The organism is Bacillus sp. AR8-1, from assembly GCF_008042345.1.
Classification (GTDB): Bacteria; Bacillota; Bacilli; order Bacillales; family Bacillaceae_G; genus Bacillus_A; species Bacillus_A cereus.
Genome location: NZ_QNUB01000019.1, coordinates 1 through 228,601, shown reverse-complemented (window position 1 = coordinate 228,601; position 228,601 = coordinate 1). Strand labels below are relative to the sequence as shown.

Sequence of the window (228,601 nt, the reverse complement as noted above, 5' to 3'; positions counted from 1 at the left end):
TGATGGACCTGAAGAATTCCATTTAGTTGTTGTTGATAATGGTCGCTCTCAAATTCTGGGATCTGAATTCCGTTCAGTATTACAATGTATTCGTTGCGCTGCTTGTGTTAATGTATGTCCTGTATATCGTCACGTTGGTGGACATTCATATGGATCGATTTACTCAGGACCAATCGGTGCGGTATTAACACCGCTTCTAGGTGGATATGATGATTACAAAGAGCTTCCTTATGCATCTAGTTTATGCGGAGCATGTACAGAAGCTTGTCCAGTAAAAATTCCATTGCATGATTTATTATTAAAACATCGTCAAGTTATTGTTGAGCAAGAAGGTCGTGCACCACTTGCAGAAAAACTAGCGATGAAAATGTTTAGTATGGGTGCTTCTTCAGCTGCTTTATATAAAATGGGGTCAAAAATGGCACCAGCGGCAATGAGTCCATTTACATCTGGTAATCGTGTATCAAAAGGTGTTGGACCACTTAAAAACTGGACGGATATTCGGGAATTCCCAGCTCCAAGTAAAGAGCGATTCCGTGATTGGTATAAAGATCATAAGAAAGGCGGGGATAAATAATGACAGGATTAATTCAAAACCGTGATGCCTTTCTAGATAACATTGCAAAAGAACTTGGGCGCGCGCGTAAAACAGAAGATGTAGAGCGACCAGTATGGAAAAGTAATGTGAATATAGAAACGTTAAAAGATTGTTCACAAGAAGAATTACTAGAAGTGTTTAAAAAGCAATGTACAAACATTCATACAACTGTAGTAGAAACGACAAATGACCGATTAGGTGAAGACCTTCAAAAAGTAATCATGGAAAACGGCGGTGGACCTATTTTATTATCAGCAGATGATCGTTTTGATGCATATGGTTTAACATCTTTATTTAAAGAAGAACTTCCAAAGCGAGACGTTGAAGTAAACGTATGGGATCTAGAGAGAAAAGACGAAAATATGCGTTTAGCTGAAAAAGCGAATATTGGTATTGCATTTAGTGATTATACATTAGCTGAATCTGGTACAATTGTTGTACAAAGTCATAAAGGGCAAGGACGTTCTTTACACTTTTTACCGACTGTATATTTTGCTATTATTCCACGTGAAACACTTGTGCCTCGTATTACACAAGCAGTTCAGGATATGAACTTACGCGTAGAAAATGGGGAGACAGCGGCATCTTGTATTAACTTTATTACAGGGCCAAGTAACTCGGCTGACATTGAGATGAATCTTGTTGTCGGAGTACATGGACCATTAAAAGCAGTATATTTCATCGTATAAAAGAGGGGAAAGCAGGCCAGAAAATGGCCTGCTTTTTAGTAGAATAAAGGATAATATGAAGTAGAAGTTCTCTCCTTTTTTTGCTATGTTTTTTGGGAAAGGAGAGGAAGGGATGTTCACTTATTTATATGCACTGTTAGCAGGGATGGTGTTTGGTTCTTTTTTTATGCTAGTTGCGATGAGGGTTCCATTAGGTGCGTCTATTATTACCCCGCGTTCACATTGTTATTATTGCAAATATGTGCTAAGGCCAAAAGAACTAATCCCCATCATTTCATTTTATATACAAAGAGGCTGTTGTACGAATTGTAAGAGGAAAATTCCAATTATGTATGTAGCATTTGAATGTATAACAGGAAGTATATTTCTTCTTACCGTGTATATGATTGGAATAGAACGAGAGCTTATTATCATTTTATCCCTTTTTTCGCTACTTCTTATTATTTCAGTTACAGATTACTTATATATGTTAATTCCTGATTGTATTTTAATTTCGTTTGCCGTTTTACTCATTCTTGAAAGTGTTTTTGTACAATTAGTTACTTGGACAGATAGTATAGTTGGTAGTGGTGTTATATTCATTTTGTTATATTGCATGCAAAAGATATATCCAGAAGGGCTTGGCGGAGGTGATATAAAACTACTTTCGTTACTTGGGTTTATAGTAGGAGTGAAAGGCGTTTTTATCATTTTATTTTTAGCATCTTGTTTCAGTCTTTGTTTCTTTGGGGTGGGTATCGTATTAAAACGTATAGAAGTACGAAAACCAATTCCATTTGGTCCTTTTATTAGTCTTGGGGCAATATGTTATGTATTGGCCGCATATTCAAATTAGAGAGGGAATAGAAAATGAACGTATATATGGATGATCAAAGAAGTTGCCCGTTCGGGTATGTGCCCGCAACTACAGTAGAATGTGCTTTGCAAATGGTTCGGGATTATGATGTGAATATTCTTTCCCTTGATTTTAATATGGGGTGGGGAGCAAAAAATGGACTGGATTTTGTAGAAGCTTTTTGTACAGAGGGGTTATATGTAAATGAAATTCACCTTCATACGAATGATATCATCGGTATGCACAAGATGAAACAGAGAATGGATAAGGGAAAGGAAGAAGGAGAAATTAATCCTCACCTTGTTGTTAAATACGTGGGAAGCTAAAAACTCCAAAGTAAAACTTTGGAGTTTTTAATGTTTCATATGTGCTTGTAAAGGAATAATCTCTTCTTGTTGAGCTGCTGCGATTTCAGTTTCTTCCTGTTGAACTTCAGGTGTTTTTTTTGTTAAGTAGTGGTATACCATACCGACAAATACTGATCCGCCAATAATGTTACCGATTGTAACAGGAATTAAGTTATGAATAGCACCTGAAAAAGAAATTGTCTCAGGATGTGGTGAAACTAAAGATAAAGCAAAGAGTGACAAGTTTGCAATACTATGTTCGTAACCAGATAAGAAGAATGTGAAAACAAGTAGCATCATGACCATTATTTTTGCCGTGTCGCCTTTAACCTGAGATGGTAAGAAGCAAGCAAGACATACGAGCCAGTTACATAAAATGGCTTTAAAGAATAACTGCATTGTAGGTGTGTTCATCTTTCCTTCAACGACTTTATTCATTAGGTGACCGTGATCAATTGCTTCAAAAATTCCAGTTGCGTAAAATAGTAAGGCAAAGAATAACGCGCCGGCTAAGTTACCTGCATAACAAGCAACCCAGTTACGAAGTGTATCAGAAATCGTTGTTTCTTTTCTTAAAGTTGCTACAGTAAAGTACATTGTGTTTCCAGTAAACAATTCAGCACCGCCATATATAATAAGTACGAGAGCAATCCCGAAAAACATAGAAGCAGCTAAATAAGTTGCTGGTGAATCTGCAATGTGAAAAAAGTTACCTAATTTAAAACATAGTACAATAATAAAACCGATATAAATACCCGCAAGTGCAGCACGAATGAAATATTGCATTGGGTTTGTATCTAGCATTTTCTTTTTGCTTTTAGCCAGTTTGACAACATAATCTAGTCCTTGTTCTAGCATGAGTAATACGCTCCTTTAGTAAATCTTCTATAAATACTCCTTATATGAATAAAGTACATGGAATTGTTCTCACTTTCAATAAGTTTGTGCAATGTTTCACAAAAAGGACATACATACGTTAAGAAAACGTTTACAAAGGGTAGTATAATGGAATTTTTTCTGGACATTGAGAGGAAGAAAGGAAAAAGAAAAAGCGCTGTAATTACAGCGCTTTTTCGTCTAAATTCTTTTCTACTTTTACTTCTACTTCTTTTGAGAAGAACCAACCACCAACTGCGATTCCGACTAATACAATCCAGAATGTAAGCTTCCACGGAGTGGATTCTGGGAATGAATGTGGAATTACATTTAATGCAGGGTGTGCTAATGTATAAACTGCTAGCTTCACACCAACCCAACCTACAATTAAGAATGCTGCAGTTTCAAGTCCTGGTTTACGTTTTAAGATTTGTACGAATGCAGTTGCTGCAAATCGCATAATGATTAATCCGATAAGTCCACCTACAAAGATAACAACGAATTGCCCAGTATCTAGACTACCAATTGTACCTAATCCTGTTTTTGGTAAAGTCATTGCTAGTGCAACCGCAGCTAAAATTGAATCAACTGCGAAGGCGATATCAGCAACTTCAACTTTAAATACAGTCCACCAGAAGTTCTCTTGTTTTTTCTTTGCTTCTTTTTCTTCTGTTTCTTCATCTGTATTCTTTTTAACATATGTTTTAAATAAGTGATTACCAGCGATAAACATAAGGTAGATGGCACCGATTGCTTGCACTTGCCATACATCGACTAAGAACGAAATCATAAATAACGATCCAAATCGGAAAACAAATGCCCCCGCTAATCCGTAAAATAGTGCTTTCTTTCGTTTTTCTTCTGGTAAATGTTTTACCATAATTGCAAGAACAAGAGCGTTATCAGCCGCTAAAATCCCTTCAAGTGCAATTAGGATGAGTAATACCCAACCATACTCCAATAATAATGATACATCCATGTACATTCTCCTCTCATCTCTATAAGTTCTAAATAAGTGAAGAATTTCCCCACTATTTAGTTTCCCCATACTCCTGCCTATTAACTTTGGAAGAATTTGGAAATGAATACAAAAAAGACCTCTGCCGTTAATAGGCAAAGGTCTTGCTAGACATATGTAATAAAAATGCCAACAAAGCCGGAAGAACTAAGTTCTACGTAATGACGACTTTGTTTCCAAGAAATATTCTTGGACGCTACTCCCCTTTGGAGATATGTTATTGTATTCTCATTATATGGATAATTGATACGGTTGTCAACCTGTTAAAATATCTTCATTAGGATATTTTATTTTCCGGTTCTTTTTACGAGCAAATGAAAAAGCCAATGTTAAAGGCCCCATTTTGCCAAAAAACATCATAAAGATAATAATAGCTTTTCCGATTATAGTTAAGTGGGGTGTTAAGTTCATACTGAGGCCAACAGTCCCGAATGCTGAAAATACTTCGAAAGCACTCATCAATAGAGGAACTCGCTCAGTAATACTCAAAATTAAAATAGCAAAAAAGATAAATGAAATGGAAATAATAGTAATGGTTAATGATTTGACAATGAGAGTATCTTTAATGGATTTTTTAAATACGACAATATCCTCTTGTTCTTGTAAAAATTTAAATACGCCAAAAAATATGATTAAAAATGTTGTTAACTTAATCCCACCACCCGTTGAAGCACTACCAGCACCAATAAACATAAGGAGCATCATTAATAGGAGGGAAGGTTTTGACAATGTAGAAATATCAACAGTATTAAACCCGGCAGTTCGTGTTGAAATTGCTTGAAAATAAGAGGCCATTCCTTCTTCAAATGGGGTAAAACCTCTCATAGAAAGGGAGTTATGGAACTCGAATATAAAAATAAAAAGGGTAGCAATAATGTTGACGATTAGAGTAGAAGTGAGCATAAGTTTTGAATGTAGTGTAAGGTTTTTAAAGTTTTTCTTTCTTTTTATGTCTACAATTACTGTAAAACCAATTCCACCTAAAATGATTAGAGAGGAAATGACGAAATTGACAAGAATGCTATGAGAATGGGACATTAAATTATCGCTCCACACAGAAAAACCAGCATTGTTAAAGGCTGAGATTGAATGGAAAAAACTATAATAGATCCCTTTGGCAACCCCATATTTGGGTACCCATTCAAAAGAAAGAATTAAAGTAGCGATACATTCGACTGTAAAAGAGAATAAAAATAATGCTTTGGCAAGACGGATAACGCCGCCGATATTCGTTTGATTTAATGCTTGTTGTAATAAAATACGGTTTTGAAGACCGATTTTTCTTCCGAGCATAATAGCAATTAAGACCGCAAAGCTCATAATGCCAAGCCCGCCAACTTGTATAAGCGTTAAAATGACACATTGTCCAAATAAAGTAAACACTTTTCCAGTATCCACAACACCAAGCCCAGTAACAGTACAAGCGGAAACGGTTGTAAATAAGGCATCGAGCCATGAAATGGACGTTGTCGTAGCAATTGGCAGTTTTAATAAGCATGTGCCGACAACTGATAATACAATAAAAGATAAAGTAAGAACGCGGGGAGGGCTCATGCTAATATTAATCCGTTTCATGTCACATATTGCTCCTTTCGTTTTGCTTTGATTAGTATGTGAAAAAGCACTATTATGTATGTTGAAAATAGAAAGAGGCAGATAATATCTGCCTCTAAGCCATATGTTATATAATTATCCACGTAATTGTTGTTGAGCTAAAGCAACAAGACGTTTTGTTACTTCACCGCCAACTGAACCGTTAGAACGAGATGCTGTATTAGAACCTAAGCTTACACCAAATTCTTGTGCAATTTCATATTTAAATTGTTCAAGCGCTTGTTCTGCACCTGGAACTAATAATTTGTTTGTTTTTACCATGTTGATACACATCCTTATGAGTAGTCCAGTTCAGCTAAGTTCTTATCTAAACTGGTAACGTTATTTTATGTGGAAATGACATACTCATACGCGGAAGTAATCGGTGCGATTAGAAGTTCTTGGATAGAAAAAAAGAGTAGCAACTTTGCTACTCTTTTTTTAGTATTGTCGCTGTTCCTTCCACGACAATATCATCTGATTGATTATATATGTTTGTTTGCAACGTAATGATTTTTTTATCGTCACGCTTCTTAATAACCTCTGCCACAACGCGAAGTGTATCACCGATTTTGACAGGGGCACGGAATGAAACATTTTGGGATAAATAAATCGTATTTTTGCCTGGGAGTTTCGTTCCAAGGATGGTAGAAATAAAACTCGAAACGAGCATACCGTGAGCAATACGTTCTTTAAACATTGTCGTTTTTGCAAAAGAATCTAAAATGTGAATAGGATTCACATCTCCAGTCAATTTTGCAAAATTGATAACATCTTCATCTGTAATTGTTTTTGTAAGGGATGCTTGATCACCGACTTGAATCTCATCATAACGAAGCTCCGGAACAGTTTGTGCTTCTTGAAATGGATTCATTTTGTCCTCCTTCTTTTCCATATCGAAAAATGTTAGCCATCTTGATGTAGTAGGAGGAAGAAAGAGTTTTGTTTGTGCTGCAGTTAGCTCCCACATTTTTCTTACTTGATGGAAGTAAATAGATTTTTTGAGTTTTCCTCGAACTTTTTTGCGAGTTCCAACTGTTTTGACTTGAACTCTTCCAAAAAACCCTCTAACTGTTTTTGAGCCTCTTCACGTTGTAATTGTTGTTGCTCAATAATTTGTTTTGTTGTTTCTTCAAATTGACCGCTTGTTTGTGTAAGAATTGACAAAGATGTTTTTGTAGGAGAAACAGTAAGCTGCTGCATATGAGCAGAAAGTTCTTTCCACTTGTCTTGCCACTCGTTAATTTGATCATTTAAGGAGTTACCAGTTAATTGTTTCACGTAATCTGTATATTGGTTATTGAACTGAGCAGTGATTTGTTGTAGTTCTTTTTCTAGTTCATCTACTCCTGATGTTAATTTATGCAAAGCGTCTTGTTGTTGTTTTAATGTTTCTAAAGTAAGTTGCTCTAATTGTTTCCCAGCTGAAGAAAAAAGGGAAAGTGATTGAGACCAGTTTTTCCAAAATGCATCGACTAATTCGTATGGTTTAGTTTCCATTGTTTGACCCCCAAATGTTTTTTTACATATTGTGAACGCAGATTACTCTGCTGTACCACCAGGTGAAGATGAAGAATCCTTTTCATCCTTTTCTGGAGAAGTAGAAAATGGAAAGAATGCATTGGTGTATAACGTGAAAAACGTCCGCAACATATTTTGATAATGTTCAAAAGAAGTCGCACATGTTGTTAAATATTGCTCTCCATATTCAGTTAAAGAATAAATTCTTTTTGCCGGCCCTCCATCGCTTGTATCCCAAGTAGAAGAAATAAGGTTTTCTTTTTCTAATTTGCGTAGTGTTCTATAAACATTACCTTGGTCAACAGAAGAAAAGCCGATATCCATTAGCATTTGAATAAGTTTGTAACCATGAAGACTCCAGTCTTTTAGACAGAGAAGTAAGAAGGGAACTAAGAAGTTTTTTGGCATGGAGTTTGGTTGTTTCGCTTGGTTGTTCTCCAAACTTTCGCGTTGTTCTGGTTCATTTTGTAGCATGATTGTGCATCACCTCATGAATCAGTTAGATGGAATTCTTTGCTTATAAGTGCAATTTACACCTATCTGTTTTTAAAGTCAACACATTTGTTAGAAAATAGAAAAAAATAAAATATAGACTTGAAGTTTTATTCAGAATATTAGAAAATAGTGAATAGGTTGAATTGTTTCAAAAAAGAAAAAGGGAGTGTAGGTAAAGTGATTGATCAAAAATTCGATCCACTACAAGCATGGAAAAATGCTTATGAACAAACCGAAACATTTTGGGGAAAAGCGCTCAATGAAACAATTAAAACAGAAGAATATTCTGCTTGGATGGGCAGCGTTCTAGATTTGAATTTGTTTTATCAAAAAGCATTAAATGATACGACAAAAAACTATTTAGAACAAGTAAATGTGCCGACGAAAGAGGATATCGCAAGAGTGGCTACGCTTGTTATTAACTTAGAAAATAAAGTAGATAACATTGAGGAGTTTCTAGAGGAGAAAGTAGATTCTTTAGGACAAGCTCCTACATTAAAGCGTGATGTGACAAAAGTGAAACAAGATATTCGTACGCTTGAAACAAAAGTAAATCAAATTTTAGAATTGCTAGAAAAGCAAAATGCAGTACTAGCTAAACTACAAGTACCTGTAAAAGAAGAGATAAAGCCTGCGAATAAGCCGGAAAATAAAAAATGATAAAAGCGCTTGTTTATAACAGGCAAAAGAGAGAGGGAGAATCTCTTTTCACATGTAAACGGCGAAACATAATTATATAGGGACTCTACAGTATGAGTACCAAAATGATTCATAACAATCGTTCACAAATTCATTTAAGGGGGAAAAGAAATGGTTCAATTAAATGGAAAAGTAGCAATCGTAACAGGTGGAGCAAAAGGGATTGGAAAAGCAATTACAGTAGCGTTAGCACAAGAGGGCGCTAAAGTTGTTATTAACTATAATAGCAGTAAAGAAGCAGCTGAAAACTTAGTAAATGAACTAGGAAAAGACGGACATGACGTTTATGCAGTGCAAGCGGATGTTTCTAAAGTAGAAGATGCAAACCGACTTGTAGAAGAAGCTGTGAATCATTTTGGTAAAGTTGATATTCTTGTTAATAATGCTGGTATTACAAGAGATCGTACATTCAAAAAGTTAAATCGTGAAGATTGGGAGCGCGTAATTGACGTGAATTTAAGTAGCGTATTTAATACGACAAGCGCGGTTCTTCCATACATAACGGAAGCGGAAGAAGGAAGAATTATTAGCATTTCTTCTATTATTGGTCAAGCAGGTGGATTTGGCCAAACAAACTACTCAGCAGCAAAAGCGGGTATGTTAGGATTTACAAAATCATTAGCGTTAGAACTTGCAAAAACAAATGTCACTGTAAATGCAATTTGCCCAGGATTTATTGATACTGAAATGGTAGCAGAAGTGCCAGAAGAAGTACGTCAAAAAATCGTTGCAAAAATCCCGAAAAAACGTTTTGGTCAAGCTGATGAAATTGCAAAAGGTGTAGTATACCTATGCCGTGACGGTGCGTATATCACAGGTCAGCAATTAAACATTAACGGCGGATTATATATGTAATGAAGTAAGAAAAAAGTGCATATCCATAGCAGGAATGCACTTCTTTTTTTAAGAAGGAAATCGACCAAAAAGGAGATAAAAAAATGACTACATTCGCAACAGAATGGGAAAAGCAATTAGAGCTATACCCAGAAGAGTACCGAAAAGCATACCGCCGAGTGAAAAGGGCGAGTGAAATTTTATTACGTGAACCAGAGCCGCAAGTAGGATTAACGCCGAAAGAGGTTATTTGGACGAAGAATAAGACGAAGCTTTATCGCTACATTCCAAAACAAGAAAAAACACAAAGAGTTCCAATTCTGTTAATATATGCTCTTATCAATAAACCATATATTATGGATTTAACTCCTGGAAATAGTTTAGTGGAATATCTAGTGGATCGTGGTTTTGATGTGTATATGCTTGATTGGGGCACATTTGGTTTAGAAGATAGTCATTTGAAATTTGATGATTTCGTGTTTGATTATATTGCAAAAGCAGTAAAAAAAGTAATGCGAACTGCAAAATCGGACGAGATTTCTTTACTTGGTTATTGCATGGGTGGAACGCTAACTTCTATTTATGCAGCACTTCATCCGCACATGCCAATTCGTAATTTAATTTTCATGACAAGTCCTTTTGATTTCTCTGAAACAGGATTGTATGGTCCTTTGTTAGATGAGAAATACTTCAATTTAGATAAAGCGGTTGATACATTTGGAAATATTCCGCCAGAAATGATTGATTTCGGAAACAAAATGTTAAAACCAATTACGAACTTTGTCGGTCCATATGTTGCTTTAGTAGATCGTTCAGAGAATGAGCGCTTCGTCGAAAGCTGGAGATTGGTTCAAAAGTGGGTTGGTGATGGTATTCCGTTCCCAGGTGAATCATACAGACAGTGGATTCGTGATTTTTATCAAAATAATAAACTGGTTAAGGGTGAACTCGTTATTCGCGGACAAAAGGTAGACCTTGCAAATATTAAGGCGAATGTCTTAAATATTTCCGGGAAACGTGATCATATTGCTTTGCCATGTCAAGTAGAAGCATTACTAGACCATATTTCTAGCACAGATAAACAATATGTATGTTTACCGACAGGGCATATGTCTATCGTTTACGGTGGAACAGCTGTAAAACAAACATATCCGACGATTGGAAATTGGCTTGAAGAGCGTTCTAATTAAAAATAAAAAATCCAACTAGCCTATGTTAGTTGGATTTTTTTATGGAAAATAACAAAACATAGAAAGGAGAAACTTATATTTTAGGAGTATAATTATGAAACTTATGAATGGTAAGTTGTTTTGGAATACAGGAGTTTCTGTACCTTGTTATCCACTGTTAGAAAATGATATGATATGTGATGTGCTCGTAGTCGGAAGCGGCGAAGCTGGTGCTCATATAGCGCATTCGTTAGCGAAAATTGGCATGAGTGTTACGCTTATTGAAAAAAGAGCAATTGGGTGTGGTAGCACAGCTGCTAATACAGGTTTACTACAATTCCTTCATGATAAATCGTTAACCTCCCTTATCCATACATTTGGTAAAGAAAAAGGGGTACGAGCATATAAGCTTTGTTATGAAGCGCTAAGAACAATGGAAGAGGTTATACCGACTCTTGATATTGATCCCCATTTTATTCCGCGAAATAGTTTATATTATGCAAGTAAAAGTGAGGATGTCTCATTTTTACAAGAGGAATATAATACGTTACAGAATTATGGATTTCCAGTTGAATATTTTACAGAAGCTGATATTAAGAAACGTTATTCTTTTGCAAAACAAGCAGCGTTATATACGCAAGGTGATGCTGAGGTGAATCCGTATTTATTAGCGCATAGTTTTTTGCATAAAGCAAACCAAATAGGAGCTAATATATATGAACATACAGAGGCAATACATATAAAAAAACGCCAAAATGATTTAATTTGTTACACGAAAACAGGAAATCAAATTGTAGCAAAGAATATTATTATGGCGACAGGTTATGAAGCGCTTTTTGGAAAGAAAGAAAAAAATACAACAGTAGAAACTTCTTATGCAATTGTAACAAATGAAATAGATCAGTTTGAAGGCTGGCATGAGCGATCGTTAATTTGGGAAACGGAACGGCCTTACTTATATTTTCGAACGTATCGAAACCGCATTATTGTAGGCGGATTAGATGAAGCGATGCAAATTCAAACAATCGGTGATACGAAATTATTGCATAAGCGTGATATCCTTATTAATATTGTAAAAGAGATGTTCCCGCAGTATAAAAATATACAGGCAGACTACTATTGGGCAGCCGCATTTGGTGGTACTCATGATGGTCTCCCCATTTTAAAAGAAGACGAAAAGATACATAATTTGTTTTACGCATTGCCGTATGGAGGTAATGGAACTGTATATGGAATGGTCTTTGCCAAATTATTTGAACAGTTATTTACAAATAAAGAAAGGGAAGATTTTTCTTTATTTAATCGATAGAAAAAAGGTAGCGAAGTGATGGAATGAGAGATATAAAAAAGTTTTTACAAAAATTACGTCCAGTACAACTCATTGTTTTATTTTATTTATTAGCAGTAGTTGTATCGGTAATCTTGCTTAGTTTACCGTTTGTTACGAAACCTGGTGTGAAATGGACATTTATAGATGCCCTTTTTACATCGGTTAGTGCGGTAAGTGTTACGGGGCTGTCTGTTATTACGATTTCAGATACGTTTACTACAGCAGGAATTATTGTTTTAGCCCTTATTTTACAATTAGGCGGCTTAGGAATTATGGCGCTTGGTACATTTGTTTGGATCATTACGGGGAAAAAGATTGGTTTGCAAAGAAGAAGATTAATTATGGCAGACCATAATCAAGGAAATTTATCGGGTCTTGTAGAATTGATGCGTTCTATTTTAATTGTAATTATTTCGATAGAACTTATTGGAGCAATCCTATTAGGTACAAGATTTTTACTTTACTTTCCGACTTGGCAAGAAGCTTATTTTCACGGTTTCTTTGCAGCAGTTAGTGCGACTACGAACGGTGGATTTGATTTAACAGGACAATCGTTAATTCCGTATAAAAAAGATTATATTGTTCAAATGATTCATATGTTACTAATTATTTTAGGGGCGATTGGTTTCCCTGTGCTAATGGAAGTGAAGCAATTCCTTAGTAAAAGAGGACAACAATTATTTCGTTTTTCATTATTTACAAAATTGACGACAACAACATTTTTTGCACTCGTTGTTGTTGGTACAATTATGATTTTTTTACTGGAGAGAAATCACTTTTTAGTAGGAAAGTCATGGCATGAAACGGTATTTTATACATTATTCCAATCTGTGACGACGCGAAGTGGTGGACTTGCTACGATGGATATACGTGAATTGTCACAACCGACGCTTTTATTTATGAGTATATTAATGTTTATAGGGGCATCTCCAAGTTCGGTTGGGGGCGGAATACGTACAACTACATTTGCTGTTAGTATATTGTCACTATACACCTTTGCAAGGGGCGGTAGAACAGTTAGAGTCTTCAAACGTCAGCTACATGAAGAGGATGTACTAAAAGCATCTGTCGTTATGACGATGGGGATTTTGTTATGTGCTACTGCGCTATTCATTTTATCTATTACGGAAAATGTACCGCTTATGAGCTTAATTGTTGAAGTTTGTTCTGCTTTCGGAACGACGGGACTATCAACAGGTGTTACGCCTGATTTAACAACTGTTGGGAAACTTGTACTCATTGTGCTTATGTTTATCGGACGCGTTGGTATTTTAACATTTATTTTAGCTAGTGGTGGAAGGGAACAACCACCTCGCTATAAATACCCGAAAGAGCGGATTATTATTGGATAGTATGAAACCATTCTACCTACGTTAGGTAGAATGGTTTTTTAGTCGTTAATACCAAATTGTGGATGCATAAAAGCTTCATTTTTATTATCCACTTCGTTTTTTAGTAACTCTTGATTTTCTTCTGAAATCCACCCAATATCATTTGTCGGATGGATCCACTCATCGCCAGCCATAATGGCAGGATCTACTTCATCACTCCAATTGTTAAGCGGACTGTTCTCGGAATTATATTTACTGTCTCCAATTACAACATTATATTGATTCACAAAAGGTTGTTGCATCGTTTTTCCTGTTCCTTTAAAAGATGGAAAATTCATTTGATGCGGGAGCGTTTCGTCTAAAATTGGTGATTGAATCTTTTCTTTTTTCTTCAAAATTATCGCTCCTTTTTATAATGATTTCTTCATATGTAGTATTTCCATCTAACGCCCCTTATGTACTTGTTAACACTTGCCAGTAATAATTATTTTAAGTTGTTTCAAACTAGAGTAGAAAGTGATTTCTTGAGAGCAGGTGAATGTATTGGTAAAAAGAAAAGTGAAACAAAATGCGGCAATCAATAATAATAAAACTCCGAAAGAAAGCTTACCAGATGCAGAATTTGCATTAGAGTATGAAGGAGAAAATAGCGCAAAGTATGCTAATCGTAATTCAAAAAAAGGGAAACAAAAATGAGGCGTTTTTTACAAACGCCTCATTTTTTTGTGGGATTATAAAGGTTTTTTTAATTATTTGTAAATTTAGTGTTTTCTATTAGCAGAAAAATGCGAAAAAACATAGAAGTAGCAACGTATTACACAAAAACAAACAACAAACAAAAGATTAATGTTGGTTTAATACTGCTTTTACACTAGTTGTTTATATTTGAGTTGTACATAAGATTTGTAAAAGGAGAGAGAAACAGTGAAAAAAACAATCTTTAAAGCTGTAGCGACTGGAATGGTATTTTCGTTATTAATGGGGTGTGGTGCAAAGAAGGAAGAAAGTGCTGGAGCGAAAGTGAAAGATGACAAATTATCTGGATCATTAACTGTTTACACAGCAATTGAAGAAGAGCTTGTACCAATTTATCTTGATTCCTTTAAAAAGAAATATCCTGATGTGAAATTGAACATTGTACGTGATTCAACAGGAGTTATTACTGCGAAATTGCTAGCTGAAGGGAAAAATACACAAGCAGATGTTGTATGGGGAACTGCGGCATCAAGTCTATTAGCTTTAGATAAAAAAGATATGTTAAAAGGATACTCTCCAAAAGGAGCAGATCGTGTTCTTCCACAATTTAAAGATGATAAGCAACCTGAAAAATGGGTAGGAAATACTGCATTTATGACGGGGATTGCTGTAAATAAAGAAGAGTTAAAGAAGAAAAATTTACCGATGCCAGAATCATATGAAGATTTAACGAAACCAGAGTATAAAGGAACACTTGTTATGCCACATCCAGCATCATCTGGAACAGGATTTTTAACAGTTTCTGCATGGCTACAAATCATGGGTGAAGATAAAGGCTGGGATTACATGAAGAAACTTCATGATAATATGGCAAGTTATACGCATTCAGGATCAAAACCAGCGAAATTAGCAGGAGCAGGTGAATATCCAGTCGGTGTATCAATGGTTTATAGTGCTTTAAAAGAGAAACAAAAAGGTGCACCAGTTGAAGTTGTACTGCCGAAAGAAGGATTAGGGTGGGAAGTAGAAGCGAACGCACTTATTAAGAAAGATAATGCGAAAAATGATAAATTAGCACAAGCATTTTTAGATTGGGCAATTACTGATGATGTAATGAAGTTATACTTTGAGAAAAATGGATTTGCGACAATTAAAAATGATTATAAACTTCCAGAGGGATTCCCGAAAGATGTTACTGAAAAATTATATAAAAAGAATGACTTTAAATGGGCAGCAGAAAATCGTGACAAAATCTTAGAAAAATGGGAAAAAGAGTTTGGCCAAAAAGCAGAACCGAAAAAGTAAGTGAGTGGGAGAGAGAAAAATGAGCGAATATTTATCAATTCAACACATTCAAAAACAGTTTGATGCATTTACAGCGTTAAAAGATATTTCTTTTACTGTGAACAAAAATGAGTTTGTTTGTTTATTAGGCCCGAGTGGCTGTGGGAAAACGACGTTGCTTCGCATTTTAGCGGGACTAGAGGAACCAACGACTGGCAGTATAGCTGTGAATGGAAAAGATATTACAGCATTGCCTCCTGGAAAGAGAAACTTCGGAATGGTTTTCCAATCGTATGCTTTATTTCCGAATTTAACAGCACTTGAAAATATTGAATACGGCTTAAAGACAAAAAAATATGGGAAAGCAGAAGTGAAAGAGAAAGCGCTAGATGCGTTAAAACTTGTAGATTTGCTGAATGTAAAAGATAAATATCCTGCTCAAATGTCTGGTGGACAACAGCAGCGAGTAGCACTTGCACGTGCGCTCGCTCTGTCTCCAGATATTTTGTTACTCGATGAGCCGTTATCAGCTTTAGATGCAAAAGTGCGTGAAAAATTACGTAGGGAAATGCGTGATTTGCAAGAGAAAATAGGAATAACGACGATTATGGTAACGCATGATCAAGAAGAGGCATTAACGATGGCTGATAAAATTGTTGTAATGAATCATGCGGAAATTATGCAGATTGGAACACCAGAGGAGATTTATCAAAGACCAGCCAATCCGTTTGTGGCAGATTTTATTGGTTCTATTAATTTCTTTTCGAAAAATAACGAAGAACATGCAATTCGTCCTGAACATGTAACAATTGTACAAAAGGACGGTATTAAAACAGTTGTGGAAAGTATGGAATTTCGCGGATCTGTATATCGGACGGAAGTGCGAGTCGTAGAAGAAAACACACACCTTTATAATGAGAAAATTGTAGTGGATATATTAGCATCAGAAGTAGAAGCAACGGCTATTAGAAAAGGAAAGCCGATTCAAATCTCTTTCTCAGAAAATCATATGTTGTCATATGGAAAGAAGGTCATTGTATAGATGGAGATGTTAGAAAACTATAAGGTAGAAAGTACGAAAAAAAAGATTAAGAGAAGTATAGGGAAAGAGGAATGGATCCAAAGGCTCGTAATTATCGGTATGATTCTTTCCTTCCTTATCATACTTGTATTACCGCTATTACAACTATTTACACAAGCTTTTTATAATAAAGATGGAGTTTTCATTGGTTTAGCGAATTTCAGTAAATATTTCACAACACCAACTTTAGTTCAGTCTTTACAAAATACAGTATGGATTTCGGGCGCCACAACAATGATTTCAGTTGCAATCGCATTCGTTTACGCATATGCAATTGCCCGTACGAATGTTTTTGGAAAGCGCGTATTTCAGTATGTAGCGTTATTACCATTGTTTGCACCAACGATGATGCACGGTATAGCACTTACATATTTATTTGGTAATCAAGGGCTAGTAACGAAAGGAATGTTTGGTTTATTTGAAGGTATACAAATCCCTTTATATGGACCAATAGGAATTGTAATAGCTGAAGTTATGTATACATTTCCGCAAGCCTTTCTCATATTGCTAATTGCCTTTCAAGGATCTGATTATCGTTTATATGAAGCTTCTAATATGTTAGGAGCCAGTAAAACAAAGCAATTTTTCACGGTTACTTTACCTAGTGTAAAGTACGGATTAATTAGTGCAATGTTTGTTGTGTTTACACTTAGTTTTACTGATTTTGGGGCACCAAAAATTGTTGGTGGGCAATATAATGTGCTTGCTACTGACGTATACAAACAAGTAATTGGACAGCAAAATATGCCGATGGGTGCAACTGTCGGAATGATTTTATTAATCCCAGCTATATTCGCATTTGTAGTTGATCGTATTACGCAAAGAAAGCAGGCGAATTTCTTATCTTCAAAAGCAGTACCATACAGAATAATAGCTAATAAGAAAAGAGATGTAATCTCATTCATATATTGTAGTGTGATTACCCTTATGATCATTCTATTATTTGTTGCAGTTGGTATTGCTGCAAGTGTGAAAGTATGGCCATATAATATGAGTTTTACATTTGAGCATTTTAATTTTTCCAGTTTAACAGGAGATGGACTTGAAGCATTTAAAAATAGCGTAATTGTTTCAGCGGTTACAGCAGTTATTGGGGCGATCTTAACATTTGTATTCGCATATGCAATTGAGAAAATAGACCAGCTACAATTTTTTAGAAAAACAGGTTACTTTTTCTCTATAGTGCCGTTAGCGATACCAGGTTTAGTACTCGGATTAGGATATGTCTTTTTCTTTAGTCAACCAACGATTCAAATTCTTGGACTATCAGTAACGAATCCGTTTCATTCTTTATACGGAACAATCGCTGTATTAGTACTAGTAAATATCATTCATTTTTATTCTGTAACATTTGTCACGGCAACGACTGCCTTAAAGAAATTAGACCGAGAGTTTGAGCTTGTTTCGCAGTCGATGGGTATTCCGTTTTATAAAACATTCTTCCGAGTAACAGTACCAATGTGTTTACCAGCAATTTTAGAAATGGTAATGTACTACTTCGTAAATTCAATGGTAACTGTATCGGCAGTTGTGTTCCTATATGCAGCTGATTTTAAACTAGCTGCCGTATCAATCGTAAATATGGATGATGCAGGAAATGTAGCGCCAGCAGCTGCAATGAGTGTACTTATTGTTGTTACAAATATTGTAGTGAGAGTTGTATATGAATGGGGAACGAAAGCACTTCGTAACCGAACTTCACAATGGCAAAAAAGATAAGTAAGAAGGGTGATGGACAGAATGAAAATTGAAGCAGTTATTTTTGATTGGGCAGGTACGACGGTTGATTACGGATGCTTTGCACCACTAGAAGTATTCATGAAGATTTTTCATAAACGCGGCGTTGAAATTACAGCAGAAGAAGCACGTAAGCCAATGGGATTATTAAAAATAGATCATGTAAGGGCACTAACAGAAATGCCTCGTATTGCGGATGAGTGGAAGCGTGTCTTTGGTCACTTACCAACAGAAGCAGACATTCATGAGATGTATGAAGAGTTTGAAGAAATTCTCTTTTCTATTTTGCTAAATTATGCTAAGCCGATTGATGGGGTAAAAGAAGTAATCGCTTCTTTACGTGAGAGAGGCATTAAAATCGGTTCAACAACTGGTTATACGAGAGAAATGATGGATATTGTAGCAAAGGAAGCAGCGTTACAAGGATATAAACCTGATTTTCTTGTTACGCCAGATGATGTTCCAGCAGGCCGCCCATACCCATGGATGTGCTATAAAAATGCAATGGAACTTGGTGTGTATCCGATGAACCATATGATAAAAGTAGGGGACACAGTATCAGATATGAAAGAAGGTAGAAATGCTGGAATGTGGACAGTTGGTGTAATTCTTGGAAGTAGTGAGCTCGGTTTAACGGAAGAGGAAGTGGAGAGTATGGATTCGGTAGAGCTTCGTGAAAAAATAGAAATAGTTCGTAATCGGTTTGTTGAAAATGGGGCTCATTTTACGATTGAAACGATGCAGGAGCTCGAAAACGTAATGGAACATATCGAGAAACAAGAACTTATTATTTCATAAAAGGGGTACGGGATCATGAATGAAAATCACTACTTATTATTAACACCAGGACCATTAACGACAACAAAATCAGTAAAAGAAGTTATGCTATACGATTGGTGTACGTGGGATGTTGAATATAATACGATGGTGCAAGAAGTAAGAGCTAAACTTGTATCGTTAGCGACGAAGGAAGAAGAGAAATATACAACAGTGTTAATGCAAGGAAGCGGTACGTTTTCAGTTGAAGCAGTAATTGGTTCTGTTATTCCGGGAAATGGGAAGCTTCTCGTTTGTACAAATGGTGCGTACGGTAAGCGCATTGTACAAATGGCAGAGATGTTACAGATTGATGTAGTGGTCAGCCAAACAGAAGAGTGGGAACCTACTAATATTGTAGAAGTAGAAAAGTTATTGGAAGAAGATAAAGATATTACGCATATTGCAGTTGTTCATTGTGAAACAACGACAGGCATTATAAATCCAATTGTAGATGTATGTAAATTAGGAAAGCAGTATGGAAAGGTTACAATTGTTGATGCGATGAGTAGTTTCGGCGGGATTGAAATAGACATTGCTGATTTACAAATTGATTTTTTAATTAGTAGTGCGAATAAGTGTATTCAAGGGGTTCCTGGATTCGGATTTGTAATCGCAAAACGTGATGAATTATTGAAGTGTAAAGGGCAAGGACGCTCTTTATCTCTTGATTTATATGATCAATGGGAAACGATGGAAAAACAAAATGGGAAATGGCGTTTTACTTCACCTACACATGTTGTACATGCTTTTTATCAAGCACTACTTGAACTAGAAAAAGAGGGTGGAGTAAGAGCGCGTTACAATCGATATTACAACAATCAAAAACTACTAGTGAATAGAATGGGAGAAATCGGATTTAAGCCACTAGTAGATGAGAAATATCAATCTCCTATTATTACATCTTTCATTTATCCAAAAGGGGAGTTCGAGTTTCAACAGTTATATAACGAATTAAAATGCTATGGATTTGTTATTTACCCTGGGAAAATTTCGAAAGTAGATACGTTCCGGATTGGAAATATAGGTGATGTACATGAAGAAGATATTAATCGCTTAGTTGATAGTATTGCTAAAGGAGCTGTTATTGGGTGAAAGTATTTTGTTTAGGTGGAGCAGGTAAAATTTGTCGTGAAGCTATTTTGGATTTAGTTCAATTTTCATCTTTTGAGACGATTACTGTAGCCGATTTTAACGAGGAAGAGGGCTGTAAAGTAGTAGAATGGCTCAACGATCCTCGTGTTGATTTTGTAAAAGTAGATGTAACGAATCACGAGGATACGGTTGCAAAAATGAAAGGTTACGACATTGTAATGGACGGTACGACGATAAAGCTAAACGGATTGTCGACTCGCTGTATTGCAGAAGCAGGCTGCCACGGTGTGAACCTAAATGGATTTGGTGAAGAAAATGAATCGCGTGCTATATTTGTTCAAAATGAAAAAACATGTTTGCCTGGGTTTGGCATGACGCCAGGTGTAACGCAAATGATGGCAATGCATGCAGCAAATCAACTGGATACTGTAGAGTCTGTCCGCGTAAGTCACGGTTCGTATCGTCCGATTGCTTTTTCTGCTTCAATTACAGAGACAACGACATATGAATATGATCCACATTTACCATCGCGTACAGTGTATGAAGATGGTGAATTTAAACAAGTACTTCCGTTTGCGCGTCCGAGAGAAATAGAATTGCCAGCGCCTTATGGTAAGGAAACGCAGTATATCATTCCGCATTCTGAAACGATTACGTTAGCAAAGGCACTAGAAAATAAAGGTGTCAAACTGATAGAGACGAGAGGGACTTGGCCGAAGCAAAATATGCAACTTGTACGTGCTTTATATGATTACGGCATATTGCGTAATGATCAGATTGAAATAAACGGGAAAGAAATAGGCATTATGGATTGTATTTCGCAGTATTTATTGCAATCGAAAGAAGGACAAGAAACAGAGCTTTATGGTTATGCACTTCATGTAGAAGTAATAGGTATGAAAAATAATGAGAAGCAAAGACATGTGTTATATCATACACATCCGTTATCTGATGGTTCTGTTGTAGGATGGGAAAAATTAAGGGCGTATACGAGAAACGTCGGTATTCCATTTGGGATTGCTGCAGAGTTAATTGCAACTGGAAATGTAAATAGGGTGGGTGTTGTTACGCCTGAAGAAGCTTTTGAAAATCCACAATTAATTTTTGATGAACTAGCAAAGCGCGGTATTCATATTCATGAAGAAGTTTCTACTTACAAAGAAAATTATAACTTTGTATAAGCAAGGAAGCTTATGAGGGAGATATAAATGAGGTGAATCTATGTCTGTAGTAGGAGAAGAAAGAAAGCGAACCATTCTTGAAAAGGTAGAATTTAAAGGAAAAGTAAAGGTTTCAGAATTAGCGAGAGAATTTGCTGTATCAACAGAAACGATTCGTCGATATTTAGAAGAATTAGATCGTGAAAAGAAGCTGAAAAAAGTGTATGGTGGAGCTGTTCAACTTCCAGGCGCTGGGGTAGAGGCGCCAATGTTAGAAAGAGAAATGCTACATATAGAAGAGAAGAAAAGAATTGGTTATAAAGCAGCGACATTTGTAGAAGATGGTGATGTCATTGCAATTGATGATGGAAGTACACCGCTTCAAATGGTTCCATACCTTGTTCATCGTAAAAACTTAACGATTGTAACAAGTTCATTTCCAGTCGCAACACAATTAATTTCTTCTATTAATAAAAAGATGTTTCACGGTGAAGTTTTATTTATAGGTGGAAAAGTATCTCCAAAGCATTCGCGTGTATCAGGGTCTATTTCTCAGCAAGTAATACAGCAATTCCATTTTCATAAAGCGTTCGTTTCGATTGATGGGTTATTACCTAGCTTTGGAGTTTCCAGCTTTGAATTAGAGAAAGCGAAATTGTCAGAGGCGATGATGAAATTAGCTGAGAAAACATATATTTTATGTGATCATACGAAGGTAGGCGTGAAAGGGAATTATCGTATAGCAGCATTTTCACGTATTCAACATGTAATTTGTGATAAAAAAATGCCATATAGTTTTGAAGAAGAACTTATGAAGCATAATATTCAGTGGACAGTTTGTTAAATAAAGTGAAAGTACCTAAACTCCCGCCTAATTTTTAGGAGGGAGTTTTATTGTCTGCAAATCGTAAAATAAAAGATTTGCATTTATGCAAAAAGTGGACACATTTTCTCATCTCTTTCATATAATTTACCAATACAAAAAAAGTTGGTCGAAGGAAAGAAGGGAGAACATGTCAGAACGAATATATAATAAACTTGTATTGTACGCGAATATTTTGCAAAAAATTGGTGTCATCAATGAGAAGGAAAAAAGTGAAATTCTTCATACGATAGGTAAAAAAGCCCTTTGAATAAAGGGCTTTATATTTTTTATCTTTAAAAATATAAATTTAATGTAATATTCTCATTGACAATGATAATGATATTCATTATCATTTATTTGTAGGTAATTGATAAGGGTTATCAATTATAAAAATTGTATATGATAGGGGATATTATTTTGAAAAAAAATTATATGAAGGCGCTAGTAGTAGCGACAACATTAGCAATTCCATTTGCTACGTATTCTACTCCAGCATTAGCGGCATTAAAAGTTGAAGCAAATCAATCGGTAGCAGCAGCGAGTGATCGCACGTATGATACTGAAATTAAAATATATAAGGACCAAAAAGACGAGCCATCTATGGTTTCTCAATATATAAAAGATCCTAAAGTAACGATTGCAGCTGGTAAAAAAATTGTCACTGTAACAATGCAAGATAGCGATTATTTTCAATATCTTAGAATAGAAGATAGAAACCAGCCTGGTGTATTTCATGATGTGAAGGTTTTGTCAGAAGATAAGAGGAAGAACGGAACGAAAGTAGTCCAATTTGAAATTGGCGAGTTTGAGAAGAAGCACAATATGCAAATGCATATACTTATTCCAGCTATTGGATATGATCACAAATATCAAGTTCAATTTGAAATTAAAGATCCAACTGTAGGTAACAAAGAAACAGAGAAACCAGATGATAACTCTAATTCAGGCAATACGGAAACGGATAATCCAGTTGATAATCAAAATATGATAACAGATAACAAATTAAGAGAACTTGTGAATAAAAAAGTATTTAATAGAAAAGATTTAAATACACCAATTACGAAAGAAGAGTTATTACAAGTAAAGGATTTATTTTTAAATACAAATGAGATACTTGATTATAGTGCATTAAAATATATGCCAAATTTAAAATCTTTAACAGTTGCGAATGCGAAGATAAAAGACCCGTCGTTCTTTGCGAACTTAAAGCAATTAAATCATTTAGCTTTGCGTGGTAATGAATTTGCAGATGTAACGCCACTTGTTAAGATGGATAATTTAGAATCTCTTGATTTAAGTAATAATAAAATTACAAACGTTGCACCACTAACTGAAATGAAAAATGTAAAAAGTTTATATCTATCAGGCAACCAAATAGAAGATGTAACAGCATTAGCGAAAATGGAACAACTAGATTACTTGAATTTAGCAAATAATAAAATTACGAACGTTGCTCCATTAAGCGCTTTGAAAAATGTAACATACTTAACTTTAGCAGGTAATCAAATTGAAGATATTAAAGCGTTATATTCATTACCTTTAACAGACTTAGTATTAACACGTAATAAAGTTAAAGATTTATCCGGCATTGAGCAAATGAAGCAATTAGAAGAATTGTGGATCGGGAAAAATGAAATAAAAGATGTTACTCCTCTAAGTAAGATGACACAGTTAAAACAATTACACTTACCTAACAATGAGTTAAAGGATATTACGCCATTATCAAGTCTAGTAAACTTACAAAAGCTTGATTTAGAAGCGAATTATATTTCAGACTTATCACCAGTGAGCAATTTGAAAAAATTAGTATTTCTAAGTTTTGTTGCAAATGAAATCCGTGATGTCCGACCAGTTATAGAACTAAGTAAGACGGCTTATATTAATGTCCAAAATCAAAAAGTATTTTTAGAGGAAACAGAAGTAAATAAAGAAGTAAAAGTACCTATATATGAAAAAGATGGTGAGGTTTCTACGAAAATCCGTCTGAAGAGCGATAACGGTACATATAGTAATGGTGTAGTGAAATGGAGTACACCAGGTGAGAAAGTATATGAATTTGGTGTGAAAGATCCATTCGCGGATACAGGAATCTTCTTTACAGGATCTGTTATTCAAAATGTAGTAGAAAGTAAAGACGGTAATACATCTAAAGAAGATGAGAAAACAGAAGTGGTAGAATTTAAAGATGTACCAAAAGGACATTGGTCAGAAGAAGCAATTAATTACTTAGCGAAAGAAAAGTTATTTATAGGCTATGGAAATGGTGAATTTGGATTTGGGGATAACATTACTCGTGGACAAGTAGCACTTCTAATACAAAGGTACTTAAAATTAGAAAATAATCTAAAACCCAAAACGACATTTACAGATACGAAAGGAAATATGTATGAAACGGCTATTGATGCAGTAGTTCAAGCTGGTATTATGACAGGGTATGGAAATGATACATTCCGTCCAGATGGAGTATTAACTCGATATGAAATGTCAGTAGTACTACAAAGAGTATTTCAGTTAAAAGAAAATGAAAATAGTGCAGAGAACTTTAAAGATATACCAAATGGCCATTGGGCGAAAGGATATGTGAAAGCTTTAGTAGATAATAAAATATCAAAAGGTGACGGGGAAGGAAACTTTTTAGGAGATAATTTCGTAACACGTGAACAATACGCACAGTTTTTATATAATGCAATAAAGAAATAAGGTGAAACTTTAATCAGTGGGGGTCTTACTGTCCGGCAAATAGCGGGATAAAAAATGAGGAAAATAAGCTATTCTTTAATTAAAGAATAGCTTATTTTTTTATGTGCAAAATGAAATGGGCAATAGATAGAAGTATAGACATATGAATAGCCTATTTTAAAGAAGAACCACGAAACTATATTGACAAAAAAGCGTTCTCATGTGATAATTCAATTAAATTTTTAGAATAATCAAAAAATATTCCTTTTACATAGAAAGGATTCGAACCTTATATGAATATTATGCCGGGGGTGACGAAATGTTATTTTTTCTGAAGAAATGGAATGAATTAAAAGATGTGAAATCTGAATTGGCACTTCGTGATTGGTTTTATGGTACCAAAATTAGTTTATCGCTATGTACGTCAAAAGAGCCGTTAACATTCTTAGTAAATATTGAGGGAAGAGATAAAGGGCTATTTTCGGAAGAAGATTTTATTGTCGTAAATTGCATGTGCGAGTCAGTATTTGAAAATGAAGAAAAACCAGCTGCAGAGTCATTTATGCATGCAGATATTTATAAAAAAAGTAGTGCAGGATGTATTTTACAAGTGCAGACTGTAGATAGTCATTTAATATCAGAGTTATATGGAGAAGAAGGAGAAGTAACGTTCGATAAACGCAGTGTGGAGCGTGTTTTCGGAAAAGAAGGTATAACAGAAATGACAATTCCAATTGTAGAAGATGAAAAAAAATTCGCTGATTTATTAGAAAGTAATGTTCCGAATTTCATTGAAGGTGGAGGAGTAGTTCTTGTTCATAATTATGGCATGATTGTGTGGGGGAAAACGCCAGAAGAATCGAAAAAATGGCTAGAGGGTATAGAATATTTAATGAACTATCATGTAAAGTTATTAATGATTAAGGGCGCAAGGAGCTCTGTTATATAAAAATGTATGTGATATGGATACAAGTTAATAAATAAATGAAAGCGTTTTAAAAATAATTTCACTCATAAAATATAGGTCTCCTTATTATATATAGATTACATGTTGACATGTAAGGAGGAACATATTTTGCGAGTTAAATATCATTTTCTGCCAAAGCAGCAAGTAACATTTTGCAAAATAAATGATTCTGGTGAAGAGGCACTGCAAATGATGAACGAAACGGGATTTCGAGCCATCCCGGTATTAGCAGAAGATGAGAAGAAATTCACGGGGATTATTTATAAAGTAGATTTATTAGAAAAAAAATGCAATAGCGGATTAGATCATGTAAGTGCAGGAGATATGCTTGACAATTCCGATGCATTTATTTTTGAAAAGGATTCCTTCTTCAGAGCCTTTTATGTAATTCGTCGGCTTCCGTTTTTAGCCGTGCTAAATGATTATAATGAATTTGTCGGTATGTTAACGCATTCGAATATATTTGATGTTATTGAAGATTCATTTGGTATGCGAACAGGTGGTTATATATTAACAATTGCAACACAAGATTGTAAGGGGACGATTAAAGAGCTTGGGACATTGTTAAAAGCATATAATATCGGTGGTTTGTTTACACTCGATAACGGTGATCAATATATCCGTCGGGTTATTGTAAATATATCAGATGAGTTAGATGAAACAAGATTAAAGCAATTAATCGGAAAAATAGAGAAAAAAGGATTCAGAGTGAGTCATGTAGATTATATTTAAGTTAAAAAGAAAAGTACCTATCTGTTATATACAGATAGGTACTTTTTTGTCCCGTTATTTGTGGGCGGTAAGATCCCCACCTCAAAATTCAGTGAAAGCAATGGGGGGCTTCCCGTAAAAGCCCGATTGGTGAGGGCTGGTTATATGTGAGTAATGAACTTTATTTTGAAACAGGAGGCGGGGATAATGCTAGATCAGATAAAAAAATAAAGTCTGCATGCTCACGAATTTTAGGGATAGAAGTTTCAATAACGCGTGATGTAATTTCACCTGGGGGGCCCACATGCCCGATAGCTACCATAATAGGCTTTTCTTGAATTTTTTTGATGAGTAATTGGGCTTGTTTTGAAATATGTCCTGCTGTATACACATCATCAAAAAATAGTTGGTTTTCAATAATAGGAACTCCTAATTCTTTTCCGATTTTTGGGACGACACTATTAGGATTCGTTTTACTATCTAAGTAAAATAAACCGTGTTTTTTACAAGCAGCAAGTATAAGGCGAACAATTCTTTCATCTGCTGTTACTTTTGACCCCATATGATTGTTCATTCCAATTGCATGCGGAACTTCTTGAATTGCTTGTTCAAGTCGGTTGTTTATTTCTTCATCGCTTAAATCGGTTGTAATGGCTTTTGGTCCAAGCCATTCTTTTTTACCTTTAATAGGTTCCATTGGCATATGTATAATAACTTCATGACCTTTTTTATGGGCAGCTATTGCATCTTCTTTTGTGGAAGGAAGAAAAGGCATAACAGCAACAGTTAGTGGAATTGGAAGTGACAACATTTGATTAGTCCCCTTCATATTATTGCCGAAATCATCAATGACAATAGCAACTTTATTCGTATGAGCAGTTGCTTGAATAGGAAATAAGAAGGACGGTAAAAACAAAACAATGATGAATAATGCAATCGTATATTTTCGCATATAAATATTTCCTTTCTCTTGTTATCCCGCTATTTGTGGGTAGTAAGACTCCCACCTCAACATTGGGCTGGATAGGTGGGAGATTCACTGTCAATAAACGCTCGATTGGTGAATGCTAATAATCAGTGGGGCTGAACAAAAAACACTGATGAAAGTTTCACTTTATCAATCATCATTATGTTTTGCTTTTTTATATAAATTAAACAAAAAATGTCGAAGAAAAGTAGGTGGAAAATTAAGAATCCCCGGTTTACGTAGAATTTGTAAAAAAAGAAGATAAAAAAAATGTCTATTATTGCGAATGTATTTACAAAGATAGAATAATTTGTAATAATTCTCAAAGTGAGGGTAAAGATTTGTAAATTACAGGGAGAAAATGTTAAATTTTCTGATTCTTCAAATTTGCATATGATTAAGTAGTTAAAAAAGTCAATGGAGAAGTGAACTTGAGAGCATGGAAGTATAATAAGGGGGATATGGATGTTTACTGTAAAAAGGAAGTACACATTAGAAAAGCTTTCACGTGATATTCATATGAAACGTGAAGAAATGATTCAACTAGGATTAACAAGTGGGCTAAATAGTAAGGAGACAATTCAAGTTAGTCAAGAATTGGACAAGCTTATTTTACAATATCAGTGTTATAAAGAAAAACAAACACCGAAATGGTTTTCAATTATAAAAATACCTATTTTCCAAATCGGGTATGAAGGAAAATCAAATAATTTTTGGCGAATGCTTGTCGCTGGTTTTATGAAATAAGTATAATTACCCTTATAGGATAAGGATAATTATACTATGTGTAACGGAATTTCGATATGAACTGTCGTTCCTTCGTTTTCTGTACTGTCAATAAAAATATGCCCATTATACATCTCTACAATTCGTTTACATATGACAAGTCCAAGACCTGTTCCAGTATCTTTATTAGTAAAGAACGGATGAAAGAGGTGTTTTTGAATATGTTGTGGAATCCCTTTCCCAGTATCTATAATCTGCAATTGTGCATGTGTTTCATTGTTTTTTACTACAATGGTTAGTGTATCATTAGAAGTCATAGCCTCAATTGCATTTTTTGTAATGTTTAAAACCACTTGTTTCATATGGTCTTTCGAACAACGGATATGAACAGGATGGTCTGGCAAATGTAAATGGAATACAATGTTATGTAAATTCGCCTCAGATTGAATAATTAATGCTACCTCATTTAGAATTGTTCTTACATCATATGTTTGTTCGATGATGGCGGTTGGCTTTCCGAGAATAAGAAATTCACTTACAATTTCATTGATTCGCTCTATTTCTTGTTCAATTACGGAAAAGTAGAACTGATCTTGTTCATCTTTATATTTCTCTTTTAATAGAGCGACGAGTCCTTTAATTCCAGTAAGAGGATTACGGATTTCGTGTGCTGTACTTGCTGCAAAAGTTCCAACTAATTCAATTTTCTGTAGTTCGTTTTGTTGTCTTTCAAGTTTTGTTTGACGTTTTAACAACATATATTGAGCAAGTAAAAATAAAATAGACATTAAAAATAAAGTAGCGATACACTCTATTGCAACCCACTGGTATAAGGTTTTCTGATGAATAGGTAATGGAGAAACAGAGACCTTCCAATTTAATCTTTGGAGTGGGGTAGTAAGCATATTAGAATGCGTATCACTTGTGTCGTTATTATCATCGGTTAGAAACACTACATCATGTTTATCAGTTACCTCAAAATGGTATTGTGGTTTAATGGCATTTAAAGAAGATGAAATGTAATCAAAGCGTAAACTAGCTAATAATAATCCTGAGAGCTCTTTCTGTTTATTGAATATGGGGGTAGCAATCATAATAGCTTTATGTCCAAGAACGCGATCAGTAATGACTGATGATACAGTGGTTTTTTTAGTTTGTAGCACGTCTTGAATATATTTACGGTCTGAAACATCTATAGGCTTTGATTCATCTTCAGATGCGATTGTAATGACCCCTTCTGGTGTAGCGTAATATAAACCAGAAAAGCGTGCATCGTTCCCATCTGTATCATGTACAATTTGTTTAATGCCGTTTATATTACCAGTCTCGGTGCCTACAACTTTTGCAAGCATGTCTAAAGCAGAAATTGCTTCACCAAGATGATGATCTAAATAATCTCTATATAAAAAGAGAACTGTATGAGCGGATAATTTGTTTTCCTGTTTCATTTTATATGTATGATACGAATAAAATGTAGCACCAATCCCTATTGTCGGTAGGATAACAAGCAATATATATATAATTATGCTTTGGAATTTGACTTTCAAATGTGGTACTCCTTCTTTTTTTATTATCATTATATATAAACTATGTTAAAATTGTCATGTTTTTATTCAAGAATGATTCTTAATATATTAGGGGAGAGGAAATGGATGAGTGAATGCTCATTCGGAATTCACATGAAGTATGAAGTGGCATTTTCTTTTTATTGGTGAGAATTTAAGTGAAGGGTTGAAAGTTGTATGACATCAAATAATGAACGAGAAGATATTTCTCAATCTTTAAAAGTATTTATTGCATTATCTCGTGTACATCGTTCTGTTATGGATACTACAAATAAATCTATACAAAGTAACGGGTTAAATCCAACTGAATTTGCTGTATTAGAACTGCTATATCATAAAGGCGGTCAACCACTCCAGCAAATTGGTGAGCGCATTTTAATAGCCAGTGGCAGCATTACATATGTTGTAGATAAGCTGGAGAAAAAGGGATTAGTAAAGAGAATCCCATGTCCGAATGACAGACGTGTTATTTACGCGCAATTAACTGAGTCTGGCGAGAACTTTATTGCTTCTATTTTTCCGGGGCATGAGAAAGTTATACATCAGTCTTTTGAAATGTTAACGAAAGATGAAAAAGATGAATTACTTGATCTATTAAAAAAAATTGGGAAGTATGAAAAATAATAATATGTTCCAAAGGAGCTTTGGATAAATAAATCCAGGGCTTTTTTATTTGCAATGAACTCAGAGTAGTCACTGCCGAATTTTGTTGAAAATTAAGAGGGAATTCGAGAATACGTATTGAATTATAATAAAGGTATGTAATGGAGAGGAGGCTCGTTCATGTCATTTAAAGACTATGAATATAAACGCCCAAATATTGAAGAGTTAAAAGAGAAATTTACTGTTGCTTTAGAGAAGTTTGATAACGCAAAAACTGTAGAAGAACAAAAACAAGTCATTCATTCAATTAATGAAATTCGCAACGATTTTGGGACAATGGGAAACCTTTGTTACATTCGCCATTCTGTTGATACGACGGATACTTTTTATAAGGAGGAGCAGGATTTCTTTGATGAATACTCTCCAGTTGTACAAGGATATGGTACAAAATATTATAAGGCACTTATTAATTCTCCATTTCGTGAAGAATTAGAGGCGTATTATGGAAAACAATTATTTGCTCTAGCAGAATGTGATTTAAAAACATATTCAGATGAAGTCGTGAAAGATTTACAATTAGAAAATAAATTATCGTCGCAATATACACAGTTATTAGCATCCGCAAAAATTGACTTTGCTGGAGAAGAAAGAACGTTATCGCAATTGATTCCGTTTATGCAAGGAAAAGAAAGAAGCGAACGTAAAGCAGCAAGTGAAGCATACTACGGATTTTTAGCTGGAAATGAGGAAGAACTAGATCGTATTTATGATGAGCTTGTTAAAGTGAGAACGAAAATCGCAAAATCTTTAGGTTTCAAAACCTTTGTTGAACTTGGATATGCAAGAATGTACCGTACAGATTATAATGCGGAGATGGTGGCTAATTACCGTCAGCAAGTGCTGGATTATATCGTTCCCGTTACAACGGAATTAAGAAAGCGACAACAAGCACGTATCGGTGTAGAGAAGTTAGCTTATTACGACGAAAACTTTGAGTTTGCTACAGGTAACCCAACTCCAAAAGGAGATGCGGATTGGATTGTTGATCATGGAAAGACGATGTATAAAGAGTTATCGGCTGAAACAGATGAATTTTTCAATTTCATGCTAGATAACGATTTATTAGATTTAGTTGCGAAAAAAGGAAAAGCTGGTGGCGGATATTGTACATATATTGAGAATTATAAAGCGCCGTTTATTTTCTCAAACTTCAATGGAACATCTGGTGACATTGATGTATTAACACATGAAGCAGGTCATGCTTTCCAAGTATATGAAAGTCGTAAATTTGAAATTCCAGAATATAATTGGCCAACATATGAGGCATGTGAAATCCACTCTATGAGTATGGAATTCTTTACATGGCCATGGATGAAGCTATTCTTTGAAGAAGATGCAGATAAATATTACTTCTCTCACTTAAGTTCAGCACTTCTGTTTTTACCTTATGGTGTATCTGTTGATGAATATCAACATTATGTATATGAAAATCCTGAAGCATCACCTGAAGAGCGTAAGACAGCATGGCGTAACATAGAGAAGAAATATTTACCGCATCGTGATTATGAGGATAATGATTATTTAGAGCGCGGTGGTTTTTGGCAACGTCAAGGGCATATTTATAGCTCACCTTTCTATTATATTGATTACACGCTTGCTCAAATTTGTGCGCTACAATTTTGGAAACGTGCAAGAGATAATAGACAAGAGGCATGGGAAGATTATGTGAATCTGTGCCAACAAGGTGGAAGTAAATCGTTCTTAGAATTAGTAGAAGTTGCAAATTTAACATCACCATTTGCTGAAGGCTGTGTGAAAAGTGTTATTACAGAAATTGAAGCATGGTTACATGCGATTGACGACACAAAATTGTAAAAAACATGCGCTTTTTTTCACATGTTTAACATCGACATAATGGGAAAATGATGAGATAATAAAAGAAAATTCAGAATACTAAAGAGGTGTTTCTAATAAGGAGCACCTCTTTTCACCAACAAAAAGGGGGGAAAGAAGTATGCTTCAATCTAATATGGATGTGAGTTTAGAAAGTTTAGTAAGCTCATTACAGTCTACTCGAAGCACGCTATTATCAGAAATTGAAATGTTAAATGATACAGAAGTGAATGTAAAGCCACGCCGTGATAAATGGAGTATTATTCAAATTTTACACCACTTGCATTTAGTTGAACAATCTGTCACGTCTGCCCTTGTATATGCTTTACAAAAAAATGAAAGAAACATGACTCCATTTAAAGACCTCCAACTTACGCTTGATCGCACACATAAACGAGAAGCTCCTCAGCAAATGCAACCAACAGAAACTTTAATGAAAAAACAGCAAGGAATTCAATTACTAGAACATTCACGACAAGAACTATTACATGCGCTTCATAGTGTTATAGATGAAAAAGATCTATTTGAAAATGGATTAAAGCATCCTGTTTTTAATGATCTGAATTTGTATCAATGGGTTCAATTTCTTGATTTGCATGAACAAAGACATCTTACGCAATTAAAAGAGGCGAAACATGCAATTTTGCAGCGCTAAAGTGGAAGAAGTGGGAAACCACTTCTTTTTTTGATACGTGCATAGTTTTCTTTCTTATTTTGGAATACTACATGGAGAAAGAAAAGAAGGAGTTGAAAAAATATGTCTAAGAAGAAGCGAGAAGAAGAGCGCGCCTGGAAAGCGCGTAAAGAAAATCAACAACCGCACGGAAAAGTGAAAGCTTTTGCTGAATTAGTTGAAGGAACAGAAAAAACGTGATGATTATTTCATCACGTTTTTTGTATGAGTGGAAAAGTTAATAAAAAGGTTGTACCGATTCCTTTTTCACTTATAATATCAATTTTTCCATTCATAGCTTGAACAACACTGAATACGACCATCATTCCAAGTCCAGTGCCTTTTTCTTTCGTTGAATAGAAAGGCGAGCCAAGACGTTTTACTTGTTCTGAATCCATACCGACTCCTGTATCTTTTATGTATAACTGAATATGCTTATGATCAGGAACTAATGTGAAATAAAGATCACCGCCTTTTGGCATAGCCTCAATGCAATTTTTAAAAATATTTAATAAACATTGATTTAGTTTTTGCTTTTCTCCAGCGATAAAAAAAGAAGTGCTTTGCTTTATATAATGAGTACGTACATTTGTTAAATTAGCAAGCGGTGTAATTAACGACAATGCATGTAGTAATTCTTCTTCTAACTGTAATGTTTGTTCTTTTTCAATGCTTGGTTTAGCAAAGGTTAAATAATCTGTAAGAACATGATTTGCTTGTTCAATGCCGTTAATGGCAATGTCGATATATAATTTTCGTTCCTGCTCAGTGCATGTATCTGATTGTAACAGTTGTAAAAACCCTTTTGTTGAAGTTAATGGATTGCGAATTTCATGAGAGATAGACGCTGCCATTTCACCAATTAAATGAAATTTTTCAGCATTTATAAGTTCGTTTTGGAGACGAACTTGAGTTTGTAATATGTGTAGTAAATATAAAATTAGAATCGTACCAAGCATTGAACATAACTCATACACAATAATATGCGGTATATAATCAGTCTTATTTGTAACCTTTGAAAGGAAGAAGGGTATCCAACTAAATCCGTATGTGAGACTGTAGATAATAGCAAGTGTTATTTTTATACGATTAGAAGTTCGATTGAAAAATTTATATGTTAATAGTAGAACAATAAATAGAAGAACAGAACCGATAAGAGACGGGAAAACACCGATCCCACCTAATAATAAGCGATATATGTTTAATACAACTAAGATAGAACCACCAGCAATAGGCCCTCCCGTTAATGTACCGACAATTAATACAATATGGCGCATATCAAATTGAAAACCATTATTTGTTTTTGCTGCAAATGTAATACAGAGTACGGTAGCGAGGCAACAGAGTACAATGAATATAGCTGAATTTAATTTAGGAGAGCGTTTCCCTTTTTGATTCCAAAATAAATGATATACGAGCATTGTAATCAGGATGAATAATATATTTAAAAAGAGATAAATAATAAAGGATTTCAGTGGGATGCCTCCTCTCTTCTTATATTAAATTAATCATACTATAAAATGAAAGAAATGAAATGATAAATAGCGGAAAAATCAGAAATTTTTACGCTAGTATACAATATGTTACAATAAGGCTGTGTCAATGAAAGAAGAAATTCCGTGCACCGCGCGGGAGAGGTTCGCGAACTCCCTCTATAAAAAACTATGGAAACAACAATATCTTTAGGTATTGTTTTGTTTTTTTATTGTGACAGTTCAAGAACGTTCTTTCTTCTTATTTATAGTAGAGAAGGAGAATGAGTGAAATGAAAAAAGAAAAAGCAGTTGTTGTTTTTAGTGGAGGACAAGATAGTACGACATGTTTATTTTGGGCAATAGAGCAGTTTGCAGAGGTAGAAGCTGTAACATTTAATTACAATCAACGTCATAAGCTAGAAATTGATTGTGCAGCGGAAATTGCAAAAGAGCTAGGAATAAAGCATACGGTACTAGATATGAGTCTATTAAATCAACTTGCTCCAAATGCGTTAACGAGAACGGATATGGAGATTACACATGAAGAAGGTGAATTGCCATCGACATTTGTAGATGGACGAAATTTACTCTTCCTATCATTTGCTGCTGTATTAGCAAAACAAGTTGGAGCACGTCATATTGTAACAGGTGTATGTGAAACTGATTTCAGTGGTTATCCAGACTGCCGTGACGTGTTTGTGAAATCGTTAAACGTTACTTTAAATTTATCTATGGATTACCCGTTTGTCATTCACACGCCACTTATGTGGATTGATAAAGCTGAAACATGGAAATTATCAGATGAACTTGGAGCATTTGAGTTTGTTCGGGAAAAAACATTAACATGTTATAACGGAATCATTGGTGATGGTTGCGGTGAATGTCCAGCATGTCAACTTCGTAAAGCAGGATTAGATACGTACCTACAGGAACGCGAAGGAGCGAACAACTAATGGATAACTTTTTTGGATTTCGCATCGTAGAGAATTTGCAAAAAATGGACAAGGATATTCAGCGTAAACAACTCAAATACCATAATAAAAGAGTAATGGTCAGCAAGGAATTTACATTTGATGCAGCACACCATTTACACTGTTATGAAGGGAAATGTAAAAACTTACATGGTCACACATATAAAGTTGTATTTGGAATTAGTGGATATGTAAATGAAATAGGTCTTGCAATTGACTTTGGAGATATAAAAGAAATTTGGAAGAATGAAATCGAAATTTATTTAGATCATCGTTATTTAAACGAAACGTTACCTGCAATGAATACGACTGCTGAAAATATGGTCGTTTGGATTTATGAAAAGATGGCAGAAGCACTAACAAAAGAGAATCGAGTGAACGAATATAAAGGAGCTCGCGTTGAATTTGTTCGTCTATTTGAGACGCCGACTAGTTATGCGGAAGTAAGACGGGAGTGGATGCTCGATGAGTAAAATCCCTGTCTTAGAAATATTCGGTCCGACTATTCAAGGTGAAGGAATGGTTGTAGGGCAAAAGACAATGTTTATCCGTACAGCTGGTTGTGATTATAGCTGTGCTTGGTGTGATTCTGCTTTTACGTGGGATGGATCAGCTAAAGATCAAATTAGACAGATGACACCAGAAGATATTTGGGATGAGCTTGTTGCAATTGGAGGAGAAAAATTTTCTCATGTTACGATTTCAGGCGGAAATCCGGCATTACTGAAAAATATTGAGTTTCTTCTTTCAATATTAAAAGAAAATGGAATGCGAACGGCAATTGAAACGCAAGGGAGTAAATGGCAAGATTGGTTACTTCAAATTGATGAGGTAACAATTTCTCCAAAACCACCAAGTTCGACGATGAAAACAGATTTTCAGAAGTTAGATGCTATTATTCAGAAACTAGCAGGAAAAGATATTAGTTTAAAAGTAGTAGTATTCGATGATCATGATTTTGAATATGCAGTTAAGATGCACGAACGTTATCCAGGTGTACCATTTTTCCTGCAAGTAGGAAACGATGATACAAAAACAGTGGATGATGCGATGCTTATTAAAAAATTATTAGATAAGTATGAGTGGCTGATTGATAAAGCTGTAAATTGTAAAGAGATGAATGATGCAAAAGTATTGCCTCAGCTTCATGCGTTAGTATGGGGAAATAAACGCGGCGTATAACGAGAAGGGATGTTTAAAATGACTGGAAGATTAGATGAAGATTTAAAAGATGTAACATTATTAGGAAATCAAAATACAAAATATTTATTTGAATATAGCCCAGAAATATTAGAGGTATTTGATAATAATCATCCAAACCGTGATTATTTTGTAAAATTCAATTGTCCTGAATTTACAAGTTTATGTCCGAAAACAGGACAACCAGATTTTGCAACAATTTATATTAGCTATATTCCAGAGCAAAAAATGGTAGAGAGTAAATCTTTAAAGTTGTATTTATTTAGTTTCCGCAATCATGGTGATTTCCACGAAGATTGCATGAACGTTATTATGAACGATTTAATTAAATTAATGGATCCACGTTACATTGAGGTATGGGGGAAATTCACACCACGTGGTGGCATTTCAATTGATCCATACTGCAACTACGGTCGCCCAGGGACGAAGTATGAACAAATGGCTGACTACCGCATGATGAACCACGATCTATATCCGGAAACAATTGATAATCGTTAATAGAAAGAAAGAGCCTGTATAGTATACAGGCTCTTTCTTTCTATTATATTATGCATTTTGATTAATGACAGTATAGTTTTTATGACTTACAACTGTAAGAGGTTCCATATCTAGTTCTCTAAAATTCTTCATAATTGTTATATCAACAATAACAGAGTTTTGATTTACTTTTTGAACACGGCCTTGCATTCCACCTTTAAATTCGATGATATCTCCAGTTTCTGCGATCTGCATAAGCAACTCTCCTTGTTACAGTTTTCCCAAAAAAAGAATAAATTTGGGTTTTTTTATTTCCTCCTATTTTGAACCATATTTCCTACTTTGTAAATGTTTCCAAAGTAAAAATTCGAAAAATATTCACTTTTTGTAAGAAAATATGTAGAAAATCCATGTTATTTGAAAAAAATAGCAAAAATGCGGGAATCTTTATATCGAGGTATAATGAAAAAGTAGAATAACCTGCTGAAGTGGGAGAAATTAGAGGCGGTAAAATGATGTTTGAATTTGTGGGGAGTGTTATAGCTTTAATTTTATTTTTATTTTCTTATATGCATTTAAAAAAGATTCGTCAATATGATACGAGTACATATTTTGATGGGATGGATGGTATCCATGCTTCGATAACGCATGATAGTGGTGGGGAGATGTAAAGGTATATGACTTTCTTTTCTTGCGTGGTATGATGTTTAGAACTAGTGCATAATAGAGTTCGTAAGTGATGAATGGAGAGTGAAAAGAATGAAGATTTCTTTTATTCGTCATGGTTGTTTAGGTCGTATAAGAGAACCGATGACAATTAATTCATTTCACGAATGGATGAAACAGTATGATTCCGAGTCAATGATACAAAAAGCTAAAATGCCGATAGAAACAATAGAGGCAATTGAAGCAGCGAAATTTGTCTTAACAAGTGATCAAAGGCGTGCTGTACAATCAGCAGCTGAATTAACGGATTCTTTATCTTTTATGCAAAACTCTCTTTTTAGAGAAGCTGAAGTTCCTTCATACTTTTTTGCTCCGAAGTGGTTGAAATGCACAATTAAGGTATGGATGTTCATTGGGCGCACATTATGGATACTTGGCTACCATAAAGATGTTGAGTCTTATAAGGAAGTAAGAGAGAGGGCAAGGCAAGCGGCTTACCTGTTACATCGTTATGCTCTCGTACATGGAAGTATTGCTCTTGTAGGTCATAATTATTTTAATTCGATGATTGGAACGGAGCTGAGGGCAATGGGATGGTCTGGTTCTCCTATTTTGCATAGAAAGCCATGGGGATGTACAACATATACGTTTCACGAGGCGATGGATGGAAATATATTAAATACGAATTTAACATAAAAGCACACGATTTATATAAATCGTGTGCTTTCTTTTTAAGATATAGAAATTTTGACGTTTAATGGTTTTACGAGATGAGCATAAGGTTCGCCTACTAGCATAACAATTTCATCTTTTTTATAACCTAACTTTTCGTATAGTGAATAGGCGCGTTTGTTTTCTAAATTAACAAGTAAAGCGATTTTTTCATGCCCTTTTTCAGTTGCATAGATTTCGGCAGCTTCAATTAATTTAGAACCAATACCTTTTCCACCGTGTGCACTTGAAACTGATAATGTATCAATGTAATACTCATCAAGCTCAGCTTCTTTTTCTAACGTAATCGATTCATCTTTATGTAATTCTCTTAAGTGATGTACAATTGGTGCGTCAAGCTGTGTTGCTTCACTACCGTGATAAGCGACAATAATTCCAACTGCACTTTCGTCTTGTTCATAAATAAAACAGTTTTCGTAGCTCAGACGGTTATTTTCTTTTGAGAACCATGTCTCAAGTCCTAGTAATACTTCTGCTTCAACTGTGCTACCTGTGATTTTTTCAGCAATTTCATGCAGAGCATTATACAATAAAGGAGCTATTGCCATTGCATCTGTCTTTTTTGCTTTCCGAATCATAGTATCCCTCCTAGTTCTATTTGTATATTGTAGCATAGTGGTATGGAACTTTGCATAATTGAATGCCGAAATGTTTGATATAGAGAAGTAGCTATGTTAGTATATGATATTTAGTGGACATATAGTAAAACGATATTGTTTGCGAAATAACGAAAATAAAATCATGGCATAACAACAAGATAAAGTGAAATGTTAATCAGTAAGATTTTTTGTTCATTCCACGACTGATTAGTAGTCAACACCAATCGGACTACCCGCAAATAGCGGGATAATTTTACAGTTGTTGACCTATAGAATATACGATAGAATAAAATATTGCAGAGAGGTGAAATACATGGATAAAGAATTAGCAAATACAATTTTAGATCAGCTGAAAAATGGTGAAATAACGGAGTATGTTGTTACGAAAGATGTATTTTATACGTTCAGAGAAGTTGTTGTAAATAGAGAAGACTTTAAGCATTTCATTGGTAACGCACAGCGAGGCGGGCAAGTGATTTATACATATTCAGAAACGCCACGTTCATAAAGGGGAATTTTGATCAGCAGGGCATCCCTCACTGATTAGTAACCTTCACCAACTGGACGTTTAATGCGGAATAAATAAAAGATAAAGGAGAGGGGAATTATGGGCGATTTTAAACAAGGCATTTTACCACATTGGGATTATATGTGGAAAGATAGAGCCGGCAATAGATTTATGGGAATGGTTATGTATCCAGAGAAACGAAAATGTTCAGCAAAAATGCTTCAGAAAATAAAAAGAGCATATGAAGAAGCGATAGAAATTAAAGTAACTGTACAAGTTCAACATACATATCAGTATGTAGAAGGAATGATTGTATACTTTGATGAAGAGGCTCCTGTATGTACAATGCTTGATAAAGATGAAAATCCACATCACATATTTGTAAAAGATATTTTGCGTATTGAGCACTCTGAATAAACTTTTCATAAATAAATTGAAGTTCCATAATAATAATCTTTTTCTATAATAGTTATCTTTTAGTATGTAACGAGAGACGAAAGTATATGTATAATATATTTAATAAGGTAAATTTGATAAATGTAATCGTTTTTTAGAGCAGATTATCGTTTTATATCTGTTCTTTTTTGCGTGATGCTGGAGAAATATATTTCTTCAGCATCTACCGTTTTATGACAAAATATATTGTTAACTTTTTTAAAAATAAGGTTAAATTCGTTGACAACTTTTTTGAAAAGCACTTTATTGACATGAGTTTTAGAATGTTGTTTCATAGTCATTGTATTGAAAAAAAACGGCTATCATGTCGAAAAGTAAAAGTTAAAAAAAGAAAGAATTTATACATATATCTTGTGTCTTATTTTGAAACGTAATACAATATATAGAGAAATCAAGAACAACATATAGAGAATATAGATTTGAGAGGGAGGGTCGGAAATGTTAGTTGCATATGATTCTATGACAGGAAACGTGAAGCGTTTCATTCACAAATTAAATATGCCGGCCGTTCAAATTGATGAAGATCTAGTAATAGATGAAGACTTTATTCTTATTACGTATACAACAGGTTTTGGCAATGTACCAGAACGTGTTTTAGACTTTTTAGAGCGCAATAATGAAAAATTAAAAGGCGTATCTGCAAGCGGCAATCGTAACTGGGGAGACATGTTCGGTGCAAGTGCTGACAAGATTTCTACTAAATATGAAGTGCCTATTGTATCAAAATTTGAGTTATCTGGAACAAATAACGATGTAGAATATTTTAAGGAAAGGGTGCGGGAGATTGCGACACATTGAACTGAATAATGAAATCACGCAAATGCAGGACGGTTTTTATCAGCTTCATAAAGATAAAGAGGCATTAGAAGTCTTTATGGAAGAAGCTAGAGAGAATACCGTTCCTTTTAATAGCGTGGCAGAGCGAATGGAGTATATGAAAGAACATGATTACTATTACAACGTTCTGGACGAGTATAGCTTGGAGGAAGTAGAGGAAGTATATAACATCGCTTATGGTGAAAACTTCGAGTTCCAATCTTATATGGCAGCATCTAAGTTCTACAAAGATTATGCGTTAAAAACGAATGATCAAAAACAATACTTAGAAAGCTATGAAGATCGTGTAGCAATTGTTTCATTATACTTAGGACGCGGTGATGTTTCGAAGGCAAGACAATTCGCAAGCATGATTGTAAAACAAAACTACCAACCAGCGACACCAACCTTTTTAAATGCGGGAAGAAGCAGAAGAGGAGAAATGGTGTCTTGTTTCTTGTTAGAGATGGACGATAGCTTAAATTCGATCGGCTTTAACATTAATACTGCGATGCAATTATCGAAAATCGGCGGGGGAGTAGCTTTAAACTTATCTAAGCTACGCGCACGTGGTGAGCAAATTAAAGGTATCGACAACGCTGCAAGTGGTGTAGTACCTGTTATGAAATTGCTTGAAGATTCGTTTTCATATGCGAATCAACTTGGCCAACGAAAAGGTGCCGGTGCAGTATATTTAAACATTTTCCATTGGGATATTATTGAATTCCTTGATACAAAAAAAATAAATGCCGATGAGAAGAGCCGTATTCAGTCTCTATCAATCGGAATTATCGTTCCAAGTAAGTTCTTTGAGCTTGCTGAGAAAAATGAGCCTTTCCATGTTTTCGCACCTTATACGGTTTATAAAGAATATGGCAAGCATTTAGATGATATTGATATTGATGAAATGTACGATGAATTAATGAGCAATCCGAAAGTGAAGAAGAAGCCACTAGATATTAGTGCACGTGATATGCTTATTAAAATCGCTATGATTCAGCTTGAGTCTGGTTACCCATACTTAATGTTTAAATCAAATGCAAATAATCAACATCCATTGAAGGATATTGGAACTGTGAAGATGTCGAACTTATGTACAGAAATCTTCCAGCTTCAAGAAACTTCAGAAATAAATGATTACGGTACAGATGACATTATCCGTCGTGATATTAACTGTAACTTAGGATCGTTAAATATCGTAAACGTAATGGAAAATAAAGAAATTCGTGAAGCGGTTCATGCAGGAATGGAAGCTTTAACAGCTGTTTCTGATATGACGATCATTCCGAATGCACCAACCGTGAAAAAAGCAAATGACGAGCTTCATTCAGTTGGACTTGGAGCAATGAATTTACACGGGTATTTAGCAAAAAATAAAATCGCTTATGAAAGTGCAGAAGCGAAAGAGTTTGCTCGTACATTCTTTATGATGTTAAATTACTACTCTATTGAGAAAAGTATGGAAATCGCTACAGAAAAAGGCGAGACATTTAAAGACTTCGATAAATCTGATTATGCGAATGGCACATACTTTGAAAAGTATGAAACGACAGATTACAGCCCAGTAACTGAAAAAGTTCAGCAACTATTTGAAGGAATTCATATTCCAACAAAAGAAGATTGGAAAAGTTTAAAAGAGCAAGTGCAAAAGAATGGTTTATACAACTCATATCGTCTTGCCATTGCTCCAACACAATCAATCAGTTACGTTCAAAATGCAACTTCAAGCGTAATGCCGATCGTAAGTCAAATCGAATCAAGAACATATGCGAACGCGACAACATATTATCCAATGCCGTATTTATCAAAAGATACGTTCTGGTACTATAAATCTTCTTACGATATGAATCAGTTTAAATTAATTGATTTAATCGCAGAAATTCAAGAACATATTGACCAAGGAATTAGTACAATTCTTTACGTTAATAGTGATATTTCAACACGTGAATTAGCACGTTACTACATCTATGCACATAAAAAAGGCTTAAAGAGTCTGTATTATACGAGAACACGTAAATTAAGCGTGGAAGAGTGTGTGGCGTGTACCGTTTAATGGCATATTGCCATACTAAATGAATAACCCAATAGTATGAGCAGGGTTATGAACCCTGCTCATACTTGGTTTGTTCTACTAAACGGTTAGCTTTTCATTGTTAGATGGAAATTTAACCGTTCAGTAGAACAATAATAGATATAGGGGTGATTCAATGCGCGCTGTTAACTGGAATAAAAAGGAAGATGATTTCAGTTTAATGTTTTGGAAGCAAAACATCGCTCAGTTTTGGACAGAAGAAGAAATAGCGGTTTCGTCTGACAAAAATACTTGGGTGCAATTATCGAAAGAAGAGCAAATTGCTTATAAGCGTGTATTAGGTGGTTTAACACTTTTAGATACGAAACAAGGTGGCGAAGGAATGCCACTTGTACTTGTTCATCTTGAAAATTTACAAGCGAAAAGTGTATTAGCTTTCATGGGAGCTATGGAAGAAGTACATGCGAAAAGTTATAGTCACATTTTCACAACATTAGCTACAGAAGAAGAAATTGATGATATTTTTGACTGGGTAGACAATCATCCGTTACTTGAGAAAAAAGCTGGTATTATTACTAGTTACTATCGTCGTTTATTAAAGCCTGAAGTAACGAAAAAAGAGTTATACATGGCAATGGTAGCAAGTGTGTTCTTAGAAAGTTACTTATTCTATAGTGGATTCTTCTATCCACTTTACTTAGCTGGTCAAGGTAAACTGACGGCAAGTGGTGAAATTATTAACCTTATTATCCGTTAACTTATGGCGGCTTTTGGTAGAGATACCAATTGAAAAACCCTTTTAATTGCTGGGACCCCCTATTGTAAATTTATCTGTATTATTATTGATGAATATATGCATTCAGGTTATTCTCTAACTATCAATAGATGGAAAGGAGAATAGCTGATAGGGCAATCAGCAGCGAAGCCTTTATCTAGCGATAACATGTACGGAATTTACTATTTAAAAATCAATGGGAAGTATTATATTGGTAAAGATGTGAACGTTTCAAATTTAAAACGAATTAGGGAACATATGTGGATGTTAAAGAGTGGTACACATTATAATAGGTATTTACAAGCAGTATATTGTAAATATGAATCCACTTTAGAATATGGAATTCTAGAGGAAATAGAATGTTCATTGGAAGAATTGAGTGAGATTGAGCAACAGTATATTTGGCTGTATGATTCTTATAATAATGGCTATAACTTGACATTAGGCGGAGAAGGATTGGGTGGAATTAAATTCACTGAAGAACAATTAGAGAAGAAAAGGCAACGTGTTATAGGTGAAAAAAATCCACAATCAAAAATTACAGATGCACAATTTTTTGAGATTGTAGAACTACTAAAGTGCGGAAAGACAAATCCAGAAATTGCTGATATGTATAATCTTCATCCTAATTATGTATCTTTAATTCGACATAAGAAACGTTATAAATATCTTTGGGGAAAAGTACAAAATTATTTGCCGGTTAAATCTGAACACCAACTGAAAACAAGGGGACGTGTTACTCTTGAAATGTTTTTGGATATCGTTCAGATGCTACAAGCCGGTGAATCTAATGCATCCATTGAAAGAAAACATGGGTTATCGAGCGGCACAGGAAGCCGTATCAGACATCGAAAACTGTATAAACAGTGGTGGGTGCGATACGTAGATAAAGGAACGTTCAACGACTATCCCAATGGCGGTGAAATTCCGCAAGAGGAGTAGGGCCAAGCGGTGGGTGAGAATCCCTTAAATCGAAATGGAGGGCTACCTGAGAAGGTAGATGATATAGTCTCTTCTTACAGGAAACTGTAAGCTGTATAAACGGCATAGGAGTAGCGAACTTATGTGAAGGTAAAGGATGAGTCAATTCACGGCGTATTCGTCGGTATTTTAGCACAACAAATCTTCGCAGAACTTTCTGCAGAAGAGCAACAAGAAGTGCAAAAAGAAACACAAGAGTTATTAATGGAACTATATGAAATTGAAATGGCCTATACAGAAGAAATTTACACTTCTATCGGTCTTGTAGAAGATGTAAATCGTTTCGTTCGTTACAATGCGAATAAAGGGCTTATGAACTTAGGACTTGAGCCGAAGTTTGAAGAAGAAGAAATTAACCCAATCGTTTTAAATGGTTTACGTACAGATACGAAAAACCATGATTTCTTCTCTGTAAAAGGAAATGGTTACGTAAAAGCAACGAACGTTGAAAAGTTAGCTGACGATGACTTCGTGTTTAACTTTTAATATAGGATTATAAAGAAAAGCTGTCTTATTCATTGATAAGACAGCTTTTCTTTATAATTTTGTTTACATAACACTATTATTTCTATGTAGCGATCGTTGAAAAGTTAGCTGACGATGACTTCGTGTTTAACTTTTAATATAGGATTATAAAGAAAAGCTGTCTTATTCAGACAGCTTTTCTTTATAATTTTGTTTACATAACACTATTATTTCTATATAGCGATTTATGTTTGGGAAGTTCTATTCGGTTAACGGATAGAACTTTTTGTAATTAAATGGGTATTTACAAACTTTTTGTATCGGTGTATTATTTAACTAGTACACCGATACAAAAGGAGGGAAGAAATGAAAATAGAGTTTTCTCCAAATATACCAATTTACATTCAGGTAATGGAATACATAAAAAAAGAGATCGTAACAGGACATTTATTGCCTGGTGATAAAATTCCCTCTGTCCGTGAATTAGCGAGTGAATTACAAGTGAATCCAAATACGATTCAGCGTACATTTCAAGAGCTAGAACGGGATGGAGTTGTTGTAACACGTAGAGGAATGGGACGGTATGTAACGAATGAAGGGGAGAAAATTATGGAGCTGCGAAAAGAGATGGCGAAAGAATTACTTCATTCTTTTATAGATGGAATGAACAATTTAGGTTTTTCAGAAGAAGAAATTCTTACAATTCTTCGTTCTTCATTACATGATAAGAGGGAGGAGAGCCAATGACAGAGCTATTAAAAATAGAAAACTTATGGAAGAGATACGGATTAAAAGCAGTGATCCGTGAATTAAACATAGAGATTACGGAAGGGAAAATCGTTGGGCTTGTTGGAGATAACGGGAGCGGGAAAACAACGTTATTGAAAATGATTGCAGGCTTGCAACACCCTTCTGAAGGCAGTATCACAATAGACGGTAAAAAGGTAGGATTACAGACGAAAGAAATCGTTTCATTTATGTCCGATAAGCCAGTCTTTGATGATTGGATGACTGTAAAAGACGCTTTATTTTTCTACCGGGATTTTTATAAAGACTTCGATATTCAAAAAGCGGTAGATACGATTGCAGAATTTAAAATACCGTTAGAAGAAAAAATTACAGCATTGTCAAAAGGTATGATAGAGAAGCTGCAAATCATTTTAACATTTTCTCGAAAAGCGAAGCTATACGTACTGGATGAGCCATTGGGCGGGATAGATCTTGTTTCTAGAGAACATGTACTTGAGTTAATACTTAAATTTTATCGTGAAGATTGTACGCTACTTATATCGACTCATTTAATAAGAGAAATCGAAAATATATTCGATGAAGTAATCTTTTTGAAAGATGGAGAAATAATATTACATGAAAATGTGGAAGAACTACGATTTCAAAAGGGTAAAGCAGTACATGAGCTGTTTAAGGAGGCCTATGAGAAATGAGTCAGCTTTTTCTTTATCTGTATAATTGTAATAAGAGAAAGATAGCCATTATTTACTTTGGTTTTATTACAGTTTCATTAATTCTTTTATTTAATATGAAAGGAGTTTCAGGAGTTAGAATTTCAGGTAGGCAAGATATAATTATTATTATATTCTTTATCGTACTAGGTATAAATGGATTTGCAATTCTTTTAACAGGTATATCGTCTTTTCGGAAAATGTTAAAAAATTCTATGCTACGTTATACTTCTATTTCAGCAAAAAAGTATATATGTGCAAATATTTTATTCTGTGTACTACTCTTTATGATTTTGCTAGGAATAGGAATCATTTTTCTATACTATTTTTCTTTAAATATTTACAATGGAAAAACTAATTTAGGTATTCAGCAAGCAATACACAGTTTATATAATTATGGAATATTACATCATATGTTATCTATTTTCTTATGGGGACTAGATTTTCTTAATATGCTAGTTTCTATTTATTTTATTATAGTAATTGTAAAACTATTAAATGTGAAATCATCGATGAATAAAGTTGCTTGTTTAGTTTTATTCGTCATTTTTACCGCATTTAATGGGGGAATAACATATATTTTTCAGCAAATAGAAAAGTATGTGTTTGCTATAAATAATATTGGATTTATAGATCAAAATGGTTTTTTAAATACATCATTTTATTCTGGTACAGAGATTACAATTTTAAATCTATTTTTTAATTGTTTATTAACAATTATATTACTAGTAGTTACAGGTCACATAGTCGATAAAAAACTAGAAGTCTAAAGGAGGAATCAGCATTGGGAAACGTAGTAGTAAAGTTAGAGAATGTTCGAAAAAAGATTGGTGGAACGGAAATTATTCGTGGTTTATCATTTGAGGTTCGTGAAGGAGAAGTATACGGATTCCTTGGGCCGAACGGTAGCGGTAAGACGACGACGATCCGTATGATGACAGGTCTTATTTCAATGACAGAGGGCGATATTACAATTTGTGGACATAGTATTCGCTCGGAGCGTGAAAAGGCACTAGAGCAAATTGGAGCGATTGTAGAAAATCCTGAACTATATGATTATATGACAGGAATGCAAAACTTAAAGCATTTTGCGAATATGGCCATTACACCAATTAGTAAAGAGCGCATTGCTGAGATTGTAAAGCTTGTTGAATTAGAGCATGCGATTCATAAAAAGGTGAAAACATATTCACTTGGTATGAAACAACGTTTAGGAATTGCACAGGCATTACTTCATCAGCCGAAAATCTTAATTTTAGATGAGCCGACAAATGGATTAGATCCAGCTGGTATTCGCCAAATTCGTGATTATTTACAACGTTTAGCGAAAGAAGAGAATATTGCTGTAATCGTATCAAGTCACTTATTGAGTGAAATTGAATTAATGTGTGATCGCGTTGTTATTATTAAACAAGGTGAGTTTGTACAAGAGTACAACTTACATGAAAAAGTGAAACATGATGAGGCAGTCGTTGTAGCGTTTGAAGTAGATGAAGTTCAGAAAGCAAATGAAATCATTAAAGGCAAAGCAAAAGGGAATGTAATTGTAGCATCTGTAACAAAAGACAACATTCCGCAACTTGTAAAAAAACTTGTTCATGCTGATGTGCTTGTATATGGCGTTACTGTTCAAAATAAAACGTTAGAGGATGAGTTCTTAGCGATTACTGGGGGAGTGAAAGCGTAATGTTTAAATTAATTCAAAATGAATTTTTAAAGTTGCATGCGAAAAAAGGTATGTATATTTTAATTGGTGTCATTGCTTTATTGGAGATTTTAGGAACAGTAGTATTGGCGAAATGGGGCGACGCTGGTAGCTTAAGTGGATCTTACTTAGATTTTGCAAGTTCAAATATCGGCTTAATTATGATATTCACAACGATCTTTGGAATTACAATAGCTTCTCGTACAATTACAGATGAATTCCAAAAAGGAACGATTAAGCAATTATTAATTCGTCCAAGAAAACGAATGATAATTTTATTTTCTAAATATATTACAGTATTATTAACGATGTTATTTATCGTATTTGCTAGTACGTTAATTGCTATGATTATTGGTGTAATTGTAATGGACGGTAGTAAAACTGAATTAACGTTAGGAATTGTTTTAAAAACAATTGTATATCAGCTGTTATCACCATTTTTCTTTGCAACACTTGCATTTTTCTTAGCAAACGTATTTAGAAAGTCTGTATTACCAATAATTATTACGATGTTTCTATTATTCTTACAAGGTACAATTAACATGGTATTAATGATGTTTGCAAAAGGTGTAGCGAAGTTTGTAGTATTCAGCCATTTGGATTTAAGAGCTTACGATAGTAATAAATTAATCAATGGTGGAATGGAACCAACATTTACAGAATTTACGTTTACAACTTCATTATTACTTGTAGCTGCATACTTTGTTGTGTTACTTGTAGCATCAAGTGCATTATTCCAAAAACGTGACGTATTATAATAAAAGAAATCCCCGCTTGTAAAAACGGGGATTTTTATTACATAAATTTCACTTGGATTGCAACTTGAAGAACAGCGATATGGTATTTTAAGAGCTATGCTGTTTGAAATGATTTGAGAAAAATAGGAAGGATTTCAACTATATTCATATTATAATTTAGTTATCCTGCTATTTATAGGGAAAGGATTGCCTATAAAGTACTGATTAAAGTTTTATTTTATTTTTACTATCTTTGGGGGTGTTCTATATGCACTATGCATTTTCACGTATAAGGCTACGTAGCTTTTTTGGATGGATGATTATAGGGGTGTTCCTTATAATGATACCATTAGGTCTAGCAAATGTTTCTGAGAATACGATGGAGGTTATTTCACAAATAACTGTATTTTTTGTATTTCCGTTACTTTGGCTATACGTAAAAACAAATAAAAATAATGTTGTATTTAACAGTTTTTTTGATAAGCCAGGACGTTTATCTTGGGGATTAATTGTATTAGCAACGATAATGGGGATGATTTTTTCAGTTGGCATATCTCAGATTCAATTTTACATATTAGCACATACGTTACCGAATTTCTTAGTTACTATGCTAGAAGACGGAAATGTTATTAATACGAGTAACGTATATATGACGATATTTACTTTCATTTCAGCATGTGTGTTAGCACCTATTATGGAAGAGGTTATTTTTAGGGGATTTTTCTTACAGCGGATGGCTCATAAATGGGGAATTAAAAAAGCTGTAATTATATCTTCAATTATTTTTGGCCTAGGACATTTTGATGTTATTGGTGCGTTCATGTTTGGTGTCGTTATGTGTCTTTTATACATAAAAACAAAAAATATATGGACGAATATAGCTGTGCACGCTCTAAATAATTTGATTGCAACAAGTATGCAATTTTTCGGTGGAGAAGAAAGTGGTACAATCTCAATTACTGAATTACAAGCGCAAAGTAATTTATGGATTGGTATCGGTCTTACAGTTGTTGGATTACTATGGTTAATTCCGTATGTTTGGAAACAATGGCGTACAGTAAAAGAAGTTGGCGTGCCACCAGTACGTTTTATAAATGAGCAAAAAGTAGTGAATTCATCACAAGAAAATGAAGTGTATAGTCAAGTGATCGTAACCGATAGATTGATGGCCATAGAGTTACCAGATGAGGCTGTAAATAAGCTTCGGTTAGAAGAAAATGATTATGTAACAGTAGCTGTAGAAGAAGATAAAATCGTTATAAAGAAAGCACATAATAGATAATTAAAAAGTAGCTCTTAGGAGCTACTTTTTAATTTGTAATAATTTCTACACGAAAATTATTACCGTTCTTTACATATTTAATATCTGTAACAGTGCGGACTGTCTTTAAAATCTCCACTTTTTCACCAATTCGCGGGATGGTCGGAACATTGTCCCAAATACCAAGCAAGTCATCTAATTGTGCCGTTTTTTCATAAAACCAGATTTTCAATGTAAAGCCCCTTTCTCAAATATTATGTATTTTAATACATAATATATTATTTTTATTCTTATTGTAAGGGGTTTTTTTATAATTTATGAATAAAAATAAATTAATCTTCTGGGAAGATATGTTCAATATCAGGAGTAAGAGATACTTCTGATAATACGATATGAGAAACGGTCGTTGCATATGAAGAAACATCATTGATAAATTCTTCAAGTTCAACGAGTGAAGGAACAGAAATTTTTACAATGTAGCATAAGCTTCCTGTTACTCGGTAACAAAAACTTGCAGATGGATAAGACTGAATAAACTGTTGCATACGTGTTGTATCACCATTTTTTAAAGTGATTTCTAAAATACAATCTAAAACTAGTCCTGCTTTTTTATAGTCGATATCGATTGTATATTTTTGAATAACGCCTTCACTTTCAAGTTTACGAACACGTTCTGCAGTAGACGGAGCAGATAAGTTTACTCGTTTCGCCAATTCACGCATAGAAAGGCGACTATCATTATATAATTCATTTAAAATTTTTCGATCAACACGGTCTAGTTGCATTTGTAAATATACCTCCAGTAAAATAATGATTTTTGTAAAGGAAAAATATAAATTAAGATTCATATGAAATGTAAAGTGAACGTTATTTATTTTACAATAAAACAGAAGGAAATAGGAGGGGAAATGATGGAGAGAATTTCATTATCAAATGTAGGAGATACAAAGTTTCAAAAGTTATTAGGGCATAATTCGGATATATTACACTCGTGGAGTAAGTTAGAAGATACACTGTACAATAAAGGAACTCTTTCAGCAGAGTTGAAGGAGCAAGTGAGAAGAACATTAGCGTATGGGAATGAATGTCTGTACTGTATGGCAAAGGGAAGACCTGATGATGTGCAAAAGGCAGAGGAGATTGGTGTAGCCGTTACTTTTGCGCATACATTTGTTCATGACCGAAAAGCAATAGATGATACTATGTTTCACGCATTAAAACAATATTGGACAGAAAAAGAAATTGTAGAGCTTTGCGCCTATGTTTGCTTTATTACTGCGTCACAACAACTTGGTTTTCTATTTCAATTACAGCCAAATTAAGGGGGAAATGATGACAAATCAAATAGCACTTATCATAATCGATGTACAAAAGGCATTTCAATTACCAGATTGGGGCGAGAGAAATAATATTTTTGCTGAAGAAAACATGAGAATTTTGTTAGAAGAATGGAGAAAAAGGAAACGACCAGTTTTTCATATTCAACATGTAAATAAAGAAAATGCTCAGTCAATGTTTTATGAGAGAGCGGAAACGGTAAACTTTAAAGAAGAAGTGCAACCACTACTTGGTGAAGTGGTTATTCAGAAATTCGTTAACAGCGCGTTCATTGGGACAAATTTAGAAGAGCAATTAAGAAAGAACAAATGTAATGCAGTAGTGGTTGTAGGATTAACGACAAATCATTGCGTGGAAACTACGACACGAATGGCAGGGAATTTAGGATTTACAACATATTTAGTGAGTGATGCAACGGCTACTTTTAACCGTATAGGTTTAGATGGTAAAGAGTATAGTGCAGAAGATATTCACAATATGACACTTGTAAATTTACATGAAGAGTTTGCTACGATTGTGACGACAAAAGAAGTGTTAAAATTATTTTAAGAAAATAATTGCGAATTATGTAGAAAAAAATAAGAATATTTCGTATAATCTAAGTACAATCATTTTGAAAATAGGGGTGGCATCATATGGAGCAAATTTCAGTAAAGAAATTAGAAGAGGTACTTGTTGTAGCAGGGGATGATAAACAGAAGCAAAAGGAATTTTATGAATTGCTCTTATCTACTGAGTTTTATGTTGCTGGTTCACTAGAAGCAGAGGACGGGGCAACAGAAGGAATACTTCGTTTGCGTCATTTCCAAGGAGAAGGTAGATGGATCGTTCCGTTCTTTACACAAATGGAATTTGTAAAAGATGTGTTGCCAGAAGGAACGCCCCTTATTACGATACGTGGGAAAGAGTTATTTGGTAGCATTGAGAAAGATGCTACAGCTGTATTAAATGTTGGCACTGATATAAGTAAAACATTTATTCCAGAAGAAATTGCAGATATCGCATCTGGACGAATTTTTAATTATTATAAGTAAAAGTAAAAGGAAAAGCGTAATCGCTTTTCCTTTTACTTTTTAATTTGAATATGAAGTGGCTATACCAGAAGAAATAGAGACTGTTTTATTATTCGTGTTTATTGTCGCTGTAGCTCCAAGTGGAATACCGATGTTTGGACTTATATGTCCAATTGGTAAATCGAATAGGACAGGTATATGATATGGCGCGAAATATTCATATAATATTGTTTGCAATGATTGAGATGGCTTTGAAGGAGTGCAGTCGTGACAACTTGTGAAAATAACGCCCCTGCATTCATTAAACTTTCCAGATAAAAGTAGCTGATTTAACATACGGTCAATGCGGTACGGTTCTTCACCAATGTCTTCAAGTAATAAAAGTGTATTGTCCGTATTTATCTCGTAGGGCGAGCCAATTATACTTGCTAACACAGCTAAATTTCCTCCAACTAACGTACTTGTAACTGTACTGTGGGAGCTAGGTACGATACATTCTGATGCAGACAAAATGGTTGAATACGGATGGAATAGCTGATTAAAAGAGGATAAAGATAGGGAATCAATACCTTTTCCTAGTTCTTCAATCATCGGACCATGAAATGTTATAAGCTTTGCATAACGTGAAACAGCAGTATGTAAAGCTGTAATATCGCTATATCCCCAAAAGATTTTTGGATTCTGCCTAATAACTTCATATTGAATGTGAGGAAGAAGACGAGCACTTCCATAACCACCTCGTGCACAAAAAATTGCCTTCACTTCATTATTTGTAAATGCTTCATGTATATCGTCAAGCCGAACTTGATCACTTCCGGCTAAAAATCCATATTTCTCGTAAACACTCTTCCCGATTATTACGGATAACCCCATCTCTTGTAATACATTCACACCTTTTAATACATTTTCGATTGTAGGTGGACCAGATGGTGCAATAATCATTACTGTATCACCTTGTTTTAATGAATTTGGATAAATCATTAAGCTCAGCCTCCTTCTCTTTCAATATATTCGCTTCATATGAAGTTCAACCCTTGCAAAAGCAGGGGAAAGCTTATCAAATAAAGAAGATATAAGGGAAATAGGAGGGAAAATGATGTTTACAAGTCGAGTAACAGACATATTAAAAATTGAGTATCCCGTTGTTCAAGCCGGTATGGCAGGCGCGATTACGACGCCAGAACTCGTTGCAGCAGTAAGTAATAACGGAGGATTAGGGACGCTTGGAGCGGGCTATATGAGCCCAGAACAAATTCGTGAAGCGATTTATAGAATAAGAGAACTAACAGATAAGCCTTTCGGTGTTAATTTACTTGTAACGAAAGAGATACAAATAGAAGAAGAGAAGGTAAATGAGGCGAAAGTATTACTAAGCGGAGTGAATAGAGAATTAGGTATAGAAGTAGAAGGAACGTTAAAGCTTCCAAAAAGCTATAAGGAACAATTACAAGTGCTATTAGATGAAAAAGTACCGGTCGTTAGCTTTGCATTTCAAACGTTAGAAAAAGAAGAAATAAATGATTTAAAAAGAAGTGGAATAAAAGTTATCGGAACAGCTACCCATGTGAAGGAAGCGAAAGTACTTGCAGAATTAGGGGTAGATATAATTGTCGGTCAAGGCAGCGAGGCAGGGGGGCATAGAGGAACATTTGTCGGGAAAGAACAAGATGCTATGATTGGTACTTTTGCGTTAATACCTCAGTTAGTAGGGGCTGTTCCGCATATCCCAATTGTCGCAGCAGGTGGTGTAATGAACGGAAAAGGGCTTGTTGCGGCATTGGCACTAGGAGCAGAAGGTGTTCAAATGGGATCGGCCTTTTTAACAAGTGAAGAGAGTATTACGCACGATGTGTATAAAGAAGCGGTTTTACATAGTACAGATACGAGCACAACGGTAACTCGTGCGTTTTCCGGGAAATATGCACGGGGTATCCGGAATGAATTTATAGAGAGACATGAAGGAAAAGAAGAAGGGCTTCCGATGTATCCAGTGCAAAACGTATTAACTTCTAAAATACGCCAAGAGGCAGCGAAGCAAAATAAGGAAGAATATATGTCACTTTGGGCAGGACAGGCAGCATCGTTGGCACGAATCGAATCAGCTCAGCATGTAGTGGAGCGAGTTATGAAAGAAGCGGAGAATGCAATCGAGCAATTACAAAATATATACAAAAAGACCACTTGAGTAATTCAAGTGGCCTTTTCATTAGTTTGCTTTATAAAATTGTTGGATGGCTTCGTCGATGTAAACCCAGCCTTTCCAACCTAAGTGCATATGATCTTTTAAGAAGTATTTATCGTATTCATGATTTGAGAAGTCGGCAATTGGATAACCAGCTTTTTCAATTTGCTCATGAACTTTCTTATAGTATGCTTCGCGGCGTTCTTTCGGGAAGCCAGCGTAGTCGTACCAAGGACCTTTTACAGGAACAGAAATGAAGAGTGGTTTTGCACCAGATTGTTTTAATAAATCAAGTACAATTTGTAAATCTTCATATTCTGGCGATTGGTCATAAGCATCATTTTTTAAGTAACCTTCACGTTGCTTTAATTTTTTCTTAATTTTGCTATTGAAATAATCATCTTCAATACCGTATTCATTAGATCCAGATTCTACTGCACCTGTTTGATCCGCATGTTTACGAGCCTCTTCCCAGTTCATTTGTTTTAATGAAGGATCAAGCTTTTCTTTGTGCGGTTTAATATTAAACATAGCTGTAAATAAATCTTTACGATCTAAAATGTTACGATAAATATAAGCGAAAGGTTTAGCAGCAAGTGCTTTTACTTTATACTTCGTATCATCATAAGCAATGCCTTCAAGCGAAATTTTTAATAAAGTTTCTTTTTTTACAATCTCAAAGTTTAATAAACGCTTTGCAATTTGTTTTTTCATTTCAGGTTTTAAATCATTGTTGAAAATGAAATGGTAACCTTGTTGCTTTGAAAAGTTAGGTGCAAAGTGCGTTTCATCAATACCTTGTGGTACAAACCATTGCGGAGAAAGAACGAATACCATTTTCTTATCTTTCAATTGATCCATTGTAGATGCGAAGTTTAACACATGTACAAGGTCTTGTGTTCCGCCGCGTCCAAGAAGGAATGGCGTAAATCCTTCAGGCTTTACTTTAAAATAATTAGATGGATGGAAAGCATCCATACGTGCGAATTCCGATGAACCGTACATCGGAAGATATTTTGGATCTGCTAACATCTTTTGCTGTAAAATCATACTTTGAATTTTTTCTTCTTTTAAAGAAGTAGCAGCTTGTTCTACTTTTTCATCACTTAAAAGTGGAAGTAGGAAGCGCGTTGGAATAAGTAAGAATACAGCAAAAAGGGCCAATGCTAAAAGCATCGGACCAAATTTTGCTTTGTTCATCGGATTTCTTCCAACTTTTTAATAACCATGTTTGGTGTAGCCCACTCGTCACGGTCAAAATCAGAAATAGAAACTTCAATATCTAAACGCTCTTGGAATTCAACTAATAAAGATACTACAGCGAAAGAATCAAGGATACCTTCTTCAAATAATTGAACATCTAAGTTTTCTTTCACAATATCGTTTTCACATACTTCTTCTAAAATATCTAATACTTGCTCTTTGAATTCTGCCATTTTTAAAATCTCCTTTATATCCGAAATATATTATATGTGCAACTTCTTAATGGAATAAGAAGGGTGCATTAAAAGTATCTGTTAAGGTGTCCAGAGAAGATTAGGAAACCGAAACATACAACGTGGAACGTAATTACAATCGCAAGGATGCGTGTGAATTTATTGTTTGGCCAAAACTTATGCTTCTTGTTTTTTCGTTCGAAAATATCGAATAAAATAAACAGTGCGGCATGATATAGACCATAAATAATATATTGCGCAACAGCGCTTCCTTGGATATGCCAAATTCCCATAATGAAAAAGTTTAAAAATGCACCGATATACGAAATTGTGTAACGGTTCTTAATTAACTTTTTCTTCGTTGCAAAAAAGACGAAACGCATGTAAATAAAATCACGGAACCAGAATGATAAACTCATGTGCCAGCGGTTCCAGAAGTCTTTAATATTACGACTAAGGAATGGCTTATTAAAGTTTTCTGGCGTTTTAATTCCCATCATATAACTTACACCAATTACAAAAGAGCTATAACCAGCAAAATCAAAGAATAGATATAAGCTATAGCTATACATGTAAATCATATTTGAAAAGATTGTATCGTGTTGAGCGAATGCTGGATCCATGCAATATTGCTTTATTAAGTAAGCAATAATAAATTTATACAAGAAACCTTGGAAAATACGATTTAGTCCTGTATATAGTAAATTTTGATATTCTTCAGCGCTAGGTGGCTTTTGAATATCTTTTTGGAATCTTCGGTAACGATCGATAGGTCCTGTTGAAATCGCAGGGAAGAATAAAACAAATTCCCAGAAGTTAAAGAAAGAAAGCTCTTTAATTAAACCATCGCGAACTTCAAATACCATTTGAACTGCTCTGAATGTTACGTAAGATATACCTAGAAAAACAACAAGTTTTAACTCAGGTAATAACGATGCAAATGGTGCGATTTTTGCCAAAATAAGAGGCAAAATCGATAAAATAACAGCTATGCAAAATGTGAATGTACTATTATTTTGTTTTCTTAAAATTAAATAGCCTTTAATAAGGACATATTGCCAAATAATAAATGTAGCTAACATCATTGCTTGCTTTGGTTTATCTGAGAAGATAATAGCAAGCATGACTAATGTTAAAACGGCATTATATTTACGCAACATTTTACCTTTTAATCCAGCTATGATAGTAGGTATTAATAAAATGCCCACTATAGCGAAAAAATAAAATGATCCATATGCGGTCATGCTGTAACCTCACTCAATAATTTTTTGCGATCTACCTTTCCATTTGGTGTCATTGGAATAGAAGATTGATACATGAATTTACGTGGAATCATGTAGTTTGGTAATCGCTCATTGAGTTCTTTTTTGATTGCAGATGTTAATTTGAATTCTTTTTCAAACGAATGCTCTCCAGGAACAACAACCGCTAATAAATAATCGTATTTCTCACCTTTTTTAATTGGAACGATAACTGCTCCTTCTACGTAAGAACAAGCACGAAGGTGATGCTCAATTTCTTCTAATTCCATTCGATAACCATGCAGCTTAATTTGGAAATCAAGACGACCATTATAGAATAGAAGACCATTTTCAACATAGCCAGCATCGCCTGTTTTATAGGCACGCTCACCGTCAATCATAGTAAATGCTTTTTCTGTTAATTCAGGGCTTCCTAAATATCCAACGCTTACGCTTGGACCGACAATTACGATTTCACCTTTTTCACCATCAGGTGCAATCGTGCCATCTTCTTTCATAATAAGAAGGCGACAGTCTGATTTACAATAGCCAACTGGAAGTGATTTGTATTGATCAAGCACTTCTTCTGTCACGTGAATACCTGTTACAGCGACAGTAGCTTCTGTTGGACCATACGTATTCATAATTGTTGCTTTCGGGAAACGCTCAATTAATTTTCTAGCTACTTCATTTGGTAACACTTCACCGCAGAATAAGAATGTTTTCATGTTCGGTAGCATATTCTCAGAGAAAGATGCTTCCATTAAACACATTTCAGCGAAAGAAGGTGTGGAAGTCCATACTTGAATATCCGATTGCTCTAAAGAAGCAAACAAGTCTTTTGGACGCGCAATCATATCTTTATCGATTGCCCAAAGTGTACCACCTGTTACTAATGATGGGTAAATATCCATTACAGATAAATCGAATGAGAAAGGTGCTTGGTTTAAGAATACTTGCCCTGTTTGTAAGTTGAAATCTTCTACAGCCCATTTTGTAAAGCTAACAAGGCAGTTATAAGTAATCTGAACCCCTTTCGGATTACCTGTGCTTCCTGATGTGTAAATAATGTAGAAGTTCTCATCACCTTTTACCGCATGTTCAGGATTTGGAGTGTTCCCTTTATGAGTAAAGAAAATATCTTTTAAGTTGTCTTCACTTACGATGCGAACTGGTAAATCAGTTACAGTTACTGCTGTTGCCGATAAAAGTAATTTCGCACCAGAATTTTCAGCAATACGTTGTACACGATCAGCTGGGATAGATAAATCTACAGGAATGTAAGCATGTCCAGCTTTTACACATCCTAAAAAGTTAATAATCATTTCAGGTTGCATATGGCCATACACCATAATTGGTGAACGATCGTTTGGATACTCAGAAGAAATCCAATGTGCTAACGCATCAGAATCTTCCTTTAATTGTTTGTACGTAATTTTCGCATCTCGCCAAACAAAAGCGGTTTGATCAGGCGTTTCTGCAGCCCACTTTTCAATTTGTTCTAATAACTTCATAACGTTCCCACCCTAGAATTCATTGTAAATAAATGTACTTGTGTTTGTATCATGGAATCCATACAACCAAAGTAATGCAAATAAAATTGCAAGATAATAAACCGTCTTTGCAACCCATTGTGTGAGTGGTCGAGACCATATCTCTTTTAATCTTTCCATGTCTTTCCCTCTCTTAATGAAATAATAGCTCTTTGTAGGTATCATGTCCTACATTATTGTGAAAAAAACAAAATCCCACATTTTAGGTAAAAATAAGTCAAAAGGCTCTTTTCTGATATTAGCACTAAATACTAAAAAAGAAAATCCCTAACTTAGCAATTATATTACATTCAGCATGAATTTGTAATGGGTTTGACATGTAAATAGAAAGTGGATTGTGTGAATACATAAAAGTGGACTATAAGAATACGTAAAAATGCAGTATTTGTTTTTATTAATCATTTAAGACGGAGTAAAATTTTAAATTTCTAGTTCTTTTGAAAAGGAGGAAATTATCATGAATAGAGTGTGGAAGAGTCTAATTTCGGAAGAAAATATCGTGAAATGGAGAAGGCATTTTCATAAGTATCCGGAATTATCATTTCATGAAAAAGAAACTTCGCAATTTATATATGATACATTATGCTCATTTTCTTCTTTTGAAGTAACGAGACCGACGAAGTATAGTGTACTAGCAATCAAAAGGGGTGTGAAGCAAGGGAAAGTAATTGCGATTCGAGCTGATATAGATGCTTTGCCAATTCAAGAGGAGACAAGTAAATCTTATACATCTGTGAATAAAGGAATGATGCATGCATGTGGGCACGATGCTCACGCAGCTATATTATTAAGTACTGCAGAGGTGCTTAATAATATGAAGGAAGAGTTTGTAGGAGAAATTCGTCTATTCTTTCAGCATGCAGAAGAAGTATACCCTGGTGGTGGACAAGAAATGGTCGAGGCGGGTGTTATGGACGGTGTTGATTATGTAATAGGTTTACATGTTATGTCTGGCTTGGAAAGTGGGAATGTAGGAATTGTATATGGACCGATGATGGCAGCACCAGACGTATTTACAGTTGAGATCCAAGGCAAAGGAGGGCATGCGGCGCGGCCAGAAGAAACGATTGATCCTATCGCTATCGGAGCGCAGATTATTACAAATCTACAACATATCGTATCTAGAAATACAAGTGCTTTCATGCAAAGAGTCGTTTCAGTTACGCAGTTTCATGGGGGAGTGGCTGACAATATTATTCCTAGTACAGCAACTTTAATGGGAACTGTTCGTTCATTTAATCAAGCATTGAGGGTGGAAGCAGAAGGGAAAATCGAAAAAATTGTGAAAGGAATTACAGAAGCACATGGAGGATCGTATACATATACGTATCGATATGGATATGATCCGGTTATTAATGATGAATATATTACGAAAATAGTAGAAGAAAGTGCACTACATTTGTTTGGGAATGAGCGTGTTGTGAAGCTTGAACCTTCTATGGGTGGGGAAGATTTTTCAGCATATTTAAGAAAAGCACCTGGTTGTTTCATTAAATTAGGAACAGGTAATGAAAATATATATACTTGTTATCCACATCACCATCCGAAATTTGACGTGGATGAATCAGCATTAATTTGTGGAGTGGAGCTATTTTTAGAGACGACTATAAGATTACTAAAATCATAGAAAAACAAAAAAAGGCAACTGCGCTCTATCGCAGTTGCTTTTATTTCTTTCCGTCAGAGAGGGCTGAGAAAGAACTATGCTCATTTATAGTATATGAATAGCTAACGGACAAGCTTGTACATTTTAATCATTTTTTTAAAAATAGTTGTTGACATTGATAATCAATGTCAATTAATCTAAATATAGTTGAAATTGATAATTATTATCAATAGGATGGATGCGACATGTTAATGAGAAAAAAATTTCACCTTCTACGGAGGGGATTAAAAGATAAAAATAAAGATGTTGATCAGCATATGGAATGGCAACGAAATGTAATTCGGTCTGAATATGTAGATGAGAAGAAGAGCATTCAAACAGAAAAAGAGATACAAAGTAAAGGGAGAGGTTCAGTTGAGTAAGTTAGTAATGATTTTTGCAAGTATGAGTGGAAATACAGAGGAAATGGCTGACCATATTGCCGGCGTAATTCGTGAAACAGAAAATGAAATTGAAGTTATTGATATTATGGATTCACCAGAAGCTTCTATATTGGAACAGTATGATGGAATTATTTTAGGTGCATACACATGGGGAGATGGTGATCTTCCTGATGATTTCTTAGATTTTTATGATGCAATGGATTCTATTGATTTAACTGGGAAAAAAGCGGCAGTATTCGGATCATGTGATTCGGCTTATCCGAAATACGGAGTGGCGGTTGATATTTTAATAGAAAAGCTACAAGAGCGCGGAGCGGCAGTTGTGTTAGAAGGACTAAAAGTAGAATTAACGCCAGAAGATGAAGATGTAGAAAAATGTTTACAGTTTGGAGCTGAATTTGTAAAACACCTTTCTTAATGGCAGAAGGGAGCTGAAGAGCAAGTGCATGAGAAAATCTCAATCAAAACGATGACAGATTATCATTTGTATGATTTTATGCGGTGTCCGCATAAATTTTATTTTCGTCATATAAAAAGAAGAGAACCTTCTTCATTTGAATGGCAACAAATAGCGCAAATGATTGTGAATCAAATTATTAACGAGTATTACACGCTACCTGCGGGTCAACAAACGAAAATTGTACTTTTAATATTAATAGAAAAGTATTGGAAAAAAGTAAGGATTAATATGTTTGCTTCGAAGACGGAGTACTATATTGTATTAGCGAAGCTAACGGATCACTTATTACAGTTTGTTGAAAGGGATGATAGTCAGACACCACCATTGTTTTTATACGAGAAGTTTCAAACATATATGGAAGAGTTAGGTGTCCACATGTCATTGACATTTGAAGTTGGTGAGTGGAATGCTGAGTCGTTTGTAATTAAAAAGTATGTTGTCGATGCGGATGAGGAAATGCTTGCTCTTTGTCAGAAGCTAATGACAGTATTCAGTTATAAAGCTTTCGGCGTTCTTCCAGGAAAAATTGAAGTTATTAATTTAATAGAAGGAACTAAGTATGAGTACATTCCGAAACAGGAAGATATTATAACTGGAATGGCTGATTTATCTAGAATGAAAGAAATGTTACAGCAACCTGAGCATTATACAGAGCGTCATTTTCGTTCTGAGTGTATAAGTTGTGCGTTTCGTAGTGAATGCCAAGGGGAAGAAGTAAAGAAAGAAGCGAAACAGAAGAAAAATATAGTTCATTAAAGGATGCAACTTTGCATCCTTTTTTGTTATTGACATGAAAAGCTTTTCATCATTTACGGTATATTTGTAGCAGATTTTAATAAAGTGAAACTTTAATCAGTGGGGTTCAATCGGGCTACCCGCAAATAGCGGGATAAAGGGAGGAATAATCAATGAAAGATGAAACGAAAGTATTTCAATGGTTAAAAGAACAAAATGCTCCTTTTGAAATTCAACTGCAAATTTTACAGGCATTTCAATTGTATAAAGTTATTGTTGAAATGGATAAAAAGTTAATGATGTATGAGGAGAGAGTATATAGGGAGAGAATGTAATCTCATCCCTGTAATATCGTTTTTAGTTGTTCTGTACTTGTAATGAATTCGAGTTCATTCTCTGATTCAAAGTTATAAATAATATTATGTAGTAAAGGACTATATTGATAAAAGGTAGTAATGCGGTGAATGAGTAATGGATCATGATGAGAAATAAGTGTACTGTACTGTTCATATACAGATGTAGTAAACTCATGTCCGAAATCATAATATAGTCCTGCAAAATCAAAAGCAGGATCGCCAATTTGCGCATCACCAAAATCGATAACACCTGAAATGCGTTTGTTCTGCTTGTTAAATAAAATGTGATGATGTGTAAAATCAGCGTGAATGATTGTATTTTGAAATTTAGATGTAGCTAGACAGGCAAAGAAATTCTCGAATAAACGATTTAAGGCTGATTTCTGGAACGAAGTAAGATTGTTAGTAACATACTGATTTAATTTAGTTTGTAGCTCTTTCCAGTAGGTAAGTGTTTTTTCAATAGGGAATCCTAACGCTGTAACACTTTTTAGAGGAATACTATGTAGAGCAGCAAGGAAAGTTGCTAATTGTGTAATAAGTGCTTTTCGTTCTTGTTTTTCTAGTGTAGTAACTATTTCTGTTTTTAAAGGTTCACCATGAATGAGAGTATAGTAACTACAAAGCGGAATAGCATCAGTCTCCTTTTTATAGAATAGGTGATACTTTGGAACTTTAATTTCATGTAGTGAACAAGAGAGAAGTGTGCATAGTTCTTTTTCTAACGGAATTCGCATTGCATATTCCTTTTTTCGCGGGAAACGAAACAGTAGCTCATCATTTACTATAATTGCTACATTATCCCAACCTTCTTCATTTTGTTTATATGAATGTATAGAAAGATTAGGCAAAGCTTCTTTTATATAATGTTTGTAAGAGTCCATAATTGTTCCTCGTTTCTGAGTTAAGTTATTCTACTTTATGATATCAGAATTTTCTTTCTATATGTTAAAATATAGCTATCATTATGAAGAAGGGCGGGAGTATTACGAAAAAAAGACTGTTAATCATTTCTCTATGTATCGCTTTTGTATTGTTTTGGTCATATAAAGAGGAGGTTTTTGCTACCTTTAAACCGATTGATCATTACGAGTTAAATAAGGAATTAAAGAATAAAAGTATAGAAAATTTAACTCATAATGAAATGAAAAAGGTAGGAGAGCATTTTGTGACTGAACAACTATCAGTGTTTGAGTTTAATAATAAAGAAGATGTGAAACGAAAAGGTGAAGAAATATTTTTAAATAGAGGGTATGAACAATTAATGGAAAATTATTATCCAAATCGTTTTCGAGATTTAGAGTATAAATTTACAAGCGAGGAGATACGTGAAGAGACAGATGAGAGTTTTCTCTATCAAGCTGTAGCGTACGTTGCGGGTACTGAAAATGGTAAGAGAAGCGAAATTGAATTATGAAGTGAAAATTGTAAAGGTTAATAATATATTTATGGTGCTAGAACAAAAGCAGCGCGTACAATAAAGGAAATTCATTGCTCAATAGATCATTTGGGGGGGGTACTACTTAATGCGGAATAAAAAGGCCCTCAAGGAATCAAGGACCTTTAAAGATTTTCATTTTGTTGACCAAGTTCTTTTTGAGCAATATATAAATTTCCTTGCTCCACTTGTTTAAGTGTATGAACAGAATCGCCTGCATATCCTTTTTGTGTTTTAACAGTTCTTTTGGAACGATTGGAATTTTGTCTCTTCATATAATAGGCCACCTTTCATCAAAAATAAACGAAAATGATAAGTATGAGTAATACAGCAGCGAAAATGGTAATGCCCATTAAAAACGAAGTGTTTTTATATTTAGGTGGCTTATGTACATCTTGCCGATATCCAGGTGAAATTTCAGGGGCAAATTCTTCATCGAATGATTGCTTTTTTTCTTTGTCGTCCATATGTACCCACCTTTCTTTTTCATTATATTATACGTTACAAGAAAAAATATGCATAAAGAAAACAGCCGCTTTATTATTAGCGGCTGTTTTGTGTTGTATATTTTCGTTGTACTTGAAAGAGACGGATAAGTAGGAAGGCAGCGCCAAATGCTAGACCGATAATAAGACCGATCCAATAACCTTTTGCGGCCCATTCTGTATATGTTGCTAATATGTAACCTAGTGGTAGACCTATTATCCAATAAGCAATTAAAGTCATAATTAGAGCAACATTTACATCTTTATAACCACGCAGAGCTCCTTGTACAGGGGTTGCAATTGCATCTGAAATTTGAAATAAAATCGCAAAGATAAGAAATTCTTTTGCTAAATGATGAACTTTTGCATCTGTCGTATAAATAGAAGCAATTTGATTATCAAAGAAGTAGAGAAGAATCGAATATAATAAAGCAAAGGCAAGGGCTAATCCAATTCCAATCAGTCCGTATTGTTTTGCATTATCGTAACGTTTTGCTCCAACTTCGAATCCGACTGCAATAGTCATTGCCATTGCTAAACTGAGCGGAGTCATATATAACAAGGAAGCAAAGTTCATAGCTGCTTGGTGAGCTGCAATAGTTGTCGTACTAAAATTACTCATCATGAGCGTTACCGCAGCAAAAATACTCGTTTCAAAAAAGATAGCAAATCCGATAGGAACGCCAAGCTTTAAGAATGCTGTCCAACTAGAAAGAGAAGGGCGATATAATTGTTTGAAAATGTTGAAAGAGGCAAAAGGCTCTTTCGTCTGAATAATAATGACTGTAATAATTAAAATGCACCAATATGTTGCAGTGGAAGCAATTGCTGCTCCGACACCACCAAGCTTTGGGAAACCGAAGTTACCAAAAATTAATAGGTAATTTAATATTACGTTAATTGGTAATGATAGTAATGTAATAATCATCGTTGTTCGAGTTTTTCCTAATGCATCAATAAATCCACGTAAAACAGTGTAAGTGAATAAAGGTATAATTCCTATTGCGATAATACTTAAAAATTGAGCTGCAATTCGTTCCACAGGTTCTTCTAAGCGCATGCCGTTTAAAATAGGTGAAACGACGAAGGAACCGATGAGGATAACAACGAAGCTAGCACAAATTGCTAAATAAACTGCTTGTATGACAACGTGGGGAACGTCCTTTTTTTTCTTGGATCCGACAAGCTGTGCAACAATGGGAGTAGTAGCCATTAAAATTCCTGTTAATCCCGTACTAACTGGAAGCCATATACTTGTTCCAATTGCAACACCTGCTAAATCAGTTGGACTTGCATGTCCTGACATTGTTGTATCAAAAAAACTCATCGCAAATAATGACATTTGCGTTACGAAAATCGGAAAAAATAGTAATACAAATTGCTTTAACTTTTGTGAAAATGAAGTAGTTTCTTTCATAAAATCCCCTTTCCATATAAAAAAACAAACTCTTACTATCATACAATTTAATCAAAGATTAGAAAAGAAATACGCGCCTACAACATATGAAACCAATAAAAAAAGGATGCACTTTGAAAAGGGATAAGGTATTATGATAAGGTGTGAAAAAATTACATATTATTTGTTATTAAGGAGGCACTACTTGTGGCTGATTGGTTAATTGGTTTAATCATGGGTGCTGTTGAAGGGTTAACAGAGTTTCTACCAGTATCATCAACAGGACATATGATTTTAACAGGACATTTAATTGGATTTGACGATGAGAGAGCGAAAGTTTTTGAAGTTGTTATCCAATTGGGATCGATTTTAGCAGTTGTTGTTATATTTTGGAAGCGTCTATGGTCGTTAGTTGGAATAGGTAAAGTAACAGACGGACCATCGTTAAATTTATTACATATTATTATCGGGATGATTCCTGCCGGGATACTTGGCGTATTATTCCATAGCACTATTAAAGAGGTTTTATTTGGTCCAGGACCAGTTGTTATTAGCTTAGTAGCCGGTGGTATTTTAATGATTGTTGCTGAGAAGTTTTCAAAACCAAGTACAGCAAGAACGTTAGATGAAATCACATATAAACAGGCATTTACAATTGGAATGTTTCAATGTTTAGCTCTTTGGCCAGGATTCTCTCGTTCTGGTTCTACAATCAGTGGTGGTTTATTAGCTCGCGTGTCGCATACAGCGGCAGCTGAATATACGTTCATTTTAGCGGTACCGATGATGGTAGCTGCAAGTGGATTAGATTTAATTAAAAGCTGGGATGTATTAAGCTCAGCAGATATAACGCTATTTGTAACAGGATTTGTAACTGCATTCGTTGTTGCGATGCTTGCAATTGTTTCATTCTTGAAATTATTATCTCGTGTGAAACTAACACCGTTCGCTTATTATCGTTTCATTTTAGCTGCGGTATTCTATTTCTTCATTATGTAATAAAAAAACCTGCCGAGCTCGGCAGGTTTTTTGCTCGGCATTTTTTTTTATTTTACTATTTTTTTCACCATATTTTCCATTACATGCTCCCAAAGAGAAGTATCATCAGCTAATGTAGCACGGAAATTAGCATACATTTCTTTTTGTTTTTCTTCGAATGTTGGATCTTCTTTTTCAGGTAATGTAGCGCGCATTGAAGTTACTAATTCTTGTACTTTTGGAGCGCGTGGTCCAAAGACGGCTTGTTCATTTCCATCTTTATCAATGAAAATAAAGATTGGAATCGCACGTGCTGTTCCATTTGTTAAATATTGATCCATTAATTCTAAGTTTTCGTCGCGAATTAATAAACTCATTTCAATATTTGCAACTTCAGAAATTCGTTTCATAACAGGTACGCATAAAAGAGCATCGCCACACCAATCAGCAGTTAATACGATAACACGCCAGCCGTCATTTTGACGTTCTTCTAATACAGGAAGTAATTCATTTGGAATTAAAAAGTTATTGTAAATGTGTAGTAGCTCGTATTGGTTTACTTGCATTTCATTCACATATGTATCAAAGGACATACCTTTATCAGCCCATTGTTGTAAGTTCATAATTAACACCTCTTTAGTAAGATTTGCTTTCATTGTACCAATTTTTATATAGAAAAGCTTGTATTCTTACTCTTTCTCGTCACTTAATAATTTATTTAAGAGGAAAAAGAATAGTACGACACATAATTCAGCTATGTTGGACATTTGTACGCTTTCTATCCAATCATCAGCAGTATGAATGACGAACCAATCTAGTGTAATTTCAATGAATGAGAAAAGAGTAATAGAAATCCAATTTGGCATGTTTTGTGTCAGTGGATATAGCAGCGCTTTGAAGAAACTGAAGATGAAAAATGTAATACTGTCTAAGAAAGTGATTAATAAAAAAAAGAGAAGTAACGCAGTACGTGAACTATACTCTATACCTGTAATTTGAAAGATTCCTACATATACAAAAAATATAAATGCAAAAATTATAATGAGAAAAAGAGCGATAATACTAATGATAATCGTTTTATCTTTTAGGCTGAGATTTGAGAATTTCTCCTCCTCATGCATTAAAATACCCCCTTTTTCTGGAAGTTAACTTCATTTTATCATGAAATACATATTAAAAAACTACGAATTATGGGAAAATAAGGTGACAAAAAGTAAGATTTCATGTAAAATTATTAATAAGGTTTTTATTTAACTAAATGAAATAAAAGGAGCTGTCAAAGTTGTCTCAAAATCGAGAGCAATTAATGGAAGAACTATCGACAAATGTGTTTGCTATGTTTCGCACATTGCGTAATGATATCGGAAAAATATTCGGTGGTTACATACCGTGGAATGAATTCATCGTCCTGAGAATATTAAATCGTACGAATAAAGAAATGGTATCGCGTGTAGCAAATGAATTAAATGTGTCGAATAGTCATATTACAGCTGTTACAGAAAAATTAATTAATAAAGGTTTTGTAACTCGTTCACGTTCTACATCAGATCGCCGAGTTGTGTATTTAGAGATTACAGAACAAGGGAAAGATTTAGTTGCGAAAATGGAAGATGCGAAAAAACAATATTTACAAGAAAGATTCTCTACACTTTCAGAAGATGAAATGAATGTAATGATTTCGATTTCCAAAAAACTTATTTAAGTGATTATAAACAAGAAAACGCTTACGTGATGAAAGAGAAGATCTTCCTTATATATGGAAGGTCTTCTTTCGTGTGTAATAGATGTTAAAAAATAAAATGTGTATGAAAAAAGATAGAGCGCCATACTACTAATACAAGGAAGGGAGGGAGAAATATGACGAATCGTAACGGTAGTAAAGGGAGCGGTAATCAAGGATCACCAAAGTCCGGCCAGTTTAATCAGGAATTTAGCACTGAATTTGAAACTGGTAATGATAATAAAGGGAAAGAATATCGTTCTAAAAAAGGGAGTAAATCAAAAAAGGAGTGAATATATTCACTCCTTTTTTGATTTACGATGCTGCCGATTGATCAGTATTATATTTTTCTTCTGATTTTGCGACAATCATTGCGCAAATTGCATCCCCAGAAATGTTTACAGCTGTTCTAGACATATCTAGAATACGGTCAATACCGATAATTAAAGCGATACCTTCTACTGGTAGATTTACTTGATTTAAAACCATTGTAAGCATTACAAGTCCAACACCTGGTACACCAGCAGTACCGATACTAGCTAGTACAGCGGTTAATACGACCATAGCTAATTGCGGTAATGTAAGTTCAACTCCGTATACTTGAGCGATAAATACAGTTGCTACCCCTTGCATAATGGCAGTACCATCCATATTAATAGTTGCCCCTAGTGGTTGTACAAATGAGCTTATCGCTTTTGGAACGCCAAGCTTATCTTGTGCTGTTTTCATTGCAAATGGAAGCGATGCATTAGAGCTAGATGTACTAAATCCAATTGCCATTACTGGTCCGAAATGTTTAAAGAAACGAACAATACTTTCTTTTGCTAATACCTTTAATAAGCCACCATATACAAAGACCCCGTGAATAATGAGTACTAACATAACGACAATCATATACTTGAACATCGCAGCGACGCCTGCAAGCCCCATTTTACCAACGGATGAAGCGAGCAAACCGAATGTTCCAATTGGGGCTAATTTCATAACGAGATTAACGAGATACATCATTAATTCGTTGCCCTGTTCAAGTAATGAATGGATACCTTGAACTCGTTTTCCTAAAATAGCTATACCGAGTCCAATCAATACGGCAAAGGCAATGATTTGTAACATGTTTCCGTCAGCCATCGCTTTTGCTGGGTTATCTGGTACGATATTTAGCAATGTGTCGACGAAAGATGTTTCAGTTTTTGCACCTTCATACTTAAGACCTTCTGTTTTAAAATTACCGCCAGCTCCTGGTTTTATAATAAGTGCAAATGTAACCGCTATAGAGATGGCAACCGCAGTTGTTACGAGAAAGAATGAAATTGATTTTAAACCGATTCTTCCAAGTTGTTTCGGATCTCCAAGGCCGGCAGCACCAAGTACGATAGAAATGAACACAACAGGAACAACTAGCATTTTAATAAGTCTAATAAACAATTGACCAATTGGGTTGAACACATATTGATTTAGTGGCTCAAAGATAGATGGAGCGGCTAAATTTAGAGTGAGTCCAACAACTAGACCTAGAAATAATGCGATTAAGATTGCTTTTGTTTGTTTCAATAAAATCCCCCCTTTTGTTTTTGCGAAATTCCTTCCTAAAGTAATTATACCGAAAAAATACCTAATTTGACAATATTTTCTGAATTTTTAGGTTTTTATTTAAGTACAGATAGATTGATTTTGTGTTTGGAAAATAAAATAGACCATCACATAGGATGGTCAAGGGAAGGGGACAATTTATGTCAATTTAATTAGGGATGGAAGTTGCTTTAAGACACTGGGGAATGTCTTATAAATTAGGGAGGAACAACTTCGATACATATACTATAAAAGATAGGTGTGACTCTCATGTGAACATAGGGTGAAAGAGAGAGGGAGTTTTAAATAAAAGATAGAAAGACAAAAAAATAAGACCATCATTTATAAGATGGTCAAGGAAGGGGACAATTTATGTCAATTTAATTAGGGATGGAAGCTGTTCAAAGACACTGGGGAATGTCTTATAAATTAGGGAGGAACAACTTCGATACATATACTATAAAAGGTAGATGTGACCTCTGTGTGAACATAGAGTGAAGGAGAGAGGAAGTTTTAAATAAAAGATAGAAAGACAAAAAAATAAGACCATCACATAAGATGGTCAAGGGAAGGGGACAATTTATGTCAATTTAATTAGGGATGGAAGCTATTCAAAGACACTGGGGAATGTCTTATAAATTAGGGAGGAACAGCTTCGATATATATACTATAAAAGGTGGATGTGACCTCTGTGTGAACATAGAGTGAAAGAGATAGGAAGTTTTAAATAAAAGATAGAAAGACAAAAAAATAAGACCATCACATATAAGATGGTCAAGGGAAGGGGACAATTTATGTCAATTTAATTAGGGATGGAAGCTATTCAAAGACACTGGGGAATGTCTTATAAATTAGGGAGGAACAGCTCCGATACATATACTATAAAAGGTGAATGTGACCTCTATGTGAACATAGAGTGAAAGATATGGGGATTTGAAAAATAGTACATATGAAATTGTTATTGCTAGCAATATTGAGTTAGGATATATAGTTTTCCAGCATAAAAGAAAAAGAAGTCTGAATATAAATAAAAGTTGTAATCTATGAAAAAAAGGATTATGCTCAACTATATTATAAGGATATAAGGTTTGTCCCAATTCTTTAAGGGCTTTTAAAAAGCTTTTTATTTATGAGGGGAAAGCTTCACTTTAATAAGGGAGTTAGTGATATGGAAGTAACAAAAAAACAAGGGCTGTATAATCGTCTTATACGATTAAACCCACCACAAATATTAGCGTTAGGTTTTTTCTGCTTAATTGTGGTTGGCGGTTTGTTATTAAAGTTACCATTCGCAACGAAAGCACATATTAGTTGGGTAGATGCTTTCTTTACAGCAACGTCAGCAGCGACCGTAACTGGTTTGGGAGTAGTGGATACAGCAAGTACATTTACGATGTTTGGCGAAATTGTTATTATGTTTTTAATTCAAACAGGTGGTCTAGGTCTTATGACAATTGCCATTTTAATTGTTTGGGTATTAGGCAAAAAAATCGGATTACGCCATCGTTTATTAATTGGAGAAGCGTTTAATCAAACAAATATAGGTGGTCTTGTAAAATTAGTAAAGCGTGTCTTTATATTTTCGATTTGTATTGAGCTTATTGGGGTCATCTTTTTATCGTTTCGCTTTATTCCAGAGTTTGGTTTTGGAAAAGGTTTATACTATAGTATTTTTCATGTAATTGCATCTTATAATAATGCAGGCTTTGCTTTATGGCCAGATAATTTAACAAGATATGTAGGAGATCCCATTATTAATATTGGGATTTGCTCTTTAATTGTAATAGGTGGACTCGGTTTTACCGTATTAATTGATATATGGTATAGTCGCAGTTTTCGAAAATTATCACTTCACTCAAAAATAATGATTATTGGAACAGTAGTGCTAAATGTTATAGCAATGATTGTAATTTTTGTATTGGAATATAATAATGTGAAGACGTTAGGGAATTTATCTTTAAATGAAAAACTATGGGCTTCCTTCTTTCAAGGTATTACCCCGCGGACAGCTGGATTTAATACGGTTGACTATGGAGGTATGGAAGAATCATCTATATTATTTACGATGATTTTAATGTTTATTGGTGCAGGAAGTGTATCAACAGGTGGAGGAATTAAATTAACAACGTTTGTTATCTTAATTACATCTGTCCTTTCTTTCTTTAGAAAAAAGGAGGAAATTGTTTTATTTCAGCGTACAATTAAAATGTCGACAGTAACGAGGGCCTTAGCGATTGCTGTTGCCAGTCAAATACTTATTTTTGCAGCGGTATTTATATTAATGCTTACAGAAAACTTCAGCTTTATTCAATTATTATTTGAGACAATATCAGCGTTTGGTACAGTCGGATTAACGATGGGAATTACTGCAAAGCTATCGGCATTCGGAAAATGTATTATTATGTTTGTTATGTTCTGCGGATTAATTGGACCATTAACACTTGTGTTCTCTTTAGCGCGACCAGCAAAACAAAAAATAAAATATCCATCGGAAGATGTGTTTACAGGATAAGGTATCCCGCGTTAAGCGAGATACCTTTTTCTTTTTTAGAAAAGGGAGAACAATAAACCAATAAGTGCTACTCGGAATAAAATTGCGATAAGTGCAGCAATCCCACCGACAACTGCAGCGATACCGCCAGTTACAGTAGCTCCGCGATTATAAGCGTAAATACCGAGTAAAACAGAAACAAGACCAAATAGTGTTGGGAATGTAAATAGCGATAAGATAGATAGCGCAAGAGCGATAAAACCAGCAGTTGATCCAGCAGCGGACGATTTTACAACATCTTTATCGTCTTTATCATCGTAATCATAATCAATGCGTTGTGGTGCAACCTCAGCGGCATACTCTTCTTTATAGTCACTATAATCACTATCTATTCTATCTCTTCTTTTATAATCATCAAATTTCTCAGTCAAAGTCATGGCTCCTTTCATAACAAGGTTCAATAGTAGTATGTATCTCTTTTTCTTTTTTATCCCGCATTAACGGGCAGTAATATCTATTAAAAGGAGGAAAATGTTTTCTTGAAATAGGAAAAGTTAGTATGACTTCCTCTATTTTGGAAAGTATAAAAAGGAATAATGAGGAAAGGGTGCAATACATAATGGAACATCCAATTGAAAATTTAATGAAAACGGCAATGACAAATTTAAAAGAGATGGTAGATGTAAATACAATTGTTGGGAGCCCGGTTTCAACAGCTGACGGAAATGTTGTATTAACAGTATCTCAAGTGGCTTTTGGTTTTGGAGCTGGTGGAAGTGATTTTAAAGGGGGTTTCATTACTGAAAAACATAACGGTGGGCAAAATCAGCATAAAGAGAACAAGCAAGGGCATCCATTTGGAGGAGGAAGCGGGGCTGGGGTTTCTATTAGTCCAGTAGCTTTTTTAGTAGTTGGTTCTAATGGGGTGCAAGTATTACATCTCAACAGCAGTACACATTTAATTGAAAAGGCTTTAAATACTGTACCAAGCACTGTAGATAAATTTGTGAATGGTCGTCAAAAGTAAACTTGCATTTTTTAGGAATTATGATATATTAGAAAAAGTGCGCTTTAGGATGATCGGAATAATTGAAATGTAAATATATATGATGTGTGGAATAAGGGAGAGGAATTTATGATTAATATCAAAAACTTAGTAGTTGGCTTATTTATGTTAGTAAGCGGCTTTGTTGTATATGTAATAAAAGAAAAAGCTCCATTCTAAAACAGACAAACCGTTAATGTCTGTTTTTAATTTGCGGAAAAATATTGACAAGATATTGTATTGGTGTTATAATTTTAATTCGTGTCTCGGTTACAGCTAGTGTAAAGTAAATATCTCTTATGAATGCAATACGAAAAGTTTGCGAAAGATCGGGTAATTTTATCAACAACTTTTGTGAACAAACCCTATAAATTGTATTTGTAAGCTATATATGTATACTAGTGAATCAAGGAGCGGTCAGTGGAACCGTAATGATGAGAGAGAGGTAGGGCTTTCATCCAGTATATGTTACTTTCCCGTTAGGTGAATATAAAAAAGAGGACTCCTTTTAAAAGGAGTCCTCTTTCATTTTTTAAGTGCGACTTTCAACTTGTTGACAAATTTCATCCGTTGTTAAACCGTGAGCTGTAATGACTGATCCTTTAATTGATGCATCTGCAATGCCCATCACATTAGAATCTTGCCCAGTTACAACGCAACAATCACACCCTTGTGCATCCTGTTCTGAGTTAAGTGTAACAACTTCATGCCCTTGTTGCTGAAGAGCTTGTTGAACGTCTGTTAATGAGTTTTCAACGCCAATTCTAGCCATAATTCTCACCTCCTACCATCTAATTGCTAGTATGCTCAAGTTCACTGCATTTATGAAAAGACGGTAGGAATTAAATCTTTGTTTAGTCGTTATATACGCCAGTAAGCATTTGACTAACGAATTGATCGTTTAATGTATCTTGGGCAGAAGAAGTATTTGAATGGATGTCGATTGAAGCAATAAAATGATTATGTTCTTGCGTATTTGGTTCTACCTCTACGTAATTATCGAATTTACAAAAACCTTTCGTATCCATTAGATCAAATAATTGCAGCATTTCTACTACCTCTTGTCTCGTTCCTTTAATTTGTACACACGCCATATTTATTTCCTCCTTCATTTTGACAAATTGTTTTTTAAAAATAGGATTATGATTACGAAATGAAAAATATGAATGTTATTTTTAGACAGCGCTATTTTTGTTATTTTCCCCCTTTTTCAGCAAAAGTCGTTATATATTCCCGGATTTATAAAATCGGACGTCCGTTTATTGAATACAATAGATTCGTATCAATTGATGAAAATCCTTCTTTTAAACAAATATTTTTTTAGTGGAAATTGGCGAAAAAAATTTTTTGACTTTTTGTAAACGTTAACAATGTTATTAAATCAATATAAATAAAGAAGTACGTACGATTAAAAATTATAAATTTTCTAAAAATTCACTTGATTTATTTAGAAAGGAGAGTAAACTAGGAAACAATAAAAAATTCATAGAACATAGGAGGCGCTTCTAGTGAATGAGCAATGGATTTTCTTAAATGGAGAATTTGTTCCAAAAGATGAGGCAAAAGTTTCAGTATATGATCATGGCTATTTATATGGCGATGGAGTGTTTGAAGGAATTAGAGTTTATAGCGGTAATGTTTTCCGTTTGAGAGAGCATCTTGTCCGGTTGTATGAATCAGCAAAATCAATCCTTTTAGAAATTCCATATTCATTAGATGAAGTAACAAATATTGTTGTTGAGACGATTCGACAAAATAAATTATCTAATGGATACATTCGCCTTGTTGTATCAAGAGGAGCAGGAAATCTTGGATTGGATCCCGATTCATGTAAGAAGCCGAATGTAGTAGTAATTGCAGAACAATTATCTTTATTCCCACAAGAATATTATGAGAAAGGGATTCCAGTTGTAACAGTTGCAACGCGCCGAAATCGTCCCGATGTTTTATCCCCTCAAGTAAAATCTTTAAATTACTTAAACAATATTTTAGTTCGTATTGAAGCGAAATTAGCTGGAGTACAAGAAGCACTTATGTTAAATGATCAAGGATATGTAGCTGAAGGCTCAGGAGATAACGTGTTTATTGTTAAAGGAAATAAATTAATTACACCACCAAGTTCTGCTGGAGCGTTAGAAGGTATTACACGAAACGCCATTTTAGAAATCGGCGAAAAACTTGGATATGACGTAAGAGAAGAGTTATTTACAAGACATGATGTATATGTAGCTGATGAAGTGTTTTTAACAGGAACAGCTGCTGAAGTTATTGCTGTTACGACAGTAGATGGTAGAACGATTGGCTTAGGGCAAACAGGTCCACATACGAACCGTTTATTAGAAGAGTTTCGTAAGTTAGTTGTAGAAGATGGAGAGAAAATTTACGAAGAAAATAAAGTTGGATAACAACTTTTTTAACATAAGAAAGCGTTGATAGGGAGGAGTAGTTGATTGTGAAGCCTCACAGAGAGTCGGTGGTTGCTGAAAACCGATGGTTCACGTCGACGAACATCGCCCTTGAGTGCTAAGCTAAAGCATTTGTCTAGGCTTAGACGGTAGCTCCGTTATTAGCTAGATCCATTTATGGATCACTGAGGCAAGAGTATTCTTGCAAAGAAGGGTGGTACCGCGAAATCTTTCGTCCCTTCAGCACATAGCTGGAGTGTGGACGTAGGATTTTTTTATTGTATAAAAGTTTAAAAAAGGGGGCTTATAAGAACAATGTCTTCAAAAACGGAAGAGAAACTGGCAACTGGTGCACAGCTATTGTTAGAAGCGCTAGAAAAGGAAGGCGTAAAAGTGATTTTCGGTTATCCGGGTGGTGCCGTTTTACCTCTCTATGATGCACTGTATGATTGTGAAATTCCGCATATTTTAACAAGGCATGAGCAAGGGGCAATTCACGCTGCTGAAGGGTATGCCAGAATTACAGGGAACCCAGGGGTTGTAATTGCAACAAGTGGACCAGGTGCTACAAATGTAATTACGGGTCTAGCGGATGCGATGATTGATTCATTGCCACTTGTTGTATTTACAGGCCAAGTAGCAACAACGCTAATTGGGAGCGATGCTTTTCAAGAGGCGGATATTATGGGACTTACGATGCCAGTGACAAAACATAACTATCAAGTGCGAAAGGCCTCAGATTTACCTCGAATTATTAAAGAAGCATTTCATATTGCTAAAACAGGAAGACCAGGACCAGTCGTTATTGACCTTCCGAAAGATATGGTAGTCGAGAAAGGTGAGCGATGTAGCAATGTACAAATGGATTTACCAGGATATAACCCTAATTATGAACCGAATCTACTTCAAATAAACAAATTACTACAAGCAATTGAAACCGCAAAAAAACCGTTAATTTTAGCTGGAGCAGGTATACTGCATGCGAAAGCTTCGAAAGAATTGACAAGTTTTGCCCGTAAATATGAAATCCCTGTTGTGCATACGTTACTTGGACTTGGTGGTTTTCCGCCAGATGATGGGCTATTTCTAGGGATGGGGGGAATGCACGGTTCTTACACAGCCAATATGGCGTTATATGAATGCGACTTACTCATTAATATAGGTGCGAGATTTGACGATCGTCTTACTGGGAATTTAGCTTTTTTTGCTAAAGGGGCGATTGTTGCACATATCGATATTGATCCAGCAGAAATCGGGAAAAATGTGCCGACTGAAATTCCTATTGTTGCAAGTGCTAAGCAGGCGTTAGAAGTATTGCTTCAATCAGAAGGAAAGAAAGAAAATCATCATGAATGGCTCTCTTTATTAAAGAGTAGAAAAGAAAAGTATCCATTCTCTTATAAACGAAATTCTGAAAGTATTAAACCTCAATACGCGATTGATATGCTATATGAAATCACGAAAGGAGAAGCGATTGTAACAACAGACGTTGGGCAACATCAAATGTGGGCAGCACAATACTATCCGTTGAAAAATCCAGATAAATGGGTAACTTCTGGCGGATTAGGAACGATGGGGTTCGGATTTCCAGCAGCAATCGGTGCGCAAATTGCAAAGCGAGATGAACTAGTTATTGCAATTGTTGGTGATGCTGGGTTTCAAATGACTCTGCAAGAATTAAGTGTATTAAAAGAACACGCTTTACCCGTTAAAGTATTTATTTTAAATAATGAAGCTTTAGGAATGGTAAGACAATGGCAAGATGAATTTTACAATCAAAGATATTCACATTCTTTATTGCCATGCCAACCAGATTTCGTCGCTCTTGCGAATGCGTATGGTATAAAAGGTGTTCGTATTGACGATCCACTTCTTGCAAAGAAGCAAATCCAGCATGCGATCGAATTACAAGAGCCAGTCGTAATCGATTGTCGTGTACTTCAATCAGAGAAGGTTATGCCGATGGTTGCACCAGGAAAAGGTGTTCACCAAATGGAGGGAGTGGAAAAAGGGTGAAGAGAATTGTTACAGCGACAGTTCGAAATCAAAGTGGTGTGTTAAACAGAATTACAGGGGTTATGACACGAAGACATTTTAATATTGAAAGTATTTCAGTAGGTCATACAGAATCATCAGATATATCGCGAATGACGATTGTTGTACACGTTGAAAGTGAACAGCAAGTTGAGCAGTTAATTAAACAACTGCATAAGCAAATCGATGTTCTGAAAGTATCAGATATTACAGAAGAAGCAATGATTGCTAGAGAGCTTGCTCTTATTAAAGTAGCAACTTCTGTAGCGAGGGCAGAATTATATAGTTTAATTGAACCATTTCGAGCCGCTGTAATAGATGTTGGGAAGGATTCCATAGTTGTGCAAGTAACAGGTACGCAAGATAAAGTAGAAGCGTTAATTGAATTACTTCGTCCATACGGTTTAAAAGAAATTGCTAGAACAGGTGTAACAGCATTTACACGTAGTATGAAAAAACAAGATAAGCAAGTTATGTTAATTCAATAATCATTTAAATATAGGGGGAAATGAAAATGGCAAAAGTTTATTATGAGAAAGATGTAACAGTAAATGTATTAAAGGAAAAGAAAGTAGCAATCATCGGATATGGCTCGCAAGGTCATGCGCATGCGCAAAATTTACGTGATAACGGATTTGATGTAGTAGTAGGTTTAAGAAAAGGTAAGTCTTGGGATAAAGCGAATGAAGATGGGTTTTCTGTATATACAGTAGCAGAAGCAGCGGAAAAAGCTGATGTAGTAATGATTCTATTACCTGATGAATTACAACCAGAAGTATATGAAGCTGAAATTGCACCAAATTTACAGGCTGGAAACTCTCTCGTGTTCGCACATGGATTTAATGTTCACTTTGATCAAGTAAAACCACCAGCTAATGTAGATGTATTTCTAGTAGCACCAAAAGGACCGGGGCATCTCGTACGCCGTACGTTCGCCGAGGGAGGGGCTGTTCCTGCATTATTTGCAGTATATCAAGATGCAACAGGAGTTGCGACTGAAAAAGCACTTTCTTATGCTGACGGAATTGGAGCAACGAGAGCTGGTGTATTAGAAACGACGTTTAAAGAAGAAACAGAAACAGATTTATTTGGAGAGCAAGCTGTACTCTGCGGCGGAGTGACTGCACTTGTAAAAGCAGGATTTGAAACGTTAGTTGATGCGGGATACCAGCCTGAACTTGCATATTTTGAATGTTTACATGAACTGAAGCTAATCGTTGACCTTATGTATGAAGGTGGACTTGAAAATATGAGATATTCAGTTTCAGATACAGCGCAGTGGGGAGACTTCGTATCAGGACCACGTGTTGTTACTGAAGATACGAAGAAAGCGATGGGGGCAGTATTAGCAGAAATTCAAGATGGTACATTTGCAAGAGGCTGGATTGCAGAGCATCAAGCAGGAAGACCAAATTTCCACGCGACAAATGAGAAAGAGAATGAACATGAAATCGAAGTAGTAGGACGTAAATTACGTGAAATGATGCCTTTCGTACAGCCGCGAGTAAAGGTAGGGATTAAATAATATGAAGCAGATTTTGTTCATGGATACAACGCTTCGTGATGGCGAACAATCACCAGGAGTAAATTTAAATGAACAAGAGAAGTTACAAATTGCTAGGCAATTAGAGAGGCTTGGTATTCATGTAATGGAAGCTGGATTCGCGGCAGCTTCCGAAGGTGACTTCCAATCGGTAAAACGCATCGCGAATACAATTCAAAATGCTACGGTTATGAGTTTAGCTAGAGCGAAAGAAAGTGACATTCGAAGAGCATATGAAGCTGTGAAAGGTGCTGTATCTCCTCGTCTACACGTATTTCTAGCTACGAGTGATATTCATATGAAATATAAACTTTGTATGTCAAAAGAAGATGTGTTAAATAGTATTCATCGTTCGGTTACGCTTGGAAAATCATTATTTCCGACAGTACAATTTTCTGCAGAAGATGCGACAAGAACATCGAGAGCATTTTTAGCTGAAGCAGTAGAAACTGCGATTCGCGCAGGAGCGAATGTAATTAATATTCCGGATACAGTTGGATATACGAATCCGGAAGAATATTATTCTCTTTTTAAATACTTACAAGAATCCGTTCCATCATATGAAAAAGCGATTTTTTCTTGTCATTGTCACGACGATCTTGGTATGGCAGTAGCAAATTCGTTAGCTGCGGTTGAAGGCGGAGCATTGCAAGTAGAAGGAACGATTAATGGCATTGGAGAAAGAGCAGGGAATGCAGCGTTAGAAGAAGTTGCGGTTGCTCTTCATATTAGAAAAGATTTTTATAAAGCAGAACCTTCGATGACTTTAAAAGAGATTAAGGCAACGAGTACATTAGTAAGCAGGTTAACGGGTATGGTTGTACCGAAAAATAAAGCAATCGTTGGAGCGAATGCATTTGCTCATGAATCAGGCATCCACCAAGATGGGGTTCTAAAAGAAGTAACAACTTATGAAATTATCGAACCAGCGCTTATAGGAGAATCTCAAAATCTCTTTGTACTTGGGAAACATTCTGGCCGTCATGCGTTTACGGAAAAAATGAAAGAGCTTGGTTATGAATTTACAAATGAAGAGCGAGATGCGGCATTCGAAGCATTTAAAAAATTGGCGGATCGTAAAAAGGAAATTACTGAGGAAGATTTACGCGCAATTATGCTTGGTGAAGCAGCATTTGCAGCCCAGCAATATAACATTACGCAATTACAAGTGCATTTCGTATCAAATAGTACACAATGCGCAACAGTTGTGCTGAAGGATGAGGAAGGAAATGTATATGAAGATGCAGCCACTGGTTCTGGTAGTATTGAAGCGATATACAATGCGATTCAAAGAATTTTAGGATTAGAATGTGAATTGGCAGATTATCGCATACAATCTATTACACAAGGTCAAGATGCACTTGCTCACGTTCATGTTGAATTAAAAGAAGGTAGTCACCAAATATCAGGTTTTGGAGTTGCGCAAGACGTATTGGAAGCGTCGGCGAGAGCTTATGTCCATGCAGCAGGGAAATTAAAATCTCTTATAGCGCTTGTGAAATAAATATTTGATAGGTGAGAGAAGCTTTCCTCACCTATCAAATTAAGGTTCTGAAAATTCAGTTAAAAGGAGTGTTAAAAATGGAAAAACGTATCGTTTGTTTAGCTGGTGATGGTGTTGGTCCAGAAGTTATGGAAAGTGCGAAGGAAGTATTGCATATGGTAGAAAGGCTATATGGACATCATTTTCATTTGCAAGATGAGTACTTTGGTGGTGTTGCTATCGATTTAACTGGGCAACCATTACCACAGCGAACACTTGCCGCCTGTTTAGCGAGTGATGCGGTTTTACTTGGAGCAGTAGGTGGACCAAGGTGGGATAGTGCGAAAGAAAGGCCTGAGAAAGGATTATTAGCATTAAGAAAAGGACTCGGTGTATTTGCGAATGTTCGCCCTGTAACGGTAGAAAGTGCAACTGCACATTTATCACCATTAAAAAATGCTGATGAAATTGATTTCGTTGTCGTTCGTGAATTAACAGGCGGAATTTATTTTTCTTATCCGAAAGAGCGAACGGAAGAAGTGGCGACAGATACACTTACGTATCATCGACATGAAATTGAACGTATCGTTTCGTATGCCTTTCAATTAGCAAATAAGCGGAAGAAAAAAGTAACATCTATTGATAAAGCGAATGTTTTAGAGTCTAGTAAACTATGGAGAAATGTGACAGAAGAAGTAGCACTTCGCTACCCAAATGTGGAAGTAGAACACATTTTAGTAGATGCAGCGGCTATGGAATTAATTCGGAATCCAGGAAGATTTGACGTTATTGTAACGGAAAATTTATTTGGTGATATTTTAAGTGATGAGGCTTCAGTATTAGCTGGATCATTAGGAATGCTTCCATCAGCAAGTCACGCTGAAAAGGGGCCTTCATTATACGAGCCTATTCACGGATCAGCACCGGATATTGCGGGGAGAAATAAGGCGAATCCAATTGCGATGATGCGTTCTGTTGCAATGATGCTTGGGCAATCGTTCGGATTAACGAGAGAAGGATGTGTAATTGAAGAAGCAGTTTCTGCAGTCCTTAAATCTGGAAAATGTACAGCAGATATCGGGGGGACTGAAACGACAACTTCATTTACAAAGGCAGTTATTCAAGAAATGGAAGAGCAAGCGTTAGTAGGGAGAGGAAGATAATGGGGAAAAGGTTACTAGATAAGCTTTGGGAAAGACATGTAGTTGCGACAAATGAAAATGGATTGGATTTATTATATATCGATCTACATCTTGTTCATGAAGTAACGTCACCGCAAGCCTTTGAAGGCTTGCGGCTTACAAATCGAACAGTCCGCAGACCAGATTTAACATTTGCAACGATGGATCATAATATTCCAACGAAAGATGTTTGGAATATTACCGATCGCATTGCGAAGCAGCAACTAGATACACTTCGGGAAAACTGTAAACAATTTCAGGTGCCATTAGCGGATATCGGAGATGAAGAGCAAGGGATCGTTCATGTTATAGGACCAGAACTTGGACTCACACAGCCAGGGAAAACGATTGTTTGTGGTGATAGTCATACAGCAACACACGGTGCTTTTGGCGCACTAGCGTTTGGTATTGGTACGAGTGAAGTGGAACATGTATTGGCAACGCAAACGTTATGGCAACGAAAGCCGAAAGCGATGGGCATTGAGTTAAAAGGAAAGTTACCGCAAGGTGTTTATGCGAAAGATATTATTTTACATCTCCTTTCAAAGTACGGAGTAGCAGTTGGAACAGGTTACGTAATGGAATTTTACGGAGAGGCCATTCATGTTATGGATATGGAAGAGAGGATGACGCTTTGCAATATGGCAATTGAAGGGGGAGCGAAGGCTGGCATTATTGCACCAGATGAAAAAACGGTTGCTTACGTAAAAGGACGTAAATATGCGCCGAAAGACTATGAATCTATTAAGGAAAAATGGTCAGAACTTTATACAGATTTAGATGCAGCTTATGATTTACATATTCTAGTAGATGTTACGGATTTAGCGCCGTACGTTACATGGGGAACAAATCCTAGTATGGGTGTTCGGATTGATGAGAAATTGCCAGAAAAGCATGATGCAAATGACGAAAGAGCGTTTTCTTATATGGGGTTGAGTCCCGGACAAAGTACGTATGACATTCCAGTTCAACATGTTTTCATTGGATCTTGTACAAATTCTAGGCTTTCTGATTTAGAAATTGCTGCATCTGTCGTGAAAGGTAAAAAAGTAAAAGAAGGTGTGCGAGCACTTGTTGTACCTGGATCCCAAAGGGTAAGAGAAGCAGCGATGCATAAAGGATTACATCGCATATTTGAAGAAGCTGGATTTGAATGGAGAGAGCCCGGATGCTCAATGTGTCTAGGTATGAATCCAGATCAAGTGCCTGAAGGAGAACATTGTGCCTCTACGTCAAATCGCAATTTTGAAGGAAGACAAGGAAAGGGAGCACGAACGCATTTAGTTAGCCCGGCAATGGCGGCAGCGGCTGCGTTACATGGTCATTTTGTTGATATTAGAAAGGAGAGTTATGATGGAGCCATTTCGTATTCATAAAGGTACTGCCGCAGTACTGATGAATGATAACATTGATACAGATCAAATTATTCCGAAGCAATATTTAAAGAGAATTGAAAGAACTGGGTTTGGGAAGTTTTTATTTGATGAGTGGCGATATGATAATAATCGCCAAGAAAACCCTAATTTCCCGCTTAATGCGCAAGAAAGAAAAGGAGCCAGCATATTAATCACAGGTGATAATTTTGGATGTGGCTCGTCTAGAGAACATGCTCCATGGGCGCTTGCTGATTATGGTTTCCGCGTTATTATCGCTGGAGGATTTGCCGATATCTTTTATATGAATTGTATGAAGAATGGCATGTTACCGATTGTAATGAACAAAGATATGCGTGAACAACTTGCAAAAACAGATGCGAGGGAACAAATCACAGTTGATTTAGAAAATGAAATAATTATAACGAATATGCACAGATTCCATTTTACAATCGAGAAAATGTGGAAAGAGAAGTTATTGAATGGTTTAGATGAAATTAGTATTACAATGCAATATGAACAAGAAATAAAAGAGTATGAAAGAAAAGTGACTTTACATTAAAAAAAGTGACGGAATATTAAAAATGTATTTACATTCAAAATTAACTGTTATATACTATGTGAAAATCAGAGGAGAAAGGGAGTAAGTATTATGAATACAATAAAATCTATTACAATGCTTACACAACTACATCATCATACATGAAACCCTTGAACCTAGCGTGAAAACGTGTAGGTACAAGGGTTATTCCCGTTGTACCTACACTCTACTGAAGAGCCTTGTAGGTATTTTGTCTACAAGGCTCTTTTTATTTTCGGCTTAGGTGAATGAAATAGGCATACATTAGAAGGGGAAAGGTGTGAAAATTTAGATGACAAAATGGAAACGGGCGAACCCGAATGGAACGAGAGATTATTTATTCGAAGAATGTACGTTAATTGAAGAAGTGGAGCAAAAATTAAGGCTTACTTTTTTAGAGAGAGGTTATGAGGAAATAAGAACACCTACAATTGAATTTTATGATGTTTTTGCATTTCAAAATAGACCGATAGATGAAGAGAAGATGTATAAATTTTTTGATGAAAAGGGAAGGATTATCGTTTTACGTCCAGATATGACAATTCCTTTAGCAAGAGTGATTGGAACACAGAGATGGGATACGCCACTTAAAGTGACGTATAGCGGGAATGTATTTCGAGCGAATGAATCCCATTCTGGAAAATATAATGAAATCGTACAAAGTGGTATTGAAGTTATCGGGATTGATAATGTAAGAGCTGAAATTGAATGTGTAATAAGTGTCATTCAAGCACTTCAAAAGTTGAAGGTGCAATCTTTTACAATTGAGATTGGGCAAGTACAGTTATATAAATGTATTGTAAAAAAACTCTCCATCCATGATGAAGAAGAAAGAGTACTTAGAACGTATATAGAAAGTAAAAATTATGCTGCCCTCTCAAATTTTATCGGAGAAAAGAAATTAGATCGATGCGATGAGACAGTAAGATTACTTGAGAAATTACCAAGGCTATTTGGAAATTTAGAAGTTATTGAGGAGGCAGAAAAGCTTGCTTCAAGTAATGAAATGAAAATGGCAATTGCAAGAGTAAAAGAAATGTATGAAACAATTAAAACGTTAGGATATGGTTCTTACATATCAATTGATTTGGGCATGATTCAACACTTAGATTACTATACGGGTGTTATTTTCAAAGGATATATATATGAAATTGGAGAAGAAATCGTTAGTGGCGGAAGATACGATGAGCTAATTGGGAATTTTGGAGAAATGCTGCCAGCTGTTGGACTCGCGGTACAAGTAAATCAAATTGTGAAGGCGCTGCAAGAGCAGCAAGAACCATATGAACGAAATCAAATTGATATTGTGATTCATTATGAGTTAAATAGATTAGCGGAAGCAGAAAGGTTACGAAATTTACTTCGAAAGGATGGGAAAAATGCTTGGTTATCTCTATTCTCTAATTTAAGCGATACCTTTCAATTTGCAAGAAAAAATAAAATAGGAACGGTCGTTGAGGCAAAGAATGAATATTTAGTGGAATATGTATGGAATGAGAAATGGGTAGTCCAGAAAGAAGGAGAGGCTTCATGCGTAACATTCAAATTGCGTTAACGAAAGGAAGGTTAGAAAAACATGTCATTCCACTTTTTGAGCAGATTGGAATTGATTGTTCCGATCTCAAAAATAAAGGTCGGAAGCTTGTATTTCAAAGTAAAAATACAAATGTTTCATTTATTTTAGTAAAAGCGGTTGATGTTGCTACTTATGTAGAACATGGGGTAGCTGATATTGGGATCGTTGGAAAAGATATTTTAATGGAAAACGAGAAAGATATTTATGAAATGCTGGATTTAGGAGTGGGGATTTGTAAGTTTTGTGTTGCTTCTATTCCTACGTATAATCCGAAGAGTTACCGGAAGAAAAGAATTGCTACGAAATACCCACATATTACTTCTACTTATTTTCATGATAAGGGAGAGGATGTAGAAATTATTAAAATAGAAGGTTCTGTAGAAATCGCTCCTCTTCTTGGATTGGCAGATGCGATTGTAGATATTGTTGAAACAGGAAAAACATTACAAGAGAATGGACTTATTGTATTTGAGGAAATGCACTCTATATCGGCTCGGATGATTGTAAATAAGGCAGCCTTAAAAACTAAAAAAGACGAAATATTCAGTATTGTAAATATGATGGAGCAAGAAATCTTATCAGGGAAATAGGAGGACTTAAAATGAAAATCATTTATGAAGACTTTAAGGAGGCATTATCTAAAGTAAAAGTGCTAAGAGAAAACGCTAATATAATAGAAGAAACTGTTCAAAGAAGTGTAAGAGAAATCATTAGAAATGTAAGGGAAGGGAAAGATGAAGCTTTATCTTTCTATACAAAAAAGTTTGATGGTGTAGAGATGAAAGATTTTCGTGTAAGTGAAGAAGAAATACAGCAAGCGAGTATGTTTGTAGAGAATTCATTTTTAGAAGCTTTAAAAGAGGCGAAGAAAAACATTGTTTCGTATCACGAAAAGCAAAAGAAGCACTCAATATTCGATTGTGAAAGTAAAGGCATAATTAGAGGACAACTCATTCGGCCGTTAGAAAATGTAGGTGTATATGTACCGGGTGGGACAGCCTCATATCCTTCTTCAGTATTAATGAATGTATTGCCGGCGAAACTCGCAGGTGTGAAAAAGATTGTAATGGTAACACCGCCGAGGAAAGGAGGAATTGATCCGCATATATTAGCTGCTGCAAATCTTGCGGGAGTAGATGAAATTTATACGATAGGTGGCGCGCAAGCAATTGCTGCTTTAGCATACGGGACGGAATCGATTCCGAAAGTGGATAAAATAGTTGGACCGGGAAATTTGTATGTCGCTCTAGCGAAGCGAGAAGTATACGGAATAGTAAATATCGATATGATTGCTGGTCCATCAGAAATTGTAGTTGTCGCGGATGAAACAGGTAATGCAAAATATATCGCAGCGGATTTATTATCGCAAGCAGAGCATGATGAGAGAGCAACGGCGATTTGTATTACAACGAATATGGAACTAGCTAAAGAAGTAGAAAAAGAGATAGAAAGACAGTTAGAAATGTTACCAAGAAGTGAAATTGCACGTGAATCAATAAATAGAAATGGAGCCATCTTTATCGTTCCTTCTTTAGAGGAGGCACTAAAGTTATCAAATGAAATTGCTCCAGAACATTTAGAGTTACATATAAAAGAACCGATGAATGCTCTAGATTATGTGAAACATGCAGGTTCTATTTTCCTTGGGTCATATGCACCTGAACCGCTCGGGGATTATTTAGCGGGACCGAATCATGTATTACCAACGAGCGGAACGGCAAGATTTTTTTCTCCGTTATCAGTCGATGATTTCGTGAAAAAATCAAGTTTTATTTCTTATACGGAGGAAGCATTAAAAAATGTACAGCATCACATTGTAGAGCTTGCAAATAAAGAAGGGTTACATGCACATGCGAGAGCAATCCAAATAAGGTTTGAGGAGGAAAAATAATGCGTCAGTCCAGTCAAGTACGTGAGACGACAGAAACAAAAATTAAATTAAATTTGCAGCTTGATGAAAGTACAAATGTATCTATTCAAACAGGGGTTGGTTTTTTCGATCATATGCTTACTTTATTTGCTAGACATGGAAGATTTGGATTGCAAGTTGAAGCAGAAGGGGATGCATTTGTCGATGCACATCACACCGTTGAAGATGTTGGAATTGTACTCGGAAATTGCTTGAAAGAAGCATTGCAAAACAAAGAGGGAATTAATCGTTACGGTTCTGCGTATGTACCGATGGATGAATCTTTAGGATTTGTCGCAATTGATATAAGTGGACGCTCATATTGTGTATTTCAAGGGGAATTAACAAATCCGAAGCTTGGGGATTTTGATACAGAATTGACGGAAGAATTTTTTAGAGCAGTTGCACATGCTGCCAATATTACATTACATGCGCGCGTTCTATACGGAAGTAATACGCATCACAAAATTGAAGCATTATTTAAAGCTTTTGGTAGAGCGCTTAGAGAAGCGGTCGAAAAAAATGCCAACATTACTGGTGTAAATTCAACGAAAGGGATGTTGTAATTGATTGCCATTATAGATTATGGAATGGGGAATATTCGCAGTGTAGAGCAAGCATTAAAATATATTGGGGCAGAGTACATTGTAACGAGTGATAAAGAAGAGATATTGAGAAGCGATGGCGTGATTTTACCGGGAGTAGGTGCATTTCCGAAAGCGATGGACGTATTAGAAGAAAGAGATTTAGTGTGTGTACTAAAAGAGGTTTGTAATATAGGAAAACCACTCCTCGGTATATGTTTGGGCATGCAGCTTTTATTTGAACGAAGTGAGGAACTAAAAGATTGTAGCGGGTTGGGTTTACTACCAGGGGAAATTCGTAAGTTAAAAGTTTCGTATAAAATTCCTCATATGGGATGGAATGAATTAAGGAAGGAAAGAGAATTTCCGCTTTGGAATGGATTAGTGGATGGTTCTTTCGTGTATTATGTTCACTCATATTACGCGGATTGTCCAGATGAAATTGTATGCGGAGTAAGTGATTATGGAATGCAAGTACCAGGGTTTGTAGCGAAAGGAAATGTATTTGGTGCACAGTTTCATCCAGAAAAAAGTGGTGAAATTGGCATGCAAATATTAAAAAATTTTCAAGAGGTGGTAGAAGCATGGAAATCTTCCCAGCTATCGATTTAAAAGAAGGACGATGCGTTAGACTTTATCAAGGAGAGTTTAGTAAAGAAACGGTGATGAATGAAGATCCGGTAGCGCAGGCAATCATATTTGAAAAGCTTGGAGCGGAAATACTACACATTGTTGATTTAGACGGTGCAATTGCTGGCGAGTCGTTAAATTTGCCCGTCATTGAAAAAATCTGCAAGGCGGTACGTATTCCTGTGCAAGTGGGAGGAGGAATTCGTTCACTTGTAGCGGTGGAGAAGTTATTGTCAGTAGGTGTAGAAAAAGTGATTTTAGGAACAGCAGCTCTTTATGATAAGTCATTTTTAGAGGAAGCAGTTCGTCTATATAAAGAGAAAATCATTGTTGGAATTGATGCGAAAAATGGTTTCGTAGCAACGAGAGGTTGGCTTGATCTGTCTGAAATTTCTTATATTAGTTTAGCGAAACAAATGGAAAGTTTAGATGTTCAAACGATTGTGTTTACAGACATTTCGAAAGACGGGACGCTTGCAGGGCCAAATTTTGAACAATTGGCGTTACTTCAAAAAAGTGTGGGCATTCGTCTCATTGCCTCTGGAGGAGTGGCATCTATTCAAGATGTGAAAAAGTTAAATGATATGAATATATATGGTGTCATAATTGGAAAGGCGCTTTACGAGAAAACGATTGATTTAGAAGAAGTGTTACAGGTAACGAAGTTATGTTAGCGAAACGAATTATTCCATGTCTAGATGTGAAAGAAGGGCGAGTCGTAAAGGGGGTAAATTTTATAGGATTACAAGATGTCGGTGATCCGGTTGAAATAGCTGAAGCATATAACGTGGCAGGGGCAGATGAAATCGTATTTTTAGATATTACAGCGACTCATGAAGGAAGAAAAACGATTATAGATGTTGTAGAAAAAACAGCAGCTAAAGTATTTATTCCTCTTACGGTTGGCGGGGGGATTTCAAGTGTGAAAGATATGTACAATTTACTAAGAGCTGGAGCAGACAAAGTTTCAATAAACTCAGCGGCAGTGCGAAATCCGAAGCTAATCGAAGAGGGCGCAGAACACTTTGGATCACAATGTATTGTCGTGGCAATTGACGCTAGAAAAGTAGCAGAAGATAAATGGAACGTATACGTCAACGGCGGAAGAGTTGACACAGGAATGGATGCCATAGAATGGGCGAATCGTGTTGTTAAGCTCGGGGCGGGTGAAATTTTGTTAACGAGTATGGATGCAGATGGAACGAAAAGTGGATATGATCTTCGTTTAACAGAAGAAATTTCAAAAAGTGTTTCCATTCCAGTCATCGCATCAGGAGGCTGTGGTCATACGGATCACATTATAGAAGTTTTTCAAAAGACAACAGTTGATGCAGCATTAGCGGCATCCATCTTTCATTATGGTGAGGCGACAGTGCAGAGTGTAAAGCGAAAATTAAGAGATGCAAATGTTGAGGTGCGGTTATGAAACCTAATTTTTCAAAAGGATTAATACCGGCAATTGTCATCGAAGAAGGTACGAAAGAAGTTTTAATGCTAGCTTATATGAATGAAGAAGCATATGAAAAAACGTTAGAGACGAAAAGAACATGGTTTTACTCTCGTTCGAGGCAGTCGTTATGGAATAAGGGAGAAACATCAGGGAATGTTCAATATGTGCAATCTCTATACTTAGATTGTGATCAAGATTCAATTGTTGTGAATGTGAAACAAGTAGGACCTGCTTGTCATACGGGGGAGAAGACATGTTTTCACTATCAAATTATATAGGGGGATACATATGGAAAATGCCTTTAAGTTGCTGTATAAAACAATTGAAGAACGAAGGGAAAACCCACTTCCTGAATCGTATACAAATTATTTATTTTCAAAAGGAGAAGATAAAATTTTAAAGAAAATTGGTGAAGAGTGTGCTGAAGTAATTATCGCATGTAAAAATAATGATAAAGAAGAAGTAGTGAAAGAAATGGTTGATGTATTTTATCACTGTTTCGTTTTATTAGCTGAAAAAAATATCGCATTGGAAGATGTCATGCGAGAGGTGAAAGAACGAAATGGAAAGCTTTCGAGAGTTGGGGATAGAAGGGAAATAGATACATTATAAGGGGGAATGTATATGAAAGTAGATTATCATCTTCACTTAGAAGAAGGACCGTATTCAATAGGATGGCTTGCTAAAATAAATGAAGCGTTGGAATGTTATGAACCGCTTCAAGAAAGGCATTCTATGGATTGGCTTATGAAAACACAAGAGCGTTTGCAAAAACGTGTGAAGGAAGGGCCATTTACAACAGAATGGATAGATCTATATTTAGAAGAAGCTGTGCGAAAAGGAATAAAAGAAGTGGGAATTGTTGATCATCTATATCGTTTTCATGAAGCAAAAGGATATTATGAAAAATATGTAGATATTAGTGATTCTAAGCTCGGTCGTATACAAAAAGAATGGTTAGATCAAGTAAGGGTAGTTTCACTGTATGATTTTACAAAGGCAATTGAAGAGGCGAAAGAACGCTGGAGTAAAAGAGGTGTCAAACTTAAACTTGGAATTGAAGCGGATTATTTTATTGGTTGTGAAGGAGAGTTAAAAGAATTATTAGCGCTAGGAGACTTTGATTATGTAATTGGTTCCGTTCATTTTCTAAATGGCTGGGGATTTGATAATCCAGATACGAAAGAATATTTTGAGGTGCATGACCTACGCGCATTATACGATACGTTTTTTAAAACAGTTGAGAGTGCGATTCGTACCGAGTTATTTGATATTATCGCTCATCTAGATAATATAAAGGTATTTAATTATCGATTGGATGAGAATGAACAGCTTTCTTATTATAAGGAAATTGCCTGTGCGTTAGTAGAAATGAATACGGCAACAGAAATAAATGCAGGATTGTACTATCGTTATCCTGTTCGTGAAATGTGCCCAAGTCCACTATATTTACAAGTATTAGCTAAGTATGGTGTTCCAATTACGATTTCTTCGGATGCCCATTATCCAAATGATTTAGGGAACTATGTACAAGAGAATGTACAAACATTACGAGCGCACGGTGTTACTCAGATTGCAACATTTACGAAGCGAGCAAGAGTAATGAGGTCGCTTGAAGAAGAAGTAACAAATTCAAAATGAAACGCAATTTTTTGATGAAAACCACCCTTTTTGTTCAAAATAAGAAAGAATGAAAAGGAGGGTAAGAAATGGCGAAACAACAAAATAAACAAAATGTACAAGTTGCACAGCAACAAGCTTATACTTCTGAAACGAATGCTGCATCTCAATCGGTTATTGAGGAGCAAATTAGCGATACGGTTGCAGAAGGAACTATTGATGTGAAGCTCGGAAAAGAATCGCAGGAAAAAGCGTAAGAAGAGGGGAGAGTTGCATCTCCTCTTTTTTCATGGAAAAGTGTCGATTTTCAAAACTATAATCAAATTCCTTGGTTTTTATATGTGGATTTCTTACAATGAAATATAAGAGATATCTTATTTTCTATAGAAGAGGTGTTAGTAGTGGCAAAAATATTAGTAGCGGGAAAAATTCCGGAAATTGGATTAGAACTATTAAAAGATCATGATGTAGAAATGTATGATAAAGAGGAGTTAATTTCTATAGATGAATTAACAGAGCTTGTAAAAGATAAAGATGCATTGTTAAGTTTACTTTCGACAAAGGTGCCAAAAGAAGTTATTGATGCAGCGCCTCATTTAAAGATTGTTGCAAACTATGGTGCTGGTTACGACAATATTGATTACACGTATGCGGGTGAAAAAGGAATTGCAGTAACGAATACACCGAAAGTATCAACGGAAGCGACTGCAGAATTAACATTTGCACTTCTTTTAGCAGCGGCGCGTAGAATTCCTGAAGGGGATACGTTATGTCGTACGACTGGATTTAACGGATGGGCACCGTTATTTTTCTTAGGACGAGAAGTCCACGGTAAGACAATCGGAATTATTGGTCTTGGAGAAATCGGGAAGGCTGTTGCAAAACGTGCGAAAGTATTTGGAATGGATGTTTTATATACAGGGCCAAATCGTAAGTTTGAAGCTGAAAGTGAACTGGGAGCAACGTATGTGACGTTGGAAAAATTATTACAAACAGCAGATTTTATTACAATTAACTGTGCTTATAATCCGAAATTACATCATATGATTGATGAAGAGCAGTTTAAAATGATGAAGAAAACAGCGTATATTGTAAATGCTTCACGTGGACCAATTATGAATGAAGCAGCACTTGCTTATGCATTAAAAACGAATGAAATTGAAGGGGCAGCTCTTGATGTGTTTGAATTTGAACCGAAAATTACAGAAGAGCTAAAAGAGTTAAAGAATGTAGTACTTGCTCCACACGTAGGGAATGCAACGTTTGAAACTCGTGATGCGATGGCTGAAATGGCTGTCAGAAATATTTTAGCTGTATTAAACGGCGAAGAGCCAGTAACACCTGTAAATCAAAAGGTATTAGTCACAAAATAAAAAGAAACCTTCCGGACTCGGAAGGTTTTCTTATTTTTCTTTATTCGCTTTTTTAGACGGTCTTTGTCTAATGAATTGAGATAACATGTACAAAATATATAGTGGAATGGCAATGAATAAGAAAACAGAAAAATTGCCAAATCCTGTTTGATACATTGTAATAATGATTCCAACTAAAAATAGTGTAATAATGATGCTATATCGTGGAATTGGTACATCTTTTAAACTTGGGATACGAATGCGGCTCACCATTAAAAATGCGAACGTTACAAATACGGTAATAAGAACGATTTTTGGAATGGTATGTGAAAATAATGTTAAGAAAGCAACAAGCCCTCCCGCTGCTGTAATCGGTACTCCAGTGAAATATTTCATTGAAGTAGAAGATGGTGTTACATTAAATCGTGCTAAACGATATGCTCCGAAAAGAGGGAATAATCCCGCTATGTATAATCCGATGATTCCGTAGTTTGAGAAAGATGTGTAATACATTAAAACAGCAGGTGCTGCACCAAATGTTACGACATCTGCAAGCGAGTCGAGCTCTTTTCCCATTTGTGAATCAACACGTAATAAACGAGCAACACGACCATCAAGACTATCTAACATCATCCCGATAAGTACTAAAATAGCAGCTGATTTATAATATCCTAAAGATGCATAGCCGATTGATAAAAATCCGCTATATAAATTTCCGAGCGTAAATAAGTTTGGAATAGCTGCTCTATACAAAATCTGATCCCTTGCTTTCTGTAATAAATTCTTAATTAGTGTATGAAAGTTTACTTATTTTATCATAACATAAATTTATTCCTCATACGAAAGAAATTACCAATTTGTGAAAGATTTCATAGAAGGATGATTTAAAAATTAAGTGAAAATAAAAAGAGGAAGCAACTTGTATAAAGTTGCTTCCTTTACTATTCAAATTTCGTTGTCATCGTTCCAGTTTTATATTGATTATTAGGATCGAAACGTAATAAATCTCCATAAATTAATTTATCGGAGAGTTTTAATTCTGTTTTTGCTTTTTCAATATACGGCTGACATAGCGTCATATCAGCTTCTTCACCCGTACTTCTTTTGTAGCACATATTTTTTGTATAAACATACTCTTCAGAAACAAAGCTACCATCACGCATTACCATAAGCGGGTCTTTTTCTTTAATAAATAAGTCAGTTCCAAATTCAACGGATTTATTTGTTTTAATACCAAGTAAATGAAGGAGCGTTGGTTTAATATCAATTTGACCAGATACTTTAGAAACAACTTTTCCTTCTTGACCAGGCACATGAATAATAAGAGGAACTCGTTGTAATTGCATAGAATCGAATGGTGTAATAGTATCTTTTCCTAGGAACTGTGCCATAGCTGCGTTATGGTTTTCGGAAATACCATAATGATCACCATAAATGACAATAACGGAATTATCATACAGTCCTTCTTCTTTTAATTGTTTAATAAATAATTTAAGAGCTTCATCTGTGTAACGAACAGTTGGGAAGTAGCGGTTTACAACACCACTTTCTGAGTTGAATTCATCAACATATTGGTCTTCCGGATTTAGAAGAAACGGAAAATGATTTGTTAATGTAATAAATTTTGTATAGAACGGTTGCGGTAAAGATTTTAACTTTGGAATAGATTGTTCAAAGAACTGTTTATCTTTTAATCCCCAACCGACAGACATTTGTTCCGTTCCTGCGTAATCATTTAAATTAAAGTAACGATCATATCCAAGCGCAGGATACATTACATCCCGATTCCAAAACGTTTTATCATTTGAATGGAAGACGGCAGAAGAATATCCGTATTTCTTTAATTGTTCTGGTGTCGCTGTGTATTCGTTTGTTGCATGAGTAAAGAATACAGAACCACGATCTAGCGGATAAAGTGAGTTTTCAACGATAAATTCAGCATCAGAAGTTTTGCCTTGTCCAGTTTGATGATAGAAGTTATCGAAATAGAAACTATCCTTAATAAATTCATTTAAAAATGGGGTAATTTCTTTTCCATTTATTTTTTTATTAATAACAAAGCTTTGTGTAGATTCCATTGAAATTAAAATTACATTTTTACCTTTTGCAGCTCCAAATAAGTTTTTATCAACTTGTTTGTCTTTTGAGTCTGTATAGTTTTTGATTTCAGAAAATCCATCCCCACTTGCAAATACACGCTCAGCTGAAGACTTGGATTGAAGTGTAATATCAAATAGATGATATGTGTATAAACCTAAATTCTTTACGACGGTTTGACGGTCAAATGAGCGCGAGAACATTTGTGGTTTATAAATAACTGATACAACAATTTGTAGTGCTAATAAAGCTGTTACACCGCTAAAGAAAGTTCGCTTCTCTGAGCGGGAAAGTGGTGTTTTGTCGCCAAATGATGGGAATTTACGCGAAATAAACATTAAAATAATTGCATCTGCAAATAAAAGTAATGTTTTGTACGTAAAGAGTTCTTTTATACTTGTCCCTAAATCAGCCATATTGTTTGTTTGGAATAAAACCGGGAAAGTAACGAAATCGTTATAGAACCCATAAAACATTGCGTTTCCAAATAAAATAAATGACAGTATAAAACTGATTCCAATTATAATTCGGTTTCGGTACTTAGATGCAAGTAAAGCTAAGCCGAAAAATAAAAGTAACGCAGCTAGTGGATTAATAAAAAGCATGAATTCTTCAAAGAAATTATCAATTTTAATATCAAATGCTAGCTTGTACACAATATATGTTTTAATCCATAGTAAAACGACTGCAACGAGTGCAAATCGCAGTTTTGGAAACAGATGTTGTAGCATAATATACTCCTCTCCTAAAAAGCATGACAGTTCTTGTGAGCCAGTTTGCTTAACGACTCATTTTATATATACGAACAGTCCTTTGTTATTATGATTATTATACTATGAGTATCATTATACGAAAATAAAAGAGAGTTGTGGGCTTTTTTATAATAATCGAGTAGAAAAAGAGTGGTGGGAGACAATAAAACAGAATTTCTATGTATGATAATTATCGTACGTAGAAAGAATCGCGTGATAATACGGAGGTTATAATGCGAAAATTATTATATTTTATAGCATGCAGTAGTGTTATACTTTTTACCTCACCGAGTGTGTCAATAGCTCAATATGATGCACCTCTTATGGAAGATGCACTTTATTCTGTTTTATTTCCAAAAATAAATAAAGCAATTGAAAAACAATATGGAAGTTTGAAACCGTATCAATGCCCTAAAATTATTAGTTTAAAAAAAGTGTATAGCGGTACATATTTATTTCAAGCAAGTATTGAAGTGACAAAGTATGAACGTGTTGCTGGGAAAATTGCTCCCCCATTTGAGAAGGTAACGATTACATTTAATAACGAAGAAGGCGAATGGGAAGTGACAAAGATTTCAGTAAAGCGCTTACCAAATGATACAAAATTAAACTGTAAAAAAACAATATAAAAAATTGTTTGACAAATAAAATGGTCCTTTGGTATTGTTAATAGCAACAATTAGATGTTTGAAAATTAAATAGACTTACCTCATCTACTCTCAAAGGTAGAGGCCGCGATAGGAAAGAGTAAGCTATGGGAGATTTCATGGAATCTGTGATCATAGGCTGAAAGGGACTATTGCCGAAATATAAGAATAACCATCTTATTCATATATTGGGACTACATTGAATAAATGTAGTACTGTCATAAGATTTATTTTATGGAGAGCTATTTGGAGATGTTGATGCGGTTTCTTATTTTGAGGAGATAACAACTCGTTTATTTTTTCAATATATATTTTTCCTAATAAGAAACGCGTGTGAACATTGTTCCGCGCGTTTTTTGTCTATCTAAAAGCGTGCTGCAATGAATAGAAGATTGGGGTTATGAGTTTTAGAGGAAATAAGGGAGGAATTTAAATGTATTTACACGGCACAAGCCGAATTAATGGGCAAGGACACTTAGAAATTGGAGGGTGCGATACGACGCAGCTAGCAAAGCAATACGGAACACCACTTTATGTATACGATGAAGAGTCTATTCGAGGAAAATGCCGAGCATTTCATCGTGCTTTTAAAGAAAGTGGTTTCTCTTATCAAGTAGCATATGCAAGCAAGGCGTTCTTGTGCATGGAGATGTGCCGAGTAGCTCGTGAAGAGAATATGTCATTAGACGTTGTTTCTGGAGGAGAATTATATACTGCGCTCCAAGCAGGATTTCCAGCATCACGTATTCATTTTCATGGAAATAACAAAACAGAAGAAGAGATAGTGATGGCTCTTCAGGCGAATATCGGTTGTTTTGTCGTAGATAATTTCTTTGAATTAGAAGTTTTACACGATTTAGCGATGCAACATGGAAAGTTTGTGAACATATTAATTCGTGTAACGCCTGGAGTAGAGGCGCACACACATGAATATATTACAACAGGCCAAGATGATTCGAAATTTGGATTTGGCGTTTCAAACGGTCAAGCGATGCAGGCAATTGGATTTGCTTTACAAAAATCCAATTATAATGTGCTAGGGATTCATTCACATATCGGATCGCAAATATTTGAAACAGCTGGCTTTGTTCGAGCGATTGAAGTTCTTCGCCAATTTTTAGAAGAAGTGAGAGAGCAAACAAACTATGTAGTAAAAGTGTTAAATGTAGGCGGGGGATTTGGAATACGCTACACAGAGTCGGATACACCGTTAACTCTTGAGACATATGTGCGAGCTGTAACAAGTGCAGTGAGAGAACAATTTACTGTATGTGAATATCCATTGCCAGAAATATGGATTGAACCAGGCCGTAGCATTGTAGGTGATGCTGGGACAACAATTTATACAGTTGGATCTGTGAAAGATATTCCTGGTATTCGGAAATATGTATCAGTCGATGGTGGAATGACAGATAATTTAAGACCTGCTTTATATAGTGCGCGTTATGAAGCAATGTTAGCGAATCGAGGGAATGATGAGAATGAGGAACTCGTTTCGATTGCGGGGAAATGTTGTGAGAGCGGAGATATGTTGATTTGGGATATTCATTTACCGAAAGTCGCTTCTGCTGATTTACTAGCAGTTTCCTGTACAGGAGCCTACGGGTACTCGATGGCGAATAATTACAATCGGATTCGAAGACCAGCCGTTGTCTTTGCAAAAGGCGGAACATCGCAAGTAGTTGTGGAACGCGAAACATATGAAAATATTATTGGGAACGATCGCATACGTATTAAAGAGCTTGTTTAAATAGAAAAAGGGGTTGTTCGGATGGGCAATTCCTTTTTTGTAAAATAAAATAATTAAAATATATCGGAAAACTAGGATTGAAAAAAATCAGAATTGTGATAAAATACAAATACAAAGCTTATCAAGAGAAGCGGAGGGAACTGGCCCGAAGAAGCTCGGCAACCTGCTTATAGAAAGCAAGGTGCTAAATCCAGCAAAATGGAATCCATTTTGAAAGATAAGGTAAAATATATTACCGAACAGTCTTTTCGAAATGGGAAAGATTTTTTTTATGAATAAAAAGGGGGGCTGTTCGCGTGGGTGTACGGGAACATTTTGATGAAGTATCCGAGAAGATTGAAGCGATGCTTGCTGATATGAAATATGGCTCAATTACAATTGTTGTGCAAGATGGAAAAGTAATTCAGTTAGAGAAAAGTGAAAAAGTACGTTTAAAGTGAAAAGCGCTGACTAGAAAAACTAGAGGCGGTTTTAACCTATTTTCATTAGGTTAAAACCGTCTTTTTGCTTTTACAGGGGGAAAAAACATGTTGACGTATGAAACGTGGGAAGAAAATGTTGTTTCGTTTTCGGAAGAAGATGAAACAAAAGGCGCGTTATCAGTATTAAATTGGGCTTATGAAGAGTATAAAGATGAAATCGTCTACGCATGTAGCTTTGGGGTGGAAGGTATGGTATTGCTGCACCTTATAAACCAAGTAAATCCATCTGCTAAAGTTGTATTTTTGGATACAAATGTTCATTTTCAAGAAACATATGAATTAATTCAAAGAGTGAGGGAACGATTTCCTTCATTGAATATTATAGAAAAGCAGCCAGAACTTACACTTGATGAACAGGCGAAGTTGCATGGTGAAAAACTGTGGGAGAGCAATCCGAATCTTTGTTGTAAGATTAGAAAAATTTTACCTTTAGAAAAATCATTAGTCGTGGAAAAAGCATGGATATCGGGCTTAAGAAGGGAACAATCAGAAACACGTAAGCATACAAAGTTTATAAATCAAGATCATCGTTTTCAATCTATTAAAGTTTGTCCACTCATTCATTGGACGTGGAAAGAAGTTTGGCGATATGTATACAAACATAGCTTGCCGTATAACCCGTTGCATGATGTTGGCTATCCAAGTATTGGGTGTGAGAAATGTACTTTACCTGTAGGGGATGGTGGCGATTCAAGAGATGGTAGATGGGCTGGGAAAGTGAAAACCGAATGTGGTCTTCATTATCAATAAGATGAATCTTGAAATAAAGCTAAGAGGGGATATAGAAAATGAGCACAGTAAACGAATTAGTAAACCGTATAGATGAGACATATGATATATCACAAATTGAAAAAGAAATTAAATTAGACAACATTGCTTTAAGTGATTTAGAACTATTGGCGACAGGTGGATATAGCCCGCTTACTGGTTTTTTGGGGAAGGAAGATTATGATTCAGTCGTAGAAACGCTTCGTTTAGCAAATGGTAGTGTGTGGAGTATACCAATTACATTACCGGTAACAGAAGAAGTCGCAGAAAGCCTGAAGACCGGAGAGGAAGTAAAGCTTGTCAACAATGGAAATATATATGGTGCTATTAAAATAGAAGATATTTTCGTACCAGATAAAGAAAAAGAAGCGTTACTTGTATATAAAACAACGGATGAGGCTCATCCAGGAGTGAAAAAATTATATGAACGACCAAACGTTTACGTTGGAGGAACTATTATTCTAACAAAACGCTTTGAAAATAATCAATTTCCTTCTTATCATTTAGACCCAATTGAAACGAGAGAAGAATTTAAAAAACGTGGGTGGAAAACAGTAGTCGGATTTCAAACGAGAAACCCGGTACATCGTGCCCATGAGTATATTCAAAAATCTGCTCTTGAAATTGTAGATGGTCTCTTTTTAAATCCACTCGTTGGAGAAACGAAATCGGATGATATTCCTGCTGATGTAAGAATGGAAAGCTATGAAGTACTCCTTCAAAACTATTATCCGAAAAATCGTGTCTTTTTAAGTGTATTTCCTGCTGCAATGCGTTACGCAGGACCAAGAGAAGCGATATTTCATGCGTTAGTAAGAAAGAATTTTGGATGTACCCACTTTATTGTAGGACGTGATCATGCCGGAGTAGGAGATTATTACGGAACATACGAAGCGCAAGAAATCTTCACGAATTTTACGATAGAAGAGTTAGGCATTACACCACTATTCTTTGAACATAGTTTTTACTGCACGAAATGTGAAGCGATGGCTTCAACAAAAACATGTCCGCACGGAAAAGAAGATCATGTTATTTTATCAGGTACGAAAGTAAGAGAATTATTAAGAAACGGTGAGATTCCGCCAAGTACATTTAGTCGTAAAGAAGTAGTAGAAGTGCTAATTAAAGGTTTAAAAAAAGAAGTAGTAACAGAATAGGGAGAGAACGAGATGGATACGAATATTACTTGGCATACAGCTTCGGTTTCAAAAGATGAGAGAAGATTGAAGAATGGACATCACAGTTTTGTAATTTGGTTTACTGGTTTATCAGCTTCGGGTAAATCTACAGTAGCGAATGCGGTCGCTCGTAAACTGTTTGAAAAGAATATTGGAAATTATGTGCTGGATGGGGATAACATTCGCCACGGTTTAAATAAAGACTTAGGATTTTCTGAAAGTGATCGCATGGAAAATATAAGACGTATTGGCGAAGTGGCAAAGTTATTTGTAGATCAAGGAACAGTTGTCCTTACAGCATTTATTTCACCATTTCGAGTAGACCGCAAACAAGTAAGAGATTTATTAGCGGCAGATGAATTTATTGAAATTTTTGTGAAGTGTCCGATTGAAGAGTGTGAGAAACGTGATCCGAAAGGGCTTTATAAAAAGGCAAGAAAAGGTGATATTAAGGATTTCACAGGTATTGATTCGCCTTATGAAGAGCCAGAGCAAGCAGAATTAATTGTAGAAACGCACAAATATTCTATTGAAGAATGTGCAGAACAAATCGTGAAGTACTTACAAGAGCGTAGTTTTATCCCGCTATTTGCCGGGAAGTAAAATTCCTACCTCAAAGTTCGATTGGGGCAAGGAAGTTAGGTGGGGGTCGGGCTGCCCGTAAATACCCGATTGGTTAAGGCTAATAATCAGCGTGGGATGAACAAAACTCTACTGATTAAAGTTTCACTTTATATAGGGGGATTTAAAAATGAGTTATGAAAAAGTATGGGCTAACAATGAAAAACTAAATCAAACGGAGAAAAATAAATTAGAAAAAGATGGCTTAGAAATTTTTAATGATATTCCTTACTATGCGGAAAATGGATTTGAATCTATTCCGAAAGAAGAGTGGGATGCTTTTAAATGGGCGGGATTGTATTTACAACGTCCAAAAGAAGCTGGTTATTTTATGATGCGGGTAAATATTCCGTCAGGGATTATTACAAATGCGCAGGCAGAAGTACTTGCTTCTATCGCTGAGGATTATGGACGTGATGTAATAGATATTACTACGAGACAGGCGATTCAGTTTCACTGGTTAGAAATTCAGCAAATACCAGATATTTTTAAAAGATTAGCAAGAGTTGGATTATCTTCAGCGGGGGCTTGTGGTGATATAACGCGGAATATTACAGGTAATCCGCTTGCTGGAATTGATGCAAATGAACTATTTGATACGACACATATTGTGAAAGAGGTATATGACTATTTCCAACATAATGAAGAGTTTTCTAATTTGCCACGTAAATTTAAAATGTCTATTAGTTCTAATATTTATAACTCAGCAAACGCAGAGATTAACTGTGTTGCATTTACACCTGCTACGAAAGAAATAGATGGTGATAAAAAAGTTGGTTTTCATATAAAAGTAGGCGGAGGATTATCAGCCCGTCCATATTTAGCTGATGAATTAGATGTGTTCGTTTTACCAGAAGAAGTGAAGGCAGTGGCAATTGCGATTGCTACTATATTCCGTGATTTTGGATATCGTGAGAAACGTCATTTAGCCCGTTTGAAATTTCTTGTTGCGGACTGGGGAGCAGAGAAATTTAAAGAGAAACTAATAGAGTATACAGGGCCTTTACAAAGTAAAGGGGAAAGTGCACTCAAAGGATGGAATGCAGGCTATTTTTATGGTGTTCAAGACCAAAAACAAGAGGGATTAAAATATGTAGGTTTTAATGTACCGGTAGGTCGTTTACATGCAGAAGAAATGTTTGAGATTGCAAGAATCGCAAAGCAATATGGAAATGGACAAATTCGTACATGTAATTCACAAAATTTCATTATTCCGAACGTTCCTCCGGAAAATGTAAAAGGATTACTTAGTGAACCGTTGTTTGAAGCGATATCTGCAAGCCCAAAATCATTTATTGGTCATGCGGTTTCATGTACCGGTATTGAATATTGTAATCTTGCACTAGTAGAAACGAAAGAAAGATTACGAAAAATTGCAGAATACTTAGATACACAAATTGCACTCGATGTTCCAGTTCGAATTCATATGGTAGGCTGCCCAAATTCATGTGGTCAACGTCAAATTGCTGACATTGGGTTACAAGGGGTGAAAATGAAAACGAAGGAAAAGGGAATTGTTGAAGCATTTGAGATATATGTAGGTGGAACGTTGTTAGATGGCGGTGCCTACAATCAAAAGTTAAAAGGAAAAATAGATGGCGAGGATTTACCTGATGTACTCGCATCATTTATAAGTTATTTCAAAGAGAATAAATTACCAGCCGAAACATTTTATGATTTTGTAGGTCGTGTTGGTGTAGACACATTACAAATAGCGTTAAATAACGTGTTAGAAGAAGTCATAGCGTCTTAGGGGGGACAATATGGATTTATATCGATTTGAAGCTGTATTAGTGAGTGATATTGTTCCGATTGTTGTTGTTGCTCAAAGTGAAGAACAGGCATTTAAGCTTGCGGAGATTGAGCTTGAAAAACATTTTTTACCGTTGCCAGAGGTAAAAGAGATTTCTTTGTTTGAAAAAAAGAAGATTCGAAAAGGTGCAGCATTTGTTATTCATGAGTAGAGATTAGTAATACGAAAAAATAAAAACTTCCATTCTTATATACGAATGGAAGTTTCATTTTAATAGTAGAAATGAGGAGAGATGATGGGGAAGGTTTATATTGTTGGAGCGGGTCCTGGCGATCCAGATTTAATTACTGTTAAAGGGTTGAAATGTATTGAGAAGGCAGATGTTATTTTATACGATCGCCTTGTGAATAAAGAGCTGCTTTCACACGCAAAGCCTGACGCGGATTTAATTTATTGCGGGAAACTCCCGAATTATCACACGATGAAGCAAGAAACAATTAATACATTTCTTATTAAGTATGCGAAAAAAGGGAAAGTAGTAACGAGGCTTAAGGGCGGCGATCCATTTGTATTTGGTAGAGGGGGAGAAGAAGCGGAAGCATTAGCAAAGCAAGGTGTACCATTTGAAATCGTCCCAGGTATTTCATCTGGAATAGCTGCACCTGCTTATGCTGGTATTCCAGTGACGCACCGTGATGCAAGTGCAAGTTTTGCTATTGTGACTGGGCATAGGAAAGAAGGTGCTGAAGAAGAAGTGAAATGGGAAAGTTTAGCGAAAGGTGTAGAGACTTTAGCGGTATATATGGGGGTTAGTAATTTGCCCTACATATGTGAGCAACTTATGAAGCATGGAAAAGATAAAAGTACGCCAGCTGCTATTATTGAGCAGGGGACGACGTCTATGCAACGTACAGTTGTTGGGACATTAGGAACAATTGTAGATGTTGCGAAAAAAGAGCAAATTCAAAATCCGAGCATGATTGTAATTGGAGAAGTTGTCCGTTTTAGAGAAAAAATCCATTGGTTTGAGAAGCAAACGGAAAATGCTTATCAAGTAAGTGGAGTGTTGTAAAATGAAAGCCGTCTTATATATATGTCATGGAAGTCGTTTGAAGACAGCGAAAGAAGAGGCGATTCAATTTATTACATCGTGTATGAGTCGTATAGAAGCGAATATTCAAGAAGTTTGTTTTTTAGAGTTAGCGAATCCTTCTATTGAAGATGGTTTTCGTACATGTGTGAAGCGTGGGGCCACGGAGATTATTGCCATCCCTGTTTTTTTATTAGCGGCAGGTCATGTGAAGAAAGATATTCCATTTGAATTGGTAAAGCTCAAGAATCAATATCCGAATGTTAAAGTGACTTATGGTAATCCGTTTGGTGTATCAGAAACACTTATCAAATCAGTATATAACGGAAGTGGTATTGAAAAGGAAGGGAAGGCTGAAGTGACCCTTCTGCTCGTTGCAAGAGGAAGTAGTGATCCTGAAGTATTACAAGATATAAAATGGATCGCCTCTTTATTTCAAGCTGAGGAGAAAATTAAAAAAGTTGAGGTTTGTTATTTAGCGGCTGCGGAGCCGAAATTTGAGAGGAAATTGAAGGAAGTTGTAGAACGGGAAGTGGAGAACATCGTTGTGCTACCTTATTTGTTATTTACAGGTTTACTTATGAAACATATTGAGAAAGAAGTGCGCCAATATGCATTGGAAGAGATAAAAATCAGTCCATATTTAGGGAAGAATGAAGCGTTACAAGATATGTTAATTCAGAAAACGATGGAGTTATTGAAAGGAGATCAGTATGTATCCACTTACAGTGCGAGTTAATGAGAAACGCGTTGTTGTTATTGGTGGGGGAAAAGTTGCAGGATTTAAAATTATTCCTTTACTCAAACAAGGTGCGGATATAGTTGTGATCAGTCCAGAATTAGATGCGAATTTAGTAAAACTTGTGGAAGAAAAGAAAATTCGTTGGTATCAAAGAGAATATGAAAAAAGTGATATTAAAAATGCTTTTTTAGTTGTTGCAGCGAGTAGTGATTCAATATTAAATGAACAAGTTGCTGAAGATGCCGCAGAGAATCAATTAGTAAATGTTATTACAAATCCGGAAAGTGGTAATGTTCACTTTCCAGCAGCGATTCATCATGGTTTGCTTAATATAGCAGTTTCTACTGGGGGAGCGAGCCCAAAGCTCGCAAAAAAAATTCGAGATGAGATTGCAAATAAATATGATGAGACATATGAATCGTATTTAGATTTTTTATATGAAGTAAGGGTGAAGTTAAAAGATTTACAGTTAGAAAAGAGAGAACGAAATATATTACTCCAAGAAGTGTTGAAATCAGTATATGTGCAAAACGAGAGAGAAAGAGAAAGTTTTTTGCGAGAATTAGAGGGAAAGGTTTTAAAATAATAAAAGATAAAGTGCGCTTTACAAATATAAAAATATAATTTATAATCACAAGTAACTTCAATAGATGAAATCGATGAGCAAGAAGAGTACGTATATTTGATGCGTTCAGAGAGCTGGGATTAGGTGGGAGCCCGGTACGATAAATTATACAGAATGGGCTTGCGAGAGGTATGTTGAACATTGTAGTAGGCAACCCGGGTTCCGCCGTTAAAAGGATAGAGTATCGGAATTATTCCTGTACTTGAACAAGTGGGATTTATCAATCCAATTGAGGTGGTACCACGGTATTTACATTACATATATCGTCCTCTACATGCATATTTGCGTGTAGGGGACTTTTTTATTTTCTAAAGGAGGTGTGCGAGTATGAAATGAAAGTGTATAATCAACAAAAGTTTAAATATTCAGAAAAGGAGAATTTATGATGAAAGAAACACAGCAATGGACGTCGAAAATAGGCTTTGTACTCGCAGCAGCCGGAGCCGCAGTAGGTCTTGGTGCGATATGGAAATTTCCATATGTTGCAGGTAATGGCGGGGGAGGCGCATTCTTCCTTGTATTTTTACTTCTAACTTTATTTATAGGTATGCCTCTTCTAATAGCGGAGTTTGTTATTGGACGTAGCACGCAAAAAGAGGCGGTTACAGCTTATAAAGTACTAGTGCCAAATAGCAAATTATATCCTTGGATTGGTCGTATGGGAGTTGTTACTTGTTTTAGTGTACTATCTTTTTATAGTGTTGTAGGTGGATGGATTTTACTTTATTTATATTATAGTGTGACAGGAAGTTTCTGGAATGGAGTAGCTGATTATGGACAATTGTTCGGTGAAACGATTTCAAATCCGTTAAGTGCGATTGGAGCGCAATTTATCTTTATGCTTTGTACGATTTTTGTTGTAAGTAAAGGTGTAGAGAAAGGTATAGAAAAGGCAAGTAAGTACATGATGCCGCTATTATTTATTTTATTTATTGCGATTATTGTTCGTGCGTTAACACTCGATGGTGCTTTTGCTGGAGTAGAGTTCTTCTTAAAACCAGATTTTTCAAAGCTTACAGCAGATACAATTTTATATGCGATGGGACAATCTTTCTTCTCGCTAACTGTAGGTGCCTCGGTAATGGTAACGTATAGTTCGTATTTAAAGAAAGAGGAACATTTAGCGAAATCGGCAACATCTATTGTAAGTTTAACTGTTTTTGTTACAGTACTTGCAGGATTAGCAATTTTCCCAGCGATTTTCGCATTAGGAGTTAAACCGACTGAAGGACCGGGATTACTGTTTATCGTCCTTCCAGCAGTATTTGCAAAAATACCATTTGGTCAATTTTTCTTTATTATGTTTTTAATTTTATTCTTCTTTGCAACTTTAACATCAGCAATTTCAATGCTTGAAATTGTAGTAGCATCTGTTGCGAAAGGTAATGAGAAGAAGCGTCCGTCAGCATCATTATTAATTGGTATTCTTATTTTTGCAGTCGGTATTCCATCAGCGTTATCATTTGGGATTATGAGTGACGTGAAAATATTTGGGAAAACATTCTTTGATTTAGTCGACTTTTCGGTAAGTAACGTATTGCTGCCGTTAGGAGTACTAGCTATTTCATTATTTGTACCAAATAAAATGAGTAAAGAGTTGTTGATGAAAGAATTAGAAGTGACGGAAACGAAGGGGAAAACGTTATTTAACATTTGGTTCTTCTTACTTCGTTATGTCATTCCGATAACTGTAATAATTGTATTTTTAAATGTGATAGGTGTATTTAAAATGTTTGCATAAAAAAAGGCGGGGATCTCCCGTCTTTTTTTATGTTGTTGAATGTAATAGACGATTATACGCTTTATAGGCTGTGGTGACTGCGAGGAATGAACCGATTAAAAATAAAACTGATCCGCCAAATGTAAATATCCGGCCGATAAATGTCGCTCTAGCTTCTTCTATTTTTTGTTGTAATTGCGTATTCATATTGATCACCTCGTAAACTATAGGCATTTAGTTATAGTCTATGTAGAATGCCTATATTGTGTGAAGTGTAAATAAAAAACCTCGGTAGGTACCGAGGTTTTTTATAATCCGATATAAGGAGATGGATCGACTGCGTTTGTCTTGCCGACATTCCATTCTCCAAGATGAAGTTCGAAGTGTAAATGTTGTCCGTATGATTGGCCCGTGTTCCCCATAAATCCAAGCTGATCGCCTTGTTTTACAGTTTGTCCATTCGATACAGAACGGCTATTCATATGAGCATATACTGTCGTATATGTTTTTCCGTTTATACGGTGAGATAAATACACTACGTTTCCGTAACTAGATGATAATTCTGAGCGAATAACAACGCCATCTGCAGCAGCGATAATTGGAACCGTTCCCGAAGCGGCGATGTCAATTCCTTTATGGTTATCTAAAGAACGTACACCAAATCCGGAAGTTTTTGATCCAGCTGCTGGTTTGATAAAGCCACCGATGTTTGTATCATGTGGTGTTGGAGCTGCTTGAGTTGCTTGAGCAGATTTAGTAGCTTGTTGTTTGCGAGCCTCTTCTGCCTGGCGAGCTTCTTCCGCTTTACGAGCTTCTTCGGCCCGTTTTTCTTCTTCAATTGCTTTTTGCACAGCTTGACGTTGATTTTCTAAAATGCCTTTGGATTCTTCTAATCCTTCAATCTCTGAATCTACTTTTGCTACTTTCGTATGTAGATCGTTAATAAGAGTCTGTTGCTGCTGTTGGTTATTTTGTAATTCTTGTTGTTTTTGTTCTAGTTTTTGCTCAGATTCTTTCAGTTGTTGTTCTTTTTTCTCAACAGCTTCTTTTTCTGTAGTTACAGCATTTTGATCAGATGTTTGTTTTTTTACAATATCTGTATCGTTGTTTAATATTAAACTTACGGAGTACATATTATCAACAAGATCAGCAATGTTTGTAGAGTTTGTTAATACTTCTGTAATGATATTTGTACGCGGTTTTTCTTGCATAGATTGTAATCGTTGTTTAATAACTTCCTGACGTGTATCTATGTTTGTTTGTAATTGTTCTATATGTTTCTTTTTGTCAGTAATTACTTGTTGTGTTTTGCTAATTTCTTTTTTTGTATCATTTAATTCAGCCTCGTTTTTATTAATAGAAGTAGTTAATTCATCGATTTTCTTCTGTAATTCTTGAATTTCTTTTTCTATTTGTTCTTTCTCGACTGATTTATTTTGTAAGTCACTTTGTTTGCCTTCTAATTCAGATTGAATGTTAGATAATTTATCTTGATTTGTTTCAGCGTATACGGGTGAAAGTAACGGGGAAGCAAAAATCGTTCCTGCTGCTAAAACACTAAACGCTGCAAATTTCTTTTTCATAGTTGTCTGACTCCTTTCCCTATGAATGTTATATATCATAAGAAGAAGAGTGTCTATCGTTGTAATCATAATGTAAAGAAAACTTTATAAAATTGCTAAGTTTTGTCGGAATTTATCATTTTTCAACTTTAATTGTCATAGTACTTACATTTTATTTATGGCTGTAATAAAGGTATATTTTGGGATTTATATGTAAAATACAGGAGGAAAGTAATAGTTTTTATGGGGTGAAATAGTACTTAGAAAGCTAATAAAACACTAGTAAGGAATCGTTCTCATGTGAGGTTTTCTAACATGGGTTTATTTTTTGTCAAGAAAATTATTTGCATTCGGGCAAAGTTATTTTGTTGTCAGATTTTAAATTTTGATTTATGATTTTTAACAGGGACAAAATGTAGTGAATTGTCGAATAATATGTAATACTCTTAATTTCTTAGTTTTATAGAGATAGAATGAGAGATAGAGTGACACATCGAAGAGGGGGTTACAACAAATATGAAAAGAATAGGACTTGCATGGCAAATATTAATAGGGCTTGCGCTTGGTATTGCGGTTGGGGCGATTTTCTTTGATAATCCAGCTGTTGTTAAGTACTTACAACCAATTGGTGATATTTTCATCCGATTAATTAAAATGATCGTTGTACCGATTGTTGTAGCAAGTATTGTTGTTGGGGTTGCTGGTGTTGGCGATGTTAAAAAACTAGGTCGACTAGGCGGAAAAACAATTCTTTACTTTGAAATTATTACAACAATTGCAATTATTGTTGGTCTATTAATAGCGAATATTTTCCAACCAGGAAAAGGCGTAAATATGGAGCAGTTAACAAAGACAGATATTTCGAAATATACACATACGACAGAGCAAGTACAAAGTCATTCATTTGCAGATACGTTTGTAAATATTGTTCCAACGAACATTATGAAGTCATTGGCTGACGGAGATATGCTTGCTATTATCTTCTTCTCTGTACTATTTGGTTTAGGTGTAGCAGCAATTGGTGAGAGAGGAAGACCAGTTCTTCAATTTTTCCAAGGTGTAGCTGATGCAATGTTTTATGTAACAAACCAAGTTATGAAATTTGCACCATTTGGTGTGTTTGCACTAATTGGTGTTACAGTTTCTACATTTGGTCTTGCTTCATTAATTCCATTAGGGAAATTACTAATTGTCGTATATGGAGCAATGATCTTCTTCGTCGTAGTTGTCTTAGGACTTACAGCGAAAATATTTGGAATTAACATTTTCCAATTCTTTAAGATTTTAAAAGACGAGCTGATCTTAGCGTATTCTACAGCAAGCTCAGAAACAGTTTTACCAAAAATCATGGAGAAAATGGAGAAATTCGGTTGTCCGAAAGCAATTACATCTTTCGTTATTCCGACAGGTTATTCATTTAACTTAGATGGATCAACTTTATATCAAGCAATTGCAGCTATTTTCTTGGCGCAAATGTACGGTATTGATTTATCTATTACACAACAAATTACATTATTACTTGTATTAATGGTTACATCAAAAGGTATCGCAGGTGTACCGGGCGTATCATTCGTTGTATTATTAGCGACACTTGGTACAGTAGGTATTCCACCTGAAGGTTTAGCGTTCATTGCTGGTATTGACCGTATTTTAGATATGGCTCGTACAGCAGTTAACGTTGTAGGAAACTCTTTAGCAGCTGTAGTTATGTCTAAGTGGGAAGGTCAATATGACGCTGAAAAAGGACAAGCTTATTTAAAAGAGATTTCTGAAAAGGGTCAAGCTGCTTAATTATAATATGAACAAGCTCTCACATAATATGTGGGAGCTTTTCTGTATATAGAAGAGGAGTATACATAATGAAACGTAAATATGGTGACGGTTCTTCGTGGAAAAGACTAATAGAAAAGAGTTATAGGCTTAAGCAAGTGGAAGAGGGAATGCTCGGAATACTGGATATAAAAAAGGTGAGAGAGCCTAGTTGTAAAGAATATGATGGTAAAGAAATTTGTATTGCAAGTGATGGGTATACGTGGGTTCAATATTTCATTAATGGAAAGAACTTTGCGATTACAGTTATGTTAGATGATAGGCACAATTTAGTGCAATATTATATTGATGTGACGAAAGAATATGAAATAGACGATCGTGGTTTACCGTATTTTGATGATTTATATTTAGATGTAGTATTATTACCTAGCGGTAAGGTGTATGTATTAGATGAAGAGGAGCTAGAGGATGCTTATAAAAGTGGCGATGTCACGAAGGAAGAGTATGAGTTAGCTTGGTACACTACGAAATGGATATTAGCAGCAATAAAAAATAGTGAATTTTATTGGATTTCAATATTGGAAGAAGAAATCGAAAAGTTAAAATGATTATTGTATTCAAATTTTTGTATAATTACCAAAAAAATCTATACAAAAAATAATTGACTTTTGTTTTGTAAGCGAGTAAAGTTAGGGAAGAAATTATTATTAAAAAATAAATATGAAACCTTCTTATAAAGAGAGGCGGAGGGACTGGCCCTACGATGCCTCGGCAGCGGACTCGATTTCAGAGTGCTGTGCCAAATCCAGCAAGCATGTGCTTGAAAGATGAGAAGAGCGTTTCTTATAGATGTATAAGACCTCTTCTCACCGGAAGAGGTCTTTTGTTATTCATTAGAAAAAGGTTGAAACTAGGGAGAGATGGTACTTTGAAAGAAACGAGAGGAAATGGTTTAGCTTTATTACCACTTGGGATATTTTTGGCGCTATTTATTGGTTCTGGAATTATTACAGGTGATTTCTATAAATTGCCGATACTTGTAGCGATTTCAATTGCTGTAGGAGTCGCTTTAGTGATGAATCGTAAAGAAAGTTTTAATGTGAAAGTAGAGCGGTTCGCTAAAGGTGCAGGAAATCCGGATATTATGATTATGGTATTAATTTTTGTGCTTGCAGGTGCATTTTCTGAAACTGCTAAAGGAATGGGTGGAGTAGACTCAACTGTTAATTTAGCGTTAACTATTTTACCGCCAGGATTTATCGTAGCTGGAATCTTTGTTATTGGTGCATTTATTTCATTAGCAATGGGAACTTCAATGGGAACAATTGCAGCATTAGCGCCGATTGCTGTAGGTATTAGTGGTCAAACTGATATCTCAATTGCGCTTGCGATGGCTACTGTTGTTGGGGGAGCGATGTTTGGTGATAATTTATCATTTATTTCAGATACAACAATCGCAGCTGTTCGTTCACAAGGAACAGAAATGAAAGATAAGTTTAAAACGAATTTTTTAATTGTATTACCAGCGGCTATTATTACAATTGTACTATTAGTAATAGTTACTTCAGGAAGTGACACGCAAATTAAAGCACATAGCTTTGATTGGATAAAGATTTTACCGTACGCAGGAGTACTTATTACAGCGCTACTTGGCTGGAATGTACTTATTGTATTAACTGGTGGAACTGTATTATCTGGTGTTATCGGTCTTATAGATGGAAGTTACACGTTAGAAAGTTTCTTTAAAAGTGTAACGACTGGAATGGGCGGTATGATGGAGTTAGTATTACTTGCTATATTAATTGGCGGTATGGTTGAATTAATCCAATATAATGGTGGTATTCAATATTTAATGAATGTATTAACACGTAATATTCGTTCGAAAAAAGGTGCGGAATTTGGTATTGCTGGTTTAGTAAGTATGACTAATATGTGTACAGCGAATAATACGATTTCGATTATCTTTACAGGCCCGCTTGCAAAAAATATTGCAGATCAATATGAAATAGACCCTCGTAAATCAGCGAGTGTATTAGATCTTTTCTCATGTTGTGTACAAGGATTAATTCCGTACGGTGCCCAAATGTTAACGGCAGCAGGATTTGCAGCGTTATCTCCGGTTGAATTGTTGCCATATGCATTTTATCCAATCTTAGTTGGAGTATGTGGGATTGTTTCTATTTTAATTGGATTTCCAAGATTTTCGAAAGTAGCTGAGAAAAAAGAGTATCATAAAACAGCTTAATTTAATATGAATGTTAGTAATTAAAAAAACGTGCAGAGAATAAACTCTGCACGTTTTTTTGCGTAAAGGGCTGAATATGACTCGGTCTTAAGTCTGAGTTAAAAACGGTTCTTAAGCTCGTTATGGAAAGATGAAAAAATAGTTAAGATAAGAGTATCAAATCGAAGGGAGGCAAGCACAAGATGAAACAATTTCTAGCGTTTATCGCAGCCGGTATTTTGGCTTTAATTGCTCTTGGTAGTCTTGCTGGTATTGTAGGATTCGCAATCGGAGCAGGAGTTGTATATTGGAGCTACAAATCATTTGTGCGAGCTAAGTCATTTTTTGGAAAGTTAGCTTGGGGTATTGTTGGTTTAATCGGTTTATCCATTGCGCTTTCTCATTCACCAGCATTAATCGGTATCGCTGCTTTAGTGGTTTTATACTACGGATACCGTGAGTGGAAAAAAGAAAAAGATGTAGTTGTTGAATCTGCTCCAGAAAGTTCTAAACCATATAGCAACTTTGAAGATGAGTGGAACAAATTAATGAAAAACTAAAACAATAAATCAAATTATAAATAAAGTAGAAGAGAGGAAGATTTATAATGAAACAATCTTTATTCGGACGTGTACGCGATGCAATTTTAGCTGATTTTCATAACGTGTTAGATGAGAAGGAAAGAAAAAATCCAATTGCGATGTTAAACCAATATTTACGTGATAGTGAGCGTGAAATAACAAAAATTGAGAAGTTAATTGAACGTCATAAAACATTAAAATCTAACTTTGCTCGTGAGCTTGAGCAAGCACGTTATTTCGTTAACAAAAGATCAAAGCAAGCTATCATTGCTCAAGAAGCAGGCGAGTTACAATTGCACGAACGTGCGTTAGAAGAGGTAGCTTATTATGAAGGGCAAGTAACTCGATTAGAAGAAATGTATGCAGGTGTTGTAGAGCAAATTGATGAGTTAGAGCGTCGTCTTTCTGAAATGAAAAATAAATTAAAAGAAATGCACGCAAAGCGTATGGAACTAATGGCACGTGAAAATATGGCACATGCAAATCGTCGTATGAATACTGCAATGCATAAAATGGATGAAAATAATCCGTTCTTACGATTTGAAGAAATTGAAGATCACATTCGTGACTTAGAAACTCGTATGAATGAAGAGCATGAGCGTGACACATTTGATATGAAAATTGCAAAACTTGAGCGTGAAATGAAAGAAAAGAATGATGTATCGTTAACGAAAGAGTTAACAAAATAATAGTAGTATATTATAAAACAGGCTTATGATATAGTGATAGGAGAAAAGGTGTTGGAAAGCAATGCCTTTTCTTCTATGTATATGTGACAAGAAGGGGGGAGCTGAAATGAAGAAACATTTTTCAAAGACACAATTAATGGGGATGCTCCTCATCATATTTGGATTCGGTCTTTTTCTTGATATGATACTTGGACATTTTGAACCAGGTGGTCTCATTTTTGCATTTATTATGCTTATGTTTGGAAGGCATTATCGTAAAAAGAATCGTTATGTACGGGGAAATGTATTTTTATTTGTTGGTGGTATCGTATTTTTATTCTTCTTATTTTCATCAGCAGCATTTGTTCTTGTCGTATTTGCTTGTTTAGCTTTAATTGGTTATCAATTGATTCAACAAGGGCATCAGCAAAAAGCAATGAAGGTTGAAATTAAAGAAAAAGGGATTATAGACGAAGAGAAGCAAATATATCGTACAGAACCATATTTGAAAAATATGTTTGTAGGCAATGTACGAATGATGGATCATATTTATGAACTTGAGGATATTAATGTTCAATACGCTGCTTGTGATGTGGAAATAGATTTAACTACTGCTATGATTCCAGAAGGGGAAACGATAATTGTTATTCGGGGTGTCGTTGGTAATATTCGTTTATATGTGCCATATGATATTGAACTTTCTTTAAATCATTCTGTTATTGTCGGACGTGTGCTCTTGCCAGGTCATGAAGAGACAGGGTTTAACCGCAATGTTACATTTAGAACAGAGCAGTATAAAGAGGCTCCTCGTCGTATTAAAATTATTTCTTCGCTTGTCGTAGGCGACACGGAAGTGAGGAAAGTATAATGAAGAAACAAAAAAATATTTCGTGGATGTATATTCGTTATTCTATGTTGTCCTCAGTTAGTATCGCACTCATTTGTACAATTGTATATGTATGGAAAAGCGAGCAACAAGTGTATGATTTATTATGGAAGGAATCCATCGCTTCTGTTCCAATTGGCTTGTTTATTATGACTACAAGTTTACTTATCGGGGGAATTGTAGGATATGCAATCGGTTACTATATAGAGCAGCGTATACAAGGATTAAATACGTTTCTATTTGAAGTAGAGCGAGGGAATTTTCCGAGCGATGTTTCGTTTACTGCAGATGATGAATTTCATGAAGTGGAACGAAAAGTAATCGTTTTGGCTCGTCGATTAGAGGAGCAAGCTGGACTCTTTCAAAAAGTAACGAATGAACGAGCTCATTGGAATGAAGAGATGAGACAAGAAGCGATTTCTCAAGAAAGGCATCGTTTAGCAAGGGAGTTGCATGATTCAGTAAGTCAGCAGCTTTTTGCAATGTCGATGATGATGTCAGCGATTAATGAACAAATAACTGAATTTCCAGATGTGACAAAAAAACAATTACAACTTGTTGAAAATATGGTTGTAAATGCTCAATCAGAAATGAGAGCATTGCTCCTTCATTTACGTCCTGTACAATTGGAAGGTAAGAAACTGACAGAAGGTATAGAGGAATTATTAACGGAATTATCGCGAAAACAACATATGAAAATTGAATGGCTTATTGAGCCAATAGAATTAAAAAAAGGTGTAGAAGATCATTTATTCCGTATTGTGCAAGAAGCGCTATCAAATACGTTGCGACACGCAAAGGCAAAGAAAACAGAAGTGCGCCTTCGAAAAATTGATCAATATGCGATTTTAAAAATTATTGATGACGGCGTTGGGTTTGAAGTAGGCGTTAATAAGGCAGGTTCATATGGCCTAAGATCGATGCAAGAGCGTGTTCATGAAATTGGTGGGACACTCAAGGTGCTTAGTTTCCCGGCCAAAGGTACACAAATAGAAGTAAAAGTACCGATTATGATTGAGAGAGGGGGAGAAGTATGATAAAAGTATTGCTTGTCGATGATCATGAAATGGTTCGTATGGGTGTATCGGCATATTTATCTACACAGCCAGATATTGAAGTAGTAGGGGAAGCTGAGAATGGACGAAAAGGATCAGAATTAGCATTGCAATTAAGACCGGATATTATTTTAATGGACCTTGTTATGGATGAGATGGATGGTGTCGAAGCAACACGTGCTATTATTCAAGAATGGCCAGAAGCAAAAATTGTAGTTGTAACAAGCTTTTTAGATGACGAAAAATTGTACCCTGTTATTGAGGCTGGTGCGACCAGTTACTTATTAAAAACATCAAGAGCAAGTGATATTGCTGATGCTGTACGAGCTACTTATGATGGAGAAACAGTATTAGAGCCGAAAGTTACCGGGAAAATGATGTCCCGTATGCGTCAAAAGAAAGAGCAACCTTTGCATGATGACTTAACGGAAAGAGAGTTTGAGATTTTGTTATTAATTGCAGAGGGAAAAAGTAATCAAGAGATTGCGGACGAGTTATTTATTGCACTGAAAACGGTAAAGACACATGTGAGTAACATATTAAATAAATTGAATGTAAGTGATCGTACTCAGGCAGTTATTTATGCATTTAGGCATCAATTAACGAAGTGATAAAGTGAAGCTTTAATTGGCGGGGAATTCCTCGCTGATTATTGGCTCGCTACAATATAGATTTGGCGTTAAAACCATCGAATGTTTTTATTGACGATAAATAATGTAAGCGTTATCGTTAAGGTGTTAACAGTACATATAAAGGGGAGAATGTATATGTTAGTTCAAACTATATTCGGAATGGATAAGTCTAAAAAATTAGGGGAGTATGTGAACGCATTACAAGCACTTTGTGAACAATATAATGTTGAAACAGATAAAATTGCGATTATTGAGGCAACAGAGGAATACTATTTATTTTTAGTAAAGCAAGAAGAGCGCTATGATGTTGTCAAGGTAGAAACAGTTGATACGAATATTGAATATTATACGAAGGCTTATAAAATAAGCAGTTTTAATCATACTGCGTATCAAATGTAAAAAAACTCCCTTTTGGGAGTTTTTTTAGGAGGCTTTTACTTCGTGAGATTCGGTTACTAATGGAACTTTTTTCGTACCGCTTAACTTAGCCATTGCAAGACCAATAAGAGCTCCTACTAATGCTGGTATTAGCCAGCCGATTCCTTCATTATATAAAGGGATAAATTCAAAATATGGTGTGATAAATGAAACTGAAATACCACCTTGTTTTAATCCATCAAATACGCTCACTACAGCTGCTCCAATTAAAGCACCTACATAAACAGAGCGATATCCACCGAAGTATTTATGAAGTAATGATAGTAGTACGAGTACAATCGCAATTGGATACACAACAAGTAGAATTGGAACAGAGATTGCGATAATTTTCGTTAAACCTAAGTTGGCAACTAGTAATCCTAATGCGCAAATGATACTCGCGAACGTTTTGTATGAAAATGTAGTCAATAATGTTGAAAAATATTGGCTGCACGCAGATACGAGTCCAACGCATGTCGTTAAACAAGCGAGTGTAACGATAAGAGATAATAGGAGCAAACCGTATGGACCGAATAATTGTTGTACGATAACAGTAAGTAGCTGTCCGCCATTTTTTGCATATCCGAGCGAGACGCTAGTTGCCCCAAGCCAGCCGAGTGCACCGTATACAAGTACGAGCCCTGTAGCGGCAATAAGCCCTGCTTTTGCTGTGGCGATGGCAATGGACTTACGATCATTCACACCTTTAGAACGAATTGCATTTACAACGATAATTCCGAATGCAAGTGCTGAAATAGTGTCCATTGTTAAGTAGCCTTCCATAAAGCCTTTGAAGATTGGAGAAGTTTGATACTCTTGCATTGCTGGTCCTGATTGCCCAAGTGGTGTAAATACACTTTTAACAAACAATAAGAAAATAGAGAGTAATAAAATAGGTGTTAATACATTTCCAATACGATCAACAAGTTTAGATGGATTCAAACTCAGCCAAAATACGATAGTAAAGAAGATGATTGTATATACAAATAGCACTAGGCTGCTAGAGCGGATTGTTTCTGGTAAGAAAGAACTAACACCCATTTCATAAGCGACATTTGCAACACGTGGGATGCCCATAGATGGACCGATAGCAATGTATACAATTACTGTAAAGAAAATTCCGAATAATGGATGAACATGACTTGCAAGTTGCTGCATTCCATTTCCAGATAGAGAAATTGCGATAACAGTTAGTAGTGGTAAGCCAACTCCTGTTAGTAAAAATCCAATCATTGCTGGCCAAAAGTTTTCACCTGCATTTTGGCCAAGCATGGGAGGGAAAATTAAATTACCTGCCCCAAAAAATAAAGAAAATAGCATAAGACCCGTGAAAAAAATATGTTTTTTTGATACAGTGTTCATTGTTTTTCCTCCTTTTTTAAATTTATTTGTAAGAACACAAAAAACTCGTCCCTAAAGAAAGGGACGAGTTATATTTACCCGCGATACCACCCTAATTTACACATGTAGAAATAAATCTATATGTATACGGCTTTGCAACGTACAACATGATACGTGTTCCTTGTAACGGGGGACGGCCGGTAAGAACTTACTGTAACATTCGGTTCTACTTCTCGGAGATGATTTTCGGTTACGCACTGAACGTTGGCTTTCAGCAAATCGCCAACTCTCTGGGGAACAGTTCTATAACGTACTCGTTCTCGTCAATGAATTTTTATTCAAGTATTCTGACAGTATTGTTGCATGTTTTTTTTAGAAAGTCAATATGTTTTTTGAAAGATATATTTATATACGGAAATATCGAAAGTAATATTCGTTGTTGCAAAAGGAATAATGAATTGTAAAATGGGAGTAAAAATTTGTGGAGAATTGTAAAATTTATAGAGAAAGTTGATATTTATAGGAGTAAAGAAGGGATTATTTGAATTTACAGAGAATATTACAACAATCCACTTGCTGGAAAGAACAAACCAAAAGAGGTGACTGAAATGCTTGCGATGGGAGTATTATTTGGCATTATTGCTATAATTGGTTTTATGTGGTTATATTATTCGCGTTCGTTTAAACAAGCAGAAGTTTTACTCTTTCAAAAAGGTAGTTTGTTGACAAATCAGTCTAGATATTTAGTATGTCCGAAGTGTGGAAGTGCACAGGCCAGAAGTGGAGGATATCAAGAGTGTTGCAAAATTAGATTATGAAAGAAAGGAAGCCTCACATTATTTTGTGAGGCTTCCTTCCTTACAACTTCATGGCGCTCCAAATTGTCCATCGATCTCTTTCAATAATAGGAGAGACGTTTTGTAATGCGGTCTGTATATGTTGTAGAAGTTGAGAAAGTTCATCATCTGTTAACTCATATAGAATGGATCGACCTGTTCGAGGAGATAAATCTTGTAGCAATGCTTCTACAGAATCATGTATTTTTCGTACTTCCCATTGTGTTTGTGTGGGAAGCACGTGAAGAGAATGTTTTTGTAATTCTTTCTGTATCGTGTTGGTTTTTGGGCGTCTTTTTGATTCTATTTCAATGAGTTTTGGAAATATAGAGAAAAAATATCCACGAATGTGTTCGGGACTTCCTGGAACTGTACAATCTTCAATCGTTCGATCTTGTAAAATAAGTACACCGTTTTTATTTAATATACGAGAAGCTTCACATAAAAATGTAGGAATGTCTTGTAAATGATGAATAACTGCACGAGAAATAACTATGTCGAATGTTTCATTAGGGTATGGGATATTATGTGCATCACCGTGGATGTAAGAAATATTTGGAATGTTGCCGCAATTTTCTTTTGCAGCTTGTAATATTTCTTTTGAAAAATCAAGTCCCACAACATTTTTGGCTCCCATAAGAGCAAGTTCTTTCGTATAAATCCCGCCACCGCAGCCAATATCAATTATTTGCTTGTTTTGTATGTCTGTAATGTTTTTTACCATTTCAGCCCAAGAAATATGAGCGTTTCTTGTTGCGTATGTGTATTTATTATTTGGATCATGAAAATTAATGGACATGATAAAGACCTCCTTTCAATGATTAGTATAACTTATTTAATAGGATGTCACGTTTTTGTTTTATGTATGAAGATTATAAGAATTTCTTATCGTAAAAGGAGGATTAATTTGAAAGGGAAATATGTATTGTTGTTATTTGTTATGTTACTAGCAGCTTGTGGTCAAGCTGAGCAAAAAAAAGAAACAAAAAAAGTAGAAGAGACGGTGAATGAAGTGAAAGAAACAATAGAGGTAACCGTTATACAAAAAAAACATAAAGAGAAAAAGTTGCAGGAATCAGAAGCGAAGTTAGTAATAGACATTTTGGATAAAGCTGAGAAACAAGAAATAACCGGAAGCTTCGGTGAACCTGAATATGAAATACAAATTAGTAGAGATGGGAAAAAAGAAACTTATTATGCATGGTTAAGGGGAGAAGATAGACGAGGATGGGTGCAATATAAGAAAGCTATGTATATGTTGAATGAAAAAGATACGGAAAAGCTTTTGGCTATATTTCCAAATGTTTCAGAACAAAAAGAAGATGAGATGCAGGTAGGTCCTTTAACGGAAGTAACAAAAAAAGATTTGCAGATTACTACGTTTCATATTAAAGCGGGCGATCAAAACGTGAATTATATGGTACGGTATACGATTTCACAATCACTATACAACAAGTTAGTGAAGGAACGAGAGTATTATTTGCAACTCACTTTCCCAGAAAAAGTTCAAAAATTAATTGGAGCAAAAGAGAGTGAAATGATTTTAGGTGAAAAAGTAAAGGAAGGGTATAAGCAATATGAATTGCAGGCTACTGTTCCGATAAAAGGTGCTTCAGAATCACAATTAAAATCATTAGAAACATATTACGAAAAGTATGATTTGAAAATATTAAACAGTGAAAAAGAAAAAATAGGCGTGTTTCAAAATATAATTCAAATCGTTAAAGAGTATGGTGAAAAAATGAATTTTCAAAGATAAAGTGAGACTTTAATCGGCAGAGGATGCTCATTTTTCGTTGATTAATAGTCTTTGCCAATTCGGCGTTGATTCCCGCTTAACTTCTTTGTTCCAACTGAATTTTGAGATAAGATCCTTATTGGCTGTAACTGAATTGAAATTCTATATAGCCTTTCCTAGGAAATGATAATAGAGAGGGGAGAAGAACACCCTCTCTATTATTTTGCTTTTGCAGATGGCTCATTCATTGATTTTCGTGTAATAAGAAATGAAATCATAAGAGCGGAAAGAATGATAAGAGTGATAAGTAAGTGATTTGGCAACCAATCTAATAATAATACATAGCTCACTGTATAAAAAATAAGAGTTGAAGCTAAAAATGATAAAACACTTATTATGAGAGATTGTAAATTCATTCGTATATACCTCCTTTATTTATATTTTTGGCTAAAAATGGATTAAATAAACATTATTTCTAACAATAGAAAAAAATATGTCATAATAGAGAAAAGAACAAGCTTTGATGAATGAATAGGATTCATTAATGAGAGATAAAGGAGAGGAATATGAAAAATAATAAAAAAGGATTATGGGGAATTATTGTTGCGATAGGTCTATTTTTACTGTCTAAGTTAAAGTGGGTATTTGCAATTTTTAAATTAGCAAAGTTTTCAACGGTATTTAGTATGTTTCTATCGCTTGGCGCATACGCAGTTCTATATGGTTGGAAATTTGGAGTGGCGCTCATTTATTTGTTGTTTGTTCATGAAATGGGCCATTTATGGGCTGCGAAAAGAAAGGGGATCCCAACATCGCCAGCAATCTTTATTCCGTTTATGGGGGCCCTTATTGGAATGAAAGAGATGCCGAAAAATGCGAAAGATGAAGCTTACATCGCCTATATGGGGCCGCTTTTCGGACTTCTTTCATTTTTACCCGCGATTCCACTTTATATAATGACGCAAGAGCCGTTTTGGGCGCTTGTTATTTTGCTTGGAAGTATGATTAATTTCTTTAATTTAATTCCTGTTTCGCCGCTAGATGGTGGGCGAATTATTTCAGTTGTCAGTACTAAAATTTGGGGAGCAGGCCTTATTTTATTACTTGGCTATTCAATTTACTTTAAAAGTATTTTGGGAGGATTTATTGTTATTATCGGTTGTATGGAATTATACAGAGTGATAAAGAGAGATGAGCCGATTAAGGAATTAGGGCATAAAATTGATGGAATGAAAGAATATGTTGCTAGGCTTGAAGAGGAATTAAAAGAAACTGGAGCTGTACATCGGACTATATACATGATGCATCATGAGATGAATGCATTAAGACAAAGAGAACGGGAAAAAGAGTTACAAATAGGTGAACTTCAAAAAATGGAAGTGTTAGAGTATCTTTTACCGAAGTTTGAACCGTTAGATTATGTTCCATATGAAGATGAAAAAGATGAGTATACTATTCACATAAGAGAAGTATTTGAAGCGTCAGAAAGAAAATTAAATGAATGGAAAACAGAAAAGGAACAACAAGAAAACTATTATAAAGTGGATACGAAAACGAAATGGACAGTATTTGCTTGTTATATCGGATTAATAGCTATACTTGGTTATACAGCTTATGAAGGTTATATTGTTTTACAGGAGCATTTGCCAAGACGAAATGTGTAGAAAAATATTGTCGAAATGATAGGAAGAATTAATACAGGAATTATATTTCTACGAGAGAATGTTACAAGTATAGTCATACATTGTAATATCTTTAGTAGAGAAGGAGTTCTGTATATGAAGAAATTGTTAAGTGTATTCGGGATTATTATCGTAATGATCATTGCGAGTTATAGTCTTATGAAAGTGCTGTTACATTATGCGAATAAGCCTGCTGAGGTAAATACAATAGCTCAAGTAGAAGATGTGCAAGAAGAGACAAACGTGCTAGATTTTATTCGAATGACACATGAAAGCTATAATAATTTCTTAAATTACGGTAAAGCAGAGAATTATACAGACGGGGATTGGAAGCAATTTAAGCAATGGTTTCAACAACAAGAACCATCTTTAAAAAATATACATACGGAAATAAAGAATGAAAAAATAAAACGCGATGTAAATAGAAGCTATGAAATTGTAAAAAAAGGTGTGGAACTTCAAAATATTGAGTATGTAGTGTATGCCCACCGTGTATATCATGACTTGGATATTATCGTAAATAAATATAGAGGTGAAACGAATATCTGGGGGTATACGGAGTTTGGCGATGGGAAAGATAGAAAGGTAATTGAACAAGCTATACAAACAAAATAATAAGCTAGCTAGAATTCTAGTTAGCTTATTTTCTTTTGTAAATGCAATGTTCATATATTATTCACAAAAACAACGTGTTAATAGTGATTAAAATCACAATCTGCATTATAAGATTCAGTTAAACTAAAAACAGTTAAGGAAATAGAGGAGTGGGATACAATGTTAAGTGCAAAAACAATTGAAATCGTAAAGTCAACAGTACCATTATTACAAGAAAAAGGCGTTGAAATTACAACGAGATTTTATCAAATTTTATTTTCAGAACATCCGGAGTTATTGAATATTTTTAACCATACGAATCAAAAAAAGGGAAGACAACAACAAGCGTTAGCGAATGCTGTTTATGCAGCTGCAACGTACATTGATAATTTAGAAGCAATTATTCCGGTTGTAAAACAAATTGGTCATAAGCATAGAAGTTTAGGTATTAAAGCTGAGCATTATCCGATTGTAGGTACATGTTTACTACGTGCCATTAAAGAGGTCGCAGGTGCACCTGATGAAGTTTTAAATGCATGGGGAGAAGCATATGGTGTCATTGCTGATGCATTTATTAGCATTGAAGCAGAGATGTATGAAGAAGCTGCACATAAAGAAGGTGGATGGAAAGACTTCCGCAACTTTGTGATTGTTAAAAAAGTGAAGGAAAGCGATGTTATTACGTCATTTTATTTGAAACCTGAAGATGGAGGGAAAGTTTCTTCATTCATCCCAGGTCAATATGTAACGGTTCAAATCAATATTGAAGGTGAGACATATACACATAATCGTCAATACAGTTTATCCGATGCACCTGGGAAAGAATATTATCGTATTAGTGTCAAGAAAGAAAAAGGTGTAGATACACCAGACGGTAAAGTATCTAATTACTTACATGAACATGTAAAAGAAGGAGATGTTTTACCAGTAAGTGCACCAGCGGGAGATTTCGTGTTAAATATGGATTTAACGTTACCAGTTGTACTAATTAGTGGTGGAGTAGGGATTACACCGATGATGAGTATGTTAAATACGTTAATTGAACAAGATTCAAAACGTAATGTATATTTTGTTCATGCAGCAATAAATAGTAATACACATGCAATGAAAGAACACGTTAAGGCAGTAGAAAATGAATATGAAAAAGTTAAAGCATATACTTGTTATTCTGCACCGACTGAAAAAGATTTAGAAATGAAGAACTTTGATAAAGAAGGTTTCGTTGAAAGCGAGTGGTTAAAAACTATTATTCCGACAACTGAAGCAGAATTTTATTTTTGTGGTCCAGTAGCATTTATGAAGCATATAAATGCTGCACTAACTGATTTAGGTGTGAAACAAGAGCATATTCATTATGAATTTTTCGGCCCAGCAACAAGCTTACAATAAGACGAATGAGAATAAACAAAAAAACGAGGTATTTATTTTACCTCGTTTTTTATTTGTTCTCGTAATAAACGGTTAACTGTTTCACGGCGTATGCCTATCAGTTGACCAATTTCAGTTTGTGTTAATATTTCATATATAGGAATGTCACCTAAATATAATGTGAACCATTCTTGTAAACGATGAAGACGTTCTTTCGGAGAGACGGTTGTCAATTGATCAATTCGTTGTTGCATCATTCTTAATTTAGATTGCAATTGCATAGCGATGTTGGCATATGATTCGGGATTTGCTTGAAGTCTCTCATACCATTCACTACTAGTGATCGGTTCAACTTCTGTTTTTATTAAAGCGATAGCTGTACCGTGATATTCTTTCGGTGAAATCAAAGAATGATGAGGTATTGTTTCACCTGGAACGATAATGTTGAATAAAAATGGTGTTCCGTCTTCCTCTAGCCGAACTACTTTTAATAAGCCTGTTTTTATAAAGTATAAAGGACCGTCCTCGCCTTGACGGAATAGTACATCTCCTTTGTGTAGAATCAATGTTAGCCCCCCATTAATATGTTTCTATTTCTTCTATTTTAGCGTATATGTATATAGACAATATGCTATTTCAACAGCAATTTCATTGACGAAATGTATGCTATTACAGTAGTATACTATTTAGTGTGTAATAGTACTAGCAATGAATACGCTGTAGGGGGTTTAGTATATTGTTAGATGCGATGAGAATGACGGATATGAGAATTCCGGCGAATGCTATCATTCATGTAGAAGAGATGAAAGGTGGAGTCGTTTTATCCGTTGAAGTAGACGGCCAAATTATTTATACGATGGCTTATGATGAAGAAACAGATAGTTATGCTGAATTATATGATCGAAATGATAAGAGGGCGTGCCAAGTACATGAAGACTTTATGGGATGGTCACTTCTTCACTAAAAAAGATGTCAATATGACATCTTTTTTTATTAAATCGATAGAATATACAAAGAAATGAAATATAAGGATAAAATTTGTAATAATTGATTTTGCATTGTTAGCACTCTGTAACTGCAAGTGAACTATTTTTTCGCTATCATAAAGATAACAGTCGCAGTTATAGGAGTGGTCAACTTGAAGAAAGTACATATTTCAAATTATATGTTATTATGTGTTTGTTTAATTTTATTTGTTCTCCTCGGAGGATTTTTATATTCATGTGTATAAGAAAAACGCATTCTAAAAAGAATACGTTATAAAAGGGAAATAATGATTAATCTAGTTCCAAGAATAATTAACGTAATACGTAATAAATTAATTACGGCGTTACCACTTAGTTTTGTATTAATATAAGCCCCGATTTTTCCGCCGATCCATGCACCAGGAATAAGGATTAATGCATAAATCCAGCTGACATTTCCAAGTGAGATGTGAGTTGCAGAACTTACAATTGCTGATAGAAATACGATGAACATTGAAGTTGCTACTGCAATATGTGCTGGGAATGCAAAAAGAAGCATCATTGCTGGAACAAGTAAGGCACCGCCACCAATTCCAAATAACCCAGATATAAACCCAACTATAAAGGCAATAAAGATAGCAAGAAACGGTGGGAATTGATAGTGTACAGTATTTCCATCATTATCTGTAAAAGAACGCTTAATTACAGACGTATTTGAGAGGGAAAGAGGTTTTAATTTGTCTCGAAGCATAAGTAGAATTGAGACGAATATAAGGAAAATCCCAAAGTATAAAGAAAATGTGTCTTGGTTTAAAAATTTATTTGCCCATGATCCGATAATACCACCAGGGCCGCTTCCGATAAATAAAATAAGTCCACTTTTATAATCTACTCGTTTATGCTTCATGTAAGTAAGGGTGGAAGATAGCCCTGTAAAAACGACTGTTACCATAGAAGTCCCTACTGCAAGTTGTGGTGATAAACTGTGTAATCCAATTAATAACGGAACAATAATAATTCCGCCTCCAAGCCCAACTAGGCTGCCGACTGTCCCGGCGATTAGTCCGATGAAAAGTAACATGATGTATTCCAAAATTGCCAACTCCTCTAAATAACTTATCCACCAATTATTATACACGCTTTTTAATGAGAAATAGGCTTGTTCACAAAAAAGTCGTCTTCCTAGAAAAATAAGGAAGACGACTTTTGATTAGAAAACAAAATGTAATAGATAGTAAAACAGAGCAGCTAAAGAAGCTGAAATAGGAAGTGTAATAACCCATGTAATTAACATACGTTTTGCAGTTCCCCATTTTACCCCTTTCACACGGTGAGAAGCACCAACCCCTAAAATAGAAGAAGAGATAACGTGCGTCGTACTAACCGGTAAGTGAATGAATGTTGCACCGAAAATAACAAGTGATGATGATAAATCGGCAGCTACACCATTTACAGGACGAATTTTCATAATTTGTCCACCGACAGTTTTAATAATTTTCCATCCACCGACAGAAGTACCAAGCCCCATTGCGATAGCACAAGATAATTGTACCCAGAACGGAATATCGCTAGAAGTATGATAGTTATTAGCCATAAGAGCCATCGTAATGATTCCCATTGCTTTTTGTGCATCATTCGTACCGTGTGTATAGGCTTGTAATGCTGCAGTGAAAATCTGGAATATACGGAAGTTTTTGTTCGTTTTCGTTAAGTTAAAGTTTTTAAAGACCACTTTAAAAATACTGTATACGATATAACCAATAACGAAAGCGATAATTGGTGAAATGATTAAAGCTTCAAGAATTTTAATGAATCCTTTAAGGTTTAATGAGCTAATACCAGCAGCAGCAATGGCTGCACCTGCGATTGAGCCAATAATTGCATGCGAAGAACTACTTGGGATACCGTAGTACCAAGTAATTAAGTTCCATGCTATCGCCGCAAGTAAAGCAGCTAAAATTACAAGAGAACCATTTTGTAAAGCAAATGGGTCAACGATATCTTTTGTAATCGTTTTTGCTACACCTGTAAATGTCATTGCACCTAAAAAGTTCATAATAGCTGCCATAATAATTGCATGTCTAGGCTTTAGAGCTTTCGTTGAAACAGCCGTTGCAATAGCGTTTGCTGTATCGTGAAATCCATTGATAAAGTCAAAAGCTAAAGCGCAAATGACTACTAAAACGGTCAGTATCAAGAGTGTATCCATGATCAAACTCCTTACGCATTCTTCATAATAATTGTTTCTAATACGTTTGCAACGCTTTGACAGCTATCAGCTACTTCTTCAAGCTCTTCGTAAATCTCTTTAAATTGAATAATCTTAATCGGATCTTTCTCACGAGAGAATAAGTGCTTAATCGCATGACGACGAATATCATCGCATTGTGATTCGTAATCCTTAATCTTAATCGCGTTCGTACGAATGTCGACTAACTTCTTTTTAGACAGTAGTTCAACAGAATTTGCAATTTCAATTGCACATTGATTAATTGCTTCTACGAATTTAATCATGTATTCATCAGCTTCTGTAATAGAATACATTTCGAACAGACCAGCACTGTGATCTAATCCGTCTAATACATCATCCATACTCATTGCAAGTTGTAGGATGTCCTCACGTTCAATCGGAGTAATAAACGCTTTGTTTAGCTCCATAATGATTTCGTGAATAAATGAGTCACCTTTTGACTCATACTCTTTCATGCGCATAGAAAACTCTTTTAAATCGCTAGCATTTTTAATTTTATACTCCACGAAAAATTGCGCGCCTTCTTTTAAATTTTCGGAAACATTCATTAACATTTCAGAAAATTTATCTTTTTTTGATTTAAAGACCATTATTGTTACCCCCACAAAAGTAATATATGTAAAATATATTGGCTAATCAATTCTAACAAAAAACTGTCGTTTTTTAAAACATTTTATCGAAAAGTTTACAAAAACTTAACATAACTCTCGTTGTTCTATTAATAATATTAATATCCAATAGTGAATATCTTACTTGTAGAATGTCCTTTTCTTGCAAAAAGTATGAATGTAAAAGAAAAGCTTTACACTATAGGAATGACTACGTTATTATAATAAATTTAAAAGGCGGTATATTCTTCCTTTTAAAAAGAAGAGTGTAAATAAATGAAGGAAGTGAACGAATGAAATTGAAGAACACTCATTTTAAAAAAATGCTTGAGTGGTTCAATAAGAGGAAGAAACTTCGTAATTCATTAATTGTATTGGGAAGTGTACTCGTTACTCTATTTATTGCTGTAAATATAATAATTTCCATTCAAGACATATCTGAATTAAAACAAGCTGTTCCACAACCGACTTTAATTTATGATGCAAATAATGAGGTCGCAACTAAATTAGCTTCTTCGAAAACAGAAGGCGTTAAAAGAAAAGATATTCCTGATATTATGGTTCAGGCAATTGTTGCAGTAGAAGATAAGGGATTTTTTAACCATCATGGTATTTATTATAGTGGAATTATAAGTGCAGTTTTTAAAAATATTACAGCAGGAGAAGTTGTAGCAGGGGGAAGTACAATTACACAGCAGCTCGCGAAGAATGTATTTCTGACACAAGATCGTACATTTTCTCGTAAAATAAAAGAATACTTTTTAACGAAAAAAATAGAACGTACTTATACAAAAGATGAAATTATTGAAATGTATATGAATCAAATTTATTTTGGGGAAGGTGCTTGGGGGATAAAGAGGGCAGCTAAATCTTATTTTGATAAAGAGGTAAAAGATTTATCAATTTCAGAAGCTGCAACGATCGCGGGCTTAATTAAAGCGCCGTCTGCGTATTCGCCTTATAAAAACTTTAATAAATCAATTGAACGACGTAATGTCGTATTAAGTTTAATGAAGGAACAAGGATATATTTCTGAAGAGCAATACAATAAAGAAAAAGAGTCAGGCCTTGTATTAAAACGTGGGGTTGATGATAAATATAAAGGTAAATACTCCCAATATGTAGACTATATAGTTAGAGAAGCGATGGATAAGTATGAATTAACACAAAATGAAATTTTAGCAGGTGGTTATCGTATTTATACTGAGCTGGATCCGAAAAAACAACAAGCTGTAGAAGATGTTGTGAATAATGATAGTTATTTCAAAGATAGTGGCTCAGATCAACTTATGCAAACGGGTGTAGTCCTTATAAATCCCAAAACAGGCGGTGTTCCAGCTTTAGTTGGGGGGAGAGGACCATATCAGTTTTTACAATTTAATCATGCTACGCAATTAAAAAGACAGCCAGGTTCAACATTAAAGCCTCTAGCTGTATATGTACCCGCTTTAGAACAAGGGTATGAGGTATACGATATATTAAAGGATGAACCATTTCATATTAAAGAATATGAACCTAAAAATAGTGATCAGGCTTTTCATGGTAATGTGACAATGTACGAAGCGGTAGCAAAGTCGTATAATGTTTCTGCTGTGTGGTTATTAGAACAAATAGGATTAGATAAAGGATTGAAATCTTTAGAGCGATTTGGTATTCCATTAGTACCAGAAGACCGTACGTATCCAATTGCTTTAGGTGGGATGCATGTAGGGACATCTCCATTTGTAATGGCCCAAGCATATAGTACATTCGCTAATGATGGGGTTCAAGTAGAGGCTCATGCAATTAGAGAAGTTCAAAATGCTGAAGGGGAAATAATAGGGAAATGGTATAAGAAAGAGACACGAGTGACGAGTGAGAAAATCGCTCAAAAGATGACGTATTTATTAAAAGGTGTTGTAGAAAAGGGAACAGGTGGAAAAGCGAAAGTTAATAATGTTGATACAGCAGGAAAGACAGGGACGACTCAACTTGTAAATGGTCCGAGCGTAGGAGCGAAGGACTCGTGGTTTGTAGGATACACACCAGATTTAGTAGGTGCGATTTGGGTGGGATATGACAAAACAGATAGCGAGCATTATGTGCCAGGTGGTAGTCAAATTACGACGACGATGTTCCGGGACATCATGAAAAAAGCAAATGCAAACCCAGCCCAAAAAGCGTTCCAATTGTCGTTAATATCTGAGGCTGACTATAAAAAACAATTGCAAACAATTGAAGAAGAAAAGAGAAGAAAAGAAGAAGAAAAGAGAAGGCAAGAAGAGGAACAACAAAGGAAAAAAGAACAGCAAGAGTGGTTTGATAAAGTGAAAGAGTGGATTCCATCATTATGGTGAAAAAAGAGGCGAATTTCATTATTCGCCTCTTTCTCATGTGAAAAATAAAGTGAGCTCATAATGAGTGAGATAAATGCTACTATTCATTAAGAGTAATGTTCGTAATGCCAAAAGATTGAGAATCGTATGTGACGATTATTGTTCCTTTACTAATCGGTTCGTAAGGTAATTCTTCTTCATAACTACCATTATTTTCATTATGGATAGACAGCGTGATTTCATCAATTCCTTTATTTGTATACTGATCTTTAATCGTTTCAGCAATTTGAAGTAGAGTTTCGTAGTTAGAAGCTTTCGTAATAAGCATTCCTTTTATAACTTTTTTTTCATTATTTGTGGAATTGGAATAAGGGATGTCGTTTTGTTTCGTATACAAAAGTTTGTATGGAACTGTTTTTCTCTCCGCTTTTGAAATAGTGGAATATTTTAGAGTTAAAAAAAATCCTACACATAAAATAATGCATACCATAAGAGCAATCCAAATGCGTATCAGTGACATAACTCTCATTTTTCATCCCTCTTTCATATCTTTGACTTCATTATTTATCATACAAAATGAGGATTAAGATAGAGTAAATTTGAGGTAAAGAAACGTAAAGAAGGAGCACTTATCCTCCCAAATAAGTGCTCCTTTTTATTAAAAGAGAGATTTAATAGACAATCAAAATCACATCTATTACTTATAAATGTGCTTAGTCCTCCCAAAATATTTTCGGAAATTGTGGTTAGTAAATTCGGAAGACAGATAGTGTCGCAGTTGTATCGCCCGCAGGTCCTTGAGCGCCTTGAGGCCCTTGAGGCCCTTGAGGCCCTTGAGCACCAGTAGTCCCCGTAGTTCCTCCATCTAGGCAACCAGATCCATATTGAACTAGAATAGCTTGACCAAGAGCTTGAAGAAGTCTAACAAATTCTGTAAGTTCTGACTTAGGGATGTTAATATGGCTACATGCTCTTACTTCGCAACAATCATTACCATAAAATACTTTTCCTTTATTTTTATTGTTCATCTTTTCATTCTTTTCTTTCATAGAATCATTAGTCATTACTATATATTAAAATGAAATTTATACTAAATTCGTGATGGACAAACTACCATTTCTAAAAAAATAAGAAATTGGCCCACCTAGAAAGAAATAAGTAAGATATAGAGAAAGGTTTATATAATGTAAAGAAGAAAAGTGCAACATAAAAAACTACATGCTAATTGTTGGGAGTGTTTAACAATTGGCATGTAGTTCGTGGATTAGTCCTTTATTTACATTGATTTAATTTTTCAAGGGTTGTTTTAGGTAAGATTGGAATTGAAATAGTGAAAGTTGTACCATCTTCATTACTAGTCATTTTTAATGTGCCGTTATGATTTTGGATGATTTTTTTTGTTACTGACAAGCCTAGTCCTGTTCCCGAATCCTTCGTTGAGAAGAATGGATCAAAGATATATTCTTGAATAGCTGGAGGAATACCAATTCCATTATCTGTGAAAGTAATCCGAACGAAGTTATCAAGGCGATAACTAGTGATTTGAATAGAAAGAGGTTTGTCGCCTTGAGCATCGACGGCATTTTGAAATAGATTTAAAAACACTTGAACAAGTTCATGTCGATCAATATTGACTAAAATATCATCTAATTCATTAGAGAAGTTATAATCAATTGAAATGTTATGCAAGGAGACTTCACTAGCTAGTAACTGTTGAATATAGTCACGTAAAAATGTATTGATCGGAAACGGTTCTCTTGTAAATTCCCGTGTTTTTGAAACAGCTAAAAATTTTGTAATAATATTATTTGCACGATCTAATTCAGGGATAAGCAAGTTTTTAAATAACTCTTGATTTGATGTAGAAACGCTTTCTTGTAAAAATTGTAAGTATCCTCGTACTGTTGTAAGAGGATTTCGTACTTCGTGTGCAATTCCAGCTGCGATTCGCCCTGCTAACGAAAACTTCTCTGCATCACGTTCTGTATTTAAATAATGAAAGACACTAATAACTCTAAAAATCTCACCGTTATAATCACGAATAATTCGGTTATTTATAATACCGTAATTTTTGTCTAAAACTTCTTCATTATATATTTCTGTTCCCGTTCTTAATGTTTCAATTGCTTTAATTTTTTCTTCCGGCAAGTTTAGTAATTGTTGAATTGGTTTTCCAATAATATCATTGCGTATTACACCGAAATCATCTGCGGCAACTTGATTACATAAAGTAATATTCCCTTTACTATCGACAAAGGTTACATGATGTGAAAAGGCATCAAAAATATGAACAAAGTGTTTTTCAAGTTGTTCAAATAAAAATAATGAATCACAAGTAAGTTGAAAATTAGCTTCTTTATTTTCTTTTGGTATTTCTTGAATGGAATGAGTTGTTCTGGTTTTCTTTATTCGTAAACCAATATGTGGATTTTTGTATGTGAAATGATGTGGTAATTGATTCACAAGTTCTTCATAAAAACGTACTTTATTTTCTAGTTCTTCAATTCGTTTTTCATGAGATACAGTAGCATCGTTTGGAAGCATAAATAAATAACCCCTCATTTTAAAAATTCTTCCATATAGTATATCATATTTTTATAAGGATACTCTTAAAGAAAAGGCTACATAATGCAAAGTGTTTGGAAAGTGAATAGAAGATGAAGTTAAAAAGGGAGGGATATATGTGCTGTTCATTGGAGTGACAGGATGGGGAGATCATAATTCTTTATACATAGATTCCTATGAAAATAGAAATAAATTACGAACATATAGCGAGTATTTTCCTATTGTGGAAGTGGATAGTTCATTTTACGCGATGCAACCTGCACGAAATTATATAAAATGGGCAATGGAAACGCCGAAAGATTTTTCTTTTGTCGTAAAAGCGTATCAAGGAATGACAGGACATATGAAAGGTGAAATTCCTTTTTCTACGTTCGATGAGATGTTTGATTTGTATAAACAGTCTATTCTTCCTTTATTAGAAGCTGATAAATTAAAAACAATTTTATTTCAATATCCACCATGGTTTGATTGCAAAAAGAAAAATGTAGATTTTCTTCGATATACGAAAGAAAAAATGGAAGGTTTACCATGTGCAATAGAATTTCGAAATCAAACATGGTTTTATCCAGAAATGAGAGATAAGACGTTACAGTTTCTAGAACAGGAGAAATGGGTTCATACAATTTGTGATGAACCACAGGCTGGGATAGGTTCTGTGCCACTCGTGTTAGAGGTTACGAATTCAGACATGGCATTAATACGTTTTCACGGTCGAAATGTTCATGGTTGGCTTGATAAAGGGGAAAATTGGAGAGCGGTTCGCTGTTTATATCGCTACAACAATAAAGAACTGGAAGAATGGGTTGAACGACTAGAGCAATTAAAAAAGAAAACAAAGGATATATACGTACTGTTTAACAACAATTCAGGTGGGGATGCAGCAGATAATGCGAAACAGCTTATGAAAATGATGAACATTACATATGGTGAGCCGAAGCCGGAGCAATTAAATTTTTTTGAATGATAATAAACAAGAAAGGCACTGTACAAACAGGGGGAATGTACAGTGCCTTTCTATATGAAAAAGAGGGGTAACAATGTTACTGAGCGTTTGGTTGATTCATCAATTGTTGGCTTCATAATAAATGATAATGGTTATCATTATCATTGTCAATGGTTTTTCTAAAAATATATAAAAAACTTTGTATATTTTAAATAGAGATAAAAAAAGAACAGCGATTAATGCTGTTCTTTTCCGTTGACAAATTGTTGTAAATCAAAAGGAGTTATCGCCTGGATAAATTCTTTTGAGATAAGTGTTTGAACGAGAGTGCTCTCAGAGATAGAAGCACCTGTTTTCTTTTCATAAGCTTGTTTTAATAAATCAAGTTTTTCAGCCGTTTCTTTTGGTAATTCAATTGTAAGTGTGTTCATAATTTCTCCCCCTTAGTATTAGAGTACCACTACAGTATAGGAGAGACAAGAAAAGAGAATATGAAATATAAAAAAGGTTACCAAATTTTCAAATGGTAACCTTTTTTATGTATAAGAGTTATTAAGCAATACCGATATACTTTAAAGTTTTTGATGGAGTACTGTGATCAAAGAAGTGTTGTAAAAATGCAATATCAACACCTGATTTGTATGCACAATAACCCCAAGTTTTTCGAAGTGTATGTGAGCTAATCCCTTCTAATCCAACTTCTTTTGCAGCTTTGTTTAAAATGTACCATGCATGTTGTCTCGTAATAGATTTTGTTCCTTTTTGAGATTTTAACAATGGTTCATTACGTTTCCAAGTTTTACGTTCTTTCATGTAGTCTTCGATTGCGTGCTGTAAGTCTTCATTTACAGCAAACCATTTATGTTTCTTCACTTTTTCATTGTAAAATAAAATGGAATGGCGAACATTTTCATTTTCATCGATTACATCACTAACTTTTAATTGTAAGATTTCACTTACTTTTAAGCCAGAATTTACAGCTAATACGAATAATAAGCCATCACGTTTCGAAGATTGTAAAAGTATATTTTTGATAGTTTCTAATTGTTTTTCATTTTGAATAGGTTGTCCTGCTTGTTTCATTTCACGCACTCTCCTCTTTTATATGTGTAAAGGAAAGGATTAACTTGTTTCTTACTATAAAGGGAGAGTGTGAATTTCATGTGAACTCCTAGTGAAATTAAGACAAATTATTTGACTTCTTTTACTTTTTGTAAATTGAAATAGAATACAACACTGTTAGTCGTATTATACACACCGTATTCGGCATGATGGAGGTCTAAAATGTTTTTTACAATAGATAATCCGAGACCAGTACCTCCAGTGTGACGGCTACGTGATGCATCTAGACGATAGAAGCGATCCCAAATTTTTTCAAGACTTTCTTCAGGGATAGGGTTTCCTGTATTTTCGATTTCGACTTTTACGGTATCTTCTGCCTCTATAATAGAGACTTGTATTTTTTCTCCATCTGGCGTATAACGGATTGCATTACTTAGTAAGTTCACAACTACTTGCTCAATGCGACTGCGATTTGCTTTAACAAGTATAGAAGGGTCTGCATCGATGTTCACTTGTAAATGTTTTTCTTCCATGCTAAATAATAATTTTGTGTAGACTTGTTGCGTTAATTCACCGATTGAGAACGTCGTCATATCTAGTTTGTAAGTACCAGATTCCAACTTTGCTAATTCTAACATTTCAACAATCAGCCTGTTCATATTTTCTGTTTCTTCTAAAATAACATCAGTATAATACGAAGTATCCTTACTAACACCATCTTTAATTCCTTCTGCAAAACTTCTAATTACACTCAGTGGTGTTTTTAATTCGTGTGACACGCCAGAAATGAATTCTTTTCTTGTTTTTTCCAATTGACGTTCACGTTCAATATCTTGTTGTAACTTTGTATTAGCGACATTTAATCGATCGATTCGATCTTTTAAATTTACAGATAATGTATTGATACTGCCAGAAAGCCCGCCAATTTCATCGTCAGCTGTAACAGGTAATTTCTCGCTGAAATCAAAATTAGCCATTTTTTTTGTAACACGATTTATTTTAATTAATGGCTTAACAATGATTTTTGAGTAGTAGAAGGATAACAAAATAATAACGAGAAACACGATAATTAAGGCATAAACATAATAATCTTTTAAAACGAGCATCGCTTCATTAACAGGCTGCAAAGATGCTATCGCAAAAGCGTATTCTGTAATCCTTCCATTTTCTATAATCGGTTTTACAAAGATACTATTTTTTATATTTTCTCCACCATCTAATATAAAAGTACTTAATTGGTTCGAGTTAGAAGTGCCCTCTCTAATCATATCTGCGAAATATTGAACGGCTTGTAATGTTTCAATATCATTTGCAAGACGAACCTCAGCTTTGGATGGGAGCTGTAACTTAGTTATAACACCTGTAAAGACGATTCGAGTTGTAGATTTGTATCGGCTTGCAAGTCTGTTCTTAGAAGGGTTACCATTAATTGACTGAAAATCCGAATAGAAATGTTCGTTCTGCCATTGATTATAATTCGTTCCTAATTTTTGTGGTGTGATTATATTATTCTCTTGTACGACTCCATCAACATTGATTATTACATCTTTTTTTAAACCTAAATTTTCGAATTTATTATATTCTTCTGGTGTTAAAAGATTATTGAGTGGAATGGAATACTGTTTATTATTGTTGGGATTAAATACATCGATATAGTAATTGTTATCACTTTTAATAATACCGTTAGAATCCAAAAACTGCATATCTGCATTTGTTTTATCATGAAATTCTTGTTTTAGTTTTCTAACCTGCTCATAACTTTTATCACTTTTATCATAATTATCTACGAATTTTTCAAAAGCAGTTTGGACTGTTTTTACTTTCTTATTAATATAAAATTTCTCTAAAAATAGAGATTGTCCTAGGAAAAAAAGTAGGAATATGATTGTAAATAAAGTGGATGTTAATAAAAATAGTTTAAAGACGATACTTCTGTTTTTCACTGCGTCACCTCTTATGAGAAATACTGTAAATGATTTCTTTATCCCGCCTTAACAGGTAATAAGACTCCTACTTCAAAATTCGGCAAATACAAGGGAGTTAGGCGGGAGATCAACTGCCCGTAAAATCCTGATTGGTTCAACTAATAATCAATGGGGAATGGGAAAAATCCCCACTGATTAAAGTTTCACTTTATTATAACAAACGTTACAAGAAAGTAGAGGGGAGAAATCTGTCTCTTTATAAAATAGTTATCTATAAAAAGTCACATAAAAAGAACTCGCCAGACGTATGACAAGTTCTTTAGTGTATTATTGTTGAATTGCTGCATCTAAAGCGATTTCAATCATTTCGTTAAATGTAGTTTGACGCTCTTCAGATGTTGTTTCTTCGCCAGTGAAGATGTGATCGCTAACTGTTAATACAGATAATGCATTTACACCGTATTTCGCTGCTAATGTGTAAAGAGCAGTTGTTTCCATTTCTACTGCTAATACACCGTAATCTCCAAGTTTTTTAACCATGTCCATGCTTTCACGATAAAACACATCTGCTGTTAAAACGTTACCGACACGAACGTGTAATCCTTTTTCAGTTCCAGCATCGTAAGCTTTCTTTAAAAGATCAAAGTTTGCAGCTGGTGCAAAATCAAATCCTGGGAATGTTAAACGGTTCATATTAGAATCAGTACAAGCCGTCATTGCGATAATAACATCACGAACTTTTACATCTTTTTGAATTGCACCGCAAGTTCCAACGCGAATTAAATTTTTAACTCCGTAGCTTTGGATTAATTCGTTTACATAAATAGAAATAGAAGGAACACCCATACCTGTACCTTGAACAGATACACGTTTTCCTTTATAAGTTCCAGTGAAACCTAACATACCACGTACGTTATTATAGCAAGTAACATCCTCTAGAAATGTTTCAGCGATATATTTTGCACGTAATGGATCACCAGGTAATAGAATAGATTCAGCGATTTCGCCTTGTTTTGCTTCGATATGTACACTCATGAAAAGTCCTCCTTATAATGTATTGATAGAAATCAATATCATTTGCATTATACACTACGAATCCTTTCAATTAAAATCTTTTTATTATTTGTAATATGTGCAAAATAGGAGGATTTCATAAATCATAATCTAGAATATATACCTTAAGAAGTTTTGTATGAACAGAGACAATAAAAATGGTAGGTGATGTTTTGAAAAATCTTGTCATTGGACTTATTGCGTTAGTACTTATTGTGGCAGGAGGATTTTACATAAAAAAATATCAAGAAAACGAAGAGACTGTAGGAGATGTTCAGGAAGTAAAGTGGGATGTGTCAAATGGAAAGGGAAATGAGAAAGTAGATATTGTATTTCAGTTGTTAAACAAAAAGAATAATGAAATTCGTGGTGTAAATGATCAAATTCGGGCAGTGATTGTAGATGGACAGTTAAAACACATACAACAAATTAAACCTACATTTGCAGGGAACGGGTCATATAAGTTATCTTCCAAAATAGCGAAAGACGAAGAATATACAATATTTTTATACGAAGATAAAAATAAGTCCGTAGAGTCATTCGCTAGGAAAGATTTTGGTAGAACGAAAGAGGAGAACAATAAGAAAAAAGTGAAATTTCCAATCGACAGTGTACTTACAAAAAAAATAGGAGAGTATGAAGTTTCTCTTTTATTTGGCGCATTACATCCGAATGAACCAGTTACGTTAACATTTCAGTTTCAAGCGAAAAAGGGTGAAAAATTGAAATTACATTCAGAGAGAGGAGAAGTAGAGTCACTCTATATCGTGGATGAAACGAAGGAGAACTTTTTATACGCTATGCCTGTAGATACGGATGAGCAATTACAATACCGGATTACATTTCCTGCCGAGGGCACGTATAAAATGTGGGGGAATTTCTATATAAATGGTAAGAAGTATGAAAAAGAATTTATTGTACAAGTTCAAAAAAGAAAAAACAGCTAAGAATTTAGCTGTTTTTTCTTTTTCCTATTAATTTTGTTACAGAGAGCATTGTAATTGGTAAAGAATGATTCTTCCTAAATGCTAAATATTTACCGCTCCATGCTGGTTTATATTTTTCTTTAAAATGTCGTAATCCGCTGAAACTATACGTATAACGAACGTTATTAAAGATTGCAGCAGCCACTCGTTCAGACCAGAAAGACTGTGTGGATAAACCAACATTTGAAAGTGGTGCCATACCAATATTAAAGGAGTGGTACTCATTTTCTTTTGCCCATTGGAATAAGTGGATGAAAATTGCGTCCATAATGCCGCTAGGCGCATCTGGATAATATCGCATTAAATCGACAGATAATGATCCGTTTTGATATACGGGCATGAATGTTGTGAATGCAATAATTTTTCCATCCGCATCAGATAATGTTGCGATAGGAGCGCGACTAATATATTCACGATCGAAGTATCCGAGTGAAAAACCTTTCTCTTTTTTTCCACCAAGCCATGCATCTGAAACTTTTCTTAACTCTTCATATAATTCGTCGGAGAAAGGTGGCTCATGAATAGAGAATGTATAGCCTTCTCTTTCAAAACGGTTGAAAGTAGCTCGCATGCCAGCACGTTTCTTTCCTGTTATTGTAAAGGTATTTAAATCAACAACAGCTTCTTCACCGAGCTTAAAGAAGTTATAACCAAAATCGTGATATAAACTCATCCATTTACTTTCAATTTGGTAGAATACACAAATGTATCCAAATCGATCAGCCTCAGCTAAAAACTCTTGCAATACAGTACGATAGGAGGAAGGGTCACCAATTGGATCACCTAGTACAATAAGTCGTTTTCCAGTTATTGAGAAGAGAATGAGTGCTTTTCCATCACTACTGAAAAAGAACTGCTTATCTCCTAAAAAACCTAAATGACTAAGTACATTTCCACCATGTTCATCTAAGAAGTTTTGTAATCTTTTATCATTAGCTGGTTGCCCGGGAAATTCATTTCGATAACGATTTGCAATGAGTGAACCAATTAGTAAAAAAGTAGGAACAAAAAAGGCAGCTGCTAATGCACTTCGTTTCACTTGTGTAATATTACGAACGACAAAATCAGGTTTGAAAGCTTCCTTTGCACCTGCAAATAAAATACCTAAGTTTTTATATAAATATAACGTTACAAGTAGGAATATAAAAACTTTTACGATATCGGAAAGTGAGACTTCCATTTTCTCACGTACAAACCTTTTACGAAGCATATACAATACAGCGAGTACGATTAATAAAATAAACGTTTCTTCAACATCAATTCCTTTTAGTGTATTAAAAATAGCCGCTCCAATTAAAGAAACAATCGTCATATAATAAGAACGTTTTGTTCCGTAATATATCCCCCGTGAAAGAATGAGTAGGAGAATACCGAATGTTAGTGATAAGCTAAAAGAAAATTGAATAAGGTGTTTTGGAGCTAGAATATGTAAGGCGTGTGCCCGATTTATACTTGTCGGTAGAATGGTTGATAAAATAACCATTAAGCCAGCAAATACTGTTAAAGCAGCAGATGCCCAAGAACCTAACTTTCCTAGAAAGTCACGCTGCAAGGTCCATATAACACCAGTTGTCTCTAATGCAGGCGCAATAAAAGGTTTATCTTCAAACTTTTTAATGGCTACTCCTGTCATTTCAAAAGCTGCAAAAATGAGACCAAGGCAGAATGGTAAGATGTAATAGACGAGACGATATAATAACATAGCAGGGAGTAAAACACCTGTATCGATGCCGTATTGCCCAAGCCCAGTTAAGAAGACAAGGTCAAATGATCCAAGGCCACCAGGAACAAGACTAACGACACCAGCTAAAGCAGCAATGACATATACGCCTAAAAACTTTTGGAATTCGATTTCAATGCCAAATAATAATAATATGACGTACATAACAATACCAGCAGATACCCATTCGACTAATGAAACTAATGAGTATAAAACGGTTGGGTTCTTCTCCTCTTCTTCTTGTCCCTCTGTTTGCGTCGCTTTTCTATTTTTTAATTTAGAAAACCCGATATATATAGGAACGAAAAGAGCAAAGAAGATAAGAACAGGCCATAGCCATGGTTTTTCATGCAAAATAAATCTCGTGTCTAATATTCCGATAAGACCAAGAAATGAAAGAATGGCTAATCCATTAATAAAGGCAGTTGTCATCCAAGCGATACTTTTAATAAGTTTTCCATTTTCTTTTATGTATGGACGATAAAGCATTGTGCGTACGCCGGCTCCAACGAGACCACCAAACCCGATAAATCCATTTAAAGTATTAGCAATCCACGAGATACGGAAAATCTTTTGGACAGGAATATCAGCTTTTAAGTAACGAAGCATAACATAGTCATAAAAGAACATTGTTGATACAGCGAATGCACCAAGTGTAATTGCTAAAAAGACTCCTCCAGTTGGAATGTTTTTAATTGTATCAATCGCTTCTAAAAAAGAAATGCCCGCTAATTCTTTTTTTGCTTGAAAGAATACAATTGTTAATACAACAAATGGGAAGATAATTTTCCCGATTTGTAAGAAACGTTTCCATGAAAACGACATAAATACAACTCTCCTTGTGTAAGAAAACTGAGACAATAATATTATTATGACAAACTTCAAGAAAAATAAAAAGGTAAATTCCTGTATAGGGGAGCTATTTTTTATATAGGTATATTTAAAAGAATATTTTGTTTATCAGAAAATTAAGTTAGAATAAGATAAAAGAAGGAGGAGGGGGGAGTATATGATTATAAAAGGTTATGTAGGATATGAGTTAGAAAAAGCGAAACCTAATACATCAGAGGATTTTTTTAACAGATCTGAAGTGACATATATATTAAATGATAAAGAGAAAACTTTTTCGGTTTTATACGTTCGATATTTTGAAGAAGTTTTACAAGAAATTACTCCTTTTGAAGGAAATCCAGTGTATAAAGTAGAAGAACAAAACATATATTTGCGCGATATTGTAGCGATATGTTGTTTAGTGAAAGATAGGGAGCTTCGTGCGCAAAAACGTTTGTATTTAAATAATATGGAAGAATTTCAACAATATTTTGATGAAGGAACGGTGTTGAAAGTACAAGAAATATTGGCTGAATTACATAAAAATAAAAGAGTAGAAATAGTGTGAAATGGCAAAGGAGAGAGAAAAATGTCTAATTTGATGGTTGAAAATCAAACAGAACAAGTTTCTATATTTTTAGAAGATGCTATTCATTTAATAACCAATTATGTAAATTATCATACGTTGCCTTCTTTATTAGAGGAGACACCGGCAGGGAACGAGCAATATTATAAAGGGTTATTAGCATCAATGAGACGACTTCTCGTTTTTTGCGAAGAAGGACATGATGCATGTTTTGTTTTGTTGAATAGTCAGCCATTTCGAAAAACAGCAGCTGAAAAAATTTTATATAAGATTTACCATCAAGTAATTGCAGAGTTTTTTTCACCGAAGAGTGATTATTGGTATGAAAATAGTCGGTCTGCATATACCGGAAAAAATTCTATCGTTTTTCAACAAACACCACCTGCATCATTGGGGCAAGTGATGAAGAGTTTAGAAGGTAAATTTCAATTGATGCGTGAAGAACTAGAATATTATGAGACGGATTATCAGACAAAGATGTTACACAAATATTGATTGCGGAAAAGAAGCTAAGGTGACTTAGCTTCTTTTCCTTTTGTACAGTTATATAAGGGATTTTCATTGAATATAGTTAAGTGGATAGCATTAGGGAGGTGCAACATGAATCAGCAAGGTGTATTTACAGATTACTTTCATGAAGTAGAAAATTGGTGTGAAAGTGTTCTTCACGTATTAGATAGCCGCGCAATGGAAGTGTATGATGTCCATATGCTTGCTTATAAAATTCAGACGTTGTTAGAGCGTATGAAAGAGCATGAGTATGAAACAGATGCAGAGTTTATGTATGAAATAAGTGATGATGTAGAACACATTCAGCATCACTTGCAGGAAGTATTTATGCAAGAAGAAGAGGAATATGAATTATATGAAAGAGGGGATAGCGAACGAGCTGTTCCAATTGGAGGACATACACTCCCGCCATTACCTTATCCGTATAGTGCGTTAGAACCGTATATTTCTAAAGAAATTATGATGTTACACCATGATAAACATCATCGGAGTTACGTGGAAGGGTTAAATAAAGCAGAGAAGATGATGGAAGAAGCGAGAAAAACAAATCAATTTGATTTAATTAAGCATTGGGAAAGAGAAGCGGCTTTTCATGGGTCAGGTCATTACTTACACACGATATTTTGGAATAACATGAAAAAAGACGGTGGTGGAAGTCCAAGAGGTGCTTTTTCACAACAAATCGAACAAGATTTTGGGAGCTTTTTACGTTTCCAAAAACATTTTACAGAAGCGGCCTCTAAAGTAGAAGGTTCAGGCTGGGCAATTCTCGTTTGGGTGCCCCGGTCTGGAAGGTTAGAAATTTTGCAAAGTACACTTCATCAATTATTTACACAATGGGATACGATACCACTCCTTGTACTAGATGTCTGGGAACATGCGTATTATTTACAATACCAAAATCGAAAAGATGAATATATTAAAAACTGGTGGAATGTTGTAAATTGGCCTGATGTAGAAAAAAGGTTTGAAACTGCGAAACAAATTGAATGGACACCATATTAGACGCAAATTCTCTGCGTCTTTTTTAATGGAAGCAGAAGGAAGATTTCGTTCATATTTTAAAAGGCCAAGCATACACTTGTACAAAAAGTGCCAAAAGGACGTGGGGGGAAATATGAGACGAATTTGTGTAATCATTACGCTTCTTATTATGTACGCAAGCGTTATGCCAATTCCTACATATGCAAAGATGAACAGCAATGTCAGTGCTCGAAATGCTGTATTAATGGAGCAACAGTCTGGTCGTGTATTATACGGAAAAGCAGAACATGAACCTCAAAAAATTGCTAGTATAACAAAAATTATGACTGCCTTGTTAGCTGCTGAATCAGGGAAGATGAAAGAAATGGTGTCAGTTAGCAATGAAGCGGTGAGGGTGGAAGGATCAGCAATCTATTTAAAGCCTGGACAAAAAGTGAAGTTAGAAGATTTAGTATACGGACTCATGCTTAGATCTGGTAATGACGCAGCGCAAGTAATTGCTGAAAGTGTGGGTGGGAGTATAGATGGATTCGTATATTTAATGAATGAAAAGGCGAAAGAAATTGGAATGAAAGATACTCACTTTTCAAACCCTCATGGTTTAGATGGAGATGGATCACATTATTCGTCGGCTTACGATATGGCGTTATTAACGAAGTATGCAATGGGAAACGAGTCATTTAAAAAAATCTTTGGAACAAAAACGTATAAATCCGATTCTTGGGATTACCCGTGGAAAAATAAACATAAGTTGGTAACGTCTTATTATGAATTTGCAACAGGAGGAAAAACAGGCTTTACGAAGAAAGCAGGAAGAACGCTTGTTACAACGGCATCAAAAGATGGACTAGATTTAATTGTCGTAACTTTGAGTGCTTCTAGTGATTGGGATGATCATATGAATCTATTTGACAAAGGATTCGAACGTTTCAAGCAAACGAAAGTTTTAGGACAAGGAGCAATTGCTGAAATAAATGAAAAGAAGTATGCCAACCATGTTTATACGAAAAATAGTTTTTCCGTGCCGTTAACTGAAGAGGAAAGAAAGAACGTGTTATTAAAAGTTGAACTGGATAAAAGTATAACGCTTGAGGATGGAGTAAAGGTTGGAAAGACAGATGTTTATGTTGGCAATGAGAAAGTTGGAGAACGGAATTTATTTTATAGTAAACGGAAGTTAGTAGCTACAACGGGACTTTACTGGAATAATGTGAAAGAAATTTTTTCTTACATGATAGGTGTTGGGAACGATGGTTAATCTCGTATGGGTAGCGATGGCTGTCATTGGGATTGTATACGCCATGATAAATGGAACGATGGAAGAAGTGAATAAGGCTGTATTTGACGGAGCAAAAGATGCAGTAACGATTTGTATAGGACTTATTAGTGTTTTAGTATTTTGGCTTGGTTTAATGAAAATTGCAGAGGAAGCCGGATTGTTAAAAAAATTAGTTTCACTTTTTATGCCGATAGTAAAAAGGTTGTTTCCAGAAATACCAAAGGACCATCCGTCCATGGGATTTATTCTATCAAATATGATGGCAAACTTTTTTGGTCTAGGTAATGCAGCAACCCCTCTTGGTATTAAAGCGATGGAACAACTAAAAGAGTTAAATGGAGGAAAGGATTCGGCGAGCCGTTCTATGGTGACGTTTCTAGCATTAAATACATCAGCTATTACATTAATTCCTACGACAGTCATTTCAATTCGAATGACGTATGAATCAGCCAATCCTACTGAAATTGTTGGGGTAACATTTATTGCACAAGTACTTTCTATGATTGGAGCGATTTGGATTGACCGCTATTTTTACCGAAGAAGGAGTAGAAAGGGGCGGAAAAAATGAGTATTGTAAATACAATTTCCTTATGGGTAATCCCTTGTGTAATTGGTTTTATCCTTTTATATGGCACGATAAAGAAAGTGCCGACGTATGAATCGTTTGTTGAGGGAGGAAAAGAAGGGATTCAAATTGCAATTTCCATTTTACCGTTTATGGTTGGAATGCTTGTTTCTATTTCTATATTCCGATCTTCAGGTGCGCTAGATGCAATGATATCAGTAATGAAGCCAATGCTAGATTTAATTCATGTTCCAGCAGAAATCGTTCCATTAGCACTAATACGCCCTATTTCAGGTTCTGCTGGTCTAAGTATTACGACTGATTTAATTGCCACATATGGGCCAGACTCATTCATTGGGAGATTAGCTTCTACGATGCAAGGGAGTACAGATACGACTTTTTATATTTTAACAGTATACTTCGGAGCTGTTGGTATTAGAAAAATGGGAGATGCATTAAAAGTAGGTCTTTTTGCAGATTTAATCGGAATTATTTGCTCGATTGTCTTTGTTTCCCTATTGTTTCAGTAAAGCTATTCATTTTTTATGCTATTTCGCGTATAATACGTATACGACCACTATTAAGGTGTAGCTTAATAGTGGTTTTTTTATGTGGTATTTTTGACAAAATGATGAACTTTTATTGTGAGAAATATGAAAAATATGGACAATAATAAAGGATAAAAACATGATTTGACCTTTATATGTTTAATATCATCGCTATGTTGTTTAAGTGAGATGGAGCGAATAACCGTAAAGCGTATGCGGTTGCCAAGTCTTTCTAATGTAAGGTAAGATAAATTCGAGGTGAAAAAAAGAAATGGAACGATTACAAAAAGTGATTGCGCAAGCAGGTATTGCATCGAGAAGAAAGGCTGAGGAATTAATTCAGCAAGGAAAAGTGAAAGTTAACGGAAAAATAGTGAAAGAGTTAGGAACAAAAGTAACTCCTCAAGATAAAGTAGAAGTAAATAACATCCCTCTTGAAAAAGAAGAACCTGTTTATTTTTTACTATATAAACCAACTGGTGTAATTTCAAGTGTATCAGATGATAAAGGTAGAAGTGTTGTAACAGACTTTTTCCCTGAAATTACACAACGTTTATTCCCAATCGGACGTCTAGATTATGATACGTCAGGAGTATTATTAATGACAAACGACGGGGACTTCGCAAATATATTAATGCATCCTAAATATAAAGTTGAAAAAACGTATGTTGCAAAAATAAAAGGCCCATTAACAGGTGAGAAAATTCGCATGTTAGAACGCGGTGTTGCACTAGAAGACGGTAAAACAGCACCAGCACATGTGAAAATTATTTCTTGGGACAAGCGTAAAGAAATGGCTATTGTACAATTAACAATTCATGAAGGACGTAACCGTCAAGTACGTCGTATGTTTGAAGCGTTAGACTGTAAAGTAGTGAAATTAAAACGTGAACGTTATGCTTTCTTAGAAGTAGGAAGCCTGCGACCTGGTGATGCGAGAGAATTGACACCACATGAGGTGAAACAATTACGCGCGCTTGCTTCTACAAAGCCAAGATAAGCTATAGAGTTAAAAATTCACCAGTGGAGTGCTCTGCTGGTGATTTATTCAATACAACATTTACAGAAGATAATACATAACATTTACCGAGGAGAGGAGAGGTAATATGAAGAAAAATCGCTTATTATTTCGCGTTATTATTCTACTCATTTTATGTGGTGCTGTAGGATTTACCCTTTATCAAGGATTCTTTGCTAATAAAGAGAAAATGCAAATCGGAAAAGAAGCACCTAACTTTGTTGTGACGGATTTAGAAGGGAAGAAAATTGAACTAAAAGATTTAAAGGGAAAAGGTGTATTTTTAAACTTTTGGGGTACGTGGTGTAAACCTTGTGAAAAAGAAATGCCTTATATGAATGAATTATATCCAAAGTATAAAGAAAAAGGCGTTGAAATCATAGCGTTAGATGCAGATGAAACGGATATTGCAGTAAAGAACTTTGTGAACCAATATGGTTTGAAATTCCCAGTTGCTATTGATAAAGGACAAAAGATTATAGGAACATATGGAGTAGGTCCATTACCGACAAGCTTTTTGATTGATAAAGATGGAAAAGTAGTGGAGCAAATTATAGGTGAACAAACGAAAGAACAGTTAGAAGGGTATTTAAAGAAAATTACTCCGTAATAAAGAAAGCCTTTACATAAGAGGTGCGTGTCTATAGTGCCTCCGGTTTAAAAATTCTGAGTATTGCGGTAACTTGAGGTTAGAATATACAATAGTACATATAGAGACAGGGCGGTGAGAGTGTTGAAAGAAATTAAATGTGAATGTGGACATGTTAATCCGATAGGAACCGTTTTTTGTGAAGCTTGCGGGAAACCATTTGAAAGCAATGAAAATGCAAAACTATTGGATATGCGCTATGAGGGGAGTGCACGGAGATCTCTCACGCAAACAAAAACGATAGTCGATAAAATTTGGAGCTTTTTCTCTTCTGTAAAAGTGGGTGTATGGCTAATCGTAATAACTTTAGCTGCATCAGCGATAGGAACTATTTTTCCGCAAGAAATGTACATAACTCCAGGGATTGCACCAGCTGAATATTATAAACAAGAATACGGATTTTTAGGGCAATTATACTATCAATTAGGATTTAATAATTTATACGGTTCATGGTGGTATATGATTTTGATTGCTTCTATCGGTATTTCACTTGTGATATGTAGTTTAGACCGCGTTATTCCACTTTATAAAGCTTTAAAAAAGCAAGGCGTAAAAAGACATCCTAGCTTTTTAAAGAGACAGAGATTATATGGGACTGGTACACCGAAAGATGGTGACCTGGAAAGAGTGCAAAAGAATTTAAAGAAAAGAAACTATAACGTGAAAGTGGAAGACGGAAACGTTTTAGCAGAAAAGGGACGCTTCTCGCGTTGGGGTCCATATGTAAATCATATCGGTCTTATTATCTTTTTATTCGGTGCGATGCTTCGTTTTTTACCGAGTATGTACGTAGACGAAGCACTTTGGTTACGTGATGGTGAAACGAAAGAAATACCAGGGACGGATGGACAATACTACTTAAAAAACGAGAAATTTATAAAAGAAGTTTATGATAAAAGTAAGGACAAGGAAGTTTTTGAGGAAGCGATTGATCGTGTAGGCGATAAAATGATTGCGAAAAACTTCCAAACGAATGCTGTATTATATAAAGCTGTGGGCGAAAATATAGCAGGGCAAAAACCAAAGTTGGAAAAAGTAAAAGAAGCGGAAATTCGAGTAAATGAACCACTGAAATTTGATCAATTTGCAGTGTATCAAGTGGATTATAAAGAAAGTGAATTTAAAAGTATGTCCTTCAACTTGCAAAATAAAGAAAATAATCAAAAATGGGGACCGATTAAAGTAGATTTAACGAATCCTAAGGAAAAATATGATTTAGGAAATGGTTATTCTCTAGAACTATTAAGCTATTTTCCTGATTTTTATTTTGATGAGAATGGAAAACCAAATACAAAAACGAAATTACCGAACAATCCTGCATTTGTATTTAAAATGTTTACACCTGAAACACCAGATGGTGAAGTGAGTTTTGTTGGTATTCAGCAAAATATAGAACCTGATGGAAACAACAAATATAAAATGTCCTTTGCAGGTGTGGAAATGCAAAATGCGACAGCGCTTACTGTAAGAAAAGATTTAACGCTTTGGATTCTCGGTGTTGGAGGATTTATATTTATGGTCGGTGTGATTCAAGGTATGTATTGGAATCATCGCCGTATTTGGATACAACGCGTTAATGATGAATGGTGGATTGCAGGGCATACGAATAAAAATTGGTTCGGTTTAAAGAAAGATATTGAGAGAGTACTAGAAGGTACAGCAATTCCGCAGCCAAGCGATAAAGTAGTCGATAAAAAAATTAGTTAAGGTGGGGAAACGATATGGTGCAAATAAGTAGTAACTTTCTCTTTACCGCATTTATTTTATATTTAATTGCGACTCTATTTTTTGGTGGAGCCATTAAAGAAAAGGGTCATAAATGGGCAAATGTAGGAATAACAATTACAATTTTAGGGTTTATAGCACAAACAGTATATTTTGTTACAAGGTGGATCGCATCAGGGCATGCACCAGTTAGTAACTTTTTTGAATTCGGTACATTTTTCGGCATGATGCTTGTAGGAGCATTTATTGTAATGTATTTTATGTACCGTGTAAGTATAATTGGACTATTTGCATTACCAGTTGCGCTTTTATTAATTGCCTATGCAAGTATGTTTCCGAGGGAAATATCTCCGCTTATTCCATCTTTAAAAAGTAATTGGTTACATATTCACGTGACGACTGCAGCAGCAGGACAAGCAATTTTAGCGATTAGTTTTATTACGGGCGTTATGTATTTATTAAAAAATGTAGATCAATCAACGAGAAGTAAACGGACATTTTGGCTAGAGACGGTAGTATTTACACTTGTTTGTACAGTTGGATTTATTGGAGTAACAACGGTATTTTCTAGTATGAAATATGAAGCGAAGTTTCAATGGGTTGATAAAAATGAACAGCAACTGGAAATGAAGTACAATCTTCCGGCTTTAGTTGGACCGCATGAAGGGAAGTTACTGACAGAAAATAAATTAGAACCGGCAGTTGAAGTTCCAGCGATTGTAAATGCGAAGAAATTAAATACTGTTATTTGGTCAGTGTTAGTTGGAACATTACTTTATATTGTATTAAGACTTGTTTTACGGAAGCGAGTATCGGCAGCACTTCAGCCGTTAGTAAAGAATACGAATAGTGATTTACTAGATGAAATCGGATATCGATCTATTGCAATTGGATTCCCAGTTTTCACATTAGGAGCGTTAATTTTTGCAATGATTTGGGCTCAAATAGCGTGGACGCGTTTTTGGGGCTGGGATCCGAAAGAGGTTTGGGCACTTATAACGTGGCTCTTTTATGCTGCAGTACTACATTTACGATTATCTAAAGGGTGGCATGGAGAGAAATCAGCTTGGCTTGCAGTAATTGGTTTTGCAATTATTATGTTTAACTTTATTGTAGTAAACTTAATTATTGCCGGTTTACATTCATATGCATAGAGAAATAAAATAGGAGAGTGCATGTCACTTTCCTATTTTATTTTTGTCAACTTTTCTTCTTTTTTGAGAAAAACATGACAAAGTAGCGGTTGATTTTGTAAAATGATGTCGAGGACATTATATACTGTTCAAAAAAAATACATAGTTTTGGAAAAAAATTGAACAAAATTTATTATTCTTGTGAAGCATAATATGGGAAGTGAAACATTTAGAAGATTGCTTAAATAAACGAGAATAGCGCAACATAATAGTAAAGAAGGGTAGGTGTGAACCGCTGAAGTGAGAGTACGCAGCGGGTAGAGATGGAAAATGAATCAAGAATTTTAATTGTAGATGATGAGGATCGTATTCGTCGTTTATTGAAAATGTACTTAGAAAGAGAACAATACACAATTGAAGAAGCAGATAATGGTGATACAGCTTTAGAAATGGCGTTACAAAATGATTACGATTTAATCTTATTAGATCTTATGATGCCTGGTAAAGATGGCATTGAAGTATGTAAAGGGGTTCGTGAGAAGAAAGCGACACCAATTATTATGCTGACAGCAAAAGGTGAAGAAGTAAATAGAGTACAAGGATTTGAAGTTGGAACAGATGATTATATTGTAAAGCCATTTAGTCCACGTGAGGTCGTGCTACGTGTGAAAGCGGTATTACGTCGTGCTGTACCAACAACATTCTTTACACAAGATACAACGACAAAAGATGTTACTGTATTCCCGCACTTAACAATTGACAACGATGCACACCGTGTTACTGCAGATGGTAATGAAGTAAACTTAACGCCGAAAGAATATGAGTTACTATTATTTTTAGCGAAAGCTCCTGATAAAGTATTCGATCGTGAGCAACTGTTAAAAGAAGTATGGCAATATGAATTCTTCGGAGATTTACGTACAGTTGATACACATGTAAAGCGTTTACGTGAGAAGTTAAGCAAAAAATCACCAGATGCAGCGAAAATGATTGTTACTGTTTGGGGTGTAGGTTACAAATTTGAGGTTGTGAACGACTGATGCTTTGGAGAAGTGTAGTAGGGAAGTTATGGATGACCATATTACTTCTCGTTTCGTTTGTTCTTGGATTTGTTGCGATTTTACTTTCACAGTTTTTTAGAACGTATTATGTTGATATGAGTGAAGCTAGGCTTCAAAAAGTCGCAACAAGTGTTTCAGAGTTAATTGAAGAAGGTGCCGATGTAAAAACGATTGAGAATATCGCTTACAAATTCTCTGATCCACTTTCAAGGATTATTATTGTAGAAGATGGTAAAGAAATCTCTTCTTCACCGAAACAAGAAGGCTTAGTCACTCTTACAATGGATGACTTAAAAGAAGATAAAGAATTAGCGGCTGTGTTTACAGACAAAAAAGAAATTAAGAATAACATTAGAAAAGCCTCTAATAGTAGAAAGAATAAAAATACTGAAAATGATATTATGATTGTCGGAAAACCAGTGCAATCAAAAAATCAAAGTGCAGTGTTTGTGTACGAATCTTTACAAGTGCCGATACAAGGTATGGAAAGAACGACTGATTTTATATTCTTATCAGCAGGGATTGCGATTATATTAACAACTTTCTTTGCATTCTTCTTATCTACTCGAATTACAGCACCACTTCGTAAAATGCGTGAGGTTGCTTTTGAAGTGTCGCGTGGGAAGTTTGATGCGAAAGCCCCTATGGTATCTCAGGACGAGATTGGTGAGCTTGCAACGGCCTTAAATCAAATGGGGAAACAGTTGAAGTTTAATATGAATGCCCTGCAGCAAGAGAAAGAACAGTTAGCAAGTATTTTGAGTAGTATGGCAGATGGGGTTATTACATTAAATCAAGAAGGGGAAGTTGTAGTAATCAATCCACCGGCTGAACATTTCTTACAAGTTTGGCAAGAAGAAAAAGAGATAGAGCTCAGTAAAAAACTGCCTTCTGAACTTGTTGAACTATTCCATCTCGTTGTAGAAAGCGAACAACAACAAGTTGTTGAAATTAATTTACAAAAAGGGAACTATGTAGTTCTTATGACGCCGCTCTACAATCAAACGAAAATTCGCGGGGCTGTAGCAGTACTGCGAGATATGACGGAAGAACGTCGTCTTGAAAAGATGCGTCAAGACTTTATTGCGAATGTATCGCATGAACTTCGTACACCGATGGTCATGCTGCAAGGGTATAGTGAAGCAATTTTAGATGATATTGTGCAAACGAAAGAAGAAATTAATGAGTTTGTTCAAATCATTTATGATGAATCCGTTCGTTTAGGTAAACTTGTAAATGAATTATTAGATTTAGCACGCATGGAAAGTGGTAATGTAGAGTTACATATAGGTGAAGTGGACATACATCCGTTTGTTGAAAAAATTGGTCGTAAATTCCAAGGGATTGCAAAGGATAAAGAAGTTGAACTAACAATTGATTTCAAAAATCCAATTGAACAATACCCGTTTGATGCAGATCGTATGGAACAAGTATTGACGAATTTAATTGATAACGCAATACGTCATACGAACGCAGGCGGACATGTAACACTTGTAATTGATACGAAAAATAATGGTCTCATTTTTGAAGTACAAGATTCGGGCGTTGGTATTCCAGAAGAAGATATTCCATTTTTATTTGATCGTTTCTATAAAGCTGATAAAGCAAGAACACGTGGGAAAAAAGGTGGAACAGGACTCGGGCTTGCGATTGCGAAAAATATTGTTCAAGGCCATGATGGTAAAATTTCTGTATCAAGTGTTGTTGGAGAAGGAACTGCATTCTCTGTCTATTTACCGAATCGTATAATTTAGATATACGTTTTTAAAGTTGATAATGAATAAAGTTCTGCTGTTTTTTATTTTTTTGTAAACTCAATTAAATAAAGAATGGTAGAACTTTTTTCTATGTTGCTCGAATAAAGAATAACAAGAGAGGTGCTGTGAAGAAATGAAATTATATACAAAAACAGGAGATAAAGGAACGACAAGTGTAATAGGTGGTAGGGTTGATAAAGATGATATCCGTGTGGAAGCGTATGGAACAATAGACGAGGCGAATTCTCATATCGGATATGCAATGACTAAACTACAAGGCGGGCCTTTCGGAGATATTTACAATGAACTTGAAACGATTCAACATGAACTATTTGATTGCGGGGGAGACTTGGCGATAGTAGGTGAGAAGATACCTTATAAAGTAAAAATTGAAATGGTCGAAAACTTAGAAAGTAGGATTGATTCGTATATAGAAGAAGCACCGCCGCTAGAGCGCTTTATTTTACCAGGTGGAAGCGAGTCGGCAGCTGCTATTCATATTGCACGTACAGTTGTAAGGCGAGCAGAACGATGTATCGTGTCCTTACAAAAAGAAGGAAAAATAAATGAAGTTGTTCTAAAGTATGTAAATAGATTATCTGACTATTTATTTGCAGTAGCTAGAGTAATAAACGCTCGATTACAAGTAAAAGATGTAGAGTATAATCGCAGTGCAATCGTTTTTCGTGATAAGAAAGAGAAGGAAGTGGAGTGATTCACTTTCTTTTTTGTATACTTTTTTCTGTAATATACCAAAATAGAGAAGGTATGGTGGTAATTAGAAAACGGAGGATGTATATGAAAGTTTTAAAATACGGCGTTATGTTATTGACAGTACTGTTTTTATCTCAATTACATGTGTACGCAGAGGGAAATCAATGGGCATGGCCTGTTGAAGGACAGATAAGTGATTATTTTGGGACAAGACACGGAAAACACTACGGTATAGATATAGCGGCACCGATCGGCACGCCTGTGTCAGCTATTCAAGAAGGGAAGGTAACAAAGTCTTATTATTCAAGTAGTTATGGAAACGTTATATTTATTAAACATGGAGAATATGAGGCTGTGTATGCACATTTAAATAAGAGATATGTAGTTCAAGGGGATTATATTTCAAAAGGAGAAAAAATTGGAGAAGTAGGGAACACGGGAGAATCGCGAGGTGCACACTTACATCTAGAACTTCATCAAGGAAGATGGACGATGGCGAAAAAGAATGCGATGAACCCATTGCTTGTTTTAAGTGAACAAAGAAATGAAGTTGTTTCTTCATCATTATATGTCGTACAAAAAGGGGATACTTTAGTTAGTATTGCACGGAAATTTAGTATGACACTTAAGGAAATTAAAGAAAAAAATGGATTGCAGCAAGAGCTAATTTATCCTAATCAACAATTATATGTTAAGTAAAGGCAACGTCTCAAAAATTAAACTTTGAATATTCTTAAATAAGGTTCAATGTAAATGAAATTATATGGGCGCTTCTCCTAGAAGTATTGAGTGAATTAGAGTATCTATATTTAAAAGAAAACCGTCCCAAAATTTATTTTGGGACGGTTTCTTTTACCAAAAAATAAAGACACATATAAATCCAGAAATAGCTAAATAGCTATATAAGTAAAAAACTTTTGTTCTTGTTTTCTCTTTTGTTCGAAACAGTACGATAGTCGGTTCAATTAAACCGATTGTCAAACAAAGTAGGCCAAGAAGCATACAACCAATCGAAATAGAATACAGAGCGATTTGTGGTGCTTGAAATGGAATCATCCATTTTAATAAAAATGCAATAAGTGCAGTGTAACAAATGCTACCGATGTATTTATTCAGTGGTGTATTAGAACGAAAGCCAGGAAGTTTTTTTAAGAAAGAGCGGGAAACAACTTCTGTTTGTAAAGATGTATGCTCTTCAATAATTTTTTGAGCTTCTTTTCCTTTTTGAAAAAGAGATAAGATCCAATTTCGCTCACCCTGAAAAATAAATTGAGAAGTTGTCAAATAGTGATCAATCTTCACTTTACTCCAACTCTTCCACGGATGACGCTCACACAATTTTAATTTACTTTCTGTTTTCTTATCATACTGATAAATACTGATGCCATCTTCATCGAAAGTAGCATAGTATGTCTCGTTTGAGAATGTACCTAAATCAATTGGGCAGTAGAAAAGTAATTCTTTTTTTAAGTAAAAGTATTCTTTTCTTAAGTTTTTTTTCATTGCTTCTCGAATAGAATGTCTCTTTTCTTTTTTCATGACATTTCCTCCATAACTCAGAAAATGTTCTTATCTTAACAATTCAATATCTTATCACTTTTAATTATATATGACTAGGTAATTCAAAAGAGAAATGCCGAATAATAAAAAATATGGATTGTATTGTAAAATATTTCGCAATTCATTTGTTGTTACGAAAAATAAATAACTAATTTTAAATAAGTTACAATTTTTTAGTTCACAATGTTATGAGGTTGTTGTATAATGAAGGGGAAAATAGAATATCGGTCTATCTTCGGGGCAGGGTGAAAATCCCGACCGGCGGTGATGAACTATTTATGATTTTGTTCTAAGCCCGCGAGCCGTTAAGGCAGGATTTGGTGTGATTCCAAAGCCGACAGTATAGTCTGGATGGGAGAAGATGGAGGTTCAAGCGTTCAAAAAAGATATGGATTTGAACGTCTGTTTGATGTGCCTTAAATTCTCCCTTTGTGTAAAACACAAAGGGTTTTTTCGTTCTATGAAAAAATAGGCATAGCAGAACCTTTCCACTTTCCATGAGATGATCGATGGAAAAGGAGAGAGAAAGATGAAACAAAAAAACAGTGTAGTGCAGATGGTGAGTGTAGCGATGCTAAGTAGTATTGCATATTTACTAATGATGTTGGATTTCCCGTTCCCAGGGCTTCCGCCATTTTTGAAAATTGATTTTAGTGATGTACCAGCTCTAATTGCAGCAATTATCTTTGGACCAGTAGCAGGAGTGATTGTAGAGGCGATAAAGAACATTTTACATTACGGGATTCAGGGAAGTTTAACAGGAGTACCAGTTGGAGAAATTGCAAACTTTATTGCAGGATGTTTATTTATTGGACCAGCAGCTTTCTTATTTAGAAAGTATCGTACTGTGAAGAGTTTAACGACAGGATTAATGCTAGGGACAATTACAATGGCACTTATTATGAGTGTATTAAACTACATCATCATATTCCCGGCTTACACTTGGTTTTTAAATTCACCGGCTATGTCTAGCGAAGCTATCAGAACAACGGTTGTAACGGCAATCTTACCATTTAATTTAATTAAAGGAATTGTTGTAACAATTGTATTTGTAGCATTATTCTCACGCCTGAAAGTATGGGTGTTTGCAAAAATGAAAAATGCATAATATATATTAAAACCATTAGTAGTGTGGAACTACTAATGGTTTTTTATTAAGGAAAATAAAATTTAGATACAAAAAACGCCCCTCATCAATATGAGGGGCGTTTTTTGAAGTTAATAAAAGACTATTCGAATTTTAAAGCGTCTCCGTCGAATGATTCGTCAGCAACTTTAATTGAGTCAGTTGGACAGCCTTCGAATGCATCCATCATATCTTCAATTAATACATCTGGAATTTCAACGATACCTTGGTTATCGTCTAATGTTACAAATGCAATACCTTCATCATCATAGTCATAAATGTCTGGTGCAGCAGCGCCACAAGCACCACATGCAATACAAGTATCTTTATCAACGATTGTATATTTTGCCATCTTTTTTCCCTCCTGATAATATGTATGTGAAAAGCTCGCCATAAAAATTATAACCTTATTGTAAAACGGTTTGTGAAACTTTTCAACATAAAATTATAATGATAATGCTTATCAATTAGAGTGTCAACTTATTTTTGAATTATTTCATAAGATTTTCAAAATACGTAAATGTGATTTCGTTTGATACAATAGAATATATACAAGTATATAGTTCTTATATGATAAGTTTAATGAGCGACAGTAGAAAGTGTAATTGTACTGAAAAGAATGAAGTTAAGATTGGAAGGTGGAAGCGGTCATGCAAATACAATATACTTTGTTGCATTGTTTAAAACAATTGAATGGTGAAAGAACCGTTTCTTCTATTTATTATTTACTAAAGGGCAAACGTTCTTCGCAAACTTTACAAGATGGAAATATGTTCCGGATTTCTTTTTTATTCGGAATATATAAATCATTAAATAGAAATGACTATGATGGTGAAGTTGTAAAGTTGTTGCAAGCGGATTTTATTCAAGAAATACATGAAAATACATATGTGTTAACACCTACGGGTAAAATGCAGTTACATAAATGGGAGGAAGTTTATGCTTTTCCAGCACATTTGCATGGTTTACATTATGGTGAATTAGGTGAAACATTTTGGAAAAGATTATCATTGATTATTCAAACCATATCAAATTTACAACAGAATAATACGAAGTTTATCCCAATTCAACAAGATACAGAAATAATGATGTGGGTAAAACGTTTTCTAACAGGAAGGCCATATAAAAGAAGTGAGTTGGCGAGGAAACTATGGACGGAAGTACATAATCTTTTGGAAAAGAGTAATGCGATAGAAGCGACGATTGTAACATATCGACTAACGGGCTATGAACGTATTGGTTGTACATTGCAACAATTAGCAGAAATTACGAAACAAGATATATTCAGGGTGTATTTTTTATTTTGGGGTACAATGCATTTCTTTATACAAGAAGTTCGTGATAAAGAAAATGAATTTCCACTATTAGCTGAAATTATATCTTATCCAAATGAGAGAGCTGAATTATTTAGTTTATCCACGAAAAAAACATATAATTTTTGGAGACAAGGGCGTTCTTTAGAAGAAATAGCGACGATTCGGAATTTAAAGGTTGCAACGATAGAAGATCATTTTGTTGAAATTGCTTTGCGAGAAAAAGATTTTTCTATTGAAATGTTTATGGAAAAAGAAAAGATAGACAAAGTAATAAAAGTAATTGAAGCATTACAAACGCGGAAGTTACGTGTTTTGAAACAAGCTGTTGGAGAAGATATCTCTTATTTTGAAGTTCGTCTTGTATTAGCGCGGATGGAGGGTGTAAATGAAACTTGAAGAATATTTATATAAGTGGTTTGGATATTCTGAATTTCGTCCAGGTCAAAAAGGAGTTATTACAGATTTATTAGAAGGAAAAGATGTGATAGCAATGCTTCCGACTGGAAGAGGGAAATCTATGTGCTATCAGTTTCCGGGGCTTATGCGAGAAGGAACAGTGCTTGTTGTATCACCGTTATTATCTTTAATGGAAGATCAAGTGACACAATTAAAGTATGTTGTGAAAAACCGAGTGATAGCATTTAATAGTTTTCGGACATTAAATGAAAAAAGGGAAGCGATGAAAAAATTATCTTCATATAAATTTATTTTTGTTTCACCAGAGATGTTACAGTCGGAGTTATTAATTAGGGAATTGAAGAAAATTCATATTTCATTATTTGTTGTTGATGAGGCTCATTGTATTTCTCAATGGGGTTATGATTTTAGACCGGACTATAAGAAACTAAATGTAGTTATTGAAAATATTGGTTCTCCTACAGTATTAGCATTGACAGCCACAGCGACAAAAGGGGTACTACAAGATATCGCAGACAGTTTAAATTTAAAGGGTGCCGCGGAACATGTATACTCTATTGACCGTCCTAATATTGCGATGGAGGTGCAATTTGTAGAGACGATAGAAGAAAAGAAAGAGGCGCTTTTGGAGCAGGTGATGTATTTACAAGGGCCGGGAATTGTATATTGTTCAAGTAGAGCGTGGACAGAAAGGTTAACGGAATACTTGAGAGGAAAAGGTGTTACTGGTGTAGCTTTTTATCATGGTGGTATGGAACATGAAGAGCGTATGTTAATTCAACAACAGTTTATGAACGATCAATTGCAGCTTGTAATATGTACAAGTGCATTTGGTATGGGGGTAAATAAGGCGAATACGCAATATATTATTCATTTTCATTATCCAACTAATATAGCTTCTTACTTACAAGAAATCGGAAGAGCTGGAAGAGATGGCGAACCGAGTATAGCTATTTTATTGTGTAGTCCGTTGGATCATGATTTACCAATTTCAATCATTGAGGATGAATTGCCAAGTAAGTCGCAAATACAATTTTTATTTTCTTTACTACAAGAAAGAATGTTTCAAACGAAAGAATTACCAATAGAAGATGTAGAAGAAATTTGTTATAATGCAGCAAGATTTAATGAGCAATATTGGCGTTTCGTTCGTTATCATCTCGAACAGGTTGGAATTATACAACAACGAAGATTATTATTAGAGAGTTTGTCAGATGAAATTATGAACCGATTAATAGCTGAAGTAGAAATAAGGTTGCGTAATAAATATAGTGAGCTAGAAAATATGAAGTCATGGATACGAGTTAAAGGATGTAGACGTGAATATGTGTTGCAACAGTTCGGTTATAGGAAAGAGAAAGAGTTAAATAATTGCTGTGATTATTGTGGTATTACAAAAGAAGATTATAAAAAAAGACGAGCGCAACAATCGGATTTCGACTATAATTGGGAAACAGAGTTACAAAAGCTTTTCGGCCTAGAAAAGATGGGGGAATGATGAACATTCAAAGGCATAATGTTGAAGATATGAGTCCGCAGGAAATAAGGCTGAATCTATATATAACACAGTTAATTATTATCGGTATTGGCTGTTTACTAGCATATATATTATTTCAAGATGTAAAAGAAGTGTTTAATTTATGGAGATGGGAACCAGTATCTATACTTATTATAGGTGGTTTGTTAGCGATTGGTATTGTGTTATTAGATTATGTTGCAATGCGAGTGTTTCCAGAGTCTTGGTTTGATGATGGTGGTATTAACGATAAGATGTTTCGAGGAATGTCGGTTCTGCATTTACTCATTATTACGTTCGTAATCGGTTTTGCAGAAGAATTTTTATTTAGAGGTGTAGTGCAGACTCATTTTGGAATTGTAATTGCGAGTTTCGTATTTGCAGTGTTACATATTCGTTATATAACAAAGCCATTTTTGTTTTGTTTCGTCTGTTTCATTAGTTTTGTCTTTGGTTATGTATTTGAATGGACAGGGAATTTGTTTATAACAATCTTTGCACACTTTCTTGTTGATTTTATAATGGGACTCCAATTAAGAAAATAAATGGAAGGTGGTGGTGAACAACATGAGGAAACGAATTCCTGATTTTGAAGAGGAATTAGAAGTTGAGCGAGTAGAAGAAAAAGAAAGTTTACCGCCGCGTAGTGAAATTCATAGAAATAAAGAGAAAAAACAAAAGTTTAAAATAAATCATATTTTCGTCCGGGTTTTAACATTTCTATTCATTCTGCTGCCGATTAGTATTTTGTGGTATACGGATAAATATATTCAGGTGAAGGGCGATAGTAATAATGCCGGGAAAAGTGCGTTTGAAGTAATCTTCTTTGATTCAGCTAAATCTGAGTCGCAGAAACAGTCTGAAAAAGCGATAACGCATACTGTGAAAGAGGGAGAAACTTTAGAAAGTATAGCGAAGCAATATTTTTCAGATGAAAATGGGGTTGAAGTAATTAAAAAGTATAATAACTTGCAAGAAGATGAAGTGAGTGCAGGTCAAGAATTAAAAATTCCGATAAAAGATAAGTCCACAAAGCAAGAGAGCTAGTGAATTAGGCGAACGCAGTTTGTTATAAAAGCCTAGGGTTATCTTTATGATGAGGGGAGTAAAAAATATGATATGGATTATATTATTCAGTACTCTCATAGGAATGGGGATTTTATTACTTCTTGTGATGTATAAAGAAGCGATGCGTAATACAGTGTTGGAACATACTTTAGTATTTAAAGAATTTCCGAAAAGTTTTCAAAAAGTAAATGTGTTTTTTATTTCTGATATTCATAGAAGAGTCATTTCGAATTTGTTAATTGAACAAGTAAAAGGAAAAGTAGATCTCGTAATTATCGGAGGAGATTTAGCCGAGAAAGGAGTCTCTTTATCAAAAATCTCTGCCAATATTCAAAAGTTAAGAGAGATAGCTCCTGTATATTTTGTGTGGGGAAACAATGATTATGAGATAGAATATCATGAATTAGATGCTTTATTATTAGAAAATAACGTAAAAGTTTTAGATAATACAAGAGTGGTATTTGAGTCTGAATTAGGCGAGAAAATTTGTTTGCTCGGTATAGATGATGTTGGATTGCACCGTGATCGTTTAGATTTGGCATTGGCGGATTGTAAAGAAGATGGTTTTCGTATCTTAGTTAGTCACAACCCTGATATAATAAAAAAGATGTCTGGAAATGAACAGATTTCACTTGTATTAAGTGGACATACGCATGGAGGACAAATCCGATTATTCCCATCTAAAAAATATTTAAAAGGTGGCGTATATAACCATTTGAATACGATTCTCTTTGTTAGTAATGGGTACGGAACAACATTGATACCACTTCGTTTCCGAGCGCCTGCTCAAACACATATTATTACATTGTGCGGAGGGAAATGATGCCAACTCTTAGTGGAAAATATAATATAAAAGCTGTTTCAAATATAATTGGAGTTCAGCCGAGTACGCTTCGCGCATGGGAAAGACGATATCAAATTATTTCCCCAAAGCGGAATCAAGCTGGGCATCGTTTATATACAGAAGAGCATATTCAAATTTTAAAATGGTTAATGGAAAAAGTTTCTTCCGGTATGATGATTGGACAAGCAGTTCAGTTATTAGAAGAGAATCGTTTGCAGAGTACAGTTCAAAAAGAGATACATTTCGATAAAGAAGTTGTTTTAGTGGACGATTTGCTACAAGCTTTGTTAAAATTTGATGAAATTACAATTGCTGCATTATTAAACGAAGCTTTTAGTATATATTCAACAGAAAAGGTTGTTGCCAGTATCGTTCTTCGAGTGACAGACAAATTATTAACGTCAAAAAATAATAATGAGATTTCAATGGTGCAATTTCAATATGCACTATCATTTTTACAAACGCGTCTAGGGATGGTGTATCACAATGCCTCAATGTTTTCTTCTTTACACAAAGTTATTGTGTTAGAAAAGAATGCATTGAAAGGATTTATTTTTTCAACTTATTTACGCTTAAAAGGATATGAGGCGATATATATTAGGACAAGCTTAGCTGAAGATGGTATGTTGTCAGCGGTAGAGGAAATACAGCCGAAATATGTATTTGTATCTTTTGCTGACGAACTAGAAATGAAAAAGACGATGAACTTTATAAATGTATTACAAGAAAAAAGGGAATCTCTTTCTGTTGGATTTATCGGAAAGCTAGGCGTTCTAAACCAGTTGGACATTGAAACAATCTTAATTGGTGATACGAAAGAAGAATGGGATGAATGGTTAAAAATGTCGGAATAGTTGTTCGAAAAGAACCATCTATTTTCTATTTCATATAATAAAAATTAGATGCATTGGTTACGTAGGGAGGGTATGAGATGAGGCTGGAACGATTAAATTACAATAAGATAAAAATTTTTCTAACATTTGATGATTTATCTGAACGAGGATTAACGAAAGAAGATTTATGGAGAAATGCGCCGAAAGTACAGCAATTATTTCGTGATATGATGCAAGAAGCAAATAAGGAATTAGGATTTGAAGCAGATGGTCCGATTGCAGTTGAAGTGTTTTCTCTACAAGCACAAGGGATGGTTGTAATTGTAACGAAAGAAAATCAAGAAATTGATACGGATGATGAGTTCCGTGACGAGTTTATTGAAATGCAAGTGACTCTAGATGAAAGTGAACATATATTATATGAGTTTGCTACGCTAGATGACATAATTAACCTGTCGAATCGCTTATATAACCTTGGTGTAACTGGCGGAAAGCTATATACGTGGGATGAGCGCTTCTATCTTTGGGTGGAAGAAGAGGAACAAATTCAATTGTTAAAAGCGGATTTTATAGCTATTTTAGCGGAATACGGCAATCCGTCTACAGCAACTATTTATCGCATCATGGAGTACGGTAAAGAATTAATGGATTTTAAAGCAATAGAACAAATACACAATTACTTTGTGAAAAAACAAAACCTCAGCTAATACAACATAGCTGAGGTTTTGTTTTTATTTGGATAAGGGAAGGGATGATAGTAAATACGCGAACATACTTTTTGAAAATAAAATATGCAGTTTTATGGGAGCGTCGCTGAGGAAAATAAAAAATATTTAAATATTTAAGTATTTTACTTTTCTAAAAGTAATAAAAGGACTATAATAATAGTGAAAACGCTTGCAACAGAAAATAGTTTGTATATATTTGTTAGCGTTTTCTATTGCATTCCAAATTTAAGGGTGTATACTAGGCAATGAAGGTTTACTAAACAAGTGAAATTACAGGGGGTTTACTTACTATGGTAGCCGAAAAGGGAACTCAAACAAAAACACAACAACAAAGGGAACAACATTTTGAACTATTGAATTCAACACAAATTGTTATTAGTGAAGCGTTAGAAAAATTGGGTTATCCAAACGAAGTATATGAATTATTAAAAGAACCAATTCGTATGATGACAGTGAAAATACCAGTTCGTATGGATGACGGGACTGTTAAAATATTTACAGGATATCGTGCACAACATAATGATGCTGTTGGTCCAACGAAAGGTGGAATTCGCTTCCATCCGAATGTAACAGAAAATGAAGTGAAAGCACTTTCAATCTGGATGAGTTTAAAATGTGGTATTGTTGATTTACCATATGGTGGAGGTAAGGGTGGAATTATCTGTGATCCACGTGAAATGTCATTCCGTGAGTTAGAAAGATTAAGCCGCGGTTATGTACGAGCAATTAGCCAAATCGTAGGTCCGACGAAAGATATTCCAGCTCCAGATGTATTCACAAACTCTCAAATTATGGCATGGATGATGGATGAGTATAGCCGTATTGATGAATTTAATTCACCAGGATTTATTACAGGTAAACCGCTTGTATTAGGTGGATCACATGGACGTGAAACAGCAACTGCGAAAGGTGTAACAATTTGTATTCGCGAAGCTGCGAAAAAACGTGGCATTGATATTAAGGGTGCACGCGTTGTTGTTCAAGGGTTCGGTAATGCTGGTAGCTTCTTAGCTAAATTTATGCATGATGCAGGTGCGAAAGTTATTGCAATCTCAGATGCTTACGGCGCTTTACATGATCCAAACGGATTAGATATTGATTATTTATTAGACCGTCGTGATAGCTTCGGTACAGTAACAAAGCTATTTAACAATACAATTTCAAACAAAGAATTGTTAGAGCTTGATTGCGATATTTTAGTTCCAGCTGCAATTGAGAACCAAATTACAGAAGAAAATGCTAATGATATTAAAGCGAAAATCGTTGTTGAAGCTGCAAATGGTCCAACAACATTAGAAGCGACTAAAATTTTAACAGATCGCGGAATTTTACTTGTTCCAGACGTATTAGCAAGTGCTGGTGGTGTAACGGTATCTTACTTTGAGTGGGTACAAAATAACCAAGGTTACTACTGGACTGAAGAAGAAGTAGAACAACGTTTAGAAAAAGTAATGGTAAAATCATTTGATTCTATTTATGAAACAGCACAAGTTCGTAAAGTGAACATGCGCTTAGCGGCGTACATGATTGGTGTTCGTAAAATGGCTGAAGCAAGCCGCTTCAGAGGTTGGGTATAAAATATTATATCTTGAGAAAACGTGATTTCCTTTCGAGGGAATCACGTTTTTTTGTTGAAGTATTAAATGAGGTGTTGTATATGGAGAATGAAATGCTGGAACGAGTAGAACAATTAGAAGAAAAGGTTAAGAGGTTAGAGGGAGAACTTGCAAGAACGGTGAAAGCTCGAAAAATAAGTACTGTTCGGATATTCGGGGAAGGGCTACTGTTTTTGATATTTGGTATGGTTGTAGTAGGGCCGATTATTGCCGGTGTAATCTCAATTTTTACTTGGCTTGCTGAAAAATAAAATAAAAATAAAAAGAACGCTTGTTCTATGCGAACAAACGTGCTATACTCTCCTTAGATAAACAAAACGGAAATGATTTTAAGGAGAGATAAATGATGAAAATGACAGTAGACCAAAGATTTATGATGCCAGCAGATGTTGTAGAGCGAGTGGAAGTATTACGAAACAAACAAAGCAAGCGTGGCACATTATTACAATCGGTAAACAAATTTTTCGGTTTAGATACGAAAGAAGATTGTGTTTGGTTTTACGGTTTTTATGGAGTGGCTGTAAGTATCTTGTTGTTTATGGTGTTCACTTCAAATATTTTCGATTTTCTCTTCGCGTAAGAAATATGCGATAAGGACATTGCTACCGAATACATATATAAGGAAGTAAGGTAATCTTCTAGAGCGGGAGTTGGTAGCAATGGCGATGTTTCCTATAGAGCGCAACTATATAGGATATGGAAGTTCACGACCGGGGATTCCTCTAACTAAAGTGAGATTTATTGTAAGTCATGATACGGGGAATCCTGGAAGCAATGCGATAGGAAATCGAGATTACTTTAATGAATTACAACCGAAAGCTTCGGCGCATACATTTATAGATGATAAAACAATATTGGAGATTATTCCTATAAATGAAGTTGCATATCATGTTCGATATGGTGTGCCGACGGATAATGACTTATACGGCTATGACGCGAATAAGGCGGCCATTGGAGTGGAACTTTGTTATGGCGGTGATGTTAACTTTTGGGAAGCATATAATCGTTTTACATGGTATCATGCGTATTTATGCCAAAATTTTGGCTTAAATCCGAAAAAAGATATCGTGTCACATAAAACGCTTGATCCAGCTAGAAAGATTGATCCTGAGAATGTATTAGGGAAACAAGGTATTAAATTTCAGCAGTTTTTAGCAGATGTCTATCGGATGTACGTTTCGTTTAGATGACAAATATATGAAAAATGAATACAATAAAGATAGGTGCCTACTGCTGTAAGTAGGTTTTTTCTTGTTTTTATAAATAGTGTATTGGTAGAAGACTAGGAGTGGACGAGTATGCAGAAAGAAACAGTTATTATAATCGGAGGCGGTCCGTGCGGATTAGCGGCAGCGATTTCGTTGCAAAAGGTAGGGATAAATCCGTTAGTAATTGAAAAAGGAAACATTGTAAATGCCATTTATAATTATCCAACTCATCAAACATTTTTCTCTTCTAGTGAAAAATTAGAAATTGGTGATGTAGCTTTTATTACAGAAAATCGTAAGCCAGTTCGAAATCAAGCGCTTGCGTATTATCGTGAAGTAGTAAAACGTAAATCTGTACGTGTAAATGCTTTTGAGCGAGTGGAGAAAGTTCAAAACGATGGAGAAGTTTTTCAGGTTGAGACGACAAAGCGTGACGGAAGTAAAGAAATATATATAGCGAAATATATTGTTGTAGCAACTGGATATTATGATAATCCAAATTATATGAATGTTCCAGGTGAGGAATTGAAGAAAGTAGCTCACTATTTTAAAGAGGGGCATCCTTATTTTGATCGAGATGTAGTAGTTATAGGTGGGAAAAACTCGAGTGTAGATGCCGCGTTAGAACTTGTTAAAGCTGGTGCGCGTGTAACGGTACTGTATCGTGGAAGTGAGTATTCATCAAGCATAAAGCCTTGGATTTTGCCGGAATTTGAGGCGTTAGTACGAAACGACACAATTCAAATGCATTTCGGGGCTCATGTGAAAGAAATTACTGAGCATACATTAACGTTTACAGTTGATGGTGAAGATTTTACAATCCAAAATGATTTTGTATTTGCGATGACTGGTTATCATCCTGATCATAGCTTCTTAACAAAGATGGGTGTTAAGATTGATGAAGAAACAGGACGTCCAATTTATACAGAGGATAGAATGGAAACGAATGCTGAAAATATTTTCATTGCAGGTGTCATAGCTGCTGGAAATAATGCAAATGAAATATTTATCGAGAACGGTAGATTTCATGGAGATGCGATTGCACAAACTATTGCATCAAGAGAAAAATAAAAAGGAGCTGTCGGGAAAACCTCGACAGCTCCTTTTTATTCGTGCATAAACATATTTTGAATGGATTCATGAGAATTTGTATTCTCTAATGCGACAAGTAATTTAATGCGTGCTTTTTGTGCATTTAAGCCGTATGTGAATACAATGCCCATATCTTTTAAGTGTTTACCGCCACCTTCATACGAATATACGTCTTGAACGATACCGTTGAAACAGCGAGAAACTAATACGACAGGAATACCTTTATTTAATAATCGTTCTAGACTAGGAAGTGTTCTTGGAGGTAGATTACCTTGTCCAAGCGCTTCGATAACAATACCGTCTACAGGAAGATTTTCGATTGCTGCTAATAATGTATCATCCATGCCGGCATATGCTTTTAGAACAACTACATTTTTAGATACTTTGTTTATCGTATATGTTTCGTGATGTACTAAAGCGTGATGGAAGACAACACCGCGTTTTGTTACCATTCCAATTGGTCCATATTGTGGGCTTTGGAATGTTGCGACATTACTTGTATGTGTTTTCGTTACATTTGTAGCGCAATGAATTTCGTCGTTTAATACGACTAAAACACCTTTTTCTGCAGCTTCATCACAACTAGCAACTTTTACAGCTGATAAGAAGTTATATAGACCATCAGCACCTAACTCATTGCTAGAGCGCATTGCACCTGTCACAACAATCGGAATGGTTGCTTGTACTGTTAAATCTAAGAAATAAGCTGTTTCTTCTAATGTATCCGTACCATGCGTAATGACTACGCCATGAATGTTGTCTTGTTTTACTCTTTCATCAATGATGACTTGTAATTGTAACATTTCGCTCGGTGTCATATGAGGAGATGGTAGATGGAACACATCTTCAACGATTAAATCAACATCGCCTTCTAAATCAGGAATGAATTTTAAAAGAGGATTTTTTTCACCTGGTTGTACGACCCCAGTTTCTTTATCTTCCTCCATTGCAATTGTTCCACCTGTGTGTAAAACTAGGATTCTTTTCAATGCTTATACCCCTTTCAAGTAAAAAAATACATTTAGAACATAACATGTTTTGAGTAAATTCGACAATGGAAATGTATAAAAGTATGTCTCGAAAATGACAATAAAATTAACTGCTATATGTACGATGTATAAAATCACGAAACGAAATGTGCAAATATAGTATAGGAGGGGGCAATTATGTTGAAAAAGATGGAGAGAATTTTTATTCGTATATTAATAATACAATTCATTTGTCTTTCTGTTGTACAATTGTTATTTATACATAAGTCATCAGTGAAATATTTATCTAAAATTGTTTATTACGAAGGTGTCATGGTAAAAAATAAAGCAGAAATCTTGCAGGTGAATAGGTAGTTTTCATTTTCTTCTATGAAGGATTATGCTACAATAATTGAGGATTTAATGACGTGAAGCAAATGAGAAGAAGCAGGGTGAACACCTGCTTTTCGTTTTGTTTTATAAGTGAAAAAATGAGGTGTTACAATGGATAAACGAATTTCAATTGCTATAGATGGTCCAGCAGCTGCTGGGAAAAGTACAGTGGCAAAAGTTGTTGCGAAGGAACTTTCTTACATTTATATTGATACAGGCGCGATGTACCGTACGCTTACATATGCAGCCCTTGAACAAAAAGTAGATATTGAAAATGAAGAACAGTTAATGGAAGTTGTAAAGAATGTAAATATTGAATTTCAGCAAGGAGAAAATACGCAGCTTGTATTTTTGAATGGACAAGATGTTTCTGAAGTAATCCGTACACCTGATGTGACGAATCGAGTATCTATTGTAGCGAAGCATCGCCTTGTTCGTGAAGAAATGGTACGTCGTCAGCAAGAGTTAGCGAAAAAAGGCGGTGTTGTAATGGACGGCCGTGATATTGGTACACATGTATTACCGGATGCTGAAGTGAAAATCTTTATGCTTGCTTCTGTTGAAGAAAGAGCGGAAAGAAGGCATTTAGAAAATTTAAATAAAGGTTTCGATTCTAATTTAGAGCAGCTAAAAGAAGAAATTGCTCAGCGTGATAAATTAGATTCAGAACGCGAAGTTTCTCCACTAAAAAAGGCTGATGATGCATTGGAATTAGATACGACTTCTTTATCAATTGAAGAAGTTGTCCAAAAAATTATGAGTATTGTTTCAGGAGTGTTTGCGAAATAAAGAAAGGGGATAATCCTCTTTCTTTTTTTGTTGAAATAGAAATGTAAAGGATACGTGAATTGTGAGTCTCTTTCCTTGACAAATGAGCTGATTTGTAAGAAGTTAGTTAAAGAGGAATAAAACTGTCAGAATATATTCGCTATTATATTTCAAAACATACTTTTTTCAAGCTGGTTTTGCTGTATACTATTTATATAGGTTTAATATATTTTCTTGTGAATGGTATTGAAAAAGAGTATGTGATGAGAAATTCTTAAACATGCAAATGAAAACTTTGTTTTCATTTCGTATATACATAAAAAAATGCTTTGTCAATTCTGTAGGGAGGTATTTCCATGGTAGAGAAAATGAATGAAGAAGTTATGGATTCAAAAGAATTACAAGTTGGTGACGTTGTTACAGGTTCTGTAACGAAAGTTGAAGAGAAACAAGTGCTTGTAAATGTTGGATACAAAACAGATGGCGTAATTCCAATTAGTGAATTAGCTAACGTTCATATTGAAAAAGCAAGCGATGTTGTAGAATTAGATCAAACACTAGAGTTGAAAATTATTAAATTAGAAGAAGATGATCTTGTCTTATCTAAACGTGCTGTTGATGCAGAAAAAGCATGGGTAGAATTACAAGAGAAATTTACTTCTGGTCATGTATTTGATGTTACTGTAAAAGATATTGTGAATGGCGGATTAGTTGTGGACCTTGGTGTTCGCGGTTTTATTCCAGCTTCACTTGTAGAAGTACATTATGTAGAAGACTTTACTGACTATAAAGGTAAAACATTAGCGGTGAAAATTGTTGAATTAGACCGTGAAAAAAATCGTGTAATCCTTTCGCATAAAGCGGTAGTAGAATTAGAACTAGATTCTAAGAAAAAAGAAGCAATTTCTTCATTAAAAGAAGGTGACGTTGTTGAAGGAACAGTGCAACGATTAACTGACTTTGGTGCATTCGTTAACGTTGGTGGCGTGGACGGTTTAGTTCACATTTCACAAATTTCACACGAACGTGTAGAGCAACCTTCTGAAGTATTAGAGCAAGGTCAAAAGGTGAAGGTAAAGGTTTTATCTGTTGATGCTGATACACAACGTATTTCTTTATCAATTAAAGCGGCTCAACCAGGACCTTGGGAAAACGTTGCTGGCGAAATAAAAGCTGGAGATATTCGTGAGGGAGTAGTAAAACGCCTTGTTACATTTGGTGCATTCGTTGAGATTTTACCTGGCGTTGAAGGACTTGTACACGTATCTCAAATTGCAAATCGTCACGTGAAAAACCCGAATGAAGTATTGGAAATGGGACAAGAAGTAAAAGTGAAAGTACTTGAAGTTCACGTAGCAGAGAAACGTATTTCTTTAAGTATAAAAGAAGCGCTTGAGGAAAATAATGTAATTGAAGATTATAGTCAGTATGAGCCAAATGCTGATTCTGCTACTTTCCAATTAAGTGATATTATTGGTGAACAACTGAAAAAATTAAAGAAATAATGAGGGGTACAAGTGGTAAGGGCAAAACGTAAATTAGATCATATTGAATACGCTCTTTCTACTGGTCAGTCTCGTACGCATGGCTTTCATGATATTGATTTTGTGCATCAAAGCTTGCCAAATTCAAATTATGACACAATAACATGTGAAACAAAAATCGGCGAACTTTCACTAAGTTCGCCGATTTTTATCAATGCGATGACTGGTGGTGGAGGAGAGAAAACGTTACATATTAATGAGCAATTAGCATATGTAGCGAAACAGCATAACCTTGCTATGGCTGTAGGGTCGCAAATGGCGGCGTTAAAAGATGAAAGTGAGGCTGCTTCTTATAAGGTGATTAGAAAGGTAAACCCGAATGGTATTTTCTTTGCTAATTTAGGTAGTGAGGCAACTATCGAGCAGGCAGAGCGTGCCGTTGATATGATTGAAGCGAATGCATTGCAAATTCATTTAAATGTCATACAAGAGTTAACGATGCCAGAAGGAGACCGTGACTTTACTGGTGTACTTCAGCGCATAGAGAAAATTGTTTTAAATAGTAAAGTTCCTGTCATTGTAAAAGAAGTTGGATTTGGGATGAGCAAGGAAACAATGCAACAGTTAGCGAACGTAGGTGTAACGGCAATTGATATTGGTGGGCAAGGTGGTACGAATTTTGCTGCTGTTGAAAATGAAAGAAGACAGCGAATGCTTTCTTATTTTAATAACTGGGGCATACAAACAGCAACCTCGATTATTGAAGCAACCTCTACAAATAATAACCTCTCTTTTATTGCATCAGGGGGTATACAGACAGCGCTTGACGTAGCGAAAGCAATCGCATTAGGGGCGAATACAACTGCGTTTGCTGGTTACTTTTTACGTATTTTAATGCAAGATGGTATCGAGAAATTAGTGGATGAAATTGAACTTCTACATACAGATTTGAAATTTATTATGACAGCTCTTGGTGCGAAGACGATAGAAGAGTTGCAATCTGTACCTCTTGTTGTAAAAGGTGAAACATATCATTGGTTAATGCAGCGTGGTATTGATACTGCGCATTATAGTAGGAGATAAAAAATCAACCGTTCGGTTGATTTTTTTGTTTTGTTTTCTTTCTCGTAATATAAAATGGAATTGGTATTTTCTAAAGGAAATAGGTGGAGGTAAAAAGAAGTGATAGGAGGATATAGTACACAAAATATTATTTCGATATAAATAAAAATCATTAAAATGATTATGTAAAAGACGGTTTCGTACAATATCGAAACCGTCTTTTTGTATTCATTAGTGCTGGTTTTGTTTTCGAGCCTGCTCTGGTGTATCAAGTCCAGTTGCACCTGGATATTGTAGTGATTGATCACGATCAGATTCAACGCGGCGTGATTCTCGTAGTTTTCGTTCTTGGCGATCTTTACCCATAATGAATAACACCTCCTTGTTAAAAGTGTTGCTGTTATAAGAAAAAACTATGCGTAAATAAAATGGATTAACTTTCATAAAAAATTCCCATAATGGAAAACATAGGAGGTGAAGTAGATGGATGGAAGTACTTTTTATTTTATAGCTTGGATAGGGTGGGTTGTCGTAACCTTTTTTATGAAAAAGGACCATATTCGGTGGAAGTTAGGCGCTTGTATATTGATGTTTATAATTTGCTCTCCGTTACATGTAACGATCGCCTCATTCATGGTATCAGTAAATGCTCTTTTACTTTGTATTATTTCTTTTATAGGGATCGCGCTGTATTCTGTTTGGAAAAAATTATATAGCTTACTTTCGGCACTTATTATTGCGATGTTATATACAAGTTTTCATCTGTTAGAGATATATGATCCGATTTGGATTGTGGTGGATAGAGTGTTTCTGCTAAGTAGTGCTCTTGTGTATGCATCGGTGTTATTGCATGGGGATCGCATATTACGATTATGTTCCCTATATGTAGGGATGTTACAAGGAGAGTTGCTAGTGACATTTATTTTTCGGAAATTGAATTTTCCATATGATTACGGTAGTTTAGCATTTTTTGATATCGTCGCCGTTTCTACATTATTCATGGCAGTATTGTTTTGGATTGCAAAAGCATCAGTATACATGGAACAGTTTAAGAGAAAAACACGTAAAAGAAAGGCGAGGGTAATACATGACTGAATATACACCAGCCATTTTATGCGGCGTAATAGCGGGGACAGTTACAAGGGTGTTAATGCTTCGGACGGATACACGGCAATATCCGACGAGGCTACATGGAAAGATTATTCATATTGCAATGGGGTTAATTGCAGCAGCTTTAGGAGCGATTGCAATCCCATCTATTTTGAAAAAAGATTTTTCTGCCATTACATTTCTTACGTTAGCAGCGACACAATTTCGTGATGTACGTAATATGGAAAGAAATACACTTCAACAATTAGATGGATATGAGCTCGTACCGCGTGGAAATACGTACATTGAAGGGATTGCATTGGTTTTTGAAAGTCGCAACTATTTGGCGATGTTAACGTCGTTTGCAACGACGTTTGCGTATATAGGGTTCCGTTCATGGATTGCTGGAGTAATTATGGCTATAATCGCATTTTTTATTGCGAAAAAATTAATGTCTGGTAGAAGACTCCATGACCTTGTAGATATTGAGCATGTTCCGCTGCGTTTTGAAGGAGCAGGGCTTTATATCGATAATATTTATATTATGAATATTGGATTGCCGGTGAGGCAAGAAGAGATTATGAAATATGGCATGGGGTTTATATTAAAACCGAAATCAATTGATGCGATGGTGACAATCTCAAATTTAGGGCAACGGCAAGCTATTTTACACGATGTTTCGGTGGCGTTAGGCATTTATAGAGATTCTGGTACACCAGCGCTTGTACCGTTAGCAAAGCGTGATTTAGAGGATGGCAGGGTTGGGATTTTTGTCTTACCGCAAGATCAAGATGCAGAGAAAGCAATAAGTGTCATAGGAAATGTACCAACGTTAGAAAGTGCTGTCCATATGTCATCGGAAGCCCCGAAAGGAAGGGGAGATAAGAGATGATGTTAGAAAGCGTTATCCTGGCAGTTATTACAACAGCGCCAGAAAAATTTGCAGGTGGTGCTCCTTTATTTGTTTGTGAGTCGATGGAGGAACTAGAATTTGTTGCAAATAATTTAGAGGCAATTTTAGATGGTATTGCGCATCGCTTACAAGAGAATGTATATATTATTGTGAAACATTAGGAACGTGTGTTATAATGTGAGGTGTTTTGATACGTTGAGAAATATTCTGGAATGCAAATCCCTTCTTGCACAAAGAAGGGTTTTTTACATAATAAACAGAAGCAAGTTGAAAGGATGAAAGTATATGCCGAAACCAGTAATAGCAATAGTAGGCCGCCCGAACGTAGGAAAATCTACTATTTTCAATAGAATAGTTGGAGAAAGAGTTTCAATCGTAGAAGATATCCCAGGTATAACTCGAGACCGTATTTATAGTGCGGGAGAATGGTTAAATCATGAGTTTAACATTATTGATACAGGTGGAATTGATATTGGAGACGAGCCGTTCTTGACACAAATTCGTCAACAGGCGGAAGTTGCGATTGATGAAGCAGATGTTATCATTTTTATGACGAATGGTCGCGATGGTGTAACTGCAGCGGATGAAGAAGTTGCTAAAATTTTGTATCGTTCTAAAAAACCAATTGTACTTGCGGTAAATAAAGTTGATAATCCAGAAATGCGTAGTGATATTTATGATTTTTATTCATTAGGATTTGGCGAGCCATTCCCGATTTCAGGTACACACGGTTTAGGACTTGGTGATTTGTTAGATGAAGCTGCAAATCATTTTCCAAAGATTGAAGAAGAAGCGTATGACGATGAAACAATCCGTTTCTCTTTAATTGGACGTCCAAACGTAGGGAAATCATCGCTTGTAAATGCACTTCTTGGTCAAGAACGTGTAATTGTAAGTAATATCGCAGGAACGACGCGTGATGCTGTCGATACACCATATAGTAAAGATGATCAAGATTATGTAATCATCGATACAGCTGGTATGCGTAAAAAAGGAAAAGTATATGAAAGTACAGAAAAGTATAGTGTACTTCGTGCACTTAGAGCGATTGAACGTTCTGACGTTGTTTTAGTTGTTTTAGACGGAGAAGAAGGAATTATTGAGCAAGATAAAAAAATCGCTGGATATGCTCATGATTCAGGACGAGCTGTTATTATCGTTGTAAACAAATGGGATGCAGTGAAAAAAGATGAAAAAACAATGAAAGCATTTGAAGAAAACATTCGTGCTCATTTCCAATTCTTGGATTATGCACCGATTGTATTCTTATCTGCAAAAACGAAAAAACGTACACAAACGTTATTACCGGTTATCAATGAGGTAAATGAAAGCCATAGTATCCGTGTACAAACAAACGTATTAAACGATGTAATTATGGATGCGGTAGCAATGAATCCAACACCGACTCATAATGGTAGCCGTCTGAAAATCTTCTATGCAACACAGGTTGCGGTAAAACCACCGACATTTGTTGTGTTTGTAAACGATACAGAATTAATGCACTTTTCATATGAGCGCTTCTTAAAGAATCGTTTACGTGAAGCGTTCGGTTTTGTAGGAACGCCGATTCACATTATTGCTCGAGCAAGAGACTAATGGAGAGGATGTGATTTTATGACAAAAATCACAGTAGTAGGAGCAGGTAGCTGGGGAACAGCGTTAGCGATGGTATTAGCTGACAATGGACATGATGTACGTATTTGGGGAAATCGCTCAGAACTTATGGATGAAATGAATACGAAACATGAGAATAGTCGATATCTCCCAGGCATTACATTGCCAAGCACAATCGTAGCCTACTCTTCTTTAGAAGAAGCATTAGTAGATGTAAATACAGTACTGCTAGTAGTACCGACGAAAGCGTACAGAGATGTATTACAAGAGATGAAAGAAATTGTTACAGAACCGATTACTTGGATTCATGCGAGTAAAGGGATTGAACCTGGTACGTCAAAACGTATTTCGGAAGTAATCGAGGAAGAAATTCCAGAGAACTTAATTAAAGATGTTGTTGTATTGTCTGGACCGAGTCATGCTGAAGAAGTTGGTTTACGACAAGCGACAACAGTTACGTCTGCAGCAAAGCGTATGGAAGCGGCTGAGGAAGTACAAGATTTATTCATGAATAGTTATTTCCGTGTATACACAAATCCAGATATCGTTGGAGTTGAACTTGGTGGTGCGTTAAAAAATATTATCGCATTAGCTGCTGGTATAACTGATGGTCTTGGATTAGGTGATAATGCAAAAGCGGCATTGATGACACGTGGTTTAACAGAGATTGCTCGTTTAGGAAGAAAAATGGGCGGGAATCCGTTAACGTTTGCTGGTCTAACTGGTATGGGAGACTTAATTGTAACTTGTACAAGTGTTCATAGCCGAAATTGGCGCGCTGGAAATATGCTTGGAAAAGGACATTCTTTAGAAGAAGTGTTAGAAAGCATGGGTATGGTTGTGGAAGGTGTAAGAACAACGAAAGCTGCTCATGAATTGGCAGAGAAAATGGAAGTTGAAATGCCGATTACAGCTGCTTTATATGACGTGCTGTTCAATGGGAATAACGTAAAAGATGCGGTAGGCTCATTAATGGGACGTGTTCGAAAACATGAAGTGGAAGCTATACCTGACTTACTGTAAAGAAAAGCGACAGAAGTACATTTGTACTTCTGTCGCTTTTTTATTTTATGGGTCTTTTCACCATTTATTTATTTTTGCATAGGATGAAGAGTAACTTGAGGAGAGGGTGAAAAGAATGGATAATAACATTTTTAATAATATTGAGAAGGAAGCGAAAGTAAATAAAGAGGATATTTTTAAATTAGCATCATCCGTGCAAAATGCGAATTTACGTGATGAAACTGTACTTCGTCAATTGATTCATCAAGTGGCTCTTATGGCGGGACGTGAAGTGCCGAAAGAGCAAGAGGATCAAATTGTAAAAGCGATTATTAATAATAATATGCCAGCAGATTTTGGCTCGTTAAGCAAAATGTTTAAAAAATAAATTATGAGAAACAAAGAGTTTGTAGATTGCATATGATAGCCATGAAAGAATGGGAATAGAGCTGTTTTTGGGCATATTTGGTCAACCGAAGCGAGAGATACAATCGCTTCGGTTTTATTTTTATCTAGATTGGTGGAAGATGCTGAAAAACCTATTGATTAAAGTTACATATTCGCGATTTGTAGTAAAATGTTCTTTTTTTATTTGTTTAAAGATTTTAATTTGTTAAAATAGTATAAAAATAGATTAATAAAAAGGGGTGTGTATATGTCAGAAGGGCTTATGAAAATGTGGTTGGCTTTAGGGGCAATTGGATTTATGTTTTTTGCAGTAAGTTTTATTTTATTAAGTAGACATAAAATAAAGAATAAATTTTTGAAAGGGATTACAGCGTTAGTAGCGTACACCCTTATGGTTGTGTCAGGAATTGTTATTTTTCTTGTTGTATTTAGTGGACCTGTACAGCAGTAAATGGAATGGTCTCGAAAATACTACATACGGAGCAAGTTATATTAGTATGAAAAGGTGATGCTAGTGAAAAAAGTCCATATTATTTTAATATTTTGTTGTATGAGCCTTTTAACGGGGTGTCTGTATCCGAAAGAAAATATGAAGCAAAATGCGGTTCCTTATGAAGATCAGCTACAAGTTGTTCAAAAAGCTGTTGTGACATTTAAGAAGCAAAATGATGGGATATTGCCAATTAAGACGAGGGATATGAGTACACCTATTTATCAAAAGTATCCAATCGATTTTCAACAGATTGCTCCGCGTTACATACAAGAAGCGCCAGGGAATGCATATGAAAGTGGAGGAGTATATCAATACGTATTAATAGACGTTGAAACAAATCCAACAGTAAAGTTAATTGATGTTAGGATGGCTGAACAAATTCAGGAATTATCTTTAAAACTTAGGATGTATCGTGATGAACATCAATATCCACCTTTTAAAAAAGTAATTTCAGATGGTGTATATGAATTGGATTTCAAAAAACTAGGATATAAAGATGTGCCACAAGTGACAAGTCCATATTCTGGTAAAGGGCTTCCTTTTGTAATTAATGAAAAAGGAGAAGTTTTTGTTGATTATAGAATCGACTTATATGACGCTTTGAAAAAAAATGAAGGGCAGTTTACGGAGGGAGAAGATATTCGAAATATACTTTCGAAAGGTTCCCCGTTTGTACCAGCTTATTCTTTACCGTACACAGTAAAGAACGGAGAACCAATTTTTTTAAAATCATAAGTCATGAACCTTTCTTTTAGTGAATAAGTTCTAGAAGAAAGGTTTTTTATGTTATACAACTTACGATGCAAACAAAAGATATTTTTTAATAGTCATATGAAATTGGACAAAATTATATGATATATTGTCCGAACTTCTAGAATACCATTATATTATATCAGATATTATAGGCAACGTTAGAGAAGGTATTAGTTGACTATAAACGCGGAATTATTCCCAAAAATTTTGAGGGAGGGAATCACTTGGAAAAGGTAGATATTTTTAAAGATATTGCAGAACGAACAGGCGGTGATATTTATTTTGGAGTTGTAGGAGCTGTTCGAACAGGGAAATCAACATTCATTAAAAAATTTATGGAACTTGTAGTTATTCCAAATATTGAGAATGAGTCTGACCGTCAAAGAGCGCAGGATGAATTGCCTCAAAGTGCTGCTGGTCGTACAATTATGACGACGGAACCGAAGTTTGTTCCAAACCAAGCGGTTTCTATCGAAGTAGATGAAGGACTTGAAGTGAACATTCGATTAGTAGATTGTGTTGGATATACGGTTCCAGGAGCGAAGGGCTATGAAGATGAGAATGGCCCGCGCATGATTAATACCCCTTGGTATGAAGAACCTATTCCATTCCATGAAGCTGCAGAAATCGGCACGCGTAAAGTAATTCAAGAACATTCAACAATTGGTGTTGTAATTACAACAGATGGAACGATTGGTGAAATTCCAAGAAGAGATTATATAGAGGCAGAAGAACGCGTTGTAAATGAGTTGAAAGAAGTAGGAAAACCTTTCATTATGATAATTAATACGGTACAGCCGTATCATCCAGATACAGAGCAATTACGCCAAAGTTTATCAGAAGAATATGATATCCCGGTTATTGCAATGAGTGTGGAGAGTTTAAGAGAAACAGATGTATATAATGTACTTCGTGAAGCGCTATTTGAATTCCCTGTATTAGAAGTGAATGTGAACCTTCCGAGCTGGGTAATGGTGCTAAATGAAGGGCATTGGTTGCGTCAAAGTTATCAAGAAGCAGTTCAAGAAACTGTGAAGGATATAAAACGTCTTCGTGATGTGGATCGCGTTGTTTGGCAGTTTAGTCAATATGAATTTATTGATCGGGCGAGCCTAGCTGGCATTGATATGGGGCAAGGTGTGGCGGAGATTGATTTATATGCGCCAGATGAATTATATGATCAGATTTTAAAAGAAGTAGTAGGAGTAGAAATTCGAGGGAAAGATCATTTATTGAAGCTTATGCTCGATTTATCTCATGCGAAAATAGAATACGACCAAGTGGCAGATGCACTGCGTATGGTTAAGCAAACAGGATATGGTGTAGCAGCCCCTGCACTAGCGGATATGAGCTTAGATGAGCCAGAAATTATTCGTCACGGTTCAAGGTTTGGTGTGAAGTTAAAAGCGGTAGCGCCATCTATTCATATGATTAAAGTAGATGTAGAGTCAACGTTTGAGCCGATCATTGGTACTGAAAAGCAAAGTGAAGAATTAGTTCGTTATTTAATGCAAGATTTTGAAGATGACCCGTTATCAATTTGGAATTCTGATATCTTTGGACGTTCGCTTAGCTCGATTGTTCGAGAAGGAATTCAGGCGAAATTATCATTAATGCCAGAAAATGCTAGATATAAATTAAAAGAAACGTTAGAAAGAATTATTAATGAAGGATCTGGCGGATTAATTGCGATTATACTATAAGAAAAATCCCTCTCACTGTAGAGGGATTTTTTGTTTTTTCGATTATAAAATAGAAAAATAAACAGTCATTATCTAATACATTGTTGTAAATTGTCAAGTTTCATCAGATTTTCACATTTTCAGAGTAACAATTTCCTTAAAAATATTGAATTATAAAGGAGAATCGTATAATATAGGCGTTGATAATGATTTATCTACATCTTTGTAGTATAGAATTTGTAAAAATTGCCTACAAATGAAAGTAAGACTCATTTTATGATCATTATACAGTCTTATCTTTGGGAGGAGGTGAATGGCATGAACAAGACAGATTTAATCAATGCTGTTGCAGAAGCAAGTTCCCTTTCTAAAAAGGACGCAACAAAAGCAGTAGACGCTGTTTTTGATTCTATCTTAGAAGCTTTAAAACAAGGTGATAAAGTACAACTGATCGGATTCGGTAACTTCGAAGTTCGTGAGCGTGCGGCTCGTAAAGGTCGTAACCCACAAACAGGTGAGGAGATTGAAATCGCTGCAAGTAAAGTACCTGCATTCAAACCTGGTAAAGCGTTAAAAGATGCGGTTAAATAATCCTTACATATTAACAGGGAAGAAGAGTTTCCTTTTTGGGAACTCTTCTTTTTGCTTTTAAAAACATAAATATGCTAGAATGTGTTCGTATCACTTTTAGGTTTTCGGGAGGGCTAGCGGATGGCAAAAGTTAATTTAGAACAAATTGAACATGCAGTACGCCTTATTTTAGAGGCGATTGGGGATGATCCAAATCGTGAGGGAGTACTTGATACGCCAAAGCGTGTTGCAAAAATGTACGCAGAAGTGTTCTCAGGTATGCATGAAGATCCGAAAGAGCATTTGCATAAAGTATTCGGAGAAGATCACGAAGAGCTTGTACTAGTAAAAGATATACCATTTTATTCGATGTGTGAGCATCATTTAGTTCCATTCTATGGAGTTGCTCACGTTGCATATATTCCGCAAGGTGGAAAGGTGACAGGGTTAAGTAAATTAGCTCGTACTGTAGATACAATTGCACGTCGTCCACAACTGCAAGAACGTATTACATCAACAGTAGCGAACTCTATTATGGAAGTACTAGAGCCTCATGGTGTAATGGTAGTAGTAGAAGCAGAACATATGTGTATGACGATGCGTGGTGTGAAAAAACCAGGTGCGAAAACAGTAACGACAGCAGTGCGTGGTGTGCTTGAAAATGATGCTGCAGCGCGCAGTGAAATTTTATCGTTTATTAAAGCGAAGTAAAGAAAAGCGGGAAACTGCTTTTCTTTTTTTTTTTTAGTAAATAAATGATATAGTTTTAGCTAGACAGAGTGAGATTAGAAAGATTGCTTACATGAATGGTAGGTGTAGCCAAGTTTTGGTTATAGAAAATAGAGTGTATGTGTTATAATAAGTTTTATGAATTAGAAAACAAGGGTGATTTTTTGTGTGTGACATCTACGGAGGGTATGCGGGTATAAAAGAGAAATTGATGGAGAAATTACGCCATCCTTATTTTATAAACTATATTGAAGAACCATTTATTGATGAAGAAAAGATAGCATTGTTATATGGTGCTTTAAAGAGTGCAAACTTACATATAGAACAAATTGAGCATTACGTAGTAACAATTATGCTTGTACAAATTGCGCTTGATACGCATGAAAGGGTATCAAATAAAGCAGGCGAGGAAGAGATTGAATTCCATAAATGTCGTCAATTAACAGTACTTGCAGGCGATTACTATAGTGGACTATATTATTATTTATTGTCTATGAATCGTGATATTGTTTTAATTCGTGCACTTGCTGAAGGAATTAAAGAGATAAATGAACACAAAATTATGTTATACCAAAAAGCGCATGAAACGATGGATGACATAATGAAAAGCGTAGTAACGATTGAGTCTGCGCTCCTTCAAAAAACATGTGATCATTTTCATTTATCACATTGGAAGCCATTTATCACATACGTATTAGGTGGAAATCGCCTTCAAAAAGAAATTCAATTGTATGCTGATAAACAACATTCACCTGTTTTTCAAGCGGTGCAAGATGCTTTAGGGGATAAAGCAGAAGTAGTGATTAATGGTTGGATGATGGAATTGAGAAAGAAAGAAAAACAATTTTTAGAAAATCACACAGACGTACATGAAATAAATTCTGTGTTAAGGGATAAATAGAAGACATAAGCAATTTTACATTGGAAGAAGGTACGAGCATGCAACAATCAAAAGAAGAAAGAGTACATGACGTATTTGAAAAGATTTCTGATAAATACGATGTGATGAATTCTGTAATTAGTTTTCAAAGACATAAAGCGTGGCGTAAAGAAACGATGCGAATTATGGATGTACAACCTGGCAGTAAAGCGCTTGATGTATGCTGCGGAACCGCAGATTGGACAATTGCGCTAGCTGGAGCGGTAGGTGAGCAAGGAAAGGTTGTTGGCTTAGACTTCAGTGAAAATATGTTATCTGTCGGTAAGCAAAAGGTAGAGGCGTTACAATTAAAACAAGTAGAACTTCTACATGGGAATGCGATGGAGCTTCCATTTGAAGATAATACGTTTGATTATGTAACAATTGGGTTTGGTTTACGTAACGTACCGGATTATATGCACGTATTAAAAGAAATGACGCGTGTAGTAAAACCAGGTGGAAAAGTAATCTGTTTAGAAACATCTCAACCAACAATGATTGGTTTTCGACAAGGGTATATTTTATACTTTAAATATATCATGCCGTTATTTGGAAAGATGTTTGCGAAAAGTTATAAAGAATATTCATGGCTTCAAGAATCTGCTAGTGCATTCCCAGGGATGAAAGAATTGGCCCAAATGTTTGAGCAAGCTGGACTTGAACGTGTGCAAGTGAAACCATTTACTTTTGGGGTAGCAGCGATGCATTTAGGTATTAAACCAGAATCAAAATAGAAAAAAGAAAAAAGAAGTTTTAGGTTAAGGTGAACAATATGAAGTTACAACTTATGTACTCTTTTTTACGATCGGATATTAATGTGATAGAAAAAGAATTAAAAAAGACAGTTGCTTCTGAACAGCCATTAGTAGAAGAGGCAGCATTACAACTTATTGAAGCTGGTGGGAAGCGAATTCGTCCTGTATTTGTGTTGCTTGCAGGGAAATTTGGAGATTATAAGTTAGATGCGATTAAGCATGTTGCTGTTGCGTTAGAGCTTATTCATATGGCTTCTCTTGTTCACGATGATGTTATTGATGCTGCATTTTTACGACGCGGCAGTGCGACTGTGAATGCGAAATGGGGAGATCGTATTGCGATGTATACAGGGGACTATTTGTTCGCTAAGTCTCTTGAATGTATAACAAATATCGAAATCCCAGAGGCGCATCAAGCGTTATCACATACTATTTTAGAAGTCTGTAAAGGTGAAATTGAACAAATTAAAGATAAATACAATTATGACCAAAATTTAAGAACGTATTTAAGAAGAATAAAGCGAAAAACAGCATTATTAATTGCCGCGAGTTGTCAATTGGGAGCGATTGCTGCTGGTGCTAATCGTGATACAGTAAATCGTCTATTTTGGTATGGGTATTTTGTAGGAATGTCTTATCAAATTATTGATGACATTTTAGACTTCGTTTCCACAGAAGAGAAACTTGGAAAACCTGCTGGTGGAGATTTATTACAAGGAAACATAACGCTCCCTGCTTTATATGCGATGGAAGATCCAGTACTTCGTCAAAAAATCACATCTGTACATGAAAATACAACAGCAAGTGAAATGCAAGAAATTATTGATGCTGTAAAAAATAGTCCAGCAATTGATCAAGCATTTGCGTTTAGTGAACGTTATTTACATAAAGCTTTAGAAATAATAAAACCACTCCCACGTGGAAAAGCAAAGTATGCATTACAAAATGTTGCAAAGTATATTGGAAAACGAAAATTTTAATGTTTATTCTAAAAAATAAAATAATCTCTCTATTTCAAAACTATTGCACAATTGTGATAAGGGTGATAATATGTGTGTGGGGATATACAATTACATACATAATTCAGAAGTGGAGAGATTTTTTATGGAAAAAACATTTCTAATGGTAAAACCAGACGGTGTACAACGTGCCTTCATTGGGGAAATTGTAGCTCGTTTTGAGAAAAAAGGCTTTCAATTAGTTGGTGCAAAATTAATGCAAGTCACTCCGGAAATTGCTGGACAACACTACGCTGAGCATAAGGAAAAACCTTTCTTTGGTGAGTTAGTAGACTTTATTACATCTGGACCTGTATTCGCAATGGTATGGCAAGGTGAAGGTGTAGTAGATACAGCGCGTAACATGATGGGGAAAACAAGACCACATGAAGCAGCTCCTGGAACAATTCGTGGAGATTTCGGTGTAACTGTTGCGAAAAATATTATTCATGGTTCTGATTCTTTAGAAAGCGCAGAGCGCGAGATTGCTATTTTCTTTAAAGAAGAAGAATTAGTTGACTACTCAAAATTAATGAATGAATGGATTTACTAATTATTTTGAAATAATTTGTAAACGCTTTAATCACTGTGATAATAGTAAAAAGTGCAAGGAGAATAGGGGTATTCTTCTTGCACTTTTTTTATTTTCAATTAGTTACGAAGTTTGAGCTGTTATGATATATTGATATTTAAATTAGGCCTATCGGAAATATAGAATAAGAAAATAGTCGATTTATGATATAATTTCTTTAATATTTTTAGAATGATAAAAGTTAATATAGTGAGATAAATACATATACGAAAAGAGGAATAACGTATGCGATATATTACAGCTGGTGAATCTCATGGTCCGCAACTTACAACGATTATAGAAGGTGTTCCAGCAGGATTGTCTTTAGTAGCGGATGATATAAACGAAGAGTTAGCTAGAAGGCAAAAGGGATATGGGCGTGGTAGACGCATGCAAATTGAAACGGATCAAGTGCAAATTTTAAGTGGTGTTAGACATGGAGAAACATTAGGTTCCCCTATTGCACTCGTTGTTGAAAATCGTGATTTTGCCCATTGGACAAAAATTATGGGGGCAGAGCCTTTAACTGAGCAGGAAGAAAAAGAGATAAAAAGGAAAGTGACAAAACCAAGGCCTGGGCATGCTGATTTAAATGGTGCAATTAAATATGGTCATAGAGATATGAGGAATGTACTGGAACGTTCGTCAGCGCGCGAAACGACGGTGCGTGTTGCTGCTGGTGCGGTTGCTAAAAAGGTGTTAGCAGAACTTGGTATTAAAGTGGCGGGCCATGTAATTGGAATTGGCGGTGTACAAGCTAAGGAGGTTACGTATAGTTCAATTGAAGAATTAAAGAGTATTACAGAAGCATCTCCTGTACGTTGCTTAGATGACGAAGCTGGTAACCAAATGATGAAAGCGATTGATGATGCGAAAGCAAATGGTGATTCAATTGGTGGAATCGTTGAAGTAATTGTGGAAGGAATGCCAATTGGAGTAGGTAGCTACGTGCATTATGATCGAAAACTGGATGCGAAATTAGCAGCTGCAATTATGAGTATTAATGCTTTTAAAGGTGTCGAGATTGGAATTGGTTTTGAAGCAGCGCATAGACCGGGAAGTGAAGTTCATGATGAAATTCTATGGAATGAGGAGCATGGATATACAAGAAGAACAAATAATGCAGGTGGATTAGAAGGCGGTATGACGACTGGAATGCCAATTGTTGTGCGCGGTGTGATGAAACCGATACCTACACTTTATAAACCTCTTCAAAGTGTAGATATTGATACGAAAGAGCCTTTTACAGCGAGCATTGAACGTTCAGATAGTTGTGCAGTGCCAGCAGCTAGTGTCGTTGCAGAAGCGGTTGTGGCTTGGGAATTAGCAACAGCTTTAATAGAACAATTCGGATTAGATCGTATGGAACTAATTCGTGAAAATATTGAGAAACATAATGAATATGCGAGGGGATTTTAATGGGAAACATACATATTCAAACGAAATCAAAAGAATATGATGTACATGTTGGTAAAGAAGCGTTGTCAAACTTAACAATGATCGTTCAAAATATGCAGCCAGCTGTATCTAACGTAATGATCATTTCAGATGAAGCTGTTGCATCACTACATTTACAGACAGTTATCGATGCATTACAAGTGGAGCAGGACGTGTTTTCGTTTGTTGTACCAAGTGGCGAAAAAGAGAAGTCTTTCGAAAATTTCTATGCGGCTCATACGTCAGCTCTTGAAAACAAATTAGATAGAAATTCTTTAATTCTTGCACTTGGAGGCGGAATGATTGGAGATTTAGCTGGTTTTGTTGCTGCATCTTTTATGCGAGGTATTCGCTTTGTGCAGGTTCCGACGACTTTATTAGCGCACGATAGCGCAGTAGGTGGGAAAGTAGCGATTAATCATCCGTTAGGTAAAAATATGATTGGTGCATTCCATCAGCCAGAAGCGGTTGTATATCATACACCGTTTTTACAGTCTCTTCCTGAAAAAGAGTGGCGTTCAGGTTATGCAGAGGTGATAAAGCATGCTCTTATTGGTGATGTGGAGCTATATCATTGGTTAAAAGAAGAAGTGCAAACATTAGCGGATCTTCGTGATGAGAAGTTAATCCATATATTAACGAAGGCGATTCCTGTAAAGGCAAATGTTGTGTCACAAGATGAAACAGAGAAGGGTGTACGTGCCCATTTGAACTTTGGACATACGTTAGGACATGCTCTTGAAAAAGAGCTAGGGTATGGGAATATTACTCACGGTGACGGCGTAGCGGTTGGAATGTTATTCGCCATATTTTTAAGTGAGCAAGTGTACAAGGTTGATCTTGCTTATGAAGATATGAAGCAGTGGTTCTTGAAATACGGCTATCCAAAAATGCCAAGAGATTTGAATGTAGAGCGCCTCGTTCAATTGATGAAACAAGATAAGAAAGCAAATGCAGGAGCAATTCATATGGTGCTTATGCAGGAATATGGGGTAGTGAATGTCGTATCTATTTCAGATGAGACTGTTCATATTGCGTTAGAGGCATTTCAAAAAGATATGGTTTAAAATGATAGCGAAGTGTTGTGAAGTGCTCATTTAGAGGTATTCTCGTAATAGTGACGGTTATGATAAAAGATTACAGTAAGGGGCTATAACTGTATTGTAATCAAATTGAATGAAATGACTGGGGGAAGAAAAATGAGAGTGAAAGAGCAATTGTTAACTTTGAGAGCGTATGTGCCTGGGAAAAACATTGAAGAAGTAAAAAGGGAATATGGATTATCGAAAATTGTGAAATTAGCATCGAACGAAAATCCATTCGGTTGCTCAGCCCGTGTGACAGAAGCATTAACTTCTTTAGCGAGTCAATATGCCCTTTATCCAGATGGATATGCCTTTGAACTTCGGACAAAAGTAGCGGAACATTTAGGTGTAAAAGCAGAACAACTACTATTTGGTAGTGGATTAGATGAAGTCATTCAAATGATTAGCCGAGCGTTACTACATGAAGGAACAAACGTTGTAATGGCGAATCCTACGTTTTCACAATATCATCACCATGCTGTTATTGAAGGAGCAGAAGTTCGTGAAGTATCACTTAAAGACGGTATTCACGATTTAGATGCAATGCTAGAGCAAGTAGATGATAAAACGAAAATTGTATGGATTTGTAATCCGAATAATCCGACAGGTACATATGTTGAGAAACAAAAATTACTTTCATTTTTAGAATCAGTTCCTAAGTCGGCTCTCGTTATTATGGACGAAGCATATTATGAATACGCGGAAGCGGAAGACTATCCGCAAACATTGCCACTTCTTGAAAAGTATGAAAATCTTATGGTTTTACGCACGTTTTCAAAAGCATATGGTTTAGCTGCTTTTCGTATCGGATATGCGATTGGGGATGCGAAGTTAATCGGACAGCTAGAAGTAGCGAGGTTACCATTCAATACATCAACTGTAGCGCAATCTGTAGCACTCGCTGCATTAGAAGATCAAGCCTTTTTACAAGATTGTGTGAAAAAGAATGCTGAAGGTCTAAATCAGTATTATGCATTTTGTAAAGAATATAACGTATTCTATTATCCATCTCAAACAAATTTCATTTTCTTAAAACTTGGTATACCAGGTAATGAAGCTTTCGAACGATTAATGAAAAAAGGATATATCGTTCGTTCTGGTGCTGCATTTGGTATCGATGATGGTATTCGTATTACTGTCGGTTTGAAAGAAGAAAATGATGAAATTATAGAGTTGCTGAAAGAGCTTGTAAATGAGCAAGTACAGAAAGAAGAAACATATTCTTAAGAGATTGTGAAGGCTCCTATTATAGGAGCCTTTTTTATCGTATTAAAAATAAAGGTTGAAGACTGGTAATTAAGTTGTTCTGTAAATCACGGTTTATATGGCTTGATAATTAGTGAGAGAAGTTATTTGCACGGTCATAAAAGAAAGCGGTACAATAGAAGATGATGATAAGGTATCGGTGTCATATCCGAACCTTTTGAACAATTACCTACTCTGTAAGAAGAAGTATAAGAAGAAGCATGCTCATTCTAAAGGTTGCGTTCTAACAGTGAGTTGCTTATGATAAATGAACAGAAGAGAATATTTTTTAGAATTAAAGGAGACGTTTATGCAAAAGTTTGAACAAGCTGTTTCATATATTGAAAATGGTGAAGCGGAAAAAGGATTACAATTATTAAAAGAACAATTAAAAATTGCAAATGATGAAGAGAAGTATGATATCGCTCGTTACTATCATACACTTGGATTTACAGATGAGGCATTAGCGATTACTGAAGACTTACGTTTACTGTATCCGGAAGAAAGTGAATTCACTGTATTTTTAGCAGAATTATATATTGATCTAGATAAAGAAGATGAAGCGATTGAAGTACTTCATGATATTCCAGAAAATGACGATTTATATGTTCAATCTTTATTACTTGTTGCAGATTTATTCCAAATGCAAGGTTTTGATGATGTAGCAGAGCAAAAACTATTAAAGGCGAAAGAAATGATGCCTGATGAACCTGTTATTACGTTTGGGTTAGCAGAATTATATAGTAGTAAAGGTGAAGAACAAAAGGCAATTACTTATTATGAATCGCTATTAGCTGAACATAAAGTAATGGGTGGTGTTGTAATCGCACTTCGTCTTGCAGAAACGTTAAGTGCGATTGGAAACTGGGAAGAGGCGATTTCTTATTATGAAGCAGGCCTAGAGGAACAAAAAGATATTCACTCATTATTTGGATATGCCTTCACATTATACCAAGGTGAAGAATATCAGAGAGCAATCGGTGCTTGGCAAGAACTAAAAGAATTAGACCCTGAGTACGCATCACTGTACATGTATTTAGCGAAAAGCTATGAAAAAGAAGGAATGCTTCAAGAAAGCTATGAAACGCTTCATGAAGGAATTAAAGTAGATGAGCTTTCAGTTCCGTTTTATGTAGAGTTAGCGAACATTGCGGCGAAATTAGGAAAAATAGTAGAAGCAGAGGAAGTTCTTCAAAAAGCACTTGAGTTAGACCCAGGGCATTTAGGCGCAACATTAAAATATGCGTATATCTTAAAAGGACAAGAAAAGTACGAAGAGTTAATTGCAATTGTAGAGCGTGCTATTGATAGTGGAGAACCAGATACACAACTACTTTGGGACCTTGCGTATGCAAAAAAACAATTAGAAATGTATTCGGATGCATTAAAACACTATGAAAGTGCATATACTTCTTTTAAGAATCATCCAGACTTCTTAGAAGAATACGGTTATTTCTTATTGGAAGAAGGAAAGCGAAAAGAGGCGAAAGAAGTATTTACCCAGTTATTACAACTAGACCCGACACAAATTCATATTGAAGAGTTGTTATATAATTTAGAGGATTTTTCATAAGTTGGAAGGAAACTGAATGCCGCTTCTTGAATCTAAAAAGAAAAGAGAAAGACAGAGGAGGGACTTAATTGCTATGAATACCCCTGTTTCTGTAAACGAGAAGAAGGATTTTGTAAAATGGTTTTTGAATAATTACCAACTGAAACAGCGTGAATGTGTATGGATTCTGAATTATTTAATGAGTCACGACCAATTGATGCATAAAGTCCACTTCGTAGAGCATGCAAAATATTGTCCGCGTGGCTTAGTGATGTCAGCGAATTGTGTGAAAGACACACCGTTTCACTTTTTTAAACAAAATGTTATGACAACAGATGCTGAAAAATCGTTTCATGATATTCGTTTAAATCGAGATGAGGATATTTATATTCAACTCAACTTTAAATCATCGTTTCAAAATGCGAATTATGTAGCTGTATTAGAAGAAAACCCATATCTACCAAAGCATATTGAAGTAAATGAAAAAGATCGTTTACTTGCAGAAAGGTTTTTGGAAGAAAGTGTATTTTCATTTAGGAGAGAACGCCTTTTGAAACAAATTGATGAAGCGTTAGATAAGCAAGATAAGGAAGCGTTTCATAGATTAACGGCCGAGTTAAAGACTTTATAGAATTTATTTGGATTAATAAATTTTTACAAATTTCAGACTTTCGCCAAGAAAAACTACCTATATTGGGTAGTTTTTCTTTTTTTACCTCTTTTAGTATGGTTTAATATATATAAAGTGAAAGTTCTGTCATTTGCAAGTGAAGGAGGGAAGGAATTTGAAGTGGAGTGTAAAAGATGTGGAACAGTTTGAACAAGCAAGAGAGTATGTTGATACAGGAGTAATACCGCTTTTATCAATTTCGGCAGCACAAGAAATGAAAATGGTTGTAGAACAAGGTGAATTTATCGAATTGTTGAGCACGGAATTGGAAAGAGAGTATAAAGGAAGAGTGCTTTTACTACCTGCGTTTACGTATTTGGTAGAAAGTCAAAAGAATGAAAAAGGTCGTTTGCAAGAATGGACAAATCATTTACGAAGCGAAGGTTTTAAGCATATTGCTTATGTTACAAGTGATTTTTCATGGAAAGAGGATATGCAAGAGTTACAGGGAGATTTATTTTGGTTTCCTTCATTAGCATTAGAACAATTTAGTGATCAAGCAAAAAGAGAAGTTATTCATGCACATATAAAAAATATAATGGTGATGTTGGAAGAGAAGTGGGGAAACTCGCAATAAACAGAAAGTTCTTATTATTATGAGTAGTATGATATTGACCTGTGCATGAGCGTATTATATCATGATAGTGTCCTAGTTTTTATTTTTTATATAATTTATCACGAGGGGACAATTTCTGATAGAGGGGGGAAATTTTCGTGAGCGAGAAAGAACATCGCGTGTCAAGAAGACAATTTTTAAATTACACACTCACAGGGGTAGGAGGCTTTATGGCTGCCGGTATTTTAATGCCGATGACGCGATTTGCGCTTGATCCGGTGTTAAGAAAAGAAGCCGGAACAGATATGGTTGCTGTTGCGCAAGTAAAGGATATTACAACAGAGCCGAAGCGTTTCGATTTTAAAGTGAAACAGGTTGATGGTTGGTACAAGTCTGAAGAACCAAAATCGGCTTGGGTTCATAAAGATGAAAGCGGAGACATTGTTGCGTTCTCTCCAGTATGTAAACATTTAGGATGTACAGTTAACTGGAATTCGGACAAAGCACATCCGAATCAATTCTTTTGTCCATGTCACGGGGGTCGTTATACAAAAGATGGGATGAACATTAAAGGTACGCCACCCCTTGCTCCGCTGGATGTGTACGAGTCTAAAGTGAAAGATGGAACGCTGTATCTAGGAAAAGCGAAGCCAAGAGGGGGTGCAAAGTAGATGTTAAATAAAATTTATGATTGGGTAGATGAAAGATTAGATATTACACCGATATGGCGTGATATCGCTGATCATGAAGTACCTGAACATGTAAACCCGGCACATCACTTTTCTGCATTCGTCTATTGCTTTGGAGGACTTACCTTTTTCGTTACTGTAATTCAAATTTTATCTGGAATGTTTTTGACGATGTATTATGTGCCTGATATTAAAAATGCTTGGGAATCAGTTTACTATTTACAAAATGAAGTTGCTTATGGGCAAATTGTTCGTGGTATGCACCACTGGGGTGCTAGTCTCGTAATTGTAATGATGTTTTTACATACACTCAGAGTTTTCTTCCAAGGTGCGTATAAAAAGCCCCGTGAGTTAAACTGGATTGTTGGTGTTCTTATTTTCTTTGTTATGTTAGGTCTTGGTTTTACCGGATATTTATTACCGTGGGATATGAAAGCTTTATTTGCTACAAAAGTAGGGATTCAAATTGCAGAGCAAACACCGCTCATTGGTCCTTATATTAAAACATTACTCGCTGGTCATTCCGAAATTGTTGGCGCTCAAACATTAACTCGCTTCTTTGCTATTCACGTCTTCTTCTTACCAGCAGCACTTCTAGGTTTAATGGCCTTCCACTTCATCATGATTCGCAAACAAGGTATTTCCGGTCCACTATAAGAGATTGCTAAATTAAAGGGGAAAGAACTAAAGGAGGGAGATTATGCATCGCGGCAAAGGGATGAAGTTTGTAGGAGATTCTCGGGTACCGGTAGCTCGGAAACCAAATATTCCAAAAGACTATTCTGAATACCCAGGGAAAACAGAAGCATTTTGGCCGAACTTCTTGTTAAAAGAATGGATGGTTGGTGCAGTTTTTTTAATCGGTTATTTATGTTTAACAGTGGCGCATCCGTCGCCGCTTGAGAGAATGGCGGATCCAACAGATGCTGGATATATACCACTTCCAGATTGGTATTTCTTATTCTTGTATCAGTTATTAAAGTATTCTTATGCTTCCGGTTCATTTACTGTAATTGGAGCGTTTATTATGCCAGGGATTGCGTTTGGTGCATTACTGTTAGCTCCATTTCTTGATCGAGGTCCAGAAAGACGTCCATTGAAGCGTCCTGTAGCAACTGGATTTATGCTTTTAGCAATTGCATCGATTATCTTTTTAACTTGGGAATCTGTAGCACACCACGACTGGGAAGCTGCAAAGAAACAAGGAGCAATTGTAAAAACCGCGCCAGTTGATAAAAATGATGATGGCTATAAATTAATGCAAAAAAATACTTGTTTAACATGTCATGGTGACAACTTACAGGGCGGGGCGGCAGCACCAGCACTGCAAAACTTAACTTTAAAGCCAGAAGAAATTGCTAAAATTGCGAAAGATGGAAAAGGTTCCATGCCTAAAGGTGTATTTAAAGGTACAGATGAGGAACTGAAGAAGCTTTCGGAATTCGTTGCAAAGTATAATAAAAAATAATAAAAAGCTGACTACAAAATTTGTAGTCAGCTTTTCTATTTAGTTGGATGAAGTTTGTTATAATAGAGTAGGATTTAGTGAATGAATTACTTTGCTTGAAAGGTGTTGGACATACAGATTGGTGTACTTGTATGCAATGTTAAGACAACGCTCGGTATTATTATTTTTATTGGTTGTTAACATATTAGGTACAATTTACGGGTTTATATGGTACGGAAATCAACTGAAAGAAACGTCACCTATATTTTGGCCGTTTGTACCAGATAGTCCTATGGCGAGTCTCTTTTTTGTCTTTGTTTTAATTGCTTTTTTGACAAAGAGAAACTGGGGATTAATAGAAGCGCTAGCGATTGTTACTTTAATAAAATATGGTATTTGGGCTGTTGTTGTAAATGCGATTATGATTTACGTAAAAGGTCCTATTGGCCTTATGGGCTACATGTTAATGCTTTCGCACTTTGCGATGGCAGTGCAAGGTGTTTTATATGCTCCATTTTACCGTATAAAAAAATGGCATTTTATAGTAGCGGGTGTATGGACGTTGCATAACGATGCAATTGATTATTTATTTTGGCAAATGCCACGATATGGAATTATGCATTTGTTTGTAGAGGAAATTGGTTATTTTACGTTTTGGTTAAGCGTTGCTGTACTATGTATTACATATTATTGTTGCTTACGTGAGCACAGGAAACAATTTTCTTTATGATGGTTAGAACATTTAGGGGGAGAACATGGAGAAAAATAAGAGTGGTACAAAAATATTGGATCGATTGATTACTTTAGTTGTTTCATATAGCATAGCATTTTCTATTTTTGCACTCGCAACAACGGCAGTTGTGTATGGAAAATGGCTGTATTATTTTGAAATTGATTTTTTAAATATTCCTGATTTAGCGGATATGACGAAGGATGAAATTAAAAGAAATTACGATGTGCTTATTACATATTTATCCCCGTTTTATGACGGAGCATTACATTTGCCAACATTAGATATGTCTACAAATGGCCGTATTCATTTTGTAGATGTTAAAAATATTTTAGTAAAGATTCAATATGTGATGTATGCGACAATTATGATTGCAGTGATAGGTGGAATTTATTTATTAAAAAAGAAAAATGAAAAGTTTTTACTGCACGGATCGATTTTAACAATCATTTTTCCGATAGCGCTTATGTTACCAATCGCTATTAATTTTGAAAAGAGCTTTGTATTATTCCATAAGCTTTTATTCAGTAATGATTATTGGATGTTTGATATTGAAACGGATCCAGTTATATTAATGCTACCAGAGGAGTTCTTTATGCATGCTGCGTGTGCTATTTTATTATTCATTTTAGGTGGTAGTATACTTTGTTATAGCTTATATAGATATTTCGTAAAAAAGAAAAGGATGTCAAAGAAAAAATTCTCTGCTTAAAGAGAATTTTTTCTTTGTAAAACGATAATATATTTTTCGGTTCAGTTCTGTTCTATTCTTGTCCCAATTAACATATTTTGTACTAGTAGTTATAGGGGGGACCGGGATGAAGAGAACATTAATTGGATTGATAGCATTTCTAATTATAATGTTTCCGTTACGTATATATGCTGAAGAGTGGAATGAGCTAACAGGGTTGTTAGACGACTCGTTACAGTTAGTGAAGCGTAATGAAGATGAAAAAGCGGTACAAGTATTACAACTTTTCTCAGAGCAATTTTTAATGAAGGGGAATGAAAAGAAGCATGAAGTAACACCAGATCAAGTTAGAGTTATTTCTTTAGCTTACGACAAGGCGCAGCAATCGCTCTCTGAAGAAGGTTTAGGTAAGCAAGCTAAAATGGATAATGTGTTGGCATTACAACTTGCTGTTGATGCACAAGTATCGAAATATCAACCACTTTGGATGGAAAGAGAAAGGAAAGTAATGGATGCCTTTTCTCAAATGGAAAAAGCGATGGAAAAAGAAGATGCTGGGCAGTTTCAACAAACATTAAATACATTTTTAAATGAATTCAATATTATTTATCCAAGTTTAATGATTGCTTTGCCAGAAAACGAGGTACAGCGTGTAAATGTTCATTTATCTTATTTGGATGAATTTCGTAACGTTATGTTAAAAACGAAAGGTGGCCAAATGCAATTAGGGATTATTAAAGGGGATTTGCAAAAGATATTTCACACAGTAAAAAAGGATGAAATTGCACCTTCTCTCATTTGGTTTATGACAATTACTGGGGGACTTATTTTATTCACATTAACTTATGTTGGATGGAGAAAGTATAAAGGAGAGAGAGAAAAAAGAAAAAGTAATGTGCATTCTAAAAATAGATAATGTAATAAGTAAAGATATGGATTGTAAGGTTTATTCATTGACAATAGTGGCAGAAGAAAATAGAATGAGAAGTACTATAATTAAAACTTCAATGGAGGTTCATGATGTTTTATTTAATTTACTTCGCGATCATAATGATCATACCGTTGTATGCACAGTCAAGAGTACGAAGTGCCTATAGCAAGTATTCACAAGTTTATTCAACATCAGGTATGACAGGAGCGGAAGTGGCTCGAAAAATTTTAGATGAAAATGGATTATACAATGTAGCTGTGGAAGAAACACCAGGTCATTTATCAGACCATTATGATCCAACGGCCAAGACGGTTCGATTATCAACAGATAACTATTATGGACATTCAGTTGCTGGTACAGCAGTGGCAGCACATGAAGTAGGACACGCAATTCAAGATGCGCAAGATTATAACTTTATGCGTATTCGTCATTCGTTAGTTCCTGTGGCGAATTTTGGATCGAATATATCATGGGTATTTATTATGATTGGTATATTTGCGACAATGTCGAAACTATTGTTATTAGGAATTATTTTAATGGCTGCAGGTGTTGTGTTCCAACTTGTTACATTACCAGTTGAGTTCGATGCTTCAAAGCGTGCAATGCAACAAATTGAAGCGTTAGGTATCGTATCAACAGATGAATATGGCCAAGCTCGTAAAGTATTAAATGCAGCAGCATTAACATATGTAGCAGCTGCAGCTGTAGCGGTATTTGAATTATTACGTCTCGTATTAATGTATACTGGTATGCAGCGTAGCGACGACTAAAGACTATCAATTTTGATAGTCTTTTTTTGTTGTGTGGATTGAATTATATAATGTATTACAAATAGAAATAATAGAAGTAATGCGGAAAGGCGGTGGGGGAAATGAAATATCCAGACCATTTAGTAAAACAAGTGAAAGAGCGTAGTGCTCCTTATCAACTAGAAGGTTTTTTAAGTGGACAAGGTCCTGAAAATCCCAAATTTATGTTGTTAGGAGAAGCGCCTGGTGAAACAGAAATTCATAATGGGATTCCGTTTAGCGGGAGGTCGGGAAAACAATTAATGGTTTTTTTAGAGCGTATTCACGTTACGAGGGAAGAAGTATATATTACGAGCGCTGTTCGGAGTAGACCTTATAAATGGCGAGAGAAAAAAGAACGAAATGGTGAAAGCATACAAAAAAAGTATAATAGAACGCCAAATCAAGGAGAAATAGTTGCCCATGCGCCTTTGTTAGATTATGAATTAGAGGAAATAAATCCGAGGCTTATCGTCACACTTGGAAATATTGGTCTTCAACGTTTAACAGGAAAAAATAAAAAAATCACAGATGTACACGGGCAATTATTAAAACAGCCCATTCAAAAATTAAAGGATATGCAAAGTGCAGAGTTTACATGGTCAGAGAATGAATATCATGTTTTTCCAACTTTTCATCCAGCTTCCATTTTTTATAATCGGAGTTTATTGGAGCTTATTTATGAGGATTTGGAGAAGCTTAAAAGACTTGTAATAAAAAACTAGAAAAGCTAAGGCGCTTTTCTAGTTACATTTAATTATGTAAAGGGTTTTTATTTTCATCTAACGTAAATCCTTCACCAACTACATCATGTACATCACTTACAGCGACAAATGCATGAGGATCTACTGAAGTAATAATATTCTTTAATTTCACGATTTCATTTTTAGCAACAACGCAATACAGTACGTTACGTTCCATTTTTGTATACGATCCAACAGCCTTTAAAAAGGTTGCTCCGCGCTCCATTTCAGATAAAATTTTGGCAGCAATTTCATCGTTTTTCTCTGAGATAATAGTCGCTCCTTTGGCGGCATAGGCTCCTTCTTGCATAAAATCAATGACTTTAGCCCCGATAAAAACAGCAACTAACGTATACATACCCTCGCGGTATGATAAATAGGTAAGAATAGAGACGACGATAACGACAGCATCGAACATAAACATCGTTTTACCCATACTCCAGCCAACATATTTGTGGGCTAGTCGTGCGATAATATCTACACCGCCAGTAGTCCCGCCATATTTAAATATTATCCCAAGGCCGATACCGATAAATGCCCCGGCGAATAAAGCTGCGAGTGTCATATCATTTTGCAAGTTTAAATGTAAGTTGAGCACTTCGTAACGCTGGAAAATCCATAGAAATAAAGATACGCTAAATGTGCCGATTAATGTATATAAAAATGTCGTTCTGCCAAGTAACCTCCAACCAATAAAAAATATAGGGATATTTAAAATTAAGTTTGAGTAGGAAGGATCAAACTTAAATAAAAAATACAATAATAGTGTAATACCAGTAAACCCACCTTCTGCAAGGTGGTTTTCAATATTGATATTGACAATACCGAAAGAAAATATAGCGGAACCGATTAAAATAAAAATAATATTTCGCATCTTCAATTTTGATGTCATATAGAAATCCCCCTAATTATGTAATGATTACATTGCTCCGCTGAAACGGTAAAACATAATAATAAGTAATTTCTAGTTGCTAGTGAAAATAGTAAGAACTCGATTAGTATGGGCTAATCTTTTGCAAAAAGCGCAAAAGAAAGTTTCACTTTATTATAGTCTATCCAAAAAAGGGTCGCAAATAGGTGTTTGGCGGGGAATAATATTTGTCAAATCGCGATGAATTGGCTAACATGAAAGAGGAAGGATTAGAGGTGAATAGTATGGAAGCAAAAACGATGAAAGATATGCAGAAAGAAGTAGATGCATATATTGGTCAGTTTAAAGAAGGTTATTTCAGTCCGCTTGCAATGATGGCTCGTTTAACGGAAGAAATGGGAGAGCTTGCGAGAGAGGTAAATCATTATTATGGTGAGAAACCGAAGAAAACAACTGAAAAAGAAAGAAGTATTGAAGAAGAGCTTGGAGATGTATTATTTGTTATGATTTGTATGGCAAATAGTTTAAATATTGATTTAGAGACAGCACATAACATTGTAATGAATAAATTTAATACACGTGATAAAGATCGCTGGACACGTATTGATGAGGGAGAGAAAGAATAATGAAAGAAATTAAAGTAATTATCGCCGGACCAAGAGGACGTATGGGACATGAAGCAGTCCTTCTTATGGAAAGAACGGAACATTTTAATTTAGTAGCAGCAGTGGATTATAAGCATGGTGGTGAGAAGATTTCTGATTTACCTGGCATGCCAGCATTACATGCACCGATTTACGCTGATTTACATACTTGTTTAGATGAAGTAGAAGCAGATGTGTTGTTAGATTTAACAACACCAGAAGTTGGGAAACAACACGTTACACTTGCAGTTGAGCGTGGACTTCGTTCTGTTATTGGTACAACTGGATTTACAGAAGAAGAATTGGCACGTTTAACAGAGAATGCAAAAGAAAAAGCAGTAGGAACAATTATTGCTCCAAACTTTGCAATTGGTGCAGTTCTTATGATGAAATTCTCACAAATGGCAGCGAAATATTTCCAAGATGTTGAGGTAATTGAATTACATCATGATCAAAAATTAGACGCACCATCTGGTACAGCTGTAAAAACGGTAGAATTAATTCGTCAAAATCGTGAATCAAAGCAGCAAGGTCATCCAAATGAAGTAGAGCAACTAGCAGGTGCACGTGGTGCAAATGTAGACGGTATTCACATTCATAGTGTACGTTTGCCAGGGCTTATTGCACACCAAGAAGTAATGTTTGGTGGAGATGGACAAATGTTAACAGTTCGTCATGATTCATTCAATCGTGCATCATTTATGTCAGGTGTAAAACTATCAATTGAGACAGTAATGAACCTTGATCATCTTGTGTACGGTTTAGAAAATATTATCGACTAAAGGGGAGACAACGGATGAAAATTGCCTTAATCGCACATGACAAAAAGAAAAATGATATGGTTTCGTTTGCATACGCATATAAACCAATTTTTGAGCAACATGAATTATTTGCAACAGGAACGACAGGGCTTCGTATTATGGAAGCGACTGGATTAGTTGTAACAAGATATCAATCTGGCCCTCTTGGTGGAGATCAAGAAATTGGTGCAATGATTGCAAAAAACGATTTAGATATGGTGATTTTCTTCCGCGATCCATTAACAGCACAGCCGCATGAACCGGATGTGAATGCATTGCTTCGTTTATGTGATGTATATGCGATTCCACTTGCAACGAATATGGCAAGTGCTGAAATGTTGATGCACGCATTAGAGCGAGGAGATTTAGATTATCGTAAGTTAAGAAAATGAGGGGAACAATTATGAGTGGATTACATATATTAGCGTTTGGTGCTCATGCCGATGATGTTGAAATCGGCATGGCTGGTACCATCGCTAAATATACAAAGCAAGGGTATGAAGTAGGTATTTGTGATTTAACAGAAGCTGATCTTTCTTCCAATGGAACGATAGAGTTGAGAAAAGAAGAAGCAGAGGTCGCAGCTCGTATAATGGGAGTAAAAACGAGGCTGAATTTAGCGATGCCAGACCGTGGTTTGTATATGAAAGAAGAGTATATACGTGAAATTGTCAAGGTGATCCGTACATATAAACCAAAACTAGTTTTTGCGCCATACTATGAAGATCGTCATCCAGATCATGCAAATTGTGCAAAGCTTGTGGAAGAGGCTATTTTTTCAGCAGGAATCCGTAAATATATGCCGGAACTTTCACCACATCGTGTGGAGTCTTTTTATAATTATATGATTAATGGTTTTCATAAACCGAATTTTTGTATAGATATAAGTGAGTACCTCTCTATAAAGGTGGAAGCATTAGAAGCATATGAAAGTCAATTTTCAACAGGAAGTGATGGTGTTAAGACACCGTTAACAGAAGGATACGTTGAAACTGTGATTGCTCGTGAGAAGATGTTTGGAAAAGAAGTTGGAGTCTTGTATGCCGAGGGATTTATGAGTAAGAAACCGGTTTTATTACATGCTGATTTATTAGGGGGATGTAAATGAAATTAAAAATAGGTATTACATGTTATCCTTCTGTAGGTGGTTCTGGAGTTGTTGGAACAGAATTAGGAAAGCAATTGGCGGAACGCGGGCATGAAATTCACTTTATTACATCGGGTTTACCATTCCGGTTAAATAAAGTATATCCAAACATATATTTTCATGAAGTGACGGTAAGCCAGTACTCTGTATTTCAATATCCACCATACGATTTAGCGTTAGCAAGTAAAATGGCAGAGGTTGCACAAAGAGAAAACTTAGACATTTTACATGTGCATTACGCAATACCACATGCAATTTGTGCATATTTAGCAAAACAAATGATCGGAGAGCGTATTAAAATTGTTACAACCTTGCATGGAACAGATATTACTGTGTTAGGTTCCGACCCTTCGTTAAATAATTTAATTCGTTTTGGTATTGAGCAATCGGATGTTGTTACTGCTGTCTCGCATTCATTAATTAACGAAACGCATGAGCTTGTAAAACCAAGTAAAGAAATTCAAACGGTATATAACTTTATAGACGAACGTGTATATTTCAAACGTAATATGTCTCAATTAAAGAAAGAATACGGTATAAGTGAGAGTGAAAAAGTACTTATTCATATTTCGAATTTCCGTAAAGTGAAACGTGTGCAGGATGTTGTTGAGGCATTTGCTAAAATTGTTAAAGAAGTAGATGCGAAGTTGCTTCTTGTTGGAGACGGACCAGAATTCTGTACGATTTTACAGATAGTGAAGAATTTACATATTGAAGATCGTGTTTTATTCCTAGGGAAGCAAGATAATGTTGCAGAACTACTTGCGATGAGTGATTTAATGTTGCTTCTATCAGAGAAGGAAAGTTTTGGTCTTGTTTTATTAGAAGCAATGGCGTGTGGTGTACCTTGTATCGGAACACGGGTTGGAGGTATTCCAGAGGTTATTCAACACGGGGAAACAGGATATTTATGTGAAGTTGGCGATACAACAGGAGTGGCAAATCAAGCTACTCAGCTATTAAAGGACGAGGAACTTCACCGTAATATGGGAGAACGAGCAAGAGAAAGTGTTTATGAGCAATTTCGCTCAGAAAAAATTGTTTCACAATATGAAACGATTTACTATGACGTACTAAGGGATGACAAAAATGGAAAGATTTAAAAAAGCTAGTTCTATTATTGAGACATTAAAACAACAAGGACATGAGGCTTACTTTGTTGGTGGGAGCGTACGAGATCTTATTATCGATAGGCCGATTGGAGATATTGATATTGCGACATCTGCTTTACCAGAAGAAGTGATGGCTATATTCCCAAGAAATGTTCCTGTTGGTCTTGAGCATGGAACTGTAATTGTTTTAGAAAATGGTGAGCCTTATGAGGTAACTACTTTTCGAACAGAAAGCGAATATGAAGATTTTCGAAGACCTAGTAGTGTTCAATTTGTTCGTTCATTAGAAGAGGATTTAAAACGTCGTGATTTCACGATGAATGCAATTGCTATGACAGAAGAAGGCGAAATGGTTGATTTATTTGCTGGACAGGAAGCCATTCAACAGAGAGAAATTGTGACAGTTGGAAATGCTGCGGATCGTTTTCAAGAAGATGCCCTGCGAATGATGCGTGGTATTCGGTTTGTAAGCGCGTTAGGTTTTTCATTAGAAACGAAAACGAAGCAAGCGATTGAAACGTATGGACATTTGCTAGAACATATAGCAATTGAGCGCATTACAGTAGAGTTTGAGAAATTGTTAACTGGTACATATTGTGTGAAAGGTCTCAAAGAATTAGTAGAGACGAAGCTATTTTCTCATTTGCCATATTTACAAATGTCAGAAGAGAGACTGTTAAAAGCTACGCAGTATAAATGGGATTCTTTCGAAACGGATATTGAGGCGTGGGCATTTTTCTTATATTGTATCGGAGAAGAACATCCATCTGTCTTTTTACGTCAATGGAAGTTTTCGAATAAAAAAATAAAAGATATTGTTGCAGTTTTATTGGCAATCCGTACTAGAAAGGAGAAGGATTGGGATACAGTCCTTCTTTATAAAACGGGAATTTATATCGCTGAAATGGCAGAGAGAGTATATGAAGCGATGATTGAAAGCTATGATCCTACATCTGTTAAACGAGTACAATCAATGTTTCATGCATTGCCAATCCAGGGTCGTCAAGAAATGAATGTGACTGGTAATGATTTATTAAACTGGGCAAACAAAAAGCCTGGTCCGTGGGTTGCTGACATGCTTCAGAAAATCGAGGAAGCAATTGTAAAAGGAAACGTAGTTAATGAGAAAGAGCGTATAAGGGAGTGGCTGCAAGGATGCAATCTACTATAAGAAAGCAGTTATTACAAGTTTTTTCTGAAGCGGATGGCGAGTTTGTATCCGGCCAAACGATTAGTGATAAACTTGGTTGTTCAAGAACTGCTGTGTGGAAACATATGGAAGATCTCCGGAGTGAGGGATATGAACTTGAAGCTGTGCGCCGATTAGGTTACCGAATTGCAAGTAAGCCAGACAAAGTGACTGCTAATGAAATTCAGTTAGGGCTACAAACGAAGCGAATTGGTAGAACAGTGTATTTTGAAGAAACTGTTGAATCAACGCAGCACATTGCAGCAAAACTTGCTTATGAAGGTGCAGAAGAAGGAACTATCGTTGTAGCAGAAGAACAAACAGCGGGAAGAGGTCGTTTAAGCAGAAAATGGCATTCACCAAAAGGAACAGGAATTTGGATGAGTATTATTTTACGCCCATCGATTCCAGTTCATCATGCACCGCAACTTACTTTGTTAGCGGCTGTTAGTGTTGCACAGGCAATTGAAAAATGTACAGGTGTAGACGTGGGAATAAAATGGCCAAATGACATTTTAATTCAAGGTAAAAAGGCTGTAGGTATATTAACAGAAATGCAAGCGGATCCTGATAAAATTAATGCTGTCATTATGGGCATCGGTATTAATGCGAATCAAAAGCAAGAACATTTTGATGAAGAAATTCAGCACATTGCTACTTCATTAGCGATTGAATCAGGTAAGCCGATTGTTCGTGCAGAACTTATGCAACAAATCTATTTACAACTAGAAAAATTATATGAAGAGTATTTACAAAATGGTTTCTCTGTCATTAAAATTCTTTGGGAAAGTTACGCTGTGAGCATCGGGAAAGAAATTACCGCTCGAACGATGAGAGAGACGATTACGGGGTTAGCAAAAGGAATCACAGAGGATGGTGTATTACTTCTGGAGGATCATGAGGGGAAAGTACATCATATTCATTCTGCAGATATCGAAATTAAGTAAAAGAAGTTCCTCTTTTGGAACTTCTTTTTATTTCAATATTTTTGAGTTAAATTTGTAACATGATAATAAATCCTTTTCATATTTAAAGTTCATTTCAAGATATCTTCCGTCTAGTTGGCCTGGCATGTTATTTGACGATTACTTTGCCTTCCATTCCTTTAAGGAGATGGTATCGACATATTAATTCATATGTACCAGTATTTTTAGGTTTCACGGTAATATTCTTTTCTTTTCCTGACTCAACTACGACGTCAATGCCGAGTTTTTTCACTGTAAAGGTGTGCTCGTTTTTACCTTTATTTTTCAATAGTAATGTTGTTGATCCTTCAAGCGGAATCGTGATGACATTTGGATTAAAGTAATCATCATTTAGTTCAACCTCAATCACGTTCGTTACATCGGTGGGTTGTGTTACGACATTAACTGAGGCAAATACATGAAAGAATCCTAAAGACATCCACCATACAATCATTACAAGCAAACTGCTGAATCGAAATAACCACCTGTTCATAGACATCTGCAATCCTCCTTTGTTAAGTACTTTTCCTCAATTAACCTGCATCATTAGTTTAAGAGTTATACTATACAGTTAAATTGATTACAGAAGAAATTAACTTGGAATTTTTTAACATGCGTTGAAAAAACATGTATCTTTTCAGGATTGAATTATCTATAAAAACTTTATCCCGCTATTTACTGGGCAATAAGACCTCCACCTCAAAATTCAGCGGAAGCAAAGAAGTTAGGTGGGGATCGGGCTGATTAAAGTTTCACTTTCTAGCATATATACTCTCTTATTAAATTTCATATACCGTAATCAGAATAAAAAATTATTTTTTCAAAAAAATGTAGTAATTCCCTTTTGTAGTTTGCTATAATTAGTTCGAATGTGGGCAGTATCAGAGCGAACTGCACCATGATTCGAAGTAATACGAAAAATAATAACTTGGATTCTGCCTTGATCCAATAACGGACTGGGACAGAGGGATGAATAATGCCGACTAACACACAACCCTTCTGCCCTTTTATGGCCAGAGGGGTTTTTTATATGATTGCGGCCATCTCCTCTCTCCTGCATAAAGGAGGAGTAGTTTTTGAAAACAAAAACAGATTTTTTGAAGATGAAAGAGCAAGGTGAGCCGATTACAATGCTAACGGCGTATGATTATCCATCTGCTAAATTAGCAGAAGAAGCTGAAGTTGATATGATTTTAGTTGGAGATTCTCTTGGAATGGTTGTACTCGGATACGATTCGACAGTACCTGTAACAGTAGAGGATATGATTCATCATACGAAAGCTGTACGCCGTGGAGCGAAAGAGACGTTTATTGTAACTGATATGCCATTTATGTCGTATCACGTATCATTACAAGAAACGATGGTGAATGCACGCCGCATCGTTCAAGAGAGCGGGGCGCATGCACTGAAGGTAGAAGGTGCTGTAGAAGTTATATCAACGATTCAATATTTGACGAACGCAGGAATTCCTGTTGTAGCGCATTTAGGTTTAACCCCTCAATCTGTAGGAGTGTTGGGTGGATATAAAGTGCAAGGAAAAGATGCGGAGAGTGCAAAGAAATTAATAGAAGATGCAAAGAAATGTGAAGAAGCTGGTGCAATAGCGCTTGTGTTAGAATGTGTACCAATGCAGTTAGCAGAACTTATTTCAGAGCAACTAACAATACCGACAATTGGGATTGGTGCAGGACAAAAAGTAGATGGGCAAGTGCTTGTTTATCATGATCTTATCTCATACGGCGTGAATCGTGTGCCGAAATTTGTGAAGCAATATACATCTGTTCAAGAGGAGATTGTGCGTGGGATTTCACAATATGTTACTGAAGTAAAGACAAGGCAATTTCCTGAAGAAAAACATTCGTTCACAATGAAAGAGGAAGAATGCTTAGCGTTATACGGAGGAAAACAATAATGAAAATCGTAACTACAGTGCAAGAGATGCAGCAAATTACAAACGAACTTCGTGCAAGTGGAAAGAGTATTGGTTTTGTTCCAACGATGGGTTATTTACATGAAGGGCATGCTACCTTATTACGTAAGGCAAGAGAAGAAAATGAAATTGTAGTTTTAAGTGTATTTGTAAACCCGCTGCAATTTGGCCCAAATGAAGATTTAGATCGATATCCTCGTGATATTAATAGAGATGAAAATGTAGCAAAAGAAAACGGTGTAGATTATTTGTTTTATCCGAGTGTAGAAGAAATGTATCCAGCAGAACAAACAACAACAGTAGAAGTTGTGAAGCGCACGGACGTATTATGCGGTCAACAAAGACCTGGTCATTTTGCTGGTGTTGCAACTGTACTAATGAAACTATTTAATATTACGCTGCCAACGCGTGCTTATTTCGGTATGAAAGATGCTCAACAAGTTGCAGTAATTGAAGGATTTGTAACTGATTTCAATATTCCGGTTACAATCGTACCAGTTGATATTGTAAGGGAAGAAGATGGATTAGCGAAAAGTTCTCGTAACGTGTACCTATCACAAGATGAACGTGAAGAGGCTCTTCATTTATACCGCAGCCTATGTATAGCGAAAGAAAGAATTGAGGTAGGTGAACGTAATCCGGAAATCATTACAAATCTTGTGAAAGAGTATATTGAGACGCATACGAAAGGCACTGTAGATTATGCGGATTTATATGCATATCCGTCATTAACAATGGTAGAGAAAGTCGAAGGACGAATCATTTTAGCTATTGCAGTTAAGTTTGAAAATGTAAGATTAATTGACAATATAACATTAACGGTTAAATAAGGGGGAGCACCTATGTTTCGCACAATGATGAGAGCAAAGTTACATCGTGCAACTGTAACGGAGGCAAATTTAAATTATGTAGGTAGTATTACAATTGATGAAGATTTAATGGATGCAGTAAATATTGTAGAAAACGAAAAAGTCCAAATTGTAAATAATAATAATGGTGCTCGTTTAGAGACATACGTTATTAAAGGGGAACGCGGTAGTGGTGTTGTTTGTTTAAACGGTGCTGCGGCAAGGCTTGTACAACCAGGGGACAAAGTAATTATTATTTGTTATGGGCTAGTTACGGAAGAAGAGGTTCATAAACAAGAACCCAAAATTGCAGTACTAGACGATAATAATCAAATTATTGAAATGTTAGGTGCTGAAAAAGCGGGTACGATATTATAAGTAGAAAGGCTATCTCCATTGCGGAGATAGCTTTTTTGTGCATCTTTTCATTAAGATGAGATAAAACGTGGTATAGTAACATTATATAAATTATTGTTGTTTGAAAGGTAAGAAATTGAGGTGTTACATATATGAGTAAGCGTTATGTCGTTGTTGATTTAGAGACGACAGGGAACTCCTGGAAAGATGGGAAGGATAAAATTACCCAAATTGCAGCTGTTGTAGTAGAAGATGGAGAGATATTGGAGATTTTTTCGTCTTTTGTTAACCCAAAGAGAGAGATCCCACCATTTATTACAGAATTAACAGGGATTGATGAAAGTCTTGTAAAACAAGCCCCGTTATTTCAAGATGTAGCCCCGATGATTGTTGAGCTATTACAAGGTGCGGCTTTCGTTGCGCATAATGTTCACTTTGATTGGAATTTTTTAAATGAAGAATTAAGACAGGCTGGATATACAGAAATACATTGTCCTAAAATCGACACGGTTGAATTGGCTCAAATTCTTTTACCGACAGCTGATAGTTATAAATTACGTGATTTAGCTAAGAAGCATGAACTAGAACATGATCAACCACATCGTGCGGATAGTGATGCTCTTGCAACAGCGGAATTATTTTTACAATTTTTAAATGAAATTGAAAAGTTACCACTTGTCACGTTGCAATCGCTTTATGAATTAAGCGATGTGTTCCAAAGTGATATAGCTGATGTGCTTTCTGAAAATATTTTAAAGAAAGTAATGAATGGTAAAGAAGATATAGCGGAGTATGAAATACATCGAAATATTGCGCTGAAAAAGCGGAACTATTCCTTAAACCTTGGAGAAACGTGTTCCTCAAAGTTTGATGCTTTCTTGAATAAAACGATGGATAAATTGGAATCACATATGCCAAAGTTTGAAAGAAGAGAAAGTCAACAACTGATGATGAAAGAGATATATACGGCGTTAAGAGACTCTCGTTTTTCACTAATTGAAGCCGGTACAGGAACAGGAAAGACTCTTGCATATTTGCTTCCTAGTCTTTATTTTGCAAAGAGAAAAGAAGAACCTGTCATTATAAGTACACAAACGGTACAACTCCAACAACAAATATTAGAAAAAGAAATACCGTTATTACAAAAAATAATGCCATTTTCATTTGAGGTAGCTCTTCTTAAAGGAAGAAAGCATTATCTTTGCTTACACAAATTTGAGTATGCTTTACAAGAGGAAGAAAAAAATTATGATATGGCACTTACGAAGGCGAAGATTTTAGTTTGGCTATTGCAAACTGAAACGGGTGATCAAGACGAATTAAATATTCCTGAGGGCGGAAAGTTACTTTGGAATCGTATTTGTAGTGATGCGTATAGTCCAGGCGGTATGCAAAGTAATTGGTTTAGTCGTTGTTTTTACCAGCGAGCGAAGAATAAAGCTTTATTTGCAGATATCGTTATCACAAATCATGCGTTATTATTTCAAGATTTTTCAAGTGAAGAACCGTTGTTTGCTTCATGCGAACATATTATTTTTGATGAAGCTCACCATATTGAAGAAGCTGCGAGTAGAACATTGGGTGAACAGTTCTCTTGTATGTATTTTCAATTGGTTATATCTCGTCTTGGGACGCTAGAAACAGAAGATGTACTCTCCAAAGTATATAAAATGATGAAAAAATCAGAGCAAGCATCTCGTTCAACTTTCCGTATGATAAGTTATAGTTTGAAGGAACTTAAGTTTGATGCGGATGAACTCTTCCAAATGTTACGTACTTTTATATTTAAACAAACAAAGCAAGAACAAGGAACGAATAATATGCCGCTCATCTATAGGTATAACGCAGAACTAGAAAAAGGTAAGTTGTGGGATAGTATCGTTGAATTAACAAATCGTTTTATATATGAATTAAGAAGGGTAGTAACTGCTCTTGAGAAGCAAGTGGATATATTGCAAAGTAAGTTAGAATGGGAGATGCATGTTGTAACAGGTGAATTTATGCATTTAATTGAGTTGCTGAGAAAGATGGCAGAATCATTACAGTTACTCGTATTAGAAAAGAATTCGTATGTAACTTGGATGGAGACTGAAACGAAAGGGACGATTCATTCAACAGTTCTATATGCACAGCCTGTTCATATTGGTGAAAGATTTGCTGATGAATTTTTAACAGAAAAAAAGAGTGTTATTTTTACATCCGCAACACTAACAGTTAACGATACGTTTGATTATATAAAAGAGGAACTTGGTTTACATGATTTCGCTCCAAATACTTTAAAGGTTCCGTCGCCATTTCGTTATGATGAACAAATGAAATTAATGGTTTCAACGGATGTACCTTTTATTAAGCAAGTAAGTAATGAGCGATATATTGAATCTGTATCGGAACATATTGCAAAGATAGCGAAAGCCACAAAGGGCAGAATGCTTGTTTTATTCACTTCGTATGAAATGTTAAAAGAAGCGTATGCGAATTTAAAAAATAATGATGAATTAGAGGGTTATTTATTACTCACACAAAGTGTGAATAATAGAAGTCGAAGCCGTTTAATTCGAAAGTTTCAAGAGTTCGACAAATCAATTTTATTAGGGACGAGCAGTTTCTGGGAAGGGATAGATATTCCAGGAGATGCCTTAAGTTGTCTTGTTATTGTCCGTCTACCATTTACGCCGCCTCATCAGCCGATGATGGAAGCGAAAGGTGAGTGGCTAAAAAATCAAGGTGAGGATGTATTCGCTAAATTAGCGCTGCCACAAGCAATATTACGTTTCAAACAAGGATTCGGCCGCTTAATTCGAACGAATACAGATACAGGAACGGTAGTAGTGTTAGATCGTCGTTTGACGAGTTCTTCCTATGGAAAACGATTTCTACAATCGATCCCTAACGTACCTCTTTATGAAGGACCATTAGAAGAATTATTAGTACAATTAGAAGAACCATCAAATGAATAAAAATGGAAGAAAAATACGCCTGAAGTATTTATAAACTTCAGGCGTAAAAAATGTGGGTAGGAGGAATTTTATTTTTCTTACTTCTTGTATACAAAATGTGTTGGTTTTCGACTTGAAACCTTTTTTTGCTGTACATGTCCTGCTATAATAGATGGGTGATGAAGCAGGGGTTGTAAAGAATGTACTCTTATTGTAACCGCATTGCGTTCTTCTATAATTAGAAATTTTTGTGTAACGGAGGAGTTTTTTCATGGAGAAGAAAATCGAAGTACTATCAACGACGCGTATTAAATATTCGTCTGATTTGTATAAAATTGTTGATAGTTTGAATCGTACGTTAAAAGAGCAGGACCTCATGTTCGGACTAGCATTAGACGAAAAAGATAAAGAAACAGCTGTATTTACGATTTACAGAACGTAGTGATACAATGAAAAAGTGGATCTTTGCAATCATTATTGTTATCGTTGCTAGCGGAATATATGGGGCGTATGTTTATAATAAAGCAATGGGGAAGAAAATTCCAAAAGAGTCGAAATTTGTAGAAATTGCTAAAGAAAAAGCAAAGCTTACAAAGGTGAAATCTGTTGATTATTACAACGGAAAATCTGCATATATAGTCGTGCAAGGTACAGATGAAAAGGGAGAACAACTTATCGTTTGGGTGCCGGAGAAAAAAGGGGATACTGTAGTAAGGAAAAAGAGCGAAGGTATTTCTGAAAAAGAGGCTATACAAAGAACATTAGAACAAGTCGGCAATGAAAGTAAGGAATCAAAAAGTAAGCCGAAAGAGATTATGAAAGTGAAATTAGGCTTTGAAAATGATGTACCACTATGGGAAGTTACATATATTGATGATGACAATCGTTATAGTTATTACTATCTTGAATTTAAAGATGGAAAATTTTTAAGACGATATAGCATTGAAAAATAGATGTAGGGGGAACTACAAATGAAATTAGCAAAGCGAGTAGCTGCTTTAACACCGTCTTCAACTTTAGAAATTACAGCAAAGGCACAAGCATTAAAAGCAGAGGGTCATGATGTAATTGGATTAGGGGCAGGGGAACCTGACTTTAATACACCAGAGCATATTATGGATGCTGCACATAAAGCGATGTTAGAAGGGCATACGAAGTATACACCAACAGGTGGATTACAATCGTTAAAACAAGAAATTGTGAAGAAATTTACTCGCGATCAAGGTATTGCGTATGATCCATCTGAAATTATTGTATGTAATGGCGCAAAGCATGCATTATATACATTATTCCAAGTATTACTTGATGAGGGAGATGAAGTTATCATTCCAACTCCTTACTGGGTAAGCTATCCAGAGCAAGTAAAGCTTGCTGGCGGTAAGCCGGTTTATGTAGAAGGTTTAGAAGACAATGAGTACAAAATTACAGCAAAGCAGCTGCGTGAGGCAATTACAGAGAAAACGAAAGCAGTTATTATTAATTCACCGAGCAATCCAACAGGAATGATTTATAGCAAAGAAGAATTACAACAGCTTGGAGAAGTATGTTTAGAACATGATATTTTAATCGTTTCTGATGAAATTTATGAAAAATTAATTTATGGTGGCGTAGAATATACTTCAATTGCCCAGCTTTCTAATGCATTAAAAGAACAAACACTTATTATTAATGGTGTATCTAAATCTCATTCTATGACAGGATGGCGTATTGGGTATGCTGCAGGAAATAAGCAGCTTATTAAAGCGATGACGAACTTAGCGAGTCATAGTACGTCAAACCCTACTTCAATCGCTCAATACGGCGCAATTGCGGCATATGCGGGCTCACAAGAACCTGTGGAAACAATGCGTCAAGCCTTTGAAGAGAGATTAAACATCATTTATGATAAATTAATTCAAATCCCTGGCTTTACTTGTATTAAACCGCAAGGTGCATTTTACTTATTCCCTAACGTAAAAGAAGCTGTAGCTTTATCAGGATATGCAACAGTTGATGATTGGGCAAAGGCTCTATTAGAAGAGGAAAAAGTGGCTCTTGTACCAGGTACAGGATTTGGTGCTCCAAATAATGTTCGTTTATCATATGCGACATCTCTTGAACAAGTAGAGAAAGCATTAGAACGCATCCATACATTTATGAAAAGTAAAGTGCAAGCTTAATTTTATATTTCATTCATGTAATATAAAAAACCTCCCTATTGATGGGGAGGTTTTTTTGACGAATTGTGGCAAAAAGAAATAGCTAAAGGTGTGTTATACTAGAGAGCGAGGTGTTTGGTGATGAAAAAGAAAATGATGCTACAGTGGTTTGAGCAGGGAAGCATTGCAATTCCAAAATTGCTTATGATGCATTATAAAAAATTAGGTTTAAATGAGACGGAATTTATGGTTGTACTTCATGTACACACATTTTTAGAATCAGGTAATTCGTTTCCGACTCCTTCAGAGATTTCTGAACGGATGACGATAACGGAAATGAAATGTATGGAAGTAATTCAAGCGTTGATTCAAAAAGGTTTTTTATCACTAGAAGGTGGACAAAGATCAGAAGCAATGATGTGCGAAAGTTATTCTTTACAACCGTTATGGGAAAAAATATTACATTTCTTAATGGATGAATCAATAGAGGAAGAGCAAAAAGAAAAAAAACAGCTGCAAGTAAATTTATATACAGTATTTGAAAAAGAATTTGGAAGACCACTTTCGCCGTTCGAATGTGAAACGTTAGGAATGTGGGAGGACCAAGATCAACATCATCCAAATTTAATTCAGGCAGCTCTTAGAGAAGCTGTAATGAGTGGGAAACTAAATTTCCGATATATTGATCGTATTTTATTTGAGTGGAAAAAGAATGGAATTAAAACGGTAGATCAGGCTCAAAATCAAGGTCAAAAATTTAGAGCGAATCAACAAAGAGCACAACAAATGACAAAACAAGAGACGAAATTTACTGGAAAAGTGCCTTTTTATAATTGGTTGGAGCAGTAATATAGGAGGAGAAATATGCTTAACAAAACGCAAATCCGTTATTGTTTAGACACAATGGCGGATATGTATCCAGAAGCGCATTGTGAATTGGTTCATGATAATCCATTTGAACTTGTAATCGCGGTGGCGTTATCTGCACAATGTACAGATGTACTTGTAAATAAAGTGACAAGAAATTTATTTCAAAAATATAAAACACCAGAAGATTATTTAAGTGTTTCTCTAGAAGAATTACAACAAGATATACGCTCTATCGGATTGTATAGAAATAAAGCAAAAAACATTCAAAAATTATGCCGAATGTTATTAGATGACTATAATGGGGAGGTACCGAGCGATCGAGATGAACTTACGAAATTACCCGGTGTAGGAAGGAAAACAGCGAATGTTGTAGTTTCCGTAGCGTTTGGGATTCCTGCAATTGCTGTCGATACACATGTGGAGCGAGTGAGTAAACGATTAGCGATTTGTAGATGGAAAGATTCTGTGTTAGAAGTAGAAAAAACGTTAATGAAGAAAGTACCGATGGATGAGTGGGGGGTTACGCATCATCGTATGATTTTCTTTGGACGTTATCATTGTAAAGCACAACGACCGCAATGTGAGGAGTGCAGACTGTTAGAAGTATGTCGTGAAGGAAAGAAGCGAATGAAGGTGAAATAAGGGATGGAGCGAGTTATAGAAATACCGAAAGAATTTCACTGCTTACCATTTTTTAAAGAAAGCGTAAATTCAATTGAGTATCATACAGACGATTCTTTTGAAGAAATAATACAAAATACTTACTTTATATTTGATATTGAAAGACAGTATGAGCCATGGAAGGAAATTGAAAACAGTATTCCAGCGATGTTGAATGTATGGAAAAATAAGCATGAAGACATTGCTATACTGTTTCGAAATAGAAATAAGCAAGAGGCTGAGGGGCCAATGATTCTTTTTGCAGCTCACTTGTTATCGGTTGTCTATTGGCTAAATGAGCAACCTGTTCATAGTTTGAATGAAATGCAAATAAATACGAATAAATTAAAAGTGCAACCTGTTAATTTTATGGAAAGATATTCATTCATAATAAAGAAACCGAGTAATTATCATTCTTATATTCAATTAGCGCAGTTGTATATCGAAATAGAAAAGCTATATGTAAAGAAAATGATAACAAAAAAGAAGTCCGCTTCTCGTTAAGAGAAACGGACTTCTTTTTTGTTTATTAGGACTCTGTTGTAATAACAGTACCGTCTGCGTGAGGTGTATCTCCTCCGGTATTTTGATGTTGCTGTTCTTGTTGTTTCTTAGCTTCTTCTTCAGCTTTTTTCTTGGCCTCTTCTTCAGCTTTCTTCTTAGCTTCTTCTTCAGCTTTTTTCTTAGCTTCTTCTTCAGCTTTTCTTCTAGCTTCCTCATCAGCTTTCTTTTGAGCTTCTTCTTGCTGTTTACGTTGTTGTTCTTGTTGCTGTTCTTGTTGTTTCTTAGCCTCTTCATCAGCTTTTTTCTTAGCTTCGTCTTGTTTTACTTTATCTTCATTAGCCTTTTTCTGGGCTTCCTCATCAGCTTTTTTCTTAGCTTCTTCATCGGCCTTTTTCTTAGCCTCTTCATCAGCTTTTTTCGCATCTGGAGTTCCGCCAGGCGCAGTGAAGGATGCACCAACTGCTGGGCTTGTTCCAGTGCCTTTTTTCGCTACTACAGAGAAGCTGTAAGTAACACCTGGTTTAATACCACCAAGAGTAGCTGTCGTACCACTTATTGATAGGCTACCACTTGAACCATCAGTTGCTTTATAGCTGGCTGCATATGCATCAACTTCTGCTGGTCCAGACCAGTTTAGTGTAACTGTGCTAGCGCCATCGAAAGTGACATTCAGACCACTAGGGGCATTTACTTTAATTTCTTTAATTGCATCTTTTTTCGCACCTTTTACGTATAACTCTCCGTTTATTTCTTGTACAGAAGAAGGACGTTCAAAGCGTGATTTATCTGTAGCGAATTTGCTCATCATTACTTGGAACATTTGCTGTGCAATTTTAGTATAACGATCACTAATGTAGTTTTCTGGACCGTTCTTTACGTAACCCGTCCATACAGCCATCGTATATTGTGGTGTATATCCAGCGAACCAGCTATCCCTGTTTGCATCAGCTGGAATGCCGTATTTCTTTAAATCTTTTGCATCAAAGTTTTGCGTTCCAGTTTTACCCGCTACGTCAACACCTGAAACATATGCTGTTGGTCCTGTACCACCAGAACCAGGTTTTACTACGTCACGAAGAACGTCAGTTACCATGTAAGCTGTATAGTCTTGCATAGCGCGTTGTTCTTTCGGTTTAAAGCTTTTCTTTTTCCCGTCCGGGAAGGTTACTTCTTTTACGAAGTGTGGTTTATTATAGTTACCACTATTACCAAAGGTTGCATATGCACCTGCTACTGCTAATGGAGAACTATCGTTACTACCAATTGCAGTAGATTCATGTACTCCATTTTCAAATGTCATGCCTAAACCTTCAGCAAACTCTTTTGATTTATTAAGCCCAACTGTTTGAGCTGTCTTTAAAGCCGGGATGTTTAATGACTTCTTCAATGCTTCACGAAGTGAAACGTCACCTTTAAAACTCCCTGTAGCATTTTTAATCTTTGTGCCATCAGAATAAGTATATTCAGAGTCATTTAATTGATGATAAGTAGACCACTGAAGATTCTCAATCGCTGGACCGTAGTCGAAAATTGGTTTCATTGTTGAACCAACTTGGCGTTTTAAATCAGTTGCCATATTATGACCTTTGAAAGTGGACTTATTTTCTTTACGTCCAGCACCAATTGCTCGAACTTCTCCAGATTGTGTATCCATAAATACGAATGATCCTTGGAATTGATCGTTTGGATACTTAATAAGATTGCCATCCATAATTTTTTCAGCATAATCTTGAGCATCTTGATCAAGTGTTGTATGAATCGTTAAACCATCTGAACCGATATTTACATCAGGATATTCTTTTTCAACTTCTTTTACAACTGCATCTAAAAATGCTTGATACTTCATCTCAGTTATTTCTGAAGACGGTTGAAGGCCCTCTGTTACTGGGATCTTAACTGCGTTATTCATTTCTTCTTTTGTTATATAACCATGTCGATTCATTAATGACAATACGACATTACGACGATTTGTTGCTCGTTCAACATTTTCCTTTTTTGTAGGATCATAAATGTTTGGACCTTGGGGTAAACCAGCGAGCATAGCAGCTTCATGTAATTGCAAGTCTTTTAAATCTTTACCATAATATTTTTGCGCTGCTGTCGCAATACCATATGAACGGTTACCTAAATTAATCTTATTTAAGTACATTTCTAAAATCTCATGTTTAGAGTATTGTTGCTCTAATTTATAAGATAAGTACCATTCTTGTACTTTTCTCTTAGCGGTTTTATCCATCGTTAGAAAATAGTTCTTAACGACTTGCTGTGTAATCGTACTACCACCTTGGGAACCGAAACCACCAGTGACATTTTCCATAACTGCTTTTGTAGTTCGTTTAAAGTCAATTCCATTATGATCATAGAAACGTGAATCCTCAGTTGCAAGGAATGCATTTTCAACTACTTTTGGAATTTGATCATAAGTAACATGTGTTCGTTTTTCAGCACCGTATTCATAGAAGAAATTTCCGTTTTTATCAAGAAACTTTGTTGATAAAGGATTAACAAGTTTGGATTTATCTAATTTTGGAGCGTCCTTAACCATAACAAAGAAAGCGGAAACGCCGGCTACAAGACCAACGATACCAAGAAGTAGACAACCTATAAGGAATTTCTTGAAAAAGGAGCCTTTTTTCTTTGTTTTTTCTTCTTTATTTGTTTTTTTCTCTTGATTTTTTACATGATTTCGTTCTGTACGAGAACGATAATTATCTGACATTATACTTTCTCCTACCTTTCATTCTCTCCCCCAAAAGTCGAAAAAAGAGCCTTAGTGATGACTCTATCACGAAAAATAAACCGTGTCTAGTACACGGATATAGTCAATCCGAGGGTGATAACCGCATGATAATAAGGATCCATGCTCTTCTATTTCTTCTTTCGTAATCGACTTGCGTCCACCTGTATTTTGACGATTCCAAAATGCAATAATATGTTTTGCATCTAATAAATAAAATTCATCAAAAAGTGTAAATTTAATAATGACAAATGCAATTCCATTATGAGCAACCACTTGCTTCATATGTTCTATTTGATGAAGGTGGAAGTTTTGAAGTGGGAAACTAGTTTTATTTTTTGTTTCCTTTGCTTCAAAATCGATGTATTTCCCTTTGTATACACCGTTGTAATCTGTCGTAGAAGGTTGTTTAAAATACGCTTCTTTTACCACTGCAGCACTTCGAGCGGGGTAATCTACTTTTACAATTTGAAGAGGTGTAGGCTTTTTATGTACACATGCAATATTATGGGTTAAGTAATATTGATTTGTTTCATTCAATTCCTCTTCAAGGGACATACCTCTATTGCTATAAGTATGTGTTTTTATAGGTGTTTTTTGAGGTTGTGAAGCTTGATTATACCTTTTTCCATTTGGGTAACGAATGGTCATAGTGTGTCCACTCCCAACTTGCTAAGAATTACTTACAAAGGTGATTATATCAAAAAATGAAAAAAGATGTGACCTTTTTGATGAAAGGTATGATGACTTATTTATGTTTACATGGAATGATTATATGAAAATTAAACAAAATCGAGAAAAAAATTTTTGTACAGAGAAAGAAAAAGCGATCATTCGCAATATTAAAAAGAAAACAGAAATAGCTAATGTGGACAATATTTCTCGGACACAATCTTATCACGAATATTATTTAAGAAATAGTGAAATCAGGTGGGCCTTTTTAGCGAGTATGGTTTCGAGAAATGCGGGATGGAATATGACTGATTTAGAAGGGAGATATTATGCCACTGTATTACCTGAAACGGTAAAAAAACATTTATTTCTTCTGTACGAACAAGCTAATTGGATTATTTTCTTAGATGCATTTCCTCAGCTATTATTGTATGAGGAAAGTAAGAAGAGACGGGCACCTCTCTTTCATTTGTTGCAATATTTCAGCGTATCAATTTTTATGGAAAAAGAATGGTTACTTTTCTGGGAAAGAAGAGATATGAATAGGCTTATGACAGCGCTTATTATAAATGAACAAAATAAAATTCAAAAACCAGTCATTGAGAACACATATTTTAAAAAACATGTATTCCATACTGCACTTTTTAAAGTACAAGAAAGATTTCATATTAGTGCAGTTATCTTCCCAACAATTGAAGGGAGGATGTATGGATTTTCGGTTTATCAATTTGAAACGTTACAACAGCGTATAGAACTAGGAAAAAAATTAGCATGGTTATTGTTTCATCCAATTTATAATGGTTCGTTTTATAAGTTTGCATTGCAAACTACACATACTGGGTCTAGAGAAGATTATGAAGTTTACGCACAGGAAACTCGAAAGTCTTATACGCCAACACTTAGAGATATTTATCCTGTTATTTTACATGAAGAAATAAAAATGAGAGATTGGTTTTGTGCAAATATGAAAATGAATGTGCTATTTGTACTTGAAGAACCTAAAGAGGAAGTTAATATAACAGAATGGTATAGAAGAAAGAGAGAACAAATCTATAGGCTATCTATCGTAAATCGTTTTGCTAAAAGGATGGATGAGTTCATGATATAATAAAAAAGAAGTCCCGTCTTCCATTTTGAAGACGGGACTTCTTAATTTGAAACAATCCTGCTATGCGTGCTACAACTTTAATTTCAAAACGTAATGCTAGTAGGAGATTAAGGATGATTTGAAATCTACCTGTTCGTAATAAAGTCTCGCTTTATGTAGCAGGGAAGTTTGGACCATCTAGCTTTGGATTGCCAGTCTCAGGTTTATTTTGTTGTTTGTTTTGGTTTTTCTTTTTTTCATTTTTGTTCTTTGCCATTGTAATACACCTCCTTTTTGTATTGTTACCATTTCTATAAATGACATACGAAATGATTTCTTTGACGAATAACAACTAGTTTTGTCATGTGGGCAGGAGTGGTGAATCATTCGGCGAAATTACATGACAAAGGAAAAGCAAAGAAGGAGGCGTTTTGTATATGGCGATGGTTCAGAAGGAAGATGTAATGAAAAAAATGGATCAAATGTTAAGTTCTCTCGATTTGCTGGAAATGAATATAGGGATTAGAATGAATCATGCATTAAAGGATGCGAGTGAAAAAATATGCAATAAGATAGAAATAACAGAAATGCATATTGAACATATGGAAAATAAATTAGTGCATCACGAAGAAAAAGGGAATTGGGTAAAGACATTTCAAAACGTCGTAGTGAGTGCATAATAAGGTGGGAAAGAAATGAAGAATGAAGCATTAATACAGTCTTCAGAAAAACTCATGCAGTATAATAATGAAGCGAATGTAAAAAAAAGAGAACTGATTGAATACGATTTTTATAAGGATATGAAACCGTTTGTAGATATGGTAGATGAGGAATTAGAGAAGTGGAAAGAATTAGCTTATACGTGGATTAAAGAAGAAAAGCCAAAGTATATACATGTACAGCAAATTGATCAAGTATACGATAATTTACAAACGAATGTGTTACAATGCTTTGTAAATAAAGGTAAAGGTAAACGATTCTTTGAAACACACCAAGCCGTTTCGTATACTTTGCAAAATATAGTTGAGCAATGTAAATAACAAGAGGGAGAACCCTCTTGTTATTTTTATGCTTCTGTCATTGTTGTAGGTTTTGTTGCACCGTTTATTTCTAATTCTTTTATTAATGTTCGATAATCTGAAATGCATATTTTTCCTTCGAGATACCAATGTCTCGCAAAGTCTAATAATTCATTTGCATTCTCTGTACAATACCCCTTTTTTTGAGAAAACGCTTGTTTTAAATCCCCTAATACCATGTTGATTCCTCCCCCATGAGAATCTTCTTCTTAATTATCATAGCATGGAAGGGTTTTCTTTTTTAATTTTTTAAAAATTTAAACTTCCGACAAAAATAGACAGATACTCCATCACACATATTATTTTATAGGTACATATTATATATGTAGAAACTTATGTAAAGGAGGAGAGAATGCATGTTTCAACAATCTAACGTATATCAGCAAACGAATCCATATGCACAGCAAAATATGTACCAATATAATACGGATACATATTTACGGTATAATATGTATCCTTTCGAGCCTTATTATGGAAATCAAAATTATTATCAACCGTTTGAAGTGTCATTTATGAATCAAGCTCAACAACAGCAGCAACCTTATGTAAATCAGGCCCAACAACCACAACAGCAACAACCTTATGTGAATCAAGCTCAACAATCACAAGCTCAGCAACCATACATGAATCAACAACAGCAGCAGCCTTATATGAATTCACAATATTATATGCCACCACAAGCGCCCTATGCTAATCAACAAGGGATGTTTTATCCACCAAAACAACCGTATCCGACACAGAGTAAACAAAAGCAACAACAGCCAAGTCAGTTTTCTAGTTTTGTTTCTCAATTTAAAACATCAGATGGTAACTATGATGTAAATAAAATGATGAACACAGCTGGCCAGATGATGAATGCGATGAATCAGGTGACAGGTATTGTAAAACAAGTTGGAGGCTTCTTTGGTAAGTAATGTTGAAGGGGTGTCTATGAAAGTATTGTATATGAAATAAAGGACTAGACAAATTTACTTGTAATAAATGGGTATATATAACAATCGGCTTTCTCTCTTTTCTCATACTGTAAAGTGTAATCAGATTTTTTTAACGAGAGAGGAGAGAAAAAACTATGCATCATTGTCATCCTTGTTTTGGAGGGCATAAGCCTGTAGGACCTATTTGTACAACTGCTCCTGTCGTTCATCCGACGAAACAATGCGTAACACACTCTTTTTCAACAACGGTGGTGCCACACATTTTCCCAACACATACAACACATGTACATCATCAACAAATTAAAAACCAAAACTTCTTCCCACAAACAAATTCAAATGTAAATGTTGTGGACCCAATCGACCCAGGATTCGGCGGTGGATGTGGACCGTGTGGCCATGGTCATCATCACCACGGTCATCAAATATCTCCATTTGGGCCAGGACCGAATGTATCACCGTTTGGACCAGGGCCAAATGTATCACCAGTAGGTCCAAATATCGGACCAAACGTTGGTGGAATATTTAAAAAGTAAATGATATGTTAGAACTAGCGAAATGCTAGTTCTTTTTTTGTAATTGGAGTGTTGATATGAAAGTTATTGCAGTAACAGGATATAAGCCATTTGAACTTGGAATATTTAAAAATGATCATCCAGGGGGGGAGTGTATAAAAAAGGCATTACACCGCAAATTAACCACTTTTGTAGAAGATGGTTTAGAGTGGGTTATAATAAGCGGCCAGTTAGGTGTAGAATTATGGGCTGCTGAAGTTGTTTTTGAAATTCAAGTAGAATATCCAGACTTAAAATTAGCGGTATTTACTCCGTTTTTAGAACAAGAAGAAAATTGGAAAGAAGATAATCGTGAATATTACGAATTTATTCTTTCTCAAGCAGACCATGTTGATAGTATCACGAAACGGAAGTATGAAAGCCCAGAACAATTTAAATTAAAAAATCAATTTTTTATTGAAAAAAGTGATGCGCTTTTAGCGGTATATGATGAAGAAAAACCAGGAAGTCCCAAATATATTGTAGAAGCAGCAAAGAAAAAAGGGGAAATAGAAAATTATCACAGTTATTTCATTCTTTTTTCTGATTTACAAGATATAATAGAAGAGGAACAGTGGAATAATGCAGAGTAATATGTAATATAGTACTCGTATATATGATTGACAAAAAGCATTGTTTCTGAAAAAATTTAGTTAATGAAAGTTTTGGTAAAAATTTGAGGTGAAGAAAATGATTTCGGATAAAATTAAATTAACAGCGAAAGATATTTTAGAAAAAGAATTTAAAACAGGTATGAGAGGTTATCAGCAAGAAGAAGTAGACAAGTTTCTTGATATGATCATTAAAGACTATGAAGCTTTCCACAAAGAGTTTGAGCAATTAAAGCAACAAAATGCTCGTTTAAAGCGTGAATTAGAGGAACAAAAACTAGCAGTAACGCAAGTTCCACAACAACCTGTACAAACACCAGTTGCACAACCGGTTTATAACAACACGAATACGGATATTTTAAAACGCTTATCTAACTTAGAAAAAGCTGTATTTGGAAGTAAGTTATACGAATGATGTAAGGTGGGAAAAGGTTTAAGCGTTTTACATAGAAAAAAACGTTGCAAAATCTTTTTGTTTCCACTATACTAATGGATGTCATAACGTTTGGGTAATCGCTGCAACGCCAACGTTGTAGAGGAAAGTCCATGCTCGCACGGCCTGAGATGGCTGTAGTGTTCGTGCCTAGCCAATTCATAAGCTAGGGTATTCTGGCTGTAAGGCTGGTTTAACGGCAGGGAAAAAACCTAAGTCCTTTCGGATATGGTTTGACTACCTTTAAAGTGCCACAGTGACGAAGTCCTTGAAGAAATGATAGGAGTGGAACGAGGTAAACCCCACGAGCGAGAAACCCAAATAATGGTAGGGGAATCTTTTCCAAGGAAATGAACGACGGGAAAGGACAGGTTTTATAACCTGTAGATAGATGATTGCCACCGGAGTACGAGGCGTGGGCCGTTTGTAGTACAAAGGAACAGAACATGGCTTACAGAACGTTATGAACCAACTATGAAATAACTCAGCTCTCCTTTGTTAGAGGAGGGCTTTTTATTTGTATGAAGTTATAAAGTATGAGTTAAAATGGTTAATGAGAAAAATTTTCGTAAAATGTAATGATTAATAGGACCAATTGCTATTAATTATTGTTTGAATATACATAAGAGGTGAATGCAAATGGGAAAAGTTACTTTAATTGCAACAGCGGCAATGGGTATTGAAGCGTTAGTTGCCCGAGAAGTTCGCGATCTTGGTTATGAATGTCAAGTAGAAAACAGCAAAGTAACATTTGAAGCAGATGAAAAGGCGATTTGTCGCACGAATTTATGGTTACGCACTGCGGACCGTGTAAAAATTAAAGTTGGCGAATTTAAAGCAACAACATTTGATGAGCTATTTGAAAAAACGAAAGCATTAAACTGGGGAGATTATATTCCAGAGAATGGCGAGTTCCCTGTTATCGGTAAATCTTTAAAATCTGAATTATTCAGTGTTTCGGATTGCCAACGTATCGTTAAAAAAGCTGTCGTTGAAAAATTAAAAACAACATATAAACGTACAACTTGGTTTGAAGAAGATGGTCCGTTATTCCGTATCGAGATTGCAATGCTCAAGGATATTGCAACATTAACAATTGATGCGAGTGGTGTTGGACTTCATAAACGTGGATACCGTATGGATCAAGGGGAAGCTCCGTTAAAAGAAACATTAGCTGCGTCTTTAATTAAATTAACAAACTGGAAGCCAGATCGTCCATTTGTTGATCCATTCTGTGGATCAGGTACAATTCCAATTGAAGCAGCATTAATTGGACAAAACATTGCACCAGGATTTAACCGTGGTTTCGCATCTGACGAGTGGGGCTGGGTAGGTAAACAAAACTGGCGTGAAGCTCGTCAAGAAGCTGAAGATTTAGCGAACTATGATCAACGATTACAAATCATTGGATCAGATATTGATCATCGTATGATTCGAGTTGCTCAAGATAACGCAGAAGAAGTGGGCTTAGGCGATTTAATTACATTTAAACAAATGCAAGTAAAAGATTTCACAACAAAAGAGGATTATGGCTACGTTGTAACGAATCCTCCATACGGAGAACGTTTAAGTGAAAAAGCACTCGTTGAACAACTGTATAAAGAAATGGGACAAGTATTCCGCCCGTTAGATACATGGTCAGCGTATGTATTAACAAGCTACGAAGCATTTGAGAAGTGTTACGGAAAAGATGCGTCGAAGAAGCGTAAACTGTTTAACGGATTTATCCGTACAGATTACTACCAATACTTCGGAAAACGTCCACCGCGTAATTCATAGTATAAAACTCCTCCAGCGCGCATATACTGGCTATTATGTAATGCGTAAAGGAGGAAGTGATATGGATAATTTCCAATTATCAATGATTCAAAAAGCTATTCACCGTACGTATGATGAGCTCGGAAAAGAAGTGGATAGTCAAGGTGCGATTGTAGATGAAATACAAAAAGCACAAGAAGAATATTTGTCAGCTCTTTCACATGAAACAGCGATTGATAAACGGTATTTAAAGTCATTAATATAGAAGAAAATTTTCCTTTTTCGAAAGGAAAATTTTTTTTCGTGAATTTCTATGTATTGCAACAGGGGAAAGCAAATGCATACATATGCGTAGCAGTTGCTATTATCTTTTTATAGAAAAACTTTTTGGTTGGAGGCTAAGGATGTTTACTGAGAAGAGATTACCATTTGAAGTAGGAAAACAAGATAATTTTTATGATAAGTTGAATGAGTGGATTGGAGATGTGTTTTACGACATCCTTCCGGAAAAAGGCTTTGAAGAGCGTGATGAACAAATTTTTATGGCGTTTCAGTTAGAACGCGCTTTCCAAGAAAAGAAAGTTATGTTCGCAGAAGCTGGTGTAGGAACAGGGAAAACAATTGTATATCTTCTATATGCAATTTGTTACGCGCGTTATACTGGGAAACCAGCTATTATTGCTTGTGCAGATGAAACGTTAATTGAGCAGCTTGTGAAAGAAGAAGGGGACATCGCTAAGTTATCTGAAGCATTAGGGCTATCTGTTGATGTAAGGCTTGCAAAATCAATGGATAATTATTTATGCTTACGTAAACTTGAAGATGTTATGAGTGGACGAGCTCCAGAAGTAATTGAAGACGTATATTATGAGTTACCACAGTTTGTATTCGATCATGGTACGATGCAAAACTTTACTCACTATGGTGACAGAAAAGAATTTCCACTTTTAAATGACGAAGAATGGTCAAAAGTAAATTGGGATTACTTCCAAGATTGCTTTACTTGTGATTCTCGTCATCGTTGTGGACAAACTCTTTCTCGTGAACATTATCGTAAAGCAGCAGATTTAATTATTTGTTCTCAAGATTTCTATATGGATCATATTTGGACGTACGATGCTCGTAAGCGTGAAGGACAAATTCCATTATTACCAGAAAGTAGCTGCGTTGTATTCGATGAAGGACATCTTGTAGAATATGCAGCTCAAAAAGCTTTAACATACCGTTTAAAGCAAACGATGATGGAGCAACTTTTAACGAGATTGCTACAAAACGATATTCGTGAGGAGTTTGCACATTTAGTAGAAGAAACAATTTGGCAAACAGAGCGATTCTTTGATGTGTTACAAGAAAACAAAAAAGAAATTGCCGGTTCTGATCGTTTAGAAATTACTGTGACAGAAAAAGTAACAGCTGAAGCGAAACGACTTTATGCAAAAATCGGTGAAGTTGGAGATGCATTAGTATTCGAAAGTGAAATGCATACAGTAAACACGTATGATTTAAATATTGTTGATGAGCATTTAGATGTATTAGAACATTCACTTCGTCTGTTCATGCACGAGAAAAATGTAATTACTTGGGGTGAAGAAGGTGATGGTGCCTTCACGTTAGTGATTATGCCGCGTGCAGTTGAAGAAGTATTACAAGAGAAAGTGTTCTCGAAGAAAATACCGTATATTTTCTCTTCTGCGACATTATCGAACAATGATTCATTCGCGTTTACAGCTAATAGCCTAGGGGTAAAAGATTACTTATCATTCTCAGTTGCTTCACCGTTTGATTACGAAGAGCAAATGGCAGTAAACTTACTATCGCATACGAAAGAAAATGAATGGGAAAGAAAGTGTCAATATACACTTGAAAATATACAAAAAACAAATGGACGTACGCTTGTATTATTCCGTACAACGCAAGAGCTTGCAGCGTTCAAAGAGTATGTAAGTAAGGAGCAAATGTCGGTTCCGTTCTTATATGAAGGAGATCAGGAAATTAGCCAGCTCGTTTCTCGTTTCCAAAATGAAGAAGAGACTGTACTTTGTGCGGTTCATTTATGGGAAGGTTTAGATATTCCTGGTTCATCATTATCACACGTTATTATTTGGTCATTACCATTCCCTCCAAACGATCCTGTGTTTGAAGCGAAACGTAAGCACGTAAATGATCCATTCTGGGATGTAGATGTACCATATATGATTTTACGACTTCGTCAAGGAATTGGGCGTTTAATTCGTACAAGTGAAGATAAAGGTGCTATATCAATCTTCTTATCTGATTCAGAAGATGAGAAAGTAGTTGCAGCTGTGAAAAATGTACTGCCAGTAGAAGGTAAAGAATTATAAGGAGAAAGCTTGGCGCTTGCCAAGCTTTTTTTTATATTATAAAAGGAATTTATGTTTCCGTGTCGAATTAAGTTTGAGGTAGAAAAAGGAGGCTTTTATACGATGACAGTTGCTACATATGAGGTAGAAAAACAATTTTTAACATACGTGAAGAAGATACAGAATTACGGAGAAGCATTAAGTTTAATGTTTTGGGATTTAAGAACAGGTGCACCAAAAAAAGGTGTAGATCAGCGTTCAGAAGTAATTGGTATGCTTTCGTCAGAAGTGTTTGTTATGTCGACTTCAGATGAGATGGGAAACTATTTAACAGAACTTGAAGCTTTAATACGTGAAGATAAACTTTCTGAAACGACAAAGAAAATGGTTGAAGAGTGTCGGAAAGAATATGATAGAAATAAAAAAATTCCACAAGCTGAATATGAGGCTTATGTGAAATTAGAAGCGAAAGCAGAGAGTGTGTGGGAAGAAGCTCGCGAAAAATCTGATTTCGAAATGTTTCGCCCATACTTAGAAAAAATTGTTGAATTTAAAAAGAAATTTATTACATATTGGGGTTATGAAACATATAAATACAATACATTATTAGACATGTATGAGCCAGGTATTACAGTAGAAGTTTTAGATCACGTATTTGGTCAACTTCGTGAGCGTATCGTGCCGCTTGTAAAAGAAATCTCTGAGTCTAAAAAAGGATTAAAAACAAGTGCTTTATCGGAACAGTTTTCAAAAGAAAAACAAAAGAACTTTACATTAGAACTATTAAAGCAATTGAATTATGACTTTGAAGCAGGTCGTCTTGATGAAACAGTACATCCTTTCGAAATTACATTAAATAGAGGGGATGTTCGTATTACGACACGCTATGATGAAAAAGATTTCCGTATGGCTGTATTTGGAACAATTCATGAATGTGGTCATGCAGTATATGAACAAAACATTGCAGAACAATTTGAAGGTACACCACTTTGCAGTGGTACATCTATGGGTATTCACGAATCACAATCATTATTCTTTGAGAACTTTATCGGCCGTAATAAATCATTCTGGAAGAAAAATTATGATTTATTAAAAGAGTATAGCGATGGTCAATTTGATGATATGTCAGTCGATGAGTTTTATGATGCAATTAACGAATCGAAGCCGTCATTCATTCGTATAGAAGCAGATGAGCTTACATACCCGCTTCATGTTATGGTGCGTTATGAATTAGAGAAAGAATTATTTGATGGTACATTACAAGTGAAGGACTTACCAGCAGCTTGGAATGATAAGATGGAAGCATATTTAGGAATTCGTCCGGAAAATGATGCGCAAGGTGTATTGCAAGATGTTCACTGGGCTGGTGGCTCATTTGGATACTTCCCATCTTATGCGCTTGGTTACATGTATGCAGCGCAATTTAAGCAAAGAATGTTAAAAGACATTCCGAACTTTGATGCATTATTAGAAGAAGGAAACGTAACACCGATTCGTGAATGGTTAACAGAACATATTCACCAATATGGTAAAACGAAAAAGCCGCTTGAAATTTTAGAAGATGTAACAGGTGAAGGCTTAAATGCAAACTACTTAGCCGATTATTTAGAAGCGAAATATAGAGCGATTTATGAGTTGTAAAAAAAGAGCTGCTTAATTGTGAACTGCACCCCAATTGTT

255 protein-coding genes, 1 other RNA gene, 3 pseudogenes, 6 riboswitches and 3 other annotated features (1 of these 268 cut by a window edge) are annotated in these 228,601 nt (G+C 35.4%); of the genes and pseudogenes, 199 read left to right on the top strand and 60 right to left on the bottom strand.

What is annotated here, in order from left to right; all coding sequences use genetic code 11:
- The 4 genes from DN400_RS16280 to DN400_RS16265 all read left to right on the top strand — a co-directional run.
- Positions 1–577: the final stretch of a LutB/LldF family L-lactate oxidation iron-sulfur protein gene (locus tag DN400_RS16280; RefSeq protein ID WP_000061930.1), read on the top strand. It extends 845 nt beyond the left edge of the window; 577 of the gene's 1,422 nt are visible here — the last part of the coding sequence; its start codon lies off the left edge, out of view; the stop codon is at positions 575–577.
- On the top strand, positions 577–1,287 hold the full coding sequence (locus tag DN400_RS16275) for a LutC/YkgG family protein (RefSeq protein ID WP_147801749.1): 711 nt from the start codon (positions 577–579) through the stop codon (positions 1,285–1,287). Before DN400_RS16280 ends, DN400_RS16275 begins: the two co-directional genes overlap by 1 nt.
- A gap of 112 nt (positions 1,288–1,399) precedes the next feature.
- Positions 1,400–2,122, top strand: coding sequence for a prepilin peptidase (locus DN400_RS16270; RefSeq protein ID WP_000495719.1), 723 nt, complete (start codon positions 1,400–1,402; stop codon positions 2,120–2,122).
- Positions 2,123–2,136: 14 nt separating this feature from the next.
- Positions 2,137–2,448, top strand: coding sequence for a cyclic-phosphate processing receiver domain-containing protein (locus DN400_RS16265; protein WP_029441776.1), 312 nt, complete (start codon positions 2,137–2,139; stop codon positions 2,446–2,448).
- A gap of 27 nt (positions 2,449–2,475) precedes the next feature.
- On the opposite strand, the gene DN400_RS16260 is transcribed toward DN400_RS16265, so the two are convergent.
- The 7 genes from DN400_RS16260 to phaQ form a co-directional block, all read right to left on the bottom strand.
- A complete protein-coding gene (locus tag DN400_RS16260; RefSeq protein WP_000893034.1) occupies positions 2,476–3,327 on the bottom strand; it encodes a formate/nitrite transporter family protein in 852 nt (283 codons plus the stop codon).
- A gap of 202 nt (positions 3,328–3,529) precedes the next feature.
- The gene (locus tag DN400_RS16255) at positions 3,530–4,324 is read right to left on the bottom strand and encodes a TerC family protein (RefSeq protein WP_000383326.1); all 795 of its coding nucleotides are present in this window, start codon (positions 4,322–4,324) and stop codon (positions 3,530–3,532) included.
- A 90-nt stretch (positions 4,325–4,414) separates the two neighbouring features.
- Positions 4,415–4,580, bottom strand: a riboswitch (yybP-ykoY riboswitch).
- Positions 4,581–4,618: 38 nt separating this feature from the next.
- Positions 4,619–5,938 carry a TrkH family potassium uptake protein gene (locus DN400_RS16250; RefSeq protein WP_000822356.1) on the bottom strand — a complete coding sequence of 440 codons (1,320 nt, stop codon included), beginning with the start codon at positions 5,936–5,938 and terminating at the stop codon, positions 4,619–4,621.
- A 114-nt stretch (positions 5,939–6,052) separates the two neighbouring features.
- Complete coding sequence (locus DN400_RS16245) at positions 6,053–6,238, bottom strand: alpha/beta-type small acid-soluble spore protein (RefSeq protein ID WP_000241212.1); 186 nt, start codon at positions 6,236–6,238, stop codon at positions 6,053–6,055.
- Positions 6,239–6,386: 148 nt separating this feature from the next.
- Positions 6,387–6,830, bottom strand: a complete 444-nt coding sequence (locus DN400_RS16240; RefSeq protein ID WP_001067916.1) for a MaoC family dehydratase — start codon at positions 6,828–6,830, stop codon at positions 6,387–6,389.
- A gap of 101 nt (positions 6,831–6,931) precedes the next feature.
- Positions 6,932–7,456 (bottom strand): polyhydroxyalkanoic acid inclusion protein PhaP, encoded by a 525-nt coding sequence (gene phaP / locus DN400_RS16235; RefSeq protein WP_147801748.1) that lies wholly within the window; start codon positions 7,454–7,456, stop codon positions 6,932–6,934.
- 42 nt (positions 7,457–7,498) lie between these two features.
- A complete protein-coding gene (phaQ, locus tag DN400_RS16230) occupies positions 7,499–7,951 on the bottom strand; it encodes a poly-beta-hydroxybutyrate-responsive repressor (RefSeq protein WP_000939954.1) in 453 nt (150 codons plus the stop codon).
- 198 nt (positions 7,952–8,149) lie between these two features.
- Here phaQ and phaR point away from each other — a divergent pair, with 198 nt between their 5' ends.
- The 5 genes from phaR to DN400_RS16205 all read left to right on the top strand — a co-directional run bounded on the left by phaR (position 8,150) and on the right by DN400_RS16205 (position 13,356).
- A complete protein-coding gene (phaR, locus tag DN400_RS16225) occupies positions 8,150–8,632 on the top strand; it encodes a polyhydroxyalkanoic acid synthase subunit PhaR (RefSeq protein ID WP_147801747.1) in 483 nt (160 codons plus the stop codon).
- Between the two features lie 150 nt (positions 8,633–8,782).
- The gene (locus tag DN400_RS16220) at positions 8,783–9,526 is read left to right on the top strand and encodes an acetoacetyl-CoA reductase (protein WP_000250407.1); all 744 of its coding nucleotides are present in this window, start codon (positions 8,783–8,785) and stop codon (positions 9,524–9,526) included.
- A gap of 83 nt (positions 9,527–9,609) precedes the next feature.
- Complete coding sequence (gene phaC / locus DN400_RS16215) at positions 9,610–10,695, top strand: class III poly(R)-hydroxyalkanoic acid synthase subunit PhaC (protein WP_000206336.1); 1,086 nt, start codon at positions 9,610–9,612, stop codon at positions 10,693–10,695.
- A gap of 94 nt (positions 10,696–10,789) precedes the next feature.
- Positions 10,790–11,983 (top strand): NAD(P)/FAD-dependent oxidoreductase, encoded by a 1,194-nt coding sequence (locus tag DN400_RS16210; protein WP_000772526.1) that lies wholly within the window; start codon positions 10,790–10,792, stop codon positions 11,981–11,983.
- A 23-nt stretch (positions 11,984–12,006) separates the two neighbouring features.
- The gene (locus DN400_RS16205; protein WP_001204706.1) at positions 12,007–13,356 is read left to right on the top strand and encodes a TrkH family potassium uptake protein; all 1,350 of its coding nucleotides are present in this window, start codon (positions 12,007–12,009) and stop codon (positions 13,354–13,356) included.
- A gap of 38 nt (positions 13,357–13,394) precedes the next feature.
- Here the strand turns inward: DN400_RS16205 and DN400_RS16200 are convergent, their stop codons facing one another.
- Positions 13,395–13,730 carry a DUF3905 domain-containing protein gene (locus DN400_RS16200; RefSeq protein WP_000726028.1) on the bottom strand — a complete coding sequence of 112 codons (336 nt, stop codon included), beginning with the start codon at positions 13,728–13,730 and terminating at the stop codon, positions 13,395–13,397.
- Between the two features lie 148 nt (positions 13,731–13,878).
- On the opposite strand from DN400_RS16200, the gene DN400_RS29515 reads away from it, so the two are divergent.
- The 11 genes from DN400_RS29515 (at position 13,879) to cbpA (ending at position 26,447) form a co-directional block, all read left to right on the top strand.
- On the top strand, positions 13,879–14,031 hold the full coding sequence (locus DN400_RS29515) for a hypothetical protein (RefSeq protein ID WP_000240799.1): 153 nt from the start codon (positions 13,879–13,881) through the stop codon (positions 14,029–14,031).
- A gap of 228 nt (positions 14,032–14,259) precedes the next feature.
- Positions 14,260–15,336, top strand: a complete 1,077-nt coding sequence (locus DN400_RS16190; protein ID WP_000750893.1) for a putative 2-aminoethylphosphonate ABC transporter substrate-binding protein — start codon at positions 14,260–14,262, stop codon at positions 15,334–15,336.
- A gap of 19 nt (positions 15,337–15,355) precedes the next feature.
- Positions 15,356–16,357: a putative 2-aminoethylphosphonate ABC transporter ATP-binding protein gene (locus DN400_RS16185; protein ID WP_000006196.1), complete on the top strand. Its 1,002-nt coding sequence runs from the start codon at positions 15,356–15,358 to the stop codon at positions 16,355–16,357.
- The gene (locus DN400_RS16180) at positions 16,358–18,115 is read left to right on the top strand and encodes a putative 2-aminoethylphosphonate ABC transporter permease subunit (protein ID WP_000425531.1); all 1,758 of its coding nucleotides are present in this window, start codon (positions 16,358–16,360) and stop codon (positions 18,113–18,115) included. It abuts the gene before it with no gap.
- Positions 18,116–18,136: 21 nt separating this feature from the next.
- Positions 18,137–18,931, top strand: coding sequence for a phosphonoacetaldehyde hydrolase (gene phnX / locus DN400_RS16175; protein WP_147801746.1), 795 nt, complete (start codon positions 18,137–18,139; stop codon positions 18,929–18,931).
- Between the two features lie 15 nt (positions 18,932–18,946).
- Positions 18,947–20,044, top strand: a complete 1,098-nt coding sequence (gene phnW / locus DN400_RS16170; protein WP_001004781.1) for a 2-aminoethylphosphonate--pyruvate transaminase — start codon at positions 18,947–18,949, stop codon at positions 20,042–20,044.
- Positions 20,041–21,225 carry a saccharopine dehydrogenase family protein gene (locus DN400_RS16165; protein WP_098014720.1) on the top strand — a complete coding sequence of 395 codons (1,185 nt, stop codon included), beginning with the start codon at positions 20,041–20,043 and terminating at the stop codon, positions 21,223–21,225. The genes phnW and DN400_RS16165 overlap by 4 nt, the downstream gene beginning before the upstream one ends.
- 40 nt (positions 21,226–21,265) lie before the next feature.
- The gene (locus DN400_RS16160) at positions 21,266–22,048 is read left to right on the top strand and encodes a DeoR/GlpR family DNA-binding transcription regulator (RefSeq protein ID WP_000117666.1); all 783 of its coding nucleotides are present in this window, start codon (positions 21,266–21,268) and stop codon (positions 22,046–22,048) included.
- 420 nt (positions 22,049–22,468) lie between these two features.
- Positions 22,469–24,769, top strand: a complete 2,301-nt coding sequence (locus DN400_RS16155) for an NEAT domain-containing leucine-rich repeat protein (protein WP_097997110.1) — start codon at positions 22,469–22,471, stop codon at positions 24,767–24,769.
- A 298-nt stretch (positions 24,770–25,067) separates the two neighbouring features.
- Entirely contained in the window at positions 25,068–25,697 is a 630-nt protein-coding gene (locus tag DN400_RS16150) for a class II aldolase/adducin family protein (RefSeq protein WP_000895987.1), read from the top strand.
- Positions 25,698–25,823: 126 nt separating this feature from the next.
- Positions 25,824–26,447 carry a cyclic di-AMP binding protein CbpA gene (gene cbpA / locus DN400_RS16145; protein WP_001264204.1) on the top strand — a complete coding sequence of 208 codons (624 nt, stop codon included), beginning with the start codon at positions 25,824–25,826 and terminating at the stop codon, positions 26,445–26,447.
- 160 nt (positions 26,448–26,607) lie between these two features.
- Here cbpA and DN400_RS16140 read toward each other — a convergent pair whose 3' ends face one another.
- Positions 26,608–27,378, bottom strand: coding sequence for a divergent polysaccharide deacetylase family protein (locus tag DN400_RS16140; protein WP_001234112.1), 771 nt, complete (start codon positions 27,376–27,378; stop codon positions 26,608–26,610).
- A 480-nt stretch (positions 27,379–27,858) separates the two neighbouring features.
- Here DN400_RS16140 and DN400_RS16135 point away from each other — a divergent pair, with 480 nt between their 5' ends.
- Entirely contained in the window at positions 27,859–28,140 is a 282-nt protein-coding gene (locus tag DN400_RS16135; RefSeq protein WP_000495527.1) for an aspartyl-phosphate phosphatase Spo0E family protein, read from the top strand.
- Positions 28,141–28,169: 29 nt separating this feature from the next.
- On the opposite strand, the gene DN400_RS16130 is transcribed toward DN400_RS16135, so the two are convergent.
- Entirely contained in the window at positions 28,170–29,666 is a 1,497-nt protein-coding gene (locus DN400_RS16130; RefSeq protein ID WP_025118332.1) for a DUF3149 domain-containing protein, read from the bottom strand.
- A 195-nt stretch (positions 29,667–29,861) separates the two neighbouring features.
- On the opposite strand from DN400_RS16130, the gene DN400_RS16125 reads away from it, so the two are divergent.
- From DN400_RS16125 to DN400_RS29890, 4 genes are all read left to right on the top strand, one after another.
- Complete coding sequence (locus DN400_RS16125; RefSeq protein WP_000203336.1) at positions 29,862–30,308, top strand: MarR family winged helix-turn-helix transcriptional regulator; 447 nt, start codon at positions 29,862–29,864, stop codon at positions 30,306–30,308.
- Between the two features lie 159 nt (positions 30,309–30,467).
- Entirely contained in the window at positions 30,468–32,162 is a 1,695-nt protein-coding gene (locus DN400_RS16120) for a M3 family oligoendopeptidase (protein ID WP_000008582.1), read from the top strand.
- 139 nt (positions 32,163–32,301) lie between these two features.
- Positions 32,302–32,835 (top strand): DinB family protein, encoded by a 534-nt coding sequence (locus tag DN400_RS16115; RefSeq protein ID WP_000941977.1) that lies wholly within the window; start codon positions 32,302–32,304, stop codon positions 32,833–32,835.
- Positions 32,836–32,937: 102 nt separating this feature from the next.
- Complete coding sequence (locus DN400_RS29890; RefSeq protein ID WP_000038355.1) at positions 32,938–33,054, top strand: DUF6254 family protein; 117 nt, start codon at positions 32,938–32,940, stop codon at positions 33,052–33,054.
- Positions 33,055–33,065: 11 nt separating this feature from the next.
- Here DN400_RS29890 and kinB read toward each other — a convergent pair whose 3' ends face one another.
- Positions 33,066–34,274 (bottom strand): sporulation sensor histidine kinase KinB, encoded by a 1,209-nt coding sequence (gene kinB, locus DN400_RS16110; protein ID WP_071714546.1) that lies wholly within the window; start codon positions 34,272–34,274, stop codon positions 33,066–33,068.
- Between the two features lie 207 nt (positions 34,275–34,481).
- A riboswitch (PreQ1 riboswitch) is annotated at positions 34,482–34,525 on the top strand.
- A gap of 93 nt (positions 34,526–34,618) precedes the next feature.
- Between kinB and queC the strand changes: the two genes are divergently transcribed.
- Genes queC through queF form a run of 4 tightly spaced genes read left to right on the top strand, consistent with a single transcriptional unit; the run spans position 34,619 to position 36,997 of the window.
- Positions 34,619–35,281 carry a 7-cyano-7-deazaguanine synthase QueC gene (gene queC / locus DN400_RS16105; protein ID WP_000711595.1) on the top strand — a complete coding sequence of 221 codons (663 nt, stop codon included), beginning with the start codon at positions 34,619–34,621 and terminating at the stop codon, positions 35,279–35,281.
- Positions 35,281–35,772, top strand: coding sequence for a 6-carboxytetrahydropterin synthase QueD (queD, locus tag DN400_RS16100; protein WP_000368414.1), 492 nt, complete (start codon positions 35,281–35,283; stop codon positions 35,770–35,772). Before queC ends, queD begins: the two co-directional genes overlap by 1 nt.
- Entirely contained in the window at positions 35,765–36,481 is a 717-nt protein-coding gene (queE, locus tag DN400_RS16095; protein ID WP_000036292.1) for a 7-carboxy-7-deazaguanine synthase QueE, read from the top strand. Before queD ends, queE begins: the two co-directional genes overlap by 8 nt.
- Before the next feature lie 18 nt (positions 36,482–36,499).
- The gene (queF, locus tag DN400_RS16090) at positions 36,500–36,997 is read left to right on the top strand and encodes a preQ(1) synthase (protein ID WP_001986050.1); all 498 of its coding nucleotides are present in this window, start codon (positions 36,500–36,502) and stop codon (positions 36,995–36,997) included.
- A 48-nt stretch (positions 36,998–37,045) separates the two neighbouring features.
- Here queF and DN400_RS16085 read toward each other — a convergent pair whose 3' ends face one another.
- Positions 37,046–37,231: a YkvS family protein gene (locus tag DN400_RS16085; protein WP_001165082.1), complete on the bottom strand. Its 186-nt coding sequence runs from the start codon at positions 37,229–37,231 to the stop codon at positions 37,046–37,048.
- Between the two features lie 260 nt (positions 37,232–37,491).
- On the opposite strand from DN400_RS16085, the gene DN400_RS29510 reads away from it, so the two are divergent.
- Positions 37,492–37,647, top strand: coding sequence for a hypothetical protein (locus DN400_RS29510; RefSeq protein ID WP_000461432.1), 156 nt, complete (start codon positions 37,492–37,494; stop codon positions 37,645–37,647).
- A gap of 88 nt (positions 37,648–37,735) precedes the next feature.
- Positions 37,736–38,338, top strand: coding sequence for a hypothetical protein (locus DN400_RS16080; RefSeq protein WP_000703093.1), 603 nt, complete (start codon positions 37,736–37,738; stop codon positions 38,336–38,338).
- A gap of 35 nt (positions 38,339–38,373) precedes the next feature.
- On the opposite strand, the gene DN400_RS16075 is transcribed toward DN400_RS16080, so the two are convergent.
- Positions 38,374–38,952: a GNAT family N-acetyltransferase gene (locus tag DN400_RS16075; RefSeq protein WP_000619546.1), complete on the bottom strand. Its 579-nt coding sequence runs from the start codon at positions 38,950–38,952 to the stop codon at positions 38,374–38,376.
- A 334-nt stretch (positions 38,953–39,286) separates the two neighbouring features.
- Between DN400_RS16075 and DN400_RS16070 the strand changes: the two genes are divergently transcribed.
- The 13 genes and pseudogenes from DN400_RS16070 to DN400_RS16005 all read left to right on the top strand — a co-directional run bounded on the left by DN400_RS16070 (position 39,287) and on the right by DN400_RS16005 (position 50,190).
- Positions 39,287–39,481 (top strand): hypothetical protein, encoded by a 195-nt coding sequence (locus DN400_RS16070; protein WP_000356686.1) that lies wholly within the window; start codon positions 39,287–39,289, stop codon positions 39,479–39,481.
- A gap of 99 nt (positions 39,482–39,580) precedes the next feature.
- Positions 39,581–39,898 carry a hypothetical protein gene (locus DN400_RS16065; RefSeq protein WP_000502199.1) on the top strand — a complete coding sequence of 106 codons (318 nt, stop codon included), beginning with the start codon at positions 39,581–39,583 and terminating at the stop codon, positions 39,896–39,898.
- Between the two features lie 477 nt (positions 39,899–40,375).
- Positions 40,376–40,735: a class Ib ribonucleoside-diphosphate reductase assembly flavoprotein NrdI gene (gene nrdI / locus DN400_RS16055; RefSeq protein WP_000959447.1), complete on the top strand. Its 360-nt coding sequence runs from the start codon at positions 40,376–40,378 to the stop codon at positions 40,733–40,735.
- Positions 40,722–42,806, top strand: a complete 2,085-nt coding sequence (nrdE, locus tag DN400_RS16050) for a class 1b ribonucleoside-diphosphate reductase subunit alpha (RefSeq protein WP_065228498.1) — start codon at positions 40,722–40,724, stop codon at positions 42,804–42,806. The genes nrdI and nrdE overlap by 14 nt, the downstream gene beginning before the upstream one ends.
- Before the next feature lie 154 nt (positions 42,807–42,960).
- Positions 42,961–43,539, top strand: a pseudogene (locus DN400_RS16045) (ribonucleotide-diphosphate reductase subunit beta); the annotation flags it as partial.
- 189 nt (positions 43,540–43,728) lie between these two features.
- Positions 43,729–44,502 carry a GIY-YIG nuclease family protein gene (locus DN400_RS16040; protein ID WP_065228499.1) on the top strand — a complete coding sequence of 258 codons (774 nt, stop codon included), beginning with the start codon at positions 43,729–43,731 and terminating at the stop codon, positions 44,500–44,502.
- Between the two features lie 129 nt (positions 44,503–44,631).
- Positions 44,632–45,027: pseudogene (locus tag DN400_RS16035) on the top strand (ribonucleotide-diphosphate reductase subunit beta); the annotation flags it as partial.
- Between the two features lie 345 nt (positions 45,028–45,372).
- Positions 45,373–45,753: a GntR family transcriptional regulator gene (locus DN400_RS16030; RefSeq protein WP_147801745.1), complete on the top strand. Its 381-nt coding sequence runs from the start codon at positions 45,373–45,375 to the stop codon at positions 45,751–45,753.
- Positions 45,750–46,448 (top strand): ABC transporter ATP-binding protein, encoded by a 699-nt coding sequence (locus DN400_RS16025; RefSeq protein ID WP_000137746.1) that lies wholly within the window; start codon positions 45,750–45,752, stop codon positions 46,446–46,448. Before DN400_RS16030 ends, DN400_RS16025 begins: the two co-directional genes overlap by 4 nt.
- Positions 46,445–47,236, top strand: coding sequence for a hypothetical protein (locus DN400_RS16020; protein WP_000080431.1), 792 nt, complete (start codon positions 46,445–46,447; stop codon positions 47,234–47,236). The genes DN400_RS16025 and DN400_RS16020 overlap by 4 nt, the downstream gene beginning before the upstream one ends.
- 14 nt (positions 47,237–47,250) lie before the next feature.
- Positions 47,251–48,153, top strand: a complete 903-nt coding sequence (locus DN400_RS16015; protein WP_000528788.1) for an ABC transporter ATP-binding protein — start codon at positions 47,251–47,253, stop codon at positions 48,151–48,153.
- On the top strand, positions 48,153–48,929 hold the full coding sequence (locus DN400_RS16010) for an ABC transporter permease (protein WP_071714550.1): 777 nt from the start codon (positions 48,153–48,155) through the stop codon (positions 48,927–48,929). Before DN400_RS16015 ends, DN400_RS16010 begins: the two co-directional genes overlap by 1 nt.
- A 247-nt stretch (positions 48,930–49,176) precedes the next feature.
- Positions 49,177–50,190 carry a CPBP family intramembrane glutamic endopeptidase gene (locus DN400_RS16005; protein ID WP_000558812.1) on the top strand — a complete coding sequence of 338 codons (1,014 nt, stop codon included), beginning with the start codon at positions 49,177–49,179 and terminating at the stop codon, positions 50,188–50,190.
- 28 nt (positions 50,191–50,218) lie between these two features.
- Here DN400_RS16005 and DN400_RS16000 read toward each other — a convergent pair whose 3' ends face one another.
- Together DN400_RS16000 and DN400_RS15995 are read right to left on the bottom strand one after the other, a co-directional pair.
- The gene (locus DN400_RS16000; RefSeq protein ID WP_000707107.1) at positions 50,219–50,401 is read right to left on the bottom strand and encodes a DUF3913 family protein; all 183 of its coding nucleotides are present in this window, start codon (positions 50,399–50,401) and stop codon (positions 50,219–50,221) included.
- A gap of 100 nt (positions 50,402–50,501) precedes the next feature.
- Positions 50,502–50,954, bottom strand: a complete 453-nt coding sequence (locus tag DN400_RS15995; RefSeq protein ID WP_001175498.1) for an Lrp/AsnC family transcriptional regulator — start codon at positions 50,952–50,954, stop codon at positions 50,502–50,504.
- A 123-nt stretch (positions 50,955–51,077) separates the two neighbouring features.
- Between DN400_RS15995 and DN400_RS15990 the strand changes: the two genes are divergently transcribed.
- The 3 genes from DN400_RS15990 to DN400_RS15980 all read left to right on the top strand — a co-directional run bounded on the left by DN400_RS15990 (position 51,078) and on the right by DN400_RS15980 (position 52,541).
- Positions 51,078–51,491 (top strand): carboxymuconolactone decarboxylase family protein, encoded by a 414-nt coding sequence (locus tag DN400_RS15990; protein ID WP_072939645.1) that lies wholly within the window; start codon positions 51,078–51,080, stop codon positions 51,489–51,491.
- Between the two features lie 10 nt (positions 51,492–51,501).
- Positions 51,502–52,056 (top strand): cysteine hydrolase family protein, encoded by a 555-nt coding sequence (locus DN400_RS15985; protein ID WP_000184436.1) that lies wholly within the window; start codon positions 51,502–51,504, stop codon positions 52,054–52,056.
- A gap of 86 nt (positions 52,057–52,142) precedes the next feature.
- On the top strand, positions 52,143–52,541 hold the full coding sequence (locus DN400_RS15980) for an SseB family protein (RefSeq protein WP_000435265.1): 399 nt from the start codon (positions 52,143–52,145) through the stop codon (positions 52,539–52,541).
- Positions 52,542–52,580: 39 nt separating this feature from the next.
- Here the strand turns inward: DN400_RS15980 and DN400_RS15975 are convergent, their stop codons facing one another.
- Positions 52,581–53,501 (bottom strand): S66 peptidase family protein, encoded by a 921-nt coding sequence (locus DN400_RS15975; protein WP_098907797.1) that lies wholly within the window; start codon positions 53,499–53,501, stop codon positions 52,581–52,583.
- Between the two features lie 115 nt (positions 53,502–53,616).
- Between DN400_RS15975 and DN400_RS15970 the strand changes: the two genes are divergently transcribed.
- The gene (locus DN400_RS15970; protein ID WP_000495269.1) at positions 53,617–54,705 is read left to right on the top strand and encodes an NAD(P)H-dependent flavin oxidoreductase; all 1,089 of its coding nucleotides are present in this window, start codon (positions 53,617–53,619) and stop codon (positions 54,703–54,705) included.
- A gap of 21 nt (positions 54,706–54,726) precedes the next feature.
- Here DN400_RS15970 and dltD read toward each other — a convergent pair whose 3' ends face one another.
- From dltD to DN400_RS15945, 5 genes are all read right to left on the bottom strand, one after another.
- Positions 54,727–55,902: a D-alanyl-lipoteichoic acid biosynthesis protein DltD gene (gene dltD, locus DN400_RS15965; RefSeq protein WP_001030272.1), complete on the bottom strand. Its 1,176-nt coding sequence runs from the start codon at positions 55,900–55,902 to the stop codon at positions 54,727–54,729.
- A complete protein-coding gene (dltC, locus tag DN400_RS15960; RefSeq protein ID WP_000807310.1) occupies positions 55,899–56,138 on the bottom strand; it encodes a D-alanine--poly(phosphoribitol) ligase subunit DltC in 240 nt (79 codons plus the stop codon). Before dltC ends, dltD begins: the two co-directional genes overlap by 4 nt.
- A 68-nt stretch (positions 56,139–56,206) precedes the next feature.
- On the bottom strand, positions 56,207–57,382 hold the full coding sequence (gene dltB, locus DN400_RS15955; RefSeq protein ID WP_065228503.1) for a D-alanyl-lipoteichoic acid biosynthesis protein DltB: 1,176 nt from the start codon (positions 57,380–57,382) through the stop codon (positions 56,207–56,209).
- On the bottom strand, positions 57,379–58,893 hold the full coding sequence (gene dltA, locus DN400_RS15950; RefSeq protein ID WP_147801744.1) for a D-alanine--poly(phosphoribitol) ligase subunit DltA: 1,515 nt from the start codon (positions 58,891–58,893) through the stop codon (positions 57,379–57,381). Before dltA ends, dltB begins: the two co-directional genes overlap by 4 nt.
- A 12-nt stretch (positions 58,894–58,905) precedes the next feature.
- Positions 58,906–59,052, bottom strand: coding sequence for a teichoic acid D-Ala incorporation-associated protein DltX (locus DN400_RS15945; RefSeq protein ID WP_000440293.1), 147 nt, complete (start codon positions 59,050–59,052; stop codon positions 58,906–58,908).
- Positions 59,053–59,389: 337 nt separating this feature from the next.
- Between DN400_RS15945 and DN400_RS15940 the strand changes: the two genes are divergently transcribed.
- The 5 genes from DN400_RS15940 to DN400_RS29500 all read left to right on the top strand — a co-directional run bounded on the left by DN400_RS15940 (position 59,390) and on the right by DN400_RS29500 (position 62,511).
- Positions 59,390–60,559 (top strand): amidohydrolase, encoded by a 1,170-nt coding sequence (locus tag DN400_RS15940; RefSeq protein WP_001082811.1) that lies wholly within the window; start codon positions 59,390–59,392, stop codon positions 60,557–60,559.
- Positions 60,560–60,783: 224 nt separating this feature from the next.
- Complete coding sequence (locus DN400_RS29505) at positions 60,784–60,960, top strand: hypothetical protein (RefSeq protein WP_000929009.1); 177 nt, start codon at positions 60,784–60,786, stop codon at positions 60,958–60,960.
- Positions 60,953–61,399, top strand: a complete 447-nt coding sequence (locus DN400_RS15935; RefSeq protein ID WP_000041153.1) for a flavodoxin — start codon at positions 60,953–60,955, stop codon at positions 61,397–61,399. The genes DN400_RS29505 and DN400_RS15935 overlap by 8 nt, the downstream gene beginning before the upstream one ends.
- A 24-nt stretch (positions 61,400–61,423) precedes the next feature.
- Entirely contained in the window at positions 61,424–62,197 is a 774-nt protein-coding gene (locus DN400_RS15930; RefSeq protein WP_000544579.1) for a hypothetical protein, read from the top strand.
- Between the two features lie 152 nt (positions 62,198–62,349).
- Positions 62,350–62,511: a hypothetical protein gene (locus DN400_RS29500; protein ID WP_000651086.1), complete on the top strand. Its 162-nt coding sequence runs from the start codon at positions 62,350–62,352 to the stop codon at positions 62,509–62,511.
- A gap of 2 nt (positions 62,512–62,513) precedes the next feature.
- Here the strand turns inward: DN400_RS29500 and DN400_RS15925 are convergent, their stop codons facing one another.
- On the bottom strand, positions 62,514–63,416 hold the full coding sequence (locus DN400_RS15925) for an aminoglycoside phosphotransferase family protein (RefSeq protein ID WP_065228504.1): 903 nt from the start codon (positions 63,414–63,416) through the stop codon (positions 62,514–62,516).
- An 83-nt stretch (positions 63,417–63,499) separates the two neighbouring features.
- Here DN400_RS15925 and DN400_RS15920 point away from each other — a divergent pair.
- Positions 63,500–64,013: pseudogene (locus DN400_RS15920) on the top strand (biotin transporter BioY).
- 82 nt (positions 64,014–64,095) lie between these two features.
- Here the strand turns inward: DN400_RS15920 and DN400_RS29495 are convergent.
- The 3 genes from DN400_RS29495 to DN400_RS15910 form a co-directional block, all read right to left on the bottom strand.
- On the bottom strand, positions 64,096–64,245 hold the full coding sequence (locus tag DN400_RS29495) for a hypothetical protein (RefSeq protein WP_000828707.1): 150 nt from the start codon (positions 64,243–64,245) through the stop codon (positions 64,096–64,098).
- 18 nt (positions 64,246–64,263) lie between these two features.
- Positions 64,264–64,437, bottom strand: a complete 174-nt coding sequence (locus tag DN400_RS15915; protein ID WP_000341062.1) for a hypothetical protein — start codon at positions 64,435–64,437, stop codon at positions 64,264–64,266.
- 76 nt (positions 64,438–64,513) lie between these two features.
- Entirely contained in the window at positions 64,514–65,872 is a 1,359-nt protein-coding gene (locus DN400_RS15910) for an MATE family efflux transporter (protein WP_147801743.1), read from the bottom strand.
- Positions 65,873–66,058: 186 nt separating this feature from the next.
- Here DN400_RS15910 and uppP point away from each other — a divergent pair, with 186 nt between their 5' ends.
- Entirely contained in the window at positions 66,059–66,850 is a 792-nt protein-coding gene (gene uppP / locus DN400_RS15905; protein ID WP_000796253.1) for a bacitracin resistance undecaprenyl-diphosphatase, read from the top strand.
- A gap of 47 nt (positions 66,851–66,897) precedes the next feature.
- On the opposite strand, the gene DN400_RS15900 is transcribed toward uppP, so the two are convergent.
- Both DN400_RS15900 and DN400_RS15895 read right to left on the bottom strand, forming a co-directional pair.
- Entirely contained in the window at positions 66,898–67,485 is a 588-nt protein-coding gene (locus tag DN400_RS15900) for a thioredoxin family protein (protein ID WP_072939643.1), read from the bottom strand.
- A gap of 33 nt (positions 67,486–67,518) precedes the next feature.
- The gene (locus tag DN400_RS15895) at positions 67,519–67,950 is read right to left on the bottom strand and encodes a YrvL family regulatory protein (protein WP_000544072.1); all 432 of its coding nucleotides are present in this window, start codon (positions 67,948–67,950) and stop codon (positions 67,519–67,521) included.
- Positions 67,951–68,111: 161 nt separating this feature from the next.
- Here DN400_RS15895 and DN400_RS15890 point away from each other — a divergent pair, with 161 nt between their 5' ends.
- Together DN400_RS15890 and DN400_RS15885 are read left to right on the top strand one after the other, a co-directional pair.
- On the top strand, positions 68,112–68,531 hold the full coding sequence (locus DN400_RS15890) for a MarR family winged helix-turn-helix transcriptional regulator (RefSeq protein ID WP_000081434.1): 420 nt from the start codon (positions 68,112–68,114) through the stop codon (positions 68,529–68,531).
- A gap of 155 nt (positions 68,532–68,686) precedes the next feature.
- A complete protein-coding gene (locus DN400_RS15885) occupies positions 68,687–68,842 on the top strand; it encodes a hypothetical protein (RefSeq protein ID WP_000184928.1) in 156 nt (51 codons plus the stop codon).
- A 22-nt stretch (positions 68,843–68,864) separates the two neighbouring features.
- Here DN400_RS15885 and DN400_RS15880 read toward each other — a convergent pair whose 3' ends face one another.
- On the bottom strand, positions 68,865–70,100 hold the full coding sequence (locus DN400_RS15880; protein WP_000814809.1) for a dicarboxylate/amino acid:cation symporter: 1,236 nt from the start codon (positions 70,098–70,100) through the stop codon (positions 68,865–68,867).
- A 1,186-nt stretch (positions 70,101–71,286) separates the two neighbouring features.
- Here DN400_RS15880 and DN400_RS15875 point away from each other — a divergent pair.
- Positions 71,287–72,630: a TrkH family potassium uptake protein gene (locus DN400_RS15875; protein WP_000454115.1), complete on the top strand. Its 1,344-nt coding sequence runs from the start codon at positions 71,287–71,289 to the stop codon at positions 72,628–72,630.
- Between the two features lie 35 nt (positions 72,631–72,665).
- Here the strand turns inward: DN400_RS15875 and DN400_RS15870 are convergent, their stop codons facing one another.
- Positions 72,666–73,040 (bottom strand): hypothetical protein, encoded by a 375-nt coding sequence (locus tag DN400_RS15870; RefSeq protein ID WP_000136546.1) that lies wholly within the window; start codon positions 73,038–73,040, stop codon positions 72,666–72,668.
- Between the two features lie 128 nt (positions 73,041–73,168).
- Here DN400_RS15870 and ytfJ point away from each other — a divergent pair, with 128 nt between their 5' ends.
- Both ytfJ and DN400_RS15860 read left to right on the top strand, forming a co-directional pair.
- On the top strand, positions 73,169–73,636 hold the full coding sequence (gene ytfJ / locus DN400_RS15865) for a GerW family sporulation protein (RefSeq protein ID WP_002093915.1): 468 nt from the start codon (positions 73,169–73,171) through the stop codon (positions 73,634–73,636).
- A gap of 108 nt (positions 73,637–73,744) precedes the next feature.
- Positions 73,745–73,834, top strand: a complete 90-nt coding sequence (locus DN400_RS15860) for a hypothetical protein (RefSeq protein ID WP_000608227.1) — start codon at positions 73,745–73,747, stop codon at positions 73,832–73,834.
- Positions 73,835–74,186: 352 nt separating this feature from the next.
- On the opposite strand, the gene DN400_RS15855 is transcribed toward DN400_RS15860, so the two are convergent.
- The gene (locus DN400_RS15855) at positions 74,187–74,426 is read right to left on the bottom strand and encodes a YkuS family protein (protein WP_000101021.1); all 240 of its coding nucleotides are present in this window, start codon (positions 74,424–74,426) and stop codon (positions 74,187–74,189) included.
- Positions 74,427–74,508: 82 nt separating this feature from the next.
- Positions 74,509–74,748: a DUF3911 family protein gene (locus tag DN400_RS15850; protein ID WP_000752514.1), complete on the bottom strand. Its 240-nt coding sequence runs from the start codon at positions 74,746–74,748 to the stop codon at positions 74,509–74,511.
- 414 nt (positions 74,749–75,162) lie between these two features.
- On the opposite strand from DN400_RS15850, the gene ilvE reads away from it, so the two are divergent.
- From ilvE to DN400_RS15750, 20 genes are all read left to right on the top strand, one after another.
- Positions 75,163–76,059: a branched-chain-amino-acid transaminase gene (gene ilvE / locus DN400_RS15845; protein ID WP_001005486.1), complete on the top strand. Its 897-nt coding sequence runs from the start codon at positions 75,163–75,165 to the stop codon at positions 76,057–76,059.
- Positions 76,060–76,074: 15 nt separating this feature from the next.
- Positions 76,075–76,302 (top strand) — a binding site (T-box leader).
- A gap of 72 nt (positions 76,303–76,374) precedes the next feature.
- Positions 76,375–78,075 (top strand): acetolactate synthase large subunit, encoded by a 1,701-nt coding sequence (ilvB, locus tag DN400_RS15840; protein WP_000095866.1) that lies wholly within the window; start codon positions 76,375–76,377, stop codon positions 78,073–78,075.
- Positions 78,072–78,581 carry an acetolactate synthase small subunit gene (ilvN, locus tag DN400_RS15835; protein ID WP_000822952.1) on the top strand — a complete coding sequence of 170 codons (510 nt, stop codon included), beginning with the start codon at positions 78,072–78,074 and terminating at the stop codon, positions 78,579–78,581. Before ilvB ends, ilvN begins: the two co-directional genes overlap by 4 nt.
- A gap of 26 nt (positions 78,582–78,607) precedes the next feature.
- Positions 78,608–79,618, top strand: coding sequence for a ketol-acid reductoisomerase (gene ilvC / locus DN400_RS15830; protein ID WP_001151742.1), 1,011 nt, complete (start codon positions 78,608–78,610; stop codon positions 79,616–79,618).
- A 1-nt stretch (position 79,619) separates the two neighbouring features.
- Entirely contained in the window at positions 79,620–81,140 is a 1,521-nt protein-coding gene (gene leuA / locus DN400_RS15825) for a 2-isopropylmalate synthase (RefSeq protein WP_000809593.1), read from the top strand.
- Positions 81,141–81,217: 77 nt separating this feature from the next.
- On the top strand, positions 81,218–82,282 hold the full coding sequence (gene leuB / locus DN400_RS15820; protein ID WP_065228505.1) for a 3-isopropylmalate dehydrogenase: 1,065 nt from the start codon (positions 81,218–81,220) through the stop codon (positions 82,280–82,282).
- Entirely contained in the window at positions 82,282–83,676 is a 1,395-nt protein-coding gene (gene leuC, locus DN400_RS15815; protein ID WP_000518105.1) for a 3-isopropylmalate dehydratase large subunit, read from the top strand. Before leuB ends, leuC begins: the two co-directional genes overlap by 1 nt.
- Entirely contained in the window at positions 83,654–84,235 is a 582-nt protein-coding gene (gene leuD, locus DN400_RS15810) for a 3-isopropylmalate dehydratase small subunit (protein ID WP_000433192.1), read from the top strand. The genes leuC and leuD overlap by 23 nt, the downstream gene beginning before the upstream one ends.
- A 310-nt stretch (positions 84,236–84,545) precedes the next feature.
- On the top strand, positions 84,546–85,808 hold the full coding sequence (locus tag DN400_RS15805) for an ATP phosphoribosyltransferase regulatory subunit (RefSeq protein WP_147801742.1): 1,263 nt from the start codon (positions 84,546–84,548) through the stop codon (positions 85,806–85,808).
- Positions 85,784–86,419: an ATP phosphoribosyltransferase gene (hisG, locus tag DN400_RS15800; RefSeq protein ID WP_001244467.1), complete on the top strand. Its 636-nt coding sequence runs from the start codon at positions 85,784–85,786 to the stop codon at positions 86,417–86,419. The genes DN400_RS15805 and hisG overlap by 25 nt, the downstream gene beginning before the upstream one ends.
- An 11-nt stretch (positions 86,420–86,430) precedes the next feature.
- Positions 86,431–87,720 carry a histidinol dehydrogenase gene (gene hisD / locus DN400_RS15795; protein WP_065228507.1) on the top strand — a complete coding sequence of 430 codons (1,290 nt, stop codon included), beginning with the start codon at positions 86,431–86,433 and terminating at the stop codon, positions 87,718–87,720.
- The gene (gene hisB, locus DN400_RS15790) at positions 87,720–88,304 is read left to right on the top strand and encodes an imidazoleglycerol-phosphate dehydratase HisB (RefSeq protein ID WP_001249954.1); all 585 of its coding nucleotides are present in this window, start codon (positions 87,720–87,722) and stop codon (positions 88,302–88,304) included. The genes hisD and hisB overlap by 1 nt, the downstream gene beginning before the upstream one ends.
- Entirely contained in the window at positions 88,305–88,934 is a 630-nt protein-coding gene (hisH, locus tag DN400_RS15785; RefSeq protein ID WP_000560355.1) for an imidazole glycerol phosphate synthase subunit HisH, read from the top strand.
- Complete coding sequence (gene hisA, locus DN400_RS15780; RefSeq protein ID WP_000402295.1) at positions 88,907–89,626, top strand: 1-(5-phosphoribosyl)-5-[(5-phosphoribosylamino)methylideneamino]imidazole-4-carboxamide isomerase; 720 nt, start codon at positions 88,907–88,909, stop codon at positions 89,624–89,626. Before hisH ends, hisA begins: the two co-directional genes overlap by 28 nt.
- Positions 89,620–90,378, top strand: coding sequence for an imidazoleglycerol phosphate synthase cyclase subunit (gene hisF, locus DN400_RS15775; RefSeq protein WP_000880113.1), 759 nt, complete (start codon positions 89,620–89,622; stop codon positions 90,376–90,378). Before hisA ends, hisF begins: the two co-directional genes overlap by 7 nt.
- Positions 90,375–90,680 carry a phosphoribosyl-AMP cyclohydrolase gene (hisI, locus tag DN400_RS15770; protein WP_000803964.1) on the top strand — a complete coding sequence of 102 codons (306 nt, stop codon included), beginning with the start codon at positions 90,375–90,377 and terminating at the stop codon, positions 90,678–90,680. The genes hisF and hisI overlap by 4 nt, the downstream gene beginning before the upstream one ends.
- Positions 90,681–90,690: 10 nt before the next feature.
- The gene (hisE, locus tag DN400_RS15765; protein WP_098907600.1) at positions 90,691–91,014 is read left to right on the top strand and encodes a phosphoribosyl-ATP diphosphatase; all 324 of its coding nucleotides are present in this window, start codon (positions 90,691–90,693) and stop codon (positions 91,012–91,014) included.
- Positions 91,015–91,026: 12 nt separating this feature from the next.
- The gene (locus tag DN400_RS15760) at positions 91,027–92,043 is read left to right on the top strand and encodes a histidinol phosphate phosphatase domain-containing protein (RefSeq protein WP_065228510.1); all 1,017 of its coding nucleotides are present in this window, start codon (positions 91,027–91,029) and stop codon (positions 92,041–92,043) included.
- A 68-nt stretch (positions 92,044–92,111) separates the two neighbouring features.
- On the top strand, positions 92,112–92,279 hold the full coding sequence (locus tag DN400_RS15755) for a DUF4025 domain-containing protein (protein WP_001118893.1): 168 nt from the start codon (positions 92,112–92,114) through the stop codon (positions 92,277–92,279).
- Positions 92,280–92,423: 144 nt separating this feature from the next.
- Positions 92,424–93,395, top strand: a complete 972-nt coding sequence (locus DN400_RS15750; protein WP_147801741.1) for an NAD(P)-dependent oxidoreductase — start codon at positions 92,424–92,426, stop codon at positions 93,393–93,395.
- 30 nt (positions 93,396–93,425) lie between these two features.
- Here DN400_RS15750 and pssA read toward each other — a convergent pair whose 3' ends face one another.
- Complete coding sequence (pssA, locus tag DN400_RS15745; protein ID WP_000285417.1) at positions 93,426–94,127, bottom strand: CDP-diacylglycerol--serine O-phosphatidyltransferase; 702 nt, start codon at positions 94,125–94,127, stop codon at positions 93,426–93,428.
- Positions 94,128–94,315: 188 nt separating this feature from the next.
- Positions 94,316–96,202: an LTA synthase family protein gene (locus DN400_RS15740; protein WP_000939088.1), complete on the bottom strand. Its 1,887-nt coding sequence runs from the start codon at positions 96,200–96,202 to the stop codon at positions 94,316–94,318.
- Positions 96,203–96,456: 254 nt separating this feature from the next.
- Here DN400_RS15740 and DN400_RS15735 point away from each other — a divergent pair, with 254 nt between their 5' ends.
- The 12 genes from DN400_RS15735 to DN400_RS15680 all read left to right on the top strand — a co-directional run bounded on the left by DN400_RS15735 (position 96,457) and on the right by DN400_RS15680 (position 107,620).
- Complete coding sequence (locus DN400_RS15735; RefSeq protein WP_001228820.1) at positions 96,457–96,852, top strand: DUF3888 domain-containing protein; 396 nt, start codon at positions 96,457–96,459, stop codon at positions 96,850–96,852.
- 89 nt (positions 96,853–96,941) lie between these two features.
- Positions 96,942–97,123: riboswitch (Lysine riboswitch) on the top strand.
- Between the two features lie 180 nt (positions 97,124–97,303).
- On the top strand, positions 97,304–98,620 hold the full coding sequence (lysA, locus tag DN400_RS15730; protein WP_000280643.1) for a diaminopimelate decarboxylase: 1,317 nt from the start codon (positions 97,304–97,306) through the stop codon (positions 98,618–98,620).
- Between the two features lie 115 nt (positions 98,621–98,735).
- Positions 98,736–98,844, top strand: a riboswitch (SAM riboswitch).
- A gap of 72 nt (positions 98,845–98,916) precedes the next feature.
- A complete protein-coding gene (locus tag DN400_RS15725) occupies positions 98,917–99,060 on the top strand; it encodes a YezD family protein (protein WP_000538896.1) in 144 nt (47 codons plus the stop codon).
- Positions 99,061–99,147: 87 nt separating this feature from the next.
- Positions 99,148–99,852 carry a phosphoadenylyl-sulfate reductase gene (locus DN400_RS15720; RefSeq protein WP_000959018.1) on the top strand — a complete coding sequence of 235 codons (705 nt, stop codon included), beginning with the start codon at positions 99,148–99,150 and terminating at the stop codon, positions 99,850–99,852.
- Between the two features lie 38 nt (positions 99,853–99,890).
- Positions 99,891–101,027: a sulfate adenylyltransferase gene (sat, locus tag DN400_RS15715; protein ID WP_064531921.1), complete on the top strand. Its 1,137-nt coding sequence runs from the start codon at positions 99,891–99,893 to the stop codon at positions 101,025–101,027.
- Positions 101,028–101,039: 12 nt separating this feature from the next.
- Complete coding sequence (gene cysC, locus DN400_RS15710; RefSeq protein ID WP_016513100.1) at positions 101,040–101,651, top strand: adenylyl-sulfate kinase; 612 nt, start codon at positions 101,040–101,042, stop codon at positions 101,649–101,651.
- A 148-nt stretch (positions 101,652–101,799) separates the two neighbouring features.
- Positions 101,800–103,422, top strand: coding sequence for a nitrite/sulfite reductase (locus DN400_RS15705; RefSeq protein ID WP_000119608.1), 1,623 nt, complete (start codon positions 101,800–101,802; stop codon positions 103,420–103,422).
- Between the two features lie 10 nt (positions 103,423–103,432).
- Positions 103,433–103,633, top strand: coding sequence for a DUF3906 family protein (locus DN400_RS15700; protein WP_000366918.1), 201 nt, complete (start codon positions 103,433–103,435; stop codon positions 103,631–103,633).
- An 84-nt stretch (positions 103,634–103,717) separates the two neighbouring features.
- On the top strand, positions 103,718–104,494 hold the full coding sequence (gene cobA / locus DN400_RS15695) for a uroporphyrinogen-III C-methyltransferase (protein WP_065228512.1): 777 nt from the start codon (positions 103,718–103,720) through the stop codon (positions 104,492–104,494).
- Position 104,495: 1 nt separating this feature from the next.
- Complete coding sequence (locus DN400_RS15690; protein WP_065228513.1) at positions 104,496–105,251, top strand: sirohydrochlorin chelatase; 756 nt, start codon at positions 104,496–104,498, stop codon at positions 105,249–105,251.
- Positions 105,226–105,840, top strand: coding sequence for an NAD(P)-binding protein (locus DN400_RS15685; protein WP_053564909.1), 615 nt, complete (start codon positions 105,226–105,228; stop codon positions 105,838–105,840). The genes DN400_RS15690 and DN400_RS15685 overlap by 26 nt, the downstream gene beginning before the upstream one ends.
- A gap of 64 nt (positions 105,841–105,904) precedes the next feature.
- Positions 105,905–106,153 (top strand) — a binding site (T-box leader).
- Between the two features lie 111 nt (positions 106,154–106,264).
- Positions 106,265–107,620, top strand: coding sequence for a sodium-dependent transporter (locus DN400_RS15680; protein WP_000665433.1), 1,356 nt, complete (start codon positions 106,265–106,267; stop codon positions 107,618–107,620).
- A 27-nt stretch (positions 107,621–107,647) separates the two neighbouring features.
- Here DN400_RS15680 and DN400_RS29490 read toward each other — a convergent pair whose 3' ends face one another.
- Together DN400_RS29490 and DN400_RS15675 are read right to left on the bottom strand one after the other, a co-directional pair.
- Complete coding sequence (locus tag DN400_RS29490; protein WP_001095997.1) at positions 107,648–107,806, bottom strand: hypothetical protein; 159 nt, start codon at positions 107,804–107,806, stop codon at positions 107,648–107,650.
- 101 nt (positions 107,807–107,907) lie between these two features.
- On the bottom strand, positions 107,908–109,182 hold the full coding sequence (locus DN400_RS15675; RefSeq protein ID WP_000726083.1) for a murein hydrolase activator EnvC family protein: 1,275 nt from the start codon (positions 109,180–109,182) through the stop codon (positions 107,908–107,910).
- A 495-nt stretch (positions 109,183–109,677) separates the two neighbouring features.
- Here DN400_RS15675 and gltP point away from each other — a divergent pair, with 495 nt between their 5' ends.
- The 9 genes from gltP to DN400_RS15630 all read left to right on the top strand — a co-directional run bounded on the left by gltP (position 109,678) and on the right by DN400_RS15630 (position 117,376).
- Positions 109,678–110,952: a glutamate/aspartate:proton symporter GltP gene (gltP, locus tag DN400_RS15670; protein WP_000821130.1), complete on the top strand. Its 1,275-nt coding sequence runs from the start codon at positions 109,678–109,680 to the stop codon at positions 110,950–110,952.
- A 68-nt stretch (positions 110,953–111,020) separates the two neighbouring features.
- The gene (locus tag DN400_RS15665; RefSeq protein WP_063546925.1) at positions 111,021–111,539 is read left to right on the top strand and encodes a ribonuclease FAU-1 family protein; all 519 of its coding nucleotides are present in this window, start codon (positions 111,021–111,023) and stop codon (positions 111,537–111,539) included.
- A 120-nt stretch (positions 111,540–111,659) separates the two neighbouring features.
- Positions 111,660–111,765, top strand: a riboswitch (SAM riboswitch).
- Between the two features lie 94 nt (positions 111,766–111,859).
- Positions 111,860–113,176 (top strand): Na+/H+ antiporter NhaC family protein, encoded by a 1,317-nt coding sequence (locus tag DN400_RS15660; RefSeq protein WP_000665496.1) that lies wholly within the window; start codon positions 111,860–111,862, stop codon positions 113,174–113,176.
- Between the two features lie 182 nt (positions 113,177–113,358).
- Entirely contained in the window at positions 113,359–113,715 is a 357-nt protein-coding gene (locus DN400_RS15655) for a lmo0954 family membrane protein (RefSeq protein WP_000808640.1), read from the top strand.
- A 47-nt stretch (positions 113,716–113,762) separates the two neighbouring features.
- Positions 113,763–114,425: a PspA/IM30 family protein gene (locus DN400_RS15650; protein ID WP_000814127.1), complete on the top strand. Its 663-nt coding sequence runs from the start codon at positions 113,763–113,765 to the stop codon at positions 114,423–114,425.
- A gap of 106 nt (positions 114,426–114,531) precedes the next feature.
- The gene (liaF, locus tag DN400_RS15645) at positions 114,532–115,272 is read left to right on the top strand and encodes a cell wall-active antibiotics response protein LiaF (RefSeq protein ID WP_147801740.1); all 741 of its coding nucleotides are present in this window, start codon (positions 114,532–114,534) and stop codon (positions 115,270–115,272) included.
- Positions 115,272–116,327, top strand: coding sequence for a sensor histidine kinase (locus DN400_RS15640; RefSeq protein ID WP_000744326.1), 1,056 nt, complete (start codon positions 115,272–115,274; stop codon positions 116,325–116,327). The genes liaF and DN400_RS15640 overlap by 1 nt, the downstream gene beginning before the upstream one ends.
- Positions 116,324–116,956, top strand: a complete 633-nt coding sequence (locus DN400_RS15635; protein ID WP_000598707.1) for a response regulator — start codon at positions 116,324–116,326, stop codon at positions 116,954–116,956. Before DN400_RS15640 ends, DN400_RS15635 begins: the two co-directional genes overlap by 4 nt.
- An 81-nt stretch (positions 116,957–117,037) precedes the next feature.
- Entirely contained in the window at positions 117,038–117,376 is a 339-nt protein-coding gene (locus tag DN400_RS15630; protein ID WP_147801739.1) for a DUF3922 domain-containing protein, read from the top strand.
- A 24-nt stretch (positions 117,377–117,400) separates the two neighbouring features.
- Here the strand turns inward: DN400_RS15630 and brnQ3 are convergent, their stop codons facing one another.
- Positions 117,401–118,756 carry a branched-chain amino acid transport system II carrier protein BrnQ3 gene (gene brnQ3 / locus DN400_RS15625; RefSeq protein WP_001099143.1) on the bottom strand — a complete coding sequence of 452 codons (1,356 nt, stop codon included), beginning with the start codon at positions 118,754–118,756 and terminating at the stop codon, positions 117,401–117,403.
- A 56-nt stretch (positions 118,757–118,812) separates the two neighbouring features.
- Positions 118,813–119,071: a binding site (T-box leader), on the bottom strand.
- A gap of 272 nt (positions 119,072–119,343) precedes the next feature.
- Between brnQ3 and DN400_RS15620 the strand changes: the two genes are divergently transcribed.
- Positions 119,344–119,553, top strand: a complete 210-nt coding sequence (locus DN400_RS15620; protein ID WP_000880630.1) for a hypothetical protein — start codon at positions 119,344–119,346, stop codon at positions 119,551–119,553.
- Between the two features lie 40 nt (positions 119,554–119,593).
- On the opposite strand, the gene DN400_RS15615 is transcribed toward DN400_RS15620, so the two are convergent.
- Positions 119,594–120,370, bottom strand: a complete 777-nt coding sequence (locus DN400_RS15615; protein WP_147801738.1) for a class I SAM-dependent methyltransferase — start codon at positions 120,368–120,370, stop codon at positions 119,594–119,596.
- A gap of 108 nt (positions 120,371–120,478) precedes the next feature.
- Here DN400_RS15615 and DN400_RS15610 point away from each other — a divergent pair, with 108 nt between their 5' ends.
- Positions 120,479–121,330, top strand: coding sequence for a YhfM domain-containing protein (locus DN400_RS15610; protein WP_000677053.1), 852 nt, complete (start codon positions 120,479–120,481; stop codon positions 121,328–121,330).
- 197 nt (positions 121,331–121,527) lie between these two features.
- On the opposite strand, the gene DN400_RS15605 is transcribed toward DN400_RS15610, so the two are convergent.
- Complete coding sequence (locus tag DN400_RS15605; protein ID WP_001053359.1) at positions 121,528–121,725, bottom strand: hypothetical protein; 198 nt, start codon at positions 121,723–121,725, stop codon at positions 121,528–121,530.
- A 150-nt stretch (positions 121,726–121,875) separates the two neighbouring features.
- Here DN400_RS15605 and DN400_RS15600 point away from each other — a divergent pair, with 150 nt between their 5' ends.
- From DN400_RS15600 to hmpA, 3 genes are all read left to right on the top strand, one after another.
- On the top strand, positions 121,876–122,973 hold the full coding sequence (locus tag DN400_RS15600; protein ID WP_000794493.1) for a site-2 protease family protein: 1,098 nt from the start codon (positions 121,876–121,878) through the stop codon (positions 122,971–122,973).
- Positions 122,974–123,087: 114 nt separating this feature from the next.
- Positions 123,088–123,606 carry a hypothetical protein gene (locus tag DN400_RS15595; RefSeq protein WP_000735528.1) on the top strand — a complete coding sequence of 173 codons (519 nt, stop codon included), beginning with the start codon at positions 123,088–123,090 and terminating at the stop codon, positions 123,604–123,606.
- A gap of 159 nt (positions 123,607–123,765) precedes the next feature.
- Positions 123,766–124,974 carry an NO-inducible flavohemoprotein gene (gene hmpA, locus DN400_RS15590; RefSeq protein WP_147801737.1) on the top strand — a complete coding sequence of 403 codons (1,209 nt, stop codon included), beginning with the start codon at positions 123,766–123,768 and terminating at the stop codon, positions 124,972–124,974.
- Positions 124,975–125,006: 32 nt separating this feature from the next.
- Here hmpA and DN400_RS15585 read toward each other — a convergent pair whose 3' ends face one another.
- A complete protein-coding gene (locus DN400_RS15585) occupies positions 125,007–125,519 on the bottom strand; it encodes a Crp/Fnr family transcriptional regulator (RefSeq protein ID WP_000600585.1) in 513 nt (170 codons plus the stop codon).
- A gap of 170 nt (positions 125,520–125,689) precedes the next feature.
- Here DN400_RS15585 and DN400_RS15580 point away from each other — a divergent pair, with 170 nt between their 5' ends.
- Positions 125,690–125,917, top strand: a complete 228-nt coding sequence (locus DN400_RS15580) for a hypothetical protein (protein WP_000883009.1) — start codon at positions 125,690–125,692, stop codon at positions 125,915–125,917.
- A gap of 293 nt (positions 125,918–126,210) precedes the next feature.
- On the opposite strand, the gene DN400_RS15575 is transcribed toward DN400_RS15580, so the two are convergent.
- From DN400_RS15575 to DN400_RS15565, 3 genes are all read right to left on the bottom strand, one after another.
- Entirely contained in the window at positions 126,211–127,011 is an 801-nt protein-coding gene (locus DN400_RS15575) for a sulfite exporter TauE/SafE family protein (RefSeq protein WP_000455762.1), read from the bottom strand.
- Between the two features lie 117 nt (positions 127,012–127,128).
- On the bottom strand, positions 127,129–128,127 hold the full coding sequence (locus DN400_RS15570) for an inorganic phosphate transporter (RefSeq protein ID WP_000380276.1): 999 nt from the start codon (positions 128,125–128,127) through the stop codon (positions 127,129–127,131).
- Positions 128,128–128,138: 11 nt separating this feature from the next.
- Positions 128,139–128,759, bottom strand: a complete 621-nt coding sequence (locus DN400_RS15565; protein WP_000231445.1) for a DUF47 domain-containing protein — start codon at positions 128,757–128,759, stop codon at positions 128,139–128,141.
- Between the two features lie 311 nt (positions 128,760–129,070).
- Between DN400_RS15565 and DN400_RS15560 the strand changes: the two genes are divergently transcribed.
- Positions 129,071–131,113: a transglycosylase domain-containing protein gene (locus DN400_RS15560; RefSeq protein ID WP_000769253.1), complete on the top strand. Its 2,043-nt coding sequence runs from the start codon at positions 129,071–129,073 to the stop codon at positions 131,111–131,113.
- A gap of 79 nt (positions 131,114–131,192) precedes the next feature.
- On the opposite strand, the gene DN400_RS15555 is transcribed toward DN400_RS15560, so the two are convergent.
- From DN400_RS15555 to DN400_RS15545, 3 genes are all read right to left on the bottom strand, one after another.
- Complete coding sequence (locus DN400_RS15555) at positions 131,193–131,621, bottom strand: hypothetical protein (RefSeq protein WP_065228522.1); 429 nt, start codon at positions 131,619–131,621, stop codon at positions 131,193–131,195.
- 217 nt (positions 131,622–131,838) lie between these two features.
- Complete coding sequence (locus tag DN400_RS15550; RefSeq protein ID WP_147801761.1) at positions 131,839–132,141, bottom strand: hypothetical protein; 303 nt, start codon at positions 132,139–132,141, stop codon at positions 131,839–131,841.
- Between the two features lie 223 nt (positions 132,142–132,364).
- Entirely contained in the window at positions 132,365–133,636 is a 1,272-nt protein-coding gene (locus tag DN400_RS15545) for an ATP-binding protein (protein WP_000937248.1), read from the bottom strand.
- Positions 133,637–133,775: 139 nt separating this feature from the next.
- Between DN400_RS15545 and DN400_RS15540 the strand changes: the two genes are divergently transcribed.
- Positions 133,776–134,621, top strand: coding sequence for a DUF72 domain-containing protein (locus DN400_RS15540; protein ID WP_000897363.1), 846 nt, complete (start codon positions 133,776–133,778; stop codon positions 134,619–134,621).
- 215 nt (positions 134,622–134,836) lie between these two features.
- Here the strand turns inward: DN400_RS15540 and DN400_RS15535 are convergent, their stop codons facing one another.
- From DN400_RS15535 to deoD, 4 genes are all read right to left on the bottom strand, one after another.
- Positions 134,837–135,031, bottom strand: a complete 195-nt coding sequence (locus DN400_RS15535) for a DUF3924 domain-containing protein (RefSeq protein ID WP_001094860.1) — start codon at positions 135,029–135,031, stop codon at positions 134,837–134,839.
- Positions 135,032–135,152: 121 nt separating this feature from the next.
- On the bottom strand, positions 135,153–135,683 hold the full coding sequence (locus tag DN400_RS15530) for a tyrosine-type recombinase/integrase (RefSeq protein WP_000806236.1): 531 nt from the start codon (positions 135,681–135,683) through the stop codon (positions 135,153–135,155).
- 107 nt (positions 135,684–135,790) lie between these two features.
- Positions 135,791–137,605: a sensor histidine kinase gene (locus tag DN400_RS15525; RefSeq protein WP_000797514.1), complete on the bottom strand. Its 1,815-nt coding sequence runs from the start codon at positions 137,603–137,605 to the stop codon at positions 135,791–135,793.
- A 309-nt stretch (positions 137,606–137,914) separates the two neighbouring features.
- The gene (deoD, locus tag DN400_RS15520; RefSeq protein ID WP_000110707.1) at positions 137,915–138,622 is read right to left on the bottom strand and encodes a purine-nucleoside phosphorylase; all 708 of its coding nucleotides are present in this window, start codon (positions 138,620–138,622) and stop codon (positions 137,915–137,917) included.
- Positions 138,623–138,798: 176 nt separating this feature from the next.
- Between deoD and DN400_RS15515 the strand changes: the two genes are divergently transcribed.
- Positions 138,799–139,587, top strand: a complete 789-nt coding sequence (locus tag DN400_RS15515) for a hypothetical protein (RefSeq protein ID WP_000232602.1) — start codon at positions 138,799–138,801, stop codon at positions 139,585–139,587.
- Between the two features lie 4 nt (positions 139,588–139,591).
- Here DN400_RS15515 and mprF read toward each other — a convergent pair whose 3' ends face one another.
- On the bottom strand, positions 139,592–142,171 hold the full coding sequence (gene mprF, locus DN400_RS15510) for a bifunctional lysylphosphatidylglycerol flippase/synthetase MprF (protein WP_000010853.1): 2,580 nt from the start codon (positions 142,169–142,171) through the stop codon (positions 139,592–139,594).
- A gap of 184 nt (positions 142,172–142,355) precedes the next feature.
- Between mprF and DN400_RS15505 the strand changes: the two genes are divergently transcribed.
- The 14 genes from DN400_RS15505 to DN400_RS15440 all read left to right on the top strand — a co-directional run bounded on the left by DN400_RS15505 (position 142,356) and on the right by DN400_RS15440 (position 155,405).
- On the top strand, positions 142,356–142,745 hold the full coding sequence (locus DN400_RS15505; protein ID WP_000584360.1) for a hypothetical protein: 390 nt from the start codon (positions 142,356–142,358) through the stop codon (positions 142,743–142,745).
- Positions 142,746–142,766: 21 nt separating this feature from the next.
- Positions 142,767–143,258 (top strand): YpuI family protein, encoded by a 492-nt coding sequence (locus DN400_RS15500; protein WP_000067551.1) that lies wholly within the window; start codon positions 142,767–142,769, stop codon positions 143,256–143,258.
- A 105-nt stretch (positions 143,259–143,363) separates the two neighbouring features.
- Positions 143,364–144,278, top strand: coding sequence for a superoxide dismutase (locus DN400_RS15495; RefSeq protein ID WP_098255836.1), 915 nt, complete (start codon positions 143,364–143,366; stop codon positions 144,276–144,278).
- 112 nt (positions 144,279–144,390) lie between these two features.
- Positions 144,391–145,515 (top strand): D-alanyl-D-alanine carboxypeptidase family protein, encoded by a 1,125-nt coding sequence (locus DN400_RS15490; RefSeq protein WP_001252626.1) that lies wholly within the window; start codon positions 144,391–144,393, stop codon positions 145,513–145,515.
- Positions 145,508–146,104: a spore maturation protein SpmA gene (gene spmA / locus DN400_RS15485; RefSeq protein ID WP_000247810.1), complete on the top strand. Its 597-nt coding sequence runs from the start codon at positions 145,508–145,510 to the stop codon at positions 146,102–146,104. Before DN400_RS15490 ends, spmA begins: the two co-directional genes overlap by 8 nt.
- Positions 146,101–146,631: a spore maturation protein SpmB gene (gene spmB, locus DN400_RS15480; protein ID WP_000029514.1), complete on the top strand. Its 531-nt coding sequence runs from the start codon at positions 146,101–146,103 to the stop codon at positions 146,629–146,631. The genes spmA and spmB overlap by 4 nt, the downstream gene beginning before the upstream one ends.
- Positions 146,632–146,920: 289 nt before the next feature.
- On the top strand, positions 146,921–147,649 hold the full coding sequence (rluB, locus tag DN400_RS15475; RefSeq protein ID WP_000440553.1) for a 23S rRNA pseudouridine(2605) synthase RluB: 729 nt from the start codon (positions 146,921–146,923) through the stop codon (positions 147,647–147,649).
- Between the two features lie 106 nt (positions 147,650–147,755).
- Positions 147,756–148,277, top strand: a complete 522-nt coding sequence (resA, locus tag DN400_RS15470; RefSeq protein ID WP_000742194.1) for a thiol-disulfide oxidoreductase ResA — start codon at positions 147,756–147,758, stop codon at positions 148,275–148,277.
- Positions 148,278–148,397: 120 nt separating this feature from the next.
- The gene (resB, locus tag DN400_RS15465; RefSeq protein WP_098211387.1) at positions 148,398–150,023 is read left to right on the top strand and encodes a cytochrome c biogenesis protein ResB; all 1,626 of its coding nucleotides are present in this window, start codon (positions 148,398–148,400) and stop codon (positions 150,021–150,023) included.
- A gap of 14 nt (positions 150,024–150,037) precedes the next feature.
- A complete protein-coding gene (gene resC / locus DN400_RS15460; RefSeq protein WP_000250087.1) occupies positions 150,038–151,195 on the top strand; it encodes a cytochrome c biogenesis protein ResC in 1,158 nt (385 codons plus the stop codon).
- Between the two features lie 302 nt (positions 151,196–151,497).
- Positions 151,498–152,214 (top strand): DNA-binding response regulator ResD, encoded by a 717-nt coding sequence (gene resD / locus DN400_RS15455; protein WP_000426861.1) that lies wholly within the window; start codon positions 151,498–151,500, stop codon positions 152,212–152,214.
- Positions 152,214–153,989: a sensor histidine kinase ResE gene (gene resE, locus DN400_RS15450; protein WP_147801736.1), complete on the top strand. Its 1,776-nt coding sequence runs from the start codon at positions 152,214–152,216 to the stop codon at positions 153,987–153,989. The genes resD and resE overlap by 1 nt, the downstream gene beginning before the upstream one ends.
- A 136-nt stretch (positions 153,990–154,125) precedes the next feature.
- Complete coding sequence (locus tag DN400_RS15445; RefSeq protein WP_000781271.1) at positions 154,126–154,707, top strand: cob(I)yrinic acid a,c-diamide adenosyltransferase; 582 nt, start codon at positions 154,126–154,128, stop codon at positions 154,705–154,707.
- An 83-nt stretch (positions 154,708–154,790) separates the two neighbouring features.
- Positions 154,791–155,405: a peptidoglycan DD-metalloendopeptidase family protein gene (locus DN400_RS15440; protein ID WP_000866228.1), complete on the top strand. Its 615-nt coding sequence runs from the start codon at positions 154,791–154,793 to the stop codon at positions 155,403–155,405.
- A 153-nt stretch (positions 155,406–155,558) separates the two neighbouring features.
- Here the strand turns inward: DN400_RS15440 and DN400_RS15435 are convergent, their stop codons facing one another.
- The gene (locus tag DN400_RS15435; protein ID WP_000711798.1) at positions 155,559–156,245 is read right to left on the bottom strand and encodes a hypothetical protein; all 687 of its coding nucleotides are present in this window, start codon (positions 156,243–156,245) and stop codon (positions 155,559–155,561) included.
- Between the two features lie 248 nt (positions 156,246–156,493).
- A riboswitch (FMN riboswitch) is annotated at positions 156,494–156,633 on the top strand.
- A gap of 162 nt (positions 156,634–156,795) precedes the next feature.
- Here DN400_RS15435 and DN400_RS15430 point away from each other — a divergent pair.
- Entirely contained in the window at positions 156,796–157,374 is a 579-nt protein-coding gene (locus DN400_RS15430; protein ID WP_000810856.1) for an ECF transporter S component, read from the top strand.
- A 121-nt stretch (positions 157,375–157,495) separates the two neighbouring features.
- Here the strand turns inward: DN400_RS15430 and DN400_RS15425 are convergent, their stop codons facing one another.
- On the bottom strand, positions 157,496–157,744 hold the full coding sequence (locus tag DN400_RS15425) for a ferredoxin (protein WP_001151993.1): 249 nt from the start codon (positions 157,742–157,744) through the stop codon (positions 157,496–157,498).
- A gap of 298 nt (positions 157,745–158,042) precedes the next feature.
- Here DN400_RS15425 and DN400_RS15420 point away from each other — a divergent pair, with 298 nt between their 5' ends.
- The 12 genes from DN400_RS15420 (at position 158,043) to DN400_RS15365 (ending at position 168,009) form a co-directional block, all read left to right on the top strand.
- The gene (locus DN400_RS15420) at positions 158,043–159,104 is read left to right on the top strand and encodes a YpbB family protein (protein WP_001167017.1); all 1,062 of its coding nucleotides are present in this window, start codon (positions 158,043–158,045) and stop codon (positions 159,102–159,104) included.
- Positions 159,094–160,623, top strand: coding sequence for an ATP-dependent DNA helicase RecQ (recQ, locus tag DN400_RS15415; RefSeq protein ID WP_000762977.1), 1,530 nt, complete (start codon positions 159,094–159,096; stop codon positions 160,621–160,623). The genes DN400_RS15420 and recQ overlap by 11 nt, the downstream gene beginning before the upstream one ends.
- Positions 160,623–161,186: a CPBP family intramembrane glutamic endopeptidase gene (locus DN400_RS15410; protein WP_001025783.1), complete on the top strand. Its 564-nt coding sequence runs from the start codon at positions 160,623–160,625 to the stop codon at positions 161,184–161,186. The genes recQ and DN400_RS15410 overlap by 1 nt, the downstream gene beginning before the upstream one ends.
- A gap of 22 nt (positions 161,187–161,208) precedes the next feature.
- On the top strand, positions 161,209–161,688 hold the full coding sequence (locus tag DN400_RS15405; protein WP_001231555.1) for a LysM peptidoglycan-binding domain-containing protein: 480 nt from the start codon (positions 161,209–161,211) through the stop codon (positions 161,686–161,688).
- 67 nt (positions 161,689–161,755) lie between these two features.
- The gene (locus tag DN400_RS15400; protein WP_000637796.1) at positions 161,756–162,532 is read left to right on the top strand and encodes a metallophosphoesterase; all 777 of its coding nucleotides are present in this window, start codon (positions 161,756–161,758) and stop codon (positions 162,530–162,532) included.
- The gene (locus DN400_RS15395) at positions 162,532–163,407 is read left to right on the top strand and encodes a MerR family transcriptional regulator (protein ID WP_139213199.1); all 876 of its coding nucleotides are present in this window, start codon (positions 162,532–162,534) and stop codon (positions 163,405–163,407) included. The genes DN400_RS15400 and DN400_RS15395 overlap by 1 nt, the downstream gene beginning before the upstream one ends.
- 77 nt (positions 163,408–163,484) lie before the next feature.
- On the top strand, positions 163,485–164,093 hold the full coding sequence (locus DN400_RS15390; RefSeq protein WP_147801735.1) for a genetic competence negative regulator: 609 nt from the start codon (positions 163,485–163,487) through the stop codon (positions 164,091–164,093).
- A gap of 311 nt (positions 164,094–164,404) precedes the next feature.
- Entirely contained in the window at positions 164,405–165,691 is a 1,287-nt protein-coding gene (gene gudB, locus DN400_RS15385; RefSeq protein ID WP_000225172.1) for an NAD-specific glutamate dehydrogenase, read from the top strand.
- 80 nt (positions 165,692–165,771) lie between these two features.
- Positions 165,772–165,981 carry a hypothetical protein gene (locus DN400_RS15380; protein ID WP_147801734.1) on the top strand — a complete coding sequence of 70 codons (210 nt, stop codon included), beginning with the start codon at positions 165,772–165,774 and terminating at the stop codon, positions 165,979–165,981.
- A 92-nt stretch (positions 165,982–166,073) separates the two neighbouring features.
- Positions 166,074–166,310, top strand: coding sequence for a DUF3961 domain-containing protein (locus tag DN400_RS15375; RefSeq protein WP_001983018.1), 237 nt, complete (start codon positions 166,074–166,076; stop codon positions 166,308–166,310).
- 79 nt (positions 166,311–166,389) lie between these two features.
- Entirely contained in the window at positions 166,390–166,920 is a 531-nt protein-coding gene (locus DN400_RS15370) for a peptidoglycan recognition protein family protein (protein WP_001240655.1), read from the top strand.
- Between the two features lie 108 nt (positions 166,921–167,028).
- Positions 167,029–168,009 (top strand): YpdA family putative bacillithiol disulfide reductase, encoded by a 981-nt coding sequence (locus tag DN400_RS15365; RefSeq protein ID WP_001168519.1) that lies wholly within the window; start codon positions 167,029–167,031, stop codon positions 168,007–168,009.
- Between the two features lie 35 nt (positions 168,010–168,044).
- On the opposite strand, the gene ansA is transcribed toward DN400_RS15365, so the two are convergent.
- Positions 168,045–169,019: an asparaginase gene (gene ansA, locus DN400_RS15360; protein WP_000822009.1), complete on the bottom strand. Its 975-nt coding sequence runs from the start codon at positions 169,017–169,019 to the stop codon at positions 168,045–168,047.
- Between the two features lie 180 nt (positions 169,020–169,199).
- On the opposite strand from ansA, the gene DN400_RS29485 reads away from it, so the two are divergent.
- The 4 genes from DN400_RS29485 (at position 169,200) to DN400_RS15345 (ending at position 172,726) form a co-directional block, all read left to right on the top strand.
- A complete protein-coding gene (locus DN400_RS29485; protein ID WP_023521499.1) occupies positions 169,200–169,373 on the top strand; it encodes a YpfB family protein in 174 nt (57 codons plus the stop codon).
- 129 nt (positions 169,374–169,502) lie between these two features.
- On the top strand, positions 169,503–170,180 hold the full coding sequence (gene cmk, locus DN400_RS15355) for a (d)CMP kinase (protein WP_147801733.1): 678 nt from the start codon (positions 169,503–169,505) through the stop codon (positions 170,178–170,180).
- 335 nt (positions 170,181–170,515) lie between these two features.
- Positions 170,516–171,664 (top strand): 30S ribosomal protein S1, encoded by a 1,149-nt coding sequence (gene rpsA, locus DN400_RS15350; RefSeq protein ID WP_000229558.1) that lies wholly within the window; start codon positions 170,516–170,518, stop codon positions 171,662–171,664.
- Positions 171,665–171,676: 12 nt separating this feature from the next.
- Positions 171,677–172,726, top strand: coding sequence for a type 2 isopentenyl-diphosphate Delta-isomerase (locus DN400_RS15345; protein ID WP_000251041.1), 1,050 nt, complete (start codon positions 171,677–171,679; stop codon positions 172,724–172,726).
- 210 nt (positions 172,727–172,936) lie between these two features.
- Here the strand turns inward: DN400_RS15345 and DN400_RS15340 are convergent, their stop codons facing one another.
- Positions 172,937–173,071: a YpzI family protein gene (locus DN400_RS15340; protein ID WP_000513900.1), complete on the bottom strand. Its 135-nt coding sequence runs from the start codon at positions 173,069–173,071 to the stop codon at positions 172,937–172,939.
- A gap of 117 nt (positions 173,072–173,188) precedes the next feature.
- On the opposite strand from DN400_RS15340, the gene DN400_RS15335 reads away from it, so the two are divergent.
- The 29 genes from DN400_RS15335 (at position 173,189) to DN400_RS15195 (ending at position 197,747) form a co-directional block, all read left to right on the top strand.
- Entirely contained in the window at positions 173,189–173,800 is a 612-nt protein-coding gene (locus DN400_RS15335) for a YphA family membrane protein (RefSeq protein ID WP_147801732.1), read from the top strand.
- Positions 173,793–174,686, top strand: a complete 894-nt coding sequence (locus tag DN400_RS15330; RefSeq protein ID WP_000141599.1) for a YIEGIA family protein — start codon at positions 173,793–173,795, stop codon at positions 174,684–174,686. The genes DN400_RS15335 and DN400_RS15330 overlap by 8 nt, the downstream gene beginning before the upstream one ends.
- Positions 174,683–174,868, top strand: coding sequence for a capping complex subunit for YIEGIA (locus tag DN400_RS15325; RefSeq protein WP_000979048.1), 186 nt, complete (start codon positions 174,683–174,685; stop codon positions 174,866–174,868). Before DN400_RS15330 ends, DN400_RS15325 begins: the two co-directional genes overlap by 4 nt.
- 124 nt (positions 174,869–174,992) lie before the next feature.
- On the top strand, positions 174,993–176,303 hold the full coding sequence (der, locus tag DN400_RS15320; RefSeq protein ID WP_001125890.1) for a ribosome biogenesis GTPase Der: 1,311 nt from the start codon (positions 174,993–174,995) through the stop codon (positions 176,301–176,303).
- 18 nt (positions 176,304–176,321) lie between these two features.
- A complete protein-coding gene (locus DN400_RS15315; protein ID WP_000161783.1) occupies positions 176,322–177,344 on the top strand; it encodes an NAD(P)H-dependent glycerol-3-phosphate dehydrogenase in 1,023 nt (340 codons plus the stop codon).
- A 115-nt stretch (positions 177,345–177,459) separates the two neighbouring features.
- Positions 177,460–177,711: a stage VI sporulation protein F gene (locus DN400_RS15310; RefSeq protein ID WP_000369753.1), complete on the top strand. Its 252-nt coding sequence runs from the start codon at positions 177,460–177,462 to the stop codon at positions 177,709–177,711.
- A 267-nt stretch (positions 177,712–177,978) separates the two neighbouring features.
- On the top strand, positions 177,979–178,182 hold the full coding sequence (locus tag DN400_RS15305; protein WP_001289005.1) for a DUF2768 domain-containing protein: 204 nt from the start codon (positions 177,979–177,981) through the stop codon (positions 178,180–178,182).
- A gap of 63 nt (positions 178,183–178,245) precedes the next feature.
- Complete coding sequence (locus DN400_RS15300; protein ID WP_000755482.1) at positions 178,246–178,959, top strand: hypothetical protein; 714 nt, start codon at positions 178,246–178,248, stop codon at positions 178,957–178,959.
- 242 nt (positions 178,960–179,201) lie between these two features.
- Positions 179,202–180,680, top strand: coding sequence for a stage IV sporulation protein A (spoIVA, locus tag DN400_RS15295; RefSeq protein ID WP_000416519.1), 1,479 nt, complete (start codon positions 179,202–179,204; stop codon positions 180,678–180,680).
- Positions 180,681–180,977: 297 nt separating this feature from the next.
- Complete coding sequence (locus DN400_RS15290) at positions 180,978–181,250, top strand: HU family DNA-binding protein (RefSeq protein WP_001043860.1); 273 nt, start codon at positions 180,978–180,980, stop codon at positions 181,248–181,250.
- Positions 181,251–181,370: 120 nt separating this feature from the next.
- The gene (gene folE, locus DN400_RS15285; RefSeq protein ID WP_001151481.1) at positions 181,371–181,940 is read left to right on the top strand and encodes a GTP cyclohydrolase I FolE; all 570 of its coding nucleotides are present in this window, start codon (positions 181,371–181,373) and stop codon (positions 181,938–181,940) included.
- A gap of 184 nt (positions 181,941–182,124) precedes the next feature.
- On the top strand, positions 182,125–182,859 hold the full coding sequence (locus DN400_RS15280) for a heptaprenyl diphosphate synthase component 1 (RefSeq protein WP_000332843.1): 735 nt from the start codon (positions 182,125–182,127) through the stop codon (positions 182,857–182,859).
- Positions 182,860–182,897: 38 nt separating this feature from the next.
- Entirely contained in the window at positions 182,898–183,611 is a 714-nt protein-coding gene (gene menG, locus DN400_RS15275; RefSeq protein WP_001187668.1) for a 2-heptaprenyl-1,4-naphthoquinone methyltransferase, read from the top strand.
- 38 nt (positions 183,612–183,649) lie between these two features.
- On the top strand, positions 183,650–184,612 hold the full coding sequence (hepT, locus tag DN400_RS15270; protein WP_000776079.1) for a heptaprenyl diphosphate synthase component II: 963 nt from the start codon (positions 183,650–183,652) through the stop codon (positions 184,610–184,612).
- 124 nt (positions 184,613–184,736) lie between these two features.
- Positions 184,737–185,183 (top strand): nucleoside-diphosphate kinase, encoded by a 447-nt coding sequence (gene ndk / locus DN400_RS15265; protein WP_000415883.1) that lies wholly within the window; start codon positions 184,737–184,739, stop codon positions 185,181–185,183.
- 264 nt (positions 185,184–185,447) lie between these two features.
- Positions 185,448–186,620: a chorismate synthase gene (aroC, locus tag DN400_RS15260; RefSeq protein WP_098014434.1), complete on the top strand. Its 1,173-nt coding sequence runs from the start codon at positions 185,448–185,450 to the stop codon at positions 186,618–186,620.
- Positions 186,620–187,705, top strand: a complete 1,086-nt coding sequence (gene aroB, locus DN400_RS15255) for a 3-dehydroquinate synthase (protein WP_000526809.1) — start codon at positions 186,620–186,622, stop codon at positions 187,703–187,705. Before aroC ends, aroB begins: the two co-directional genes overlap by 1 nt.
- 132 nt (positions 187,706–187,837) lie before the next feature.
- Positions 187,838–188,950 carry a histidinol-phosphate transaminase gene (hisC, locus tag DN400_RS15250; RefSeq protein WP_001264022.1) on the top strand — a complete coding sequence of 371 codons (1,113 nt, stop codon included), beginning with the start codon at positions 187,838–187,840 and terminating at the stop codon, positions 188,948–188,950.
- A gap of 328 nt (positions 188,951–189,278) precedes the next feature.
- The gene (locus tag DN400_RS15245; RefSeq protein ID WP_001168673.1) at positions 189,279–190,541 is read left to right on the top strand and encodes a tetratricopeptide repeat protein; all 1,263 of its coding nucleotides are present in this window, start codon (positions 189,279–189,281) and stop codon (positions 190,539–190,541) included.
- Positions 190,542–190,614: 73 nt separating this feature from the next.
- Complete coding sequence (locus DN400_RS15240) at positions 190,615–191,151, top strand: ReoY family proteolytic degradation factor (protein ID WP_001095925.1); 537 nt, start codon at positions 190,615–190,617, stop codon at positions 191,149–191,151.
- A 154-nt stretch (positions 191,152–191,305) separates the two neighbouring features.
- Entirely contained in the window at positions 191,306–191,767 is a 462-nt protein-coding gene (locus DN400_RS15235; protein WP_000872171.1) for a YpiF family protein, read from the top strand.
- A gap of 137 nt (positions 191,768–191,904) precedes the next feature.
- Positions 191,905–192,417 (top strand): menaquinol-cytochrome c reductase iron-sulfur subunit, encoded by a 513-nt coding sequence (gene qcrA / locus DN400_RS15230; protein WP_001290420.1) that lies wholly within the window; start codon positions 191,905–191,907, stop codon positions 192,415–192,417.
- Entirely contained in the window at positions 192,418–193,092 is a 675-nt protein-coding gene (qcrB, locus tag DN400_RS15225) for a menaquinol-cytochrome c reductase cytochrome b subunit (protein ID WP_000932700.1), read from the top strand.
- Between the two features lie 43 nt (positions 193,093–193,135).
- Positions 193,136–193,903: a menaquinol-cytochrome c reductase cytochrome b/c subunit gene (gene qcrC / locus DN400_RS15220; RefSeq protein WP_000554601.1), complete on the top strand. Its 768-nt coding sequence runs from the start codon at positions 193,136–193,138 to the stop codon at positions 193,901–193,903.
- Between the two features lie 118 nt (positions 193,904–194,021).
- Positions 194,022–194,612 carry a lipoprotein heptaprenylglyceryl N-acetyltransferase LhaT gene (lhaT, locus tag DN400_RS15215; RefSeq protein WP_000262838.1) on the top strand — a complete coding sequence of 197 codons (591 nt, stop codon included), beginning with the start codon at positions 194,022–194,024 and terminating at the stop codon, positions 194,610–194,612.
- A gap of 25 nt (positions 194,613–194,637) precedes the next feature.
- Positions 194,638–195,324 (top strand): lipoprotein intramolecular transacylase Lit, encoded by a 687-nt coding sequence (lit, locus tag DN400_RS15210; RefSeq protein ID WP_000414374.1) that lies wholly within the window; start codon positions 194,638–194,640, stop codon positions 195,322–195,324.
- Between the two features lie 106 nt (positions 195,325–195,430).
- Entirely contained in the window at positions 195,431–196,219 is a 789-nt protein-coding gene (gene ypjB, locus DN400_RS15205; protein ID WP_000831589.1) for a sporulation protein YpjB, read from the top strand.
- Positions 196,220–196,320: 101 nt separating this feature from the next.
- The gene (locus DN400_RS15200; RefSeq protein ID WP_011109966.1) at positions 196,321–197,004 is read left to right on the top strand and encodes a zinc metallopeptidase; all 684 of its coding nucleotides are present in this window, start codon (positions 196,321–196,323) and stop codon (positions 197,002–197,004) included.
- A 101-nt stretch (positions 197,005–197,105) separates the two neighbouring features.
- Positions 197,106–197,747, top strand: coding sequence for a uracil-DNA glycosylase (locus DN400_RS15195; protein WP_098255833.1), 642 nt, complete (start codon positions 197,106–197,108; stop codon positions 197,745–197,747).
- A gap of 28 nt (positions 197,748–197,775) precedes the next feature.
- On the opposite strand, the gene DN400_RS15190 is transcribed toward DN400_RS15195, so the two are convergent.
- The gene (locus tag DN400_RS15190; protein WP_000202120.1) at positions 197,776–198,657 is read right to left on the bottom strand and encodes a YitT family protein; all 882 of its coding nucleotides are present in this window, start codon (positions 198,655–198,657) and stop codon (positions 197,776–197,778) included.
- A gap of 263 nt (positions 198,658–198,920) precedes the next feature.
- On the opposite strand from DN400_RS15190, the gene DN400_RS15185 reads away from it, so the two are divergent.
- Genes DN400_RS15185 through DN400_RS15155 form a run of 7 tightly spaced genes read left to right on the top strand, consistent with a single transcriptional unit; the run spans position 198,921 to position 204,475 of the window.
- Entirely contained in the window at positions 198,921–199,262 is a 342-nt protein-coding gene (locus tag DN400_RS15185; protein ID WP_002108639.1) for a nucleotide pyrophosphohydrolase, read from the top strand.
- Positions 199,262–200,062, top strand: coding sequence for a dihydrodipicolinate reductase (gene dapB / locus DN400_RS15180; RefSeq protein WP_000658810.1), 801 nt, complete (start codon positions 199,262–199,264; stop codon positions 200,060–200,062). The genes DN400_RS15185 and dapB overlap by 1 nt, the downstream gene beginning before the upstream one ends.
- A gap of 14 nt (positions 200,063–200,076) precedes the next feature.
- Positions 200,077–200,472, top strand: a complete 396-nt coding sequence (mgsA, locus tag DN400_RS15175; protein ID WP_000684765.1) for a methylglyoxal synthase — start codon at positions 200,077–200,079, stop codon at positions 200,470–200,472.
- A gap of 11 nt (positions 200,473–200,483) precedes the next feature.
- Positions 200,484–201,188, top strand: a complete 705-nt coding sequence (gene bshB1 / locus DN400_RS15170; protein ID WP_000015660.1) for a bacillithiol biosynthesis deacetylase BshB1 — start codon at positions 200,484–200,486, stop codon at positions 201,186–201,188.
- A complete protein-coding gene (bshA, locus tag DN400_RS15165; RefSeq protein ID WP_000768317.1) occupies positions 201,185–202,330 on the top strand; it encodes an N-acetyl-alpha-D-glucosaminyl L-malate synthase BshA in 1,146 nt (381 codons plus the stop codon). Before bshB1 ends, bshA begins: the two co-directional genes overlap by 4 nt.
- A complete protein-coding gene (locus tag DN400_RS15160; protein WP_000439311.1) occupies positions 202,317–203,510 on the top strand; it encodes a CCA tRNA nucleotidyltransferase in 1,194 nt (397 codons plus the stop codon). The genes bshA and DN400_RS15160 overlap by 14 nt, the downstream gene beginning before the upstream one ends.
- Positions 203,495–204,475 carry a biotin--[acetyl-CoA-carboxylase] ligase gene (locus DN400_RS15155; protein WP_001192056.1) on the top strand — a complete coding sequence of 327 codons (981 nt, stop codon included), beginning with the start codon at positions 203,495–203,497 and terminating at the stop codon, positions 204,473–204,475. The genes DN400_RS15160 and DN400_RS15155 overlap by 16 nt, the downstream gene beginning before the upstream one ends.
- Positions 204,476–204,602: 127 nt before the next feature.
- On the opposite strand, the gene DN400_RS15150 is transcribed toward DN400_RS15155, so the two are convergent.
- Entirely contained in the window at positions 204,603–204,992 is a 390-nt protein-coding gene (locus tag DN400_RS15150; protein ID WP_147801731.1) for a cupredoxin domain-containing protein, read from the bottom strand.
- A gap of 577 nt (positions 204,993–205,569) precedes the next feature.
- On the opposite strand from DN400_RS15150, the gene panB reads away from it, so the two are divergent.
- From panB to DN400_RS15100, 10 genes are all read left to right on the top strand, one after another.
- Entirely contained in the window at positions 205,570–206,406 is an 837-nt protein-coding gene (panB, locus tag DN400_RS15145; protein ID WP_147801730.1) for a 3-methyl-2-oxobutanoate hydroxymethyltransferase, read from the top strand.
- Positions 206,406–207,254 (top strand): pantoate--beta-alanine ligase, encoded by an 849-nt coding sequence (panC, locus tag DN400_RS15140; RefSeq protein ID WP_053564883.1) that lies wholly within the window; start codon positions 206,406–206,408, stop codon positions 207,252–207,254. The genes panB and panC overlap by 1 nt, the downstream gene beginning before the upstream one ends.
- 12 nt (positions 207,255–207,266) lie before the next feature.
- Positions 207,267–207,650 carry an aspartate 1-decarboxylase gene (gene panD / locus DN400_RS15135; protein WP_000490186.1) on the top strand — a complete coding sequence of 128 codons (384 nt, stop codon included), beginning with the start codon at positions 207,267–207,269 and terminating at the stop codon, positions 207,648–207,650.
- 131 nt (positions 207,651–207,781) lie between these two features.
- Positions 207,782–210,586 (top strand): ATP-dependent DNA helicase DinG, encoded by a 2,805-nt coding sequence (gene dinG, locus DN400_RS15130; RefSeq protein ID WP_000044967.1) that lies wholly within the window; start codon positions 207,782–207,784, stop codon positions 210,584–210,586.
- 250 nt (positions 210,587–210,836) lie between these two features.
- On the top strand, positions 210,837–211,007 hold the full coding sequence (locus DN400_RS15125; protein ID WP_000412179.1) for a YpmA family protein: 171 nt from the start codon (positions 210,837–210,839) through the stop codon (positions 211,005–211,007).
- Between the two features lie 7 nt (positions 211,008–211,014).
- Positions 211,015–211,518 (top strand): cell wall elongation regulator TseB-like domain-containing protein, encoded by a 504-nt coding sequence (locus DN400_RS15120; RefSeq protein ID WP_000758740.1) that lies wholly within the window; start codon positions 211,015–211,017, stop codon positions 211,516–211,518.
- Between the two features lie 18 nt (positions 211,519–211,536).
- A complete protein-coding gene (gene aspB, locus DN400_RS15115) occupies positions 211,537–212,724 on the top strand; it encodes an aspartate transaminase AspB (RefSeq protein ID WP_000761571.1) in 1,188 nt (395 codons plus the stop codon).
- Positions 212,725–212,844: 120 nt separating this feature from the next.
- On the top strand, positions 212,845–213,552 hold the full coding sequence (gene dnaD / locus DN400_RS15110) for a DNA replication protein DnaD (protein ID WP_000728542.1): 708 nt from the start codon (positions 212,845–212,847) through the stop codon (positions 213,550–213,552).
- A 15-nt stretch (positions 213,553–213,567) separates the two neighbouring features.
- Positions 213,568–214,215, top strand: coding sequence for an endonuclease III (nth, locus tag DN400_RS15105; RefSeq protein WP_000933035.1), 648 nt, complete (start codon positions 213,568–213,570; stop codon positions 214,213–214,215).
- A 3-nt stretch (positions 214,216–214,218) separates the two neighbouring features.
- Positions 214,219–214,737 (top strand): YpoC family protein, encoded by a 519-nt coding sequence (locus DN400_RS15100; protein WP_000442658.1) that lies wholly within the window; start codon positions 214,219–214,221, stop codon positions 214,735–214,737.
- A 25-nt stretch (positions 214,738–214,762) separates the two neighbouring features.
- Here DN400_RS15100 and DN400_RS15095 read toward each other — a convergent pair whose 3' ends face one another.
- Positions 214,763–217,456 carry a PBP1A family penicillin-binding protein gene (locus tag DN400_RS15095; RefSeq protein ID WP_147801729.1) on the bottom strand — a complete coding sequence of 898 codons (2,694 nt, stop codon included), beginning with the start codon at positions 217,454–217,456 and terminating at the stop codon, positions 214,763–214,765.
- Between the two features lie 66 nt (positions 217,457–217,522).
- Positions 217,523–218,125 (bottom strand): Holliday junction resolvase RecU, encoded by a 603-nt coding sequence (gene recU, locus DN400_RS15090; protein WP_000155599.1) that lies wholly within the window; start codon positions 218,123–218,125, stop codon positions 217,523–217,525.
- 103 nt (positions 218,126–218,228) lie between these two features.
- Here recU and DN400_RS15085 point away from each other — a divergent pair, with 103 nt between their 5' ends.
- Positions 218,229–219,254 carry a DUF2515 domain-containing protein gene (locus tag DN400_RS15085; protein WP_179953505.1) on the top strand — a complete coding sequence of 342 codons (1,026 nt, stop codon included), beginning with the start codon at positions 218,229–218,231 and terminating at the stop codon, positions 219,252–219,254.
- A gap of 151 nt (positions 219,255–219,405) precedes the next feature.
- On the opposite strand, the gene DN400_RS30135 is transcribed toward DN400_RS15085, so the two are convergent.
- On the bottom strand, positions 219,406–219,585 hold the full coding sequence (locus DN400_RS30135) for a hypothetical protein (protein WP_001987054.1): 180 nt from the start codon (positions 219,583–219,585) through the stop codon (positions 219,406–219,408).
- Positions 219,586–219,670: 85 nt separating this feature from the next.
- On the opposite strand from DN400_RS30135, the gene DN400_RS15080 reads away from it, so the two are divergent.
- On the top strand, positions 219,671–219,913 hold the full coding sequence (locus tag DN400_RS15080; RefSeq protein WP_001252036.1) for a hypothetical protein: 243 nt from the start codon (positions 219,671–219,673) through the stop codon (positions 219,911–219,913).
- A 15-nt stretch (positions 219,914–219,928) separates the two neighbouring features.
- Positions 219,929–220,273, top strand: a complete 345-nt coding sequence (locus DN400_RS15075; protein WP_000786937.1) for a YppE family protein — start codon at positions 219,929–219,931, stop codon at positions 220,271–220,273.
- A gap of 26 nt (positions 220,274–220,299) precedes the next feature.
- Here the strand turns inward: DN400_RS15075 and DN400_RS15070 are convergent, their stop codons facing one another.
- Complete coding sequence (locus DN400_RS15070) at positions 220,300–220,491, bottom strand: YppF family protein (protein ID WP_000242652.1); 192 nt, start codon at positions 220,489–220,491, stop codon at positions 220,300–220,302.
- Between the two features lie 177 nt (positions 220,492–220,668).
- On the opposite strand from DN400_RS15070, the gene DN400_RS15065 reads away from it, so the two are divergent.
- The 9 genes from DN400_RS15065 to ypwA all read left to right on the top strand — a co-directional run bounded on the left by DN400_RS15065 (position 220,669) and on the right by ypwA (position 228,562).
- A complete protein-coding gene (locus tag DN400_RS15065) occupies positions 220,669–221,226 on the top strand; it encodes a YppG family protein (RefSeq protein WP_065228538.1) in 558 nt (185 codons plus the stop codon).
- A 155-nt stretch (positions 221,227–221,381) separates the two neighbouring features.
- The gene (locus DN400_RS15060) at positions 221,382–221,780 is read left to right on the top strand and encodes a spore coat protein (protein WP_147801728.1); all 399 of its coding nucleotides are present in this window, start codon (positions 221,382–221,384) and stop codon (positions 221,778–221,780) included.
- Positions 221,781–221,836: 56 nt separating this feature from the next.
- The gene (locus tag DN400_RS15055) at positions 221,837–222,391 is read left to right on the top strand and encodes an SLOG family protein (RefSeq protein WP_147801727.1); all 555 of its coding nucleotides are present in this window, start codon (positions 221,837–221,839) and stop codon (positions 222,389–222,391) included.
- 97 nt (positions 222,392–222,488) lie between these two features.
- Positions 222,489–222,824, top strand: coding sequence for a cell division regulator GpsB (gene gpsB / locus DN400_RS15050; RefSeq protein ID WP_000622431.1), 336 nt, complete (start codon positions 222,489–222,491; stop codon positions 222,822–222,824).
- A gap of 86 nt (positions 222,825–222,910) precedes the next feature.
- Positions 222,911–223,301: RNase P RNA component class B (rnpB, locus tag DN400_RS15045), an RNA gene on the top strand.
- A gap of 180 nt (positions 223,302–223,481) precedes the next feature.
- A complete protein-coding gene (locus DN400_RS15040) occupies positions 223,482–224,621 on the top strand; it encodes a THUMP domain-containing class I SAM-dependent RNA methyltransferase (protein WP_000521224.1) in 1,140 nt (379 codons plus the stop codon).
- Positions 224,622–224,682: 61 nt separating this feature from the next.
- Positions 224,683–224,865, top strand: coding sequence for a DUF3921 domain-containing protein (locus tag DN400_RS15035; protein WP_000368570.1), 183 nt, complete (start codon positions 224,683–224,685; stop codon positions 224,863–224,865).
- A 139-nt stretch (positions 224,866–225,004) separates the two neighbouring features.
- Positions 225,005–226,942: an ATP-dependent DNA helicase gene (locus DN400_RS15030; RefSeq protein ID WP_000493700.1), complete on the top strand. Its 1,938-nt coding sequence runs from the start codon at positions 225,005–225,007 to the stop codon at positions 226,940–226,942.
- 102 nt (positions 226,943–227,044) lie between these two features.
- Entirely contained in the window at positions 227,045–228,562 is a 1,518-nt protein-coding gene (gene ypwA / locus DN400_RS15025; protein ID WP_044307513.1) for a carboxypeptidase, read from the top strand.
- The last annotated feature ends 39 nt before the right edge of the window (positions 228,563–228,601 follow it).

Excerpts from the sequence above, each read along its gene's own strand:
- DN400_RS16275 (WP_147801749.1), top strand. The coding sequence starts at position 577 with ATGACAGGATTAATTCAAAACCGTGATGCCTTTCTAGATAACATTGCA.
- DN400_RS16270 (WP_000495719.1), top strand. The coding sequence starts at position 1,400 with ATGTTCACTTATTTATATGCACTGTTAGCAGGGATGGTGTTTGGTTCT.
- DN400_RS16265 (WP_029441776.1), top strand. The coding sequence starts at position 2,137 with ATGAACGTATATATGGATGATCAAAGAAGTTGCCCGTTCGGGTATGTG.
- DN400_RS16260 (WP_000893034.1), bottom strand. The coding sequence starts at position 3,327 with ATGCTAGAACAAGGACTAGATTATGTTGTCAAACTGGCTAAAAGCAAA.
- DN400_RS16255 (WP_000383326.1), bottom strand. The coding sequence starts at position 4,324 with ATGGATGTATCATTATTATTGGAGTATGGTTGGGTATTACTCATCCTA.
- DN400_RS16250 (WP_000822356.1), bottom strand. The coding sequence starts at position 5,938 with ATGAAACGGATTAATATTAGCATGAGCCCTCCCCGCGTTCTTACTTTA.
- DN400_RS16245 (WP_000241212.1), bottom strand. The coding sequence starts at position 6,238 with ATGGTAAAAACAAACAAATTATTAGTTCCAGGTGCAGAACAAGCGCTT.
- DN400_RS16240 (WP_001067916.1), bottom strand. The coding sequence starts at position 6,830 with ATGAATCCATTTCAAGAAGCACAAACTGTTCCGGAGCTTCGTTATGAT.
- phaP (WP_147801748.1), bottom strand. The coding sequence starts at position 7,456 with ATGGAAACTAAACCATACGAATTAGTCGATGCATTTTGGAAAAACTGG.
- phaQ (WP_000939954.1), bottom strand. The coding sequence starts at position 7,951 with ATGCTACAAAATGAACCAGAACAACGCGAAAGTTTGGAGAACAACCAA.
- DN400_RS16220 (WP_000250407.1), top strand. The coding sequence starts at position 8,783 with ATGGTTCAATTAAATGGAAAAGTAGCAATCGTAACAGGTGGAGCAAAA.
- phaC (WP_000206336.1), top strand. The coding sequence starts at position 9,610 with ATGACTACATTCGCAACAGAATGGGAAAAGCAATTAGAGCTATACCCA.
- DN400_RS16210 (WP_000772526.1), top strand. The coding sequence starts at position 10,790 with ATGAAACTTATGAATGGTAAGTTGTTTTGGAATACAGGAGTTTCTGTA.
- DN400_RS16205 (WP_001204706.1), top strand. The coding sequence starts at position 12,007 with ATGAGAGATATAAAAAAGTTTTTACAAAAATTACGTCCAGTACAACTC.
- DN400_RS16185 (WP_000006196.1), top strand. The coding sequence starts at position 15,356 with ATGAGCGAATATTTATCAATTCAACACATTCAAAAACAGTTTGATGCA.
- DN400_RS16180 (WP_000425531.1), top strand. The coding sequence starts at position 16,358 with ATGGAGATGTTAGAAAACTATAAGGTAGAAAGTACGAAAAAAAAGATT.
- phnX (WP_147801746.1), top strand. The coding sequence starts at position 18,137 with ATGAAAATTGAAGCAGTTATTTTTGATTGGGCAGGTACGACGGTTGAT.
- phnW (WP_001004781.1), top strand. The coding sequence starts at position 18,947 with ATGAATGAAAATCACTACTTATTATTAACACCAGGACCATTAACGACA.
- DN400_RS16160 (WP_000117666.1), top strand. The coding sequence starts at position 21,266 with ATGTCTGTAGTAGGAGAAGAAAGAAAGCGAACCATTCTTGAAAAGGTA.
- DN400_RS16155 (WP_097997110.1), top strand. The coding sequence starts at position 22,469 with ATGATAGGGGATATTATTTTGAAAAAAAATTATATGAAGGCGCTAGTA.
- DN400_RS16150 (WP_000895987.1), top strand. The coding sequence starts at position 25,068 with ATGTTATTTTTTCTGAAGAAATGGAATGAATTAAAAGATGTGAAATCT.
- DN400_RS16140 (WP_001234112.1), bottom strand. The coding sequence starts at position 27,378 with ATGCGAAAATATACGATTGCATTATTCATCATTGTTTTGTTTTTACCG.
- DN400_RS16135 (WP_000495527.1), top strand. The coding sequence starts at position 27,859 with ATGTTTACTGTAAAAAGGAAGTACACATTAGAAAAGCTTTCACGTGAT.
- DN400_RS16125 (WP_000203336.1), top strand. The coding sequence starts at position 29,862 with ATGACATCAAATAATGAACGAGAAGATATTTCTCAATCTTTAAAAGTA.
- DN400_RS16120 (WP_000008582.1), top strand. The coding sequence starts at position 30,468 with ATGTCATTTAAAGACTATGAATATAAACGCCCAAATATTGAAGAGTTA.
- DN400_RS16115 (WP_000941977.1), top strand. The coding sequence starts at position 32,302 with ATGCTTCAATCTAATATGGATGTGAGTTTAGAAAGTTTAGTAAGCTCA.
- DN400_RS29890 (WP_000038355.1), top strand. The coding sequence starts at position 32,938 with ATGTCTAAGAAGAAGCGAGAAGAAGAGCGCGCCTGGAAAGCGCGTAAA.
- kinB (WP_071714546.1), bottom strand. The coding sequence starts at position 34,274 with ATGCTCGTATATCATTTATTTTGGAATCAAAAAGGGAAACGCTCTCCT.
- queC (WP_000711595.1), top strand. The coding sequence starts at position 34,619 with ATGAAAAAAGAAAAAGCAGTTGTTGTTTTTAGTGGAGGACAAGATAGT.
- queD (WP_000368414.1), top strand. The coding sequence starts at position 35,281 with ATGGATAACTTTTTTGGATTTCGCATCGTAGAGAATTTGCAAAAAATG.
- queE (WP_000036292.1), top strand. The coding sequence starts at position 35,765 with ATGAGTAAAATCCCTGTCTTAGAAATATTCGGTCCGACTATTCAAGGT.
- queF (WP_001986050.1), top strand. The coding sequence starts at position 36,500 with ATGACTGGAAGATTAGATGAAGATTTAAAAGATGTAACATTATTAGGA.
- DN400_RS16085 (WP_001165082.1), bottom strand. The coding sequence starts at position 37,231 with ATGCAGATCGCAGAAACTGGAGATATCATCGAATTTAAAGGTGGAATG.
- DN400_RS29510 (WP_000461432.1), top strand. The coding sequence starts at position 37,492 with ATGTTTGAATTTGTGGGGAGTGTTATAGCTTTAATTTTATTTTTATTT.
- DN400_RS16080 (WP_000703093.1), top strand. The coding sequence starts at position 37,736 with ATGAAGATTTCTTTTATTCGTCATGGTTGTTTAGGTCGTATAAGAGAA.
- DN400_RS16075 (WP_000619546.1), bottom strand. The coding sequence starts at position 38,952 with ATGATTCGGAAAGCAAAAAAGACAGATGCAATGGCAATAGCTCCTTTA.
- DN400_RS16070 (WP_000356686.1), top strand. The coding sequence starts at position 39,287 with ATGGATAAAGAATTAGCAAATACAATTTTAGATCAGCTGAAAAATGGT.
- DN400_RS16065 (WP_000502199.1), top strand. The coding sequence starts at position 39,581 with ATGGGCGATTTTAAACAAGGCATTTTACCACATTGGGATTATATGTGG.
- nrdI (WP_000959447.1), top strand. The coding sequence starts at position 40,376 with ATGTTAGTTGCATATGATTCTATGACAGGAAACGTGAAGCGTTTCATT.
- DN400_RS16040 (WP_065228499.1), top strand. The coding sequence starts at position 43,729 with ATGTACGGAATTTACTATTTAAAAATCAATGGGAAGTATTATATTGGT.
- DN400_RS16030 (WP_147801745.1), top strand. The coding sequence starts at position 45,373 with ATGAAAATAGAGTTTTCTCCAAATATACCAATTTACATTCAGGTAATG.
- DN400_RS16025 (WP_000137746.1), top strand. The coding sequence starts at position 45,750 with ATGACAGAGCTATTAAAAATAGAAAACTTATGGAAGAGATACGGATTA.
- DN400_RS16020 (WP_000080431.1), top strand. The coding sequence starts at position 46,445 with ATGAGTCAGCTTTTTCTTTATCTGTATAATTGTAATAAGAGAAAGATA.
- DN400_RS16010 (WP_071714550.1), top strand. The coding sequence starts at position 48,153 with ATGTTTAAATTAATTCAAAATGAATTTTTAAAGTTGCATGCGAAAAAA.
- DN400_RS16005 (WP_000558812.1), top strand. The coding sequence starts at position 49,177 with ATGCACTATGCATTTTCACGTATAAGGCTACGTAGCTTTTTTGGATGG.
- DN400_RS15995 (WP_001175498.1), bottom strand. The coding sequence starts at position 50,954 with ATGCAACTAGACCGTGTTGATCGAAAAATTTTAAATGAATTATATAAT.
- DN400_RS15990 (WP_072939645.1), top strand. The coding sequence starts at position 51,078 with ATGATGGAGAGAATTTCATTATCAAATGTAGGAGATACAAAGTTTCAA.
- DN400_RS15985 (WP_000184436.1), top strand. The coding sequence starts at position 51,502 with ATGACAAATCAAATAGCACTTATCATAATCGATGTACAAAAGGCATTT.
- DN400_RS15980 (WP_000435265.1), top strand. The coding sequence starts at position 52,143 with ATGGAGCAAATTTCAGTAAAGAAATTAGAAGAGGTACTTGTTGTAGCA.
- DN400_RS15975 (WP_098907797.1), bottom strand. The coding sequence starts at position 53,501 with ATGATTTATCCAAATTCATTAAAACAAGGTGATACAGTAATGATTATT.
- DN400_RS15970 (WP_000495269.1), top strand. The coding sequence starts at position 53,617 with ATGTTTACAAGTCGAGTAACAGACATATTAAAAATTGAGTATCCCGTT.
- dltD (WP_001030272.1), bottom strand. The coding sequence starts at position 55,902 with ATGAACAAAGCAAAATTTGGTCCGATGCTTTTAGCATTGGCCCTTTTT.
- dltC (WP_000807310.1), bottom strand. The coding sequence starts at position 56,138 with ATGGCAGAATTCAAAGAGCAAGTATTAGATATTTTAGAAGAAGTATGT.
- dltB (WP_065228503.1), bottom strand. The coding sequence starts at position 57,382 with ATGACCGCATATGGATCATTTTATTTTTTCGCTATAGTGGGCATTTTA.
- dltA (WP_147801744.1), bottom strand. The coding sequence starts at position 58,893 with ATGAAGTTATTAGAACAAATTGAAAAGTGGGCTGCAGAAACGCCTGAT.
- DN400_RS15945 (WP_000440293.1), bottom strand. The coding sequence starts at position 59,052 with ATGGAAAGATTAAAAGAGATATGGTCTCGACCACTCACACAATGGGTT.
- DN400_RS15940 (WP_001082811.1), top strand. The coding sequence starts at position 59,390 with ATGAATAGAGTGTGGAAGAGTCTAATTTCGGAAGAAAATATCGTGAAA.
- DN400_RS29505 (WP_000929009.1), top strand. The coding sequence starts at position 60,784 with ATGTTAATGAGAAAAAAATTTCACCTTCTACGGAGGGGATTAAAAGAT.
- DN400_RS29500 (WP_000651086.1), top strand. The coding sequence starts at position 62,350 with ATGAAAGATGAAACGAAAGTATTTCAATGGTTAAAAGAACAAAATGCT.
- DN400_RS15925 (WP_065228504.1), bottom strand. The coding sequence starts at position 63,416 with ATGGACTCTTACAAACATTATATAAAAGAAGCTTTGCCTAATCTTTCT.
- DN400_RS29495 (WP_000828707.1), bottom strand. The coding sequence starts at position 64,245 with ATGAAGAGACAAAATTCCAATCGTTCCAAAAGAACTGTTAAAACACAA.
- DN400_RS15915 (WP_000341062.1), bottom strand. The coding sequence starts at position 64,437 with ATGGACGACAAAGAAAAAAAGCAATCATTCGATGAAGAATTTGCCCCT.
- DN400_RS15910 (WP_147801743.1), bottom strand. The coding sequence starts at position 65,872 with ATGAAAGAAACTACTTCATTTTCACAAAAGTTAAAGCAATTTGTATTA.
- DN400_RS15900 (WP_072939643.1), bottom strand. The coding sequence starts at position 67,485 with ATGAAAGCAAATCTTACTAAAGAGGTGTTAATTATGAACTTACAACAA.
- DN400_RS15895 (WP_000544072.1), bottom strand. The coding sequence starts at position 67,950 with ATGCATGAGGAGGAGAAATTCTCAAATCTCAGCCTAAAAGATAAAACG.
- DN400_RS15885 (WP_000184928.1), top strand. The coding sequence starts at position 68,687 with ATGACGAATCGTAACGGTAGTAAAGGGAGCGGTAATCAAGGATCACCA.
- DN400_RS15875 (WP_000454115.1), top strand. The coding sequence starts at position 71,287 with ATGGAAGTAACAAAAAAACAAGGGCTGTATAATCGTCTTATACGATTA.
- ytfJ (WP_002093915.1), top strand. The coding sequence starts at position 73,169 with ATGACTTCCTCTATTTTGGAAAGTATAAAAAGGAATAATGAGGAAAGG.
- DN400_RS15860 (WP_000608227.1), top strand. The coding sequence starts at position 73,745 with ATGATTAATATCAAAAACTTAGTAGTTGGCTTATTTATGTTAGTAAGC.
- DN400_RS15855 (WP_000101021.1), bottom strand. The coding sequence starts at position 74,426 with ATGGCTAGAATTGGCGTTGAAAACTCATTAACAGACGTTCAACAAGCT.
- DN400_RS15850 (WP_000752514.1), bottom strand. The coding sequence starts at position 74,748 with ATGGCGTGTGTACAAATTAAAGGAACGAGACAAGAGGTAGTAGAAATG.
- ilvB (WP_000095866.1), top strand. The coding sequence starts at position 76,375 with ATGTCTTCAAAAACGGAAGAGAAACTGGCAACTGGTGCACAGCTATTG.
- ilvC (WP_001151742.1), top strand. The coding sequence starts at position 78,608 with ATGGCAAAAGTTTATTATGAGAAAGATGTAACAGTAAATGTATTAAAG.
- leuA (WP_000809593.1), top strand. The coding sequence starts at position 79,620 with ATGAAGCAGATTTTGTTCATGGATACAACGCTTCGTGATGGCGAACAA.
- leuB (WP_065228505.1), top strand. The coding sequence starts at position 81,218 with ATGGAAAAACGTATCGTTTGTTTAGCTGGTGATGGTGTTGGTCCAGAA.
- leuC (WP_000518105.1), top strand. The coding sequence starts at position 82,282 with ATGGGGAAAAGGTTACTAGATAAGCTTTGGGAAAGACATGTAGTTGCG.
- leuD (WP_000433192.1), top strand. The coding sequence starts at position 83,654 with ATGGAGCCATTTCGTATTCATAAAGGTACTGCCGCAGTACTGATGAAT.
- DN400_RS15805 (WP_147801742.1), top strand. The coding sequence starts at position 84,546 with ATGACAAAATGGAAACGGGCGAACCCGAATGGAACGAGAGATTATTTA.
- hisG (WP_001244467.1), top strand. The coding sequence starts at position 85,784 with ATGCGTAACATTCAAATTGCGTTAACGAAAGGAAGGTTAGAAAAACAT.
- hisD (WP_065228507.1), top strand. The coding sequence starts at position 86,431 with ATGAAAATCATTTATGAAGACTTTAAGGAGGCATTATCTAAAGTAAAA.
- hisB (WP_001249954.1), top strand. The coding sequence starts at position 87,720 with ATGCGTCAGTCCAGTCAAGTACGTGAGACGACAGAAACAAAAATTAAA.
- hisA (WP_000402295.1), top strand. The coding sequence starts at position 88,907 with ATGGAAATCTTCCCAGCTATCGATTTAAAAGAAGGACGATGCGTTAGA.
- hisF (WP_000880113.1), top strand. The coding sequence starts at position 89,620 with ATGTTAGCGAAACGAATTATTCCATGTCTAGATGTGAAAGAAGGGCGA.
- hisI (WP_000803964.1), top strand. The coding sequence starts at position 90,375 with ATGAAACCTAATTTTTCAAAAGGATTAATACCGGCAATTGTCATCGAA.
- hisE (WP_098907600.1), top strand. The coding sequence starts at position 90,691 with ATGGAAAATGCCTTTAAGTTGCTGTATAAAACAATTGAAGAACGAAGG.
- DN400_RS15760 (WP_065228510.1), top strand. The coding sequence starts at position 91,027 with ATGAAAGTAGATTATCATCTTCACTTAGAAGAAGGACCGTATTCAATA.
- DN400_RS15755 (WP_001118893.1), top strand. The coding sequence starts at position 92,112 with ATGGCGAAACAACAAAATAAACAAAATGTACAAGTTGCACAGCAACAA.
- DN400_RS15740 (WP_000939088.1), bottom strand. The coding sequence starts at position 96,202 with ATGCTACAACATCTGTTTCCAAAACTGCGATTTGCACTCGTTGCAGTC.
- DN400_RS15735 (WP_001228820.1), top strand. The coding sequence starts at position 96,457 with ATGCGAAAATTATTATATTTTATAGCATGCAGTAGTGTTATACTTTTT.
- lysA (WP_000280643.1), top strand. The coding sequence starts at position 97,304 with ATGTATTTACACGGCACAAGCCGAATTAATGGGCAAGGACACTTAGAA.
- DN400_RS15720 (WP_000959018.1), top strand. The coding sequence starts at position 99,148 with ATGTTGACGTATGAAACGTGGGAAGAAAATGTTGTTTCGTTTTCGGAA.
- sat (WP_064531921.1), top strand. The coding sequence starts at position 99,891 with ATGAGCACAGTAAACGAATTAGTAAACCGTATAGATGAGACATATGAT.
- cysC (WP_016513100.1), top strand. The coding sequence starts at position 101,040 with ATGGATACGAATATTACTTGGCATACAGCTTCGGTTTCAAAAGATGAG.
- DN400_RS15705 (WP_000119608.1), top strand. The coding sequence starts at position 101,800 with ATGAGTTATGAAAAAGTATGGGCTAACAATGAAAAACTAAATCAAACG.
- DN400_RS15700 (WP_000366918.1), top strand. The coding sequence starts at position 103,433 with ATGGATTTATATCGATTTGAAGCTGTATTAGTGAGTGATATTGTTCCG.
- cobA (WP_065228512.1), top strand. The coding sequence starts at position 103,718 with ATGGGGAAGGTTTATATTGTTGGAGCGGGTCCTGGCGATCCAGATTTA.
- DN400_RS15690 (WP_065228513.1), top strand. The coding sequence starts at position 104,496 with ATGAAAGCCGTCTTATATATATGTCATGGAAGTCGTTTGAAGACAGCG.
- DN400_RS15685 (WP_053564909.1), top strand. The coding sequence starts at position 105,226 with ATGTATCCACTTACAGTGCGAGTTAATGAGAAACGCGTTGTTGTTATT.
- DN400_RS15680 (WP_000665433.1), top strand. The coding sequence starts at position 106,265 with ATGAAAGAAACACAGCAATGGACGTCGAAAATAGGCTTTGTACTCGCA.
- DN400_RS29490 (WP_001095997.1), bottom strand. The coding sequence starts at position 107,806 with ATGAATACGCAATTACAACAAAAAATAGAAGAAGCTAGAGCGACATTT.
- DN400_RS15675 (WP_000726083.1), bottom strand. The coding sequence starts at position 109,182 with ATGAAAAAGAAATTTGCAGCGTTTAGTGTTTTAGCAGCAGGAACGATT.
- gltP (WP_000821130.1), top strand. The coding sequence starts at position 109,678 with ATGAAAAGAATAGGACTTGCATGGCAAATATTAATAGGGCTTGCGCTT.
- DN400_RS15665 (WP_063546925.1), top strand. The coding sequence starts at position 111,021 with ATGAAACGTAAATATGGTGACGGTTCTTCGTGGAAAAGACTAATAGAA.
- DN400_RS15655 (WP_000808640.1), top strand. The coding sequence starts at position 113,359 with ATGAAACAATTTCTAGCGTTTATCGCAGCCGGTATTTTGGCTTTAATT.
- DN400_RS15650 (WP_000814127.1), top strand. The coding sequence starts at position 113,763 with ATGAAACAATCTTTATTCGGACGTGTACGCGATGCAATTTTAGCTGAT.
- liaF (WP_147801740.1), top strand. The coding sequence starts at position 114,532 with ATGAAGAAACATTTTTCAAAGACACAATTAATGGGGATGCTCCTCATC.
- DN400_RS15640 (WP_000744326.1), top strand. The coding sequence starts at position 115,272 with ATGAAGAAACAAAAAAATATTTCGTGGATGTATATTCGTTATTCTATG.
- DN400_RS15635 (WP_000598707.1), top strand. The coding sequence starts at position 116,324 with ATGATAAAAGTATTGCTTGTCGATGATCATGAAATGGTTCGTATGGGT.
- DN400_RS15630 (WP_147801739.1), top strand. The coding sequence starts at position 117,038 with ATGTTTTTATTGACGATAAATAATGTAAGCGTTATCGTTAAGGTGTTA.
- brnQ3 (WP_001099143.1), bottom strand. The coding sequence starts at position 118,756 with ATGAACACTGTATCAAAAAAACATATTTTTTTCACGGGTCTTATGCTA.
- DN400_RS15620 (WP_000880630.1), top strand. The coding sequence starts at position 119,344 with ATGCTTGCGATGGGAGTATTATTTGGCATTATTGCTATAATTGGTTTT.
- DN400_RS15615 (WP_147801738.1), bottom strand. The coding sequence starts at position 120,370 with ATGTCCATTAATTTTCATGATCCAAATAATAAATACACATACGCAACA.
- DN400_RS15605 (WP_001053359.1), bottom strand. The coding sequence starts at position 121,725 with ATGAATTTACAATCTCTCATAATAAGTGTTTTATCATTTTTAGCTTCA.
- DN400_RS15600 (WP_000794493.1), top strand. The coding sequence starts at position 121,876 with ATGAAAAATAATAAAAAAGGATTATGGGGAATTATTGTTGCGATAGGT.
- DN400_RS15595 (WP_000735528.1), top strand. The coding sequence starts at position 123,088 with ATGAAGAAATTGTTAAGTGTATTCGGGATTATTATCGTAATGATCATT.
- hmpA (WP_147801737.1), top strand. The coding sequence starts at position 123,766 with ATGTTAAGTGCAAAAACAATTGAAATCGTAAAGTCAACAGTACCATTA.
- DN400_RS15570 (WP_000380276.1), bottom strand. The coding sequence starts at position 128,127 with ATGGATACACTCTTGATACTGACCGTTTTAGTAGTCATTTGCGCTTTA.
- DN400_RS15565 (WP_000231445.1), bottom strand. The coding sequence starts at position 128,759 with ATGGTCTTTAAATCAAAAAAAGATAAATTTTCTGAAATGTTAATGAAT.
- DN400_RS15560 (WP_000769253.1), top strand. The coding sequence starts at position 129,071 with ATGAAATTGAAGAACACTCATTTTAAAAAAATGCTTGAGTGGTTCAAT.
- DN400_RS15555 (WP_065228522.1), bottom strand. The coding sequence starts at position 131,621 with ATGAGAGTTATGTCACTGATACGCATTTGGATTGCTCTTATGGTATGC.
- DN400_RS15550 (WP_147801761.1), bottom strand. The coding sequence starts at position 132,141 with ATGAAAGAAAAGAATGAAAAGATGAACAATAAAAATAAAGGAAAAGTA.
- DN400_RS15545 (WP_000937248.1), bottom strand. The coding sequence starts at position 133,636 with ATGCTTCCAAACGATGCTACTGTATCTCATGAAAAACGAATTGAAGAA.
- DN400_RS15535 (WP_001094860.1), bottom strand. The coding sequence starts at position 135,031 with ATGAACACACTTACAATTGAATTACCAAAAGAAACGGCTGAAAAACTT.
- DN400_RS15530 (WP_000806236.1), bottom strand. The coding sequence starts at position 135,683 with ATGAAACAAGCAGGACAACCTATTCAAAATGAAAAACAATTAGAAACT.
- deoD (WP_000110707.1), bottom strand. The coding sequence starts at position 138,622 with ATGAGTGTACATATCGAAGCAAAACAAGGCGAAATCGCTGAATCTATT.
- DN400_RS15515 (WP_000232602.1), top strand. The coding sequence starts at position 138,799 with ATGGTAGGTGATGTTTTGAAAAATCTTGTCATTGGACTTATTGCGTTA.
- mprF (WP_000010853.1), bottom strand. The coding sequence starts at position 142,171 with ATGTCGTTTTCATGGAAACGTTTCTTACAAATCGGGAAAATTATCTTC.
- DN400_RS15505 (WP_000584360.1), top strand. The coding sequence starts at position 142,356 with ATGATTATAAAAGGTTATGTAGGATATGAGTTAGAAAAAGCGAAACCT.
- DN400_RS15500 (WP_000067551.1), top strand. The coding sequence starts at position 142,767 with ATGTCTAATTTGATGGTTGAAAATCAAACAGAACAAGTTTCTATATTT.
- DN400_RS15495 (WP_098255836.1), top strand. The coding sequence starts at position 143,364 with ATGAATCAGCAAGGTGTATTTACAGATTACTTTCATGAAGTAGAAAAT.
- DN400_RS15490 (WP_001252626.1), top strand. The coding sequence starts at position 144,391 with ATGAGACGAATTTGTGTAATCATTACGCTTCTTATTATGTACGCAAGC.
- spmA (WP_000247810.1), top strand. The coding sequence starts at position 145,508 with ATGGTTAATCTCGTATGGGTAGCGATGGCTGTCATTGGGATTGTATAC.
- spmB (WP_000029514.1), top strand. The coding sequence starts at position 146,101 with ATGAGTATTGTAAATACAATTTCCTTATGGGTAATCCCTTGTGTAATT.
- rluB (WP_000440553.1), top strand. The coding sequence starts at position 146,921 with ATGGAACGATTACAAAAAGTGATTGCGCAAGCAGGTATTGCATCGAGA.
- resA (WP_000742194.1), top strand. The coding sequence starts at position 147,756 with ATGAAGAAAAATCGCTTATTATTTCGCGTTATTATTCTACTCATTTTA.
- resC (WP_000250087.1), top strand. The coding sequence starts at position 150,038 with ATGGTGCAAATAAGTAGTAACTTTCTCTTTACCGCATTTATTTTATAT.
- resD (WP_000426861.1), top strand. The coding sequence starts at position 151,498 with ATGGAAAATGAATCAAGAATTTTAATTGTAGATGATGAGGATCGTATT.
- resE (WP_147801736.1), top strand. The coding sequence starts at position 152,214 with ATGCTTTGGAGAAGTGTAGTAGGGAAGTTATGGATGACCATATTACTT.
- DN400_RS15445 (WP_000781271.1), top strand. The coding sequence starts at position 154,126 with ATGAAATTATATACAAAAACAGGAGATAAAGGAACGACAAGTGTAATA.
- DN400_RS15440 (WP_000866228.1), top strand. The coding sequence starts at position 154,791 with ATGAAAGTTTTAAAATACGGCGTTATGTTATTGACAGTACTGTTTTTA.
- DN400_RS15435 (WP_000711798.1), bottom strand. The coding sequence starts at position 156,245 with ATGAAAAAAGAAAAGAGACATTCTATTCGAGAAGCAATGAAAAAAAAC.
- DN400_RS15430 (WP_000810856.1), top strand. The coding sequence starts at position 156,796 with ATGAAACAAAAAAACAGTGTAGTGCAGATGGTGAGTGTAGCGATGCTA.
- DN400_RS15425 (WP_001151993.1), bottom strand. The coding sequence starts at position 157,744 with ATGGCAAAATATACAATCGTTGATAAAGATACTTGTATTGCATGTGGT.
- DN400_RS15420 (WP_001167017.1), top strand. The coding sequence starts at position 158,043 with ATGCAAATACAATATACTTTGTTGCATTGTTTAAAACAATTGAATGGT.
- recQ (WP_000762977.1), top strand. The coding sequence starts at position 159,094 with ATGAAACTTGAAGAATATTTATATAAGTGGTTTGGATATTCTGAATTT.
- DN400_RS15410 (WP_001025783.1), top strand. The coding sequence starts at position 160,623 with ATGAACATTCAAAGGCATAATGTTGAAGATATGAGTCCGCAGGAAATA.
- DN400_RS15405 (WP_001231555.1), top strand. The coding sequence starts at position 161,209 with ATGAGGAAACGAATTCCTGATTTTGAAGAGGAATTAGAAGTTGAGCGA.
- DN400_RS15400 (WP_000637796.1), top strand. The coding sequence starts at position 161,756 with ATGATATGGATTATATTATTCAGTACTCTCATAGGAATGGGGATTTTA.
- DN400_RS15395 (WP_139213199.1), top strand. The coding sequence starts at position 162,532 with ATGCCAACTCTTAGTGGAAAATATAATATAAAAGCTGTTTCAAATATA.
- DN400_RS15390 (WP_147801735.1), top strand. The coding sequence starts at position 163,485 with ATGAGGCTGGAACGATTAAATTACAATAAGATAAAAATTTTTCTAACA.
- gudB (WP_000225172.1), top strand. The coding sequence starts at position 164,405 with ATGGTAGCCGAAAAGGGAACTCAAACAAAAACACAACAACAAAGGGAA.
- DN400_RS15380 (WP_147801734.1), top strand. The coding sequence starts at position 165,772 with ATGGAGAATGAAATGCTGGAACGAGTAGAACAATTAGAAGAAAAGGTT.
- DN400_RS15375 (WP_001983018.1), top strand. The coding sequence starts at position 166,074 with ATGATGAAAATGACAGTAGACCAAAGATTTATGATGCCAGCAGATGTT.
- DN400_RS15370 (WP_001240655.1), top strand. The coding sequence starts at position 166,390 with ATGGCGATGTTTCCTATAGAGCGCAACTATATAGGATATGGAAGTTCA.
- DN400_RS15365 (WP_001168519.1), top strand. The coding sequence starts at position 167,029 with ATGCAGAAAGAAACAGTTATTATAATCGGAGGCGGTCCGTGCGGATTA.
- cmk (WP_147801733.1), top strand. The coding sequence starts at position 169,503 with ATGGATAAACGAATTTCAATTGCTATAGATGGTCCAGCAGCTGCTGGG.
- rpsA (WP_000229558.1), top strand. The coding sequence starts at position 170,516 with ATGGTAGAGAAAATGAATGAAGAAGTTATGGATTCAAAAGAATTACAA.
- DN400_RS15340 (WP_000513900.1), bottom strand. The coding sequence starts at position 173,071 with ATGGGTAAAGATCGCCAAGAACGAAAACTACGAGAATCACGCCGCGTT.
- DN400_RS15335 (WP_147801732.1), top strand. The coding sequence starts at position 173,189 with ATGGATGGAAGTACTTTTTATTTTATAGCTTGGATAGGGTGGGTTGTC.
- DN400_RS15330 (WP_000141599.1), top strand. The coding sequence starts at position 173,793 with ATGACTGAATATACACCAGCCATTTTATGCGGCGTAATAGCGGGGACA.
- DN400_RS15325 (WP_000979048.1), top strand. The coding sequence starts at position 174,683 with ATGATGTTAGAAAGCGTTATCCTGGCAGTTATTACAACAGCGCCAGAA.
- der (WP_001125890.1), top strand. The coding sequence starts at position 174,993 with ATGCCGAAACCAGTAATAGCAATAGTAGGCCGCCCGAACGTAGGAAAA.
- DN400_RS15315 (WP_000161783.1), top strand. The coding sequence starts at position 176,322 with ATGACAAAAATCACAGTAGTAGGAGCAGGTAGCTGGGGAACAGCGTTA.
- DN400_RS15310 (WP_000369753.1), top strand. The coding sequence starts at position 177,460 with ATGGATAATAACATTTTTAATAATATTGAGAAGGAAGCGAAAGTAAAT.
- DN400_RS15305 (WP_001289005.1), top strand. The coding sequence starts at position 177,979 with ATGTCAGAAGGGCTTATGAAAATGTGGTTGGCTTTAGGGGCAATTGGA.
- DN400_RS15290 (WP_001043860.1), top strand. The coding sequence starts at position 180,978 with ATGAACAAGACAGATTTAATCAATGCTGTTGCAGAAGCAAGTTCCCTT.
- folE (WP_001151481.1), top strand. The coding sequence starts at position 181,371 with ATGGCAAAAGTTAATTTAGAACAAATTGAACATGCAGTACGCCTTATT.
- menG (WP_001187668.1), top strand. The coding sequence starts at position 182,898 with ATGCAACAATCAAAAGAAGAAAGAGTACATGACGTATTTGAAAAGATT.
- hepT (WP_000776079.1), top strand. The coding sequence starts at position 183,650 with ATGAAGTTACAACTTATGTACTCTTTTTTACGATCGGATATTAATGTG.
- ndk (WP_000415883.1), top strand. The coding sequence starts at position 184,737 with ATGGAAAAAACATTTCTAATGGTAAAACCAGACGGTGTACAACGTGCC.
- aroC (WP_098014434.1), top strand. The coding sequence starts at position 185,448 with ATGCGATATATTACAGCTGGTGAATCTCATGGTCCGCAACTTACAACG.
- aroB (WP_000526809.1), top strand. The coding sequence starts at position 186,620 with ATGGGAAACATACATATTCAAACGAAATCAAAAGAATATGATGTACAT.
- hisC (WP_001264022.1), top strand. The coding sequence starts at position 187,838 with ATGAGAGTGAAAGAGCAATTGTTAACTTTGAGAGCGTATGTGCCTGGG.
- DN400_RS15245 (WP_001168673.1), top strand. The coding sequence starts at position 189,279 with ATGCAAAAGTTTGAACAAGCTGTTTCATATATTGAAAATGGTGAAGCG.
- DN400_RS15240 (WP_001095925.1), top strand. The coding sequence starts at position 190,615 with ATGAATACCCCTGTTTCTGTAAACGAGAAGAAGGATTTTGTAAAATGG.
- qcrB (WP_000932700.1), top strand. The coding sequence starts at position 192,418 with ATGTTAAATAAAATTTATGATTGGGTAGATGAAAGATTAGATATTACA.
- qcrC (WP_000554601.1), top strand. The coding sequence starts at position 193,136 with ATGCATCGCGGCAAAGGGATGAAGTTTGTAGGAGATTCTCGGGTACCG.
- lit (WP_000414374.1), top strand. The coding sequence starts at position 194,638 with ATGGAGAAAAATAAGAGTGGTACAAAAATATTGGATCGATTGATTACT.
- ypjB (WP_000831589.1), top strand. The coding sequence starts at position 195,431 with ATGAAGAGAACATTAATTGGATTGATAGCATTTCTAATTATAATGTTT.
- DN400_RS15200 (WP_011109966.1), top strand. The coding sequence starts at position 196,321 with ATGATGTTTTATTTAATTTACTTCGCGATCATAATGATCATACCGTTG.
- DN400_RS15195 (WP_098255833.1), top strand. The coding sequence starts at position 197,106 with ATGAAATATCCAGACCATTTAGTAAAACAAGTGAAAGAGCGTAGTGCT.
- DN400_RS15190 (WP_000202120.1), bottom strand. The coding sequence starts at position 198,657 with ATGACATCAAAATTGAAGATGCGAAATATTATTTTTATTTTAATCGGT.
- DN400_RS15185 (WP_002108639.1), top strand. The coding sequence starts at position 198,921 with ATGGAAGCAAAAACGATGAAAGATATGCAGAAAGAAGTAGATGCATAT.
- dapB (WP_000658810.1), top strand. The coding sequence starts at position 199,262 with ATGAAAGAAATTAAAGTAATTATCGCCGGACCAAGAGGACGTATGGGA.
- mgsA (WP_000684765.1), top strand. The coding sequence starts at position 200,077 with ATGAAAATTGCCTTAATCGCACATGACAAAAAGAAAAATGATATGGTT.
- bshB1 (WP_000015660.1), top strand. The coding sequence starts at position 200,484 with ATGAGTGGATTACATATATTAGCGTTTGGTGCTCATGCCGATGATGTT.
- bshA (WP_000768317.1), top strand. The coding sequence starts at position 201,185 with ATGAAATTAAAAATAGGTATTACATGTTATCCTTCTGTAGGTGGTTCT.
- DN400_RS15160 (WP_000439311.1), top strand. The coding sequence starts at position 202,317 with ATGGAAAGATTTAAAAAAGCTAGTTCTATTATTGAGACATTAAAACAA.
- DN400_RS15155 (WP_001192056.1), top strand. The coding sequence starts at position 203,495 with ATGCAATCTACTATAAGAAAGCAGTTATTACAAGTTTTTTCTGAAGCG.
- DN400_RS15150 (WP_147801731.1), bottom strand. The coding sequence starts at position 204,992 with ATGTCTATGAACAGGTGGTTATTTCGATTCAGCAGTTTGCTTGTAATG.
- panC (WP_053564883.1), top strand. The coding sequence starts at position 206,406 with ATGAAAATCGTAACTACAGTGCAAGAGATGCAGCAAATTACAAACGAA.
- panD (WP_000490186.1), top strand. The coding sequence starts at position 207,267 with ATGTTTCGCACAATGATGAGAGCAAAGTTACATCGTGCAACTGTAACG.
- dinG (WP_000044967.1), top strand. The coding sequence starts at position 207,782 with ATGAGTAAGCGTTATGTCGTTGTTGATTTAGAGACGACAGGGAACTCC.
- DN400_RS15125 (WP_000412179.1), top strand. The coding sequence starts at position 210,837 with ATGGAGAAGAAAATCGAAGTACTATCAACGACGCGTATTAAATATTCG.
- DN400_RS15120 (WP_000758740.1), top strand. The coding sequence starts at position 211,015 with ATGAAAAAGTGGATCTTTGCAATCATTATTGTTATCGTTGCTAGCGGA.
- aspB (WP_000761571.1), top strand. The coding sequence starts at position 211,537 with ATGAAATTAGCAAAGCGAGTAGCTGCTTTAACACCGTCTTCAACTTTA.
- dnaD (WP_000728542.1), top strand. The coding sequence starts at position 212,845 with ATGAAAAAGAAAATGATGCTACAGTGGTTTGAGCAGGGAAGCATTGCA.
- nth (WP_000933035.1), top strand. The coding sequence starts at position 213,568 with ATGCTTAACAAAACGCAAATCCGTTATTGTTTAGACACAATGGCGGAT.
- DN400_RS15100 (WP_000442658.1), top strand. The coding sequence starts at position 214,219 with ATGGAGCGAGTTATAGAAATACCGAAAGAATTTCACTGCTTACCATTT.
- DN400_RS15095 (WP_147801729.1), bottom strand. The coding sequence starts at position 217,456 with ATGTCAGATAATTATCGTTCTCGTACAGAACGAAATCATGTAAAAAAT.
- recU (WP_000155599.1), bottom strand. The coding sequence starts at position 218,125 with ATGACCATTCGTTACCCAAATGGAAAAAGGTATAATCAAGCTTCACAA.
- DN400_RS15085 (WP_179953505.1), top strand. The coding sequence starts at position 218,229 with ATGTTTACATGGAATGATTATATGAAAATTAAACAAAATCGAGAAAAA.
- DN400_RS15080 (WP_001252036.1), top strand. The coding sequence starts at position 219,671 with ATGGCGATGGTTCAGAAGGAAGATGTAATGAAAAAAATGGATCAAATG.
- DN400_RS15075 (WP_000786937.1), top strand. The coding sequence starts at position 219,929 with ATGAAGAATGAAGCATTAATACAGTCTTCAGAAAAACTCATGCAGTAT.
- DN400_RS15070 (WP_000242652.1), bottom strand. The coding sequence starts at position 220,491 with ATGGTATTAGGGGATTTAAAACAAGCGTTTTCTCAAAAAAAGGGGTAT.
- DN400_RS15065 (WP_065228538.1), top strand. The coding sequence starts at position 220,669 with ATGTTTCAACAATCTAACGTATATCAGCAAACGAATCCATATGCACAG.
- DN400_RS15060 (WP_147801728.1), top strand. The coding sequence starts at position 221,382 with ATGCATCATTGTCATCCTTGTTTTGGAGGGCATAAGCCTGTAGGACCT.
- DN400_RS15055 (WP_147801727.1), top strand. The coding sequence starts at position 221,837 with ATGAAAGTTATTGCAGTAACAGGATATAAGCCATTTGAACTTGGAATA.
- gpsB (WP_000622431.1), top strand. The coding sequence starts at position 222,489 with ATGATTTCGGATAAAATTAAATTAACAGCGAAAGATATTTTAGAAAAA.
- DN400_RS15040 (WP_000521224.1), top strand. The coding sequence starts at position 223,482 with ATGGGAAAAGTTACTTTAATTGCAACAGCGGCAATGGGTATTGAAGCG.
- DN400_RS15035 (WP_000368570.1), top strand. The coding sequence starts at position 224,683 with ATGGATAATTTCCAATTATCAATGATTCAAAAAGCTATTCACCGTACG.
- DN400_RS15030 (WP_000493700.1), top strand. The coding sequence starts at position 225,005 with ATGTTTACTGAGAAGAGATTACCATTTGAAGTAGGAAAACAAGATAAT.
- ypwA (WP_044307513.1), top strand. The coding sequence starts at position 227,045 with ATGACAGTTGCTACATATGAGGTAGAAAAACAATTTTTAACATACGTG.